Raw genomic sequence first — 222,810 nt, forward strand, 5'->3', positions numbered from 1 at the left:
GATGATCTCCGAGGTGGAGTATGCCGATCAAACCCTCGATTACGTGGAATCGATCCGCGATGTCTTTACCACGCTCTTTTTTGCTTCCATTGGTATGCTCATTGATCCAGTGTTTCTCTGGCAGCACTTGGATCGCATTATTGAACTGGTGAGCCTAGTGATTCTGGGTAAATTCCTGATCACCACCCCCATTGTCAAGCTCTTTGGCTATTCGTGGAAAACGTCGTTACTGGCGGGGATTGGGCTGGCTCAGATTGGGGAATTTTCCTTTGTACTGCTGACAGCAGGGCGGGGCTTGGGGTTGGTGTCCCAACAAGTTTATCTGCTCACCCTCGGCACGACAGCAGTGACGTTGCTGGTGACGCCCTTTTTGTTAAAGCTGGTGCCTGTGCTGTTGGAACTGCCCCTACTGCGCCGTATTCTCAAGGAAGATGAAATCCTCGACATGGATTTAACGGGGTTGCCGCAGCGGAATCATGTGATTGTCTGTGGCTATGGTCGCGTCGGCAAGAGTGTGGTGAAACTCCTCCAAAAACAAAATTATCCCGTGTTGGTCATTGAGCAAAGTGAAACGGTGATTAACGAAGTGCGCGATGCCCAACTGCCCTACATTTACGGCAATGCTGCTAGTACCACCATTCTGGCCAAAGCAGGCGTCGATCAAGCCCTTGGTATGGCGATCGCCCTCTCGGATAGTATGAGTACCCGCCTCTGTCTCAAGCGTGCCCTAGAGTTTGCCCCGGAACTGGATGTTATTGTGCGCGCCAATAGCGATCGCGACATTGAGTTGCTTTATCAACTGGGGGCACGGGAGGTGGTGCAGCCCGAGTTTGAAGCCAGTCTGGAGTTGGCCGCTCATCTATTCTTTACGCTAGGCATGGGTGAACGCCACATTCAGCAGCAGGTACAACAGGTGCGCGACAGCCACTACGCCAATTTGCGCGGCGATACTCCCCCTGAGGGAACCGCCCGTCTCCTGCGGCAAGCGGCTCAGGATATGAATAGTCGCTGGCTGACCGTCCCTGAGGATTCCCCCATTCGGGGCATGAGTCTTGCGGAAATTCAACTGCGCCAGTTGACGGGGGTGACTCTGTTGGCCATTGTCCGTGCCGATGGTACTGAGGTGGATTATCCCAGTGGTGAAACCTGTCTGCAGGGGGGCGATCGCCTCCTGATTGTTGGTCAGCTAGGGGAGTTTGCAGCTTGTGAAGCCCTGATCAATGGCCGTGTCAGTGTGCCCCAAGGGGAAACCTTGTTTCTTTGGATCATGTTGCCCAAAGAGATTGGCGAACAACATCGCACCATTGCCGATCTGCATCTGCCTGAGACCATCACCATCCGTGCCCTGCGGCGAGAGGGAACGCTGCTCTTGGAACCCAAGGAGGACTGTCCCTTAATGGCGGGCGATCGCCTCCTTCTCACTGGCTCTATGAATGCCCTACAGCGCATTGGTGATCAACTGCAAGCGCGATCCACTCCGCTGCCACCGTGAGCACGCAGTAGCGAGCACCGTGGGGATACTGATGTTCCTTGACTATAGCTAGAAAACTCACCCCAACGTGCCCCAAATGATCTTCTATTCAAGCCCAACAGCACCGCCAATCTCATTTAGCCAGACTTAAGAAACTCTATTATTATTACTAGCCAAATTAGCTTTGGCTTCTGTTAACAAGAGTCAACCCCTAGTATAATCTTATAAGAAAAATCATTCCTTCTCCAAAAAAGCAGATACAAGAAGTCATGTTACTAAATCAATTTTTTTTAAGAGGAATTAGGAAAACGATCAGGGCTATTAGACTGTTTCTGATTGCACCTGCAAGAAACCCAATTACAAAACTTGAGTCTTACCTATATTTGCCCTACATAGAAAAGAATGCAAACATACTTCAGTTTGATCGGGATATTAATAATATAGTAGATATCCCTATGAGAGCTTGCTATCACTTAGTTCCAGAAGAATTTTCACAAAATTCACTCTACGGTATATCCAAAACAATCAAGCAGTACGCTGGCATTCAGCCTAAAAAAAAGCTTCTGGCGCCTATCGAACATGGTTGTTATCTAGATGATTCCGGAGCACCTGACGATGATCCCTTTGCAAGGGCAATTATTACATTCAGTGAGTTTAGAAAAGAAGTTATTTCAAAGTATACAGAGAGGAAATTATTACCTATAGGGCCATATATACATTACGCAGAGTTAATCGATATTGAAACACTAAAGGATTACAAGAAAAAACTTGGAAAAACGCTACTATTTTTCCCTGCACACTCAACTCATCTAATTAAAACTTCATTCAATCATTTACAGGCTATCGAATGGCTTAGAAGAGTATCAAAGGATCATCAGTTTGAATCAGTACTTATTTGTTTTTACTGGAAAGATTGCCGTCCTGAAATTGTAGAACTCTACCTGAATGCAGGGTTTCACTGCACAACAGCAGGTCACATTTATGATTGGAATTTTCTGAATCGTCTTAAATCAATCATTTGGCTGTCAGATGTCACTGCTTCTAACGCTATTGGTACTCACATTGGGTACTGTATTTACATGAATAAACCCCATTGGCTATTTGAACAACAGATAATCTGTACAGCAGATGTTCTGATCAACATTCCCTTGAAAATCAGGGTAGAGAATGGTATAAAATCTTATCAAGAAAGAAAAACATATCAATCAATTTCATCACATTTAACGAATTTATTTCGCGATATCTCACTGAGTGTTACACATGATCAGTATGAAGCCTGTAACTATTTTTGGGGATTTAACTGTATCAAGACAGCAGAAGAAATGAAAAGAGAATTGACTCCATTAATTGAATAAAATTGAGTAACCCCGATAGTGACAAACGACTGTTTCTTTTCTTGAGGTAGCCATTCCAAAACAGCGTCATCGGCAAGATAGTAGTGGATTGTTTCTTCTACAGAGATTTTGGCACGACCATGGACTTTGGCGGCGGTAGCCGTTGTCAACCATCCACTCCACTGCCACCGTGAGCACGCAGTAGCCAACGCAACTGATAAACATATCGCGTGGTCGTTGCCACTTCTCGGGCAAATTGTTCGCTTTCCAGAACCCCCAAAGCAGTGCCAATCACGGGGATCAACTCGCCACTCAATTCTTCGCTCAACATCACTAATGCGCGACTCAACACCGCCTCCACCGTGTTGTCAGTAAAGACCTCAAAGGCACTGTCTTCCAAGAGGCCGGCGATCGCCCCCCGTTCACTGTCCTCAGAAGGATGCAGCAAACTCAACAATAGATGCTGACGTTCCTTGGCAGTGCCGGCAAAACTGATCCCCAATGTGCCCCAGATGATGTGCTGTTCAACTGTGGTCTCACTGCCAAAGCCATAGCACAAGCCCACCGCTTGAATCGTTTTGAGACCCAACAGCAGAGTTAACCCCACATCCACCAGTTCGCCCAGAAAGTCAAAGGGAGCAGTGATCAGGGCTTCCAAGGCAGCGTTGGTCAAGGCCGCACCGGCAACCCTAGCTTGCAGGCGATCGCACACCTCTAGGGGTTGATCCTTGAGATCCTGCCAATGATCGACTGGCATCCGAGTGTTCCCCAATCGCTGTTTCAGGTGTTGCCAAGCCTGATCACTATTGGCTAGTAGGCGATCGCCCGCCTTACGCAGAATCGCTAGATGTTCAGGGGACAACATCCGACTGACATGACGCTCGACTGTGGCATTGACCGATTGCACCGCCTGTTGCAGAGGGTTCGTTTCTTCCCGCAGCCACGCACTGATTTTTTTAATTTGTTGCCGCTCATAATCCGTAAGAGCAAGATTGCGGGTCATCGTGGCCACACCCGGGGATAACAAACCGTAAGATGAGAACCTTGCTCCTGCCGCAGCAATTGCCAAGCCACCACAAACCAGTGCTGTAATCCCGCCATGGAGTGACCGCGATAGCGACAAACCACTCCACGAATCAGGGCACTGACCTAGGGCGCGCCAAGCCTCGGCATTCATGCTGCGGAAGGGCAGTACGAACGGCAGAGGCACCCTATAATAGGGAATCCCTAATCCCAAATCAAGGTGAAATCCATTACAAAGTTAGGCAACAGGGGCTCTCCTGAAAGACAAGGGGGATGCTCCAAAACCTGCACAGCTTGCCCAGATCGATAACAGTAAACCTGTCGCATTTCGGGATCAACTAACCAACCCAGTTGGGCACCATTGTCCACATACTCCTGCATCTTGGCTTGGAGGGCAGCCAAATCATCCGTTGGTGACTTGAGTTCCAACACAAAATCAGGACAGATGGGGGCAAAGCGGCGCCGTTGCTCAGGCGTGAGGCGTTGCCAGCGACTTTTTTCAATCCAAGCAGCATCAGGGGAGCGAATGGCGCCATTGGGCAAACGGAAGCCAGCGGAGGAGTCAAAGGCTACACCCAGCTTTGTTTGTTGGTTCCAGTGCCATAACTGGGAACTGAGACTGAGGTTTTGACGGCTACTTTCACTGCCGGCAGGCGCCATGGCAATCAATTCTCCTTGGGCGCTACGCTCTAGCCGTAGCTCAGGGTTACTACGGCAAAGTTGCTCGAAGGCTTCATCAGTTAATTCAATCGTGGGACGCAGGTTCAGAGCAATCATGGGTTTGTTTTGCAAAAAAGGGAGCTTTTGGACAAGGGAGATGCTTGCTCGCTTCCCCAACTGGGTTGCCAGAAGTATACAGGGGAGCTTGATGTCTGACATAGGACAACTCTAGTTCAGACGGCCACACGGTTCTAGCCCTCCACCGCCGTTAGGGATTGCCGCTGCTGTTGCACTTGGAGATAGACCAAAAGGGCATTAATATCTGCCGGGTTGACCCCACCAATACGGCTGGCTTGACCAATGGTGAGGGGGCGGATGGTACTGAGTTTTTCCCGTGCTTCCATCGAAAGGGTGGGGATGGCAAAGTAATCCAAATCCGCAGGGAGCGGACGCTGGTCTTGACGGGCAATCTGCTCAATTTCCCGTTGCTGCCGTTCAATGTAGCCTGCGTACTTAATGGCAATTTCAACCGCCTCTTTCTCTTGGGGGGTCAGATCAGGATTGCCAAGGCCATGGCGATCTAATAGGTCGTAATGTACCCCCGATCGCCGCAGCAACTCATCAAGGGCAATGGCACTCTTAATCGCTTGACCTGTTGCAGCCACAATCGCTTCGCCCACGGGTTCATGGGCTTTAATGCGCGTCATTTGCAGGCGTTGGGTCTCCGCCGCAAGGCGCTGTTGCTTTGCTTGAAACACTTGCCACTGGGCTTCACTCACCAAGCCAATCTCATACCCCAAGGGGGTGAGCCGCTGGTCAGCATTGTCCGATCGCAACACCAAGCGATATTCCGAGCGGCTGGTGAGCATGCGGTAGGGTTCCCGCAGTTCCTTCGTGCACAGATCATCAATCAGGGTGCCGATGTAGCTCTCTTGGCGTGGGAAGGTGATCATCGGTTTCCTCTGAACAAAGCGAGCCGCATTGATCCCGGCCACAATCCCTTGGGCGGCGGCCTCCTCATAGCCGGTGGTACCGTTGATTTGCCCGGCACAAAACAGCCCCTGAATCTTTTTCGTCATCAGGGTGGGAAAGCACTGGGTTGCCGGCAAGTAGTCGTATTCCACTGCATAGGCCGGACGCAGCATGATGCAGTTTTCTAGCCCCGGCAGGGTGCGCAACAGTTGCAATTGCAGCGGTTCCGGTAGCCCCGTGGAAAAGCCTTGGATATAGAGTTCTGGTGTATCGCGGCCTTCGGGTTCAATGAAAATTTGATGGCTTTCTTTGTCAGCAAAGCGGACAATTTTATCCTCAATGCTGGGGCAGTAGCGGGGGCCTTTGGCATCCACCCAACCGCCATAGACGGGCGTCAGGTGCAAATTCTCGCGAATGAGTTGGTGGGTAGCAGCGGTGGTGCGAGTCAAGTAGCAGTTCATTTGGGGTCTTTCCACCCATGCGGTGGGGTCAAAGCTAAACCAGCGTACCTGCTCATCTGGGGGTTGCGGTTCCATCTTGCTGTAGTCCACCGATCGCCGATCTACCCGTGCGGGCGTTCCTGTTTTCAGGCGATCCACCTCAAAACCGAGCCGTGCTAAGGTTTGGGAGAGTCCCTCAGCAGCAAATTCGCCAGCCCGACCAGCGGCCATGGATTTATTTCCCACCCAAATGCGGCCACCGAGGAAGGTTCCCGTTGTCAGGATCACTGCTTGACAGCGAAAGGCGACGCCAAAGTAGGTTTCAACCCCAATCACCGTGTCATTGGCATCAAGGACTAAATCCGTGACCATGCCTTCGCGCACCAGCAAGTTGGGCTGATTTTCCACCACCTGCTTCATGACGGCGCTGTATTCGCGCTTATCGGTTTGCGCCCGCAATGCCCAGACCGCTGGCCCCCGTGAGGCATTCAGGAGCCGCTTTTGCAGATAAGTGCGATCGGTCACACGCCCAATTTCGCCTCCGAGGGCATCCACCTCGTGCACCAGTTGCGATTTGGCCGGCCCACCCACGGCAGGATTACAGGGCTGCCAAGCAATTTTATCGAGGTTGAGGGTCAGCAAGAGGGTACGACAACCCAACCGTGCCGTTGCCAAGGCCGCTTCACAGCCGGCGTGACCGGCACCAACAACAATGACATCAAATTCATCCTGAAACGCAGGCAGCGTTGACATAGCGATTGCACCCTAGGCTAGCGATGGTTTAGAAGAATGTGGCGCTACTGGAGAACCCCGATAAGAGTTGGACAATAAATTGCAAGAGGAAGAAGGCAATAATCGGCGAAAAGTCAAGGCCGCCGATGGGGGGAATCAGACCACGAAAGATATTCAGGTAGGGATCCGTTAACTGACTGAGAATCGAAAAGGGCGGATTGTACCAGTTGATATTGGGAAACCACGACAGCAGAACCCGAATCAGCAGCACAATTAAGTAGATCTGCAAAAAGTTCGCAATCCCCATCAATAGAATGGGCAATACAGGTGCCTCGGTCATTGGTCTTCCCCTTGCAAATTCAAGTGCATCCCTTATTGTACCAATGCTGGCAAGAAGCTAGCCCCAGCGGTCATTCTCCCTCGCTAGACTAGGAAATAGAAGTTTCTGCATGCATTCCCATAAAGTTATCGCTGTGCCCCTGCATAGGGGAGCGATCGCCAAAGGATAAAGAGATAGAGGCCTGTCCGACAGCGGCTTTGACTGTTTTGGGCGGGTTCCATCCTTGGGAAAAGGGCTGTATTCTGGATGGCGGCGTTTTCATTGACATTCAACTGAAGTTCAGGGGTTCAATATGTTACAGATGTCGGCCACGGGTCATACACTGGTGGGCACCTATGCCCTGATTGGATTTACCATCTCTGGCCTATCGTTTTTGCGGGCTTGGGTACAGCGGCAGTACAAGGGTTCTGTGCAACGTTTGAAGGAAGAGTGCGATCGCCTGCATAGGATTGTCAGCGAACAAGCCCAGCGCATCGAAGGGCTAAAGGAACTGGTCAGCCGTAGTGAACAGGAGCGCGATCGCCAGCGCCAAGAAATTGAGCAATTACGCTCAGAGGTGGAACGGCTGCAAAACCGCTGTCAAGAGCTAGAAGACCAACAACAGCAACTACGCACTCAAGTTAGTGACTATCGCCAACAGGTGGCGGAATTGACGCATGCCCTCAACACTAGCCAAGCGGAAAACGAAGCTCTACGGGACAATTGCGATCGCTATCGCCAAGAGCTAGAAACCGCCTACCAGCGCAGTAGCAGCCTCGAAGAAGAATACGCCAGTCAAACGGCCACATTGACTGCTTCTCTGACCACGATTGAAGCCACCTGTCGCGAAAAAGAGGCAGAACTGGCGGCCTGTCATGCCACAGTCAGCGAGCGCGATCGTGAAATTGACGAGCTACACCATGAAATTGCAGATCTCAACCAAGAAGTCGAGCAGCTTCAGCAAACCATTGACCACCTGCAAACGCAAAAACAAGGAGCAAATATCTACGCTCAGTGGCTGACATGGCTCAGCAGCACCGTGGCGATCGCAACTCTAGTACTCAACCTTGGGCCTTGGAGTCCCCTGTGGGCAGCCGTCTATTCTCACCTGCCCATGTTTTCCTAGAGATTCAAATTGTTCGCTATAGTTTGCTGATACTAGGGGGCATAAAACTGCCCCTTTTTTATTTGCGGGTTAAAACAAACTAAGCTGAACATAGGGATTTGACAGCTTTTCTATAGCAAATGGAATTAAGTTAGAAAGAGGATAAATAAACGCATCTTCTGTAAAATCTATTATTTCCTTAGCGATAAAAGACCGATCAAAGAATTTCAACATTCCGCGTTGCTGAGGGTTATTAATTTCGTTATAAAAGTTTGTTGTTGCAAAGCAAATAATCGGAACTACTGACGATCGATAGGAGATATTGTATTTTTCGCATAATTCAGGACTATGTAGAGCAACTTCCATTAGGAGTTTCCACTTATAAGTTTGAGCCGCCCTTTCCCTTAAGGATGTTTTAAGAGACAAAATGATATAGCTTTCAGGTGTATGTTTCTGCTTAATATTATTATTTGCATAAATCACAATATCCATATCTGGTTTTTGCACTTCATTTTGGATATTGATATTAATTGACTGCCTGAAATTTGGAACACTTGATAGCTGAGATGTTATGAACATCCATTCAGGTATGTTTTTGCAACACTTGTTAACAAGAAAGATGTAAATTAAGGCGTTTGAAAAAGCATTGCCAGCAATGCTCTTTATTGCTTGATTTTTATTCTCTATTTTCCCCTGTTGAACCTTTTGATCTAAAAGTATTTCCACATCAATCTGAGAAGCTCGTATGATGTCGTGTAACTGGTTAAGCACTAATAGCCATGCTTCCTTAATGTTTTTCTGACTAGCAACCCATTGATTAATTCTCTTAACAATAGGCTTCATGTAATACTTATTGTCTGAACATATCTTTCTTAAAACTTTCTTTTCCTGCTTGCTTAAAACCTTGAATGACATATCTGAACTAAAAGAGCGTAAGCTGCCTAGTTTGTTTTAATAATTTTCCCTGCTTTAGGGATTTTAATATCTCATCAGCAATAACTTTCACCAGCGGCACCACAACTGAATTGCCAAACTGCTGGTATGCCCTTGTATCACTCACCACAATTTTGAAAGAGTCGGGAAACCCCATTAAGCGGGCACATTCCCTTGGCGTCAGGCGGCGGGGATTCTTGTTTTCTTGGGGAATGAGGATTTCCGAGCCATCTTTGTAATACCTTGCGCTTAATGTTCGGGTTACTCCCTCTAAATCAACTAGCCCATAGCCAAATCCATTACCACGGGCACGATGCTTTTCAGCATAGTTTTGCAAATACTGCCACAGATGATTGCTCAACGTATATTTAGCATCTACTGACGGTTCCAGAATATCCCTAACTCTATGTTGCTGAATTGGTACCTGAGGAAATGTAAATTCAAGGGGTTCTCTAAAACCCGCAATAAAAATTCTTTCTCGATGCTGGGGCACAAAATGAACAGCATTGATGACTTGGTAATAGATGTAGTATCCCAAATCATTTAGAATTTCTTGAATCCTTTGAAAGGTTCTACCGCGATCGTGGCTTTGAAGATTTTTAACATTTTCTAGCAAAAAAGCCCTAGGACGTTTATCGTTGATGATCCTCGCAATTTCAAAAAATAGATTGCCTTGAGTCGGGTGCTGAAAACCATGATTCATTCCTAGGGCATTGTGCTTGCTGACACCCGCAATGCTAAAGGGCTGACAGGGAAAACCCGCTAATAATATGTCATGGTCAGGAATCCTCTCCGAGGGGATTTGAGTAATGTCTCCTGCTGGCACTTCGCCAAAGTTTGCTTCGTAGGTTATTTGGGCAAACTTATTCCACTCTGAGCTAAAAACACAGCAACCACCTGCTTGGCTAAAACCGAGCCGCATGCCACCGATGCCAGCAAATAGATCAATGAAGGTTGGCTGCCCCATAGCAGTCTAGAGTTAGGTGTCGTCTTTATTTATCCTAAGGCCTAGGTATTGGCACTTAACCATGTGATGGCTTCCCGTAGCCATGCCTCTGGATCGCTATTCTTGGCGAGGGTGCTCGTTTGGCCGATGGCAGTGAGGGCGGCTTCAATCTCGCGATCGCTATAACCCAAGGCTAAAAGAGTCAACTCCAGTTCTTCACGCATCGCTTCCGTGGGCAGGCCAGCGGGAGCCGTTGTTAACCCCGTTTCCTGTCGCCAAGCACTCAGGGCGGCTTTCAGTTCCAAGGCAATGCGCTCAGCGGTTTTATTGCCTACTCCGGGCGCACGGCTGAGACGACGGGTATTGCCACTCACAATTGCCTGTACGAGTTCTGGCAAAGGTAGGGTATCCAGCAACGATAGTGCCATCTGTGGCCCAACCCCATTGACACGGATCAAACGCAAAAAGAGATCCCGCTCCGCTGCCGAGGCAAAGCCATAGAGGAGCATCTGATCCTCACGGACACTGAGATGGGTAAAAATCTGCACCACCTCAGCACTCGGCGGGTATTGCCGCAACAGATGGGATGTGACCAGTAAGCGATAGCCGACCCCATTCACCTCTAGGATCAGGGCAGAGCGATGGCCACCCTCCGATTGATGGGCAACAACGGTTCCTCTGAGGTAGGCAAACACAGTCTGTTCCTGCTCGCAGACGATTGGAAATGGGTGAGCCAAGCCGATGATGAGATTCGAACTCACGACCGCTCGATTACGAATCGAGTGCTCTACCACTGAGCTACATCGGCATTCAAAGCATTTCTTATGATAGCACGATCGCCCCTAGGACGGGCAGGGCAATGGCAAAATTTTTGCGATCGCGCGCTTGTGTGCATTTGCCCCAAGGGTTACAATAGACGATTGTGTTAATTAACGAGTTAAGAAAATCACTTGGCAAACGTCGTCGTTGTTGGTGCCCAGTGGGGCGATGAAGGCAAGGGTAAAATCACCGATCTCCTGAGCAAGTCTGCCGATGTGGTAGTCCGCTATCAGGGCGGTGTCAATGCAGGTCACACGATTGTCGTCAAAGACCAGACCCTAAAATTGCACCTGATTCCGTCAGGGATTCTCTACCCTGATACCCAGTGCATCATTGGCGCGGGAACAGTGGTGGATCCGAAGGTGCTCCTTGAGGAACTCGAACAACTGGAACAGTTGGGGGTGAGCACTGAGAATCTGCTGATTGCAGAAACAGCCCATGTGACGATGCCCTACCATCGCCAGTTGGATATTGCTGCTGAGGAACGGCGTGGCTCGCGGCGCATTGGTACCACAGGACGCGGCATTGGCCCCACCTATGCCGATAAATCGGAGCGCACGGGGATTCGCATGCTGGATCTGCTGGATGCTGATCAGTTGGCCGCCAAGCTGGAGTGGGCGATCGCCCAAAAGAATTTGATCCTCGAAAAGCTCTACGGACTGGCTCCCCTCGAACCGCAGCCGATCATTGAAGAGTACTGTGCCTACGGTGAGCGCCTGCGATCGCACATTGTCGATGGTTCCCTCGTGCTGGATGATGCCATCCGCCGGCGGCGCAACATTCTCTTTGAAGGTGCCCAAGGTACTCTTTTAGACCTTGACCATGGCACCTATCCCTACGTCACCTCCTCAAACCCTGTGGCCGGGGGTGCTTGTGTTGGGGCGGGGATTGGTCCAACGATGATTGACCGCGTCATTGGTGTGGCCAAAGCCTATACCACGCGGGTCGGCGAAGGGCCTTTTCCGACGGAACTGCTGGATGAGGTGGGAGAACTCTTGGGCGATCGCGGTGCTGAATTTGGTACCACAACTGGACGGCGCCGCCGCTGTGGCTGGTTTGATGCCGTGATTGGCCGTTATGCGGTGCGCATCAATGGTCTCGACTGCTTGGCAATTACGAAGCTCGATGTTCTCGATGAGCTGCCAGAGATCAAAGTCTGTGTTGCCTACGATATTGACGGTGAGCGCTGCGAACACTTCCCCAGCAATGCCCTCAAATTTGCCCGCTGTCGTCCCATCTATGAAACCCTGCCGGGGTGGCAGCAATCCACCCGTCATTGCCGCTCCCTTGACGATCTGCCCAAGGCGGCATTGAACTATCTCAAGTTTTTGGCTGAAATTATGTCTGTGCCCATCGCCATTGTCTCGTTGGGGGCAGAGCGCAGCCAAACCATCATTGTTGAGGATCCGATCCATGGTCCGAAACGGGCACTCCTCAAGGATGATGGCACCCAAGTCCATCCCGTTTTATCTTAATTGGAGTTGCAGCAATGTCTCGTTCCTTAGCTATTGAGGGGCACCTACGCCCTGCCGATGCTAAACCCAATGCCCTACGCCGTGAGGGCAAAACCCCTGCCGTCCTCTACGGCCCGACGCTTGAGTCTTCGATTTCCTTGGTGGTGGATACCCATGCCGCCGAATTTTTAGTGCGGGATGCCCGTCCCCAGAAAACCCCGATCCAGCTTTCGATCCCCGATTTGCCGTGGCAGGGAACGGTGGTGCTCCAAGAGGTGCAAGCCCACCCCGCCAAGGATACCCTCTATCACCTCTCCTTTTTAGCCAAAGCTGAAAACTAGGCTGCGAGGGGGAATTTGCTATAGTGGGGATATGTTAAGTGATTGTTAACAATGCCAGCCACGCTCCTTCGTTCTGCGGATCTTGCCCACCTTAGCTATTCCCCCAAAGGCGATCGCTTTGACGGCTCTTGGGAATCTCCCCTCGCTACGCTCCTTGGCCTTGGGCGGGCGGCTGGCGCTGATTTTGTCGAGATTTTCCTTGAGCGCAACCATTACCTCAGTACCCTTGTCGAGGACGATCGCCTGACGAGTGTCTCCCCTCGCTTGAGTTTAGGGGCGGGTATTCGCGTTTTTCGCGGTACCAGTGATTGCTACGTGAGCACCAATGACCTCAGCTTCAAGGGGTTGCGGGCGGCTCTAGAGAAGGCTTTGGGCTTAATGGGGTTGCTCTTACCCAGTCCGCAAGCTTACGTGCCTGAAATCCACCTTGAATTGCTGCGGGACTATGCCCAAGGCCGCAAGGAAGGCTGGCTGGCTAGCTGTAGTTCTATTGCTGAAGTGGCCGATATTCTGCTGGCGGGGAGCGATCGCCTACGCCAGAAAACCCAGCATCTGCAATCCCGCCGCCTCAGTTATTTTCGCGATTGGCAAGAGGTAATGGTGGCCGCTAGTGATGGCACCTTTGGTCGCGATATTCGCCTCACCCAGTCAGCAGTGGCCTCTGTTCTCTGTGCGGATGGCGAGCACCGCGCCTCTATTGGTGAGCGCAATGGCGATACCAGTAATCCAGACTTTTTGCGTCAGTGGGACTACACCACCTTGGCCGATACCGTTGCCGAAGCGGCGGGCAAAATGCTCTATGCTGACTATGTGGAATCGGGTACTTACCCGGTGATCATGGCCAACCAATTTGGGGGGGTGATCTTCCATGAAGCCTGTGGTCACCTCTTGGAAACCACTCAAATTGAACGCGGTACGACCCCCTTTGCTGATAAAAAAGGCGAAAAAATTGCCCATGAAAACTTGACCGCTTGGGATGAGGGAATCACCAGCGGTGCCTTTGGCAGTATTGATATGGACGATGAGGGGATGCCGACGCAGCGCACGTTGCTGATTGAAAATGGCATCCTTAAGAATTTCCTGAGCGATCGCGCGGGTTCGATGCGCACAGGGCACCCTCGCACGGGCAGTGGCCGCCGCCAAAGTTATACCTATGCCGCCGCTTCGCGGATGCGCAATACCTACATTGCCCCCGGTGAATACCGTGTTGAGGACTTAATTACCTCCATTGATCGCGGCATTTACTGCAAACGCATGGGGGGCGGTAGTGTTGGTGCCACGGGGCAATTTAACTTTGCCGTTGAGGAAGCCTACTGGATTGAACATGGCCAAATCAAACAGCCCCTCAAGGGAGCCACACTGATTGGCGAAGCCGAGGAAATCATGCAGCGAATTTCAATGTCTGCCAACGATCTCGCCCTTGCCCCCGGTTTCTGTGGCTCGATTAGCGGTAGTATCTACGTCACTGTTGGTCAACCCCACATTAAAGTCGATGCCATTACCGTCGGTGGCCGCTAAACTGATTACCTGCGGTTATGGATTTGAGTAGAAATACCTAAAGATTTTATATGTGAACTTTTGTGACTCTGGCTACATTATCATGGAGGAAGAAGGGGAGCTCAGGCAGTGCAGCTTTTTGATCGCCCTCACCGCTTTGTGTGCACCTTGACTTCTCTTCTGAGACAAAAACATTGGACTGAATGACCAGTAATCCGCTGGTCTTTTTTTTTGGCGGTTTTGCGGCTCCGTTGGTTAAGCAGCGGTTGGGGTTTTTACTTGGCTCAGTAGTTCGTGGAGTTCTTCGCCCTCAATCACTTCTTTTTCTAAGAGTTTTTGGGCGATCGCTTCGAGAAGGTCACGGTTCTCCTTAAGAATACTGAGCGCCTGCTGGTGAGCTGACTCGACAATTTCTTTGACTTCGCGATCGATGGCTTGAGCGGTTTCCTCACTGACTGCCCGTAGCATCATGCCATTGTTCGTCAAAAAGCTCGCCTGCTGTTGCTCAAAGGCAAGAGGACCAAGGACTTTGCTCATGCCGTAGCTGCGCACCATCCGCTCTGCCAAATCTGTGGCCCGTTGTAGATCGTTCGCAGCTCCAGTTGTGATCGTGCCAAAGACAATCTCCTCTGCCGATCGCCCCCCTAGCAAGGTGGCAATTTGGGCGCGCAATTCTTGCTCATCAAGGAGGAAGCGATCCTCCGTCGGCAATTGCAATGTGTAACCAAGAGCCGCCATGCCACGGGGCACAATCGAGATTTTCTCTACCCGACCACTGCCCGGCAGCGCACAGCCGACAAGGGCATGACCGACTTCGTGGTAGGCGACAATTTTCTTCTCCTTGTCGTTGAGGACACGGCTTTTTTTCTCAAGGCCAGCCACGATGCGTTCAATTGCTTCGGCAAAGTCCTGCTGCGTCACCACTTCCCGTTGATTGCGCGCCGCCAGTAGGGCTGCTTCATTGACTAGGTTGGCCAAGTCTGCGCCAGCAAACCCCGGTGTACGGGCAGCGATCGCGTGCAGATCCACTTCAGGAGCCAGTTTCACCTTTTTGGCATGAATTTTCAAAATTGCCTCCCGACCACTCAAATCGGGGCGATCGACCAAGACTTGGCGGTCAAAGCGTCCAGGGCGCAGCAATGCCGGATCAAGGGTTTCTGGGCGGTTCGTTGCCGCAAGGACAATCACCGTTGCCCCCGTGGCATCAAAGCCATCCATTTCCGTGAGCAGTTGGTTGAGGGTTTGCTCCCGCTCATCGTTCCCGCCATAAAAACCGGCACTGGAACGGGACTTACCAATGGCATCTAACTCATCAATAAAGACAATACAGGGGGCTTGCTTTTTCGCCTGCTCAAAGAGATCCCGTACGCGGGCCGACCCGACGCCCACAAATAGCTCCACAAATTCAGAACCTGAAATGGAGAAGAAGGGGACATTAGCTTCGCCAGCAACGGCTTTGGCCAGCAGGGTTTTCCCTGTCCCCGGCGGCCCCACCAGCAGCACCCCCTTGGGAATGCGGGCTCCAATTTGAATGTAGCGCTGGGGATTTTTTAGGAAATCCACAATCTCCACCAGTTCCGCCTTGGCTTCTTCCACCCCGGCCACATCATCAAAGCGAATCCCCGTGTTCGCACCTTCGACATAGACCTTAGCGCGGCTTTTGCTGATGGAGAGAACCCCCTGAGGACCACCGCCCGCTTGGCGACTGGCAAAGAATTGGAAAACGAGCACAAAAACAATCGGCGGAATCACCCAGCCCAAGACATTCAATAGCCAACTGTTGCGGGGGGGTGGCGCGGCAGCAAATTCAACCCCCTGTTCCTCCAAGCGTTTAGGTAACTCTAAATCAAAGATGGGCGTGGTCGCCAACACTTGGGCAGGCTTATCCCCCTGGGGTTTGAGTTGATAAAGAATCTCATTTTGACCCACATAGGCGCGAGCCACTTCTCCCTCTTGCACCTGATGGATAAACATACTGTAGGGAACCTGAGGCGGGCGCGGTGCAAAGAGCTGCGGAAAGAAGAGGTTCAGCAGCAGAAATCCCAAACCCAGAAAGAGTAAGGCATTGCCAATCCAGCGATTGCGGGGTACTTCGGGCGAGTTTTTGATGGCCATGGGTTCCATTCCCCAGAGTTCACCTAGGGATCATGGTGACACTTGGGAGGGACTAAGGGCAAGGGTGAAAAACTTAACATTTCTTGCCTTGACCCCTCAGCTGCCTCAGAAATAGCCCACAGTAGCGTTGGGCGGCGGTCTGCCTTTGATAGAATATCAACAGAATTCATTTCCTTTGCATTGTAGAATGATCGATTTAAGTACGCTCAAACGCGATTTTTCCCTGTTGCGCGATCGCCTGGGTCATACCCAGGACTATCTTTGACCCAGCAGCATTAAGCGCTAAGATTCACGACCTTGAGCACACTGCCGCTCAGCCCGACTTCTGGAATGATCAAGCGATCGCCCAAGTCACGCTCCAACAGTTGACCGAAGCCAAAGACGCCCTCAACCAACTTCAGCAGTGGCAAAAAACAATTGAACACGTGGAAACGGCACTGGAACTGCTGGAGCTAGAGCCGGATGAAGGGTTGGTGACAGAGGCGACTACGCTGCTCAAGGATTTAGACGCCCAGTTGAGTCGCTGGGAACTGGAACAACTCCTCAGTGGCCCCTACGACAAAAACAACGCCATTCTCACGATCAATGCTGGTGCTGGCGGGACTGATGCTCAGGATTGGGCAGAAATGTTGCTGCGAATGTACACCCGCTGGGCGGAGCGCCACGGTTACCAAACCCATCTGGCCGAGCTATCGGAGGGGGAGGAGGCGGGCATTAAGTCAGCCACCCTAGAAATTCGGGGGCGCTATGCCTACGGTTATCTGCGCTCTGAAAAGGGCACCCATCGCCTTGTGCGCATTTCTCCCTTTAATGCCAATGGTAAACGGCAAACCAGCTTTGCCGGCGTGGATGTGATGCCCGAACTGGATCAATCCGTTACGGTTGAAATCCCGGAAAGCGATTTGGAGATTACCACTTCCCGCAGTGGTGGCAAGGGGGGGCAAAACGTGAACAAGGTGGAAACGGCAGTGCGTATTGTCCATAAACCAACGGGCTTGGCCGTCCGCTGTACGCAGGAGCGATCGCAACTGCAAAACAAGGAAAAAGCCCTTGCCATTCTCAAGGCCAAGCTATTAGTCATTGCCCAAGAACAAAAGGCCAAAGAAATTGCGGATATTCGCGGTGATGCCGTTGAAGCGGCTTGGGGCAACCAAATTCGCAACTATGTCTTCCATCCCTATCAACTCGTCAAAGACCTGCGCACGGCGGTGGAAACGACAGCCATTCAAGAGGTAATGGATGGTGACCTCGATCCCTTTATCCAAGCCTACCTGCGGCAGCAAACGGAGGAAGCCAGTTAAACACAAAACTCCCCCTAGGGGGAGCAATTGCAGTTCAGCAAATCAGGGAAAGAACCTAAATCTCGACCACACCCCCTGCGGCCTGCAAGCGAGCACGGGCACGACGAAAGGCTTGGGTGGCTTGAATTTTGGCCTGTTTAGATTCCCCCTGTTCGGCTTTAGCGAGGGCAGCCTGTGCTTCAGCAAATTCGGCCTTGGCTTTTTCGAGGTCAATTGTGTCCCCGCGCTCAGCACCGTTGACAAGAATGGTCACTTCGTTGTTTTCAACTTCGGCAAAGCCCCCCATGAGGGCGATCGCCACCCACTCGCGGTCTTGGCGCACCCGCATCACGCCCGTTTCCAAGGCGGTTAAGAGGGGGGCATGATTTGAGAGAATACCCAATTGCCCCGTTGTGCTGGGCAAAATCACTTCCTCAGCGGGGGCATCCCAAACGGTTTTATCGGGTGCAATTACCCGGACGGTCATCACCATAACGCTTCCCTTGCCACTCAATGATCAAAGGGCGGGTTGCCCCACCCTGTATCGACACCTGTGAAACCTAGGCTTTGAGTTTTTCAGCCTTAGCTTTGGCTTCTTCGATATTGCCCACCATGTAGAAGGCTTGTTCGGGCAGATCATCCAGCTCACCGCTGAGGATCATCTGGAAGCCTTTGATGGTTTCTTCGAGGGTGACGTATTTGCCGGGGGCACCGGTGAACACTTCCGCCACAAAGAAGGGCTGAGACAGGAAGCGCTCAATTTTGCGTGCCCGCGCCACGGTTAGGCGGTCTTCCTCAGAGAGTTCATCGAGACCCAAAATAGCGATAATGTCCTGCAACTCTTTGTAGCGCTGCAGGGTGGCTTGCACCGCCCGTGCCGTTTGATAGTGCTCCTGACCCACAATGTCCGGCTGCAACATGTTGGAGGTGGAGCCAAGGGGATCCACAGCGGGGTAAATCCCTTTTGCGGCTAGACCACGGGAGAGCACCGTTGTCCCATCCAAGTGGGCAAAGGTCGTGGCCGGAGCAGGGTCAGTCAGGTCGTCCGCAGGCACATAGACCGCTTGAATCGAAGTAATCGAACCTTCCGTGGTCGAGGTAATCCGCTCTTGCAGGGCACCCACATCGGTACCGAGGGTGGGCTGGTATCCCACCGCAGAGGGCATCCGACCGAGTAGCGCCGACACCTCAGAACCGGCTTGCACAAAGCGGAAGATGTTATCAATAAACAGCAGCACATCCTGCTTGTTGACATCGCGGAAGTATTCGGCCATCGTCAGCCCCGACAGACCCACACGCATCCGTGCGCCGGGGGGTTCGTTCATTTGACCGTACACAAGGGCGATTTTAGATTTGCTGGGATCGTTTTTGTCGATCACGCCCGATTCAATCATTTCGTTGTAGAGGTCATTGCCTTCGCGGGTACGTTCGCCCACGCCAGCAAACACCGACACCCCACCGTGTTGGGTCGCAATGTTGTTGATGAGTTCCATCATGATCACGGTCTTGCCGACGCCTGCACCGCCAAAGAGGCCAATTTTACCGCCACGGCGATAGGGGGTGAGCAGGTCAATCACCTTGATGCCGGTTTCAAAGACCGAGGGCTTGGTTTCCAGTTGCGTAAAGCTGGGAGCAGGACGGTGAATGGGCAGGGTTTCAGTGGCACTGACAGCGCCTTTTTCGTCCACGGGTTCACCCAGCACGTTGAAGATGCGACCAAGGGTGGCTGTCCCTACGGGCACGCTGATGGGGGCACCGGTATCTACGGCTTCCATCCCCCGCACTAAGCCATCGGTGCTACTCATGGCAACGGCACGGACGCGGTTATCGCCAAGGAGTTGTTGCACTTCACAGGTTACAGCCACGTCTAAGCCGGCCTCGTTTTTGCCTTGAATCCGCAGGGCGTTGTAAATGGCGGGCATTTTGCCGCTGGGAAATTCAATGTCAACGACAGGGCCAATGACCTGAGTAATAAAGCCTACATTGGTTCGTTCTGCTGATATGACCATGGACGTTTGCCTACTGTCTAGGTAAATTCATTTGCGTTTTTTCAGAGGGCGATCGCTCCCCAAGGGGCACAACGATCGAGACTGAAAGTGGAATGCAGCTTTTGGTGCAAGCGCACCACAATACAACGTACCACTAATGCAGCCTTTTTCTATCGGATTCAGTGGGATGCAAATCTGAGATCTTATTGACCCCGCTCAGTTGCTGTGAAAAAGGCGGCAGGGCAGGAATTAGCCGACGACTTCAATTTCGTCCTCAAAAAACCAAGTGCTGGAGCGATCGTCAAAGGTGACAATGACGCCAACCCCACTGCCATCGGTCATCTTAAAACCAGTAATTTGACCCACTTGGCCGAGTTTTTGAATGATGTCTTGGGCGACGCGATCGCGAATTCGACAGACGCGCACTTTTTGCCCCACGTCCATAGCAACTCCCAAACTTTGTATAATCCTTGAAAATCGTACCAAGAAACCGTCACATTCACACGGGTTTGTCCTATGGGTCGTCTGCGGGTCGGGCTATTGTTTGGAGGTCGCTCACGGGAGCATGAAGTTTCGGTGGTCTCGGCGGCAGCGATCGCCCAAGCCTTTACCGAGGGCGACAATCGCGATCGCTATCAAGTGATTCCGATCTACATCCAAAAAGATGGCCGCTGGCGCTCCACAGACCATGTTGGCATCCCCGAGGGCGCAGCACCAGAGGACTCCCTGTGGCAGTTTCCTGCGGTTGCCGAAACCATTGATGTTTGGTTCCCGATTCTCCACGGCCCCAATGGTGAAGATGGTACGATGCAAGGCCTGCTGCAATTGATGCAACGCCCCTACGTGGGTTCGGGGGTGGCTGCCTCGGCCATTGGTATGGACAAAATCTTGATGAAAACGGTCTTTGGGGCTGTGGGCTTACCCCAAGTGCGCTACGTAGCCCTTCAGCGCAGTGACCTGTGGTCGGATCCCTGTCGTTACAACCATTTGTGCGATCGCATTGAAACCGAATTGGGCTATCCCTGCTTTGTCAAACCTGCCAACCTTGGCTCCTCCGTGGGCATCTCCAAGGCCAAAAATCGCCAACAACTGACAACTGCCCTTGAGGCCGCTGCCGAACTGGATCGCCGCATCATTGTGGAAGCGGGTGTGGTTGCCCGTGAGCTAGAGTGCGCGGTGCTCGGCAATGATAAACCCCAAGCTTCGGTGGTGGGGGAGATTACCTACAGCAGTGAGTTCTACGACTACGAAACCAAATACACCGATGGCCGCGCTCAACTCCATATTCCTGCGGAGATTTCCCCAGCGGTGAGTGAGCAGATCCGCAGGATGTCCCTACAGGCCTTTCAAGCCCTTGATGCCGCTGGCCTTGCCCGCTTTGATTTTTTCTATGTACCCAGCACTGGCGAAATCCTGATTAATGAAGTGAATACCCTACCGGGGTTTACCGCCCTGAGTATGTACCCCCAACTGTGGGCGGCGAGTGGTGTGCCCTTTCCGGAATTAGTCCATCGCTTGGTGCAATTGGCTCTAGAGCGGCACGGCTAGCTATTGCCTTGACCACGTAAAGAGTCGTGAAGGCACTGGAGCCAGACCTTGACTTTTTCTACTAAATAACTTTATAGTCATATAAGATTATACGACTAGGCAGGTTATGAAGCGATCGTTGAGGGGCAAGCCCAGTCAGTGGGCAATGATTTGGCTATTTTTTCTAATTGCGATCGGTGGCCTCTGGTATCCTTGGCTGGGGTACCTGATGCTGGCCATGATGCTGGGTATTCCTGTGCTGGCCTATTTTCGCAGCCGCTACTGGTGTGGCAACCTCTGCCCGCGTGGCGCGTTCCTAGACATTGTGCTTTATCACTTTAGTCCCCACCGTCCCTATCCCAAACTCTTCAAAAAACAAAGTTTTCGCTGGGCGGTGTTTAGCTTCATCATGACGGTTTTTGCCCTTCGCATGACATTGGCATGGGGCAACTGGGTCGCGGTAGGTGGCCTCTTTGTCAATATGTGCGTCGTCACGTCCATTGTTGCGATTCTTTTAGGGGTGATCTTTAATCAGCGGGCATGGTGTGCGATTTGCCCGATGGGCACACTCCAAGAATCCTTGGGTAAACTGGGAAGTGGCCAGACGAAGGCGAAAAAAGCCAGTGCGAAAGCCACAAAATTGTTGCCCCCTGTGGAATGAGCGCGCGATCGCTAGAATTGAAGATATGCAGCAACAGCGGCAACCAAGGTGAATAAACTGCAAGAGTGGGGCTTCAGCAAAGACTGGTGGCGCAATCAACGGGGAGAATTTTGGGTCATTGGCCAAACGGTACTCAGTATCGGCTTTATTCTCTTGCCAGTGGTACGAGTGGTTAGCCTACCCTTGGTGGTGCGCCTAGGATTGACCCTTGGCTTGGGGCTGATTGGCCTTGGTCTAGGCATTGCTGGCTTGTTTCACCTAGGGAACAACTTGACACCCCTACCCCATCCCAAGGAGGACAGTCAGTTAGTAACCACGGGGGTTTATGCTTGGGTGCGCCATCCGATCTATAGCAGTGTGATCTTTTTGGCCTTGGCCTATGGTGTATGGCAAATGAGTCTTTCCCACGGGCTGGGGGCGATCGCCCTCTTCATTTTCTTTGACCGCAAGGCCGCTCAAGAAGAACAGTGGCTATCGGCCAAGTTTAAGGACTACCCAACCTATCGGCAAACGGTGAAGAAACTGATTCCTCTTCTCTACTAATTTTTGTCCTTTTGCTGGAACACAACTTGCCGCAGACTGGATACAGGGGAGTTGAAAACTCTCGCCACCGCCCCCTTGCGGAAGTTCTGATGAATGTTGTCCTTTGTCATCAAATTGCTGATTTTGACACCCTTGGGGCAGCCGTCGGTGTCACACGCCTTTATCCGGGAACCAAAATTGTCTTGACTGGGGGAACCCATCCCAAGGTGGGGGAATTTTTGGCCTACCATCGCGATGAATATCCCCTCATTGAAGCAAGAGCCGTTGACCCCCGTCAATTGCGCCAGATTTGGGTGGTGGATACACAGTGGCGCCGCCAATTGGGGCAAGCCGCAGGATGGCTGGATCAACCCCAAGTCCAAATTGGCCTGTACGATCACCATTTAGAGATGACGGGGGATATTGTCCCCCAGCAGCAATGGTTAGAACCCGTGGGGGCAACCAGCACCATTATTTGCGAACAGTTGCAGACCGCAGAGATTCGCCTGACACCCACAGAAGCAACGGTTCTCGCCCTAGGGATTCACGCCGATACGGGTTCCTTGACCTTTGAGCAAACCACGGTGCGGGATGTGCAGGCCTTGGTGTGGCTGTTGAGCCAAGGGGCCAATCAGCGGGCGATCGCCACCTATTCCGAGGCTGGCTTGAGTGCAGATCTGCAACCCTATTTGCAGCAGGCGTGGGCAAATCTCCAGCAAGTGGTTTATCAGGGCTATCGGCTGGGCTGGGTACTGCTGCACACAGCGGAGTATCTCCCCGGCCTCTCGCGGTTAATCACCCAATTGGCGGATCTCAGTGAATGCGATGCCATTCTCCTTGGCCACTGCTATCGCCAACATCATCTCGCCATTATTGCCCGCAGCCAAATTCCCAATGTCAATGTTGCCCATTTGCTGGCTCCCCTTGGCGGGGGTGGCCATGCCCAAGCCGCCGCAGTGACGATGACCACAGACCAGCCAGAGGCGGTGCTCAAAGAGATATTTACAGCGCTTCAAGCACAGATTCCCCATCCGCCAACAGCGGCAGAACTCATGTCCTCACCCGTACGAACAGTACGTCCAGAAACCCCCATTGCCGATGCCCACCGCGTCTTGCTGCGCTATGGCCACTCTGGTCTGTCGGTGGTGAGTGCCGCAGGGGAACTGCTGGGGATTATTTCACGGCGAGATTTGGATGTAGCGCTGCACCACGGCTTTGCCCATGCCCCGGTCAAAGGATACATGAAAGCACCGGTGCGCACGGTTTCCCCGACAACGCCACTGCCAGAGATTCAAGCCCTAATGGTGCAGTACGATATTGGGCGGCTACCGGTGGTGAATGAGCAAGGTGATCTTGTGGGAATTGTCACCCGTACCGATGTGCTGCGCCACCTCTATGCCCTCAGCCGCGAAACGGAAACGGTCTGCCCCTTGCCAACCCTAAATCTTTACGAGGCACTGCAACAACGGCTGCCGGAGCAACTGTGGGCGCTACTGCAACGGGCGGCAGCGATCGCCAAGGAACGCGGCTGGCAACTATACCTTGTGGGTGGCGCCGTGCGGGATCTGCTGTTGGCCATTGCCCAAGGGAATCACCATTTACCGACACGGGAGTTTGATTTGGTGGTGGATGGGGTGCAACAGGAGGAAGCTGCTGGCGTGCATTTGGCACAAGCGCTCCATGACCTTTACCCAGAGACGGATTTACAAATCTATGGCCAGTTTCAAACCGCGGCGCTCCACTGGCCGAAGGCCTTGCCCTTAGCCGGGTTTGCTGTGGATATTGCCACCGCCCGCAGTGAGTTTTATCCCTATCCGGCGGCGCATCCGGAAGTGGCCGCCAGTTCGATTCGCCAAGATCTCTACCGCCGCGACTTTACCATCAATGCCCTTGCTATGCGCCTGACGCCACCGCGCCACGGGGAGGTTCTGGACTTCTTTGGCGGACGGGAGGATTTGCAGCGGCGACTGATTCGGGTGCTCCACCCCAATAGCTTTATTGAAGACCCGACGCGGATTTTTCGAGCCGTGCGTTTTGCTGTGCGTCTGGGATTTGAACTGGAGCTGCAAACCCGCCAATATATTGAATATGCCCTCACCAGCGGTGTCTTTGCCACCCGCGATCGCCCCACCTCAAAACGGCCTTCCCTGCAAAGTCGGCTGCGCAATGAACTGCGCCACATCCTTGAACTCCCCCTTGCGCCAACGGAACACTTTGGCGGTGAGCGTGCCTTGACGTTACTCGCGGAATTGGGTGCCCTTGAGTGTTTAGATCGCCAAGTGAAGTTTGATCAGGCGGCCAAGGTGCGCCTCAGACTAGTGTGGGAGTGGTGGCCAGAGATTCCTGAGCGGCGAGAGTGGCAAACCTTTCCCCTGTGGGAGCTAGAACTCTTGGCCTTGATTGTGACTGTCCCCACGGCGGAGGCGATCGCCCGTCAACTGCAACTGGGGGAGCATATCTGTGAGTGGCTGGACACTTTTCCTCAATGCCAACAGGAGTGGCAGAGATTGCGGCAGAGCCAGCAACAGCGCAGTCGCTACTGTGAATTTTTAGAGCGTCAGCCCCTACCCATCATTGTGCTTTTGGCCGCAGTACAGCAGGCAAAAGGTAGCGAAGCTGATTTAGGGGATGTCGCCCTATTGCGGGAGTATCTCTGGCATTGGCGATTGCAAAAGCCGCCCCTAAATGGCCATGATCTGCAACAGTTGGGCTATCCTCGCGGACCGCAGTTACGGCAAATTCTCCTTGCCCTGCGATCGGCAATGCTTGATGGCCTTGTCAGCGATCGCCCCAGTGCCATTGCCTATGTTAAAGCCCATTTCCCCAAACCATGAATTGGTTTCGCTCCGTCATTGGTCAGCCAACCGCTGTTCAACTCTTGACCCATGCCCTCGATCGCCAGCGACTCGCCCCCGCCTATCTCTTTGTTGGACCTGAAGGGGTAGGCCGTGCCCTCACTGCCCGCTGTTTTCTGCAAGCGATTCTCAACGAGGCCAAGGATCTCAGCAACCACCCGGATGTCCTCTGGATTGAACCCACCTACAGTATCCAAGGGACGCTCTACACCCGTCGCCAACTCGTCGCCGCTGAGAAGGAGATTCCCCGCAGTGCCCCCCAGATTCGTCTAGAGCAAATTCGCCAACTCAGCCGTCACCTCAGCCAACCGCCGATGCGTGCGTCGCGATCGCTAGTGGTCTTGACCCAAGCTGAAACCATGAACGAAGCTGCCGCCAATGCCCTGCTAAAAACCCTCGAAGAACCGGGGCGTGCCACGTTGATCCTCATTGCTCCCAGTCCGTCAGCGCTCTTGAATACGATAGTTTCCCGTTGTCAGAAAATTCCCTTCTATCCCCTGAATCGTTCGGATCTGGAGCAGGTTCTGCGACAGGTCGCCCCCCCTGAATTTTGGCAGGAGGTTAGCCCCGCCCTCTTTGACCTAGGAGCTGGCTCCCCAGGAGCAGTTCTGCAAGCGTGGCAAACATGGCGAGAGATTCCTGAGCCGTTCCGCCACCTCGGCAAACAACTGACCACACCCCTCCCTTTACAAACTGCTTTGGAATTGGCACGAGATATTAGCCAATCCCTTGATGTGGAACGACAGCTCTGGCTCCTCGGTCTAATGCAGCAGCAAATTTGGCAAGGGGGATCGTTCCCGCAGAAGGTGTCTATGCTTCAGCAATTGGAGCGTGCCCGTCAGTATTTGCAGCAGTACGTTCAGCCTCGCCTTGTCTGGGAGGTGTTACTGATGCAGTTGGGGACGGTGTGATAGGCTATCGGCAGCAGTTGGGAAGATAAATAGACAGATGATGGCGAAACAACAATGGCTGGGGGCGATCGCGATCGCGGTGCTCTTGGGGGGGTGCCAGTCGGCAATAAATCGCTTAGAATCACCGGCAGTCGCGCGACCAGAAAGGGAAGGGGTCGCTGCTGATGTGGCGGTGGCACGCTTGGAACGGCTGGAAACAGGCTCAACCCTGACAGGTACCACTCGCCCCTACCGTGAAGTGATGGTGCGATCGCAGGTGGAAGGTCAAGTGATTCGCCTTGGCGTGGATGTGGGCGATCGCGTTCAAGCGGGGCAACTCCTTGCAGAGGTGGATCCCATTGTGCTGAAAAATGCCGTCTTTGAAGCAGAGGCAGAACTGGCTGCCCGTCGCAACGAGGTGATCCAAGCCCAAGCCGCCGTCAATCGCGCCCGTACAGCCGTCGAAGAAGCCCGTCTTACCCTCCAACAGGCGGAAAGTGACGCCCGCCGCCTTGAAACCCTGCTGCGGGATGGTGCCGTCTCAGCGCAAGCAGCGGAACAGGCACGCACAACGGCGCAAACAGCACGGCAGGTACTGCGGTCTCGTGAAGCAGAGGTGGTGACCGCCCAACAGGGGGTGGCCGTTGCCCAAGGACGAGTCCAAGCCCAAACCGCCTTTGTCCAACAGGCACGGGCACGGTTGAATCAAGCCCTCCTGCGATCGCCCCTCAATGGCGTGGTGCTAGAGCGACTGACAGAAGTGGGCAACCTACTGCAACCGGGGGGAGAAGTTCTTCGCCTTGGCGATATTCGTCAACTCAAAGTTGTTGTGGAAGTCTCGGAACGGGAATTAGCGAGATTAGCTCCCGGCCAAGGGGCAACAGTGACGTTTGATGCCGTGCCCAACCGCACCTATGAAGGACGGATTACGCGAATTTCACCTGCCGCCGCCGCTGCCCGTCTGATTCCTGTGGAAGTCGTGATTGACAATGCCGATGAACGCCTGGGCAGTGGTTTACTGGCACGGGTGGCCTTCCAAGGAGCGAATGCGCCGCGCTTGATGATTCCGCAATCCGCCCTCAGTGGTTTTGAGGCGGGGCAACTATCCTCACGGCAAGGCAGCGTTTTTGTGGTGGTTGGCGATCGCGTGCAGGAGCGGCAGGTCACCCTAGGCCAACGGCGGGAGGGCAAAGTAGAAATCCTCAGTGGTTTGAATGCCGGCGATCGCTATGTCGTCCGTTCGGGTCGACCCCTGCGGGACGGGGATAAAATTCGCCCCAGCATTCTCTCTGAGGGCTAATGACCGTCGCTTCTAGGGTTTATTGGTGGACAATCGCCGTGGGTTCATAGGGACGCCAAGAGTGCAGTGCCCGCAGTTGCGGTGTTTTCTTCTGCTGGTGGGCTTCCATGCGGGCAAGAACATCATCGAGGATATCTACTGCCAGTCCCACATAGGGGCCTTTGTTGAGCATGACACACTCCGCTCGCTCCGCCATCGCTGCATCCGTGATTTCTGCACGGGAGGGCACGCCTTTTTTCACCAAGTTTTCAAGGACTTGGGTCGCCCAAACCACGGGCACATGGGCGGCTTCACAGAGCCAGAGGATTTCCTCCTGCATTTCTGCCAAGCGTTGGTAGCCAATTTCAACTGCGAGATCACCCCGGGCAATCATGACGCCAAAGGGTTGCCGACCCGCCGCTTGGATGATCAGTTCTGGCAGTGCTCGAATTGCTTTCGGGGTCTCAATTTTGGCAATGATGCCCATCTGGTCGGCGCGATCGCCACAACAATGCTCCAGTTCCCGTTGCAGTAGGGCAATATCCTCGGCGGACTGGACGTAGGAGTAGCCAATGATGTCGGCATGGCGGCAAGCAAAGGCCAGATGCTCGCGATCGCTGTCGGTCAGAGGACACAGGCGCAAATCACTATCGGGGAAGTTTAAGCCTTTGGCCACTTTCAACCGCTGTCCTTCTTTGCAGTGGGTGATAGTCAGTTCCACCCCTTGCTCATCTTTGCTGACAATGCGACCGCCAATGTGACCATCGTCAATCCAAATCCGCTGCCCCACCTCCAATTGCGGCAAAATTTCTGGCAAGGAGCAGGTGAATTGCGGTATTTCTCCGCCATCAGGGCAAATTGCTGTAGTCAAGCGCAGGCGATCGCCGCCGTGGAGGCGCACCACCTCAGGAAAAATGTCGGCAATGCGGGGTTTTGGCCCCCCCAAGTCCATGAGAATTTTGCAGGGTTGACCCGTAATGTGGCTTGCCGCTTGCAGGTGCTCAATCATCGCTTCCCAAGTGGCGGGGTCATCGTGGGCACAGTTGATCCGAGCACAGTTCATCCCCTTGCGCAGGAGCGTAATACTCCATTGGGGGTCAGTCGCCGCCTCAGGGGGCAGGGTCACCATGATGCGCCCATGGCGTTTGCCCCGAATCGGACCAAAGAGTTCTTCCGTCTGGCGGCGCAGTTGGCGATCGCCCGCAAAAAAGGCATCTAAGGGTGGGCGGGGGGGCAGTGACTCATGGGTATGGCACAGGGCGCCCAAAGTATTGATCACCGCATCCAAATTGGGGAGCACCCGCGACTCAATCCGCCCTAAGGACGATAACCCCCAAGGCATCAAGGCCATTTGAATTGCCCGTAGATCCCGCCAGCGCAAGGCCAAATAGTAGGCAAGATTGCGGGCACTAGGTATAAATTCGGATCGCTTAATTTTTGATTGCCACTGTTGAAAACGGGCTTCCCCTTCTTTGGTAATTTCCTGCCGCAGTTCTAACAGGCTATGGAGCAAGGCAATGGGGGAAACTGGTACAGTCGGTGCCTCCAGCAACATGACCGCCTCCTGGATGGTTTTAAGGGATTTCATGATTGGTTTGGATTCATGGCAAAGCAAGACTTAATAAGGGTTTGAGGAAATTTTAATGATTGTTGAAAACCATTTATTGATGGCTTAACAATACCCCTCACTGCAAAACATAAATAAACACTTCTTTACATCACTCGGCTGCAACGAACAGTTGTGTAGGAACCGTTGTGCTTTCTGGCACAACTCTATCTATCTTTCAGTATATCTGCTGACCTCTTTCGGGAATCTTAATTTTCTCCTAAGCAAAAGGATTAAGAGTTACTACAAGGGTTCCAAACCGATTTTCCAGTTCTGTTATGTTCTCAATAGAGATGTTCATTGTCTTGCCCTGACCAGTGCCCCTATGGATCGTCATCCTTCGTTGCAATTACTCAAATACTCTTATCAGTCCGCAGTGGCCTGGTGCCAAGAACATGGCTGGACAGATCTCTTTATTGAGCAGTACCAGTATTGGGCATTTCCCCCTGGCGGCGTGATGCCCCTGCCCTTGCCCACTGAGGGACTGCAACTCGTTGAACTGCCGACGGCTCCATCGCCGCAGCAACGCCGCCTCCAGATGTTGGCACTGGCGATCGCCCTAGTCACCACGGGCTTGAGTGGCTGGCTGCAGTCCTTGTTCCCCCTTGTGGTCGGATTTAGCTGCTGTGCCCTTTTGATTGCCGCCCAAGAACCCTAGGGGGGATTCCTGATACACTGAGAAGCTGGCCTGCACGCTAGCGCATCCCCTTGATTGGCTTAGATTCAACCATAGAACAACCACCGGTCTTAGGGAGTGGGACTCAGTTCTACAGTCCCGGCTATTCCTTTAGCTATGAAGTGGTCGGTGCCTGTTGTCGCCTTTTTGACCGCGAGCAGTTACCGTGGCCCTGTTGCCGCATCGCTTGGCGCAGCAAAGAACCCAGTTGGCGGCGCATTGGGCGGCGGCTTGTCCTCGACAGTGCCACAAAACGGCATCCCAGCTATTGGGTGCGCCACCTCGAAACGGGGGCAATGATGGTGATTACGCTCTATTGGGTGGAGTTATCCCCTAGCGATCGCCAGTGGTGGTACAGCAAAGACTTAACTTATTGCAACTAAATTGCAAAAACGAAGCCATCGTCCTAGAATATTTTTCAGATTGGATTTAGGAGAAATTCTCAATTATGCAGAAAGTCGGTCGCCGTGTACTCCTAGGCATGGGCGCTGGGGCAACGGCCTATGTCGCCCACCACCTCTGGAACCAAAAAGCAGAATCGAGCTATGCCCAACAGCGGCAGGCAGGGGGTGTGATCAATGTCTATTCAGCACGGCACTACGACACTGACAAAGCCCTCTACAACGGTTTCACCGAGCAAACTGGCATTCGGGTCAATCTCATTGAAGCTGAGGCTGATGCCCTAATTGAACGGATTCGCAGTGAGGGCAGTCGGAGTCCTGCCGATGTGTTGATTACGGTGGATGCCGGTCGCTTGTGGCGAGCCCAGCAGGCCGGTCTTTTGCAGCCGATTCAGTCAAGGGTACTCAATAGCGTTGTGCCAGCCAACCTACGGGAGCCTCAAGGACACTGGTTTGGTCTCTCGCGGCGGGTGCGTGTCCTGATTTACGATAAATCCAAAGTGAATCCCAACCAACTCTCCACCTACGAAGACTTGGCCAATCCTAGGTGGCGGCGGCAGATCCTCACACGCAGCTCCAGCCATGTCTATAACCAATCCTTGGTAGGCTCACTGCTGGCGATTCATGGTCCTCAAAGAACAGAAGAGTGGGTGCGGGGATTGGTTGCCAACTTTGCCCGACCCCCAGAGGGAAATGACACCGCACAAATTCGCGCTTGTGCAGCGGGTGTTGGAAGTATTGCAATTACAAATCATTACTACCTCGCTCGATTAATGGCCTCAGATAAAGCAGAAGACCGCGCAGTTGCTGAGAAGGTTGGTTTGTTCTTCCCAAATCAGCGCGATCGCGGTGCCCATGTCAATATCTGCGGTGGCGGCGTGGTGGCGGGTGCCCCCAACCGGCAAGCGGCCATTCGTTTTCTCGAATACTTAGTGAGTCCTAGGGCGCAGGAAATGTTTGCCATGGCCAACTTTGAATATCCCGTGCGCGCCGGGGTACCCCTGCATCCGGTTGTGCGCCAGTTTGGCAACTTCCGTGGCCAAAATGTCAATGCTGCAGTGTTTGGCCGCAACAATGCCGAGGCTCTGCGGCTCATGGATCGGGCGGGGTGGCGCTAAGGTTCTAAAATGAGCGATCGCCCCCGTTGATCGTTCCTGTGTCTTGCCCCTTCATTGCCTACACGATTCTTCTGGCTGCTGCCCTCCTTGACTTTGGCCTTGGGGATCCTTGGGGCTGGCCGCATCCCGTGCGCTGGATGGGAGCGTATATTCAATCCCTTAGCAACGGGTTCAACTATGGCCAAGGCTGGCCAGTTTGGGGACAGCGGTTGGGGGGGGCGCTGCTGACACTGAGCTTAATCCTAGGTTCTGCCCTCATCAGTTGGGGGGTGGTGGCACTGGGGATGAGGATTTCGCCCCTCCTCGGTTGGGGGATTGCAGTCGTGGGCACGGCCAGTGGCTTTGCGGGTCGTAGTCTGCGGGATGCAGCGGCAGAGGTATTGGTACCTTTGGCGGCTAGCAATCTTGAGGGGGCACGCCAGTCCTTGGCCAAGTATGTGGGTCGCGAGACTGCCCATCTAGAGGCACCTGAGATTCTGCGGGCGGTTCTGGAAACCGTCAGTGAAAATACCACCGATGGCATGATGGCGCCACTCTTTTATGGGGCGATCGCCACCCTGTGGGTGCCTCAACTGACGCCCCTGCCCTTCGTGATGGCCTACAAAGCTGCCAGTACCTTGGACTCAATGATTGGCTATCGCGAGCCACCCTACACCCACTGGGGATGGTTTGCTGCCAAAACCGATGATGTGCTCACGTGGTTGCCCTGTCGGTGGTTCGTCTTTCTGGTTGCCCTTTGCTCCGGGCAGTGGCAGCGAGTGTGGCAGTGGTGTTGCCGGGATGCGCCCAAGGATCCCAGTCCCAATTCCGGTTGGAGTGAGTGTGCCTATGCAGCTGCTTTTGGCGTACGGCTGGGGGGTACGAATACCTATCGCGGCACGGTGAAAGTGAAACCCTTTTTAGGAGAACCGCTGCACCCCATTGATCAAGGCACGATTATTGCGGCTCTGCGGCTCAGCCGTTCCCTCTACCTGATCACCCTTACAGCCACAGGCGGCATCGTTTTGGTGTGGCATAAAGTGTTTTCCATTTAGCAATTCATCTTGGCCAGAGTCGTTTAGAGTAGATGGATTAAGAAATAAAATTTAGAAACAGTGGCCGTGGTTCAGCCCTCTCCTCTGCAAGGCCAGACACTGGCCGCTTCCTCCCTCTCCATGACCGATCGCCTGTTGGAGATTCTTTTTAGTTATAGTGCCCAAGGGCTACTACTGATTGGTGTTTCTGCCACCCGCCCACCCCAATATCAAGTCATTAGCGCCAACAGCATTGGCCAGCAGCTTTTGGGGAATCACCTCTCCGTAGCTTCACTGCTTCAGGATGGAGCACTGCTAACCTTTTTGGACCAGTGTTGGCACCAGCAAATGCCCCTGCAAGGTTGCCACCGCGAACTCTGCTTCACCATGGTTCCCCTCAGGGAGACGGCATCGGCATCCGGGTTCATTGTTGCCTTTCTGCAGCATGAGCCAAGCCATAGTCCCCTCGCCGAAAATCCGCAGCGCCTCACCCAATTGATGGATCAACTCTTGGGGTTTCTCTTTTCCTGTGAGAGTACACCACCGTGGCGAAGGAAACAGGCTGCAACACGTATCAGTTCTACACCAATAGTCTCAATGCCCTTGCCCCGGAACTCCTGCGCCTTGAAAACGATCTCCATGGGGCCCTTGAACGCGGCGAACTCTCAATTTACTATCAGCCCCAACTGGATCTCACAAGAGGCAAAATTCACGCCATTGAAGCATTACTGCGCTGGCACCATCCTCGGCAGGGCTTGCTCTATCCCAAACACTTTATTGATATTGCTGAAGAAAATGGTCTGATCCTTGCTATTGGCCGCTGGGTTCTCCAACAGGCCTGTCGCGACTGCCAAGCATGGCAACAACAGGGATTAGCTGGCGTAGGAATAGCGGTAAACCTGTCGGCACGGCAGTTTTTGCACATGAATCTTGTCGAAGAAGTCAGCCAGTGCCTGCGGAACGCCCACCTTCCTCCCGAATTACTCACCTTGGAAATTACAGAAACCACGGCCATCCATCACGTCCAACGAACGCAGTTAATCCTTCAAGAGTTGCGTGCCCTTGGGGTGGGGATCACGCTGGATGATTTTGGCACTGGTTACGCCTCACTGAACTATCTGAAACAATTCCCGATCACTGGGCTAAAAATTGATCGCTCGTTTATTACTGAGATTGCAGGCAATCGCCAAGACCAAGCAATTGTCAAAGCCATTATTGACTTAGCCAACGGTTTAGAGATTCCCACTGTCGCCGAAGGTGTAGAAACTTGGGGGCAAGGGCAACTCCTCCACCACCTTGGCTGTAAGGCCACTCAAGGCTACCTGCTCACAGAGCCACTTCCCTATTCCCAAGTGATCCACTGGTCAATTCCTCAAATGCGGTTGAGATGACGACACTTCCCATAGGTGTGAGAGCAGCATCCCTTGTGTAGTTTTCCACATAAGGTTAGGATGATGAATCGATTGGCCACTCCGCTTCCCTACATTGCCGCGCCTTAACCCCCATCTGCGATGCGAGGATTAGGGAGTGCAGGCTAAGCATGTTCAAGGTCTACTTATGCGTTTCTATTGGCTGAGTGCGGCAAGTCGTCTGAGTCTGATGTTTTTGGCAGTGGGCTGTCAAGCGGTAACGGTTCCCTCAGCACCAGTAGAAGCATCTGCAACAGTTACAACGTCCCCTGTGGCTGTATCTCCTCTGTACACCGCGCTGGATGAGTTTGGCCAGCCCCAGTTTCAAGTGGATGGGCGGAACCTGTTTCGCGATCGCCCCCTGCCCGCCCACCGCATTAGCACCGCCCCGATGAAGCTGCTGCAAGTGTTGCGTAGCACTCGCCAGTATTTTCAAGACTTTAGTGACACAGACCCCATTACCCAGCGGGAGGGCATTCTGGCGATTCAGGGGGTGACGTTGCCCCAAGTCCTCGACACCCTAGATTTCATGATTGCAACGCTCACGGAGGATATTAGCCGCAAGCGCCCAATTCGTTTGCAAGATCCCGCATTTATTAATCAGCACTTTCGCGTCATTCAATGGCTGCCCCACAATCCCCGCAATCCAAATCAAACTGAGGAATTGCGCCTCACCAACTACGCGGTATTTACCCATCGCGGATCACGCACCCGCACAGAGACGTACAATACGGCGCTTTATGCTCTGCCGCCCCATGTTCCCGATCAACGCGAGGACTTATTTTATAAGCAACTGACAAAGCAACAGGTACTGAAAGGGATTTTTGAACCGGGTGGCTCCCTCTATGGACGGGTGAAGCCTTTGGCCTACTTGACGAGGAGAGGGCTTGAGGATGCCCTGATGCAGGGGACGATTCTGGTGCAATTTACCGATGGCACTGAAGCCTTTTTCAATGTGGATCGCAATAATGATATTCCCTTCGTCAAGGGGCTTTCCCCCTACGAGCAGCAACGCTATTGGTACTTTCGCCAAGTGGCCGCCATCAAGGGCTACGGCAGCACCATTGAGAACAAAATTAACATTGAACCTGAAGTCACCTTTGCGGGGGATGTCTGGAATATCGGTCTTGGGCGAGTCATTGTGGTTGAAGATACCCAAGGCGGTCAGCCTAAACTGCGCCTCGGTGTGATTGCCGATACAGGAGGAGCCTTTATGCCCAATCTCTATCAGTTGGACTTTCTAGCGGGAATTTTTCCAGACCGTGCTACCTACCAAGCGGCTGCCCGTCGCATCCCCAATTATGTCCGTGCCTACATTTTGATCAAAAAGTGATTAAAAAATACCCCTAGCGCTGGCCGAGATATTTATGGGTTTGGGGGACGACGCGCACTTGGGTCAGCTGTGCCTTCAATTGCGCTTGCCACCTGAGGAGTTGTTCCGGGGTGGGTGGGGGGGTACAGCGACCGGTACCTACGGGCGTTACAGGTTGGAGAAAGACCGGGATATGGGGATTGACGCTGGCCACAAGGGCACTGAGACAATCGAGATCGGCAGGGTCGGTGGTTTGGGAAATAATTACTTTGCAAAAGACCTCGACAGGGGCGCGATCGCACAGGCGCAAAAAGGCTTCATGGGCTGACCAATGGCACTCACCACTGACGCTGGGGAGCTTAATGTCCATGCCGACACTATCGAGATAGGGAAGAATTTGCTCCAGTGCTTCTGGATGGTGTCCGCCAGTTTCAAGGTAGAGGGGCAGGGAGCTATGGGCTTTGAGGAGGGGCAAAAATGGTGCCAGTGTTGCAGCATGGAGCAGCGGTTCGCCGCCGGTGAGGCTAATACTGTCGTGGATGGGGGGAGTATTGAGCTGCTGTACGGCTTCGAGAATATGGGCGGCAGTGACGGGATTGGGTACGGTTTGAAAGTGGCGATCGCCCGCTTGTGCTTCAATTAGGGCATGGGCGGGAACAAACCATGTGTGGGCACTGTCACAATAGGTGCAGCGGAGATCACAACCCGCCAAGCGAATAAAAATTTGCCGACACCCCACATTAGCGCCTTCCCCTTGAATCGCTGAGAACATCTCCACCAAGGGAAGCGTGATCGGTGCAAGGGAGAACTGATCGTTAGTTTGCTGCTCTTTTACAGAAATCACAGGGGATGTGCAAGCCTGATCACAATCGGGCGTTCTTTCCGATAGTACCTTAAAGATAGTTAGCGTGTTCAGTAGGTAAGTGCTATGTCTGCCCACCGTTTTGGCCTTTCGTGGCTGCTTGTCGGTACCTTGGCAATGGGGATGGGTGCCCTGCCAGTTATTTTGCCATCGTTACCTGCTGTTGGCCAAACTTCCCCTAGGGAAGCCAGTGAGTTCGATCGCTACATGCAGCGGGGGTATCAACTCACCGCCAAACGCGACTATCAATCCGCCTTGGTGAATTTCCGCCGTGCCCTCAGTCTGCGCCCCGGTAACCGCTATGCCCTCACAGCGATGAGTAATGTCGAGGCCTATATTGCTCGCGATCGCTACGCTGCCCAATCGAGTAACCGTCTCACCTTTGTACCCCCAAATCGCGGCATGCCAGGGCAACGGATCGCAGGCGCCACCCGCTTTGGTGAATGTACCCAAGGCTCTCTGACAAAAATTGTCGCTCTTGTGCCCGATAACAACTTGGGGATGACCGCTGCGGCCAATCCCAGTCTCTTTTTCTTTGTTCCCCAAAGCACGGCCAAATCGGCGGAACTGATGCTGCTCTCAGAAGCTGGCGATCTGCTCCTCACCCAACAAGTGCCCCTGAATGGTAAGGCCGGCATTTTACCTGTGACAGTGGATGCCAGTAAGGCGAAGCTACAACCGGGGCAAAAATACCAGTGGATCTTCTCCCTCACCTGTAAGCCCAATGAACCCGATGCCAATCCCTTTGTGACGGGCTGGATTGAGCGGGCCGAGCTAGACAGCAACCTTGCCCAGGTGATTACCACCATGCCGCCAGCCGATCGCCTGCCCCTTTTGGCCACCAGTCAACTCTGGAACGATACCTTGGCAACCCTTGTGGAGTTGCAGCAAAGCAATCCCAATGATGCTGCCATCAAACAGCAGTGGCAAGATGTGCTCAAGAGTGCCGGTATTGATCCCCAAATTGTTAATATGCCGCTGTTGCGATAGCTGCCCCTGTGCCGATATTGAGGGCGGTTGGCTGACCCCAAACCCCACATCAAGTTGCAGTAGGATGGAGAGTAGGCTGCATTGACAGGAGCGTGCGCCATGCTAAAGATAACTCGATCGCCATTTCCCCTTTGGCTAACCAGTATTGTGCTTCTTGGAGCGATCGCCCCCCTCCCTGCCTTGGCACAAAGGGCTGCGGGCGACATTGTGATTATTGGCAACTCTCCCTATGACTGGGGGCGCCATCAACGCTATTGGAATCATTTGCTCAACCTTTCTGGCGCAACGGCAGCCGCTTCTACGCCAACACCATCAGAGACGCCCCAAGAAGTCGATCCCAAAGTGCTGGAACAACAGCTCCTACGCAATATCCGCGTGGGGCAGCCGCAGCTTCAACCTGTACTGAAGTTACCAGGCTCTTCAGTGGTGACCGGTACCGTGACGAACAATAACCGCCAACCGGTAACGATTCAATCCGTTAACTATGAAGTCGTGGGGCCTAATGGCCAAATTCTACAAACGGGTGCAGCGACGCCAGAACCGGCAACTGTTGGTCCCGGTCAGACAGTGACCTATCAACAAATGCTCCCCACTGTGCCAGCGGATATTGGGGCACGGGTGCGCTTAATGCAGCCAGCGGTGCAGCTCCAAGGGGGTGTCTAGACCGCTTCGCCTCGGTATCACGGGGGGAATTGCCTGCGGTAAATCGGTGGTGGCTGCCTATTTGCAGCAGCAGTATGGTGTGCCTATTGTCGATGCTGATGTCTTAGCGCGGCAGGCGGTTGCCGTGGGCACACCCATTTATCAAGCCATTGTTGATCGCTATGGCCATGGCATCTGTCGGAGCGATGGCACCCTCGATCGCCCGCGGTTGGGCGAGATTGTCTTTGCTCAGCCCCAGGAACGCCACTGGCTAGAAGCGCAAATTCACCCTTGGGTGATTGCCCAGATGCAGCAAGCCATTCAAGCATGTGATCAGCCCCTGATTACCCTCGTGATTCCCCTATTGTTCGAAGCCCACCTCGAAGGGTTAGTGGATCAGATTTGGGTCGTTGCCACCACACCTGCACAGCAGTTAGCTCGCCTTCAGCAGCGCGATCGCCTCTCTGGAAAGGCAGCCGCCCAACGCCTCGCTAGTCAATTGCCCCTAGAGGAAAAAATTCGGCGGGCAGATACAGTGCTCTGGAATACTGGTTCTCTTGAGGAACTTTACCGTCAGGTGGATCAGGCCTTTTCCCTACTGGGCAGAAATGGCAAGGGAGGTTAGCCCCATTGTCACCTGTTGCAGGAAACTTTCTGGATTGATCGGCAAAGGAATGTAGCGATCGACCCCTTGGTAATTACCCTTTGACCCCAAAATGAAAATCTTGAGTTGCTCAGGGGTGCAGCGTTGTCGCAACTGATCCACTAGCTCCTGCACATCCCCAGAGCTAAAGGGTTCCGCCAAAAGAACGGCAATGGGAGTCAGTGCCAGCAACCGTTCCACTTCACCATCCACCAGCCAAATCACTTGATAGCCTGCGGTCGTCAAAATAGAACAGATCAGTGTGGCAGTGGCCTCATCCTCACTCACAAGCACAATTCGCCCCTCAGGTTCGACCAGTACATCCGTTGTGGCCAGAGGCGGGACATCTAGCTTGAGTTTCGGGGGTTCTGGTAGGGAGTCTGAAGGGATTGCCGGCAGCCCCACCGTGAACGTACTGCCTTTGCCTTCAGTGGAGTCCACATCAATCCAGCCATGGTGCAGATCCACCCACTGCTTAGTGAGGGCTAACCCCAAACCTGCTCCAGTATAAGCACGACCAAAGGAGCTATCCAACTGCTGAAACTTTTGAAAGAGTAAGGGTTGCAGGTGCGCTGGGATACCGATACCCGTGTCCTGAACTTGGAAAATGAGTTCATCCTCTTTCCACCATGCCCGTAGGATCACTTCCCCCATGGCAGGGGTAAACTTAATTGCATTGCTGAGCAGGTTAATGAGAATTTGCTGGAGGCGGCGATAGTCTCCCCAAAAGCGATCGCGACTAGGGGGAATCATCAGTTGGTGGTGCAGGTTGACCTGATGGCGATGGGCTTGGGGTTTGACGACTTCAATGCAGTCGGTACACAGTTGCCGAATCGAAAAGGCACTACGATGCAGGTGCGATCGCCCCAATTCCGCCTGCGAAAGATCAAGAATGCTGTTAATTAACTCCAGCAGGTGCGTGCCACTCTCATGGATAATTTCCAAATACTCCCGCTGTTTGGCTGTCAGAGGGCCAAGGGGCCAGCGCAATAGCGTTGCCGAAACCCCAATCACACAGGTCAGAGGCGTGCGTAGTTCATGACTCATGGTGGCCAAAAAGTCATTCTTAATCCGATGGGCGGCTTCCATGGCACTCAGGGCTTCCCGCAGCGCTTGGGTGCGTTCATTCACCCGCTGTTCAAGGGTGGCCTTTTGCTGTTGCAGCTCGCTGTAGAGTTGCGCTTGGTAAATGGCAATACTCAGGTGTTGACTCAAATGGGTCAAAAACTCAACTTCCTGGGGTTGCCACTGGCGGGGGCGATCGCACTGGTGGGCAATGAGCACTCCCCAAAGTTTTTCTTGAACAATGATTGGCACAATTAGCCAAGCCTTGATCTGCCAGCGGGCGGCAAAGGCCTGTAGGCAGGGAACCTCTTGATAAAATTCCTCAATGTCACTGACTGCGATGGTTTGGCCACGACTGAGACGCTGATAGCTACTGCTGGGTAGGGCAGACCACTGCCAGCAGTCATCCCAGAGCCCAAGAACCGACGGAATTCCCCCATAGCGGCAAGATTCGTAGGCAATTTGCCCCTGCAATTGACCAGTAGAATTGTAAAACTGTCCCACCAGTAGCCGATCGGCACCTAAAAATTCGCGAATCCGATCCACGGCTGTTTTCAAGAGTTCAGGCAGCTCCAGACTTTGGCGAATTTGGGTGGTGACCTGATGTAGCAGGCGCTCTTTGGCCTGTCGTTCGCTCAAGGCAGCAGTGACAAGGGGGGCACAATTTTGACACTGCTGAGCCATGTCTTCGCTGAGCACATTCATCAGCGAAAGGGCCAAGTCGGCGGGCAACGTTTGGTCTTTGGAGGTCAAGGGAGTCAACTGCTGCAAAACTGAGCGGATCAGGGAACGCTGGCCTAGGGGTGTCTGGCTGCGAATTTTGCGCAGAAAGCGAGCGATCGCCACCGGCTCAGTGAGGATTTTCACCCGATAGGCACTCATCTGCGGTACGGGTTCTGTCTGCAACAGCAGCGCAAAGGTCTCTGCCACAACAACGAGAAAAGGGGCATCGGCAGACACTATAACATCTTCACGGGTAAGAACAGTTGCGCCGCGATGGCTAGCTTCTGCGAGCAGGACTGTGGCGATTCGCTCGTAGAAAAATGCTGGTAAAATTCGATTAAAGACGGGCTGGCGCATAGTTTTTGAAGTTTAATCCTTGATCGATCCATCGCAGGCAGTGGCATTGCCATGCGGGTTGCGATCGCTAAAGGCGTTTCCCATTAATTTCTGTTGTAGCGGCTCAAGGGGGACAGGGGGGAAAGCCCACTAGTTTCTTTAATGATTGTTGTCAACGTATGCATCGAATTCTTACATTAAATGATCTGACTGTTGCCACAGATAACAGCGATGTTGCATTTCTACAGCAAAGCAGTGCTCCCATTGTTATTCTAACGGCAGCGGATACGGATATTGCCCTGCTGGCTCAAGCGTACAACCAACTACCCAAGGACTTTCCCCCTCTGCGCCTCGCGAACTTACTTCATTTACAAGCGGCAGCGGCCATTGATGACTATGGCGATCGCGTCTTGGCCGAGGCCGACGTGGTCGTGATTCGCCTTTTGGGGGGACGGGGCTATTGGAGCTATGGCCTAGAGGTGGCGCAGCAAATGGTCAGCGATCGCGGTGGACAGTTGATCTTACTGCCGGGGGACGATCACCCCGACTTAGAACTCATGAGCCTCTCCAGTTGGCCGCTGGACCAAGTTGATCGCCTCTGGCAATACTTCCGCGAGGGCGGACAGGAAAATATTCAGCGTGCCCTAGAGTTCATTGGCCACTACGGTTGCGGTTGGGGTCAGCCCCCCCCACCCCCCCAAAGGATTCCCCGCTGGGGCAGCTATCCGATTGCGGGGCAGATAGCCAGCGACTGGCCGCAGGTGGGGATTCTCTTTTACCGTGCCCATTACTTAGCGGGCAATACGGCGGTGATTGATGCCCTCGCTCAGGCCTTGCTGCAGCGGCAATTGGCACCTGTCCCCCTGTTTGTCTCCTCGCTGCAAGATCCAGAAATTCAACGGGAACTGCTGGCGGCATGGCAGGGCAAGGTGGAACTGGTTCTCAATACGACGGGGTTCGCGATCGCCAAACCGAACGAGGTGAACCTTTGGCAGCAGTTGGATATCCCCGTGCTACAGGTGATTCTCAGCAGCAGCACCCACGAGACTTGGCAACACCATCCCCAAGGACTGACGCCCCGCGACCTTGCTATGCACGTCGTCCTGCCGGAGGTGGATGGCCGCATCATTACCCGTGCGGTGTCCTTTAAGGCGGTGTCGCAAATTCAAGCAGATGTGGAAACCACCGTGACCACCTATGCCCCGGCGGGCGATCGCCTGCACTGGGTCAGTGATCTGGCAGCCAACTGGCTCAAGCTCCGCCGCAAAGCCCCTGCTGAACGCCGCATTGCCCTGATTTTAGCCAACTACCCCTGCCGCGATGGTCGTCTTGCCAATGGCGTTGGTCTCGACACCCCCAATAGTACGGTGGAACTGCTCAAGGCACTTCAGGCGGCTGGCTATGATCTGGGGACTGACCCTTTGCCCAAGGATGGCGATGCCCTGATCCAACACCTCAGCCGCTACCGCACCAACGATCCCGAAGGCAATCACTGGCGGCAGCCCCGCTACACCCTTCCCCTTGAGGCCTACCAGCACTATTTTCAGAACCTACCAAGGGCAGTACAGGCGGCCATTAACGAACGCTGGCCGTCGCCCACCACAGACCTCCCCATTGCTGGTGACTGTTGGGGCAACATTTTTGTCGGTGTCCAACCCAGTCGGGGCTACGATCGCGACCCCAGTTTGAATTACCATGCCCCCGATTTAGAACCCACCCCAGCATATCTCGGCTTTTACTTTTGGCTGCGCCATGTTTTTGGGGCGGATGCGATTGTCCATGTGGGCAAACATGGCAATCTAGAATGGCTTCCTGGTAAAGGCATTGCCCTTAGTCACACCTGTTTTCCCGAAATTGCCCTTGGCCCTGTGCCCCACTTTTACCCCTTTATTGTCAATGATCCGGGCGAAGGTGCCCAAGCCAAACGCCGTGCCCAAGCGGTGATTTTGGATCACCTGACGCCGCCCCTGACCCGTGCCGAGTTGTACGGTGGTCTAGAGACCCTCAGCCACTACATTGAGGAATACTACGCCGCTGAGCAGTTCGATCGCCCCCGTTTGAGTGTGCTGCGGCAGCAGATTGAAGCCCTCGTCAAAGAACTCGATCTCGATCAAGAAATTGGTGCCCCCAATCCTGAGGAAACCTGGACGGCGTGGCTAGCGCGCACCGATGGCTACCTCTGTGATCTGCGGGATGCCCAGATTCGCGATGGCCTGCATATTCTTGGCCAATGCCCCCAGGGACAGCAGTTGCGAGATCTGATGGTGGCGATCGCCCGCAGTCCCAGTGGCCAGCACATGGGTCTCACTCGTGCCTTAGCAAAGGATCAAGGGGTTGATTTAGATCCCCTGACCGCTAACCCAACCGATCCAAGTCCTGTACTTGGATACCGTTCCGTTGGTGAGTGGCAGCATGCCCTCGAGGAAACCGCGGCAAAACTGGTGGAGGACTTACTGAAGGGCACCCCTGATCTCCCCTGTGGCCGTGCAACTCAGCAGGTACTGGATTGGATTCGTACGGTGCTCTACCCTGCCCTGCAACAGACCCGCCAAGAAATTGACCACTTTCTCCATGGCCTCAATGGCGGCTATGTTCCCAGTGGCGCTGCCGGTGCCCCCAGTCGTGGTCGTCCGGATGTCCTACCCACCGGACGGAATTTTTATGCGGTGGATCTGCGGGCAGTCCCAACAGAGGCCGCTTGGGCATTGGCGGAGCGATCGGCGGCGGCACTCATCGAACGCTATTGTCAAGAGCAGGGAGAATTTCCCCGTACCCTAGGTCTTTCGGTATGGGGAACCGCAACCATGCGCACTGGAGGCGATGATATTGCCCAAGCCCTTGCCCTCTTGGGGGTTCGTCCTGTCTGGGAGGGTGCCTCGCGACGGGTGGTGGATTTGGAGGTGATTCCCCTATCGCTGTTGGGACGACCGCGTGTGGATGTCATGCTGCGCATTTCTGGCTTTTTCCGCGATGCTTTTCCTAACCTAATTGCCCTCTTTGATGAGGCGGTGCAGCGGGTCAGCCAGTTGGATGAACCCCCGGATCAAAATCCCTTGGCAGCGCAAGTGGCCAAAGAAACGGCCTATTGGCAACAGCAGGGTCTCTCCCTGAATCAAGCTCAACAACGGGCACGCTTTCGCATCTTTGGTTCCAAACCCGGTGCCTATGGTGCAGGGCTGCAAGGACTGATCGAAGCCCAAAACTGGCAAGGGGATGAAGATCTCGCCCGCGCCTATATTCACTGGAGTAGCTACGCCTACACGGGGGAAGCCCACAGCCACAATGCAGCGGAAGCCCTAGAGCAGCGGCTGAGTCAATTGCAAGTGGTGCTGCAAAACCAAGACAACCGCGAGCATGATCTATTGGACTCCGATGATTATTACCAGTTTCAGGGGGGCTTGACCGTTGCCGTGCGATCGCGATCGGGGCAGCAGCCCACGGTTTACTTTGGCGATCACTCCCGGCCAGAGCAGCCGAAAATTCGCACCCTCCAGGAGGAACTGCTGCGAGTCTATCGCTCCCGCGTCATTAATCCCAAATGGCTCGCCGGCATCAAGCGTCATGGCTACAAAGGTGCCTTTGAAATGGCAGCCACGGTGGATTATCTCTTTGGCTATGCCGCTACGGCTCGCTGTGTGCCCGATTATGTGTTTACAGGCATTACTCAGACCTATGTGCTTGATAGCGAAATGCAAGCCTTTGTGGCGCAGCATAATCCTTGGGCACTGCGGGACATGGCGGAGCGACTCCTCGAAGCTGCCCAGCGCCAACTGTGGCAAGCACCGGATCCGCAGATCCTAGACCGCCTGCGAGCGATCGCCCTAGAGGCCGAAGGTTTAATTGAGGGCAAATTTTAATGGTTTAGCTTTAATACAGCAAAATCAAGCGCAACACCCGCGCTACCGCTGCCACCAAGCAGACAATCACCAACTGCCCTGGCAAGGCAAAAAGCGAATACTGCTCTAGTAGCTCCACCAAGGGTTGACTCAACTGCCCTGCAAGAGCCAGACCACTGAGGTAGAGCGCACCGCAGACATGAATGAGCACCAGTCCCGCTAGGCCACTCAAAGCAAGCCATTCTAAACTCACTCGCTTTTGGGGGCGAAAAGCCAGCCAACCACAGACCCAAGCCCCCGGCACAAAACCCAACAGGTAACCAAATGTCGGTTCACGCCAATAGTCCAGACCGCCCCCTTGGGAAAAAACCTGAAAGCCACTCAGCCCCAGAATCAAATAGGCCACCTGGGAGAGGGCGGCGGCTTGCCGTCCCCCCATACACCCGACCAAGAGAACCGCCGCTACTTGGTAGGATACGGGTAACCCATACACGGGAACGGCGGCCCATGAACTGGGCAAAACAAATTGCCCTTCCTCATTGAGGAGGTTGGGGAGGGCGATCGCCGCCTCCATGAAGGTTCCAGCCACTGTCAGCAGGAGGCCTAAAATGGCCCACAAAAATTCATCGAGGGGTGACAGGTTGGTTCTCAAGAGCACTGCAACACATTAGGCGGGACAGACGGGGTCGGACTTGTATAGCGAAACGTGAGATCCGTATCCCCCATCATAATAAGGTCTCCATGGTATAAGACTCGCTCCTCCGACAGGGGTGTACCGTTAATTAATGTGCCATTGCGACTATTGTTGTCACGGATCAGGTACACTAGAGCATTGCCCCGCGGGCGTAGTTCAATGGTTGCTTGGTGCCGTGAAATAAACGGGTCATGGATAATAATGTCACAGTCACTGGCACGGCCAATCTTCCAAAAGGCTTTGCCTGCGAGGTGATATTTACCGACCACCGTGCCTTGAGAACGGACAATGAGCCATGCTTGCTTGCTCGTGTCTGAGAACCGCGTCATTAGAAAGATATGGCCAATGATTTAGATAATTGATTCATCGGGTCAGGAAATTACAATCCTGTCCATCTCTATCTTAATGAAGTTAAAAAACTTTTCATGGTGATGAGCCAACGCAATCCAAAATTTCAGGGTATCTACGGATAACTTCCCCCACTGTTTATGGTTTGATTAGGCTATAGATAGTTTTCAATCAAACCTTGCCTGTATTGATCAGGATAAGCAACGAATCAAAACCCTGTCGTCAGGGTAGCAAATCCCTAGTGTTTTGTTTGAGTTCCCTGTTTTCAAAAATTGATTTACCACTGATGATCACTAATATTTGATACTGTTAGTTATTTGTGTTCTAGGACTGGCCGTGAAAAGCAATCTGCAGCATCCCCAAAATATCATAGTAATTCATGAGCACACCAGTAACCCAATACCCACTTTTACCCAGCAACTCAAGCTGCGGCGATCGCTCCTTGCCAATCTGTTAGTGTTTGCAGCCGGGTGTGGCATCCTTGCCTTTGCAGGCTTGTTTCTCTACCGCCATTTAACAACCGTGCGCAGTCGTGATGCGGTCATTAATGGCGTCATTGTGAATGTGCGGGCTCCGGAGGAAGGAACCCTCCAGCAACTGAGGGCAAAGGTGGGGCAATTTATCAAGCCAGCGGAGGAGACGCCCCTAGCCGTGCTAGAAAATGACTACCTTAGCCAAGGCGACCTCAAGGAAGTTGAAAAATGGCTCGAACGGCGGCAGGGTGAACTAGAAGCCGCTCAGGCAAAACTGGCTCAATTGCAGGGACTCCTCACCTCTGCCCAAGGGGATGAACGCCATCAACAGCTGCTTGAGGTGAAACAAACCAATCGCCAAGTGGCGGCTGCCCAAGCGGAACTAGGGGCTGCTAGAGCGAATCTGGCTGATGCCAAGGCACGCCATCGATTGGCAAAAATTAACTACGGCCGCTTTAGTCGATTGGCACAGCAGGGAGCGGTACCCCAAGCCCAAGCAGATGCGGCTCTAACGGAATTGCAGCAAAGCCAAGCGCAAGTGGCTGCTCGCCAACGGGAAGTGGAGGCTGCCGCTGATAGGGTAGAGGCGCTCAAGGCCGATGCCCGTGCCGCTGAATTGGGACTGACCCTGCGCAATACCCGCAGCAACTATGACCCCCGTCTGCGGCTTCAGGAGCTAAAAATTCAGATTGGCGAACAGCAGGCGATCGTCCAAGGGCTGAAACGGGAAATTGCGGCTCAACAGCGACAGGTTGCCCAAGCCCGGCGGGAGGTTGCTCAGCGCAAAATAGTGAAGGTAGCGGCTCCCATTGCCGCCTATGTCTGGCGGGTGGATGCCCGTCCGGGGATGTTTCTTGGCAAAGGGGATCGAATTTTGCAGTTATTGGATTGTCAACGGCGCTGGATTGATGTGTTTGTAGAGGAACAGTCCCTGCGGCTAATCCACCCCGGTACCAAGGCCAAAATTGAACTCTATGGCAGCAAAGGCAAGGTGCTTTGGGGCACAGTCACCAACATTCGCTCTGGCTTGGGTCGCCTCAACCCCGGCGACGATCAGGTCATTCCCATTCCCGAAAACTATCCGCGTCAAAGCCAAGTGCGCGTTGAATTAGACGCTGATCAAGACTGGGGCGAAGGCAATTTCTGTTATGTGGGCTACACCGCACGGGTGACCTTTCAAATTTCCCCCTAAGCTTTTATAGCTATCCTAAACAATGCTCAATCCTTCATAGTTGCCTTTTATCTGGGCGATAAGAGATATTGATGCAACTTTGCACTTAGCCCTAGGAGGTCTGGTGCCATTCATAGATAAGATTAAATCTAATTAGTTTTGTCCATAGGCACAAGCAGGGTTTATGTTGCAATCGTTTGCAGACACGGTGTGGCTCATTCCCTTTTACTCGCTGGCGGGAATGGTGCTGTCCTTGATTTGGTCACCGGGGATGACTCGGAAAACGGGACCTCGGCCAGCGGGCTATTTGAATCTCTTGCTCACGTTTTTCTCCTTTGTTCATGCACTGTTGGCCACGGTGGCGATCGCCAACCAGCCGCCGCAGTCTTTGCACTGGACGTGGCTTGATGTCGCAGGTCTGCACTTTGACGTTCCCGTTGAAATTTCGATTTTGACGACCACTGCCCTGATGCTGATCACGGGCTTGAACCTCATGGCTCAGGTCTTTGCGATCGGCTACATGGAGATGGATTGGGGCTGGGCGCGCTTTTTTGCCCTATTGGCTCTGTTTGAAGGGGGGATGGGGGCGCTGGTGCTGCTGGATTCTCTGTTTTTTAACTATGTCATGCTCGAAATTCTGACCCTAGCGACCTATTTGCTCATTGGCTTCTGGTTTAACCAACCGCTGGTGGTGACCGGTGCCCGCGATGCCTTCCTCACCAAGCGGGTGGGAGACTTGGTGCTGCTGATGGGGGTGTTGGCGATTTATCCCCTTGCTGGCTCTTGGAACTACGACGATTTAGCGGCTTGGGCAGCTACGGCTCAGGTGGATCCCACCCTCATTACCCTAATTTGTTTGGCGCTGATTGCTGGGCCAATGGGGAAATGTGCCCAATTCCCATTGCATCTGTGGTTGGATGAGGCCATGGAAGGCCCTGTGCCTGCCTCTATTCTGCGGAATGCCATTGTTGTGGGCACGGGGGCATGGGTGCTGGTGAAGCTGACGCCGGTGCTGAGCCTTTCCTCTGTCGCTCTAACAGGTTTGCTGGTCATTGGTAGCGTCACTGCCTTGGGAGGAACCCTGATTGCCATTGCCCAGGTGGATATTAAGCGTGCTCTGTCCTATTTGGTCAGCGCCTATATGGGCTGGGTGTTTATTGCCGTTGGTCTCAAGGAGCCGGGCTTAGCTTTTGTCTTTATCCTCACCTATGGGGTAGCAATGGCACTGCTGATGATGAGTATTGGCAGCATCATTTGGAATAGCATTACCCAAGATCTGCGCCTGTTGGGTGGGCTGTGGTCGCGGCGCCCCATTTCCGGTATTTCGTTTCTCGTTGGTTCTGCAGGGTTGCTGGCGCTTCCCCCCTTGGCCAGCTTTTTCCCACAGGCAGAATTGCTGGATACGGCCTTTGCCCAACTGCCTTGGGTGGGGGTGGTGCTTCTATTGATGAATGCGTTTGCTGCCTTTAGTCTTGGTCGCACGTTCTGCCTGATTTGGGGCGGTGAGGTCAAACCAATGACGGCGCGATCGCCCGAGGTCTTTTGGCCGATGATTTTGCCGATGACCGTTGATCTGGGTCTGGTGCTGCACTTGCCCATTCTCATGGGGCGCTTTGATTGGGTGATTTGGACAGATCCTTCCTTAACCACAGCAGCTGCCCTGACGGTAACCGCTATCTTGGGCTGGGGTGCAGCCGCATGGGTCTATCTCGGCAAAGCCATTCCCAAGCCGGTGCAGTTTCCCCTACCGTCGGTACAGGATCTGCTGGCCTACGATTTCTATACGCCCAAGCTCTACAAAGCCACCGTGGTGGGAGCAGTGGATATGATTTCCCGCATGACTGCTTGGTTTGATCGCACGTTGGTGGATGGCACTGGCAATGCCTTTGGCGGGGCAACCCTGTTGGGGGGCGATCGCCTGAAGTACAGTACAACCGGTCAATCCCAAGCCTATATCCTCACCATCTTGATGGGGGTGGCCCTTCTGGTGATTGCCATTTGTTGGCCACTACTGGCTTAATGCTCCACTATTGAGGTTCTTGGCCTATGCTGACGCTGTTAATTGTTTTGCCTGTCATCGGTGCGCTGCTGATGCCGCTGCTGCCAGAGCGATCCCTGCGTTCGGTTGCTTTGGTGAGCGCCGGTGTCACCTTTGCCCTGTCTCTCTGGATGCTGACGCAGTTTGATGTCCAGCAGACCGCACTACAATTTACGGAATTTGTGCCGTGGCTGTCGCCCTTGGGATTGAACTATTCCCTTGGCGTGGATGGTCTATCGCTGCCCCTGATTGTTTTGGGAACCTTCTTGACCCTTGTGGTCGTGTTCACGGGTGAAAAAAGTGCCCATCGGCTCTTCTATGCCCTTGTTCTTTTGGCCAATGCGGGAATTACCGGGGCGTTAGCAGCACAAAATCTGCTGCTGTTTATTCTCTTTTACGAAGTTGAGTTGGTGCCCTTTTACCTGTTGATTTTGATCTGGGGCGGGCAGCGTCGCGAGCAGGCAGCGATCAAGTTTCTTATCTATACGGCAGTCTCAGGAATTCTCGTGCTAGCTGCCTTTTTGGGGATGGGCTGGCTCACCCATGCTCCTAGCTTTGACTATCAAGATATTCGCGTTGCCGGCTTAGCACCCACGACCCAAGGGATTCTGCTGCTGCTGTTGATCCTAGGTTTTGGCATCAAAATGCCCTTGGTGCCCCTCCACAGTTGGTTGCCCGATGCCTATGTGGAAGCCTCAATGCCAACCGCCATTCTCCTTGGGGGAATCCTAGCTAAGCTGGGTGCCTATGGCCTAGTGCGGTTTGCCTTAGGCTGTTTTCCAGAGACTTGGGGGCAGTTTTCTGGCCTGCTGGCCCTTGTGGCGGCTCTTGGCATTAGCTATGGGGCACTGGCTGCGATCGCCCAAAAGGACATTAAACGCATGGTGGCCTATAGCTCCATTGGTCACATGAGCTACGTATTGTTGGCGGCAGCAGCCCATACCCACCTCAGCATCGTCGGCGCCATTGCCCAAATGATTAGCCATGGCCTGATTTTGGCATTGCTGTTCTATTTGGTCGGCGTCATTGAAACGAAAGTTGGCACCCGCGAACTCAATGTGCTCAATGGCTTGCTCAATCCTCTGCGGGGGTTACCGACCACCAGTGCTCTCCTCATTTTGGGGGGGATGGCCAGTGCCGGTATTCCAGGATTAGTGGGGTTTGTGGCGGAATTTCTCATCTTCCAAGGCAGCTATGGTACCTTCCCAATGCCAACTCTAATTGCGGTGGTGGGCACCGGCCTCACGGCTGTTTATTTTGTGATTTTGATTAACCGCACCTGCTTTGGCCGTCTTGACAACGCCACTGCCTACTACCCACAGGTGGTTTGGTCAGAGAAGTTCCCCGCTATGGTACTGACACTGCTGATTCTGGTTCTGGGCATCCAACCAACATGGCTGGTGCGTTGGAGTGAGACCACCAGTGCGCAGCTGGTTGCCGCTATCCCTACTGCCACCGAAACCATTGCCAGTTTACCCCAATAGCTCAGAGAGGAAACCATGGTTGAAACAATTGAGCGTCCCAGTTCTGCCAAACTTCCCCCCTTGGATCATCCCCTAGCCGACATTATTTACCGCCTCGAGGCGGGGGGTGCCCTCATTCCCGACACGCCAGTGAACCTGATGAAGATCATCGGTATGTACAAGGCCTACGCCATTCCGATGGACTTTTACTGGCGGAATTTGCTCTACCTCGGCGAGCGGGTGTTTATCCATCCCTTTCCCTTCTTCAAGTATTTTCCAACCAAGGACTACTTTGAGTTGGCCAATCACTATGCAGGGGAGACTGCTGATCTGCGGATTTGGCGTGGCCCTGCCCATGCCCACCCCGAACTGATGGAATTTATTGCAAAGGGGGAAACAGGGAAAATGCCGCGTCTGCTCCACCACCTTTGGCACGACCGCATCAACATGGAGTTTTCCGAAAGCTTGGCGCGCTCAATGATGTGGCATCGCATGGGGGGGCAGCTGGATATCTACCTTGACTCTGAAGAGTACAAAGCTGCCGCCGATAGGGCAATCCGCGCCTACTTCAAAGGCAACCCGCTGATGCTCGGGCTGTACAAGCTCTTTCCCGACCTCTTCTTGGAGCAGGCTCGCCAAGCCACCTACATGAACGTGCTGGGGCTATTTTGGGAAGTGATGGCACCCGTCTTCTTCGAGATGAGCGATCGCTATGACGAGGGCAGCATTACCAGCGTCAAGGATGCCATGAACTTCTTGGTCAATGGAATTTTTGCCATGGCCGGTCGCCCGATTTACCACCACGTCTATATTGATGGCGAGGTGCATGTCCTTGTGCCCAAGGAAAAGGGCTTTATGTGGCTCTATGAAGCGGCCTTCCCCTATGTGGAAGCGGTCTTTTACCGCACGGCGCCCTTCCGGGGAACCAAGTCCTACAATGCCCAAGCCAATCAGGTACCCACTGATCAGGTGGACTTCCACTATGGCATTCTCTTTGCCGATAAATTCCCTGTGGGGACGGCGGGGATTCCACCTACGTTGCTCCACCAAGACATGTATCACTTCCTCCCCCAATACCTGAAGGATTACTTCCACCAGCACTGTCGCGGTGAGGATGATATTTTGGTGCAGTTGGGAATTGCCTTCCAGCACGCCATGTACACGGTGACCTCCGCTGTTTTGCAAGCAACCCGTGCCGCCTTCTACTACCCCTTGGATGATCCCAAGCCGGAGCATCTCATGGCCAACCGGCGTTTCTTTGTGGCTCAGATGGATCGCTTTTTGCGACCGCAGTACGGCATTGCTGAAGCCTGCAAAATCCGCAATGTCCAAGATCCCAATTATTTGTAGGGAGTTGTAGGACAGGACATTAGGGAGAGGGGGTGTGTCTCTTCTCCCTTTTTGCTAGGCTGGAATCAAAGTGAATTTTTGTAACGAGGTAAAGCCGTGGCCAACGTCGAAATCTATACGTGGTCTCGTTGTCCTTTTTGTATTCGAGCAAAGCAATTGCTGACACGCAAAGGGGTGAAATTTACCGAGTACGTCATTGATGGCGATGAAGCGGCTCGTGCTGCAATGGCCCAACGTGCCCATGGTCGGCGATCGCTCCCGCAAATTTTCATTAACAACGAGCACATTGGCGGCTGCGATGATCTCTATGCCCTAGAGGCGCAAGGCATCTTGGATAGGCTCCTGCAAGCGGCAGCCTAGCGGAATGGCCGTGGATATTGCCTTTATTATTGACCCGATCGCCAGCCTTGACCCCGGCCACGATACCAGTGTGGCCTTGATGGAAGCGGCTCAAGCCGCAGGGGTTCAGGTGTGGATCACGGAAATTTCCCAACTGCTGATCCGCGAAGGTCAGGTATGGGCGGCGCTCACCCCGATCCAGTTATCGCCCGTGCAACTAGTGGCCAGCCAGTGGCAGATTCCCCAACCTTGGTTTCAGACGGGGGCAGTGGAATGGCGACCCCTCAACACCTTTCGAGCGGTGTGGATGCGCAAAGATCCCCCAGTCAATACCGCCTACCTCTATGCCACCTACTGTCTGGATTTAGTGGATCCTCAAACCACCCTTGTTCTCAACTCGCCCGCAGGGTTGCGCCATGCCAATGAAAAGATGTATGCCCTGCAATTTCCCAGTGTGATTCCCAAGACCATTGTGACTGGAGACAAGCAGCGTATTCGGGAATTTGTGCAGCAGCAGGGCATGGCCGTTCTCAAGCCCTTGGGGGGCAAAGCCGGAGAAGGCATTCTCTTTTTGCAGGCGGGCGATCGCAACCTCAATTCCATGATTGAAATCAGTACCCAACGCGGACAACTGCCCGTGATGGTGCAAGAGTATCTACCCGCGGCCAAGGAAGGCGATAAACGAATCATTCTCCTCAATGGGGAACCCATTGGTGCTGTGAATCGGATTCCCACAGGGGATGAATTTCGGGGCAATATGGCCACCGGCGGACGGGTGGCAGCAGTGGAAATTACCGAGCGCGATCGCCAGATTTGTCAAACCTTGGCTCCTGCCCTCCAGCGCGATGGCCTCTATTTTGTGGGGATTGATGTCATTGGTGGCTATTTGACAGAAGTGAATGTCACTAGCCCCACCGGTGTTCGCGAGATCGATCGCCTCAATGGGACTTGCCTTGGTCAACAGGTGATGGCTTGGCTATTAGGTTAACATTGAGTCATGCTTAGCCACTCAGGGGATGTGATTCAAACCAGTAATCAAGTTTTGATAAAGCGATATGGTTCACAGCAAAGAACGCGCCCCCAGAAATAGAACAATTACGTTGACCGAGCAAGAACAAGCGAAGTATCGGCAGCGACTCCTACGGTTGAGTCATCCTGTGAGCCTATCAGAAATCATTAACCGCACCATCCATCAAGATATCTTTGAGGTCATCAAGTTTCTCCCAAGTCAATTTGTTGATTTGCTGTTTATTGATCCACCTTACAACCTGAATAAAGTATTTAACTCAATTAGCTTCAAGAAAAAAAGTTTAGAGGATTACATCAACTGGCTAGAGTCTTGCTTGTCGAGTCTTGAAAAAATTCTAAAACCAACTGCATCTATTTACATTTGCTCTGATTGGGAATCCTCAACTGCTGTATTTGAAGTCATTAAAGACCGTTTTCAAATCCGCAACCGAATTACATGGGAGCGCGAGAAAGGACGAGGAGCAAGCAAGAATTGGAAAAATGCCTCTGAGGATATATGGTTCTGCACTGTTTCTAATGAGTACACCTTTAATGTTGAGGCTGTTAAGCTCAAGCGTAAAGTCATCGCTCCCTATAGAGTCAATGGACATCCCAAAGATTGGGAACCTACCGAAGAAGGTAATTACCGCCTAACGCATCCTTCTAACCTGTGGACAGACTTAACTGTGCCCTTTTGGTCAATGCCAGAAAATACAGATCATCCCACCCAAAAGCCCGAGAAACTACTGGCTAAGGTCATTTTAGCTAGCTCCAATCCAGATGACATTATTTTTGATCCGTTCCTCGGCTCGGGAACAACCTCTGTCGTTGCCAAGAAGCTCGGTAGACGTTTTTTGGGGGTTGAACTGGATGAGACTTATGCTTGCCTAGCGGAGAAACGCCTTGAAATGGCTGAAGTAGATGCTTCGATTCAGGGCTATGCTGATGGCGTGTTTTGGGAAAGAAACACATTAAGTGAGCAAGGACGTTTTACGCAAAAGCAGTATCAGTGCGAAAAACTATTTCACCAACCAGAGCTTTTTTCCCTAGGAGAAACATAAGAATCAATGGAAAAAAGACATATTTTCTATGGTGACCAGATTGGTCAGATCGAAGAAAACATCAAAGAACTCTTAAACTCACAGGAAGATTTCTTGTCTGCTGTGACAATCAATAGTCCAAGAGCTGTTGGCGATGCTGTTCAGCAAATTCTTGCCAATCATCTACAGGCGGTTCTTGGTGAAGAGATTTGTAAAAACTATTCAGCACATTTTGCCCGTAGAGCCATGGCTGATCTCGCTTTCAAGGATGATCAAGGATTTTACTATGTCATTGACGTGAAAACCCACAGATTGAGTACACAGTTTAATATGCCCAATTTAATTTCTGTAGAACGCCTCACTCGTTTCTATCAATCAGATGAAAATGTTTTTGCAATTTTGCTGATTGCCTATGAGGCTCAAGGAACTCGTATCGGTATTGAAAATGTTCAATTTTTGCCAATCGAGTTTTTGGGGTGGGACTGCTTAACAATTGGCGCTTTGGGTTGGGGGCAAATTCAGATTGCGAACTCTAATGTTTTAACGATTAACCGTGGCTACTCCCGTAAGCAGTGGATGCTTGAGTTGTGTGATGCATTAGCTGAATTCTATCCCCGTGAAATTAGCAAAATTGAAGAGCGGTTGAAATACTTTACAAAGGTTCGCGAGTTTTGGCTTAATCATAGCGATTAAAGCTTTTTTCATAAAGTTAAACATCATAAACCAAGCTGCAACATGGCTGTGATGCGACTGAAAACGGATATTTGCCTTGTATAATCACTGTACTGAATCTCTTCCTTTTGCCTATAATTGATAAACTGGATTTTTTCACGAGTCTATGAGTCGCGGCACACTCTTCGATAAGGTTTGGGAACAGCACACGGTGGCTACACTGCCCTCAGGGCAAACGCAGCTCTTTATTGGCCTGCACCTGATTCACGAAGTCACGAGTCCCCAAGCCTTCGCCATGCTGCGGGAGCGAGGATTGCCGGTGTTGTATCCGCAGCGAACTGTGGCGACGGTGGATCATATTGTGCCGACAGATACGCTGGCGCGTCCTCTCCAAGATGCCCTCGCTGAAGAGATGCTGCAAGCCCTTGAGGCGAATTGCCGTGCTCACCATATTCCTTTCTTTGGGATTGGCTCCGGTCGTCAGGGCATTGTCCATGTGATTGCCCCTGAGCAGGGGTTAACGCAACCGGGGATGACGATCGCCTGCGGGGATAGCCACACCTCTACCCACGGTGCCTTTGGGGCGATCGCCTTTGGGATTGGCACCAGTCAAGTGCGGGATGTGTTGGCGACGCAGACCCTCGCCCTCAATAAGCTGAAGGTTCGCAAAGTAGAAGTGAATGGCTCCCTTGGTTCTGGGGTCTATGCCAAGGATCTCATCCTCCACATTATTCGCCACCTTGGTGTTAAAGGCGGTGTTGGCTATGCCTATGAGTTTGCTGGCAGTACCTTTGCCCAGCTCTCAATGGAAGAGCGGATGACCGTCTGCAATATGGCCATTGAAGGGGGAGCCCGCTGCGGTTATGTCAACCCCGATGAAACCACCTTTGCCTATTTACGAGGCCGCCCCTTTGCTCCCCAGGGCAAGGCTTGGGATGAGGCGCTGGTGTGGTGGCGATCGCTCGTCAGTGATGCCGATGCTGAATACGATGATGTTGTCACATTTGCGGCTGCAGATATTGCACCGACGGTCACTTGGGGTATTACCCCCGGCCAAAGCGTTGCGGTGGATGAGACCTTGCCCACCCTAGAGAGTTTGCCCGAGGCAGAACGGGCGATCGCCGCTGAGGCCTATGCCTACATGGATCTGCAACCGGGGCAGCCCATTCAAGGCACCAAGATTGATGTCTGCTTTATTGGCAGTTGCACCAATGGTCGCATCAGTGATCTGCGGCAGGCTGCCAAAGTTGTCGAAGGGCGCAAAGTCAAACCCGGTGTCAAAGCCTTCGTTGTCCCCGGTTCAGAACGGGTGAAAGCGCAAGCCGAAGCGGAGGGTCTCGATGTCATTTTCCAAGCCGCAGGGTTTGAATGGCGCAATCCCGGCTGTTCGATGTGCCTCGCCATGAATCCCGACAAGCTGCAAGGGCGTCAGATCAGTGCCTCCTCTTCCAATCGCAACTTCAAAGGACGCCAAGGATCAGCAGCAGGACGGACACTCCTCATGAGTCCAGCGATGGTGGCCGCCGCAGCGATTACGGGTGAAGTTACAGATGTGCGGGCATTTCTTTGATGTCCTGCTTAATAGATATCAAGTTCTTTATCAGCCCTGTCACATTCCCTAAAGTATGAAATTATCCTCCTAGACAATGACAATAGAGACAAGGGGAGGAGCGGTTTATGTTTCCAATCTTTCCAAAAGGAGGCTGTCTATGAAAATGTTACAGGGCTTGCTAGGCGCAGTGGTTCTGGGTATGGCCTCTATTTTGCCTGCTGCTGCTGAGACGCTAGTTTCTGATAGCGGGCTGACTGAAATTTACGGCTACCAGCTTAGCCCCTTGCCGGGAGATATCTTGCCCTACACGACCAAAGTCAATGGACGAGTTTATGAGGGCACCATTAACGTCACGGCAAGCGGCAATGGCTTCGTGCGCGGCTTTTTTAGCGATCGCGATCTGGGGGGTAATTTTGGCTGTAGTGGCGAAGTAACGATTCAATGGGTACGGGATAATCGCTATATTTCCGTGTGGCGAGTTGGCGGTACTTATACGCCGCGTCTGCAATGTCCCCAAGCAGGCAGCACCGCTCGGCTGAATATGCGCCTCTATCCCTAGAGAAATCAACCATACTCCTGCTCTGTAATGCGCCAGCGCGCCGAAAGAACACTGGGTTCTAAACTCAAGCGGCTCACCAGCCCTTCTACAAAGTCATCATTGCGCTCTTGACTGAGTAATTCTGCTTCAATGTGTACCTTGTCCAAGGTCTCTTCGATATCCTCGCTGAGGAGCGATCGCAACTTCAGCCGACTGCCCGCCAGCGACTGTAACAAGAGTGCGCGCAAATGAGCCTCAGCATCGGCGCGGCAGACAATATCACAGCGATAGCATAATTCCACTTCGGTGCCCTTGAGGGGCTGCTGATTGATGCGATAGCCGAGGGGACGCAAGAGCAGATTGGCCATGAGCACTGCCACTGCTCCTAAGGTTGCCTGATAGAGTAATCCCGAACCACACAGTGCTCCTACTGCCGCTGCACACCACAGGGTGGCTGCCGTATTTAAGCCGCGCACCGACAGGCCTTCCCGCAGGATCACGCCCCCGCCGAGAAACCCAATACCAGAGACAATTTGGGCGGCAATCCGCGTTGGACTCGCTTCCCCCGGGGTGAGAGCCGAAAGCATGACAAACAGGGCTGCCCCCGTTGCTACGAGGGTATTTGTGCGCAGACCGGCCATGCGCTGCCGCCACTGCCGCTCCAAGCCGAGGGCTGCCCCAAGACAAAAGGCTGCTACCAAACGGACAATAAAATCACTCGTTGACATCGGTTAAAACGACAGCCCTAGGAAGACACTCACCAGATAGAAGTAGAGCAACAGCCCTGTAAAGTCCTTGATGGTTGTGATAAAGGGATCCGCCGCTGGCCCGTGGTCAAAGCCCAACTTCAGCAACACCCAAGGAAGCAATGCCCCTAAGATCGCCGCGAAGGTAATTACAACAAAAAGTGAAATCCCTACAGCCAGTCCCAGTTGGGGAATGTCGTTGGGTAACCCTTGCCAAACAAGAGCAATGAGACCGCCAGCAGTTCCCAAGATAAGACCCATGATCGCACCAATGCGAAACTCGCGAAAGAGATAACCGCCATAGCGACGAATATCAATGTGCTGCCAAGCAAGACCACGGGCAAAGACAGTGGTGGATTGGGTACCGACATTGCCTCCCATGTCCATGACCACAGGAATGAAAATGGCTACGGCAACGACGGCTTCCAGAACTTCCTCAAAGTACTGAATCACGCCGCCAACAATCATACCGCCAATGAGGGTAATGATCAGGCAGATAATCCGCAGTTGCACTGCATAGCGAATGGGACCGCGCACCAGTCGTTCACTCCAAGCTTGATCGCGGTTGAGCAAGTTGCCCACACCTGCTTGCGCCAAAATGGTGCTCGTTGCCTCCTCCTCAATCAGGTCAATCACATCATCAAAGGTGATATCGCCCACCAGTCGCCCCTCTTGATCCACCACAGGAATAGCAGGGACATCGTATTCCTTGAGGAGTTTGGCTGCTGCGAGTTCCGGCGCGGTCACAGCGATCGCCAGTTCCTGTCCTTGCACCAAATCTTGAAGCGGCTGGTGGGGATTTGCTTTCATCAACTGGATCGGCTGCACAAAGCCACGATAAAAGCGCTGTTCATCAATGACAAAAATAATGCTCAGGTCATTAATATCCAAGGAACTCTCACGGATAGCGGCGATCGCCTGCTCCACGGTCAAGTCTTGCCGCAGCGCCAAGTAGCGCAGATTCATGCGCCGACCAATTGTGCCCTCAGGATAGCCCAACAGCAGGTTCACGGCGTCGCGGGATTCTGAGCTTAACTGGCTGAGCAACCGTTTGGTGACCTTGGCAGGTAATTCCTCAAAGAGCCGCACCCGTTGATCGGCCTCAAGGGCTTCTAGAAAATGCAGAATCTCAGGATCCGTCATCCCTTCAATGAGGGTTGCCTGCTCATCGGGAGTCAGGGCTTCAAAGACTGCGATCGCCTTGTCTTTTTCGAGGAGGCGAAAGGCCAATACCCGCTTGTGGGGGTCAATTTGGCGCAGGGCACGCACTAGCTCAGGAATCGTCAGTTGGTTGGCTGTCCGCTTGGCAGCACCAAGACCCTGCGGATAGGTCAGCAGATCATCGAGGGGATTGATTACCATCGCATTGCTCCTTCTATGGTTGACAATTTAGGGTGGGTGAGACAGGGGCATAGGCTTCGCTCAATTGATGCCAGAGATCAGCCAACTGGTTGTAGGCTTCGGATGTAGAAAGTTGCCCACTCGTATGGAGAGCAGCGATAAACCCTGCCCGTTGAGCAAATTTCTGTAGGTAGGCATCAAAGGTCAGCGCGTCTAGGGTGACGTGCCCACGGTAAAGGGTATAGGGGCACAGAAATGCCTGCTTTAATGCCTGCTTTGCATCGTGGGTCATCATGGTTCTAAGCTCCATTGAGAAACGACAATAGGATGTTTTAGGGTTTAACGAGACAACTCAAAGGGTGAGAACTCTCCCAAGTGGGCGATCGCTTGGCTCATGACCGTAATCATCAGGTGGCCAAGGGCAACACCCAGCACTTCCGAAAGGGTAATTCCCAGCATTTCGGCCAGCATGCTGAACAAACAAACTTCAAACATAGAAACTCTCCGTTGCTAATGGTTTTGCCACGCAACAACTTGAGCGATGAAAAGTAGTCGTTCAATAAAAACGCTTGACTACGGGCGATCGCTCTCAACAACAAACAGGTTTGAACCAGCCAACTTTAGGCAGACTCAGGTAGATACCAGACTGAGACCTATTGAACAATTTGCTTCGTGATCCATCTCCATTTGCAGATCAACTGCCTTGGAACGCGCGGAGATGAACCAGAAGTTCAAGCCATTAGGCAGCAGACAAGTCTGAATTCACCTCGGCGATCCTTAGGGGAGAGAGGCTCCACCTATGGCAGGGATCTTCATTAGCGGAGATGGGGTCAGCAGAAGCAACATTACAGTGACTCCTACTAGACTCCATTAAGAAAATCTCCAAAAATAGACAAATGCCAGCAGCCTAGGAAATCTTTCAACTGCCACTTGGCATTTTAGGGGGTGAGCAAGTCTTTGTCAAGGATCATATGAACAGCTAGGGCGTTGCAGTGGGGCATTCCTAGTCGTATCGCCCTTTTCACAGCGATCGAACACCCTCAACCCGCTAAAAGCCCCGATGGCAGAGCACCGCACTCCCGTTATGTCGCTGATATTTCAGGAAAGGGCTGTCATTCGCTAAAATTGTTAATCATTACTTAAAGTTTCATAGTGTAAAACGTCCAGAAGTATCTTAATGCGTGATAAAAATTGTGGATTCTAGCGAATGATTATAGATGAATTTGAGCATTTTACTGAATTATTGGTCAACTACACCGATGATCTCATTTGCCTGCACGAACCGGATGGCAACTATCTATATGTGACTCCCTCCAGCAAAACCCTTTTAGGCTATTCTCCTGAAGAACTGATTGGTAAGAGTCCCTACACATTATTTCATCCTGAAGATGCAGAGCGCATTCGCAGTGGTGCCCATGCCCTCGCCCTGCAAGGCAGTGTGAATGTGATAGAAACCTATCGCATCCGCAAAAAGCATGGCGGATATGTTTGGTTGGAAACCCTCACGCACCCCATTTGTGATGCAGGGGGAAATGTTTTATTTTTAGTCTCCACATCGCGGGATATTACCCGTCGCCGTCAACTCGAGCTAGAGCTACAAGCCAAGCAAGAACTACTGGAAGCCTTTTTTCAACAATCCCTTGAGGCCTGCTTCTTCATGATGTTGGATCAGCCCATCCGCTGGGATGACACAGTCAACAAAGAGGAAATCTTGGAGTATGTCCTTGATCATCAGCGGATTACGCGTGTCAACAGTGCCTTTGCCCAGCAGTATCAATTACCGCCGCAGGAGCTGATTGGCCTGACACCGCGCATTTGCTTTAAGGATGATCTGGAACTCGCCAAACGGCTGTGGCGAGCACTCTTTGATCTGGGCTATTTTCACATTGAAATTGAACTCCACCGCCGCGATGGTAGCTCCTTTTGGGTGGAGGGGAATTATGTGTGCCTCTACAACCAAAATAAGGAAATCATTGGCCACTTTGGCGTGCAGCGGGACATTAGCGATCGCATGCGTCTGCAAGCAGAAATTGCCCAAAAAACCGCTGAATTAGAGTATTTCTTTGGCTCTTCCCTAGAGCTATTTATGATTGCCGATAGTGAGGGACGGCTGCGGCGGGTGAATCAACACTGGCATACCTGCCTGGGCTATGACCTGAATCGGTTGGCAGGGGCAAAGTTTGAGGAATTTCTCCACCCCGGCGATCGCCCCCGCCATCGGGAGATGCAGCAACGTCTCCTTGCTGGGGAGCAAATCAGTAACCACACAATTCGCCTGCGCACCCAAGGGGGAGACTATCGCTGGTACGAATGGCAAGGCCTGCTCAGTCAAGGGCGCATCTATGGTGTTGCACGGGATGTCACGGAACAGCGCCAATTTAGCGATCGCCTGCAAGCGGCCTACAACCAAGTGACTGATATTTTGGAGAGCATGTCGGATCACTTTTTTGAAGTGGATCGCGACTTCACAGTTATCTATGTCAACGGGAATTTTTGCCGTCTAGTGGGGAAATCTGCCTCAGAGATGCTGGGGAAAAACCTCTGGGATCTCTTTCCCGATGCCCGCAACTCAATTTTTGAAAGCCAAAGTCGGCAGGCAATGGCGGAGGAAACCCCTGTCCAATTTGAAACCTTCTATGAGGGGCTGAACCAATGGTTTGCGGTACGGGCTTTTCCCACTGGCCGAGGCCTTGCGGTTTTCTTCCAGAATATTACGCTTCAGGTGGACTCCACTACTTCGTTACAGCGACGGCAAACCCAAGCGGAACTCCTGCATCGGCTAACCTTGAAAATTCGCCGTTCCCTTGATCTGGAAACGGTTCTTAAAACCGCCCTTGAGGAAGTGCGTCAACTGCTGGGGGTCGATCGCACGCTGATTTTCCAGTTCTATGCCGATGGCCGGGGTGAGGTGGTGGCTGAATCGGTAGCGGCACCGCAGTTTTCTCTCATGCACCGCACCTTCTATGACCCCTGTTTCCACCGTGAGTCTGCCGAAGCCTATCTCCAGGGGCGGGTACTGGCGGTTGCTGATATTAACACCGCTGAAATGACCCAGTGTCATCGCGACTTTCTCAACCAATTGCAGGTGCGGGCCCTCTTAGTGGTACCGATTATTGAGGAGGAACGTCTCTGGGGATTACTCCTGTGCCACCACTGCTCTTCTCCTCGACCTTGGGCAAGTGACGAAGTCGAATTGATCCGCCAACTGGGGGAACAACTGGGCTTTGGCATCAACCGCGCCGAATTGGTCAGTGCCCTCCATCAGGAAAAGGAACGCTATCGGCGGGTTCTTGAGGCACAGACAGAATTGCTCTATCGCTGTACCCCTGAGGGACATCTCACCTTTGGCAATCCCGCCTTCTTTCGCTATCTGGCTGAAGCAGGGATGAGTTGCGATTTTGGCGATGTGATCCAGCATCCCTTTGATCCGCTGACGCAGCAACGCTTCCAACAACACCTGCAAGCCCTCACCCCCACGCAGTCCATCAGCACGATTGAATGTGGCGTGACTTTTGGTGAAGGACGTTTTGCTTGGTTTGAATGGACAACCCGCGCTTTTTTTGATCACCAAGGTCGCTGTGTGGAGTATCAATGTGTGGGACGCGACATTACCCGCCGCAAGGAAATGGAGGATCGCTTAATTCACGATGCCCTCCACGATGCCCTGACAGGACTCCCCAACCGTACGCTGCTCCAAGATCGCTTAAAACACTGCTGGCGCCAGTATCAACGCCATCGCGATCGCCCCTTTGCCGTTGTTTTTATTGATATTGATCGCTTTAAGCGGGTTAACGATAGCTTGGGACACCAAGCAGGAGATCAGGTGCTGATTACCCTTGCCCAGCGGATGCAAAGTGTGGTGCCAGAGGGGGATACCTTGGCTCACCTGAGTGGCGATGAGTTTGTGGTGCTGTGTGAAGATCTGGATCCGGAGCAAATGGTGGCTCAGGTAGAAGCACGGGTTGCCGATCTAGAGCGGGTGATTCAGGAGCCCTTGGTCATTGATGGCCATCTGTTAAGTCTCAGTGCCAGCATTGGCGTCACCTTTAGCGATCGCGACGCTGCCTCTGCCGCTACCCTCCTGCGGGATGCTGACATTGCCATGTACCAAGCAAAAAAACAGGGATTAGGGCAGTATCGGATTTTTGACCCCCAAATGCACACCCAAGCCCAGAGTTGCTTTACGCTGGAGAGTCAACTGCATCAGGCGATCGCCAACAGTGAGCTACAGGTCTATTTTCAGCCCATTATTGAGCTGGAGAGCGGGGCGCTCGTGGGTCTTGAGGCCCTGAGCCGTTGGTTTGATCCTGAAAAGGGTGAAATTCCTGCCGCTGAATTTATTGCCCTTGCGGAGCAAGCAGGTCTCATTGTCAGCCTTGGCCGACAGGTCTTTGAACGGGCGATCCAGGAATTCAGCCAGTGGCGGCAACAGGACAGCCGTCGCCAGACCATGACCTTGGGCATTAATATCTCGCCTCAACAACTGGTGGATGCCAACTTTGTTAGTGATATTTTGGCGGCGCTGCGCAGTGCCCAATTGCCCCCTCATCTGTTGCATCTGGAGATCACGGAAACGACCATGATCCGCAACCTTGAAGCCACATTGCAGGTGGCCGAGGAACTGCAACAACTGGGGGTTGCCCTCAACATTGATGACTTTGGCACGGGCTATTCCTCCCTGAGTCGGTTGCATCAGTTGCCGATCCACGCCCTGAAAATCGATCGCTCCTTTGTCCAGAGCTTAGAGCAGAGCCAAGCGGCTCAGGAAATTATTGGTGCCGTGATTGCCCTCGGTAAAAGCCTGCGCTTAGATGTGGTGGCAGAGGGGGTGGAAACAGCGACCCAAGCCGCCCAATTGATTGATCTCGGTTGTCGCTATGGCCAAGGCTACCTCTTTTATCCGCCATTGCCGATTGATTGCTTGCCCTAGGATTTGCTGCTGGTATCCTCATGGGGAAGAAAGGGCAGGCTTTCCCACCAACTTTGATAGTTTTTCGTCATTTCCTGCCACCAGTCGGCGGGCTGTTGCAGTGCCTGTTGCAGGCGATCGCGCTCCTGTTCGAGACGTTGAAGGTTCATCTCCAGTTGGTGATAGGTGGTTTCTAGGGTGGTGAGTTGAGCATTGAGGGCTTGGTGTTGCTGTTGCCAGTAATCGCTGTCTGCTCGTAATTGTTGATTTTCGGCGGCTATTGCCTGCAGTTGGTGCTGGAGTTGATTGCAGTGATCTTGCAGTCGCACGACTTCGGCTTCGAGGGCGGCTTTTTGCGAGGGGTGTTGTAGCGATCGCAGAATTGTCCACAGCAGAATCAGGGTGGCAACCACGCCATAGCTGGCCAGTGCCCAAGTCCCCTGTGCAGATAATGCCGCCCACACCATGGATACACCCTAGGAAAGAGATACTGCTAAGGGGGGAGCGATCGCCTCGGCAAGATATTGCCGCAGCACCATGGCCAACCAATCGACATCGGCAGCGGTGGTCTCTCGCCCCAAGGTAATGCGTATCCCTGCTTTGGCGGTTTCAGGATCGTAGCCCATGGCCAAGAGGGTGGGACTGGGTTGGGTTTGACCACTTTGACAGGCGGATCCCGCACTAATGCCAATGCCCGCAAGGTTGAGTTGCCGTACAAAGGTTTTGCCATTCAAGGGTTGGCCGTGGCGATCGCGCACAATCAAACTCAAATGATGGGGCAATCGCTGCCATGGATGCCCTGTTCGTTCCACTTGGGGATGATCCTGCAACTGCTGCCACAGGCGATCGCGCAGTTGAGCAAGGCGCATCGGTTCTGTCGCTAGTTCAGTGGCGACCCATTCCGCTGCCACCCCAAAGCCCACCAAGGTCGGCACCGCTTGGGTTCCCGCCCTGAGGCCCAGTTCTTGTCCCCCGCCACGCAAGAGCGGCTCTAGGGGTACCCCCGATCGCACATAGAGCGCCCCCGCTCCCTGAGGGCCATAAATTTTATGACTGGACAGCGAGAGTAAATCCACCCCTAGCCGTTGCACATCCAAGGGAACTCGTCCCGCCACCTGAACCGCATCCGTATGGAAGAGCACCCCCGCCTCTTGACAAATGGCTGCGAGTTCAGCAATGGGTTGCAGCGTGCCCACCTCACTTTGGCCGTAGATGATCGAGACCAAGACCGTGTTCGGCTGCAAAGCCTGCCGTAGTTGGGCGGGTTCCACCTGTCCCCAGTGATTCACCGCTAAGCGGGTCACTTGCCAGCCTTGAGCTTCAAGGGCCGCCGCGGGTTGAGCCACCGCCGAATGCTCGACCGCCGAAATAATCAGATGCTGAGGTTGGCGATAGCGTTGGCAAATTCCCAACAGGGCAAGATTATCCGCTTCTGTGCCCCCAGAGGTAAAAATGATTTCATCCGCTTGGGCATGAATCAGCCCTGCCACCTGCAGCCGTGCCTGTTCAAGGGCGATCGCTGCACGTTGCCCCCACTCGTGAATACTCGATGGATTGCCCCACTGCTGTTCATAGGCCGCCACCATCGCTGCAATAGCCTCTGCTCGACAGGGGGTCGTTGCACCATAGTCGAAATACAGTTGCATGGGCAGGAGCAGCTCCCAAAAACCAATGGCGGAACTGTCATAAAACCCAGTCCCTTAAGCCAATTGTAACCGATTATTCCCTAGCTCCTTTTTGCTGCCAAACCGCTGAATCTGAGAAATGACTTGAATTTCCCCCGCAATAATCCCTGTAACCAGCTCCTGCATTGCTTGATATTCTGTGGCGCTCAGGGAACGCTGCCACAACAATTCATTGATCTGCCGCTCTTGAGCAGGGGTTACGATCCGAGTCGCCTGAATACGGCGGATTAGCTCCAGCAGCGTCATACATCAATCCCCTTGCAATTTGCGTGTATGGTCTCAACTATGCCAGTGCTTCACAAAGCTTAACTGTGATCAACAGCACACAAAGACGTTGATCTCAATCACAAGTTCCTATTTGAGACTGAAAATAGTTGCTCTTTAGAACTCCACGTTGAGGGTGTCCCATGCCACCTGCGGATACAGGCATTCGAGTTCCTCTAGGCAGGTAAACTTTTGCTGCCGCCGCCGCTCCAAAATCGCATTGGCTGTAGCAGCGTCAATTCCCAGTTTCTGCTGCATTTGTTGGCGGGTGGCACGGTTGATGGCGATCGCTGGCGCAATTTTCTGAGCAACAGCAACCGTTTTCTCCTCATCCCGATTGATCAGGATATCCCCTTTCTCTGGCGCAGTAGCCACGGCTGGATTGTCTTGGGGCGCGTCCCGGGGAATTTCGTAATGGAGAAAATCCCGCGCCAAGCGAGTATTGGGGAAAATGGCTTGTGCTTCCGCAAGCAGATCCTCCACCTGCACGGGATTGCCGGGGGCGTAGCGGGCACTAAAGTGGGTGAGGAAGAGCAATTTCACTTGGGCAAAGGCCGCCACCTGAGCCGCCATCGTGGATGTAGAATGCAGCCGTGCAAAAGCCAGATCCGCCTCCTGATGGGAAAATGTCGCCTCGTGGATGAGGACATCCGCCTGTTGGGCTAATTCAACCGCGCTTTCACAAAAGACTGTATCGGTGCAATAAACCATACTGCGCCCCCGCTGCGGTGGATCACAGAAGTCGCGGCCATCAAAGGTGCGGCCATCTGCGAGGGCGATTGTTTTTCCCTGCTTGAGTTGACCATACAGTGGTCCAAAGGGAATTCCCAAGGCTTGGGCTTTTTCCACATGAAAGCGACCGGGGCGATCGCTCTCGGTGACGCGGTAGCCAAAGGCGGGAACACGATGATGCAGCAGCCGACAGGTCACGGTAAACTCGCCATCACTAAAGACTTCCCCCGGCTCCACCGTATGCACCTGCAACTTGTAGGGGAGCCGCATCACCGACCAGCGCAAACAACTGGCAATGTAGCGATCCAATGTCGGCGGGCCATAGACATCAATTTGACTCACGGTTCCCGCAAGGCCGCAACTGGCAAGCAAACCCATCAGGCCAAAGATGTGATCGCCGTGCATGTGGGTAATGAAAATGCGGCGGATCTGACTGGTTCGCAGGTCACTGCGCAGCAATTGGTGCTGGGTGGCTTCACCGCAGTCAAAGAGCCAAATTTCCTTGCGCTGGGGCAGCCGCAGAGCCACACTGGAAACATTGCGTGTGCGGGTGGGCACCCCAGAACTGGTGCCTAGAAATGTAATTTCCACGCTTAGTCGTCTAGGAGTTGCAGGTCATCAAAACGAATTTCAAAGGTGCTGGTCTGACCATTTTCATGGGTGCGCACCACCTGCCGGCTCATCAGGTAGTAATTGCCGACGGGCACATAGGTATCCTCAAACTCCATTTGCCGCAGCACTTCGTTGGTTTGCGGATTGCGGAAGATAGCCACATAGTTGGTGGAAATGTAGCCTGCACCGGTATCAAGGGCTTCACGGTGGGTAATGGCAAAGGCAACTCGCCCCATGACACGGCTGACATAGACAATTTGATTGTCCCGCACCTTGTAGTTCGACCCCATGGCGTCACCGCTAACGAGGATTTCCACTGCCCCACTGGCGTCGGTTTCCCCAGCTTGGAAGGTGTTTTTGCCGTGGGCGGCTTCAAAACGGTTGCGCTTGCGATGGACAATCACATCCCGCAATTGGTTGTAGAGGGATTCGCGGACTTGTTCGTCTTCTATGCCACTCACTTCAACGGCGTAGTCGCGGCTAACTTTTACCTGCCCTTGGTAGGTGCGATCGCCCTCAATGAGCGTGACCTTGGCCGTAAAGCCGGGAAAATTCTCATCCCATGTGTAACGATTTTCGTAGGCAGCGCGAAAGAGCGCCTCAGCATCAAGAGCCTGTGTCGCTGGCATGGGGGCATCCTCAGTAACAGTCACATTGTTTTAAGATAACTCAATTTTCTGACCCCTTGACGACCACGTATATCTAGTGTTCACTAGGGTTAAACCATTGCGCACTACACTAGATGTATAACCCCTAGGGGGTCGTTCTCCTTTTTAACTGGACAGGAACACGATGGTGGCACAACTCGCGGTTTCCGTTTCTGAGGCAGGCTTGCCCCTAACCTATGGTATTGAGGGAGTGGTGCAGGTGTTTACCTGTCCGCAGCGACACTTTTTCACCACGGTCATGGCGCAGGCGTTGCGGGTTGCTGCCCAGGGCAGTGGTGTCCTGATTGTGCAATTCCTCAAGGGGGGGATTCAAACGGGAATCGCGCATCCGATTCAGTTGGGTCAGCATCTCACGTGGTGGCGACCGGCGCTGCAACGCTGTTTAGGCCAAGGAGATTCGATCACTGCCGAAGAAAAAGCCGCAGTGCGTGAGCTATGGCAGCATCTGCAAACCACGGTGCAAGGGGGACAGCATCGCTTGGTGGTCTTAGATGAGGTGAGTGTGGCCATTCAACTGGGGGTGCTAACTGAAGCAGAGGTACTGGATTTTCTCCAGAATCGCCCACGTACTCTCGATGTCATGCTGACAGGACCTGAAATGCCAGAATCGCTGCTGGCGATCGCTGACCAAATTACGCAGTTGCGGCGTTTAATTTAGGTTTTAGGTCTAATTTAGGGCAGCAGAAACGGTTTCTAACCACTCCAGTAGATACTCATTCACTAAGTCGGGTTGCTCCTGCTGCACAAAGTGACCACAGTAGTCCAAGTATTGAATTTTCAGTTCCTTAACGTAGGCTTCGGTGCCGTAGGTGAGTTCCATACCCAAGGTGGGGTCTTGGCGCCCCCAGAGCATCAAGGTTGGTACGTCTAGCATGCCCCACTCCCGACTCCACAGACTTTGCAACCCCGCACGGTAGTAGTTAAGCATTCCCGAGAGGGCACCGCGGTGGGCGGCGGCATCTTGATAAAGTGCCAAGTCTGCGGGTCGAATGGCCTGCTGGTTCACTGCGGCCCAGCGAAAAATTTGGGCGATCGCTCCATAGCCCCCCCACTCCAAGAGGATCTCTGGTAGCCACGGCAGTTGAAACAGCAGCATATAGCTACTGCGCAACCATTGCTCGAAACTCAACTGTTGAAACTTAGCAGGATGGGGACAGGCTAGCACACTCAGGGTTTGAATCCGCTGCGGCACCGCATAGGCCACGCCCCAAGCCACCATCCCTCCCCAATCATGTCCCACCAAATGACAGCGAGGATAGCCAAGGCCGTCAATGACACCGACAATGTCGAGAATTAACTCGTCAAGAACATAGCTAGCGGTATCTTGGGGTTTATCGCTGAGATTATAGCCGCGCAAATCTAGGGCAACGACTTTGTGCTTTTCCGCCAAGACAGGAATTTGGTGTCGCCAAGAGTACCAAAACTCGGGAAAGCCGTGGAGCAGCAGCACCAACTCCCCTTCTCCTTGGGTGACATAGTGGAGACGGATACCATTGGAGACAATAAACTTATGGATCCACGGGCCTTCAATCATATGCACCTTGGGGGCTGGCACTTTCCACTATAACCAAGGGAACTCTGCAGGATGGTGTTGCTCCTGCCTCGCAAATAAAACCCCCCAGATGGAATGCGCCGTGGGGGTAATATGTGACCTAAGGAGTCAGAATGCTCCTAGTATAGGGGCAAAGCTTACAATTCTTACCAATTTTTAATAGGCAAGGGTTTCGAGAGCCTGACGCAGGTAAGCGGTAACGCAAGCATCCAGATCCGTAGGCTGCTCGACGACAACACTGGCCTGCTTTTCGCTCAGCCAACGCTGAAAACCTGAACTGTGGGCGATCGCCCGCTTCAGGGAGTTCCAAACCTCGGCGGAGGCTTGCGGATTGGGAACCGTAACGCTTTCCATAGATACTCTCCTAGTCGGTTTGGAGTGAGGGCAAGGATTCACCTATGGTTCTACGATAGCGTAGGAAACTCCCCCCGTCTGTATGCCATGTTACGATTTATTTCACAATTGGCTCACAAATCAGAAAAAGACACGGTGTTGCAAGCAGGGCATTTGTTGACGCACTTGCTCAAGGCGGCTAGGTTCAATGGCTGCAATGGCGAGGCCGGGGCGATCGCCGGCATCCGCCAAAATGGTTCCCCAAGGGTCCACAATCATGGCATGGCCATGGGTTTGCCGCCGCGCATAGTGAATTCCCGTCTGAGCCGGTGCAATCACGTAGCAGGTATTTTCAATGGCCCGTGCTTGCAGGAGAACTTGCCAGTGATCCTTACCCGTGAAGGCGGTAAAGGCCGCCGGCACAAAAAGCACCGTTGCCCCTGCTTGGGAGAGCGCGCGGTAGAGTTCTGGAAAGCGAACATCGTAGCACACCGACAAGCCGATATTCCCCAAATCCTTACTGGGATAGACAGAGGGTAACTGCCGTCCCGCTAGCACTGTGCCCGATTCGTGGTAGATATTGCCATCGGGCAAATCGACATCAAATAAATGCACCTTTTGGTAGCGGCTCAATTCTTCTCCGCTAGGACCAATGAGGACTGCTGTGTTATAGACTTTGCCTGCAGTTGCTGGTACTGGGTAGCCACCCCCCACTAAGGTAATCTGAAATCGCTGCGCCATGCGTTTCAAAAAAGCCTCAGTCCGCTCAGCGATTGTTGCCGCTTGGGCGACCTTCTCCCGGTCATCGCCAAGAAAGGAAAAATTTTCTGGCAACCCTACAAGTTCTGCACCCCGTCTCACTGCCAGTTCAATCAATTCCTCTGCCTGTGCCAGATTTGCCTCAAGATTCGGTTGGCTCGTCATTTGTACTGCGGCAGCGAGATAGGATTTCATGCCCATTGAAAAAAAGACAGCAATCCCTCATTCTATCGTCGCAATCTGCCTAGGGCAAGTCTAGCGAGAACGCAGGTTCCGGAAGATCGGATTGCGTTGGGTCGGGAGCTGATGCTCATGGGCAGTGCGGTATGCCCAAAAGACATAGCCGGCAATAAAGAGGTTCAACAGCACGACTAGCAGTAGCTTGGTACCACTAATGGGATGCAAGCGCGGCGTTTTTTGCCGTGTTTTTTGGGGTAGGAATTGAACGGCCATGGCTGCTCTCAGAACGCAACAGTTCCAGAGTCCACCATCATTAGTCGTTGTTCACTCTCAATTTGTCTTCTCTGGCCAATAATGGCGACGTTCCGGTTGCCCCTACTATAGATCGCTGCCCCATTCGCCACCCAGCATCTGAAATGTTTTTTAATGCCTGGTCACAAAACTACACTATCGCTCAGACGCCCCCAACATACCCCTAAAAAGCCATCCGCCCCCAAGGAAGGCCTTAGGAGCGGTCTGGTGGTTATCGTGGGTATCAACTGCTAGGAGAAGTGGCCTCCTAGGTGTGATTTCAAATCAACAGATGGAGAACAACTCTTCCCTAGAGCTGAGCTACTCCAAAACGACGACCCAAGCGCTTACTACTATCTGCCATGGGCATCACCTCCATCTCCCTGAACGGTAATTTGCAAAACAGCTGGCTTTAAGATAGCACACTCAAACGGTATTGTGGCAAGCGCTGGGCAAAATGAGCATGGCATCGCCAAAGGAATAGAAGCGGTACTGGCGATCGATGGCCTGTTGGTACAACTGAAGCAACCGTTCGCGACCAATAAAAGCACTGACGAGCATCATCAAGCTAGAGCGGGGCAGATGAAAGTTGGTAATGAAGCCCTCGACTATCTTGGGCTGATACCCCGGATAGATATAGAGATCACTCTTGCCACAAAAGGGCTGAAGGGTGCCGGATTGGGCTGCCGTTTCTAGGGAGCGAATAACGGTGGTGCCGACGGCAATAATCCGTCCTCCGGCAGCTTTGGCGGCCTGAATCCGCTCGACGGTAGCAGCCGGTACCTCAATCCATTCTTCGTGGAGATGGTGATGGCGAATATCGCTGGCCTCCACAGGACGAAAGGTGCCAATGCCCACGTGGAGCGTCAAAAAACAATGATCAATGCCGTGATAGGCCAACTTACTCAAGAGTTCGGGGGTAAAGTGCAAGCCAGCGGTTGGCGCAGCCACAGCACCGGGACGGCGAGCATAGACGGTTTGGTATTGTTCAGTATCTTCAATGGGGTTGTCAATGTAGGGAGGTAAGGGCACTTCCCCTAGGTGATCAAGATAGGACCACAGGCGATCGCCCGGCGGCAGGTCGAATTCAATCACCCGGCCTCGGGTCTCCTCATCAATGGCCTGTACCGTTGCTCGCAGGGAACCGATTTGAATCACCGCCCCAGGGCGCAATTTTCGACCGGGCTTGACCAAGGCCAACCACTGGCGATCGCTCAATTCTTCGAGAAGAAACACCTCCACGGTGCGGCCAGAGCCGCCGATTTTTTGACCGATCAGCCGTGCCGGAATCACCCGTGTATCATTGAGTACTAGCAAATCCCCCGGTTGCAACAGTTGCGGTAGCTCATAGAAGTGGTGATCGGTAGCAGTCTCCTGTGCCACCACCATCAGGCGGGAATGATCGCGGGGAGAAACGGGCTGTTGGGCAATCCGTTCCGGAGGCAGGTGATAGTCGTAGGCGTCGAGGGAAAAATCGTCAGAACTCGGCATTATTGGGGTGGGGTCAACGGTGAGGGGGATGGCTCTACCACAGAGCGATTCATAGAAGTCATCACAGCCAGAAAGCCAAGGGCAGCGGTGGCAACGCCCACAGCCACCAGCAGTAGCAGCCACGCTTGGAAACGAGACCTTTGGGCTGGCGGCGGTTTAGGTTGGGGTTGAGGGGGTTCCACAATCTGGGAAACCGTCAGGTCGAGATCCGCTGGATCGGGTGGGGGGACGTAGCCCATTGTAATGTCTGTCACCTCTGGCAACTCCCCTTGACAAACAATATCGCTGTAGTCCAAGTCAATGACACCCGCTGCATTCTTCACCCGACAATGAATGAGCACCACCGTCACATTGTCATGGCCATTGAGGCGATTGGCAAGATCAATGAGTTGTTCAGCCGCAGCAGTGAGGGCAAGCTGACCTTGGAGCACAGGCAGGAGGTACTGTGGCCAGTAGGTTTCGACACGATTAAAATCACTGAGGCCGTCGGAACACAGCAAAAGAATTCCCTCTTCATCCAGCAAAAAGCGTTCTACTGTGGGGTGCAGATGCTGGGAGGGTGCCATCCCCAACGCTTGCACCAAGGAACCACCGTAGGGCAGCTCAAGGGCTTGATGGTAGGTACTCATCCCCAAGCGCACATCACGGCTGGCCACATCGTCATCGAGGGTGAGCTGGTAGCAGCCCCAGCGGTTGATCCAGTAGGCGCGGCTATCGCCAATGTGGGCAAGGTAAAGATGGGCGTGTTCCATCAGGGCACCGACAACTGTGGTTCCCATGCGCTGGCGTTCGTGGCGCTGCTCTGTATCGTTGCGTTGATTGATTGCATCATTGGTGCGGCGAATAGCGGTTTGAATCGCTTGTTCAACTGTAGCAGGGGACATCTCCAGCAGCTTGAGGGGGGTTAGCGTCTCCTCCAGAATGTCAATGGCCAAACCCGAAGCGACATCGCCCCCTTCATGCCCCCCGACGCCATCACACACGAGGGCGAGCACCTGTGATTGGCTCGTGAGATCGCGCTCTGGAAAGCATTTGTCCTCATTGCGAGTCCGACTAGGTCCTTGGTCGGAGCGGCTGGCAATATCGTAGTGGTACTCATAACCAAGGTGATCGAGGGCCTGTTGAAAGAGGGTCTCTAGGGTGTCACGAATAGATTCAGGGGTAGTTTCTTGGGTATCCTGCATGTGTTGACACAGGATCGTGAAGGCCTGCTGAAAATTTTCCCCTTGATCAGCAAAGCTGAAATGGGTTTGCCAGAATTTGCCAAGGTCAGCCAAGGTGGGATTATGACCTGCTTGCAGTTGCAGCAGCCGCACAAGGGATCCCTCGGCCCGCAAAAGCTGGGGATTCAGCAGTGTGAGAGCCACATTTTCTGCCACTAAGGCTGGCCAAAGGGAGATGATTTGCCATAACCAGTTGAGGCGGCGCACTAAATTGGCTTTCTCCCAGATGGTGGTGAGGGGAGCGGCATGGGTGAGACCGGGGGCAACTTTGGCATCGGCAATGTCAATGCAACTGACGGGGGCATGCTCAAGGAGCAACAGTTCACCTTCAGGGAGGGAAAGGGCGCCAAATAATTCCGGGACATGGGGACGCTTGGGAAAGAGGCGCAGATAGGGACGGTAGAGCTGGGAGGTGTTGTCCACACTGGGCGCTGGCTCCCCCGGCAATAGGTCTAAGAGCAAGTGTTTGCCTTGCACTAGATAGCGATCGCCCACTAGCTCACCCACCCTGTAGGGATCCAAACCAGAACCGATCGCCCACAGATAGCGCTTCAGGAGTGGCATCTGACAGCGGCAACACTCAACTTGGTGAATAGAATTTGCAGTGCCACACTCCGGGCAAATGAGATTAGGCGCAGGTGGATTCATCGCTTCAATCCTGAGGGGGCTGCCGCAGTCACAATCACCCGCAGCAGGTACGCATAACGTCTCTGATCCAGTAATTCGCTAGTCCATAGTAGGGGCGAATAGAATACATTCAATTCCCTATCCTAGCTTTTCTCCTGCAACAGCGGAATATCCCAGTGACAGCTCTTTGCCGATGGATCGAACACACTCACAACGGTGAAAGCCCCTACAGCAGAGACTCACATCCCCTATCCCATATTTTAGACAAGGGCTTATTCAACCCTGTCAACATCCCTGATGTTGCCACGAACTATCAAGATAGAATTAGAATAACTAATTCGGGGTAAAAAGGATCACAATTAGTGATACAAACTTTTGTAAGTCTTATTTTTATTTGCCAGAACGATTAAAAACGATAGACGCAACTTTAGACATCATTTTAACAGTATATCTTGGCGAAAGAGGGGCACTATGGAGCAATTGAATTCAGGCTTAAATTTGCAAGCCTTGGTACAGGCTCAGTTAGTGACGATCGCTCCAAGGGGTTCCTTCAATGAGATTCTCCAAGGATTACAAAGCAACCAAGGATTGGGTTTAGTCGTCGAAGAGCAGGGACAGTTTCGGGGCTTGATCACCCAACGGGAAGTGATCCGTGCCCTTGGTAAGGGTTACTCGCCACAGGCGATCACGGCTGCCCAGATCATGCTGCCATCGGATTATTGCCTGCGCCTCAGTGATCTCGATGATCCCCTAGCTGTGTTAGGGCGTTTTCGCTACTTGGGCGTGGATGCCCTTGCCGTGGTCAATGAATCGGGACGGGTGGAAGGACTGCTGACTCGCCAAGCCTTTCGGGAGAGCCTGCGCCCTGTGGATCTCCTGCGAATTAAACGGGTGGCGGAGGTGATGGTACCCGATGTGGCTACCATTGCGGCGGAAGCTTCGCTACAGGAGGCCGCTGTCCTGATGACCGAACGGGGGGTCACCAGTTTAGTGGTTCCTGAGGCATCCGCCTCGGGTGTGCTGCCGCGCGGCATTATTACGGAAAAGGATATTTTTGAGGCACTGCAGGGCCAAGGGGGAGTGCTCACAGGAACCGTTGGCAGTATTATGTCCCAACCCGTGCTGACCGTGAAGCCCGATCAAAGTTTGTGGCAGGTGAATCATTTCCTCAAGGAGCACCAAGTGCGGCGGGTGGTGGTCGTGGATGAGACAGGTCAACTGGTGGGGATTGTGACCCAAAGTAATCTTTTGGCGGCCATTGACATTACGGAAGCTCAAGGGGTGATTCAGGTGCTAACCCAAGAGCTCAATAAGGCCACGGCGGAACTGCGCTGGCAACTGTCACGGCAACAGGCGATTACGGTGGCGATTACGGAGAGCGAACAGCGCTATAACACTCTGATTAGTCATTTGCCCGTTGCGATCTATCGGCGCGATCGCGATCGCCTGTGGCGGTTTAGCTATGTTAGCGATCAGATTTATCACCTCACGGGTTACTTTCCCCAAGATTTACCGGATCTGCGCCAGATTATCCCAGCGCCGGATTTGGCCTTGGCAGAACGGGATATTGAACAGGCGATTCGGCAGCAGCGTGCCTACAGTACCACCTATCGCATTCAACACCGCGATGGTTGTTTCCGCTGGTTGAGCGATCGCGGCCAGCTTGACCCCCACAGTCACATGCTCCATGGCGTTCTTTTGGATGTCTCGGAGCAACAGCGCACAGAAGAGCGGCTGAAAACTGCCCTAGAGCGGGAAATGATTGTCAGCACGATCATTCAGGATATTCGCCAGTCGATTCGCTTAGAGGAGATTTTGCAGCGGGCGGTAACCAGTATTCAACAACTGCTTTTGAGCGATCGCGTGCTGATTTACCGCTTTTTAGCCGATGGCAGTGGCGTTGTGGAAGTGGAAGCCACCACGTTGCCGCAGTATTCAATCCTAGGTCAAGTGATTCACGATCCCTGTTTTAGTAAAGAGACAGCGCAGCGGTTTCTGGAAGGACGCACTGTGACCATTAGCGATGTCAATCAAGCGCAATTACAGGATTGCTATCGTGAGCTCCTAAGTAGCTTGCAAGTTCAGGCCAATCTAGTAGTGCCCCTGCTGCAAGGGCATGACCTGTGGGGACTGCTGATTGCTCACCAGTGTCGTGGCCCTCGCCTCTGGCAGCGGGAGGAGTTGTTCCTACTGCAACGGATTGCTGAACCCCTAACAGTGGCACTGCAGCAGGCGGAGATGTATGCCGCGTTGGAAACTGCCAATGCCAATCTGCAGCAGATGGTGTATATCGACAGTCTGACGGATATTGGCAATCGCCGCTGTTTTGATGAACTCTTTGCGAAGGAGTGGCGGCGCTGTCAACGGGAGCAACAACCGTTAAGTTTAGTGATGCTGGATATTGATTGCTTCAAAGCCTACAACGATCACTACGGCCATTTGCGGGGAGATCAAATTCTCAAGCGGGTAGCGGAAATTTTAGAAAGCCATCTGCAGCGGGCAGGGGATTTGGCCACGCGCTTTGGTGGGGAAGAGTTTGCCTTGCTGCTGCCCAGTACCGACCAAGGGGGAGCTATCCATATTGTTGAGAAGATTCAGGCAGCGCTGGCGGAGGCTAATATCACCCATGCTAAAAGTACCGTTGGGCCAAAGCTAACGGCAAGTTTTGGCATTGCGACAACTATACCCACCCCTGACCATCCTCCAACAATGTTGTTGAGTCTCGCGGATCAGTGCCTGTATGAAGCAAAAGCCCTAGGGCGCGATCGCTGGGTGGCCAAGGAGCTATAGCGCAGTTAAGGGCAGGTAAATTCGCAGCCACGCTCCCCCATAGTCAGGATGATTGGCAGCCTGCATGTAGCCGCCATGGCATTCAACAATTTGGCGGGCAATGGCCAATCCCAAACCGCTACCGCTACCGACGGGGGGCATCCGCCCTTCAGAATCGGTGGGAATGACAAAGCGATGCCGCCGGGCTTGGGCCCGATAAAACCGCTCAAACACATAGGGCAAGTCCTTGGGGGGAAAGCCACTGCCGCTATCAATGACTTCGAGACACAGATAGCCCCCCTCGCGATCGCTCAGCAGCCGCGTCAGCACTTGACCACCCACAGGGCCGTATTTAATGGCGTTGTCGTAAAGATTGACCAGGAGCCGAAACAGTTGCGATTCATTGCCGCAGTAGGAAAATTGCTCTGGGCCTGTGTACTCGTGGTGAATGTTTTTAGCCGCAGCGAGGGGGGCGAGGGATTGCCACGCAGTATCAATGAGTTGGACAAGGTCAAGGGGATGCCGCTCAAGGCTATCGGCGGGAGTGTGACTCAGGCGGTTTAACTCTAGGAGTTCTTGAACAAGGAGGCTGAGGCGAATAATTTCCTCAAGGAGGCGATCGACCCAATCCCGTAAGGACTCCGGTACCCGTTGTTGTAGGGTTTCAGTCACCAAGCGCAGGGAGGTCAAGGGGGTTTTCAGTTCATGGGCGACATCCGCTGCCCAGCGATCGCGCTCATCCCGCAGCCGCACCACCTCTTCGCAGTCCTCAATAAATACACCCACATGCCCCTCGCCAAGGCAGAGTCCCCGTGCCCGCAGGGGTTTGCGCTTGGTTTGCCCCGTCGGTGTGAGGTAGGCATAGAGCCATTCTTGCTCCCGCATCGTTTCCTCTTGGCGCACCTCTTCGATGAGACAGTCCAATTCATAGGAGCGCACCAATTCCAAAAAAAGGCGGCCTTCGGCATGCCCTAAACCAAGGAGCAATCGCGCTGCCTCGTTACAGCAGACCACGCAATTGGTCTCATCCACCTCCAAATAGGCAATGGGGGCATATTCAAGGAGCGTTTGACAGCGCAACATTTTCTGACGGCAGCGTTCCTGTTCCTGAAGCTGGTGGCTGAGTAGGGTTCGCAAGCGTTGCCACGGTGAGGATTTGAAGGGGCGAGCCGCGTACTGCTCAAGGAGCGTCTCCAAAGCGTGTCGCACTTGCTGCCACTGCCAGAACCAGACCATTAGCCCCAACAGCAGGCCAACCCCAAAAAAGATCAACTCCATGCCTAAGTGCCAGAATCGCCTCTATTCTAGGATTATTCCGAGTTGGTTTGCCCTGTGATGTCATCACCCCTTTTGCGTGTGGAAGCACTTACCGTTGACTTTCGCCAAGCCGATCAAACCCTACGGGCAGTGGATGGCATTTCCTTTCGCTTGGAGCGGGGTCAGACCCTTGGCATTGTTGGCGAGTCGGGATCGGGAAAGTCAGTCACCTGCTTGGCTCTGTTGCAGTTGCTGTTGCCGCCGGGACAGATCAGCCACGGCGAAGCGTGGTTTCAGCCAGAGCCAGAGGGGGAGGCCATTGACTTGCTGCGCTGCACCCCCCGCCAAATGCAACAGATTCGGGGTCGCCAAATCAGTATGGTCTTCCAAGAGCCGATGAGTTCTCTCAATCCGGTCTATTCCATTGGCTTTCAACTGGCAGAGGCTATTGATCCACAGCAACGACTGCCCCAAGGGCAATGTCAACAGCGGGCGATCGCTCTCCTTGAACAGGTGCATCTTCTCAAACCGGCAGACCCCCTTGAGGAGAAAAAGCGGTTTCTCCGTCGCTATCCGCACCAACTTTCCGGGGGACAAATTCAGCGGGTCATGATTGCCATAGCCATGGCCGCTTCGCCAGCGCTTTTAATTGCCGATGAACCCACCACTGCCCTCGATGTCACTGTCCAAGCAGCGATCCTACGGCTTTTGCGGGAGTTGCAGCAGCAGTACCCTCTCTCATTGATTTTTGTCACCCATGATCTGAATCTGATTGGGGAATTGGCGGATCAGGTCGTTGTCATGTACCAAGGGCAAATTGTTGAATCGGGGACAGTTCAGCAGGTCTTTCGTCACCCCCAACATCCCTATACCAAGGGGCTACTGGCCTGTCGTCCTCGCTTGGATCAGACCTTGGCCATTTTGCCAACAGTGGCGGATTTTCTAGCGACCACTCCCCCGCGATTAGAAGTGATTTCCGCAGCGCAGCAGCAGGAACGCTTGGCGCATTTGGCGAGCCAACCCCCCTTGGTGCGGGTTGAACATCTCTGGGTCAAGTATCCCGTGGCGGGCAAGCAGCGCTTTGTCACTGCCGTCAGGGATGTCTCGTTTACGATTCGCGCCGGGGAGACCCTTGGCTTAGTGGGGGAATCGGGCTGTGGCAAAACAACACTGGGACGGACCCTCTTGCGCCTCCTAGAACCCGCACAGGGAAAAATTATCTTTGGCGATCGCGACATCAGCCATTTATCGCCTCGCCAATTGCGTCCCCTGCGGCAACGGATGCAACTCATTTTCCAAGACCCCTATAGTTCCCTAGATCCCCGCATGACCATTGGCGAGTTGGTGGCAGAACCCCTGCGGATTCACCGCCGTCATCAGTCGCAACGGCAACACCAAGAGCGGGTGGCCTATCTCCTTGAACGGGTGGGCATTGACCCCCAAGCCCAGAATCGCTATCCCCATGAATTTTCCGGGGGGCAGCGGCAGCGAATTTGTATTGCCCGTGCCTTGGCCTTGAATCCTGAGTTTGTCGTTTGTGATGAGGCAGTGTCGGCCTTGGATGTGTCGGTGCAGGCGCAAGTCCTGAATTTGCTTAAAGAACTCCAGCGGGAGTTTCAACTGACCTACCTCTTTATTTCCCACGATCTCAGTGTGGTGAAATTCATGAGCGATCGCCTCATGGTTATGTACAATGGCGAAATTGTGGAAATGGGTGACGCGGAAACCGTTTACCAACAGCCACAGCACGACTATACTCGCACGCTAATTGCCGCGGTTCCCCGTGGTCTTTCCCTTGAGGCAGCCTAGATGTCCCCCGCCCTTGATCTTGAGAATACCCTTGCCACCCTGCGCCCGATTCTTTGGCAAGCCCTTGAGCAACTGCGCCAGTTTTACCGTCAGGTGACGGATCTAACGGTGCAGGACAAAGGCGGTGATCCCGTCACCCTTGCCGATGAAACGATTGATCGCTTTTTGTGCCACGCCCTCCAAGCTCATTTTCCGCCGACGCAGTTTGGTTATTTAACCGAAGAGACCTACACCCTAGGGCAGCCCTTGCCCCAGCCCTACCAGTGGATCATTGACCCCCTCGATGGCACCTACGACTTTTTGCAGCAAACGGGGGAGTATGCGATTCACGTTGCCCTTGTCCATGAACATCGCCCTTGTTTAGCCGCTGTCGTCTGGCCAGAGCAGGAGGTGATCTACACTGCCATTGCCGGCGCCGGTACCTATCGAGAGACGCGCCAAGGTGCGACGCGACTGCGGGTACAACCCCCTAGGGCGGGGCAGTCGTTGCGGGTGGTGATGAGTCGGAGCCACGGCGGAGAGCGCCTACAGGCCTTTTTAAGAACCCTAGGATGCGTACAGCTAATTCCCATGGGGAGTATGGGCTGTAAAACGGCGAGTATTTGCCAAGGGGATGCAGATCTGTACGTCAATCTCACAGGGCGCAGTGCCCCGAAGGACTGGGATTTAGCGGCACCGGATTTGATCATGCAGGAGGCGGGGGGAGCCTTTACCTATGCCAATGGTGAGTTGCCCCGCTACAATCGCGCCGATGTGCAGCATTGGCCGCCCTTAGTGGTGTGTCATCCAGCTTTGAGTCGCACGGTGGGCGATCGCCTGCAAGCCTTTTTACAGGAAAATCAAGGCTATTCTGGAAAATAGGCAAGTTCAGTCGCACAGAGGATAGGCCATGGTTTTTAATTGGTTTCGACGCAAGTTTGGTGGCAGTGGTGAGGAGCCATCGCCCCCTGCAGAAACCCCAACGGCAGCGCCATCCGCAGAATCCCCGCAATCTACAACTGAATCCACTGCTTCCCCCGGCATCCTCAACTGGGCAAAAACGGCACTCCAGTCGATTCAAGCGCGACAGCAATCGGAGAGTGCCGCGACGATTGAAACCATTGAAACCGCTGAAGAAACTCAAGAAACACCGCCTGCCGATGATGCCCCCGTTCCCGTTTCTATCGAGTCTGAAAAGCCCCCTGTTGCTGAACCTGCCCCTGTCCAGCCCGTTGTGGAAGCTGAGCCCGTAGACTCCTCCCTTGTCCTTGATGAAGGCTTTTTGTGGTCGGCGGAGGTGCTTGCCGCCCAAGGCCGGCGCCCAGAGGAGGTGGATATTGAGGAAATTACTTGGTTGCAACGTCTGCGCCAAGGTCTGGGCAAAACCCGTCGTGGCCTAGTGCATCAACTGCGGGCGATCGTCGGCCAAGGCCCCTTAAGTCGGGATGCCGTCGAAGAAATTGAGATGCTGCTGTTGCAGTCGGATGTGGGGGTCAAGGCCACGGATCAGATTATTGCGGCGCTGCAAACAAAAATTCGCCAAGAAACACTCCCTGCCGATCAGGCGATCGCCTACCTGAAGGAAATTCTGCGGGACATTCTCGATCGCCCCTTTGAAGCCGGCTACCGCCGCGACTTTGCTCCGAAAAAAAGCACGCTGAATATCTGGTTGATTGCCGGTGTCAACGGCGTTGGCAAAACCACCACCATTGGTAAACTGGCCCACATTGCCACCCAGTCAGGCTATCGCTGTCTGATTGCAGCGGCAGATACCTTTCGGGCAGCCGCCACGGAGCAGGTGAAAATTTGGGGACAGCGCTCCGATGTCGAGGTGATTGCCAACCCCGGCAAAAATACCGATCCTGCTGCTGTGGTCTTTGATGCCATTGGCGCTGCCCAAGCCCGAGGCACAGAATTGCTGCTAGTGGATACCGCTGGCCGCTTGCAAAACAAGGCCAACCTGATGGAGGAACTCAAGAAAATCCGTCGCATCATTGATAAAAAAGCGGGTGATGCTCAAATTGAATCGCTACTGGTTCTCGATGCCACCCTCGGCCAAAATGGCTTGCGCCAAGCACAGGTGTTTGCAGAAGCGGCGCAACTCACTGGGGTGATTTTAACCAAGCTGGACGGGACAGCCAAAGGGGGAGTGGCCTTGGCGGTAGTGCAGGAATTGGGACTACCGATTCGCTTCATTGGTGCGGGCGAGGGCATTAAGGATCTGCGCCCCTTTTCCAGTTTTGAATTTGTCGAGGCCTTGCTCTCCAGTGAGGTGGAGGTGGCAGCATGAAGCTGGCCGATCGCCTGCGGTATTTCCAAGGCAATGTCTTTGACGCCATGGATCGGGCGAAGGCAGCGGTGGCAGCCACTGGGCAGCCGATTGTGGATCTCTCCCTCGGCTCTGCGGATTTGCCCGTCGCCGATCACATTCTTGCGGCTATTGAAGCGTCGGTGCGCGATGCAAGTACCTATGGCTATCAACTCTTTGCCAGTACGGCGGCCTTTCGACAGGCAGTGGCCACTTGGTTTGAACGCCGCTTTGGCCTCAGGGTGGATCCCGAGCGGGAAGTGCTGACGCTGATTGGTTCACAGGAGGGGACGGCGCACTTGCCCCTTGCGGTGATGAATCCCCAAGAGTATGCGCTAGTGCTTGATCCAGGGTATCCCTCCCATGCGGGGGGGGTGTATCTTGCAGGGGGACAACTGTATCCCTTGCGCTTGCGGGCAGCAAATCACTTTTTGCCGGATTTAGCGGCCATTCCGCTGCCGGTGCGAGAGCAGGCAAAACTACTGATTCTCAGCTATCCCCACAATCCCACCACGGCGGTTGCGCCCTTGGACTTTTTCAAGACAGCAGTTGAGTTTTGCGATCGCCACGGGATTTTACTGGTGCATGATTTTCCCTACATTGATCTCGTCTTTGATGCGGAGCGGGCACCCTCGATCTTTGAAGTGGATCGCGATCGCCAAGTGGGCATTGAATTCTATAGCCTGTCTAAGTCCTACAACATGGGTGGGTTTCGCATTGGCTTTGCCATTGGCCGTGCCGACATCATTGCTGCCCTGCGCCAAATTAAATCGGTGATTGATTTCAACCAATACGCTGGCATCCTGCGGGGTGCCATTGCCGCCCTCACGGGAGATCAAACCTGTGTCCAGCAAACGCGGCAGATCTTTCGCCAGCGCCGTGATACCTTTGTCCAAGCCCTCGGCGATCATGGCTGGCCGGTGCCCCTCCCGCCAGCGACGATGTATGTGTGGGCGCAACTGCCGGAACCTTGGCACGGGGATTCCCTTGGCTTTTGTCAAGCTCTTGTCAAGGCAACTGGGATTGCCGCAGCTCCCGGATCGGGTTTTGGGGAAGGGGGAGAGGGTTATGTGCGCTTTGCCCTCGTGCGCGATCGCCCCTGTTTAGAAGTGGCGGCTGCCCAAATTGCCGAATTTAGCCAAACGGTCGTTCAGGTGTCGGGCGCTAATCGCCCATGATCCATGCCAAGAGTAGGATCAGGCCGCCCCAAAGGACAATTGCAGGAATATGAATGGAGCGCAACACCTCTAGGGGAGTTAAAACTAGCACCTCCGTAAAGAGATGGGTGACCGTACAAAGAAGAATGAGCAAAATGATAAAGAACATGGCAACTCGCTCTAGACATTGCCATAGATAGGAATCACGGCACCACTGATGGCAGCCGCTCCCTCAGAAATGAGATAGGCAATTAGATCACCGATCGCCCGAGGACTCACCCAATTGACCGCTTGCGCTTCGCCCATCGCTGCCCGATTGGCAGGGGTATCGATAATGCTGGGAAGGATGACATTGGCGGTAATGTTTTTGCCTTTGGTTTCGGCGGCGATCGCCCGCGTCAAGGCCACGACTGCGGCTTTAGCAGCACAATAGGCAGCCAGTTCAGCCGCTGGTTCAACTGCACCCCGTGAGCCAATGGTGACAATGCGCCCATATTGCTGGGCCTGCATACGTTTGAGGGCGTGCTTACAAACCAAGAAGGTGGTCTCGACATTGAGGCGAAAACTCTGCTGCCAATCGCTGAGGGCAAATTGTGCCGTTGCCCCCCTACTAAAGCCCCCCACGAGGTGAACCACGGCATCCAATTGCGGCATGCGACTGACCAGCGCAGCCACCTCACTTTCATTGTTCAAGTCGGCGGGTACAAACCGCACATTGGCCAATTCAGCCGCAGCCAGTTGTTTCTCTAGGGCTTCACGAGCCGCTGCATCAATATAGGGAATTGTCAGCGTATAGCCTTGACTGAGAAGAACTGGCACTACCCCTTGACCGAGTCCGCCTGTGCCCCCTGTCACTAAAACCGCGCGATGGGCAAATCCCCTCATGGTTCGTTCCTCGGTGTCAGTTGTCGTGCTCTATAGAAGGTTTGCAAACTGTGGCGATCGCCAACGAATCGCCAGTGCCAAGGCTCATAGCTCACCCCCTGCGGGTTATGACGGGGAAAGGACAGTTCAAAACTAAAACGCGCTGCATTTTTTTCCAGCCAGCGAAAGGCGGGGGTGTCCTCAAAAGCCTCACTGAGATGGGTGTCTGGCCGGGCGCCATCGCCAATGTCAATGGCATAGCCCGTATGGTGTTCGCTATAGCCGGGGGGCGCACTCACCAATGCCCGCTCACTTGCCCGTTGTGCCCGCTGCTCCTTGACCTCAAAAAAGAGATAATCCTGATCCTGCTTGGAGCGAAAACCCGATAGGGGCACCAATACCACTCCTTCCTGCTGCGCTGCTGCCACCATGGCACGAAACCGTTCTGCTGCGGCTCGCCGTAACTTAATTTGGCCATCGGCACTCACTGGTTCAAGCTCTGATAGGGGAGCCTCTTCATAGGGCAGATGTCCCAGCAGATTTTCCGTTGGCGTTAGCGTTGGCTCCGTTTCCGTAGCCGTTGGTGATTCCGTGGCACGATTGAGGAACCACACAGCTCCCACGCCCATTAGCCCCACAAGGACAAGGGCGATCGCCCACCCCCCTCGCCGAGGTTCTACTTTGCCCTGAGTGATTGGTTGTAGCCGCTCCGCAACAGGAATATCTTGATCCATGACGCAGTCCCGTGCCTTTTTATGAGAATAGACGATTTTTCCTAGGGCTGGGCATAGAGTTGCCAGTAGTTCCAGTAGTTCTCCAAGACACTCTTGACATAGCCATAGGTCTCAGGAAAGGGAATCGATTCCACAAAGCGATCGCTATCGGTCATATCAAAACGCTGCAACCACTGATTGACATTTCCCGGCCCGGCATTGTAACTGGCCAAGGCTAAGAGCGTGTTTTGATTGTACTGATTGTGGGTGTAGTCAACGTACCACGTGCCCAAGCGGATATTGTCCTCTGGATCCACAAGGGAATAGCTCTCTAGGTTCAACTTTTCGGCAATCCAAGCAGCCGTCTCTGGCATCAACTGCATCAACCCCGTTGCCCCCACCACTGAGCGGATCTCCTTTTCAAAGCGAGATTCTTGGCGAATCAAGGCCATCACCAATAGAGGATTTAAGTTGCGTGCCAAAGACCACTTTTCCACTAATTCCCAGTAGGGCAGGGGGTAAAGGGCATACCAGAAGCGGACATCGCGGCGAATAGGCGCAAAGAACGTTGCCACCTCGGGTTCACTGGCGGCCCGCGTAAACAAGTTTTGCAGCATAAAGATGCCATCGAGGTATTCTCCGACGCCAAGGCGAATCAGGCCATCAGTGAGTTGTTCTGCCGCTGTCGGCGTCACCCGATTTTGGAACTCCCACTGCCAGCGCTGCCAAGCCTCCTGAGATTGCCGCAGCAGGTACAGTTCACGTAGGGTGGCACTCCCTGTGGCCAAGGGGAGGAGGGGCTTGCGATCGCTCGCTACCGAGGGTCGCTGTTGTCGCAGCGTTGTAAAGGTGCCCACGGGTTTCTTGAGCAGACTGGCGGCTCGCCAAGCATAGTAGGTGTGGGGATAGCGCTCGATGACCAGTTGCCAAGTTTGGCGTTGCCCTTGGGGTTGTCCTGCTTCCCCTTGCCATTTTCCTTGCCAAAAGGCGGCTCGCGGTGCCAGCTCACTCTCAGGGTTCAATTTGAGAATTTCGCTAACCCACTGTTGTGCCTGAGACCACTGCCGTTTTTGGGCAGCCCCTTGGGCCAGTTGCCAGCGCAGTTCCGCTGCGGCGCTGCTTTGGGGATAGGTCTTGAAGAGCTGTTGTTGGCTCTGTTGTGCCCCCTTGGTATTGCCTAGTTCCTGATAAGCTTGGTACTGTGCCAGAAGGGCATCGGCAGCGATCGCGGGTGCTTGATTTTGCCTCGCTAACTGAAGACACTTGGCCAGCAAAGGGAGACGCTCCGCCGGCATTTTGGCTAAACGGGCAAGGCGCAGTTGGGCAAGGGCTGCTTCTGAACTTTGGGGAAAGCGGTTGATCAGGGCTTGATAGGCGGCGATCGCCCCAGAGGTGTCCTCACTCAATTGACGTCCCCGGCCCACCCGATAGAGATTCAAGGGGGTTGGTGGTGCCTTGGCATAGGCCGCTGCTGCCGGAGCATACTGCATTTTCTCCCAATAGCCAAAGGCGATCGCTTCCCAATCGGCGGGCGTCAGTTGATCGGCGTAGCGCTGCCGCAAAATTTCAAGGTAGGTGCCGTATTCCTTAAGAAAGAGGCCGTGGCGTGCCACCAGCTTCAGGTAGGGCACTTGATCGGGATTTTTCTCTAACTGTTGCGCCACATAGTTGACGACGGCAGGATGCTGTGGAAAGCGGGCGATCGCTGGTTGCGGTTGATTGAGGCTCAGGAGTGCCACTGCCGCTTCAGGTTCGTTGCCATAGTCCCGCAGCAACTGTTCCCACGTTTCCTTGGCCCTGCGGTTGTCCCCCTGTTGGCGATAGGCCTCCGCCCGCAGTAGGAGAATGGGTGCGGCCATGGGACGGTAAGTCTGCTCAAGATCTTGGAGCCACTGAAGTGCAGCTTGGGGTTGCTGTTGACTCAGGCTTTCTACGGCCAAAAGATAGCGGGCGCGATCGCGCTTGAGGGGATCTGCAGACTCTGCCCATTGCTTTAACTCTTGCGGACTTTGGGGCGGCGCTTCAACAGTCAGCGTGTAAAGGGGCGAAGGCGATCGCCAATGGTACCAACTGAACAGCCCACCGCCAACCATCAGTGCCGCCAACAACAGCGACACCAGCCAAGGCCGTATGCCTCGCCGCTGCTTTCGTTTTGGGAGTGATTTAACCATAATTTGCAATTCCAGCCAGCAACCCCGCTCTCCAATCTCCACAGTAAACTAGGGAGTACAACCCCATTCTTATTAAGTATGTGGTGGTCTTGGATGCAGCAGTGGCAACTGGGTGCTACCGAGGGGCGATCGCGCTTCAGGAAATCGCATTAACGACCTCACCCCCACATCGCCCTCCGCTGTGGCAATCTATGAAAAGATGAACCAATAATTGTGAACACCAATGCCCCCTATGCCACGAATGGTCTGGATTGTGATTAGCTGCAATTGCCTGATTGCGCTGATTGCATTATGGTCGGCGTGGCAGTTGGTCAAGCTGCGCCAGATTCTGCGGGGGGTGTCCCGTGCGCTCCTAGATGCGGAGCGGAGTACCCACGGGGTTTTAGGCGGTGCCCCTGAGGTGATTATCATTGGCCAGCGGGGGGTGGCCGGCTTGCGATCGCAATTGCCTAAATGGCGGCGGCAACAGCGCAATCTCCGTCTGTTTTTAACCTTGATAAGCTGGATAGGGCGATATGGTGTCCGCCTGCAAAGGAGAAAGCGATGAGTCAGCAACAGGGTGGCGGTGGTGCTTTTTGGGGGGGGCTGCTCCTAGGGAGCGCGATCGGGACAGTCGTGGGGCTGCTGATGGCTCCCCGCTCTGGCAAGGAAACCCGACAACTCCTGCGCAAATCCGCTGATGCCCTGCCCGAACTGCTCGAAGACATTACTGCGAGTTTTGAGCAACATCGCGATCGCCTCTCAGAAACCACCCAAGAACGCTGGCAAGCCACCTTAGAACGGCTCAAGGAAGCGATCGCCGTCGGTATCGAAGTCACCCAGCAGCAGCGGCAAACCTTTCGGCGCGAAGCCAATGGCATGGCCTTGAGTGACCCTGATGAAGAGGATGCTGTCAATCAATAGCCTGCGGTGGGTCATGAGCCAAGAAATTATGAGCCAAGATAATGAGGAGTTATCCCTTTATCAAACAATCTCGACCGAGGGAGAACCCACCGAGATTTTCCAAACAAAACGTAATACAATCTTGCCATCACGTTTTTTGGTAACAGCACTGTTACAACCAACAGGATTCAAAGAAGGGGTACACCATCGTGGGAGTATTTAGTCGCCTATCACGAGACATCGGCATTGACTTGGGCACAGCCAACACCCTAGTTTACGTGTCTGGGCGGGGTGTGGTTTTAGAGGAACCCTCCGTTGTTGCTATTGACCAAAATACCAAACAACCCCTTGCCGTTGGTGTTGAAGCAAAGCGAATGCTGGGGCGGACACCGGGCAATGTGGTGGCCGTGCGTCCCCTGCGGGATGGTGTGATTGCTGATTTTGAACGTGCGGAACTGATGCTCAAGCACTTTATGCGCCAAGTGCACGGCGGTAAGAATTTGTTTGCCCCCCGTGTGGTGATTGGGATTCCTAGTGGCGTGACCGGTGTCGAACGCCGTGCCATTGAGGATGCTGCGCGGGGTGCTGGGGCACGGGAAGTGTATTTGATTGATGAACCCGTCGCCGCCGCCTTTGGTGCGGGTTTACCCGTGGAAGAACCGACGGGCAACATGATTGTGGACATTGGCGGTGGCACGACCGAAGTGGCGGTTCTCAGTTTGCAGGGCACCGTTTTGAGTGAATCCGTCCGCGTTGCTGGCGATGAAATTTCTGAGGCGATCGTCCAGTATTTGAAAAAAGTACACAACCTGATCATTGGTGAACGCACGGCTGAGGAGATCAAGATTCGCATTGGCTCTGCCTACCCCAATGACAGCTATGACTCCGAATCCATGGAAGTGCGGGGGCTGCACCAACTCTCTGGCCTACCACGCACAGTCGTGGTCAAAGCAGAAGAGATTCGCGAAAGCATGGCTGAACCCCTCTCGGCGATTATTGAAGCCATTAAACGCACCCTTGAGCGGACGCCTCCGGAACTGGCCGCAGACATTGTCGATCGCGGGATTATGCTGGCTGGCGGCGGTGCCCTGCTACGGGGTCTCGATACCCTGATTAGCCATGAAACGGGCATTGTTGTTCACGTGGCAGCGGATCCCCTGCGGTGTGTGGTCATGGGTACCGGTCGGGTACTGGAAAACTTCAAAGACCTCGCCCGTGTCTTTTCCACACAACCAGCAGTGATTGGTTAAGGATGAGCAGCTATGGCTTTTCTGCTGCGCTGGTGGGGACGATATGCCGGCGGCCTAGTCCTTGTTGCTTTGGTACTCACAAGTGCTTGGATTTTGCGCGAGACCAATGGGGCAGCGATTCGCGAGCTGTACCGCCTTCTTAGTTTGCCCTTTCAAGGCGCAGTGGAGGATCAGCAAGCTCTGATTCAAGCCCGCACATGGCAACTGGAGCAGCAACTGGCCGCCGTCCAAGCGGAAAACCGGCGGTTGCGGCAAATGCTGAATGCACCGATGCTGCCTAATTTGAATGGCCGCATTGTTCCGGTGATTGGTCGCAGTTCCGATCAGTGGTGGCGATCGCTCCTCTTGGGGGAAGGCAGTCGTCAGGGTCTCACCATTGGTTCAGTCGTGGTGGGCAACGGGGGCCTTGTGGGGCGCATTACAAGCATTACTCCCAATACCAGTCGGGTAATGTTGCTCACGGATCCCGCCAGTCGAGTGGGGGTTGTGGTGGGTCGGACGCGGCAGATGGGGATTCTGCGGGGACAACTCAACCAGCAGGTGATTGTCGAGTTTTTAGAGAAAGACCCGAAGGTGCAGCCCAGGGATGTCCTCTATACCTCAGCCCTGAGTAGTCTCTATCCGGCAGGCATTCCCATTGGTGAGGTGCAATCGGTGGAACTGAGCGATCCCACCCGCCCCCATGCCACTGTTATTCTGGGCGCACCGATTGATCGCCTTGAGTGGGTCACCGTCATTCCCTATGCTGAACCGACAGACACATTTACACCGAACTAGCCTCAACGGGCTGATTACCATTGGCTCTGTGGGACTTTGTGCCCTGCTGAGCTTTATTCACTTACCCAACCTGCATCTATTGGTGCCAGACTGGTTTTTAATCTGGGTGGTGGTGTGGAGTGTCAAGCGATCGTGGGGGCAAGGGATACTGGCGGGTATTGCCCTCGGTTGGATTCAAGATGGCTTGGTCAGTGCTCATCCTAGCCACGCAGTCAGCTTAGCTTTGGTGGGGGGGTTGACCGCCCTGATGCAAAAGCAGCGCTTTGTTTCTGAGGATTTTATTTCGGTTGCCCTGATTACTTTTGCAATGGCCATCCTGCAACAAACGGTCATCGCAATCCAAATGAGCCTTGGCAGTGGCTTTCCCCTCGAGGAGATTTGGCAGCACCATCGGCAAGTCGCGCTTAGTTCAGCCATTATGAGTAGTCTTTGGGCACCCTTGCTCTATGCCCCCTTGAATCGCTGGTGGACGTGGTTGCGACAGCAGGAGTAGATTGCCAAAAAATGCAGGAGCCTCTGTGCCCCTGCACTGGAATCGTTAATTTTAACTCTTCGTCAATCGTCTAGCACTATGGGCGCAGTTTCCCGAGCATGCTCATAATGCCATCTTGTTTCTTGAGCATTTGGTTGAGCTTGCGCAAATCAAGGTTGATGGTTTCAGCAGGATAGTTTTTCAAAAACGACATCATGCTCAACCCTTCCGGAGAAGCAGCGGCAGTGAGCATGGCACCACGGAGAGCCACTTCACCGGCTTTATCGCGGCGAATCGTGACCTGAGAAAATTGTTTGAGTAAATCTTTGCCAATGGCGCTACCCAAAATTTTATCGGTTTGCACAACATTGAAGGGCAGCCGCATACCCAAGAATTCAAGGAGCTTGGCTTGGTCTTCTTTGGGAACGAACCGCATCAATGCTCGCAATTCTCCCGTGGCTTCTTGGGTGGACACAAATTCCTCTAGCTCCGACATTGGGAAGGAGCGCTGAAAAGGACCATAGGTGAGGGAGACAAAGTTAGCTGCTTTGGCAGGGGTGGTGAAAAGGGCACCCACGGGTAGTGCCAGAGCCAGTAACCAAGGCGAAAGACGCTTCAGCATAGGGGATCGACTCCAAAATCACTTCAGTACAAACGTCGGATTGCACCGCTAGCAGTATAGCAGCGAAAATAGAGCTTGCTGGCTCTCCTTAACTTATCCCTAACGTTTAGTAGGCTTAGACGTAAATTGATGAGCGTTTGGCAGCAGGGTGCCACCATTCAGCTAACAATTGACTCCTTGAGCCACACGGGGGAGGGGGTAGGACGCTGGCAGGATCGGGTGGTCTTTGTGGCGGATACAGTTCCGGGCGATCGCCTGCGGGTGCGACTGACCCATGTCAAGCGGCAATATGCCCACGGCAAGGTCTTGGAGGTGGTGCAGCCCTCAGAACAGCGGGTGCGGCCAAGCTGTATTGTCGCTGATAAGTGTGGCGGCTGTCAGTGGCAGTGTGTGGCCTATGGGGCGCAATTGGCGGCCAAAGAACAACTGGTGAAGGACGCGATCGCCCGCATTGCTCATCTAGAGCCGCAAACCTTTCTGCCCATTGTGGCTGCCCCTAACCCCTTTGGCTATCGCAATAAAGTGACGTACCCCCTCGGTCGCCGCCATGGTACCGTGGTTGCGGGCTATTACCAAAAAGGCTCCCATCACCTAGTGAACTTGAATCAATGTCCCGTGCAAGATCCGCGCCTCAATCCGCTCTTGGCTGCCCTGAAGCAAGCGTTACAACCTTGGCCGATATACAACGAGCAGACCCATGAACCGGGGTTGCGCCACTTGGGCTTGCGCATTGGTCAGCGTACCGGGGAGCAGCTCATTACCCTCGTGCTCGCGGGGGCATTACCCGCTGGCTTGCAGGCAGAGACAGAAGGTTGGTTACAGCAGTTTCAAGGGGTGGTGGGGGTCTGTGTCAACTTCAATCATCAAGTGGGCAATCGCATCTTTGGTGACGAGACCCAGGTATTGGCGGGGCGATCGTACCTTTGGGAAGAGATGGCAGGGGTGAGGTTTCAGATTGCCTCGACCACCTTTTTTCAAGTCAACACGGCGCAAGCGGAGCAACTGGTTAGCACCCTGCGAGAGTGGATTGCCCCAACGGGTCACGAACGACTGCTGGATCTCTACTGTGGAGTCGGGACACTGAGCCTACCCCTTGCCGGCGCTGTCGCTGAAGTGATTGGTGTGGAAGTGCATCCTGCCTCGGTACAACAGGCGATCGCCAACGCCCAGCACAATGGTATTCACAATGCTCACTTTCTCTGCGCCAGAGCAGAAGAGTGGCTACCCCAGTCCGATCAGGCCGTGGATGTGCTAATTCTTGATCCACCGCGCAAAGGGTGCGATCGCCCCCTTCTTGAGGCGATTCTCCGCCACCGTCCGCCGCGCATTCTCTATGTCAGTTGTCACCCTGCCACCTTGGCACGGGATTTGGCTCACCTCTGCGCTACCGGTGCCTATCAACTAACCAAAATTCAGCCCCTCGATATGTTTCCGCAAACAGCCCATGTAGAAACGGTTGCTTTACTGACTACTTCCTAGGGCAGGATTTTCCCCAGTGGGTTGGATGGGCTCTACGCGAAATATTTTGGCAAACATCTTGCTAACGTAGGCTTGGCCATAGACTACGCTGGTCTTAGGTGTTGGCGAAGTGCTTGTCTCTGGTGGCGCGGCGGCTGGACTTTCCTGATGGCTAGAGGGAGAGGCTGTAGACTCCTGCTGCTCTGGCGGGGCATTCTCTGCAGTATCGGCAGTTGTTGATGGCTCTTGCCAAGGATCCTCAGAGGAAACGGCACTCTCTTGGGGGGGACTCGTTTCTGCGGGGGGCTGCCAACGGCGACTACTATCACCAAGAAGCGAACCAGCAGCCACCACAGCACCAGCTGGAATCGTTGTTTGCATCACGGTGGTACTGGCGCCAATACAGGCATGGGGTTCAACGGTCACTGCCCCAATCAGCAGCACGCCCGCGCCAATGTTGACCCCTTCGCCAATTTCAATGGTGCCGCCGTGGGCATGAATGACGCTGCCCATACCAATACAGACACCTGCGGCAATGCGAATTGAAGCCCCTGCTTCTGCCCAAAGCAACACCCCGGGTGCCAAAACGGCTTGGGGATCCACCACCACATCACCAACAATGCGAACCGCAGGTGAAGGGGGCAGGGCTAAAGGCGGCAGGGGCATTGGGGCACCTCACAGGGAGGGCTACTTAGCAGCCTGTTGGAGCAGGATTTCGGCCACCCGCTGCTTACCGGCAGGATTAATGCCAATCAGCCGCACGTACTCGCCACTGTATTCTTGGAGGCAAGCCTGAATCGCAGCAAGGGCTTCATTGAGATTTTTGGCCTCAATGCGGGGGCCACTTTGCCAAGAGTTGGTGCGGTAGCGACGGGCATCCACGTGTTCTAGGCCGAGGGTATAGCCCTGTTGTAGCAGTTGCCGTACTTGTTCGACGACCTCTTGACTGAGGTTGTGGCTGCTAGTGCTCCCTTGACTAGAGGCGGTTGGGCGCGGTGCGAACCCTTGACCACGGGTGCTACTGCCATTGCTGGCGGCTTTACTATTGGGGCGGTGAATAATCGTTTCCAGTACCCGCTGTTTGGCTTGGGGATTGACACCTACGAGGCGGACATAGTCCCGCTGGTGCTCGGCAAGGAAGGCACTGAGGTCATTGAGCTGCTGCGCTGAGGTAATTTTGATGCCGCTTTGCCAAGAACTGGTACGGAAGCGACGCTGGTCGGCATACTCGGTGGTGACTTGGCAGCCTTGGCGCAACAGGTCTTGAATTTGGTTCAGGAGATCGGCACTGAGAACGGTTTCATTGCTGGCCGAACTGACGGAGACAGGGCTAGTAGCCGCTGGGGTTGCTGCTTTTGTGGCGATCGCCACCGCGCTATCGGGCCGCTGAATAATTTGCTCAAGGACGCGCCGCTTTTGCTTTTGATCAATACCAATCAAGCGCACATATTCCCCTGCATGTTCTTGGAGGCAGGCTTCAAGGGCGGCGAGCACTTCCCGTTCCTGCTTTGCTTGAATCGGAGCACAACTGGTCCAAGAGCTGGTGCGATAGCGGCGGGCATCGGCGTGCTCTGTGCCAATTTGATAGCCCTGCTGGAGCAACTGCCGCACCTGAGCCACAACGGAAGCATCGAGGGAACCCACTGGGGCTGCACTCACGGTTGCACTGGGACGATAGGGACTGGTACTGGTCACAGGAGCTTGACCGGGGCGTTGAATGATCTCTTCAAAAACGCGGCGCTTGGCTTTGGGATCGACGCCGATCAGGCGCACATACTCGCCCTCGTGTTCCTTGAGGAGTTGGGCGATCGCCGCCATCACTTGAGACTCCTGCCGTCCCGTCAACGTCGGGCAACTCTGCCAAGAGCTAGTGCGATACCGCCGCGCATCGGCATATTCCAAGCTGATTTGGTATCCCTGCTGCAACAATTGGCGGACATGAGTCCCATAATCTGCGGTCATGGTGTTCTTTTCCCCGGTGAGCGTTTCAACGTGTAGGATGAGTGGGTCTTCTTGACGCTGGAGTTCATTCCGAATCGGGGCAATACAGGCAATATTCTCAGCACACTGGTACCCCGATAGCAGTGCTTCATTGATGCCAACCACGTGCTGGGCAAAGTGAATATCCGACTCTTCCACATTCGGCAGGCGATCGGCTTGCTGCTGCGTCGTGATCACCATTCCTGAAGGCACATATTTTCCCGGTGGAATCTCCACATCCTGAATGAGGACATGCATCATCACCACACAGCCTGCGCCAATCCGAGCATTAAAGACCGTCGAACGAAAGCCAATGAAACAGCCATCGCCAATGTAGGCAGGGCCGTGGATCAAGGCCATGTGGGTAATTGAGGCATTATCACCAATCCAGACAGAATACTCTTGGCCATCATCGCCAATCACCCGTCCCTGCTGGAGGCCGTGGATGACAACGCCATCTTGAATGTTGGTGCGGGAGCCAATGTGGAAGGGCGTTCCTTCATCGGCACGAATGGACGTGCCGGGTGCGATGTGAACATAATCTTTGATGCGGACATCGCCGATGAGGTTACTAAAGGAGTGGACGTAAGCCGTGGGGGCAATCTCTGGCTCCGCTAAATCCCTAGACCACGGCGTCGGAGGTGCCGCATAGCTTTGAACCGCCATAGGGAGAAGTCTCCAATGCTAATACTGGGTACGTTTGCTGTAGAGCAAATAATTATCCCGACTTACGGTGTCAATAATGGCGACAACGGCTGCGTCAATGGGTTTGTCGGTGCCATTGATAATACAGCGGGCGGCACTGCCTCGGCTTACCAATACCCACTCATCCTGTCCTGCACCAACCGTATCCGCAGCCACTTCGTAGTCGGGTAAAAATTCGCCGTCCTCACCCAAATATTGCAAGACGAGAAACTTGACTCCCGTTAAGGTGTCTTCTTTTTGAGTACTGGTAACGGTGCCGCACACTCGCGCGATTTTCACTATGGGCGACCCATCGGGCGGATACCGCTAACGCTTTCGCGGAATTGTTCCACCGCTTCGGTGTAGCGAATGGGTAGGACGTATTCGAGGTTTTCGTGGGGACGTGCAATGATGTGGGTGGAAAGCACTTGACCCCCATTCACACGCTTCACGTTTTCGACCCCCGCCGCCACCGAAGCCTGCACTTCAGACACATCACCACGGACAATCACAGTCACCCGACCACTGCCGATTTTCTCGTAGCCCACGAGGGTAACGCGAGCGGCTTTCACCATTGCGTCTGCGGCTTCCACCACTGCGGGGAAACCAAGGGTTTCAATCATACCGACGGCAATTGCCATTGTAATAACTCCTAAACGTCAAACAAGTAAAGAACTAAAAGAACCAGAGGATCGATAAGCGATGCAACTGAAAACTCCACCAAACTGCCCAACCCTTTAGTTTCGGAATTGCTCCACTGCCTCGGTATAGCGAATGGGCAATACGTACTCAAGGTTTTCGTGGGGACGAGCAATGATGTGCGTAGACAGAACCTCGCCGCCATTGACACGTTTGGCAGAATCAACCCCAGCAGCCACTGAGGCTTGTACTTCGGAGACATCACCCCGCACAATCACAGTGACCCGACCACTCCCAATTTTTTCGTAGCCCACAAGGGTGACCCGAGCGGCTTTTACCATTGCGTCTGCTGCTTCGACGACGGCGGGGAATCCGCGCGTTTCAATCATTCCCACAGCAATTGGCATGAGTAAGCTCTCCTAATTAGAATAAGGGTAAGCAGTACAAAAGCTAGAGTTGCAATCAGAGCGATCGCTACAGAAAATAATGACGGGATAGCCGATTGTTATCGTGACGTTAATCACCGTCTTTTTATCTCTAAAACAAGCATAGGGTGAGGGGTTTCTTTTGACAATATAATGATTGATAATCTTTTCTAGTTTCTCATATTATCAAATCTAATTCTAAGCCCTTGACACCCCTTTCAACCCAAGACACGTCAATACGAATTGGTTAATCCATAGAATTTTATCTAAAACCAGTTATCTTCTCATAGACCGATTACTCGATTAAGAGGGAGCCGCCTGCGTTTGGGCAGACTGCATAGAGTATTTCAATGCTGCTCCGTATTTTGCTAGACTAAAATCTATTGTTTCATCAAACAGCAATTAACTTTTCTCGATCAATACTCTGTAAAACGCTGATCGAACCGATGCGCTGAAACTCTTTGCTACTTTTATCGGCGAGGTGCAGTACCCAAGGCAGTCGAGAAGAGCAAAATCCGCTAGCAGGATGCAATTGAGTCAAATGATAGGTCTGTAAAGCCAGTAGCTCTAAAGGGGTCTTGCCATGGGTGTGCACAACGCGCAACGGTCTAGCACTGCCTCCATATTTTTTCTTGCTTGCCTCCTCGCTACTTTGTAAAATAAACGATTTCGTTTCCTCGAAAAAGACAACAGTACCCACTGCAGCATCCTGATAGGTTACTTTGCTATCAGTTGAACGAATCTCACGTCCCATTCTGCCTGAGCCGCTTTTACGGACACTGAGAATATCGACAGCAATATCTTTTTTATTTAGTTCTTCGATTGTTTGCTCAAATTCCCCTTTTTGAATAAGGCCGTCGCGCATAATTAATATCTTTTTAGGGTAGCGGTTAAATTTAACTTGAAACTTAAAAACTAAACTAGACACAACTTGCCAAATTACTTGGCCAGAGATAGTTTCTCCCCGTTGCACATCTGGTAACTCCCAACCCAAGCTTTGACCATTGGCCAAGACTGCAAAAGCAGAAGTACCATAGTACAGTCTTCCATTTGTACCTGTGTCAAAACCGATAACCAAGTCAGCAGCTTCAGAATGATCTAATGGTTTTAGGTAGACAGGCTGCCACTTGGCTTTACACAGCAGCCCTAGGCAAACATTGAGAGATTTATAATTATTTACATTAACTGGCACCATAAACTGAGTTGCTATACCTGCTTTTAATGCTTGATTTCGCAATTTTTGTTTTTCTTCATTGGGCGACCAAGGCATCACTACTAAGACAGTTTTAATTCCTTTATTAGCCCATTGCTGCCAGAATGTTTGTTGATCCAGATCATCTTTCGGATATTCGCTTTTTGTAAAATAGGAGTCTATTTGTATCTGCGTGTCACTACTTTTTGCTATTTGCAGTAAGCATTCGCGTACTTTTTCTGGGTATTGAGGTTTATCATCAAAAAGATTAAGGCAACCAAATTTCGTTTCGCCAATTTTTGCACAGCCAAAGAAGCTAATTTTAGCTGTTTTGTCAATTTCTTTATTATCGCAAGCTAATAGTTTTGCGCGAGGCATGACAAACCCGTTAACTTTGATCAGCTCTGGTTGACGACTAAGATTATAGATGTGTTTGAAAATGAGTTCGGCTGTTTTTTGGGATTCCGACAAACGCAGGTTAATGTTTTTCCTAATGCAGTCAAACACACCTTGAATTTCACTTTTTTCTCTGCCTTGTTCAGCAATTTGTGCCAACATTTCCATTGTGAGAACTGGTGATAGTCTTTGAGATAGATGATATACTGTCTTAGGTTTATAGTCACTAGTTTTTTCAACAGTTACAACGCGTGACTCATTGATATCTTGCTCAGATGCACCGTTTTGACGGTGGTAAGCCGCTAAACTGATTCCGAGTTCTTTTATTTCTACATCATTTGGATTTTCATTCGAAAAATTTTTAAGAATCCAAACTTGTTGATTTCCGTTTTTATCTTTGTAGGTATTCCTGACGTACTTGATCTGAATATCGGGATATTCATTGAGCCACCATTCAAGTGTAAATGGAGTATAAAAGCGATGATGAATATCAATTTCCAAGTATAATTTTCCATCTGGCTCAATTCTAACGTTGATTGCTCCACCTCTATGTACTTCCCAGCCATGGCCGCTTTTTTCCAGCCCTTTTTGGTCAAAAATCCACCAAATCAATCCGACTTCGTAATCTTTTTCAAATCTGGTTTTCTTAAATTTTTCTTTTAATTTGCACTCTAGGATTTTGCGTTCAAAGGATTCCAGTGCTTGCCTTTCGTGATCTTTTTGACAACTCAGCTCTCTACATCCTATTTCTTGTAACTGCCAATCCTGAGTTTGCCTCCTACTAGTATCAATACGCTCCCTTGTAATAATGAGGCTCCCTAGTCGAACAGCAGTTACGCCTAGTTTGTAGCAAACGCTGGAAAGGGCTTTTTGCTCGCTCCCTTGTTCTGGCACTTGAGTAAATTGGCATTGGTATTCATAAAATCTGAGATCCTGTTGAGTCAGATTTTTCACAAAAAAACGATTGAGTATAACTTCAACTTCTGGAAATTGGGCGGACATCATTGATAGAGAATGTATTGGCATCAGGCCATATTGCCATATTTAGGATAGGATTATTCGTTTATCGTAGCAAGTCTCGCTTGGCATTAGGAAGAATCAGCCAAGATAGAATCGTCGTGGATATTTATGGGTGTGGAGTTCTTGTATGCTGCGGCTACCAATTCAACCGATTTGGCAAAGGGTTTCCCAGTGGCCGGTGTGGGAGCCAACACGGCTGGCGATCGCCAGTTCAATTCTGCTGCACGCTGTGATTCTTTCCCTTGTGCGTGTGCCCGAACCCATACCGCCAGAGTTGGCCAGTGATCAACTGGTGCCCTTGGTCAGCCTTTCTCCCGAACTAGAAGCGGATTTACCCTCTATTGAACCGCTCTTGCCCACGGAACTGCCGCCCCTTGCCACGACCACACCACCGCCTCTACCGTTTACAGGCATTGAGCCACCCCCCCTTTCCTTTGCCCCCTTGGCACCCCTGCCCCCCTTGCCGCCGCTGACGGAACTGCCGCCCCTACCCAATCCAGTACCGCTGCAACCTTTGCCGCCGCTATGGCAATTGCCCCCGCCCGCCCGCCCCTTACCTGTTATCCCGACAACCCCGAATGAGGATGTGGCCATTGCGCCGGAACTCGTCTCACCGACACCTACGCCTGAACCCACCCCTGAAGAAACCTTAGCAACCACAGAGGGGGAAGCAGCGGCAGCGTTATCGCGGTGGTTTAATCAAACGCGGTTGACCCTCAATACGACGAATCTACAAGTGAATTTAGCCCAGCGGATCACGGACTTTTATCCCCAAGAGGCCTGTGGCGATCGCCTGCAGGGGGAAACAACCGTTGCGGTGGTGGTCACTCCCCAAGGGCAATTGCTGCCTGCCAATGCCGCCCCAGAAACTGGCTTGCTCACTCGCAATCCCCAAATTATTCGCAGCAGTGGCTCGGCACTCTTGGATCAAGCGGCTCTAGAACGGGTACGTCAGCAATCCTTTGAGGCCACAGGGCAGTACCAAGCCCTAGCGCTCACCTTTGCTTTTGAGTATCGGCCCGAAGTATGCCGAGGTCAGCAACCTGCTGCCACCCCAAGACCACAGCCTGCCACGCCAGCACCGGCAACACCACTACCAACACCAAAACCAGAGGCTAGACCATCCCCTGCGAGTGAAGCCTCACCAGCACCCACACCCACTGAAGAAGCGCCACTGCCCGTATCCCCAGAACCTAGCGAGACAAACTCGTCGTCTGAAGCGCCGGCTGCGAGTCCGCCAGCAACATCTCCCGAATAAAGCGGGCGATCGCCCGTTGCAGGAGGCCATTGACAATACGCTGACCCATTTGCTGCACCTCTGGCCGCACAATGATCCGCAAGATTGCCGGAATCACCTTGCCCCAGTCAAAGCCGGGGGTATCCTGCAAAATGCTGAAAATGCGGCGCAAATGCTCTAGGGCATTGGCTTCACTGACGATGCTGGAACTTGGCGTTGCCGGTACGGGACGGGTGACGAGGGGTAAAAGTTGCACAAGGTTCCATTGCCCCATTGTTGTCCGTGCCCAAGTATCAAGGCTCTTGACAATTTCATCCGCTAGGCGATCGCGATACTCCGCTCCCCGCTCCGAAAAGAGAAAATCTAAAGCCTGCTCCAGCACCACATTAAAGTCATAGTCACGGCTCTCGCGGGCATTGCGCAGCAGATTTTCTAGGCGCGTCCAGCGAAATTGACCATCCTTGAGGAGCAGGTTCGTGAGACTCGTGCGCAGCTCTGGGGCAGGATCCGTGAGCAGTCGTTTGGCAATGTAAGGATAGGCGGCACTGAGTACCTTAAAGTTGGGGTCAACGCCCATGGCAATCCCTTCCATGGTCAGGAGCGATCGCACAATCAAGGCATAATAGGCGGGCACCTGAAAAGGATACTCATACATCACCTCTGACAGGCGATCAAAAATGCGTTGGATATTTAGTTCCGAGACACTTGCCCCCAAGGCATCCTCAAAGACCAAGGCCAGCGCCGGAATAATTGGTTCCAGATCTGTATCGGGGGTTAGGAACCCTAAATGAACATAGTCGTAGGCAAGGCTTTCGTACTCACGGTTAACAATGTGGACAATGGCATTCAGCAAGCCATAGCGTTGCTCTGGGGCAATCTCACTCATCATGCCAAAGTCGAGATAGGCCAATTTGCCGCTGGGCATGGCCAGCAGATTTCCCGGATGGGGATCAGCATGGAAAAACCCATGTTCGAGCAACTGCCGCAGGGAGCACTGCACCCCCACATACACCATGTAGCGCGGATCAATCCCCAAGGCCTGAATTTGCTGCGGTTGGTTGAGTTTCACCCCCGTCACCCACTCCATGGTGAGCACCCGCCGCCGCGTATAATTCCAGTAAATCTTGGGAATATAGACATCGGTTAAGTGGCCATAGAGACGGGCAAAGCGTTCGGCATTCCGTCCCTCTTGGGTATAATCCATTTCCTCAAAGAGGCGACCAGCAAATTCATCGAGAATGGCCACTAAATCACTGCGAATCTCCTTGATCAGGCGTTTTGCCCAATAGGCCACCCCCCGCAGAATATAGATGTCTAGGGTAATACTTTCCGCCAAGCCGGGGCGCTGCACTTTAATGGCCACCTCTTCGCCACTGTGGAGTTTGCCGCGATACACCTGTCCCAAGGAGGCAGCCGCAATGGGATGATCACTCAGTTCAGCAAAAAGCTCACTGGGGGGGGCGCCCAATTCCTCCTCAATAAACTGAAAGGCCACTTCATTGGGAAAGGGGGGCAACTGATCTTGGAGTTTGGTCAATTCCTCCAGATAGACGGCGGGCAGCAGATCCGGGCGGGTGGAGAGGGCTTGTCCCACTTTGATATAGGCAGGGCCAAGGCGGGTGAGGGTTTCCCGCAGGGCGATCGCTCGCTGGTGTTGATTTTGTTTACTTTGGCCTGTGAGCCTGTCCCACCAACGGTTAAAGAGCAACCAAAACACTGGCCAGAGAATCCGCAACCAGCGACTCAAGACGAGTAAAGGCCGCTGCCGATAGTAGGCATCAATGGCCACGGGATCGTAGGGTTGAAAGGTCTCCGGATCATTGGGAAGGGTTTCAGCCGCGATCGCAATCTCTTGGGGCGCGGAATCACTGGGGACAATTGCCGTATTCATGGGCAGTCGCGCAAACTCTTAAAGTATTTTAACAATCAGTTCATCCTCAAGGAGGGCGGAAAATGCGCCTAGTCATTTTGGGGGCAACGGGGCAGGTGGGCTGGCAATTGGTGCAGCAGGCACCCCCCGGCGTTGAAGTCATTCCCATTGCTCGCCAAGGCACTGCCGTAACGCTGGACTTGGAAGATTTAGAGGCCATTCCCAACCTGGTAAAAACCCTTTGCCCCGATGTGGTCATCAATGCGGCGGCCTACACTGCTGTAGATCAGGCGGAACAGGAACCGGAACGGGCACAGCGGATGAATGGCACTGCCGTGGGTCTTTTGGCAGAAACGATGGCCGCCTTGGGTGGGCTGTTGATTCACTACTCGACGGATTATGTGTTTGCTGGTACTCAATCGCGACCCTATCGCGAAACCGATGCCCCTGCCCCCCTCAATGCCTATGGCTATAGTAAGTGGCTAGGAGAGCAGGCGATCGCCACCCATCACCCCGCCCATCTAATCTTGCGCACCAGTTGGGTGTATGACCTGCGGGGCAAGAACTTTTTGCGCACCATGGTTCGCCTTGCCCAAACCCGTCCTCTCGTTCGGGTCGTTGCCGATCAAATCGGCACGCCCACGGCTGCCCCCTTCATTGCCCAAGTCACCTATCAACTGTTGGAACGCTGGCAGGCGGATCCCTCCCTGAGCGGTCTCTATCACCTGACGCCCCGCGGCAGTACCAGTTGGTATGGCTTTGCGGTAAAAATTTTTGATCACCTGCGTGCCAAAGGCTATGGAACTGCCACCCTAGAGGCGATTCCCAGCAGTGAGTATCCGACACCGGCCAAGCGACCCGCCTTTTCTACCCTGAACTGCGAGAAGTTGGAGGCGGTTTTGGGGACTTCCCTCCCCTCATGGGAAGCGGTTCTTCAGCCCCTTTTAGACCAACTAGATCCGCAATCCGTGCTTTAGGGGGGTGTCGCAACGGTTGTTTTCATTTGGCTGAACCAGTCAATGAGTTGCTCCAGTTGTTTCTCCACCGGTTGCGTCCCTAGACCCCGCACGGTAATTTTGCCCTGACTGTAGACAAACCGACTTTGGAGATGCGTGGGCAGTTGCTCTAGGAGCAGTTTCCATGCGGGTTCAGCCATCGGAGTTTCCAAGATCACATGTTGCTTGCCTTCCGGACGAATGCGGCTAATGCCACACTGGCGCGCCAGTTGTTTGAGTTCCACAACCCGCAGCAGTTGCTGAACTGATTTGGGCAATGCCCCATAGCGATCGCTCCACTCTGCTGCCAATTGCCTCAAGTCTTCTTTTGTCGTTGCAGCGGACACCGCGCGGTAGGCGGCCATCTTTTGCTCCAAATCGGGCATATAGTCAGCGGGAATAAAGGCAGTGACATTGAGATCCACTTGGGTATCGTCAACGGCGGGAATCTCTTGGCCACGAATTTCAGCGATCGCCTCCTCGAGCAGTTCCACGTACAAATCAAAGCCAACACTGTCCAGTTGACCGTGCTGCTCCGCCCCTAGGAGATTGCCGACACCGCGAATTTCCATGTCTCGCATTGCCAGTTGGTAGCCCGATCCCAGTTGGGTAAACTCCTGAATAGCCCGCAGCCGTTGGCGTGCCGCCTCAGTCAGCACCTCTTGACGGGGATAAAACAACCACGCATGGGCTTGAATGCCCGCTCGGCCAACCCGACCCCGCAGTTGATAAAGCTGTGCCAAGCCAAACCGCTGCGCATCCTCCACCAAAATCGTATTCACACGGGGAATATCTAAGCCGGACTCAATGATGGTCGTACACACCAGAATATTGGCTTCACCATTGCTAAAGGCAAGCATCGTGGATTCCAGTTCTCCTTCTGCCATCTGGCCGTGAGCAATGAGAATACGGGCACTGGGCACCATCCCTTGCAGCTTTGCCGCCACCTCCTCAATTCCCGCAACCCGCGGCACAACATAGAAAACTTGACCCCCCCGATCCAATTCTTGGCGAATCGCACTGCGCACCGTTTCTGGGTCATAGGGAGCAAGGTGGGTTTGAATCGGGCGCCGCGAGGGGGGTGGTGTGGTGATTAGACTCATTTCTCGAACCCCCGACAGAGCCATATAGAGGGTGCGGGGAATTGGCGTTGCACTGAGGGTGAGCACATCCACTTGGATTTTGAGGGCTTTGATTTTCTCCTTTTGGTTGACGCCAAAGCGTTGTTCCTCATCCACCACCAGTAGCCCTAAGTCCCGAAATTTAACGCTCTTGCTCAGGAGTTGGTGCGTCCCAACGACAACATCCATTTCGCCCGTTTTCAGCTTTTGCAGGATCTCTTGCCGCTCACTCTCGGTGCGGAAACGGTTGAGCAGCCCCACTTGAATCGGATAGGGGGCAAAGCGTTCCTTGAGGGTGTGGTAATGCTGCTGCGTCAGAATCGTTGTGGGTGCGAGAACCACCACCTGTTTGCCTGCCATCACGGCTTTGAAAATAGCGCGAATGGCCACTTCGGTTTTGCCAAAGCCCACATCACCGCAGACCAGCCGATCCATGGGGCGATCGCTCTCCATATCGGCCTTGACCTCTTGGATGGCCTTGAGTTGATCCGGGGTGGGCCGATAGGGAAACGAGTCCTCCATTTCCTGCTGCCACGGTGTATCTGGAGGGAAGGCAAAGCCCCGTTGTTGGGCGCGTTGGGCATAGAGTTGCAGCAGATCCACCGCCACTTTCTTAATGGCCTTGCGCACCCGTGCTTTGGTACGTTCCCAAGTGTTGCCCGTTAACTTATTCAGTTGGGGAACGCCATCGCTTTGCTTACGGTAGCGGGAGAGGCTGTTGAGTTGATCGGCGGCAACGCGGAGAATGCCATCGGCATATTGCAGGGCGAGATACTCGCGGGTTTCGTTGTTAATCGTTAGCGTTTCTAGGCGCAGGAACTGACCAATGCCGTGTTGGCGATGGACGACGTAGTCCCCCGGCTGGAGCTTGTTGAGATCCACCTGTTTGGCAGCAGCGCGGCGGCGTTTGCGCACATAGCCAAGGTTGACCAAGTTGTGCTGACCAAAGAACTCGCGATCGCTCACCAGCACCGTGCGGAACGTAGGCAAAATAAAGCCACTAATTTCCGCTAGACCACTGGCCTTCAAGGCAATGGGCAGTCGCTGCTGTTGCAGCTTATCAATGGCCGGAAAGTCCTTGGGATTGGGCACAAACTGGGCGGGGCAATCATGCTCCTGCAACAGGGCTACAGAGCGACTCGGCTGCGCAGAGACTAACCACACGGTGTACCCCTTGTCCCGTTCCTCCCGCAGGGTTGCCGCCAAGCGACCAAATTGGTGGGGAATGGCTGGAATCGCCCGTGCTGATAAATTGAGACCGAGTCCCTCACTGGCCAGTTCGTAGAGGTGCACCCGTTGAAACCGCTCGAGGGCTTGGACACTGGCTGACCACGGACGATGGATGGGGGGGGGTGGCGTTTCAAGGCTTTGCCAGTAGGCTTGACTGTGCTCATACCAGCGATCGCCATGGGCAGCACAGAGGGGCGGCTCATCCACGGCAATGAGGGTTTGGGCAGGCAAATAATCCAAGAGCGAAGCCGGTTGCGGAAAAGCCACCCCCAGATAGCGCCGCAATCCCTCTTGATCCTCTGAAATGAGATGGGCGTGATCCGCTGCCCGCAGGGCTTGGGCAATCAGGGGAGTAAAACTAATGGGCGTCAGGGTTACCTGCGCAAGGGCATCAAGGCGATCGCCCTCGGTGTGTAGGGAGCGTTGACTGGCCGGATCAAACTCGCGAATGGACTCAATCTCATCGCCAAACCACTGCAAGCGCACCGGTAGCTCCGCCGAGACGGGGAAAATATCCACAATGTCGCCGCGCCGACTCCACTGGCCTTCCGTTTCCACGAGAGAAACCCGCTCATAACCAAGGGCTGCCAAGGCGGTGGCCACTTCCCCTAGGGAGTGCTCTTGACCCACCTCTAAAGTTAGACAGGCGGCACGAAACTGCTCTGGTGGGGGTAAATGGGGTTGCAGTGCCCGTTCCGTGGTGACAATTGCAATATTGGGGCGATCGCTCTCGACTAGAACTTGCAGCTGCCCCCAGACCATCTCCGCTTCCAAGTCAAAGGGGTCATAGGGAGAGGCCTCCGATGTCGGGTAAAAGAGCACTGCCTCCCAACCCATGAGTTCCAATTGCGCCGCCCAGCGTCCCCCCTCCTCTAGAGTGGAAGTAATCACACACAGCGATTGCTGACTCTGCTGCGCCAATGTGGTGGCCACAAAGCCCTTGACAAGGCGGGGCATCCCCGTGAGGACCAGTTCCCGTTGGTGTTGTAATTTGCTGAGCAGTTCAGCCGTCAGCGGCAGCTTACCCCAACTGCGGGGAATGGCCATTAAGGACATAGACGAGTGTCAGTGCAGGTGATCAAGACTTGAGAATTGAATTGCGACCCCTTGGGGCAGCGCTAACGCATTATAATTCTTACGCTCTCCTATCATTGTAAAAAGCAGGACAAGGATTCAGAAAACTCTAGCTAAAGCGCTTTTCGACAATTAGGGGGTAAAGAAGGGGGGATGCTCCTGTTTGGTAGCCACTTTGGCTGTTTTCAGTGTGTGCCATCCCTGTAAAAAGAGCTACATCACTGCTGAAGAGAGGGTGGAACCCCGTGGGCACTTCCTTCATAATTGTGAAAGAGTAGGAATTGCAGAGATTGAATGACGCGATCGCCCGATATTGATAGTCCGGCTCCAGAATCCTCAGCGATTGTTGACAGCACTCTTGAGGCAAGCGACCCCATTGACCCTGAGGATGAACTGCCCAATGAAGTGGAAATGTCCCTCTGGGATCACCTTGAGGAGTTGCGACAGCGGCTCTTTGTTGTCCTCGGCACTGTTGCTGTCACCATTGTTCTCTGCTTTACCCAAGTCCGCTGGATCATTCAGTTCCTTGAAAAACCAGCCCATGGTGCGAAATTCCTGCAACTCAGTCCGGGGGAGTACTTTTTTGTCTCCTGTAAAGCGGCGGCCTACAGTGGCATCCTCCTAGCGACGCCGATGATTCTCTACCAAGCCATCCGTTTTATCCTGCCGGGATTGACACGACGTGAGCAACGCTTGCTGGCACCGGTGGTTTTTGGTTCATCCATTCTCTTTATTGCCGGTTTGGCCTTTGCCTATACCCTCTTGGCACCCGCAGCCCTTGGCTTTTTCATTAACTATGGGGCAGATGTGGTTGAGCAACTGTGGTCGATCGATCGCTATGTAGATTTTATTTTGCTATTGCTCCTTGCCACCGGCCTCGCCTTCCAAGTCCCGATTCTCCAGTTGGTCCTCATTGCCCTCGGGATTGTTTCCATCCCGCAAATGCTCAGCCAATGGCGCTACGTGGTGATTATTGCCGTAGCCGTGGCAGCGGTTTTGACCCCCTCCATTGATCCAATTACTCAAGGACTGTTGGCGGGTGCTCTGCTTGCCCTCTACTTTACGGGGATTGGCTTGGCCAAGCTGATGGGGGTGGGGCGTTCTGAGGCTTAAACTTGCAATACCCCCAAAAAAGACTCAATCAGAAAAGATGATTTTGGCGATAAAAATCAATTATGGCGATCGCCCCTCGAACTTATCAAGGCTCTCAATAGAGATGATATGCTGATGTTGCCAAATTAGTGCATCCCTTCGCGATCGCAAAAATGGCATTACTTTAACAAATTTTTGTGTTTAGGAGCGGTCTTCATGCCCATTGCCCTTGGGATGGTAGAAGTACTGGGTCATCCCCCTGCCTTAGCCGTTGCCGATGTGATGGTGAAAGCGGCGCGTGTTACCCTTGTGGGCTATGAAGTGGTCAGTGGTGCTCGCCTGACGATTATTGTGCGCGGCGACGTTTCTGAAGTGCAAATTGCGGTTGCAGCGGGTGTGGAAGCCGCCAAGAAAATTCCAGCTCAAAGTCCTAAGGAAAAAACGCTCTATCTGTCGTCAACGGTGATCCCGCGCCCCCACGAGAATTTAGAGGCCGTTTTCCCGAAAATGCGGTTCCAATATGGCGATGGCTGGGAGCGTTTTCTCGTTTAGCAGCCCTAGGAAAAGTTCTCTAAAGCTTCTCTAATGCGCAAAGCTCCACCGCCCAGATAATTGGCTCAGAAGGGAGCACCCCCCAATCAACTATCTCAACAGTGAAGCCGCAAAATCGCTAGGAAACAGTTTTAGAGGGATACCTAGGCTAGACCGGTGTTGACCCCCGGCTTACCCGTAAACAGTTCCACTTTCACAATTTTGCCACCCATTTTTTGGATGCGTTGTTGCTCGCGGAACCAGTTTTCGTAGGGCACCAGTTTTGTGAAATAGGTGTTTTGCAGTTCGCGCTGGGTGCGAATACGGGTTTGACTCGGCACACAGGCAGTAATTTTGAACATGCGCATGGGATGGGACTCCAAATCTATGTGGGGTGATTACACGTCTGGGAGCTAAAGGCCAGACTCAGACTGTTTAAGCACAATTGCCATGACAGGCTGACACTCTAACCCCTAACTCCCAGACAGATGTGCGACTGGAGAGCTGTACTTAGCTTAAGCCAGAGCAGATGTAGTCAAAGTAGATGCCCATTTCTTTGCCGGCATCGGCACCCACCAAGCTGGCGGTGACTTCTTTCATGGCTTGGATGGCTTGCACAGTGGCAGCGATGGGCACACCCAAGGAGTTGTAGGTTTCTTTCAACCCATTGAGCACCCGCTCATCGAGGATGGAAGGATCCCCAGCCAGCATGGCATAGGTGGCATAGCGCAGGTAGTAGTCGAGGTCACGGATACAGGCCGCATAGCGACGGGTGGTGTACATGTTGCCACCGGGACGGGTGATGTCAGAGTAGAGCAGAGATTTGGCCACTGCTTCCTTGACGATATTGGCGGCATTGGCGCTGATCACGGTCGCAGCACGCACCCGTAGTTCGCCCGTTGCGAAGTAAGCTTTCAGCTTCTCCATGGCGGCGGTGTCGAGGTATTTGCCTTGCACGTCAGAGGCGTTGATGACAGCGGTAATCGCGTCTTGCATAGTTCTTTTTCCTCAAAAACTGATTTGGATGATGGATCAATGAAGGATGCTGAGGCGACCTACTGCATGGCGCCAATCACGAAGTCAAAGTAAGAACCGGCTTCAGCGGCATCTTCTGCAGACAGCAGCGAGGAAGCAACGTTCTTCATGGCGCGGATCCCTTCGGCCACGGCAGGAATGGGGGTGCCGAGGGAGTTGTACATTTCACGCACACCCACCAAACCAATTTCTTCGATGGGGGTGACATCACCCGCAACAATACCGTAGGTCACAAGCCGCAGGTAGTAGTCGAGGTCACGCAGGCAGGTGGCGGTCATTTCTTCACCGTAGGCATTGCCACCGGGGGAGACCACATCAGGCCGTTTTTGGAAGAGTTGATCGCCCGCTTGCTTGACAATCCGCTCGCGGTTTTCGGTCAGGGTTTGGGCAATGCGCAGACGACGCTCGCCGGTGCTGACAAAGCTTTTAATGCGATCCAGTTCACCGGGGCTGAGGTAACGGGCCTCGGCATCTGCATTCACGATCGATTTCGTGACGACGCTCATTGAGTTCCTCCAAAGTTGGAATTGTAAAACAAGGGTCTTGATAATGTGGCATCTGCCATTGGAATGTTACGACTCACCGCACTCCTGTAGGAGAGATAGGTACGGCGATGGACCCGACGGGCTGACGTAACCTTCCGCAAACATTCTCAGGCATAGGGGGGACATCTCCCACATCATCGCAATCCTTTTTAACATTCTTAACATTTTTTCAAAAATCTGCTAAGGGCAGCTATTCCAGCCATTCGATAATGCGGGTGCCAAGGTTGAGGGGAATATTCACGGCTTTGCCGAGGCGGGGTTTCTCACGGGTGGTCTCAATAAAGGTGCAAACTTGCTGGGCACAGCCCCAGTCATTGAGGTGCTGGGCGATCGCCCCAAGGTGGGCGGCATAATCTTCAGGCGTATCGGGGTAAGAGGCCTGCTCGAGGTAGCGCCACATCACCTGCAAAAAGATGCGATCGCCCACGCGGCGAAACTGAAGGTCAAAGGAGCGCCCCCATTTGCGCAGGAGCAAGGCATGGAGTTCATCACCAGTGAGGGGCGTCAGCATTGGCAAGAATTTCAGCCCTTGCGGCTAGGACGGCTCGGACAGTGTGATAATAGTTAACAAACGTAATTATTTTACGGCTGTTCGTTTCGATTCCTTAGTAAATAAGCGTAAACCATGGCTCAAGTTTCTGGAATGTCTGATGTGCCCGATATGGGGCGGCGACAGTTTATGAACCTGCTGACGTTTGGTACCATTACCGGTACAGCGTTGGGCGCTCTGTACCCTGTCGTCAAGTATTTCATTCCGCCCTCCAGTGGCGGCACGGGTGGTGGTGTAGTTGCCAAGGATGCATTAGGCAACGATATTAAGGTTTCCGACTACCTGACGAAGCACCTGCCGGGCGATCGCTCCCTTGCCCAAGGGATTAAAGGGGATCCCACCTACGTGATTGTTACTGAGGATCACCAAATTGCCAATTACGGCTTGAATGCCGTCTGCACTCACCTTGGCTGCGTGGTGCCTTGGAATGTCAGTGAAAACAAGTTCATTTGCCCCTGCCACGGCTCTCAATACGACAGCACGGGTAAAGTGGTGCGTGGCCCTGCTCCCCTCTCCTTGGCACTGGTGAATGCCACGGTTACCGAAGATGACAAACTGGTGTTTACCCCTTGGACGGAAACCGATTTCCGCACGGGCAAAGAACCTTGGTGGACGTAAAAAGAAATTAGGGAGTGGTATGAAACGCTTTTTCAAATCGTTGACGCTGGCGATCGCCCTTGCCGCCAGTGTGCTTCTTTGGTCACCGCAAGCACAGGCCTATCCATTTTATGCCCAGCAGGGCTATGACAGTCCTCGCGAAGCGACTGGGCGAATTGTCTGTGCCAACTGTCACCTCGCCGCCAAACCCACCCAAGTGGAAGTGCCCCAAGCCGTCACCCCCGATTCCGTCTTTGAAGCCGTGGTGAAAATTCCCTACGACACCCGTGTGCAACAGGTGCTGGGGGATGGCTCTAAGGGCGGTCTGAATGTCGGTGCAGTTCTCATGCTGCCCGAGGGTTTCAAAATTGCTCCTCCCGATCGCATTCCCGAGGAGTTACAAGCCAAAACCAGCGGCATTTACTACCAGCCCTACAGTGAGGACAAGCAAAACATTATTCTGGTGGGGCCCTTACCGGGTGAGCAGTATCAGGAAATTGTTTTCCCAGTCCTCGCCCCCAACCCTGCCACGGATAAATCGATCCACTTCGGTAAATACTCCGTTCACGCCGGGGGCAACCGCGGTCGCGGCCAAGTCTATCCCAATGGTGAAAAGAGCAACAATAACGTCTTTACTGCACCGATCGCGGGCACGATTACCAGTATTACCGCTAACCCCGATGGCAGTACTGCGGTGGTGATCACCCCCGAGAGTGGTGAAGCAGTAACAGAGACCATTCCCGCTGGCCCTGACCTCATTGTCAGTGAAGGCCAAACGGTGGCAGCGGGTGAAGCCCTCACCAACAATCCCAATGTGGGTGGTTTTGGGCAAAAGGATACGGAAATTGTCCTGCAGGATCCCAACCGCATTAAGTGGCTGTTGGTCTTCTTTGCCGCCATTACCCTCTCGCAAATTCTGCTGGTTCTGAAGAAGAAACAAGTGGAGAAAGTGCAAGCCGCCGAGATGAGTCTCTAAAGGAGTCCTATCACCCACGGTAGTGCAATCCCTCCATGACACGATTGTGGCGATCGCCACGGCTATTGTGCCCCAGCAAGGGAGTATTGGCATTGTCCGTCTCTCAGGCGCCAAAGCAGTCGCGATCGCCCAGTCTTTATTTGAAGCCCCCGGCAAGCAGCCTTGGGAATCCCATCGCATTCTCTATGGCTATGTCCGCGACCCCCAAACCAGAGAACGGGTCGATGAAGCCCTCCTGCTGTTAATGCTGGCGCCCCGCTCCTACACCCGCGAAGATGTGGTGGAATTCCACTGTCATGGTGGCCTCATCCCTGTCCAGCGCGTGCTGCAACTGTGTGTCGCCGCAGGGGCACGCCTCGCCGAGCCGGGGGAATTTACGCTGCGCGCCTTCCTCAACGGTCGCCTTGATCTCACCCAAGCCGAGAGTGTGGCCGAACTGGTGGCTGCCCAATCCACAACCGCCGCTCAAATTGCTTTGGCGGGTCTGACAGGAAAATTCGCCCGCCCCCTCAAGCAGATTCGTCAGACCTGTTTATCCCTCTTGGCGGAAATTGAAGCGCGACTCGATTTTACGGACGAGCTACCCCCCCTTGACCCCGCAGCCATTGCTGAGGACATTCGTCAGTTGCAACACCAAGTAGCAGCGTTTTTGGCCACGGCAGAACGGGGAGCACTGATCCGCACTGGGCTAAAAGTGGCCATTGTGGGTCGCCCCAATGTCGGTAAGTCGAGTCTGCTCAATGCTTGGAGCCGTAGCGATCGCGCCATTGTTACAGATTTACCCGGCACCACCCGCGATATTGTCGAGTCCCAATTGGTTGTCGGTGGCATTCCAATCCAAGTCCTTGATACGGCCGGCATTCGCGAGACCGATAACTTGGTGGAACAAATTGGCGTCCAGCGATCGCGCCAAGCCGCAGCCAGTGCTGATCTCATCCTCCTTGTCATTGATGCCAGTCAAGGGTGGACAGCCGCCGATCAGGAGATTTACGACCAACTCGAGCTGCAGCAGCGGCGGCAGCAAGCGCCTCAGTCCGTCTTGGTGGTTTTGAATAAAGCTGATCTCCTCAGCGAAACCGTAGAGGTTCAAGGTATTCCATTGCCCATTGCCCCCATTCCCACTGTGCTGCTCTCGGCCCTCAGTCAAAGGGGAATTGAGTCTCTCGAGGACGCCATTTTAGACCTTGTCCAAGGCCAAGGGGTTACCGCCGCCAACCTAGACTTTGCCATCAACCAACGTCAAGCCGCGCTCTTGGAGCAGGTTCACCAATCCCTGAATCATGTGCTTGCGGCCATTGATGCCCAACTCCCCCTTGATTTTTGGACAATTGACCTGCATGCTGCCGCTCGTGCCCTTGGTACCCTAACCGGGGAAGAGGTGACTGAGTCTGTGCTAGAACAAATCTTTAGCCGTTTTTGCATTGGAAAATAGCCCATGCTTTGGAATACCAGCTACCGGCCGTTACTTGCTTATATCCTTCCCTATCGGCGACGGTTGCTGGTCGCTTTTTTGTGTACCCTCGGCTACGTCTCGACCATGCCGGCGATCGCCTACCTGATTGGCCAAGCGGCGAAGCTCATCGGGGCAGGGGATTTGATAGGCCTGATTCAATGGTGTGCAGCCTCCTCGCTGCTGTTTGTCGGTCGTAGTTTTTGCCAATTTGGCCAAGATGTCCTAATGTCCGATATTTCCCTACGGATTGTCTATGACATTCGGGTGCGGCTGTACCGTCATCTGCATCGTTTGGGGGTGGACTATTTTGAAAAGGCAGCGACCGGCGATCTCACCTACCGCCTCACTGAGGATGTGGATCGCATTGGCGTCATGGTCAATAGCAGTTTTCATCGCCTCATCCCCTCAACTTTAACCACAGTTGCGGTCATTGGTTATATGTTCTACCTCAACTGGCAACTGACATTGGGGACGATGATCATTGCGCCGCTGATGACGTTTCTCATCGCTTGGTTTGGCAATCGGTTGTTGCGACAGTCGCGCCTGAGTCAAGCCCGCATTGCCGATTTAGCCTCCCACCTCACGGAGATTTTTTCGGGGATTCGTCTGATTAAGGCGTTTGCGGCTGAGGACTATGCCGTAGAGCAGTTTGAACAGCAGGCTGATATGAACCGTCGTGCTCGCTACCGTGCCGAACGCATTAAGTCAATGCAATACCCGGTGGTGGGGTTTCTTGAGGCCCTGAGCATTATGCTGCTCTTTATCTTGGGGGCGTGGCAAATCAATGCCGGTCATCTCACAGGGCCGCAGTTCCTCAGCTTTGTTGCCGCAGTAGCGCTACTGATGGAACCCATTAATATGATTTCTGCTGATTACAATGAACTCAAAATGGCACAGGCGTCGGTGGAGCGTAGCTTTGGCCTGTTGGCTCTCGAACCCACGATCAAGGAAATGAGCCATGCGCAGCCCCTACCCCCCATTTCTGGCAAAGTGCAATACCTAGATGTGTGCTTTGGCTATGATCCAGAGCGTCCCGTGCTCAAGGACTTTAATCTCTTGGCGGAGCCGGGCGAGGTGATTGCTCTTGTAGGACATTCAGGAGCAGGTAAATCCACCATTGTTAACCTCTTGCCCCGGTTTTATGACCCCCAAGCGGGAAAAGTGTTGATTGACGGCATTGATATTAAAACGGTGACGCTGAAAAGCCTGCGGCGGCAAATCGGTATTGTTCCCCAAGAAACAATTCTTTTTTCAGGGACGATCGCCCACAACATTGCTTTTGGTTATGCTGAACCCGATTGGGAGCGACTGATTGAGGCAGCCAAAATCGCTAATGCCCATGACTTTATTACTCAGTGTCCCGATAGCTATCAGACATGGGTCGGGGAAAGGGGGATTAATCTCTCTGGGGGTCAACGCCAACGACTGGCGATCGCTCGTGCAGTTTATGCCGATCCACGGATCTTAATTTTGGATGAGGCCACCTCTGCTTTGGACTCTGAATCGGAAGCCTTGGTGCAAAGTGCTTTGGAGAAAGCAATGAAGGGGCGCACCGTCTTTATTATTGCCCACCGTTTAGCCACGGTTCGTCGCGCCGATCGCATTCTTGTCTTGGAGCAAGGTCAGATCATTGAAAGTGGCAGCCACGAAGAACTGCTTGCCCGGCCTTCCCGCTATGCCCAGTTCTATGCTCAGCAGTACTTCCAAGAGACAGAGTAACCCCTTCTCTAGTGGGCGAGTTCTTTGGCTCTAGCTGTAACTTGAATGGCTATGGGCTGTTTCCTCAACAGCAGGATGTGAAAATAGACGTTGAATTCTTAAATTAGCGAGGACAGCCATGGGTAGCATTATTTCTGTGCATTCTTTTCGTGGTGGCACAGGCAAGTCAAATACAACGGCAAACCTGGGCTGTACCTTGGCAACCTTGGGCTATCGGGTGGCGATCGTGGACACGGATATTCAATCCCCCGGTATCCATGTGCTCTTTGACCTTGAGTCGGAAGATACGGAACATGCCCTGAATGACTACCTGTGGGGACGCTGTGAAATTACTGATGTGGCGCGGGATGTCAGCCATCTGATTACGGCTCACGGCCAGCAAGCCAAAGGAGCAATCTATCTCATTCCCTCTAGCCTCAAAACCAGTGAAATTACCCGTGTGCTGCGGGAAGGCTACGATGTTGGCTTGCTCAATGACGGTTTTCAGCAGTTGCTCCAAGGGCTGAATCTCGACTTTTTGCTCATTGATACCCACCCAGGGCTGAACGAGGAAACGCTGCTCTCGATTACAGTCTCCGATGCCTTGGTGCTGATTCTGCGCCCCGATCGCCAAGACTTTCAAGGAACAGCGGTCACGGTTGATGTGGCGCGGCAGCTGGATGTGCCCAAAATGGTGATGGTGGTGAACAAAGTCCCCAGCGCCTTTAATAAGGACTCCCTCAAGCAGCAGGTGGAAACGACCTATGGTGTGCCAGTTGCAGGTATCCTACCTGTTTGTGAAGAAATGTTTCAACTGGGGAGCAGCGATATTTTCTGTTTACGCTACCCTGAGCATCCCTACAGTCTCGTTGTCAGGAGTGTTGTGCAGCATCTGTTGGATTAGGGTAGCCTAGGAGTAAGGAGACTGACTGATTTTGATCCTTCTCGAGTGCCACTGCCAGTCACTGCCATTGAGGAACATTGCCAATGATAGACAGTCAAAACGCTAGCAGTGGTTGCGGTGGGGGTCTCAATCCAGCAGATTTACTGGTTTTGCCCGATCGCCAGCGATCGCTATTGACACTGATGATGCGCCAGCCAACGCCCTTCACCGTGCCAGAATTGGCTGAGCAGTTGCAGTGGTCTGCGGAAGAGGTCAGTGCCACCCTCGCAGAGGTTCGCCAACTCGGCTATGTGACAGTTGAAAACGACACCTACCAAGTCAAACTCGGACGGCGAACCCCGCGCGTGCAACCCAAGCGTCAATCTCCCCGAATTGCGGCGGTTTGGGACAAGCTGGGTTAAGTCTGATCTACTTCCTCAGTTAAACCTCTAATTATATGAGGCAACTCGTGTGGTACGCTTAATTACGCTAAGTTTCGCAGAGGAAAGTCAGGACGAGTGCGCCCAAAAGTTCTTGCTGGCAACTGGAAAATGCACAAAACCCAACAGGAGGCGGTGGCCTTCCTACAGGAGTTCTTAGGGAAATTGGTGGACACCCCCAGCGATCGCGAGGTGGTGCTCTGTGTTCCCTACACCTGTTTAAGTGTATTGTCCAAGAGTCTGCACGGAACGCGGGTGAAGCTGGGTGCCCAAAATGTCCACTGGGCGGATCAAGGGGCGTTTACAGGGGAAATTTCGCCACCGATGCTGGTGGAGTTGGGCGTGCGCTACGTGATTGTTGGCCACAGTGAGCGGCGGCAGTATTTTGGGGAAACGGATACTACGGTCAACCAACGGCTCAAGGCTGCCCAACACTATGGCCTGACCCCCATTCTCTGTGTCGGTGAAACGAAAGCCCAACGGGATGCTGGCGAAACGGAAAACCACATCTTTCAGCAGTTGGCGCTGGACTTGGTGGATGTCGATCAGAGCAATTTGGTGATTGCCTACGAACCCATTTGGGCGATCGGTACGGGCGATACCTGTGAAGAAGCGGAAGCCAACCGTGTCATTGGCCTGATTCGTAGCAAGTTACAGAATCCCGATGTCCCCATTCAGTACGGTGGCTCGGTCAATGCCAACAACATTGATGCGATCATGGCGCAGCCAGAAGTTGATGGGGTGCTGGTGGGTGGCGCTAGTTTGCAACCGGAGAGTTTTGGGCGTATTGTTAATTACAAGCCCCTTTGAACATGACTTTGAGTTCGGCGTCAGTGCCCTAGATCACATCTGATCCAAGAGATCGCGCACTGCCCTCGGCGCAGAAAAACTTAAAGATATCAACATACAGCCCTTTCCCAAGCATGGCATGCACTACCGCTCCAGAGCGCAATGCTGTGTATGCAGCTAAGAAAAGGATCGGAGCGAGTGATTTATTACAACTGTTATCGTTTGCTGGGCGATTTCTTCATTTTCTTTTAGGATCGAAGTAAGGCTGAGCGATGCCGAAAGGAGGCCGACGATGCGCCAACAACTCTTCAGTGCTTTGACAGTTTTAGCTGCTTTTGTTGGTCTCAGCAGTGCTGCTGTGGCACAGCCGATGGCGATCGCTACCCTCACCCCCCCTGAACTTCAGGAACTGCAACGCCTTGTGCCCCGCAGTGCCGAGGACTACTACAACGTGGGATTAATGCACCAAGGTACGGGTGATCTGGCCGCTGCCATTCATGCCTTTAGCCAAGCAATCAGACTCAACCCCAGTGCTGACTACTACTTTGCTCGCGGCCTAGCCTACTATGACCAAGGGGATATGCAGCGGGCGATCGCGGACTTTAGCACTGCGCTGCGCAACGATCCACAGTTTATTGCCGCCTACTACAACCGGGGCATGGCCTATCTTGCCCTGCAAAACTACACAGCGGCGATTGCAGACTTTGATGCTGCCCTAGCGCGGGATCCTCAATTTGTTGCTGCCTACTATAGTCGGGGCATGGCTCACTTCGATAGTGGCAATGTGGAATTGGCGCAACGGGACTATGAGCGTGCTCGCGCTCTCAACCCAGCGATGACAGCCCAGTACTACGATCGCGCCCCCCGTCCCCTCACTGGCGGTCCCTAGTACCTGAAGCCACCGATTGCGGCGATAATAGGGGGATAATGTGCATGATAAGGATGAGCGATCGCGCCTATGCCCAGAACCCCTTCTGAATTTGCGGTGCATTTATTTCTGGATGGCGGTCACCGTGAGGAGGTGCGCTTCCCCACCATTCAAGACTTCCAGAAGTGGTACAGCAACGAGTTAGTGGCCAAAGCAGATTCCAACGACTTTATTTCCGTTCCCATTAAAAACATTCAAGGGGAATACATGGTGGTGCGCCCCTCGAAAGTCTTTGCAATTCGGGTAGAACCCGTGTTTGCCTCTAGTGTGGATCGCTTTGCCTAACGTCTATGGCGGGTTTATTCGCAGGATGGGTTCAGGGGGTCGTGATCCTCGCAACGAGCGCGATCGCCACAGCACCAACGGTTGCTCCCTTAGCGCGCCAAAGCCAACTGCCCCCAACGGTTGCCCTAGATACGGCCCTCTGGCAATCCCCTAGGGAACGAGCACGACTGCTGCAAGCGATTGATCATAGTTTGCGTTACCTGCGCACCGATAAAGCGCGCCGCGACTACGCTGCCTACACTGCTCCCGGTCAACCCGGCGCCGCCCTTGGCCCCAATCTCCATCAGCGAGTGATCCGCTCCCTCGAACGCTTTCGCCATCTGGTACAAACCCGTCGCTCTGCGGCAGAACTGCAAGCATCTGTCAAGCGAGAATTTGTCTTTTATCAATCCATTGGCACCGATGGCCAAGGGCGAGTGGATTTCACGGGCTATTATGCACCGACGTATCGTGCCAGCTTAGTGCCCACCGCAGAATACCGCTATCCCCTATTTCGTCGCCCCCCCAATTTTGAGCAGTGGCGAGAGCCGCACCCAACCCGCTTGGAACTGGAAGGGGCGGATGGTCAGCAGTGGCGCAATGGGCCTTTGCGGGGTCTGGAACTGGTCTATTTGCGCGATCGCCTAGAGGCCTTTCTGGTTCACGTCCAAGGGTCGGCTGAGCTGCAACTGCCCGATGGTCGCCGCTTTACGGTGGGCTATGCCGGTAAGACCAATCACCCCTACACGAGTATTGGCCAAGAACTCATTCGCGATGGCAAAATTCTCCGTGAGGAACTGACGCTACCGCGCCTGATGGCTTACTTTGAGGCCAACCCCGCTGAGTTAGATCGCTACTTGCCCCGCAATGCCAGCTTTGTCTTTTTTGAACACACCCAAGGGCGTCCCCCCACGGGCAGTCTTTCAACCCCGGTGATTCCAGAGCGTTCGATCGCCACCGATAAGTCCCTGATGCCTCCGGGTGCCTTGGCGCTGATCAACACGAAAATTCCCCTCAAAGCCCAAGGCCAATGGCAGCAAACCCCCGTCAGCCGTTTTGTTTTGGATCAGGATACGGGGAGTGCCATTCGCGGGCCGGGTCGTGTCGATATTTTCATGGGCACGGGGGAGGTGGCCAAAGCGCGGGCGGGTCTGATCAATACACCGGGGCAGTTGTACTATTTGCTCCTGCGGGAATAGCTAGGGGTGCAGCGCTACTTTAATCACTTGGCGCGCCTTCATTGCTTGGAGGACGTTTTCAATCTCCGTGAGGGGGGCTTGGCCACTAATCAGTTTCTCGAAGGGCAGTGTACCACTGGCAATCCATTTCAGGGCTTGGCGGACAAAGGTGGGTGTGTTGTGAAAGACCCCCTTGAGGGTGAGTTCTTCGTAGTGCAGGCGTTCGGTATCAACGCGGATCGAAGTTTCGCGGGGGCAGCCACCAAAGAGGTTAATGGTGGCACCGGGGCGACCACAGGCGATCGCTGTTTCCCAGACTTCAGGAACCCCAGTGGCTTCAATGACAATATCGGCACCGCGTCCTTGGGTCCAGTCTTTAACCACAGCAGGAATATCGCTGCACTGGTGATGATTGATGGTCTGCTCTGCCCCGAATGTGCGGGCGATCGCCAGCCGCTGATCGGAACCGCCAAAGGCGAAGACCCGTGCCCCCTCTTGTGCCAGCACACCGACAAACATCAGGCCAATGGCACCATCCCCCAGCACCACAATTTGCGGTGGACTCGGCCAAGTCGCAACCATTGCGGGGTCAAAGCCAGAGCGAGCCACACCGTGGAGGACACAGGCGAGGGGTTCGGTCAGCGCTGCCAAGGCAAAGGAGAGGGACTCCGGAATAGGCAGCAGATTCTGGCGGACAATGCTGGCGGGAATTTTTAGGTACTCGGCAAACGTGCCATTGTTAAACTCCAGATGGGGGCACAGGGAAAAGGCTTGGCGTTGGCAGTAAAAACACTGGCCACAGGGGGCAGAATTATTCGCTACCACGCGATCGCCCACCCGCCATCCCGTCACACCCGCCCCAAGGGCAACAATTTCCCCGGCCGCTTCATGGCCAAAGAGAATCGGTGGGGTTAGCATCCGTGCATGACCGCCGCGCCGCCATACCTTCAAATCGGTACCACAGGTAGTGGCGGCCTGAACACGAATCACCACTTCCCCCGGCCCCGGTATCGGATCGGCGACGCTTTCAATGCGGACATCTTCTTTGCCGTAGAGCACTGCTGCTTTCATTGCACTTCCCCCATCAAGCCAACCATTGCAGGAGGCCACAGAGCAGTCCCAAAAGGGCAACCAACCCATAAAACGTACTCACCACCCGCAGTTCTGACCAGCCACCCAACTCAAAGTGATGGTGTAGAGGGGCCATGCGCAGCAGCCGCTTGCCCACGCCATCGGGACCTTTGGTTGCCTTGTAGTAGAGCACTTGGGCAATGACTGAGAGAGACTCCACAAAGAAAAGACCACTGACAATCAACAGTTCCCAGAGGTGATGACTGGCCAAGCCAATGCCCGCTAGGAGTGCCCCAAGGGCTAGGGAACCCGTATCCCCCATAAACACCCGTGCCGGATGGTGATTGTGCCAAAGGAAGCCGAGACAGGCACCACTCATGACCACTGCCAGAATTTGCAAATCGGGATGGGCGGTCAGAATCATGCCTAAAGCGAGAAGGGCGATCGCCGCCGTGCCTGCGGCAAGACCATCGAGACCATCGGTGAGATTGAGGGCATTCCCTTCCGCCATCGGCACAAAAATCGCCAAGGGGATAAAGGCGATCCCTAAAGGCCAAATCCACCCCCAAGGCGCGGTCACTACCGTTGCCGTTGGATCGCTTCCGACCAGCCAAGCACAAAAAAGAGCTGCCCCAATCCCCTCAAGAAGGAGTCGCAGCCGCGCCGATAACCCTTTGTTGGATTTACGCCGCAGAACTTGCCAGTCATCCCACCAGCCAATGGCGGCATAGCAGAGGACAAGGAGGGCGATCGCCCCCACCGTTGCGGATACTTTCCCCTGCGCAACTCCAGTCCACAGGAGGGCTAGACCTAACCCTGTCGGCACAAAAAAGATTCCCCCCATTGTCGGTGTGCCCGATTTTTGCAGGTGAGATTGCGGGCCATCTTCGCGAATAATCTGCCCCGTTTTCAACCGCCGCAACAGGGGCACCACGGCCCTCCCTAGAACTGCAACGATGGCAAAGCTCAGCAACCAAGGCAGTGTCAAGGTTTGCAACGGCTGTTGCCAGTGGTTTGCCCCTGTATCGTAGGCAATGCTAGCCATGAGCAGGCCAATAGCGAGAAGGCCAAAAAGTCGCTGTCCTGTCAGCCAACGGGGTTCAATGGCAGCCGTGGTTTTGGTGGAGGGCATGGGGATAGCTCTAGCACATCACTCCGATAATAGGGGGATCTGTGCCCTACTCCTCAAGCCCTAGGTCATCTTCTTCGTCGTAATCGCCCAAGGAGTCACCAACAAATTCCTCAATTTCACCCATATCATCGAGGGTGCTATCCACGATCGGGTCTGTCTCATTGGCATCACGGGCAATTAATCGACCCGTTTGCTGTAACCATTCCAAAATGGAGCGATCGGAACGACCCGCAGCGGTTAAGTTCTTTTGGGAAATGGGTTCTTCGTACAAAGAGGGGTTGTATAGGGTCATAGGGCTAAGGTGAACGGTGTTGTAGTAGTCCAATCCTCTACTTTAACGTTTGCCCCTAGGAATGTAAATCTGCGTTTTGTGGCGATCGCCCAAAGTGGCACATTCTCTGGAACCTGCCTAGACTGGAGAAGTCCCTAAAGAATGGGCATGAAACTTTGATACACGAGGGATAGAAACAATGTCTTTACTCAAAAAATCATCCATCTCTTTGACGGTTTTAAGTGCGGTGTCCCTCGGCGGGGGGGCGATCGCTGCTCCCTACCCCCCAGAAGTGGTTTCCCGATTTACCAGTGAATGTACCACTGCCCTGCAACAACAGGTGCCACAGATGGCGCAATACGGCAATGCCTACTGTACCTGTGTGATCAATGAACTGCAATCCTCGCTCACCTTGGCAGAATTTCAGGCGATCGGTGAAGATGTACAGACCAATGTCACTCCCGAAGTGCGCCAGATGCTCACCAACACGGCACAAACCTGCCTGCAACGAGTCACCCAATAAGCAAAGGGGGAGAGAAATCCCCCCCAATATGATCCTAGACTGCGCTTAGAAATTGAGCGGCAGCGGCTTGCAGATCGGCGACTTTATCGAGTTTTTCCCAAGGTAGGTCGAGGTCATGACGCCCAAAGTGACCATAGGCAGCCACATCTTGGTAGAAGCGACCACCGCGATCTTGGGGCAAGTGGCGCAGGCCAAAGGTTTGGATAATGGCAGCGGGGCGCAGATCAAAGTGGGTTGTAATTAACTCCAGCAGTTGCTCTGGGGCAAGTTGACCCGTGCCAAAGGTATCCACAAAGAGGCTCATGGGGCGAGCAACGCCAATGGCATAGCTAATCTGTAACTCGCATTTGTCGGCTAGGCCTGCGGCCACAATGTTTTTGGCAATGTAACGAGCCATGTAGGCAGCACTGCGATCGACCTTGGTGGGGTCTTTCCCGGAAAAGGCACCGCCCCCGTGACGGGCATAGCCACCGTAGGTATCAACGACGAGTTTACGTCCTGTGAGTCCCGAATCCCCCTGAGGACCACCAATGACAAATTTGCCCGTGGGGTTGACGAGAAAGTGGGTCTTGTCATCGGGTTTAATTGCCAGATCCGCAAAGACAGGGTTGACGACGGCTTCCCATAGATCGGCTTTAATCTTTTCTTGAACGGCCGCTTCGTCGCTGATGTCACCAATGGTGGCCGTGTGTTGGGTGGAAATCAGGATGGTATCAATGCCCACCGGCTGGCCATCTTCATAGATGACGGTGACTTGGGTTTTGCCATCGGGACGCAGATAAGGAAGTTGACCCGTTTTGCGGACAGCGGCCAAGCGACGCGCCATGCGGTGAGCCAAGCTAATGGGCAGGGGCATATACTCAGGGGTTTCATTGCAGGCATAGCCAAACATAATGCCCTGATCACCGGCGCCAACGCGATCTAATTCGGCATCACTGAGGCGTTCCCGTGCTTCTTGAGCCGTGTCCACCCCTCGGGCAATATCGGGGGATTGCTCATCAAGGGCAACGATAACGGCACAGCTATTGGCGGCAAAGCCATTTTCAGCATCGGTGTAGCCAATTTCATGGATTTTCTGCCGCGCTAGGTTGACGTAGTTGACCTGTGCCTTGGTGGTAATTTCCCCCGTAATCAGGACTAAACCGGTATTAACCACCACCTCAGCAGCAACGCGACTCTGGGGGTCTTGGGTGAGGAGGGCATCGAGAATGGCATCGGCAATTTGGTCGCAAATCTTATCGGGGTGGCCTTCGGTGACGGACTCCGAACTAAATAAGTAACGCAAGATAGCACTCCTATGGCATGGGTTGTTGAAAGAACTGCAAGAAATTGGTTTATGGTAACACGGACTTTTGACTAAAAAACAAGGATTGGTTTCTAAATCCTAGGATTATACCTGAGCAGTAGGACACACGAGTGATTGTGATGATTGGCTAGACTAGGAGCAGATTTTAGGCGTTTCAAGTTGTATGTCTGCTTTACGCTATGCCTACTATCCTGGTTGTGTGGCTCAAGGCGCCTGTCGGGAATTAGACCTCTCAACGCGGGCGATCGCCCCCCTGTTGAATATCGACCTGGTGGAACTGCAGGAAGCCAGTTGTTGTGGCTCAGGCACGTTTAAGGAAAATTCGTGGCTGCTAGAAGATACCGTCAATGCCCGCAACATTGCCCTTGCCGAACAGTTGGCTTTGCCCCTGTTGACCCATTGCAGCACCTGTCAGGGGGTGATTGGCCATGTGGATGAACGCTTGAAAACTTTTCAGCGCGATCGCCCGGCGTACGTGGCAGAAATTAACCAAGTGTTGACGCAACAGGGCTGCGCTCCTTACCAAGGCACCACAGAAGTGAAGCATTTACTCTGGGCGATTGTCGGCGATGTGGGCATTGACGAGTTGCGCGATCGCGTCCGTCGTCCCCTCAAGGGACTGCGCTGTGCGGCCTTTTATGGCTGCTATCTCCTGCGCGCCCAAGAGAGGCTGCCCTTTGATCACCCGATTCGTCCCACCTCAATGGAACAGGTCTTTGAGGCAGTTGGGGCTACCCCCATCGAGTATGAGGGACGCACTCAGTGCTGTGGTTGGCCCATTTCCAGCTATGCGACGGCGGCCAGTTTTGCCATGGCAGCACAACGACTCCAGAGCGCGATCGCCCATGGCGCGGATTGCATTGTCACCCCCTGTCCCCTCTGTCATTTGAATCTGGATGCTCGCCAACCAGAAATTGCCCAGCAGGTGGGAGTTGCCTTCAATTTGCCGATTCTCCATTTGCCGCAACTGGTGGGTCTAGCCCTTGGCCTGCGTCCTGAGGAACTGGGTTTGAGAAAACATGTGGTTTCAACGCAACCGGTGTTGGCAAAACTAGGGCTTTAGCTGATTTCCAAGAGGCCTGATTCAGTGCAGATAGCTTGCAGTGGCTGATCCCACGGATCACGGGGCAATTCTGCTAGAAGGGCTGACTCAAAGACAATTCCCCAGCGACACACGTGCTGCCAATCGGGGTGGGCAAAGAGGCGATCAAAAAAACCGGCGCCATAGCCGAGACGGTACCCTTGGCGATCGCAGGCAACAGCAGGCACTAGGCAGAGATCAACACACGCTGGATCAATCGGGGGCGCTTCGGGGGGCGGTTGCCAAATGCCATAGCGTCCTTGCTGGAGAGTGTCTTGGTTGCCATTAAAACAATGCCACCGCAAATCCTGACCCACGACACGGGGCAAGCCCCACTGTTTCGGGAGTGACCAGAGGAAGCGCAAGTCGGGTTCGCGGCGATGGGGCACATAGGTCAACACTGTGGTTGCCTGTTGAAACTGGGGATGATCAAGCAAGTGCTGACAAATGCGCTGACTGCGATCTTGCCACTCGCGATCGCTCAAGTGCTGCCGCCATTCAAGATAGTGTTGTCGCAGTTTGACTTTATCGCTCATTGATTTTCTGGGCACCAAAGCCACAAGTTAAGAGATAGAGGCCAAAGTGAGTGTTTAGCCTGAGGAACGATGCAACTGTCCCCCCAAGAAAAAGACAAGCGCCTGATTTTTACCGCCGCTCTTGTGGCCGAACGTCGTAAAGCACGGGGTCTCAAGCTCAATTATCCCGAAGCAGTGGCCTATATTTCTGCTGCCATTTTGGAAGGGGCGCGGGAGGGGCGCACAGTTGCTGATTTGATGAACTATGGCACAACACTGCTCAGCCGTGACGATGTCATGGAGGGGGTGCCAGAAATGCTCACAGAAGTACAAGTCGAAGCAACATTTCCCGATAGCACGAAGCTGGTGACAGGGCATACCCCCATTCGCTGACGTCTGAAAACGCTTCAAGTTAGCGCCAACCAATGACTAGCAACGCATTCCCAAGGGGTGCGGAAAGAATTTTGCAGTCATTCAAATCCCGATAAAAATAGTCGGATATGTTTGACAGGGCGATCGCCCCCTGCTAGGATGGTCAACAACTTGTCTGAGGCAGTCTGACACCCATGACCGCAACCCTTAGCTCCACCACCGCCACCGCCTACTTTACCCACCTCAAATGCAAAGAGTGTGGCGCCGAGTACGAACCTCAAGCCATTCATGTCTGCGAATACTGTTTTGGCCCCCTAGAGGTGAAGTACGATCTGAGCCAATTGGCGGCAGCCGTAACGCGCAGCACGATTGAGGCGGGGCCAAAGTCCATTTGGCGTTACCGTCCCTTTTTGCCTGTGACATCGGCCAACCCCATTGATGTGGGCACAGGGATGACTCCCCTCGTCAAAGCCCAGCGGCTGGCTCGGCGGCTCGGACTCAAGCATCTGTACATCAAAAACGATGCTGTGAATATGCCCACCCTGAGCTTCAAGGATCGGGTAGTATCGGTGGCGTTGACGCGGGCGCGGGAATTGGGTTTTACGACAGTCTCCTGTGCCAGTACCGGCAATTTGGCGAATTCAACGGCAGCGATCGCAGCTCATGCGGGGCTAGATTGCTGTGTGTTTATTCCAGCGGATTTGGAAGCGGGTAAGGTCTTGGGGACGCTCATCTATGGGCCAACGGTGATGGCCGTTGAGGGCAACTACGACCAAGTGAATCGCCTGTGTTCGGAAGTGGCGAATACCCACGGGTGGGGGTTTGTCAATATCAATTTGCGCCCCTACTATTCGGAAGGGTCAAAGACGCTCGGTTATGAGGTGATTGAACAGTTGGGCTGGCAGCTTCCTGACCACATTGTGGCTCCCTTGGCTTCTGGCTCTTTGTTCACGAAAATTTACAAGGGCTTCCGCGAATTTGTGGAAGTGGGTCTGGTGGCGGATAAACCCGTGCGCTGTAGTGGTGCCCAAGCGATGGGCTGCTCCCCCATTGCTCAAGCCTATGCCGAGGGGCGGGATTTTGTGGCACCCGTGAAGCCCAACACCATTGCTAAGTCCATTGCCATTGGTAACCCCGCCGATGGGGTCTATGCCCTAGAGATTGCCCGCAAAACCAATGGGGCGATCGCTGCGGCCACCGATGAAGAAATTGTGGCAGGCATTAAGCTGCTGGCGGAAACGGAAGGTATTTTCACGGAAACCGCTGGCGGTACCACAATTGCCGTTCTCAAAAAATTGGTGGAATCGGGCAAAATTGACCCTGAGGAGGTGACGGTGGTCTATATCACGGGCAATGGCCTGAAAACCCAAGAGGCGGTGCAAAACGAGATTGGCCAACCCCTGACGATCGAACCCAAGTTGGCCAGCTTTGAGCGCGCCTTGGAGCGATCGCGCACCCTCGAACGGTTGGATTGGCAACCGGTATTGGTCTAGTCGGTTTTCCCGACGCTGTGTTGAAATTTATGGATGGTTTGTAGAGGTCTATGGCTGTTACTGTTTTGATTCCCACTCCCTTGCAAAAGCTCACCCGCGATCAAGCAACGGTGGAGTGCCAAGCCCAATCGATCGCCGAGCTTCTGGAAAAGCTAGAGCAGGACTGCCCCGGCATTAAAGGGCGCCTCTGTGATGAAAGTGGCCAACTGCGGCGATTCGTCAATTTCTACGTCAACAATGAGGATATTCGCTTCCTCAATGGCATTGAAACGCCCCTCAAGGATGGCGACGAAGTCAGCATCATTCCCGCGATCGCTGGCGGCTAAGCAAGAGGAATTTGCTCCTGTTGAGATGATTGAACGCTGATTTTAGCTCTGGGGGAAGGAAGCGATCTGAGTTCCTCTTCGGTGTAAATTTGCGCCGTCAGGGGCTGATTTTTAAGCCATGCTGCAAGCCGCTGATAGAGGACGCGATCGCCGCCAAGGTATCCACCGCTTCTTGGGAAGAGATTTGTTAGGATCAGGGCACTGTTTGCCGCTGCTGTCCGATGTTTCAGTCTTGGTTACAGCCCATTGCCAATTCTCCAATGTTGGCTCCCGCCAAAGATGTTGAGGATTCCCTCCTGCTGCGCCTAGGGGTCTTGGGCATGGTGATTGTTGGCTTGGTGGCAACCGATGTGGCGGCGGATACTGCCAATAGTCTCTGGGCGGTTCCCCTCTCCATTGCCGGCTTTAGTTGGAGTTGGTGGGCACGGCGACAAAAAAATGTGGTGGCAAAGCTGGCGATCGCCATTGGGATGTTGACGGCATTGGCGATTTTTTTGGGGCGATTGGCCACCCTCAACCAAGATTCACGGATTCTGCTGACGGAACTCTTGATTCAACTGCAAGTGCTCCATAGCTTTGACTTGCCCCGCCGCAAAGATTTGGGCTACTCGATGGTGATTGCCCTGATTTTAATTAGTGTGGCGGCCACCCTCAGTCAAACCATGACCTTTGGGCTGTTTCTTGTGATCTTTCTGGCGATCGCCCTACCTGTACTCGTCCTTGACTACCGCTCGCGCCTTGGCTTACTCTCCACCACCCTGAAAGCCTTGGCCTTGCCTTGGCGGCAATGGGTCGGCCTCTTTGCCCTGATTCTTGGCTTGGGGATGGTGGTCTTTGTGCTGCTGCCGCGCTTCCCTGGCTATCAAATTCGCACCTTGCCTGTCAGTGCTGAAATTCAAGTGGCAGGGGAGTTTGACCAAACCCGGGTGATCAATCCGGGCTATGTCAGTGGCCGTGGTGGTGGCGGTGTCGGCGAGGAACTGGCCAATCAAACCTTTGACCCGAACTTTTACTATGGCTTTGGCTCCGAGATTGATCAGACCTTTGGCGGGAGCATGACGCCTAGGGAGTTAATGCGGGTGCGATCGCAAGCCCCCGGCTTTTGGCGCGTCCTTGCCTTTGACAAATATACGGGGCGGGGTTGGCGCATTAGTCGCAACGATGAGGCAGAAGTGCTGCGGCGTTCCCCTTGGAGTTTTCGCTATCTGCTGCCACAACAACTCTCCCAAATGCCGACGCGGGAAGTGATTCAGACCTATACCATTGTCTCTGAGTTTAGTAACCTGATTCCCCATCTCTACGAACCCCGCGAACTCTATTTTCCCACCCGTGAAATTGCCCGTGACCCCGATGGTGGCCTGCGTGCGCCAGTGCCCTTGCCCGAAGGGCTGACCTATTCTGTGATTTCCCAAGTGCCCGTGCGCGATCGCTCTCTGTTGCGCAGAGCGCCAAAATTAAATCACACCGTAGGCTATCAGTCCTACCTTGAAGTGCCCCCTGACCTGAAACCACGCCTGCAAGCACTGGCCAAAGACCTCCTTGCCAAGGCCGATCGCTCGATTCCCGAACCCTACGAGCAAGCTCTCTACCTCACCCAAGCCCTGAAGCAATCCTATGCCCTGAAAACCGACATTCCCGAACTAGGCAAAGATCAAGACTTGGTCGCAGCCTTTCTGTTTGAGTGGCGCGGCGGCTATCCCGATCACTTTTCCACGGCGTTGACACTGCTACTGCGCAGTATTGGCATTCCCACGCGCTTGGTCACCGGTTTAGGAACGGGGGAATTTAACCCCTTCACGGGCTTGTATGTGGTTCGCAATACCGATGCCTATGCCCTGACGGAAGCCTACTTTCCCAATTTGGGCTGGTTTCTCTTTGATCCAATTCCGGGGCACGATCTCTATCCAGCCACCCTAGAGGTAGATCAGACCTTTAGCGTTCTCCAGCAGTTTTGGCAGTGGGTCACGGGATGGTTGCCGACCCCAGTGACGGGATTTTTTGGCATTGTCTTTGCTACCCTCGAAACTGCTTTGCAAAAATTCTTTGATCTGTTTAGCCAAGGGCTGGGGGGGATTGTCCAAGGGATTTTGATGCTCTTTGGTGGCGTCATTGTGGTCTGGGGCTTGTGGTACGCTCTCCAGACGTGGCGATATCGTCAACGCCTGCAAAAACTGCCGCCGATCGCCCGCCTCTATGTACAAATGCTCGATGGTCTCACCCAGCAGGGATTACCGAAGCGACCCAATCAAACGCCGTGGGAATACGCGCGATCGCTGCAAACCGCTGGCCGTCTTGATGCCGTCAGTCAGCGAGCCATTGAAACCCTGACGCAGGCCTATGGGGCTTGGCGCTATGGTGGTGATCAGCCCCCCTTGCCACCCCTGAAACGCGCCCTGAATCAACTGCGACAACAACGCTGGCGATCGCTGCAACGCACGGTAGCGGATCTGCGCCGTCGTTAATCCTTGTCCTTGGGGTTGCTGTCATCAGCGAGGGCATCATCGCTCACTAGTTCGGTCACCACCACCTTATCCACGCGGTTGCCATCCATATCCACGACTTCAAAGCGCAGGCCATCGGTTTCAATGTAATCTCCCGACTGGGGAATACGCCCAAATAGCGTAATGATTAGCCCGCCAAGGGTGTGGTAGTTGGCCGTGTCCTCCTCAGGTAAACTTTCCCGCCGCAGCAATTCCTTGAGTTCATAGGTGGAGAGCAGTCCATCCAATAGCCAAGAGCCATCCTCCCGCTGAATAATTTGCGGTTCTTCCCCCTCGTCGTGGCGCAGTGTGCCAATAATCGCCTCCGTGAGATCATTGAGCGTCACCAGCCCTTCGATGCCCCCGTATTCATCAGTAATCAGGGCAATGTGTTGACTCGATTGGCGAAAGAGTTCAAGGACATCAAGTGCCGGTAGGCCTTCGGGAACAAAGAGCGCTGGTTGCAAAAGCTGGCGCAGGTCAATCTCTTGCTGGGTGAGACGAGCGGCCAAAAAGTCCTTGGCTGAAATAATTCCCAAGCAGTGATCAATGGTTTCTTCAGCCACGGGAAACCGCGAATGGGAACTGGCTAGGATTTCCGCCTCCATTTCTTCAAGGGAAGATTCAATATCCAGCCACACAATATCGGTGCGGGGGGTCATGATCGACTGAATCGGGCGATCGCCCAAGTTGAAAATCCGCGCCACCATGTCCTGCTCCGCCACCTCAAAGAGACCCGCCTGTGCCCCCTGCTCAATCAGGACTTTGATTTCATCCTCTGTAACCGTTTGGTCGGCAATGGTGGCAATGCCCAATACTTGCAGAATGGTATCTGTGGAGACGCTGAGTAAATGCACAATCGGAGCCGCTAATTTCGTCAGCCATGTCATGGGTTTGGCAATGTTGCAGGCGATCGCCTCGGGGTACGTCATGGCAATGCGCTTGGGCACCAGTTCGCCAATCACCAAGGAAAGGTATGTAATCCCCGTCACCACAAGGGCAATACTCAAAGGCTGGCTGTATTGACCCAACCATGGCACGGGACTGAGGACAGCCTGTAACCGCTGGGCAAGGGTGACACCGCCCACGGCACCACTGAGAATCCCAATCAGGGTAATCCCAATTTGTACAGCCGAGAGAAAATTATTCGGGGAGTTGGCGAGTTTTAGGGCTGCCTTCGCCTTGCGTTGACCCCGTTTTGCCAGTTGCTCAAGGCGGACTTTGCGTGCAGAGACCACTGCGATTTCAGCACCAGCAAAAATGCCATTGGCGATAATGAGCAGCAGCACAAGTAAAATTTCTAAGGCAGCGGCAGACATTGCAGCTATTCTTCTAGGGGGAACCCCAGATATACAGTCTGAGTCGGCATTGTGGGTCGTCAGGCTTATTCAAGAGACTGCTCCTTTACTGCCGATGTTGTTTCTATCATGCTGAATAAATCGCCCCTCTGCCAGTGATATCGACCTGTTGAGGGGATGTGATTGGGTCATTAAGCAGTTTTGGCTGTTTCGAGGGGGTTCCATCCTTAGGGAAAAGGGTTGTATAGCAGTCAGGATACTGGAATCTGGGAGACTCTACAAGGGGGCGGAATCTTAGAATAGACGTGATGTTTCCCTCGCCAACCAATGCACGAGCGACTTCAACGCTTCCTTACCCTAGGGGCGATCGCGATTCTGGTGCTGTTAATTGTGGCTTTCCTCTGGAGTGAAGAGGCACTCCAGTCGCCGAGCCGCACTTGGGAGACCCTCAGTAATGCAGTGATTACCTTGGTGGGGGAGTATCCCGATCGCCCGCGCACCCTGCTGGGGCAAGTCCTGCAGCTGCTGCTACTGCTCTTTGGCACCTTTGCCTTTGGTGCCCTGATTGGCAAGTTTTCCGCCTACTTTGTCACCCAAGCTCTTAGCCAAACCCTACCCATGAAACCCTTTAGCAACCACATTATTATCTGCAACTGGAATGCCAAGGCGCCCCTTGTGCTCCGCCAATTGATTGCCGCCAACGTCTACCATCCCCGCGACATTGTGCTTTTATGTGCTGAACCGATTGCACTGGATCCTGAATTCCAAGGGCGCCCGGATGTCTTTGTAGTACAAGGGGATCCTACCCACCATGGCACCCTAGAGCGCCTCAATGCCCCCCAAGCCAAAGCCATTATTCTGCTTGCGGATGCCGACATGGAAGCTCCCGATGAAAAAAATGCCCTCATTGCCCTTGCGGTAAAGCACCTAGAGAAAACCCCTGGCCAAGAGCAGGATATTCATGTGGTGGCCGAATTGGTGAATAGCGATCGCCAGCGCCACCTCAAGGAAGCAGGGGTGGATGAAGTGATTTTGAGTCAGGACTATAGTTCTGGGATTCTGGCCCAAAGTGCCCTCTTTCGTCAAATGTCCGAGGTCTATCGCCAACTCCTGACCTATTCTGATCACACCAATGAGTTCTACTTTATTGAGCCGGGGTACTATCCCACGACCCTCTGTGGCCTCTCCTTTGCTGCCCTCAGTGCTTGGATGAGTGAGTACAGTAGCCGCCATCCAGAGAACCCGCTGCTCCTGATCGGGATTCGCCGCCAAAATCAACAGGTGTTGCTCAACCCTCGTCCCTCAGACTTTCAGAGTCTTGACCCCACTGACACGCTGATTGTCATGGCCTATCGCCCCATCTATGACTTGCGGGGATAAACCCGTCCTTTCCAAGCACCACCCCGACCTTGCCAGTGGCGCCGCGCCGAATCCAGTGTCATCAGCGTATAGAGGAAGGCAATCAGCGGCAGTGTCAGCGCCCAAGCGCCATTGAGGCCATAGAAACGCACCGTTGGCCCGTAGGCGATCGCCATGCTCCCCCAAGTGAGTCCCGCCATGACGGCTAAGGGCAGCGACTGACTGATCAGACCGATAGCAAGGGCAAGGGGCGCCCACAAATACACCAGTGTCATGCCAATCACGGTTCCCACCAGCAAGAGCGGTGAATAGGACAACTGCGTATAGGCGGTGCGAGCCACCATCTGCCAAATACTGCCGAGCGTATTGTAGGCACGCAGACTCACGGTGGTCGGTGTCAGCCCCAACCAAATGCGGTAGCCGGCTTGCTTGACAGCGGCAGCTAAGGAACAATCATCAATCAGGGCATGGCGAATACAGGCAATGCCACCAATCTTGTCCAGCGCCACAGGATCAATCAGAATACAGCCCCCCGCTGCAGCCGCCGTTGATCGCTGTGGATCGTTGACCCAAGGGAAGGGATAGAGCTTAGCAAAGAAAAAGACAAAGGCGGGAATCAGCAATTTTTCCCAAATACTTTGGCAGCGCAGTTTCACCATCAGCGAGACAAGGGCACAGTTTTGCTGACGGGCGTGGGCGACCAATTGGCGCAAATTTTGGCGATCGTGGGCAATATCGGCATCTGTAAGCAGCAAGTAATCGGGATCAAACGCTCGAGCGGCCTCAATGCCTTGGGACAGCGCCCAGAGCTTACCTGACCAGCCGGGGGGGAGCGGTGTGCCTTCAATCACCGTTAGGCGATCGCCCTTGCCCAGTGCCAAAGCCGCTTGGCGAGCAATGTCCCCTGTGCCATCGTTACTTTGATCGTCCACCAAGATCAGATGTAGGGTTCCCTCGTAGTCCTGTTCGAGGAGCGATCGCACACTGGTGCCAATCACCGCCGCCTCATTGCGAGCTGGAATGACAACCACCACCCTTGGCCAAGCCCTGAGGTCTCCCCCCTGTAGCCGCTGATCCGTGCGCCAAAACTGTCCCCAAAACAGCAGCAAAACCAGCCAGATCACAAGGGAAAGGGCCGTTACACTCAACAGGATGAGGGTTAACACAGGGGATATGGTCATCACAGTTCACTATCGAGGACTTCTTCAGCCATAGGATTGAGGTGCTGATGTTGCTGCCGTCGCGATCGACGGCGATATTTTTTCGGATCCAAGAGGGGTTCAAGGCGCTGCTGCCCTTGGCGGTCACTCTTGGCCTTCACTGGGGGTACCTTCCCTAAGGATGGCTCTGAACTGGCCATTGTTTCTAGCTCATGCAAATACTCAATGTAGAGGGGGTAGCGCTCCCAATCACCGCGTACACAGCAGCCCGGTTCCTGATCGTGGCGACAGTTATCAAAGAGACACCGATCCTTGCTCAGCCGTTGGCGAATCTCCGGAAAAGCCGCCGCCAATTGCTGGGGGTCTTGGGGCAGTTCGGGTTGATTAAAGCCCGGTGTATCGGCAATCCAGCCCCCCGCTGGCAGGGGAAAGAGTTCCACATGGCGAGTGGTGTGCCGCCCCCGGTGCCAGTGATCCGAGACCGCACCGACGCGAATATCTTCCCGAGGTGTCAGATGGCGGATCAAGCTACTTTTGCCTACCCCCGACGGGCCACAGACAACTGTAATCTTATCGGCGAGGTGGGGATGCAGATGTTGCCAGTCGCTTCCTTGGGTGAGACTGAGGACATGGCAGTGATAGCCCCATTGATGCAGGCGATCGCGCCACTGCTGTTGCTCTTGCGCAGAAACTAAATCCGCTTTGGTGAAAAGCACCTGAATCTCGACATTCAATCCCTCGGCGGTCAAGAGAAAGCGGCTAATTTGATGGACATCAGCAGGAGGGTCAGCCAAGGCAAAAAGGAGCAACACTTGATCGACATTGGCGATCGCTGGGCGTGACAATTGATTGCGGCGGGGCAAAATCTCAGCGATCGCTCCGCGGTGTCCTTGCCAGTCGGGATGGCTCACCACCACCCAATCCCCCACACACACCTGTTGCCCCATCTTCTTGAGGCGGGCGCGGCGTACACACAGTAACTCCTCAATGCCATTGGCGGCTTCCTGCAGGCGGACACGGTAGTAATTGGCCTGAACAGCCCGCACCAAGCCCACCAGATCACTCATGCCGGACGCTGCACCTGAAGGGCAAAATAGTCCTGCCGTGGCTCAATCCCAAGGACATCGTAGCCCGCCATGCGCAAACTATCGGGCACCTGCTCAATGGGTTCTCCTGCATCCAACCAGACCTCAAGGGGCTGCTGGGGGGGCAACTGTTGCAGTCGCAGTTTTGTGCGCACAAAGTTCAAAGGACAGGGCGTTCCCCGTAGATCCAATGTTTCCATGGCAGGGCAAGTAACCAACTGCAACTATCTTCCCAAAAAGGCGACCACCTTGGCGAATACCTGCTCTCGCTCGACATCAAGGGGGAGCAAGTGATCCGACTCCTTGAACCAGTGCAATTCCTTTTTGGGGCTGCCTAGGTGTTCATAAATCCTCTGCCCCCCTTGGCGGTCAACGACCGTGTCAGCAAGGCTTTGCAGAATCAGTGTTGGCGTTGTGATCAGCGGCAGTTCCCGCTCCACTTGGGCAATCAGGTCGAGGGCACTGCGCACCGCTTGCAGGTTGAAACTTTTGAAAAAGCAGGCGGCTTCTGCTGCTTGGCGTAGGGGGCGATCGCGGATTGGTAGGCTGCGCCGAGGCACAAAGGGAATCCACTGGCCAAGGGACTGCACAAGCCTCTCTGGAGCGACGGGGCAAAACCAAGGCCGATAGATGCGCAAAAAGGGGGCAAGGAGTACAAGAGAATCAACGGCATACTCATAGGCAAGATGAAGGGCTAGCGTTCCCCCAGTGGAAAAGCCCACCACGGCAACCGTGCGATGGCTGTCTCGTAAGGTCTTAAAGGCTGTCACTACTGCCTCATACCACTGCGGCCATGTCGAGGCGGGCATTTGGGGAGTGGGGCGATCGTGCCCCGGATAGAGGATGCCCTGAACCGTCCAGCCTGCTTTGTAGAGAACCTCTCCCAAAAGTTGCAGTTCATAAACCCCACCCCCCAAGCCATGGAGTAACAAGCAGGCGCGATCGCCCGCAGCATGGCTATAGAAAAAGGGAAGATTAACGAGATTCACCAATGTACGCAAACACCACACGCTAGCACCATAAAAAATCTACCCCGATCGCCAGAGCAACCGAGGTAGAGGACGCGACGTTCATCTAGGCGGCAGTTCGCCTAAAGAGCCTAAAGATGAGCCTAAAAGCGTTCATGGAAGGTGCGGTTAATCACATCCAACTGTTGTTCGCGGGTGAGTTTGATAAAGTTCACCGCATAGCCCGACACCCGGATGGTGAGTTGGGGGTACAGTTCAGGGTGATCCATGGCATCCAACAACATTTCGCGGTTAAGCACGTTGACGTTGATGTGGAAGCCTTGGTCGTGGATGTAGCCATCCAGCAGATTCACCAAGTTGCTGATTTGATCCTCCCGTGTCTTGCCAAGGGCACTGGGCACGATGGAGAACGTGTTGGAGATGCCATCTTGGGCATGGACATAGGGCAACTTGGCCACGGATGCCAGTGAGGCAATCGCCCCTTTCGTATCGCGACCGTGCATGGGGTTAGCGCCCGGTGCAAAGGGTTCACCGGCTTTGCGGCCATCGGGAGTATTGCCGGTTTTCTTGCCATAGACGACGTTGGAGGTAATCGTCAGGATTGACTGCGTAGGCACGGCATTGCGGTAGGTTTTGTGTTTGCGGATTTCATTCATGAAGGTTTCCACGACCCACACCGCGAGACTATCCACGCGATCGTCGTTGTTGCCGTACTTCGGAAAATCACCCTTAATCTCGTAGTCCACCGCTAAGCCCTCGGCATTGCGGATCACTTTCACCTCGGCGTACTTAATGGCCGAGAGGGCATCCGCCACCACCGATAGACCCGCCACACCACAGGCCATGGTGCGAAAGACATCGCGATCGTGGAGCGCCATCTCCAGCCGCTCGTAGCAGTACTTATCGTGCATGTAGTGGATGACGTTGAGGGTATTGACATACACCTTCGCCAACCAAGCCATCATCTGCTCAAAACGGGGTAGGACTTCTTCCCACTTCAGGGTGTCGCCCGTAATCGGCGCAAACATCGGTGCCACTTGCTGGCCAGAGACTTCATCCCGACCGCCATTGATTGCGTAGAGCAGGGCTTTGGCTAAATTCACCCGTGCCCCAAAGAATTGCATTTGTTTGCCGACCCGCATCGCCGAGACACAGCAGGCGATCGCGTAGTCATCGCCCCAGTAGGGACGCATCAAGTCATCGTTTTCGTATTGGATCGAACTGGTGTCAATGGAAACTTGAGCGCAGAAGCGTTTGAAGGCCTCTGGCAAGTTTTCCGACCACAGCACCGTCAAGTTGGGTTCGGGGGCAGGCCCAAGGGTATAGAGCGTATTCAGAATACGGAAGCTGGTTTTCGTCACCAATGGGCGACCATCAAGACCCATGCCACCAATGGATTCCGTGACCCATGTGGGATCGCCAGAGAAGAGTTCATTGTATTCCGGCGTCCGCAGGAAGCGCACCATCCGCAGTTTCATCACAAAGTGGTCAATCCATTCTTGGATCTCAGCTTCTGTGGCTGTGCCGTGGCGCAAATCCCGTTCAAAGTAAATGTCGAGGAAGGTGGAGACCCGCCCAAGGGACATGGCGGCGCCGTTTTGTTCTTTGACAGCCGCAAGGTAGCCAAAATAGAGCCACTGAATCGCCTCTTTGCCATTGGCCGCTGGCCGCGAAATATCAAAGCCATAGCTGGCGGCCATTTCCTTGAGTTCATTGAGGGCTTTGATTTGCTCTGAGAGTTCTTCCCGTAGGCGGATGGTTTCTTCGTCCATGACATCCAGTTCTAGGGAAGCCTGCTGTGCCTGTTTGTCGGCAATCAAGCGATCTACCCCATAGAGAGCCACGCGGCGATAGTCACCAATAATCCGACCGCGGCCATAGGCATCCGGCAGTCCCGTAATGATCCCCGATTTACGACAGCGGCGCATTTCGGGGGTGTAGGCATCAAAGACGCCATCGTTATGGGTTTTGCGATATTTGGTGAAGATTTCCTTCGTGCGCGGATCCAATTCGTAGCCGTAGGCCTTGAGGGAGGTTTCAACAACGCGAATGCCACCAAAGGGCATAATCGCCCGTTTCAGGGGCTGATCGGTTTGCAGGCCAACGATTTGCTCCAACTCGCGATCAATGTAGCCCGGTGCGTGGGCTGTAATCGAAGAGGGGACACTGGTATCGGCATCAAGGACGCCTTTTTCGCGCTCTAGTGCCATCAGGTCGCGCACTTTTGCCCATAGTTGTTGGGTGCGATCGCTAGCGCCTGTGAGGAAGGAGGCATCCCCAGCGTAGGGGGTATAGTTGCGTTGAATAAAGTCGCGCACATCAATGCGATCGACCCAATCACCACCCGTAAATTCTCGCCATGCCGCTTCGGGCAATTCTGTGTAGCGTGTACAGTTCATAATCAATGTTCCTCATCAAGTGTGCAGCAATTTCTCGCGATCGCCCTTCACCAATAGCGATCGCCCCTTCAAACCAGCAAGAACCTGCTAACTGCAAATGCTAGAAAATACGCAAGAGATTAAGCGATTGCGATCAAACGAGAAATGCAAATGAACTTTTTGTAGGCCAAGCCTCATCACTCTTTTTCGGCCTGCTCACGCCTACACTTTCATTATACTCCCTATAATCTAGGGGCTGATTTTTGCAAAAAGTAAAGCATTCTGTTCATTGCTTTAGGCCGCGATCGCCCTCATTTCTTGGGCATTTTGCAACCGCTCAATTGCTGCATCCAGCAGGGCTAAACCAGCCTCTAGGGTTTCAATGCGACACAATTCACTGCGCAGTTCTGCGGCATCAGCAAAGCCCTTGGCGTACCACGTCAAATGTTTACGCGCTTGGCGAATCCCCCGTTCCCCCTTGTATTCCCAGAGGGCAATGAGATGATCCCGCGCACAGTGCAGACGTTCAACCACCGTTGGCGCAGGCCGCAATTCCCCGGTTTTCAAAAAGTGATCAATTTCCCCCACCAAGAAGGGATAACCCATCGTTCCCCGCGAGCACATCACACCATCTGCGCCGGTTTGCTCCAAGCAGCGCACTGCCGCTTCTACCGAGAAAATATCGCCATTGGCAATCACGGGAATACTGACGCGCTCCTTCACCCGCGCAATCCACTCCCAGCGGGCTGGGCCATTAAAGCCTTGGGCACGGGTCCGCCCATGAACCGTAATCATTGCCGCGCCAGCATCTTCCATCGCCTTGGCAAAGTCAAGGATATTAATCTCCTGATCGCTCCAACCAATGCGGGTTTTGACCGTAACCGGCACAGGCACCGCCTTGGAGACCGTCCGCACAATTGTTGTTGCCGTTTGCACATCCCGCAGCAGCGAAGAACCACCGCCATTCTTCGTAATTTTATTCACGGGGCAGCCCATATTGATATCTACCGTATCCGCCCCTTCAGCCACTGCCTTTATCGCTGCTTCTGCTAGAAAATCAGGGCGACAGTCAAAAAGCTGAATACTAATGGGGTGCTCATTGGCATCCACTTCCATGATCCGGGGCAATGTTTTCAGATAGTGCAACCCCGAAGCACTGACCATCTCCGTGTACATCATTGAGTCGGGGGCATAACGGCGCACCAATCGCCGAAACACCAAATCAGTTACCCCGGCCAACGGGGACTGCAAGACCCGACTATTGACCGTAACAGAGCCAATCTGCAATGGCGTTGCCAAACGGGCTTTTAGCTCTGGAGACAGGGTTGACATAACTCCCACGAAAGCTCAATGCTGCTGCTGCAGTGTTTGCTCTTGATAGGCTGAATAGACTGCCCGCACATTATACCAGTTCAAAAAGATGCGAGCCACTTCCAAGGCATCTTGAGGGCGACCGATGTTAATCAGCCATTGCAACAGGGGCGCCAGTGTTTTTTCATTGAGAATGCCGCCGAGGGATAGGATGGCCCAAAGGAAATAGTGAAAGGGCGTCATTTGAATCATGAGCTTCACTTCCCAAATGGGATGCTTTTTATAGAACAAGACCCCCATTCGTCCCCTTTCAATCTCTTTCTGAATCAGGGTGGGCACTTGACTGAGGGAAAAGGGGGGATGCCAGTGGTAGCCAACGGCTTCGGGGCACTTCAGTAATCGCAAACCCAATTTCTTGAGGCGCACCCCTAGTTCTAAATCTTCCCAGCCGTAGAGCTGAAACTGGGTATCAAAGAGGCCTGCTTTTTCCAACCAATGGCGGGCGATCGCCACATTCCCCGTTGCAAAATAGGCGGCTGAAAAATCAATGATTTTGTAGGGTTCTGAGGTGGGGTCTTCAAAGTTACAGGTATTAATCACACGGCCATAGGAAAAAGCAGGAACCTGAGTAATATCCTCAATGCCAAGACGTTCTTTTTCTTGGGTTAAGCACTTCCCATGGGCTTCTAAAAACGTTTCCGTCACTACCAAATCACTATCGATAAAAATAATCCAGTCCCCCTGAGCCACCTGAAGCCCCAAGTTACGGGCAGCCGCAGGGCCAAGATGTTCCTGTTGAAGCCAGCGGACACAGGGAAACGCTTCACGATGTGCCTCAAGCCACTCAATGGTGTTGTCTGTTGAGCCATCGTCAACAATAATGACCTCATAGCCCTCAATGCCTAAGTCTGGATTCCACGTTTGATGGGCGATCGCGCGAATACACTTTTCTAGAATGGGCAAGCGATTATAGGTAGGAATTACGACACTAAAAAACATGATCACTCCAGAAATGTGGTCTTGAGCTACTCAACTAGCTTGTTCTATCTAAAACCCAACTATGAAAACGGTGGGAACAAAGGCGCGGGAATGCATGGTGGAGAATTTTTTCTGCTTCTGTTCCTTTATAACATTGCTTTAACTGCCGCAGGAGTTGAAATGTTTTCCACAAGTCTTTCTCTGCTTCTTGAGCCTCAGTTGGTGAAATTCCTAGCTTGGCACTTAGGAGTTGCTGCCAGTGGCGCGAACGAATCCATTGACTATTTTGAGCTTGCTGCCGACGATAAAGGCTGGAGGTTTGTTTGCGATGTACTCGATATTGGAGAAGTACCTCTGGGACATTTCCCATCTTGAACCCTGCCGCCCATGCCCGCTGCCAGAGATCATAATCTTCCACCAGTGACCACTCAGAGGAGTACCTCAGTTCTTTGAAAACACTGGAGTGACCCATTACAGATGGATGGGCAAAAGGTACACCAAATAACAATTCAATTTCGCAACCTTCATGGGAAGGAGGATAGTGCCAAGAACCAATCGCTGCCCCAATGAGCTGAACAGATGAGCCACAAAGATGTAATTTATTTTTTTCTAGAAATTCAAGTTGACTTTCTAACCTGTTAGGTAAAGTCAAATCATCTGCATCCATTCTAGCGATATATTGACCCTTAGCAAGTTCAATTGCTTGATTCAGTGTATAAATCAAACCTTGATTATCCCGACGAATTAAATGAATACGAGCATCAAGTTTTGCATAATTTGATAAAATTTCAAAGGAATTATCTGAAGAACCATCATCAATAACAATGAGTTCAAAATCATTAAAGGATTGATTAAGAATAGAATTTATAGCTAATTCAATATATTGGTCAGAATTAAAAACTGGTAAAATAACTGAAATAGTCGGACTGTTGTGTATATTCATCATTAACAATAACTAAATCATCTCAAATTCTAATCCAAGTCTTTGGAATTAAATCCGAATCATCTTTATCAGATGTGGCGAACCATTTTTGAGGAGCAATTACAATTTTTTCAGGGCTATTATTTAGCCAAGCTCCCCACCAACTAAACGTACTGTTGGCAATAATATGATGACGACATAGACTCATGAGGCGCATATCATTATAGCTCTCTTGAGCAGTATTGTTTTCTACATAAAAAATTGGATAAGAAGTTTTCAAGTTTGATTTTGCCCATTCAGCTTCGTCTGAAAAAACAAAGAATACAGGATCATCTATAAGTGACGTGATATATTCAATGGCTCGATAGTAATAGTCAAGCTGACAGACGCCATGAACTTTATGGGTCATAGGATTTGAAACATAGTCTCCACGACGAATATGGAGACTAATTGAATGACACTGGGTAATTTTATCTGCCCATTGAGCATTTATTTCTGACAAGGGTTGCCTAAACTTGAAATCTTCCCGTAGAAGGTCAGCAATTTCGCTAAAGTATTTTTCTGATTGCCAGTAACCCTGAAGGTAGGCAGTGCTGGGGATAGAGTGAATTTGTTCCCAATAGTGATAGTGAGGTTCAAGAATCAGTCGCCCCTTACATAGCGCTGAAAGTTGCAGGTTGGCGATCGCTCTCCTGATTTTTGGTACCCCCCACCAACCCAAAACAGACTTCAAATCTTCAAGAGAAGCAATTGGGGCCTCACAGCAAAATACACGATGTAGCTCAAACCCTTGATGAAGCTGGTAACTTGCAAAATCGGAAATATCTAAACGCAAGGGCACTCCCCTAGTCATAGACAAAGCCCTTCCTACAGCATACTGGAACATCTGATTGCCAAGGCCACCGATAAGATTGACAAAGATCATTATTCCGAGTGTTTATGACTAGCGTTGACTTGATCCAAAATGCCGTGAACGATGGTCTGCACAAAGTGAGCAATAGAAAACCGCTGTGCTTGAGGAGAGTGCAGAAAATTCCAAATCGCTTGCTGGTAGCCTTTATAGATCTCTTCTGGCATCGTCTTGAGAAAATCGTACAAAGAGTCGTAGGAAGAAAACTCTCTACGGTCAATAAAACAAGCCTTAGGAATGTAGTCGGTAATGTCTGGTGCCCCCCAGTAGATCGGCACGTTCCCGGCGCAAAAGGCATCAAAAATTTTCTCTGTGATGTAACCACGAAAAATCGCGTTCTCATAGACAATTGAGAAGCGGGACTGTCGTAACACTTCACTCTTTGTGGGCGCAATGCCCCGCCAAGACGGAAACGGGGGCAATGGTCTGTGAATCCACCTTTTTTCTAAGGCGTGAATGATCTCTCCCACCACGGGCTGTCGGGCTGAATGATTCCAACCGTGACCATAAAGGGCAAAGTCCTGTGGTGCATGACGTTCAAACCAGCGAATAGCTCTGACCCGCTCGCGGTAGAGATCTTGATACGGAGCCCACCAAGCCAAAGCCTTATTACTGTTGATTAAAACAACCAACTGAGGACGTTGCCCATAGCCATCTACACCACCTGTTACCTTGAAGGGGTGAGGCAGTTGAATTTGCTGGGCCTGCTTGATAGCTAGGTCAGGGTTCCAAGTAAACACACTTTGATAGCGACGCAATAAGAACCGCTGCCCATTGGCTGGATAGATCAAGGGATGTTCAGTGAGAATTACAAATTTTGGAGACTTAGAGCGGGGAGCTTGAACATTAAGATGGAGTTCAAAATCGGGGGCATTACAGCATTGATCGAGGCCGACAAGTTCAACGCCTTGAGCACGAAACCCCTCCCGCAGGGCGACCCAAGGCTGTGTTAGCCCGTCTGGAGATCCATTCGGATCAAAAAATACGGTTGTGGGAATATCAGGATAGACAAAAAGACCAGTTAATCCTTGCTTTGTCATTGCATGATTTTCTAGGTTAAAACTCAAATGCTCTTTAGGCGCCAGCTTTCCCAAACAAATTCATAATTCCACATTTCAATATGAGTTCTTGTTAACTTAAAGCGCAAATTCTGACGCTTTTGTTCTGAGTTCTCAACAAAATTATGAAACTGAATCTGAAGATATTTTATCTTTTCTATTAAATCAGAATCGATGAGCTTTTTCACTAAATTATACTCTCCTCCTTCAATGTTAATTTTCATCAAATCTACTTTTTCGATACCAAGCTCCTTGAAAACAGTAGCACAGTTTCGTAGTTGAGCTATTTCCTCTGATGTTTTTGAATTTCTTTTATAAAAACTTGACGAGTCCTCAGCTATGTGAATTTGAGAAATTTCATCGACGTTGGACAGTCCATAATTCAGGACAATAATCTTTGCATTACCAGCAAACCGTTTCTTACAAATATGATAGAAGACTGAAACCGGTTCAAAAACAAATACTCGACAATTGAATTTCTCATGAATGAGAGCAGTAAAGTCTCCTTTATATCCCCCCACATCTAGGACAATGCTCTCTGCATCAAGTGGATAATCAAGCCGCAAGGTACTATCGCCTTTATCTCGAAACCAGCGACGAACCTCTCTTTGAAATGAGTTTTGAATTAGCAATGAGTCAAGCCAGTCTAAAACTTTGTTCATACCTGAAAAATTTGATAAATGTCAATAAATCAAATGAGGTAAATCCCTAGGTCACTAACAGCCCGCTTACAACGCTTACGAAGCGATAAAAACGGCTACCATTGCCACGAAAGCTCCCACCGTTGTGTTGATGCCGTTAACGATTTCATTACTCAGCCAAGTGTAGCGTTCCTGAAGGGTAGCTCCCACCAGACTCTCCACAAGGTTGGCTAGGAAAGCAGCAAGAATACAAATGGGGATGGCGATCGCCCCCATCAAGTCCACACTCCAGCCTAGCACAGCAATCACGGTGGCACCAATTAGACCGGCCAGTGTTCCCTCTAAACTCACCGCTCCCTCTGTCCCGCGGGGCACCGGTTGTAATGTGGTGATGAGAAAGGTGCGCTGGCCATAGGCTTTGCCCACTTCACTGGCACAGGTATCTGAGAGCTTGGTGCTAAAACTGGCCACAAACCCCACCAAAAATAACTCCCGCCATTGGGGCAGCAGGAGAGCAAGGAGTGCACAGAGGGTGCCTGTAAAGGCTGATCCCCAGACATTCTCTGGCCCGCGCGCCCCGGAGCGTTTTTCAGCAATGCCTGCGGCCTCTTTTTCGGCCATGCCGATGCGGGTGACGGCTGAACCGACAAGGAAATAAACCATGACAATCAGATAGCCCTGCCAGCCTAAGGTGCCCCAAATCAGTACGCCGAGGAGCCACGCATGGAAAAGTCCCGCCGCGGTCAGTAACTTCTGCCGCGCAAGGAGGGCGATCGCTCCAAGGAAGGTGTTGAGCAAAATACCTATCCACCAAGGGTTCAGTAAAAGACTGCCATCCACAAGAACTGCACTCCGACTGTACTGGCAGCACCTTATCATAATCATACTTTTCAAGATAGAGGACAGAGGATGAGCACTTGGCTACTAGAGCCGCTGCAACACACATTTATGGTCAAGGCACTAGGGGTGAGCACCCTTGTGGGCTGCGTTTGTGCGGTATTGTCCTGTTTTTTAACCCTAAAGGGCTGGGCCTTGATGGGGGATGCGGTGTCCCATGCAGTGCTACCCGGTGTGATCTTGGCCTATTGGCTGGGGCTGCCCTTTGCCTTAGGTGCCTTTGTTTTTGGTTTGATGGCCGTGACCCTCATTGGCTTTATTCAACGGCAGACACGGGTGAAGGAGGATACGGTCATTGGCTTGGTGTTTACGGGCTTTTTTGCCTTGGGGTTGGTGCTGCTCTCGAAGACTGCCAGCAGTGTTGACCTGATGCATATCCTCTTTGGAAATGTCTTGGGGATTAGCGATCGCGACCTCTGGCAAACAGTGATTGTGAGCCTCATGACACTGATCACGATCGCCCTATTGCATCGGGATTTGATCCTCTTTTGCTTTGACCCGACCCATGCCCGCACCATTGGCCTAAATACAACGCTGCTGTACTATCTCCTGCTGGCGTTGCTATCCCTCACCACTGTCGCTGCCCTGCAAACCGTGGGCATTATTCTCGTCGTGGCGATGCTAATTACACCGGGGGCAACGGCCTATTTGCTGAGCGATCGCTTTGGCATCATGGTACTCATTGCCTTGGCGGTGGGTGGCCTTGGCAGTTTATTGGGAACCTACATCAGTTACTATCTCGATGCGTCAACAGGTGGCTGTATTGTTGTCCTGCAAACAGTGATTTTTTTGCTGGCGATGATTTTTGCCCCCAAGCACGGTCTGTTGGCCAAAGCCCGCTCTCCCCTGAGTTAGGTTTAAGGATTATTTTGTGGGGTGTTGCCGATGCCTTTGCTAGAGTTCATGATATAGTTGCCCCATATTTATCATGGGTGAAGACAGTTGCGTTATGGAGTCAGATCAACAGTGGCCTACGGAACCTGTTCCCTCTGAAGTCCCCGCCTCCTTTGTTTCGGGAGAGGTAGGCATTGCATCTGGCGACAATGGCCATGGCGCACCAACCGATGTGTTAAGGAGTTATGACAGCTTGGTGGAAACTTCAGCAGCGCGCATCAAAGTGATTGGTGTCGGTGGGGGCGGTGGCAACGCAGTCAACCGCATGATTGCCAGTAATGTGGCGGGTGTTGAATTTTGGTGCGTCAATACTGATGCGCAGGCGATCGCCCAATCCCAGGCTCACCGCTGCCTGCAAATTGGCCAGAAACTCACCCGTGGTCTCGGCGCCGGTGGCAACCCCGCCATTGGTCAAAAAGCGGCTGAAGAATCCCGCGAAGACCTTGCTGCGGCACTCAAGGATGCCGATTTGATTTTCATTACCTGCGGCATGGGTGGCGGTACCGGCACTGGCGCTGCCCCAATTGTGGCTGAAGTGGCCAAGGAACAGGGCGCCCTAACTGTTGCAGTGGTAACCCGCCCCTTTACCTTTGAGGGTCGCCGTCGCGCTAGCCAAGCGGATGAAGGAATCGAAGCCCTACAAAGTCGTGTTGACACTCTCATCGTGATCCCCAATGACAAGATTCTCTCAGTGATTTCGGAGCAAACATCGGTTCAGGATGCGTTTCGAGTGGCCGATGATGTCCTGCGCCAAGGGGTTCAGGGGATTTCCGACATTATTAACCTGCCGGGGCTGATTAACGTTGATTTCGCCGATATTCGTTCGGTGATGGCTGATGCCGGTTCTGCCATGATGGGTATTGGTATTGCCTCTGGCAAGTCACGAGCTACGGAAGCTGCCGTCAGTGCAATTTCTTCGCCCCTACTGGAGGGGTCGATTGAGGGTGCCAAGGGCGTTGTCTTCAATATTACGGGGGGCACAGATCTCACCCTCCATGAGGTCAATGCCGCTGCCGAGGTGATCTACAATGTGGCCGATGCTAACGCCAATATCATTTTCGGTGCGGTGATTGATCCCCAAATGCAAGGGGAAGTTCAAGTCACCGTTATTGCCACTGGCTTTAGTGGTGAACCCATTAGCCGCACTCGTGCCACAACCAAAACGACACCCCTAACGAACCGCCCCCTAACGATGGCATCGCCTCCCCCGGAAGCCCCCGCACCACAACCAGAGGTTGAAGCCAAGCCGAAGTTAGACATTCCTGAGTTTCTCCAGCGACGGCGACCGAATCCTTAGGTATTAAAGGTGCCTATTTCTAACAGGGGATGGCAGGCCGTCTCAAAGACCTAATTCGCGGGCGATCGCTAGTAACCCCTCGCGGTAGGAAGGATAGCGGAGCTGAACGCCTAAAACCCGCTTGATTTTGTCATTGCGGACTCGGCGGGATTCGCGCCAAAAGGACTGGGCCATTGGACTCAGATTGGCTGCCTCTAAAGGGATGGCTGGTGGGGCTGGGCGACCCAAAAGACGATAGGCCTCGAGTAGAACAGGGAGCGACTCTGAGGGTTGATCATCACTGAGGTTATAGATTTCCTGCGGCGTGGGTTGTGCCAGCGATCGCTCAAGGGTTTGGACAATATCCACCACATGAATACGGCAGAAGTAGTGTCCCGGTTTATCAATGAGTTGCACATCCCCCTTGAGAATACGAGCAATGGGATTGCGTCCTTCTCCGGGGCCATAGATGCCGGGGAGTCGAAAGATATGGGTGGGCAGATTGGAGTTGAGAAAGGTTTGCTCAATGCTGACGCGGTGTTGTGAACGCAAATTTTGGGGATTGACGGGTGTGGTTTCATCTACCCAGCCCCCTTGGCGATCGCCATAGACCCCCGTTGTCGAAAGGTAGCCAAACCAGTGCAGATTCAGTTTCTCTAACTGCGGCAACAGTGCCAGCGCAACCGCATCCTCCCCTTGGCGATCAGGAGGAATACTATTGAGGATGTGGGTTACCCCCTCAAGGGCGGCTGGTGCTAAGGGGACTGGCTCCCCCTGCTGCTCCCATGTAAAGGGAAAACAGGGAACAGTGCTGAGTTCTGGCGGCGGCTCTCCCCGACGGTTGGTAATGACCACATCAATGCCTTGGGCTTGGAGCGATCGCGCCAACCACGTTCCCGTATAACCGCAACCGAGAATGAGAACCCGCATTGCGCTCTAGTCTTGGGAAGAGGCTGCTGGTGCTTCTACCAAACGCACCTTCGTAGCCAAACCCAGCAATTGCAAGAAGCGAATGGTGAGCCACGTCAGATCCAGTTCCCACCACTGCAACCCATGGCGTGCCGAGTATTGATAAGCATGGTGATTGTTATGCCAACCCTCGCCAAAGGTTAACAGGGCGACCCACCAGCAATTCGTTGAGTGATCTGTGGTTTCAAACGTGCGATAGCCAAAGGCATGGGTGGCACTATTCACCAGCCAAGTGGTGTGATAGACCGTTACAAGGCGCACAAAAATTCCCCAAACCACAAACGGCCAACCGCCCCAGAGGTAAAGAACAATGGCCAAGACCACCTGAATTGGTAGAAAGGACTTGTCAAGAAACTGATACACCGGATCATCCGCAATATCTTTGGTGAAACGGGGAATCTCTGCCTCCGCTGGCACCTCACGAAACATCCATTCAATATGGCTCCACCAAAAGCCCTTACGGGAATCGTGGTGATCATTGGGTTGATCGGAGTACAGATGGTGATGGCGGTGCAGCCCAACCCACCAAATCGGCCCCCCTTGCATTGAGAGTGTGCCGCAAAAGACCAAGAAATACTCTAACCACTTGGGCACTTGGAAGCTGCGATGGGTAACGAGGCGGTGCCAACCAAGGGTAATACCAATGCCAGCAGTCAACCAGTGAAGTGCAAGCGCCAGCAGGACTGCCTTCCAACTAAACATGCCGGGTAAAAACGCAAGAAGAGCACCGAGGTGCACAAAAATAATAAAGGTCGCCGTAGGCCAGGCAATGGGGGGTTTGGCAACGGTGGCTTGGGTCATGAACACATCCGTAAAACAACTGATTCGGCTGCTGTTCTCTCTAGGCTGAGCTTGAACAACACCCATCAGACTTTAGTATAACGAGCTACGGTTGAGTATCTTTACTTAGGGTGTTTTTCCCAAGACCAATGATTCGGCAATCCCCCCTATAAATTCCCTCTGGTGGGGGAAGTCTCTGGGGAGAGTGTCCCCGAAAATAGCAGGCATCATACCAAATAGCAGGCTGATTATTTCACTTTCTGTGGTTTTGTAACGAAATGTTGCATTTTCTCAGATTAATCCCTAGGATAGAGGGTAAGGTGTGGTAGTTATAGGAATCATGAAAACGCCACGTTGGACACGACTCATTGACTTCCTACAGCGGGAGATGGCACTGCCCACCGCTGCCATTGACTTCGGCCTCAAGCACTGCGATGAGCAGGTGAATCTGTTGCCCGTTGTTCTCTGGCAGTATGGCTTGGTGAGCCTTGAGCAGCTTGACCGCATCTTTGACTGGCTAGAAACCAGTCACTCCTAGTGGCGCTCTCAGAATTCCTTTATTTAGGCTTAATGAATCACGGTTTCCTTAGCAACAAAGTCATAGCTCTGGGAAATCCCTAATTGCTGAGGCAGAGAGATGGGACTTTGCCAGCCCACGGGTTGAATTGACAACAGGGGTGAGGGACTCTTGAACGTTCCCCAGAGATGAACCTTCTGACCGAGTAGCTCGGGCGGAACGGTAATTTTGTAACTGCAACCATGACTACCAGCAGGGGACAAAGTAGCGGTGGCACCCCCCACTGGAAAGCCGCCGGGAGGATGCAGTGTGGCATTAATCACAATCTCATTGCAGGAGATAGAAGGAGATTTATTGATCTTGCCGATAATCGTAGGGCGCACCCGTACATTACTTGGGGGTTGCAATTGCACGGTCTGGGTAGCAGCTAGAGGTACAGCACGGCTCACAGCGGGGCTGAGGGCAACGGCGAGGCAGGCGAGGAGTAAACCTTTTTGATTCAGCATTTGGGTGTCCTTTGTGTGAATGGAGAGAACAGTTTTGTCTAGCCCCTATGGGGTGAATACTCTTACTCTTATCCTAGGTGGGCTGACTAAGAACATCCGTGGCGTTTCTCACCCGCAACCGATGATGCTCATCACCAAGGGCGGTGACCGTCGAACATGTTTAGCCTGCACTCCCCCATCCTCGCGTCACAGGTGGGGGTTAGGGCGCGGTAATGTAGCGAAGCGGAGTTGCCAATAGACTAATGAAGAAGAAAAAACGTTGAAGTTTCGGGCGGGTAGCCTCCTTCAGCGGCGATGATAGGCGTAACACGATTGTTTGAGAACAGCGATGTACACCGAGCAAATTAACCACATCAAATCCTACACGGCAAAGCTAACGGCAGCGATGCCCGATGCCATGAAGGCCTTTTATAGCTTGAGTCGGGCCTCGTCAACCCCCGGTGCTCTTGATACCAAAACCAAAGAGTTGATTGCCCTAGCCATTGGGGTTGCCAAACACTGTGACGGCTGCATTGCCTTCCACACCCGTGCTGCTTTGCATGCAGGCGCAACCCCTGAAGAAATCATGGAAACCCTCATGGTGACTGTAGCCATGGATGGCGGCCCTGCCTTGATGTATGCCACCCATGTGATGGAGGCGCTAGAGGAGTTTACCCAAGCGCAGACCCATTAGGAAATTCCCCTCAGACTGCTGTCGTTTCAAGGGGCAATGGCTCCTCGGGTTCACTGACTTCAAGGAAAATTTCTTTGGCCGGTTCGTCGTAGCTAAAGAGTTCGGCGTAGCGTCCCCAGTCAATGGCGGTATTGAGCTGGCGATCGGCCTCCTGCGGCGTAAAGTGCCGCTCTAAAATATCCAGCACCAAACTTTCGGGAATGCGGTGGTTTTGCTTGGCCATTAGGAAAGTGTGGATTTGCTGCACAAGGCGAATATGCTTGAGGAGTTGTTGGCGAATAATCAGCTTGCGCTGGTCAATGTCCCCCTGAATAAAGGCATTGCCAATCGGGGTCACGCTGATGTCTCCCTCCTTGAGTTCCACCAGTTCCATCATCTGGGCGGCTTCGACAATGGGCAGAATATCATCTAGCTCCAGTTGCAGCTCTTGAGCAATGCGGTAGAGGTCTTCTTTGCGGTGTTCTAAGAGTTCCAATAGACCGGCGATCGAGCCAATGCGCACATGGGGTAGCAGCGGATAACGCGGTTCTTGACTCGTGGGCAGGGTAGCTGGCTTGGGTTCCAGTTGCTCCAATTCATCCACATGGGGATTGGTGAGAATTTTATAGATGCGATCCACGGTAGCTTGAAACTCGGGGTTCTTGCGATCGCGATAGTGGGGCAATGTCACTGGAAAGTCAGCGCGGACGCGACCGGGGTTGCTCCCCAAAACAATAATGCGATCGGCGAGAATGACCGCTTCTTCAATGTGGTGGGTGACAATCAAAATACTCTGGGTAGGAATTTTATGCTCTAGCCACAGATCGAGAAGTTCAAAACGCAGGTTCTCTGCTGTCAGTACGTCCAAGGCGGAAAATGGCTCATCCATACACAGGAGTTCGGGTTCTACCGCCAAGGCACGGGCAAATCCCACCCGCTGCCGCATCCCCCCCGACAGTTCCTTGGGGTAGGCGTTTTCAAAGCCATCCAAGCCAATAATGTCAATCATCCGCAGTGCCTTGCGGCGGCGCGATCGCGGGCCTTCTCCTAGAGCCTTTAGCCCCAATTCCACATTTTCTAAAACCGTTAGCCACGGATAGAGCGCCGAACTTTGAAAGACAATCGCCGCCCCCGGATTCAGGCCCTGCATTGGCTGCTCGCGGTACAAGACCTGCCCAGACGTAGGCGCAACCAAACCCGTAATAATGCGCATCAGGGTTGACTTACCGGATCCCGATGGCCCTAGGAGCGCAACAATTTCCCCCGTGCGCAATTCAAGGTTAATATTTTCCATAATGCTAATGACCTGACCGTTGGGCTGACGGTAGGCCTTACCCACATCCAGTAAGCGGACGAGCGATTCCCCTTTGGTTTTGGCGTGCATGGTCCTGCATCCTGTGGCATTTCCACCGTTAACCTACCATGAGGATTCAGGTCTTGGAAAACCTAGGGGACAAAAATTGCTACTAGGGTTAGCGATCGCCACTCATTTGCGGAATTTTGGATAGCCCCCCTTAGGGTTTTATTGTAAACTGATCAGCGGTTTCTTCACAAAAGGTAACAATTCCGCTATGGGACTCTTTGATGGCCTTTTCCGTCGGGGCAAGCAAGCTGACGCCCAACCCAGCAAAGACTTTTTTCTCGATCCCGATGCAGCCAAGACCTACGGCAACATTGAGTACATGCGTACCGCCAAGGTCGTGAAAAAAACGTTCCCTGCGACTGGCGGTGCCAAAGAAGAGGTAGAAGTGGTGGAGTTGGTCTCCTCCATCGAAAAGGTAAATCCAGAGGCAGAAAATAAAGGTAAACCCGAACCCAGCGTCAGTGATGTGGTGGCGCCCCCAGTAGAAGAACAGGAACGGCGTCGCCGTGATCCCAGCTTAGATCGCTTTCGCTCCATGGCCAAAGATCTACGCCGTGGCTAAAGCCTAAAAACCTGTGGGGGTTGGCACTTGCGCATCCCAAGGCTGACCCCTAGGATCAATACAGCCCTTTTTGCAAAGTCTCCCTCTCGCCAAGGAACGCTATCGGATGAACACCCTTTGGAGCAGTGCCGCGATCGCCTATCTGCACTACCTCAGCTTTATGGTGGCTTTTGCTGCCCTTGTGGTGGAGCACCTCACCCTGCGCAAGGATATAGACCTTAAACAGGCTTGGCGATTAGTGATTACGGATGCCCTCTATGGCATTGCTGCGGTGACTGTTCTTGTCACGGGCATTTTGCGGGTTCTCTATTTTGGCAAAGGCACTGAATATTATTTGGCCAACCCCATCTTTCACCTCAAGGTAGGCTTATTTATTTTGGTGGGGCTATTGTCGCTGTATCCAACAATCTCTTTTCTACTGTGGATTAAACCGCTGCGGGAAGAGAAGGCTCCCACCCTCGAGTTACCGACTGTGCAGCGTTTGACTTGGGTGATTCGGGCTGAATTGGCCTTTCTCAGTGCCATTCCCTTTTTGGCAGCGATGATGGCGCGGGGGATTGGCTTGGATTGGATTCAACGGTAATACTCTTCAGCAGGGGAGCGATCGCCCCTATGATAGATCTTGCTGCCACGGATAAAACGGATGAGTCATCCCACAATTGAATCCATTCTTCAGGAAAACCGCCTTTTTTATCCCCCCGCTGATTTTGTGGCCAAGGCGCGGATCAATTCCCTTGAGGCCTACAATACCCTCTACGAAAAGGCCAAAGCCGATCCCGCTGCCTTTTGGGGCGAATTGGCACAACAGGAATTAGAGTGGTTTCAACCTTGGGATCAGGTGCTGGATTGGCAGCCCCCCAATGCCAAGTGGTTTGTCAATGGCAAAATCAACATCACCTACAACTGCTTGGATCGCCACCTCAAGACTTGGCGCAAGAATAAAGCAGCCTTGATCTGGGAAGGAGAACCCGGCGATAGCCGCACCCTCACCTATGCCCAACTGCACCGCGAAGTCTGCCAATTTGCCAATGTCCTCAAGCAACTGGGGGTGAAAAAGGGCGATCGCGTCGGTATCTATATGCCGATGATTCCAGAGGCAGCCATTGCCATGTTGGCCTGTGCACGGATTGGCGCCCCCCACTCAGTGGTCTTTGGGGGGTTTAGTGCCGAAGCCTTGCGCGATCGCCTCATTGATGCCCAAGCCAAGCTGGTGGTTACGGCGGATGGTGGCTGGCGCAAAGATGCCATTGTGCCCCTCAAGGATCAAGTGGACAAAGCCCTAGCCAATCAGGCGGTTCCCAGCGTTGAACATGTCTTGGTGGTGCAGCGCACGCAGCAGCCAGTGACCATGGTGCCCGGTCGCGATCACTGGTGGCATGATCTGCAAAAGGGGGTCAGCGCTGACTGTCCTGCCGAACCCATGGACAGCGAAGATTTACTCTTTATTCTCTACACCTCTGGCTCCACCGGCAAACCCAAAGGCGTTGTCCACACCACAGCGGGTTACAACCTCTACACCCACATCACCACTCAATGGGTCTTTGACCTCCAAGAGAGCGATGTCTATTGGTGTACCGCTGATGTTGGCTGGATTACGGGTCACAGCTACATTGTCTATGGGCCGCTGTCCAATGGGGCAACCACCCTCATGTATGAAGGGGCACCCCGCGCCTCCAATCCCGGTTGCTTCTGGGATGTGATTGAGAAGTATGGGGTGACTATTTTCTACACAGCTCCCACGGCTATTCGTGCCTTCATTAAAATGGGCGAACACTTGCCCCGCGCACGGAACCTCTCTTCTTTGCGCCTCTTGGGAACCGTGGGTGAACCTATTAACCCCGAAGCATGGATGTGGTACTACCGGGTCATTGGCGGTGAGCGCTGTCCCATTGTGGATACGTGGTGGCAAACAGAAACAGGGGGGCACATGATCACCTCACTGCCGGGGGCGATTCCGATGAAACCCGGCTCTGCCACCAAGCCTTTTCCGGGGATCCTGGCTGATGTCGTGGATCTCGAGGGTAACCCTGTCGGCGTCAACGAGGGCGGCTATCTGGTGATTCGTCACCCTTGGCCGGGGATGATGCGCACAGTGTATGGCGATCCCGATCGCTTCCGCCGCACCTATTGGGAACACATTCCGCCTCGCGATGGCCAGTACGTTTACTTTACCGGTGATGGTGCCCGCAAGGATGAAGATGGCTACTTTTGGGTGATGGGACGGGTTGACGATGTGATCAATGTCTCCGGTCACCGCTTGGGCACCATGGAAATTGAATCGGCATTGGTGTCCCATCCTGCTGTTGCTGAAGCAGCCGTTGTCGGTAAACCCGACGAGGTCAAAGGGGAAGAAATCGTTGCCTTTGTGATTCTTGAAGGGTCGGCTACCCCCAGCGATGCTCTCCAACAGGAATTAAAGCAGCACGTTGTCAATGAAATTGGTGCCTTGGCACGGCCGGCGGAGATTCGCTTTACGGATGCCCTGCCCAAAACGCGATCGGGCAAAATCATGCGGCGGCTCCTGCGTTCTCTTGCGGCTGGCCAAGAGGTGGCTGGGGATACTTCAACATTGGAAGATCGCTCAGTGCTGGATAAGTTGCGCCAAGGGGTTTGAGGGTCTTCCCTATCAATGAGTCTATAATTGATAGGTTATGGCAACTGGCATCCGCACACAAACGCTAGTTCTTTTAGCAACGGCAGCCATTTTGGGTGGTGGCCTCTATCTTTTTGAACAACAACTGCCTACTCCCAATAGCACTGATACAGCGGCAAAAAAACCTCTGTTTGGCTTTCAAGAAGGGGATGTGGTGGCACTGAAAATTATTACCCCTGATTACCGCCTCAACCTGAAAAAGTTGGCTGCAGGTCACTGGGTGATTGATCGGGAAAAGCAAACCCCCGCAGAGGAAGGGACGGTTGTGTTCCTATTAAACCTGTTAACCACTGGTCAGCGCGATCGCTCTCTCGATGTACCTACTGAACGTGCCGGGGATTATGGCCTTGCTCCCCCTATGGCCACTGTGGATATCACCCTTAAAGATGGCCAGCAGCACCGTTTACACTTGGGGGACACCACCTTTGACGGCCTCAAGCTCTACGCGGAAATTGACCCGCCAGCGGAACCGCGCGAAAAAATGACGGTGACCCTCGTGCCCCTTGATCTTAAAAATGCCCTCCAGCGCCCCCTACAGGAATGGGAGCGTCAGCAAGCAGCAAACTAGAACGCTGTGACTTCTGGCACGACTCCCCAAAAGCTCGTCAGAATATAAAAGCGTAGTGAACTATCGAGTGGACATCAGCCATGGGATTCTTCGGATTCAAAAAGTTGACAATGCCTAGCCCCAGTGCCGCTCTACCCGGCCGAGCAGAACCCATGCCCGTGCCAGAGGCTCATCTTGTGAATGGTCATCCCCTCACCCCTCCCTATCCCGAAGGCATGGAGTTAGCCATGTTTGGTATGGGCTGTTTTTGGGGAGCTGAGCGCAAGTTTTGGCAGGTGCCGGGGGTCTATGTCACCGCTGTGGGCTATGCTGGCGGCTATACCCCCAATCCCACCTATGAGGAGGTGTGCACGGGCATGACAGGTCACAACGAGGTGGTGCGCGTGGTCTTTGACCCCCAGAAGGTGACCTATGAAGAATTGCTGAAGGTCTTTTGGGAAAACCATGACCCCACCCAAGGCATGCGCCAAGGCAATGATGTGGGGACGCAGTATCGCTCCGGTATTTACTACTATTCCCCTGAGCAAAAAGCCCTTGCCGAGGCCAGTCGCGATCGCTACCAAGCAGCCCTAAAAGCCGCCGGTTATGGCACGATCACCACTGAAATTCTACCAGCGCCTGAATTTTACTTTGCCGAACCCTACCACCAGCAATATCTCCATCGCAATGTCAATGGCTACTGCGGCCTTGGAGGCACAAAGGTGCCCTACGAACTGATGAGCGCCACCCCTAGCGCCTAGTGGAGATTGAGGCGATAGGGCATACGGGGACGGTAAGCATCGCTAAAGTTGGTCTGACTGACAGTGGCATTGTTTAACCGTGCCCACTGCATATTGGCTTGCTCAAAAGTGGCACCGTTGAGATTGGCGCGGCGAAAATCCCCATAGCGGACATCGGCTCCCGTTAAGTTGCTGTTGTTGAAATTGGCACGGCGGGCACGACTATGGCGCAAAATCGCACGGCTCAGGTTAGCACCACTGAGATTGGCCTGTTCTAGGTTAGTTCGTTCTAAATAAGCGGCGGTGAGGTTGGCATTACTCAGATTTGCCCCGACCAAATTGGCCACCATGAGGTTAGTATCTTGGAGGTTGGCGCCCTGAAGATTGGCGCCGCGCAAATTTGCCCCTGCTAAGTTATAGCCCCGTAAATCGACATTCCGCAGATCACAGCCGGGACAAGCATTGGTTTGCACCAGTTGCTGCATGGGGGAGGGCATGGCAAAAGCAGCACCGCTGGTAAGCGCCGCACTAATCATTGCTGTTGCGATGAATGCTTGCTGGTTCACATTCACATCCTCCTGCCACGCTAGAGAGACTTTAGCACAAGTCCTAGGAATTTAGCCGTTGGCGGCGGGAGCGCTGATGTCGTTGTTGCCAATCCTTAGCACTGCGAACGGCCAACCACAACAGGAGTAAGGCAATTAACCCGCCCTGCTTGGGTGCCCTGAGGGCAAATAAAATTAACAGCATACACAGGATATCCTGCCCGACAATCACCCAGCGGGGTAACTTCCCCAGCCGATAAAACCAACCTACCTGCACCAATTGCAACACAAAGGCAAAAAGACCACTCAGGGTACCAATGAGCCACTGCGGTGTCTCTGTTGCTGTTGCCACGGTCATGCCAAGGAGGGCACCCACAAGGGGGCTAAAGCACAGTTGCACAAGGATAATCAGGCGGTAGCCCCAGACATTGCCCGTCAAGAAAATCTCCAGAAACGACCAAGCGGCTAACACACCAACCACGCCATAGGGGGAGAAATGGCGCAGTAAAGGCACCTGTGACCACAGTTGTTCTCCTTGTAATAGACCAATTAACAGGAGGGGCAGTGCCAGTCGTAGCCCGCCGGCCGCTGCTGCTGAAAGAATCGCTAGAACTTCTAGCATGATGGCTCTATTGGTTTCAAGATATTGGGGAGGGTTTCCCACAGGCGATCGCACACCGTTTGCGGGGTATCCTCAGCCGTAATCGCCAGTTCTAAATCCGCCTGCGCATAGAGGTATTGACGCGCTTGCAGCAGTTCACTCAAGCGTTCCTCAAGGGGCTGATCCTGCAACAGGGGACGTTCCTGATCTTGGCGCAGGCGCTGACAGAGCACCGCAAGGGGGACATGAAGCCAGACGACAATGCCATGGCGCAAATAACTCCAGTTCATCGGGTTGAGGACAATGCCGCCACCGGTGGCCACGACCAAATGATGGTAACTAGAGACTTGTGCTAAGACCTGTTGTTCCAACTCCCGAAAAGCAGCCTCCCCCTCTTGGGCAAAGATCTCGCGAATCGGTCGTTGGCGAAACTCCGTAATCACTGCATCTGTATCCACAAACCCGTAGCCCAAACGTTGGGCCAGTATCCGACCCGTAGTGGTTTTACCGGCACCCATCATGCCCACAAGATAGATATTGACTCCTCCAAGGCGTTCTTGCAGTTCCATAGATAACCATTTCTCGACACCGCCAAATCAGCACTTTAACCTAAATATGGAGGTCTTCTCACCATTTCGATGTCCCAGCCCAATCCCTACGTGACACTACAGGTGGCAGTAACGGCGACCCAAGCCGAGATTAAGGCCGCTTATCGCCGCTTAGTCAAGCAGTATCACCCCGACTACCATCCTAGCGATCGCTCCAGCCATGAGCGGATGGCCGCCATTAACGCCGCCTATGAAATCTTGGGGGATGAGCAGTGTCGGCAGGCCTATGATGCCCAGCACCGTGTCCAGCAAACAACCGCTAAGCCTGATGTGCAGCGTTCCCAAGCGGCCGATCGCGAGCTAGAGCAATGGCTGACCCTCACCTACAACCCCGTGAGTCGGATTATTGAAGCGGTCTTGCGATCGCTCCCCCGCCAGATTGATGCCCTTGCGGCTGATCCCTTTGATGATGACCTCATGGATCACTTCCTTACCTACTTGCAGGACTGTCGTCGCGCCCTCACCCGCGCCCGCTATACGTTCCAAGCCCAACCCAACCCCGCTGCTGTGGCCAAGGTGGCAGCCCACCTCTATTACTGTTTGAATCAACTGGTGGATGGTCTTGATGAGCTAGAGCAATTTAGCCACAGTTACGACGATCGCTATTTGCACACTGGGCAGGAACTCTTTCGCATTGCCCAGCGCCTCTTCGCAGAGTGTCGGCTTGTCCGCTAAACTAGAGAGAATCAGCATCCCAGCATGGCAGCAAGATTCAATCCCAGTTATGAAACATACCCTATCGGTTTTAGTGGAAGATGAGGCGGGTGTGCTCACTCGCATTGCCGGTTTATTTGCGCGGCGTGGCTTTAACATTGAGAGCTTAGCGGTAGGCCCTGCGGAGCAAATTGGCATCTCCCGCATTACGATGGTCGTGCCCGGCGACGATGCCATCATTGAGCAATTGACCAAGCAACTCTACAAGCTGATCAATGTCCTCAAGGTGCAGGATATTACCACGATTCCCTGTGTGGAACGGGAACTGATGCTCTTGAAGGTGAATGCCACCGCCAGCACCCGCTCTGAAATTCTTGAGCTGGTACAAATTTTCCGTGCCAAGGTGGTAGATGTATCGGATGATTCCCTGACTATTGAGGTGTCGGGTGACCCCGGCAAGATGGTGGCCATTGTCCAAATGCTCAATAAATTTGGGATTCGCGAAATTGCCCGCACCGGGAAGATTGCCCTTGTGCGCGAGTCCGGGGTGAATACGGAATACCTGAAGTCCTTGGAGGCACGGGTCTAATTGGCGGGGAAGTATCGCTGGTTATTACTTGCACTAGGGGCGATCGCCCTCAGTAGCTGTACCGCAACGGAGTCTCCCTCAGTAAGCAACAATTCATTACCCCTTGGGGTTGCCCTCGCTCAAACCGGTAATGCTGCTCTCTACGGCCAAGAGGCTCTACAGGGGGTGCAAGTCGCCGGGGAGTTTTTCAACCAAGCCGGCCAGATCAAGGGGCAGACCCTACGGCTGGTGATTCAGGATACCGGCAGTGATGAAGCGGGGGCAGTGAATGTTTTTCAAACCTTAATCAATCGCGATCGCGTGATTGGCATTGTTGGCCCCACCCTCTCGCAGCAGGCTTTTAGTGCCGATCCTATTGCCGAGCAGGCTGGTGTCCCCGTGGTGGCTCCTTCCAACACCGCCCGTGGCATTCCCGAAATCGGTGCCTTCATTAGTCGCGTCTCCGCAGGGGTGGATGTGGTGGCGCCCACGGCAATTCAAGCAGCCCTTGAGATTAATCCCAACATTCGCCGAGTGGCGGTCTTTTTTGCCCAAGACGATGCCTTTAGTCGCTCAGAAACTGAGATTTTTCAAAAGGCCATTCGCGAGAACCCCAAGCTTGAATTGGTGACTGTCCAGCAGACCCAAACCACGGATACCAACTTCCAAGCCCAAATCAATGCCACCCTCAATCTCAAACCTGATTTAATTGTTATCTCCGGCTTAGCAGCAGACGGCGGTAATCTCATTCGCCAACTACGGGAATTGGGCTACCAAGGCCTAATTTTGGGCGGGAATGGCGTCAACACAGTCAACCTCTTCCCCGTTTGTCGTCGCCTCTGCAATGGCGTTCTGGTGGCGCAGGCCTATAATCCCGAAAACCCCGATCCCATGAATGTCAAGTTTCGCGACGCCTTTACAGCCAAATATCGTCAAGCCCCCTCTCAATTCAGTGCTCAAGCCTTTACGGCAGTTCAAGTCTTTGCGGACTCCTTGGCACGACTGTCTCAAGAAAAGAACCTGTCGGAATTGCCCCTTGCTGATTTGCGTCAGGCCTTGAATCAAGAGATTCTCAAGGGAGTCTATGAAACCCCCCTTGGGGAAATTCGCTTTACCCCTGAAGGCGAAGTGCTGCAACGCTTCTTTTACGTTGGCCAGATTGAGATGAGTGAGGATGGCCAGAGTGGGAAGTTTAGTTTGGTGAAAAAAGTTGAACGCCAACCCTAACGGGCAACTAACTCAGCAGCTTCACGAGGTTTCTTACTGCGCCAAAGGAGACGAATGGGGGTGCCTCGAAATCCCAGTTGTTGGCGAATTTGCCCTTCAATGTAGCGGCGATAGTTGTCCTTAAAGAGCTTGGCATCGTTGACAAAAATCGCAAATGTTGGCGGCTGGGTGGCCACTTGGGTGGCGTAGTAGATTTTCCCCTGGCGGCCTTGGCGAGTCGCGGGGGGCGTATGCCAGCGTAGGGCTTCTTGAATCACTTCATTGACCACGGCTGTACTGACCCGGCGCCGATGTTGTTCAACTGCCGCATCCACAGCGGCAAAAATTTTCTCGAGGCGTTGACCTGTCTTTGCGCTCACAAAGAGAGCCTCTGCCCACTCCAGAAAATGCAGCCGCTGATACAGGCGATCGCGATAGGTGTGAATTGTATAGGTATCCTTTTCGGGAACAGCATCCCACTTGTTCATAATCAGCACACAGGCTCGTCCCTGATCGGCAATGTGACCGGCAAGGCGTTGATCCTGCTCGGTAATTTCTTCCAAGGCATCTAAAACCAGAAGCACCACATCAGAGCGATGAATGGCCTTAAAAGCTCGGTGGACGCTAAACATCTCAGGCCCGTAGGCCACATGACTCCGCTTACGAATGCCGGCGGTATCAATGAAGCGGTACTGGGTGCCATTGTGTTCAATCACGGTATCAATGGCGTCACGGGTGGTACCTGAAATCGGACTGACAATAGCGCGATCGCTCCCAATCAAGGCATTGAGCAAACTGGATTTGCCCACATTGGGACGCCCAGCAATGGCCACCTGAATTTCCGGCGCCTCGGGGAGCGTTGCCGCTGCGGGTAAGTGGGTCATCAACTGATCCAGCAATTCCCCCGTACCGCTGCCATGAATACTGGAAATGGGGTAGGGTTCCCCTAGACCCAGCGCCCAAAATTCTGCCGCCTGCGCCTGACCCATTTGAGGAGATTCGCATTTGTTGACCGCCAGTAAAACAGGAACAGGATGCTGTCGCAACCAAGCCGCAATCTCATAGTCCAGGGCAGTGGGTCCTGCTTGGCCATCTACCACTAAAATTGCAGCTGTTGCCTCCTGCAGAGCCAGTTCCGCCTGTTGGCGAATCAGGGGGAGAAACTCACTGTCATCGTCAAAGACGAGTCCGCCGGTATCCACCACCAAGAACTCCCGATCGCGCCAAAAGGCTGGGCGGTAGGTGCGATCGCGGGTTACACCGGGCTGATCGTGGACAATGGCATCCCGTTCCCCGGCCAAGCGATTGACAAAGGTGGACTTGCCCACATTGGGGCGTCCTACAACGGCAACAACGGGCAAAGCCATAGGCGTGTTGTTTGCAGAATCAGGCTTTAGTTTACCCCTCAACCTAGGTCTCAAATTGACTGCCGCGCTTGTACTGCTGGTAGGCAGCAAAGAACAAGCCCGCTAATGTGACTGGAATTAGCCCCAGCACAATGCCACACAGTAAAGGTTCAATCATGGCCTTACACCCCTTTTAACCATGAACTCCATTCCCCACGATACACTAATGAATGGGCGCTGTACCGGCATCTCCCTGTTGATCAGGAAAAATCATCCTCACCGCCAGCGAGAACGTCCATGTTTCGCTTTCCTCTTTTCTCTTTCATTAAGTTATTTTTGCCCACAACAGCAGTCATTGCCGCTCTGTTAACACCCCTCTATTTTAGCCAACGCCACGCTCTTCTTAAGGACTTACAACTGCAAGAGGAGTATAAACTAGAGCGCAGCCGGCTGCTCCTAAGAATGATCTTGGATGACGCGGTTGAAGAGTTGAGAGCTTTGATGGCACTGCAGGTGTTGTCTAATTTAATGGAGGCTTCTGCTGGGGAAGAGGCTCACGAAAAGGCAAAGGCAGGACTGGCAGCATGGCAACGCCTCAAAAAACACTATGATCAATTTTATTTTTTTGATCCAGAGGGCAGGGTGCGTTTTCAGTGGCATGCAACACCCAAAGCGACGGATGCCGCTGCGACCAAGACAATTGACCGCTACTGGCCTATCCTACAGCGATTGACCCCCAACCAGATTTTTATTTCCCCCTTGGATATAATAGAGGGCACTGGTATCAGCTTGGCTCAACCTGTTTTGTATATTGGGGTACCCCTGTACCAAAAAGCAGCACCAAGGGGGGTTTTGCTGGTTCGTTACCGCGCCAGCCACCTTCTCAATCAGTTGATCAACAATTGCAATCTAGGGAACAGCAGCTGTCTCCTAGCAGATGACCAAGGCTATTGGTTCATTGCAGAAAATAATCACCAAGAATGGGGATTCCATTATCCTGAGCGACAGCAGTTTACGATCCGCAATCAATATCCGCTGCTGTGGCAACAAATGCAACGACGGCCTCGAGGCAGCCTATTGAGCCCCCAGGGGCTATTTGTCTATCAAGCCTTTTTTCCCCTAAAGGCCAACTACCTCTCTGCTGATCGAGCAACCAATTCGGCTAGGGACTCGAGCAGCACCCGTTGGTGGCTGGTTTCGCGGCTTTCTGACACCCTGTTGGCGCAATACAGCCGCCGCCTCCACCAGGAGTTCCTTGTCCTCTTTGCTGCCCTATCCGTTTTGGCGGCTGGTGCTCTCTTGATCATTGCCCGCGATCGCCAGCGCAAAGAGCAATTGCGAGAACTCCTAAGGTCAAGTGAAGCGCGCTTTCGTAGTGTCAGCAAAATGGCGCCGGTGGGCATTTTTACTCTAGATGCCGAGGGACGACCCACCTTTTTGAATCAGGCACTTCTAGACCTGTTGGGCGTCAACAGTCTGGAGGAAGCCGAACAACAGTGGATAGAACGCCTGCACCCTGAGGATCGCGATCGCGTCTTGAAGGCATGGGCCGGCTGCCAGCGAAAGAGGGTACCCCTCAACGAGCGCTTCCGGGTGGTTCAAGAAGACGGCAGTAGTCGCTGGATTAGGGCGCGGATTATTCCTCTGCAGCAAAGCCGTGGCAAAGATCGCTTTGTTGGCACCTGGGAAGACATCTCCCAAATGATCCAGCAGCAGGAATTCCTAGAGCAAGCGCGTAGGGCTGCCGAGGAAGCCAGCCGGGCCAAGAGTGAATTTTTGGCCACCATGAGCCATGAAATTCGCACCCCAATGAATGCCATCATTGGCCTCACTGGATTACTGCTGGATACCCCCCTCAATCCCCAACAGCGGGAATTTGTCAACACCATTCGCCTCAGTGGTGATGCCCTACTTGCCATCATCAATGATATTCTCGATTTCTCTAAGATTGAGTCGGGCAAGCTGCAGTTAGAGAGCTATCCCTTTAACCTGTGTAACTGCGTCGAAGAAGTCCTCGACCTTTTGGCCAGTCGAGCCAGCGATCGCCAGGTGGAACTAGCTGCCCATATTGAGCCAGGGATTCCCTATGAGGTCATTGGTGATATGGGGCGGCTGCGGCAGGTCTTGGTGAATCTCATGGGCAATGCCATCAAATTTACCCAAGGTGGCAATGTGACCCTCTACCTTAAGGGCATGCCTGCACCAATGAGCCAGTATGAGTTTATGCCCTGCTATTACTCCTACTGGTTTGCCATTCAGGATACGGGCATCGGCATTTCGCCAACGGGCATGGCTCGCCTCTTTCAGCCCTTTATGCAAGTGGATGCCTCAACCACTCGGCACTACGGCGGCACAGGTTTGGGCCTTGTCATTTGTCAACGCCTTGTGGAGCATATGGGGGGGCAAATTTGGGTAGAAAGTAAAACGGCTACAGATCCTTTGGCCGTTGGCGGCACACCCCCAGCCAACTATGAATCGATCCCAATTGAAGAAAGTGGCTCTGTTTTTTACTTTACTGTCAAATTTCTCGTCAATCCGCGGGCCATTGCCAAAGAGAGCAGGGGGGTCGGCCATCTTGAAAATCGGCGCGTGCTCATTGTGGATGACAATGCCACCAACCGTCAAATTTTGGCCCTACAAACCAAAAACTGGAAAATGCACCCCCTTGTGGCTGAGAGTGGCCCCAAGGCCCTTGTGCTTCTTCAACAACAAGCCCTGCCGGATGTGGCCATTTTAGATCTGCAAATGCCGGAGATGGATGGCATTTCCCTTGCTCGTAAAATTCGCGCCACCTACACGCAATTGCCCCTGATTCTGCTAACCTCCCTGGGCAATACACTGCCAGAGTCGGAAACTGCTTTATTCTCTGCCCTGATCAGCAAGCCGGTCAAACAGTCCACACTGTACAATGTCTTTAACCATTTATTTGGCCAAGAGCCGACAACGGTATCGCCTAAGCCAGCGGCTGCCCTATCCTTTGAAGACTTAAAAGCTGGTCTGCCGCCGCTGCGGATTCTCATTGCCGAGGACAACAAAGTCAATCAAATGGTGGCACTGCGCATCTTAGAAAAATTGGGCTATCGCGGTGATATTGCTGCCAATGGTTTGGAGGTGCTGGATGCGGTGCAACGGCAGCCCTATGATGTGATTTTGATGGATATGCAGATGCCGGAGATGGATGGGATAACGGCTACCCGTGAGGTGATTAATCTGTTTCAACAGCTGAACCAACCCCGTCCGCGAATTATTGCCATGACCGCCAATGCCATGGAGAGCGATCGCCAGCTTTGCTTGGATGCAGGTATGGACGACTATGTGAGCAAGCCCATTAACCTTGAAGACTTAGTGCGTGCCCTCCGTCAGTGCCATCCCCTCCAGACCTCAACAACTTAACATTTAGCGATAGACTAAAGGAGATAGATTAACTGGTTCTTGATTCCAGCTAGGAATAAATAATTATCTATGGTTACCCCTGAACAACTGACCACCTTAATTCAATCCAGCTTGCCCGATGCCTTTGTGCAAGTGCAAGATTTGACCGGGGGTGGCGATCATTACGAAGCTGTAGTGGTCTCTGCCGCCTTTGAGGGTAAGCGACTGGTGCAGCAGCACCAATTGGTCTATAGCAGCCTTAAGGATCTCATGGCCAGCAATGAACTCCACGCCCTTGCCCTCAAGACCTATACCCCCCAGCAATGGGCACAACGCCAGTGATTTAGAATGCAATCTATTGCTGTTCTTTTGTAACTTGTGAACTCAAGAGGGAAAGCCAACGATGACACCCGAACTCCACGCCAAAATTGATCACCTCGTCAAAAGCAACAAAATCATTGTCTTTATGAAGGGCAGCAAGCTCATGCCCCAATGCGGGTTTTCCAACAATGCGGTGCAAATCCTGAATGCCCTCGGTGTTCCCTATGAAACGGTGGATGTCCTTGAGGATTTTGAGATTCGCCAAGGGATTAAGGAGTATTCCAACTGGCCAACGATTCCCCAAGTGTTTATCAATGGTGAGTTTATTGGTGGCTCGGACATTCTCATTGAGCTATACCAAAGTGGTGAGTTGCAACAACTGGTTGAGGTGGCCTTCGCTTCATAGTTTTTGCTCACCTTACACTGACGCCCAAAATAAATCCCCCATTGCTGGGGGAGCTTCATCATCTGTTCAACAACCTTGACCGTTTGGCCGAGAAAGTGGCGGATTAGCCAAGGTTCACTTTGACGACGCGGTTTTTCTCTTCTTCCGCTTTCGGCAGGGTCAGGTGCAAGATGCCATCTTTGTATTCGGCCTTGACATCGGTGTTTTGAATCCGCACTGGCAGAGGAATGACCCGTTGGAATTTACCGTAGCGGAATTCGGTGCGTTTGATACCATTGCTTTCGCTTTGGCTTTCAGATTTGCGTTCGCCACTGACAGAGACCGCATCCGCCGTCACTTGAATGTCGAGGTCTTTGGCCTCCATGCCGGGCAGTTCAATTTTTAGAAGCAAAGCATCAGGGGTTTCTTCGAGTTCGGCTGCCGGCAAGAAGCTGAGATCGTTGCGGCGTTCGGTCAAGGGAATCAATTCATCAAATAGACGGTTCATTTGGCGTTGTAGCGCATCGATTTCGCGGAACGGTTCCCAACGAACGAGTGCCATACGCTGATCCTCCTGTATTCCTTAAGGTTTTAGATTGCCCACGGGATGATTTACAGAGAGAACAGCACCAACAATTAACTTTGTTTTTGTTTCCCTTGGTATTGCTTGGGCTTATTCCCTCTGCCTACCTTCACTATAGAGGATGCAAGTCTTGATCCAAGTGGGGTTTAACGATCTCTCCAAGTTCCTTTTCCCGAACCTGTATTATCCTGATGGGGAAATTAAGGAAACATTAAACCTTGTTAGCCAAAAGGTTATCAACAGGGATTTCTTGCAGAATGGCTTGGGCATTGGCGATCGCCAGTGTCCCCCGCAGAAAACCAATATTTGCCCCCGGACAGAGATAACTCAGGGACTTCTGCCGACAAAAGGCTTTTAATGTCTCAACACTGCGCAGTTGTCGAGGCCAGTGGAAGGTGGTCGCCGTTTTCATCGGTGCCAGTTCTCCCGTCGGCGTAGGGAGTAGGTGACGACCGCTAAAGAGAACACCCCCTTGGCCAGACCAATAGACACAGGCGCTGCCGGGGGAGTGACCGGGTGTCCAGAGGATTTCGAGGGTTTCACTGACTTGCAGATGGTTCCCAAAGGTGGTCACGGCCACTTGGGGCAGCAGGTAGGCCTCTTGGGCATGGATGATCACTTCACAGTTAAAGGTGCGCTGCAGCTCACGAACGCGGGCGATCGCCCCCCGATGGGTAAGGATGAGGCGCTGAACGCCACCCTGCTCCCTGAGCCAATTTTGGCTGCTCTCTGTCCAAGGGGGGGAATCAATAAGGGTATTGCCATCATTTTCTACAATGAGATAAGCAGTGCCTCCCAGCGTCTCGCGGTTTGGTGGAAACCCGTAAACCATGGGCAATACAAGGCGGGGCGGTTTCTGTTGTTGAGCCACAGGTATCGAAATCATGACATGGATTTCCCTTATTGTATTGGGTTTGATCTTGGTGTTTATTGTCCGCCAGAGTGCTGCCCGTGTCAGTCAAACCCCTTGGTGGCTCCTATGGCTGGTGCTGATGTTGCCAGCATTTTTTATTGGGGGTTGGATGCTGCTTTTAGGGAATACCCCTGTGCCGTCGGGATGGTTGATCCTTGTTTTTGTCACCAGTTCGGTGCTCTATCTTGTGCTTTTGCGCCGAGGCCAGCCCTCCTTACCAGCGGCACCACCCACACCCCCACCGCCCACACCGACGGAAAATGGCAAGCTCCTCAATCAGGATGAAGAAACGCAATTGCAGAGCTGTTTCCCTTGGGGCATGTACTATCTGCAACAAATTGAGTATCGTCCGCAGGCGGTGATCTGCCGGGGGCAAATGCGCGGGGATGCCAACCAAGTCTATGAAACCGTGGAGCGCAATATTGCCCAACGCTTTGGCGATCGCTTTCTGGTCATGTTTCAAATGGGTTTGAGTAATAAGCCCTTTTTTGCCTTGATTCCTCGCGATCGCCTGCCCCAGCCCCAACAGCTTTTTCGTCCCGGTCTTAGCCTTGGCCTACTTGCCTTAACCTTTCTCACCACCACCGTTGCTGGCTTGGCACTCGTGGCGCCTGATCTGACGGCGGCGGAGCTGCGACTCAATCCCAGTTTGCTCTGGCAGGGGTTGCCCTACAGTGTCAGTCTGCTGTTGATTTTGGGCATCCATGAACTGGGACACTTTGCCACCGCGTGGTATTACCGCGTCAAAGCAACGCTGCCCTACTTTATTCCTCTCCCCTTTGCCATGGGCACACTGGGGGCCTTTATCCAGATGCGATCGCCCGTTCCCCATCGCCGTGCCCTCTTTGACATCAGTATGGCAGGTCCCCTTGCGGGATTGCTCGTGACGCTACCGATTCTAGTTTGGGGACTACAGCAGTCCGAGGTGGTACAACTGCCCGCCAATGCTTCCGAGCAGCTCCTCAATCCCCAAGTGTTTAGTCCCCGCATTTCGCTTCTCTTTGCCCTGATTGCCAAAGCCATTTTTGGCGCTGCCCTCAAGAGTGATAGTGCGCTACACCTCCATCCGATGGCAGTGGCGGGGGTGCTGGGCTTGGTGGTGACGGCTTTGAACTTGATGCCGGTGGGTCAATTGGATGGGGGGCACATTGTCCATGCGATGTATGGTCATCGGGCGGGGGCAGTCATTGGCCAAGTCAGCCGTTTACTGGTGCTGATTCTCTCCTTTATTCAACCGTGGCTCTTTGTCTGGGCCTTGATCCTCTTCTTTATGCCTGCCTTTGATGAACCTGCCCTCAATGATGTCAGTGAATTGGATAACTGGCGCGATGCCCTTGGCTTGATGGCACTGGTGTTGCTATTGCTCATTATTTTGCCGGTGCCGGCACCTCTGGGGGATTTGCTACTGCCGACACACCCAATGCCATAGGGGATGGCGTTGCCCCTGTTGACGAATGCGCAGGACTTGTTTTTCTAGGCGTTGCTGCCACTTGGGGGATCTGCCCCAGAAAATGTTGCGGGTCTGCCAGTAGAGAACGCTCAGGGTCATGCCAATGCACAGCGCCAAACCGATCGCCGGCAGCCGATTGAAGAGAATGCCATAACGCAACGCTGCCCACGTAAAATGCTCCCGCATCAGGCTAATTTCATAACGGAAGCCCCAGAGACTCAATGTGCCAACCGTCAGCCAAAGAAAGAGCACCACACTCCAGCGCATGAGAACGGTAAAGCGATGCAGGCGATCCACCTGCTGCCGAAATTCTGACTCAAGGCCTTGGGGCATTCGCGATCGCTCGTTAGCAGACATTTCTCTTCTCTATCGTATCTTTTTGCAGCTTTTTCATCATCTAATGTTGGTTTGAGAGGATCATTGGGCAGGGATTGCAAAGCCTCAATTTTATCTTTGTGGCACACTGTTGAGAAACAATGCCAGTGACAAGGAGCCTCCGATGCCAAGCGTGAGTTTACTGCGGGCAACATCCTATGACCTTGACCGTCTCAGTGCATCCCTTGAGGAACTCCTAGCGCCCTTGGGGGGAATGGCGGCGATCGTCAAACCGGGCGATCGCGTGCTGCTCAAGCCGAATTTACTCACCGGCGCACGACCAAAACACGAATGCGTCACTCGCCCAGAACTGGTCTATTGCGTTGCCAAAATGGTGCAGGCGGTGGGGGGACAACCCTTCCTAGGGGATGGACCTGCCTTTGGCTCGGCATTGGGGGTCGCCCGCAACAATGGCTATTTGCCCTTTATTCAGGAATTGAATTTACCGGTCATTGAATTCCATGGCGATCGCTATGCCACCGCCAATCCTGAATTTGCTCACCTGCGCCTGAGCAAAGAAGCGATGGCCGCCGATGTCGTCATTAACCTACCCAAGGTCAAATCCCATGTGCAACTCACCCTCACCCTTGGGGTCAAGAATCTCTTTGGCTGTGTCCCCGGCAAAATGAAGGCATGGTGGCATATGGAAGCCGGCAAGGATGCCGATCGCTTTGGCCGCATGCTCGTGGAAACTGCACGGGCGATCGCCCCCGACCTCACGATTGTGGATGGCATTATCGGCCATGAAGGCAATGGCCCCAGTGGGGGAACGCCGCGCCCCCTGAATATTTTGGGTGCCAGTCGCGATGTCTTTGCCCTCGATCGCGCTCTTGTGGCGGTTCTGAATGTTGATCCGGATCGCGTTCCCACCCAGCGTGCCGCCACCGCCCTTGGCTACAACTATGACCTCAGTGAGATTGACTTTCCCTTGGCACAGCCCCATGAATTGGCGATTCGGGATTGGCAACTGCCGCAGCAGATGATGCCCATTGACTTTGGCGCGCCGCGTGTCCTCAAATCCACCTTCAAACATCTCTATATTCGTTGGATCAAAGAACCCCTAACCGCCTATAGCCAAAAGGTCTAAGTTCTCAGGGGGGACGGCCTTTGATAAGCTAGGAAAATGCTGTTGGGGAGAACCGTCCTTGAGCTTTGACTACGATCTCGTCATTATCGGTGCGGGTGTGGGGGGACATGGGGCTGCCCTGCATGCCGTGAGTGTCGGTCTGAAAACGGCCATTGTTGAAGCCGCAGAAATGGGGGGCACCTGCGTCAATCGCGGCTGTATTCCCTCAAAGGCTCTCCTTGCGGCAGCCGGACGGGTACGGGAACTGCGTCAAGCCAGTCATTGGCAAGCCTTAGGGATTCAACTGGGGCGGGTGAATGTGGATCGCGCGGGTGTGGCTGCCCATGCCGCCAATTTGGTACAAAAAATCCGCAGTGATCTGACAAACAGCCTCAAGCGTCTCGGTGTGGATACGCTCATTGGTCGCGGGAAAGTGGCGGGTTCCCAAAAAGTGAGCATCAGCACCCCCACAGGGGAAAAAATTGTTACCGCCAAGGACATTATCATTGCCACGGGGTCAGTGCCTTGGGTGCCCCCCGGTATTGAAGTGGATGGCAAAACCGTCTATACCAGTGACGATGCCATTAAGCTGGATTGGTTGCCACAGTGGGTGGCGATTATTGGCAGTGGCTACATTGGCCTAGAATTTGCCGATATTTACACCGCCCTCGGCAGCGAAGTGACCATGATTGAGGCTCTGGATCAACTGATGCCCACCTTTGATCCAGATATTGCTAAACAGGCACAGCGGGTCTTGATTGCCCCTCGCGACATTGAAACCTACAGCGGTACCTTAGCCAAGCGGGTGATTCCCGGTAGTCCGGTGGTCATTGAATTGGCGGATGCCAAAGCCAACGAAGTGGTGGAGGTTCTAGAGGTGGATGCCTGCCTTGTGGCCACCGGTCGCATTCCCGCCACTCAAGATATTGGCCTAGAGAGTGTGGGCGTCAACACCGATAAGCGTGGCTTTATCCCCGTCAATGAGTATTTGGCAGTAACGAAAAAAGGGAAACCCGTTCCCCACCTGTGGGCGATCGGTGACGCCACGGGGAAAATGATGCTTGCCCATGCCGCTTCGGCGCAGGGAATTGCTGTCGTGGAAACCATTGTTGGCCGACCACGCCAAGTGGATTATCGCAGTATTCCTGCAGCGGCGTTTACCCATCCAGAAATCAGTTTTGTTGGCCTGACGGAACCCCAAGCCCGCGAATTGGCGGAAAAAGAAGGTTTTGAAGTCCAAGTGGCACGCACCTATTTCAAGGGCAACTCAAAAGCGCTGGCGGAAACCGAAACCGATGGCCTTGCCAAGGTGATCTTCCGTGCGGATACCGGCGAGCTACTGGGGGCGCATATCTTTGGTCTCCATGCTTCGGATTTAATTCAAGAGGCCGCCAATGCCATTCGCGATCGCCAAACCGTGAGCCACTTAGCCTTTAATGTTCACACCCATCCCACCCTCTCGGAGGTGCTGGACGAAGCCTTTAAGCGTGCCCACGAGATGGTGAGCCACCGCTGAACTTGCTACGATAAAGTTTGGAGTCTTTCAGGAGTGGGTGATGACACAGGCCACACAACCCGCCAAGGGAATCATGATGACCGAAGCTGCCCTCAAGCACGTGCTTGAACTCCGCGATCAGCACGGCAAAGACCTATGTTTGCGGGTCGGCGTCAAAGGGGGTGGCTGCTCCGGCATGTCCTACACCATGGACTTTGAAGACCCCGCCAATATCCGTCCCGATGATGAAGTCTTTGACTACGATGGCTTCAAGGTGGTCTCCGATCCCAAGAGTATGCTCTACATCTATGGCTTGGTGCTCGACTACAGCAACGCCCTCATTGGTGGCGGCTTTAAGTTTACGAATCCCAATGCCACCCAAACCTGTGGCTGTGGTACCTCATTTTCTGCCTAAGGAGTCCTGCCCTTGACCACATCTCAACCGGTGAGTGACGTTGAACGTCAATTTGAGGCGGCGATCGCCCGCTACAAAGAAGGGGCACCGCCGGCGGAACTGATTCCCACCTTCAAAGAGATTTGCCAGCGTGCTCAAAAAAGTAGCGCCGCTTGGACGTGCTTAGCGTGGCTCTATCTCCTCGATGACAAGCCCCAATCTGCCCTGAAGGCTGCCCAAAAAGCGGTCAAGCTAAATCCTGAAGACCCCCAAGCCCGCATTAACCTTGCGGTAGCGATGCTAGAAACAGGCCAAAAGGGGGTTCGTCCCCACATCGAATTGGCGCAAACCGTTGTTGCTGCTGTCGCTGAGCTGCGCCAAGAGGTCATCGATAACTTTGCCGACGGCCTGCAGCGCAAACCCAATTGGGAGAGCCTTGCCCGCGTCAAACAGTGGGTATTGGGGGGATAGCTATGGCACGGCTGCGGGACGTGATCAATTGGCTCTTGGTGGCGGATACCTTCTTTGTCTTGGCTAGCTTTGGCTGGTTTGTGGTCGCCCTTGTGGGGCGCTCCTTGGCGCTACCCCTTGGCTTTGATCTCTGGTTCAGCCTCTGGGAACCCCTCTTTATGCCTGCGATTGGCATCTTAATGGCCGCCGCACTCATTAACGGTGCCCTGAGTTATGTGCAAAACCGCTGGCTGCTGCGCTCTGTTGGCAGTGACTTGCGATCGCGGGATTAATCCCTAAACTTGCTCTGCTTCCACATCTACGGCCGTGGTGAGGTTGGGCGATCGCCGGCTTTTAATCCGCTCCACCAGCAATTGCGTTAGCTCACTGGCAAGGATCACCATGACCGTGACATCATCCAATTGACCAACGATTGGCACTAGGTCTGGTGAAATATCCAGAGGACTGAGCAAATAGATCAAGCTGGCGGCAATGATAAACCAGCGATATTTAGGATGCCGCAACACATTCCGATACCAGTTGTAGAAGCCGCTCATGGCGTATCAACCTTGAACCCTGCTCCTATTCTGGCATAGGGACTCAATGGCCCTAGGTGGGGAAAACCGTCCGCGGCTAATCAAAGTAAAAGAGCGTCACCACCTTATGCTGCTCTTCCGCCAGTTCACAGGTTTGCAGCAGTGTGTGGCTATCGTGAAAAGCAAAACAAATCAGTTGCTGGCAGCGGGAAATAATTTCCTGATTGCAGAGGGAACTGGCTTCTGCGAGGGGCAGGTGATCGTTTTCGGGCTTCTCCACCAAGTGCATCACCTTATCCAGTTGTTGGCGGGACTCGCGAGGCTGGCGCTCAAGACTTTGGGGCAAGATCACCGTTAGCAAATTGGGGTCTGCCCGCATGGCTCCCCGAATCGCAGCCGCATTGGTTCCAACGGCACCTGAGGTCATCAAGCGGTTACCCGCCAGCACGAGGGCATAGCTCATCATTTCAATGAGGTGCTGATGCGTAATCGGGACGTGACGCGAGCCAAGGAGCGCAATCCGCTTCGGACCAGAGTCTTGGATTGTCGCTAATTCCTGCAAAAACTCATCAATTTGGGGGGAATCAATGCCCGGAAGATTCGTCGCCTGCGTCAAGAGCGTGTCTCATGTGCTACGGAACGACGCTATTTTAGCATTTTGGCCTTCAATTCTAGTAGGGGTGAATCCAGTTACCAACTGCCCGAAGCCCCCCCACCTGAGGAATGCCCACCCTCATCATCACTGCGGCTCGAGTAACTGTCGTCATAGCTGGAGTAACTGTGGTAGCGATCGTCATCATCGTCGTAGGAGGGGCGAGAGCGATCCTGAGGCTGCGGCCAGTTGCCAAAAAAGAAATTGAAAATAAACTTGACGATCGCAGAAATGATGCTGGAAGGAATAAGAATGATCAGACCAACAATGATAAAGATGCCCGTAATAATGTTCCCCCCGGCAGTGCTGGTGTAAGTTGAGGGGACAGAGCTACTGGAGGTGGTCAACTGATTGGTCCCCAGTTCATTGAGCAGAGCACGCACCCCATTCATGATGCCCTGCGCCATCTGGCCCCGGCGAAAGTCCGGCAGCATATAGCGATCAATCACGGTTTGCATGCGTGGGTTCCAACCACTGCCATAGGCACTGCCCAATTCAATCCGCACCTTGCGATCGCCAGGGGCAACCAACATCATCACGCCATCATTGCGCCAACGGCTACCCACGCCCCGATGGTTAAATAAATCCGTGGCAAAGGCTTCAAAACTCGGGTGTTGGTTGCTGTAGTCGCGATAGGAAGGAATCGTTACCAGCAGGACTTGCTGATTCGTGCGTTGATGAAATGCTTGAAGTTCGGAGCGAACCTGTTCCCGCTGGGGATCCTCTAACACCTTCACTAGATCGTTGATGTAGGTATCGGGTAAATCAGGGAAGCGCACATAGGCTTGAATCGGCGACGGCGCCAGCGTCAACATCAAACCGGCCACCACAGAAAGGATCAGCAACAAAGGGCGGTTTCGCCAGCGCAAAGTCATCATTTTTCTGAAAGGAGTGCATCTTGGCTCACAGTATAGCTTTTCTGCTCAAAAACATTCACAAAATGTGTGTATTGATGACTAATTTATGACTAAGTTTCGTTTAAGAATAGATTAATTGTTTCTGATAGATAATTGACGCAGGCACTGGTCTGAGAGCATTAGAGAAATTGACAGGGTTGACGAATTGCCTGTGCCAATAACTGCCGATACTCGCGATCGCTGACAACATATGCCCCAAAGCGCTCAAGATGGGGATTTTGCAGTTGGGCATCAAACAGCAGAAAGCCGCGACGCCGCAGATACTCCACCAGTTTCACCATCGCCACTTTCGAGCCGTCGGGGATGCGATAGAACATGGACTCACCAATAAATGCGCCGCCAATCACAATACCGAGAATGCCCCCTGCCAGTTCATCCCCCTGCCACGTTTCAAAACTTACTGCCCAACCCGTGGCGTAAAGCAGATGGTACACCTCCTTGAGACGGGGTGTTATCCATGTACTCGGGCGATCGGCACACCCCTCAACCACAGCAGCAAAGTCCCGGTTAATCGCTACTTGAAAGCGATTTTGATTGAGCACCCGCTGCAAAGACTTCGGATAGCGAAACCGCTCATCGAGGGGAATCAATGCCCGCTGGCGGCTGGTGTACCACTCTAGGTGATCGCCTTCCCCCATGAGAAAGTAGCCTTCGGCATAGCCATCATCAATAAAGGTATCGCGTACCCACTCGGCCTCAGAAATCTCCATGCTGATAATCTGAACAATAGACACTTCACATTAACTCTAGTGTTGCCTATGCTACTCTCATCCTCAGCTGTCACGACAACCATTAGCCGTTACTGGCGCTGGTGTGTAGCATTGCTATTGGCCATCCTGTGGATTCTGCTCACCCCTACGGGGGCGATCGCCGAAGATTACACGAAAGAAGCCCTGATCAATATGGATTTTTCCGGGCGGGATCTGCGGGGGTCGGAATTCACAAAAGCCAACCTCTTCCACAGTAACCTCAGCCACACCAATCTTCAGGGGGTAAGCTTCTTTGGTGCCAACATGGAAACGGCTAACCTTGAAGGTGCCGATTTACGCTACGCCACATTGGACACCGCACGGCTGACCAAGGCCAATCTCACCAATGCCATCCTTGAAGGTGCCTTTGCTTTTAATACCAACTTTGACGATGCCATTATCACCGGGGCTGACTTTACCGATGTGGAACTGCGGGAAGACGCCCAACGCAAGCTCTGCAAGGTTGCCAGTGGCACTAATCCCGTGACGGGGCGCAAAACATGGGAAACGCTCCACTGTGAAGACTTTGCCACTTAATCCGTCTGCGTTTGCTCAGGATGATCCCCACGATTGTCCGTAGGACACGCTGCGCGATCGCCCGTGTCGGGAATTCTGATAAAGTATTACAAAAGTTAAGATTTATGACTAGAGTTTTTCATGAACGTTTTTATTGTTGGCGGTACGGGTACCCTAGGGCGGCAAATTGTGCGCCGCGCTTTAGATGAAGGACATCAGGTCTATTGTTTTGTCCGCAGTCCAGCCAAAGCCACCTTTCTGCGGGAATGGGGCGCCACCATTCTTCAGGGAAACCTCTGTGCTGCTGACAGTATTCTTGAGGCATTGCAGTACGCCAAAGCCTCAGTGGTCATTGATGCCTCTGCCACTCGCCCCACCGATACCCTAACCATCGAAGCAGTGGATTGGCAAGGCAAAGTCAACTTGATTCAGGCTGCCCAAGCTGCTGATATTGAGCACCTGATCTTTTTCTCGATTATGGGAGCGCAGGACTATCCCCACGTGCCCCTGATGCAAATCAAACACTGTACCGAAGACTTCTTGCGCGAATCAGGGCTAAACTACACGATCCTGCGTCCCTGTGGCTTCTTTCAGGGCTTGATTGGCCAATACGCGATCCCGATTCTGGAAAATCAATCCATTTGGGTTTTGGGAGAGTCCACCGCCATTGCCTACATGGATACTCAGGACGTGGCCAAATTTGCCGTGCGTGCCATTGATCGGCCAGCGACCTATGGCAAAACCTTTGATCTAGCGGGCACCCGCGCTTGGACAGCCGATGAAATTATTAAGCTATGTGAAAATCTCTCAGGGCAGGAGGCAAAAATTACCCGCTTGCCCATTGGGGTTTTGCGAGCCGCACGGCAGGCCACCCAGTGGTTTCAGTGGACATGGAACATTAGCGATCGCCTTGCCTTTACGGAAGTGATTGCCAGTGGTCAAGTCTTCAATGCCCCGATGGAGGAAGTCTATCGCACCTTTGACCTCGATCCCAGCGAAACCCTGACCCTTGAGGCCTATTTACAGGACTATTTCACCCGAATTCTGCGTAAACTCAAAGAATTGGATTACGAAAAAGCCAAACAGAAAAAATCTGGACGCAAAAAACGCAGTCCCTTTAAGTCCACCCCCTAGGAGTTGCTGTGAAGGCGGGGATCATCTACAACGAAGGCAAACCCCTTGCGGTCGAATTGGCTACCCATGTCCGTCAAATCTTAGAGCTTCAGGGCTGGGAAGTGCACATGGCCACGGGGATTGGTGGCATTCTTGGCTATTCCCGTCCCGATAGTCCCGTCTGCCATACCCCCATTGATCAACTGGTGCCCCCCGGCTTTGATGCTTCCATGGCCTTTGCGGTGGTTCTTGGCGGCGATGGCACTGTGCTTTCTGCCTTTCGCCAGTTGGCTCCCTGTGAGATTCCGCTGCTCACCATCAACACCGGCCACTTGGGCTTTCTCACCGAGGGCTATGTCGCCGATTTAGAACCTGCCCTTGATCAAGTGCTGCGCGGCGACTACACGATTGAAGATCGCACGATGCTCACGGTTCAAGTCCTGCGCGATCAAACCGTTATTTGGGAAGCCCTCTCCCTCAATGAAATGGTGATCCACAAAGAACCCCTGACGGGAATGTGCCACTTTGAAGTGGATGTGGGTGCCCATGCCCGCGTGGATATTGCTGCTGATGGCTTGATTCTCTCCACCCCCACCGGTTCTACGGCCTATGCCCTCTCGGCGGGTGGCCCTGTGATTACCCCCGGTGTGGCGGCTTTACAATTGGTGCCCATTTGTCCCCACTCTTTAGCCTCCCGTGCCCTTGTCTTTGCCAACAGCGAACCGGTGTGGATTTATCCAGCGAACCCCTTCAAGCATCTCATTCTGGTGGTGGATGGCAATGCGGGCTGCTACATTCAGCCAGAGGATCAAGTTTTTGTGCAACGTGCCCCCTACCGTGCCCGCTTCATTCGCCTGCGTGCGCCAGAATTCTTCCATGTGCTGCGGCAAAAACTGGGCTGGGGACTGCCCCATGTAGCCAAACCACGCCCCAAGAATAGTCCAAATCCCTAGGGCAAATGGTCTCGAAGGAACCCCCGATGACAACAGCAGCCGAACGGATTCAACAACTGCGGCACCTGCTTCAGCGTGCGAGCTACGCCTACTATGCCCTCGATCAGCCGATCATGGAAGATGAAGTCTATGACCAGCTCTATCGCGAACTGCAGGAACTCGAAGCGGCTCATCCTGAGTACATCACCCCCGACAGCCCTACCCAGCGGGTCGGCGAAGCTCCCGTCAGTCAATTTGAGAGTGTCAGCCATCGCATTCCCCTCTATAGCCTCGAAAATGCCTTTACCTTTGCCGATATGGTGGCGTGGCAGGAACGCTGGCAGCGCTATTGGCGTAGCCTACGGCGAGAGGAGCCAATTCCCCCGACGGAATATGTCTGCGAACTCAAAATGGATGGCGTGGCCCTTGCTTTGACCTATGAAAACGGGTTATTGGTGCGGGGGGCAACTCGGGGCGATGGCCAACGCGGTGAGGATATTACCAGCAATGTGCGCACGATTCGCACCATTCCCCTGCGGCTAGCCGTCGAGAACCCACCACCAATCGTTGAAGTTCGTGGGGAAGCTTTTTTGCCTTTGGCGCGATTCCATCAACTCAACCAAGAACGCCAAGCCCAAGGAGAAGCTCCCTTTGCTAATCCCCGTAATGCCGCCGCCGGTACTCTCCGTCAACTGGATCCGCGCATTGTTGCCCAACGCCAACTGGACTTCTTTGCCTATGCGCTGCATTTACCTGAAGGGGGTAGCGTTCCCTTGGGTGAGCACCAAGCAGGGGAACCCCAATCGCAGCGGCAAGTGCTCAATGCGCTGCAACGCCTTGGCTTTCGGGTCAATCCCCACAATGCCGACTGCCCTGACCTAGAGGCGGTGAAAGCCTACTACGACCACTGGCAAACTGCACGCCACCAACTGCCCTATCTGACCGATGGCATTGTGGTCAAGCTCAATGATTTAACGCTGCAACAGGCTCTTGGCTTTACGCAAAAGTTTCCCCGAGGTTGTATTGCTTGGAAGTATGAACCGGAACAGGCGATTACCGATGTGGTGACAATTACGGTTCAGGTGGGACGCACGGGTGCGCTCACCCCAGTCGCTGAACTGGTGCCAGTGCAATTAGCGGGTACCACGGTATCACGGGCAACGCTGCACAATGCAGACTACATTGCCGAATTGGATTTGCACATTGGCGATAAGGTGGTGATCCACAAAGCCGGCGAAATCATTCCAGAGATTGTGCGGGTCTTTCCCGAATTGCGATCGCCAACGGCTCAACCCTTTACGATGCCCACCGTGTGTCCTGAATGTCATCAGCCGGTGGTGCGCCCTGCCAACGAAGCTGTGAGTCGCTGTGTCAATCCGCGGTGTCCGGCGATCGTGCGCGGCCAAATCCTCCACTGGGCAAGTCGGGATGCCTTGGATATTCAAGGGTTAGGGGAAAAGCTAGTACAGCAATTGGTGGCCAAGGAGTTGGTGCACACCCCGGCAGATCTCTATCGCCTGACGGCAGCACAACTGTTGCGCCTTGAGCGCATGGGTCAAAAGTCCGCTGCTAAATTGTTGCAGGCGATCGCCGACTCGAAAGAACAACCGTGGCCACGGGTGCTCTATGGCCTAGGCATCCGCCATGTGGGGAGTGTCAATGCCCAAGTGCTTGCCGATCAATTCAAGTCTGTTGAGGAGCTGGCCGCTGCTACCGTCGCCGATCTGTGTGGGGTCTATGGCATTGGTGAGGAAATTGCCCAAGCGGTTCACGAGTGGTTCCAAGACCCAGCGCACCAAACCCTCATTGCTGATCTCAAAGCCTTGGGGCTACAACTGGCGGCGGCGATCGCCACTGCACCAACGACTGGGCAACCCCTTGCGGGCAAACGTTTTGTGATTACAGGCACCCTACCCAGCCTCACCCGTGAAGCAGCCAAAACGCTGATCCAGCAACATGGCGGTCAAGTGAGTGAGAGTGTCAGTCGGCAAACGGATTATCTAGTGGTGGGCGAAAAAGCGGGGAGTAAACTGCGACGCGCTCAAGAATTGGGCATCCCCTGCATCAGTGAAACAGAACTTATAGAAATGTGTCGTTAGACAAAAAATTAGTGGGAGTACGGCGTCACGACCCTGAAAAATCTTTTAGCCTAAAAAGTGTGGCTGCTTAGTACCTAACGTTCAAGCACAATAGGGGGCAATTCGCTGATCTATGGTTTCTGTCACGCCGTCTCGACCTGCTGGGAGTGCCAATGCTATGACCCGTGCTCAGGGCTATCAGCATCAGTTACACCAAACTCATCCGACGCGCACCAATCACTATAGCCTGCGGGACTATCTGCAATTTGATCGCCAACGGGGCAGCATTACCGACTGGTATGATCAGCGGATCGCTCTAGCGACAGAAGACTTTGTCATTGGCCTAGTGGAAGGTCTCGAAGAGGAAGTTGGCCCTGCTTCTGCCCTCGTCATGTACAAAATTGGCGAAGAGTGGGGCAAACGCGATGCGGTTGTCTTTAAGCAACACTTTGAGCAAGAGTACCAGCGCGAACTACGCAAGGCCGCCTTGACATTTATCCTTGAGGCTTGGTGGTGGCCCTTTACAACCCTAGGCTGGGGCAACTGGGAAGTGGATCTCACGGAGCAAAAGAATGGTTTTATGTTCATCAATATCTTTGACTCCGTGGTGGCGCGCACCCTTGGGGATGTGGGTAAGCCCGTCTGCTACATCTATGCCGGTCTGTTTGCGGGCTTCTTTACGGGATTGATTCAAAAGCCCCTGAGTTGTATCGAGTTGCAGTGCTATGCCATGGGGGAAACCTACTGTAAGTTTCTCGTCGGTAAACAGGATCGCATTGATGCTGCTGCCTTCTGGCAAAACGAAGGAGCCACGGCACGGGATATTGAAAAACGCCTGCGCCAAGGGGAGTTGGTGAAACGATAAGCTCCAGGTGAGTGTGTTCATTTATTTTCTAGCGAGGGTTGCCCTATGTTCCGTCAGTTGAATCACTTAACCGTTGTTGCCGATGGTCGCTATGCCCGTCCTGAGGAATTGAACTTTCTGCGGGATTATCTGGCCTCGGTGGAGAGTCGCATCAGTGCCTACGAAAAAATCCGCACTGAGGCGGAAATGATGGCGGATAAAATTCAATCCATGCAAAAGGCAGAAAATCCCCGCTGCTTCCAGTTCATCAATGGCGATCGCTCAGAAATTTGCCGTCGTGATTTAGTGGATACCATTCGTCTGTGTGCCTCGGCCATGCTTTTTGCGGAGTTGGACTTGCTGCGGGATAATTTCTTACTTTGGTACCGCACCATTGTCAAATCCTTTAACTACGAAGCAACTGCCTCCTCCACCTATGGCAAGTACCTGCCGAATATGATGAAGCAACTGCTCACGCCCGAAGAACAACGGGTGATGCAGCCTGTCCTTGCCCTCGGCAGTTCAATTTTGTCAGAATAGAGTTGTTGTGGGGTGGGACTGATGCTGCGTCAACTAGAAAAACTCAGCCTTGAGGCCGATGGCCGCTATGCCAGTGCCAAGGAACTGGAATTTCTCAGAAATTATCTAGCAGCAGCGGAGCAGCGCATTCGTGCCTACGAAAAAATCCGCGATGCTGAAGAGAAAATCCTAGATCAGGTGGAGCAGCAACTGCGCGCCAAAAGTCCCCATATTTTCCGTAAGGGCAATCACGACTATTCCGCCGTGTGTCGGCGCGATCGCAAGCATGTGCTGCGCCTAGCGGCAGCGGCGATGTTATTTGCCGATTTGGATGCCCTGCGGGATGGCTTCTTGCTGTGGTACCGCACGATCATTAAGGCCTTCAAGGATGAAAAGGTGGCACAAGTGACGTACCAAGTCCTGCCCCAAGCGGTCAATCAAGTGCTCTCGGGAGAGGAAACACCGTTAATGCAGCCTGTGATGGCACTGACCCAGTCCATCCTAGGGGAATCGGCTTGAGCACCTGAGCAGTGTGGCAAAAATGCGCTAGCCTAGAAGCACCGATTGCACGGGGCAATTTATCACTCCTGCGATCGCCTTTGGCGTACCATTGGTATTCGCCGCTATAGTATTACTAAGATTCATTGGGATACACAAAGGCATGACCATATCGGCGCAATTGCTGCAACGGGCAGATTTGATCGGTACACAGGTAATTACCCGTGATACTGGTCGGAAGTTAGGCGTCATTAATCAAGTTTGGGTCGATATTGACCAGCGGCAAGTGGTGGCCTTGGGGGTACGCAATACCCTCTTTACAGGGGAGCAACGCTACATTCTTCTCGACAGTATTCGCCAAATTGGCGATGTCATTCTCGTTGAGCACGATGATGATGTCACCGAAGCTCTCAATACCTACAACTACAGCACACTGATTGATAGTGAGATTGTCACCGAAACCGGCGAAGTGCTGGGTAAGGTACGGGGCTTTAAGTTTGATCCTGAAACGGGCGACATTACGGATTTGATTTTGGCTTCCATTGGCTTGCCTTGGATTCCGGCGCAACTGATTAGCACCTACGAGTTGCCCATTGAGGAAATTGTCAGCACCGGCCCTGATCGCATTATTGTCTTTGAAGGGGCAGAAACCCGCCTGCGGCAATTAACAGTGGGTCTCTTAGAACGGGTCGGCTTGGGGGCACCCCCTTGGGAAAGCGACGAGGACGAGTACTATCAACCCGTTACGCCGAGCAGTAATCAATTGCCCTCCGGAGCGCGATCGCCTGTCTATCCCCCCCAACGCAGCCGCAGTGATTACGAAGCCGATTGGGAAACCGCTCCCCGGCGGCGCCGTCGCCAGCCCGAGTATGTGGAGTATGAGGAGGAGTATGAGTACGAAGAGCGTCCCCGCTCGCGTCAAGTTAAACCTCCAGCTCCAGCCATGCCCGTAGAACTGCCGGAATCGGAACCCACTGCCGATCCTTGGGAAGAACAACAACCGATTCGCCTTGAGCAGCGGCAGAAGCAAGAGGAATACGATCACGAATAGTCGGGAATAGTCCACAATGGCCTATGTCCCACTGGCCACGGTACTTCAGCAATGGCAGCAGGCTCCTGAATGGCAACAGCCGCAACACTTCTTGCGTCTTTTGGAGCAGTGGCCGCAGCTCGTGGGGGCGGTCGTCGCTGAGCACGCTGTTCCTGTGGAACTCACCAGTCAAGGGGTTTTGCATGTGGCCGTTGCCAGTAGTACTTGGGCACATCATCTGATGTTCTCGCGATCGCCCGTCATGGTCAAAATTCAGCAGACCCTTGGTATTCCCCTCAGTGATATTCGCTTTTCCAATCGGGACTGGCAACCCCAACGCTCGGCGATCGCTAGCCATGAGGCCTTACCGAAAGTCGGGAATCTTCCCAGTGTGGCGCCTGCGGCCACTCCCCAAGAGGCTTTTCAACGATGGCAAGCCCAAGTGCGCCAGCGATCGCGAGACTATCCCCTATGCCCCCGCTGTCAGTGCCCCACTCCCCTTGAGGAATTACAGCGCTGGGGGCGTTGTGGCCTGTGTTACACGCGATCGCTCTAAATACCAGAGCCGTTGAGAAACTCTTCAATGGGGCGATCGCTCAGGCGGCAGGCTTGACCTTGGGAGGCTTGCAACTGTCCTTGCGCCAGAGCAGGCACCTTTTCCTGCTGTTGCAGTGTTTGCACCTGTTTCTCTAGGAGTTCAATGCGATCCAAGAGATAGCGAATTGCTTCGGCCTCAGAGTCTGGCAGTTGACCGTGTTCCAAGGGGGCAATTTTGGCACCTGCACGATAGACAATTCGCCCGGGAATCCCCACCACGGTACAATCCGAGGGCACATCCCGCAGCACCACAGACCCCGCGCCAATGCGCACATTGTCCCCAATCGTGAGGTTGCCCAACACCTTTGCCCCAGCACCGACAACCACATTTTCACCGAGGGTAGGGTGCCGCTTTCCCGTTTCTTTACCGGTACCGCCGAGGGTCACTCCCTGATAAATCAAACAGTAATTGCCCACAATCGCAGTCTCGCCAATGACGACCCCCATGCCGTGATCAATGAAAACGCCCTTGCCAATCGTGGCGCCGGGGTGAATTTCAATCCCCGTCAGCAGGCGAGCAATGTGAGAAATAAAGCGGGGGATAAAGGGAATACCCCGCCGCCAAAGCCAGTGGCTCAACCGATGGAGAACAATGGCCTGAAGTCCGGGATAGCAAAAAACAACCTCTAACCAATTGCGGGCAGCGGGATCCCGCTCAAAGATAATTTGGAAATCTGCTTTGAGGGTGCTGAGCACACGCGGCTCCTTGGCAGTGATGCAACCTAAACAGCAGTTTTGATCTTAGCGGATTTTGCCAAGGTCTAAGAGGCTTCAGGAGGCCACCAAAGGGGAAGGTTGCGATCGCCGAGTGCGCTGTAGGCCATATTCGAGGGCTTCGGCAACTGCTTGGTAGGAAGCTTCAATGATATTGGCAGAGACACCGACTGTTGCCCAGCGATCGCGCCCATTACTGGATTCCACCAGCACCCGTGTTTTGGCTGCCGTGCCGGCATGGCCATCTAAAATCCGCACCTTGTAGTCCGTCAGGTGAAACTCGGCAATCTCTGGATAGAAGGACATCAAGGCCTTGCGCAGCGCCTGATCTAATGCTGAGACAGGACCATTGCCCTCTGCCGCCGTGAGCATCTCCTCCCCATTGACTTCAACTTTGACCGTGGCCAGAGACTGGCTGCGAATCGTGGCCTCTAGTTGGCGTGAATCGGTGCGGCAAAAAACATCAAAGCCCTTGAGGGTAAAGGGTCGCTGGCGCTGCCCTAGAACCTCCTGAATCAGCAGTTCAAAGCTCGCTTCCGCCGCTTCAAATTGATAGCCTTCGCTTTCTAGGTGTTTAATCCGCTCCAAAATCGTCCGACTCAGGGGATGCTGCCGATCCAACTCAAAGCCGAGTTCACTGGTTTTCGCCAAAATATTGCTGATACCCGCCTGCTCAGAAATAATAATGCGCCGTTGATTGCCCACCCAATGCGGCTCAATGTGTTCGTAGGTACGGGGGTTACGCTGCACGGCACTGACATGGATTCCCCCCTTGTGGGCAAAGGCCGACAGACCCACATAGGGCGCGTGATCATCGGGGGCAAGGTTGACAATTTCACTCACATGGCGGCTGACTTCCGTCAGTGTCGCCAACTGCTCCGGAGTGACACAGTCATAGCCCAGTTTCAATTGCAGATTGGGAATCAGGGTGCACAGATTGGCATTGCCGCAGCGTTCGCCATAGCCGTTGATCGTTCCCTGCACCATCCGCACACCACTTTGCACCGCCGCAAGGGCATTGGCTACTGCCGTCCCGGCATCATTGTGGGTGTGAATCCCCAGACAATCAAGGCCACCAAAGTGCGCCATTACGTCTGCCACTACGGCTTGAATTTGATGGGGGAGGCAACCGCCATTGGTATCACACAGAACGAGCCATTCTGCCCCAGCAGCCAAAGCCGTTTCAAGGGTTTGTAGGGCATAGTCTGGATTGGCAAGATAGCCATCAAACCAATGCTCAGCATCGTAGATCACCCGCCGTCCTTGGGAGCGGAGGAACTGGATTGAGTCGGCAATCATGGCGCAGTTCTCCGCCAATGTGGTCTTGAGACCGTCGGTGACATGCAGATCCCAAGATTTGCCAAAGAGTGTCACCCAGCGGGTACCGGCCGCTAGAATCGGCTCAAACATTGGCTCTTCTGCGGCCTTGCGGCCGGGGCGACGAGTAGCACAAAAAGCAACGATTTCTGCCTGTTGGAGGGGCGTTTCCTGCAACTGCCAAAAAAACTGTACGTCCTTGGGATTGGCACCCGGCCACCCCCCCTCAATAAAGGAAATGCCAAGGCGATCCAGTTGACGGGCAATCCGCAGTTTATCCTCGAGGGAGAGGGAGAGACCTTCCCGCTGGGCGCCATCGCGGAGAGTGGTATCGTACAGCCAAATTTTCACTGTGCCGACTCTCCCTTGGGATGCTCATAGTCATTGGCGTAAGCCTGCAGCAAAGAACTGACTTGGGAAAAGACCTCTTTACCAGAGGTTTTGCCAATGGCCGATCGCTCCGGATGAAATTGTGGCCGTGCCATGCTGCGGTTAATCGCCTCTTGGACTTGGGCGCGAATCAGATCCATGAGTTCCTCTTCAGCCCGCTGGCGTTGATACTGTGCGCCCTCTTCGGTTGTGGCGTAGAGCGGGGGAAGGCGGTTGAGGGCGTAGGCGGCAATATCTCCCAAATCAAGGGCGCATTCTTGCTCCGCTTCAATGGCAGCAATGCGGGTAATTGCCTCGGTGAGCACCAATTCTTCCATGACGTTGATAAATTGCTTGCGGGGAACCGCCACCACTTGCCCCGTCAATAGGGCACCCATAAGGCGATCCAACGCCATATAGTCTTCCACGGAGAGTTCGGTGGCTTTGTCGCAAATGCGTCCTACTTCTGCCTCCTGCGTTGGTGTGAGATAACCATTGCGCAGTGCTTGTTCAACAATCTCTTGAATCCCCATACGTGTTTCCGCCGTAATTGCTGTAGGGGCACTCCCCCACTCAAATTTAGTATATGCCGAGGAACTGCCAAGGGCAGGGGAAATTTTGCACTGTAGGTAGTCCATATTTTAGAAAAAGGCGGTAACGCTAAGATAACGATAAGAACTGTTGCAAAGAACTGCCAAATCCTACGAAATCTTTATATTTATACCTGTATAGCCAAGTGGTAAAATTGTCGTAGGAAATAATTAAAGGCTAGCAGTCGCCCACATCATTCTCATTTCTTCTTCTGTTGCAGCCTATGGTTGTTTGGTTGTCATCTTTTTTACATACCGTAGAGCCATTACTAGTCCCAATTTGTTTTTGTTTTGCTTGGCTGCTGCTGGCAATCATGGCGTGGAATGTGTGGCACTTCACACAGGAGGGGCTGGCGATCGCCCGCCGCTTACATCAAATTCCCTGTTCTCGCTGTCGTTTCTTTTCAGGAGACTACCGCCTCAAGTGTTCCCTACATCCCGATTGGGCAGCTACTGAAGCCGCCATTCAATGTCCCGACTATCATTTTGAATAAAGGACTGAGAGACCGAATTTATTCCTACAGCGAGTTGGAAGAGGGATCACCTTGTTACCAGAGTATCCACAATTGGTCATCTCCACCGAGGCCAGCACCTATATCGTCCCTCTTACCCAAGGCAATTCATGGGTGATTGGTCGAGGTAAAGACTGCACAATTGTTTTGGCGGATCGCTGGTCTTCCCGTCGCCATGCCATGATTCAGCGTCTGGATAATGATGATTATTATCTCATTGATTTGGGGAGTCGTAATGGCTGTGTGCTGAATGGTCAAATGATTCAGGTGCCGACGCTCCTCAAAACGGGCGATCGCTTTATTATCGGCAAAACAACCCTTGAATTTCGTACCGATGAGGCTGTCTCCACCACCCCGCCGGCTGCCCCTCTTGCCCTTCAACCCACCATTCTCATCATTCAACCCCCCGGCATTCAAGTACAAATTTGGCAAGAATTGCTGCGCAGTCAGGGGTTAGAAGTTATCGTTGAATCGGGGCAAATCAATAGCCGCCGCATTATTAGTGATTTTGTGACCGTGATGCAGCGCAACCCTGACCTGTTGCTCCTTGATTCGCAACTGGAAACCCCGGATATTGGTAACCTTTTGAATTGGATCAAGGCAACCTATCCCAAGCTGCGCAGTTTCATTATTGACCGCTACGACAACCATATTTCCCCCATGCAGCGACAATGGGCAGTAGAACATGGGGCAATTGATTGGCTGCCCGCACTGCCCGATGAAAATCTCACCATGTTTGGGGCAGAAATTGCAGCTCAATTACGCCGCATTCTCAAGGCCTTGGGACGCAACAAACTAGAGCAAGACAGGCTCGCAGTGGCTCTTTTGAATCTGCAATTGGCGACCAATGATGATTTGCCCTCCCAGTTGCTCAGTGAGTATGTCAATCGCCCGCCCTTTCCCCCTGAATAGTTGGCAGTTGATCCACCTGAAAATACTGGTGAAAGCGCTCAGTGACTTGGAGGATGTAGGAGCGACTTTGGCTATCCCGCCGCCGCTGAATAAACCCAAGGGTGAGGAGTTCTTGAATGTGTTGGTAGGCACTGGATCCCCGCAGTTCAATCACCTCTGGTTGGCGAATGGGGCCACGAAAAGCAATCAGGGCTAATGTGCGCTGTGCCGCAACCCCCAATTCAACGGGGATAAGGGACTGAACCAATTCTTGAAAGGCGGGCTTGAGTTGCAGGCTGTATCTATCGTCAATTTGGACAATTTCAAGGGCCGTTTGGCGATGGGCATAGTCGTTGAGTAGCTCAATCAGTGCCATTTCAACGGCCTCAGGAGCAGTGGCGGCAAGGGTTGCTAGTTCAGCAAGGGTCAGGGGCTGCGCCTTCAGGTAGAGAATGGCCTCCACCCGCATCGTTAATGTACGCAGGTCAGTGTCCCCTTGCATAGGCTATTGCCAGCGGAACAGGGCCGCTCCCCAAGTTAACCCCGCACCAAAGCCAGCGGTGGCAATTAAGTCTCCGGGTTGAATATGCCCCTGTTGAATCGGAGCCGTCAGGGCAAGGGGAATCGAGGCGGCGGAGGTATTACCATACTGACCCACATTGCTAATCACCTTTTCCTGAGGAATGCCCAAACGCTGGGCAACCGCGTCCAGAATGCGTTGATTGGCCTGATGCAACACCAGCCAGTCAATTTCCTCAACCGTACACCCCGCGCGGTGCAGGGCTTTCTCAATGACTTCAGGGACTTGGGTGACGGCAAAGCGATAAACTTCACGGCCATTCATGGCAATGGGAGCAAATCCCCCTTGGGCGATCGCGAGATTGTCCCCTAAGGTCTGGGGAGTACCAGCAAAGGCAAGGGTAAGGTGCTCATTGAGGCGACCATCACTGCGCAATTCAAAGCTCAAGAGTTGATCAGCATCGCTGGCTTGCAAGACCATCGCGCCGGCGCCATCGCCAAAGAGAATGCAGGTGCGGCGATCGCCCCAATCCACCCAGCGCGACAGAATATCACCACCAATGACCAAGGCACTGCGGTAGGCACCGGTGCGCAAATACTGAGCCGCCGTAACCAAGGCAAAGAGAAAGCCAGAACAGGCAGCCGTTAAGTCAAAGGCCACGGCATTTATCGCACCAATGCGAGTTTGCACCAAGCAGGCGGTGCCAAAGAGATCATCGGGCGTAGAGGTCGCCAAGATGATTAAATCGACTGCTGTGGGTTCTAGGCCGGCCATCTGTAGGGCTGCGCCCGCCGCTTCGCTGGCCAAATCCACAAGACGCTGGTCAGGAGCTGCCACGTGCCGTTCTTGAATGCCCGTACGGGATTGAATCCACTCATCAGACGTATCCACAAGGGCACTGAGGTGGGCATTGGTCAAGCATTGACGGGGGATTGCCGCGCCCACACCGCTAAATTTAACGCCCTGCACAGTCACTAAGCCTGATCCTCAACGGCAACGGCATGCTGATAACAGGCCTGAATCCGCTCTGAAACGCGATGATCCACCGCTTCCTTGGCTAGGCGAATGGCATTGAAAATCGAGGGCGCTTGGGAACTGCCGTGGCTAATGATACAGATGCCATCCACCCCCAACAGCAAACCACCGCCATGTTCGGCATGATCAATGCGCTGCTTAATTTTGCGGAGATTGGGACGCAGCAGCGCCGTACCCAGTTGCCCGCGCCAGCCCCGAGGTAGCTCTTCACGGAGAATTTGGACAAGGACACTACCCAAGGATTCAGCAAATTTAAGCAGAACATTGCCAACAAAGCCATCACAGACCACGACATCAAATTGTCCCGACAGAACATCGCGGCCTTCGGCATTGCCCAAGAAGGAGATTTGGCGATTTTGCCGCAGGAGTTGATGTGCCTTTAGGGCCAGATCATTGCCTTTGCAGTCCTCTTCGCCAATGTTAAGCAAGCCCACTTTGGGATCTTCGACATCCAAGACGTACTGGCTGTAGATCGAACCCATGACCGCAAATTGCTCAAGGTATTTCGGGCGGCAGTCCACATTGGCACCGACATCGAGGACAAGAACGGATTTGCCGGGGATGAGGGTGGGTAAGACGGCACCAATGGCGGGGCGATCAATGCCAGGGAGTCGACCCAAGCGCAATAGTGCCGCAGCCATCGCTGCCCCTGAGTGACCAGCGGAAACAACCGCATCAGCCGCACCCGCTTTGACCAGATCCATCGCCACGTTAATTGAGGCCTTGGGTTTCTTTTTCAGGGCGGTCAGGGGTTCTTCCCCCATTTCCACAACATCACTCGCTTCGACAATTTGGGGCTTGGCTGTGGGGGCATGTTCATTGAGGTAGCGCTGAATGGGCACCGGATCACCCACAAGGAGGATATCGGCATCTAATTCTTCACTGGCTCTGAGGGCACCGGCAACAATCTCATCGGGAGCATAGTCACCCCCCATGGCATCCACAGCAATCCGTGCACGAGTCATTGGCTGAACTCTTACGAGAAAATCCTTCAGAATTTTAGCAGATGACAGCCCTTTTCCTAAGAATGGCGGACACTGAACACGCTGAGGGGCAGTTTAGGACAAACTTCTACGGATAGAACCCTAGATCGGTGCCTGTGCCACTGTGGACATGGGCCAGTTGTTCATACTTACGGGCATGCTGACGTAGATCGGCGGCCTCAGTGTCACTCACTTCCCGCACCACTTTAGCGGGAATGCCCACAACCAAAGAGCGTGGGGGGACATCTTTGCTCACCACTGCCCCTGCACCGACAATACTGCCCGCTCCAACTCGAACGCCATTGAGAATCACGGCGCCAATGCCAATTAAGCAGCCATCTTCAACGGTTGCCCCATGAATAACCGCGCGATGCCCGACCGTCACCTCTTCCCCAAGGATCGTGGGTTGTCCCGGATCACCATGGAGGATGGCGCCATCTTGAACATTGGTGTGGGCACCAATCTCGATGTACGCCACGTCACCGCGTAAAACAGCGCCATACCAAATGCTACAGCCTTCACCCAAGCGGACATCGCCAACAAGGGTGGCATTGGGGGCAATAAAAGCAGCGCGATCGCTGGCAACGGGGGGCCAAAAAGCACTAGGGGCAGTGATTACCATTTTATCCCAAGCATCAAAAAGCTAAACGACAGTTTCCAAACTGAGGGTAAGCCTGAAATGGGCTTACGGATTCGGGGTTTCTGGTGTTGTGGGTGCCGGTGAGGGCGTGACGGCTTCGGGGGTGAGGGGCACAGCTTCCTCGCGGGGGGGACGGCGTTCGGGCACTGGTAGATGGAAAAAGATCGCAGCCATGACGGCTAAGCTAGCAGCGCCAATACCCAAAGGCATCAGTTGTTTGCGCAAAGGCACAGCAGGGGCGATCGCCCGCCGGGGGAGGGAATGGAATGTCGGTATCAGGGTAGGCAGTGTTTGGCTATCACTACAGAGTTGATCCAGTGCCTCCACTAAATCAGCCAATTGCAACCATGTCAGATGAACTTCTAGGGTTTCCCCTGCTTCATCGTTGGCGGGTGGCTCTGCATTTTCTTCTGGGGATACTTGCAGTAGCTTGCGCGGAATATGGAGGGATACTTGATTAGAGGCCTGAATCTCGACCTGAATCGGGTACTGGGGCGATCGCCGTAACTTAACACCACTCAGCCATGTTTGCGCTGCTGCGGGCACACTATTGAGCAATGCCACAAGGAATTCTTTCCCGCCCTTGACCCGCTGATTCTGGCCAATAATCTCCCACTCGCAGAGGGTGACAATATCCAACTGCTCTGCGCCGGCTTGACCACTCAGCCCTTCAATTCGCAGTGTGCAATTGGGCAATGAATACTGGCGTTGCAGCAGCATTAACTTACTTCCCCGTCAAATAAACTAAACCAAAGGCGTTCCATGCCCTTTGTACCTGCACAGAGCAGAAGTTGTGCCAACAGCTTTAGACCCAACTCATTGAGGGCTTGGTTATTTTTGTAGAGAAAGAGACCCGATCGCTGGAGGTTCATGCGTTTGCGAAAATGGCGGCGAAAGCGGTCTAAATACTCCGCCAAGGGGGCATAGGTTTCCGGGGGCAAATTTTGCGCCTGCAATTGATCCAACACCAAAAGTAAATGCCGCAGGATTGCCGTCTGCCGCCGCGCCACTTGCACAACCACTGCGGTGAGTGCCTTTGTTTCCGCTAAGGGCAAGGGGGTACGCTGGGTAATTTGGCGAAAGGGATTGGTGCAGCGAATTTGCCAAAATACGACCCGATTGGGGATCATCCCTTGCAGTTGCAGATCTCGCAGCACTTGCAACATCAACTCAGAGGCATGCAAATCAACGCACTCTAGGGCAAGCAACAATAAGTCTAATTGCCAACGTGCCCGCCGAGGACACACACTCACCCCTTGAGGGTCGGGCAGTGCTGCCAACATCGGAGGTAATAGCTCAACTTCAGGGGATTCGATTGTTGCTGGCATTGAGTTTGCCGTTTCCATACTCTCTAGAGTGCTCACTATACAGCAATAATGACAGGACTCATGGTGAAATAGGCCTAAACGATCTTAGCCGTTTCTTCGCTGACGACTGCCGCCTATCTTTATGTTGCCCCCTAGGCTAATTTTTCGAAAAGCAGGCTAGACTTGAGGGGAACCACAGGATTGTGAGGTTGCAATGAGTCAAGAGATTCCCCCCCCAGAAGCCTATGTGGTGCTTGGACTGGCTCATTGTTTTGTGCAGGTGGAGGGAAAACTCCAGCCCGTAGAGGTGATTGAGCCGATTCCCTCAGCGGCGTTGGAAGCCTTGCTCCATGGCTTGCCCACTTCCTATAGTGAAGCCCATGCCCTCACCTATGGTACAGCCCAAGATCCGCAGCAGGTGCAGCAGCAGTTTCCCCCCAGTGCCCATCTGTGTGATGACTATGGCGATCGCCTTGCAGCAGCGGCACGCACCTACATTGCCCGTCCCCAAAGTACCCGCCATATTCCCCTTGGCCAAACCTACCGCAACTTTAATACCTCCACAGAACGCAAACGGGTGCTCAACTCCGAGCGTATCGTTACCGCTGCCGACAATGTCAAACAACACGCCTACACCCACCAAGTCCTCTAACAAGTTGTCCTGATTCACGAAAGGAATGACCATGGTCAGTGAAGTGCAGCCCGTCCCCGCAACATCCCTTGACACGCCCCCAGAAAATGCGGTTGAGATTATTGAAACGGTGATTTCTAGTCTCCATCAAGGGGACGCCCCCCTCGTTGGCCAAACGGACAGTGGCAAAATTTGGATGTTTCGCTATGGCAGTGCCGAGGTCTTTGTACAGTTGAGTGGCCATACAGCGGAAGACTTTCTCACCATTTGGTCACCGGTACTGCCTCTGCCCGTAGCGGATGAATTGGCACTCTATCGTAAGCTCCTGACGTTGAACTGGCTCACCACCCTCGAGGCACACTTTGCCATTGCTGAAGACCAAGTCCAAGTCGTGGCTACCCGCACCCTAGGGGGGATTACTGCGGGTGAAATTTCCCGCCTAATTACGATTGTGGCGACACTCGCTGATGACTATGATGACGCCCTCAGGGCTGAGTTTAAGAGCTAATGAGGGCTTTCATATCCCGTACGGCTTGCACCATGCCCACAAGAACAGCGCGGCTAATAATCGTGTGGCCAATATTGAGTTCTTCAATGCCTTCAAGGCGGGCGATCGCCCCCACATTGGTGTAGGTCAGGCCATGGCCTGCATTCACCCGCAAGCCTAAGGATTTTGCTTGTTGGACACCATGAGCTAAAATCGCTAACTCCTGTTGTTGCGCCGCTTCCCCCTTGGCTTCAGCATAGCGACCGGTGTGCAGTTCAATAAATTGAGCCGTGGTTTTGGCGGCGGCTTCCAGTTGGGCCGGATCCGCGTCAATGAATAAACTCACAGGAATTCCTGCGCCTTGCAACGTTTGCACCACTTGGGTCAAGGGTTCCTGCTGACCCACCACATCTAGCCCGCCTTCGGTGGTGACTTCTTCGCGCCGCTCAGGTACCAACGTCACGTAATCTGGCCGAATGTCAAGGGCGATCGCCACCATTTCGGAAGTGGCAGCCATCTCTAGGTTCAAATGGGTGCGTACCGTTTGCCGCAGGAGGCGCACATCTCGCTCTTGAATATGGCGACGATCTTCCCGCAGATGTACGGTAATGCCATCAGCTCCCCCCAGTTCTGCCAAAACGGCTGCGGCTACGGGATCGGGTTCAACTGTGCGCCGCGCTTGGCGAATCGTTGCCACATGATCAATGTTGACCCCTAGGGTTGCCACTGCGATCGCTCCTTGTCGGAATAGAAGCTCAACCCTTCGGATAATACACCAAGGCAAGGTGCCATGTCGGTTGTCCGCGCTGGCCGTTTGCAACCTTTTGAGCCAGCCGATAGACTAACCCCCTAGGAGAGACAGGACAGTGGCTGATGACTTGGCGAGTACCCCGACGGCGGACTTTTGGCTGGTTTTATCCATGGCGAGGCGTGGATTGGCTGCTGTTGGGGGCTGTTTGGGCAACCACGGTCATTGGGGCGGTCTTCATCCACAGTAGTCAACTACACCTAGAGGAAAACGATAGTCTCCAGCATTTATTGGTGGGGGGGATGGGTACGATGCTTGCCCTGATCCTGGCCCGCGTTCCGGAATCGGTCTTTATGGGCAGTCATTGGGTCATCTACGGCCTGAGCTGTGCCCTGCTGCTAGCGGTTGATCTCGTGGGGGTAGAGGCCAAGGGAGCAGAGCGCTGGTTGGCGATTGGCGGCTTTAACCTGCAACCCTCGGAGTTTGCCAAAATCTCCCTCATTCTTACCCAAGCGGCACTGTTGCACCGCATTTCAGGCCACTCTCTGAAGGGCATTCTCAGTGTCTTTGCAGCCACCGCCCCCCCTTTTTTCCTGGTTTTGACGCAGCCGGATTTGGGCACGTCCCTTGTTTTCATTGCCATTACATTGACGATGCTCTACTGGGCGAATACCCCCGGCAGTTGGATTATCTTGATGCTTTCCCCTTTGGTGGCGGCAATTCTCGTTGCCCTGCCCCTACCCTACCAACTGAATATCGGCCTCTGGTTGGTGTGGACACTGGCGATGGCAATCGTTGCATGGCGGAGCTTGCCCTTGGGCTGGGTCGGTGGCTTGGGAGGACTGGTACTCAATCTCGGGGGGGCTGGCTTGGGGCAACTGCTTTGGAGCGTGCTCAAGGACTATCAAAAAACCCGTATTCTCATGTTTCTTGACCCCGACAAGGATCCCCTTGGGGCTGGCTACCACTTGATTCAATCGCGGATTGCCATTGGTGCTGGTGGGCTATGGGGGCGGGGCATTTTTCAAGGCACCCAGACCCAGTTGGGATTTATTCCCGAACAGCATACAGACTTTATTTTTTCAGCGATCGCTGAGGAGACGGGGTTCATTGGCAGTTTAGTTCTCCTATGCCTTTTTTGGTTAATCGGTTTGCGCTTATTGCAAATTGCCAATAGTGCAGGTCATGACTTTGGCTCGTTGCTGGCGATCGGTCTATTTGCCATGATCCTGTTTCAAGTGGTGGTGAATATTGGCATGACCATTGGTCTGCTCCCCGTGACAGGAATGCCGTTACCACTGGTGAGTTATGGCCGCTCAGCCCTGCTGGCGACCTATCTTGGCTTAGGTATGGTGCTCTCCGTGGCGAATCATCGCCCGCGATCGCGCTACTAACCGAGGCGCTAGCGTCCTAGTTTATTCGGAATGCCCTCACAGCCACCGGGAATCGTTTCACGGGAGCGGCTACCACTCCAAGCACAGCAATAGTAGCGTTGTTCTTCGGAGAGGTTCTTGACATTGGTAAAGTTGACATCCTCGACCACTGCACCCGTCTGCGCCCCAGTGCGAAAGTTGGGAGGATTCAGGCGATCGCGGGGGCTGGCCTGATCAGCGGTGCCATAAAAGAAGCGAACCCGACTGAGATCGGCATTGGTGAAATCCGCCCCCTGCAAAATCGCCCCTGCCAAATTGGCTCGTGTCAAATTACAGTTGCGAAAGAGGGTGCCTGTGAGATTGGCATCACTCAATTCGGTCCAGCGCAAATCGGTACCACTGAGATCAGCGCCCGCTAGCATACTGCCAAGGTTAATCACCCGCACACCATACTCAATGTCTTCCTCATAGCCACCCAGCCCATCAAAAATCGCCCGTCCCAGTCGGCGATCGCGCTTCAGCGGCGAGAGTAACTTTGCGCCTGACAAAAAGCGAATGATTTTGGCCTTGCCTTCGGCATCGAGTCCCCCTAAGATGGCGGCAGTGCGTCCCTCGGCGATCGCTCGCTCCGGCGGCCAATCCTCCAATAGCCCCTCATCGTCAAGAATGAGATCGGCAATCCCTTGGAAATAACTGTCAATCGTTTGCTGTTGGGTAATGCGGTTTTGTTGCGTCGTCAAATCCCGCGAGATCACGTATTGTCGCCAAGCCACATAGGCGGCCAAGAGCGCCACCAAAATTTGTCCCAAGGCACCGAAGCCCTCCGCCAGTGCCCCCACCGCATCCCAATTCGTACCTTGAAAGCGTCCTCGAATCCAGTCCATGGCGCCAGTCATGGCAATGAGTGCCACCACCGTCAAACTCAGACCCAGTGAGGCCAAAATGAACTGCCGTTGCTGTTCCGTGAGATCTTCAGTAAACCAGTGATAGGTCGAAGTCCAGACCAAGGGGAAACTCAGTCCCCCCAGCACCAAAGCAGCCACCACACCCACCGCATCCCAATCGAGTCCCCAAGCCACCAAGACAGTGACCATGGCGATCGGCATCAACACCGAACGCAGAGACTGCCAACCCGTGCGCCAACGACTACGAGCGGCTAACACTTTACTGAGACGCAAAGCAGCCGCCGTTTGGTTGTCACGGAGGGTCATTTTGTCTTCGCCCATCAGGATTTGGCCTACAGTTCAGGAATTAACCCAATCATAATCAGATTTTTCTTCGTTACATCCATAGAAAGTTCCCCTTCTCTCCTTAGAGAAGGCTGTACAATAATTCATAAAGTTTTCAGAAAACGTTTTGGGAGGTTATGGGTATGGATTGGCGTGTCCTGATTGTCCTGTTACCTGTCCTACTGGCTGCGGGTTGGGCAGTTCGTAACATTCTGCCCTATGCTGTCAAGCAGTTTCAAAAGCTCCTGCAAAAAGCCAAAGCAGCCTAGGACATTGATACGGCTGTATCCTCTGTAGAATTGTTGGGCAAGCGCTCCCCAAGGAACCAGACCGAGTGTGATCTTGGTTTTACTTCGGGGAGACTTTTTTTATAATAGGAAGTATATTGTTAACTTTTGTAAATTAGCTTTCAGGTTACTGCCATGCCTTCCCTCGAACAGCTTGCCCATCAACTGGAAAGTCCCAATTCCCGCGATCGCCTGCTGGCGCTAGCCGCGCTACGGGATGTCCCCTCTGCGGATGCCGTACCCCTGATTAAAAAAGTTCTTTGGGACGAAAATCTACAGATTCGCTCAATGGCTGTGTTTGCCCTTGGTGTCAAATCCACACCGGAGTGCTTTGACATTCTGGTGCAGTTGCTCGAGAGTGAACCGGATTATGGTATTCGTGCCGATGCTGCGGGTGCCTTGGGCTATCTCGAAGATGGGCGTGCCTTTGAACCGCTAGTGCGCGCCTTTTATGAAGACACCGATTGGTTAGTGCGCTTTAGTGCCGCTGTGGCGCTGGGCAATCTTAAGGATTCCCGCGCGGTGGATGTATTGCGCTCGGCGCTGAAAAGTCAGGAAGTCGTGATGCTCCAAGGGGCGATCGCCGCTCTGGGGGAAATTGGCGATCCCAGTGTTGTCGAAGATATTTTGCCCTTTGTGACCGCAGAGGATTGGTTGGTACGGCAACGGCTCGCTGAAGCTCTGGGCAATCTCCCTAGCCCGAAAACCCAAGCCGCTTTGGAATACCTCGCTAAAGATGAGCATCCCCATGTGGCGACGGCAGCCCAGATTTCTTTGCAACGCTTGCAAGAGCGACTTTCCTCCGAAGTTCAGGGCACTGGCAATTGAGATCAAACTTTTTTGCCCACTGCGGTTTCTGCCACAACTCTCTAAACTGGAAAGAAAGGCGCGGCATCCGCAGTAACCTATCTCTATGTCTATCCGAATTAAATTTCTTCCTTACCTCGTGGCAGTGCTGGTCGGGGTGATGGGTGCGATTATTCTTTCACAACTACATTTTGCGCTCTGGTGGGAGCCAGACCTGCTGACCCAACCGCCCCCCATTGTCGAGGCAGAACCAGAAACCACTACTGTTCAGCCCTTACCCCCTCCCCAAACGCCAGCCAACCCGCAACCGAATGGGCTACGCATCAGTAATCAAACGGCCTTTCCGGTGCGCGTGGTGTTGCTCGCTGCCCGCGATCGCGCCCATCCTGATCAGGGCGCCGTTCACTGGGATTTTGCTCCTATGGAAGGCAATATTAAGGGATTACTATTAACGCTGCCCGAAGGTAAGCTCACCCTCCAATCGGGGGATATTGTCTTGGCCTTTACCCTCGATGGTTCCAAACGCTACTGGGGGCCCTATGTCATTGGTGAAAATAGCGAACTTCAGCGCGATCGCCAAACGCAGGAATGGCAGTTGATCCTGCGTCCCTAGGAGGCCTCTGAAGAAAGACCCGAACGGATGGTTTCCACCAGTTCCTCGCTGTGCCAAGGCTTGTACAAACAGCGATGCAAATTAGCCTCTTCAATGGCTCGCTGAATCGCTGCTAGTGGCTGGTTTTCGCCATGGGTTTAGCAGCAGCGTGATGATTCTCTTGGGAGGTGGGGCGGGGTTGAATGACGCCATAGCCCCCATGATTCCGTTCATAGACCACGTTGATTTCTCCCGTATCGCGATTGCGGAAGACATAGAAGTCGTGATCCACCATTTCTAGGTGCTCAAGGGCTTCTTGGATCGTCATCGGCGGCATGGCAAAGTATTTCATGCGCACCACTTGTTCGGGCAGTTGCGGTGTGCGATCGCCCACTAAGTCGGTCACCACTGCGGGCTCCACCACACTATTGGTATCTTTGGCACGGGATTTGTCTTGCCGTTTTTCTTTGAGTTTGCGCAGTTTGCGGGCAATTTTGTCGGCAACGAGATCAATACTGGCGTAGAGATTTTCACTGCTTTCTTCGGCGCGAATGACGCAGCCATTAACAAAGAGGGTTACTTCAGCGGTTTGCTTGGGAGCAGTGCTACGGTTACGAGCCACGGACAGATGCACATCAACTTCGTTAATCACATTTTGGAAATGACTGGTGGCTCGCTCAATTTTTTGGTTCACATAGCTGCGAATGCCATCCGTAATATCAATGTTTTTACCGTGAATCACTAGCCTCATAGGGTTGCCTCCCCTGAGCAAAACAGATACATCTAAGGCTGATCTACTTCCACCCTAACATCTTCGTATCGGGGATTACAGGGTGTGCTGCCGCTCTTCACCTTTATTCGTGTTCTGTGATAATTCTTATCCTCTAGCTCTTGACAATCTGGCACCCCCTATGAAAACTGCCCTTGGTTGGCATTGTGCCTTGGGGATCATTCCCTACCGCGATGCTTGGCGCTGGCAACAGCAACTGGTGGCTGAGCGCTGCCACAATCCCACTGCCCGAGATGTCCTACTCACTTTGGAGCATCCCCCCATCTACACCCTTGGTCAAGGGGCAACCACCGCCCACCTTCACTTTGATCCTGTGGCTACGGGCATTGAGGTATTGCGCATTGAGCGCGGAGGCGATGTCACCTACCACTGCCCCGGCCAATTGGTCGCCTACCCGATTTTGAATTTACGCCGCCACCGCTGCGATTTGCATTGGTATCTCCACCAGTTGGAGGAAGTCGTGATTCAAACCCTAGGGCACTATGGCATTAAAGGGGAACGCGTTGCTGGCCTTACGGGTGTTTGGGTAGAGGGGTACAAGGTGGCCGCAATTGGGATCAAGGTGACCCGCTGGATTAGCTTCCACGGCATTGCCCTCAATGTGGTGAACGATTTGAAGGGCTTTGGGCGTATTGTCCCCTGTGGCATTGGCGATCGCCCCGTCGGGAACCTACGGCAGTTTTGTGCCGACATTACCTTAGAGGAGGTGCGCCAGCAGTTTGTTGCTGCCTTTGGCCGTGTTTTTGCCCTCGAATTTGCCCCCAAAGCCCTTGCCGATCTCCTGATCCCCGTCTCTAGTTGACAAACTTTAATCTTTATTTCAGGAATCGGCTGTTATGAATTGGCAACTTTCGGGGCACAATTTAAGTCTAAGTAGATTAGGATACAGGCCAACTCCCTCTCACCTGCTAGGCTAACGCTATACAAACCTCAGCTTCATCAGTGCGAGTCGTCATCTTCATCGCGATAAATCTTTTATCTACATTCTTCCTTGCCAAATACTGTTTAGAATCTGAGCCGCTATGATGAACTCCGCTTCCAAAACCCCATCCCCTACACCCACTGTTAGCACCGATATGGTGCGCACCTACCTACAGGAAATTGGGCGCGTGCCGCTGCTGACCCATGAGCAGGAAATTATTCTGGGTAAACAGGTACAGCAAATGATGGCACTGCGGGAAAAACGCGAGGCTCTCACCAAAGAACTGGGACGTGAACCAACCTTTGAAGAATGGGCGGCGGCCTCTCATCTCACGCCGACGGAATTGCGCAATCTCCTTAAGCGCGGCGAACGCGCCAAGCAAAAAATGATTGAAGCCAACCTACGGCTGGTGGTTTCGGTGGCCAAGAAGTATCAAAAACGCAACCTTGAATTGCTGGACTTGGTGCAAGAGGGCACCCTTGGCCTTGAACGCGGTGTGGAAAAGTTTGATCCCACGCGGGGCTATAAGTTCTCTACCTATGCCTACTGGTGGATTCGTCAGGCCATTACGCGGGCGATCGCCCAACAGGCGCGAACCATTCGGCTGCCCATCCACATTACCGAGAAGCTGAACAAGATCAAACGCACCCAACGCGAATTGGCGCAAAAATTGGGACGGAGTGCCACCCCTGCTGAGGTGGCAGCAGCCCTAGAACTCGAACCGGAGCAAATCCGTGAATACCTGACCCTTGCGCGCCAACCCGTTTCCCTTGATCTGCGCGTTGGGGACAATCAGGACACTGAACTCGGTGAACTGCTCGAGGATGATAGTCTTTCGCCAGAGCAATTTACCACGGTGGAGTCCCTCCGCGATGATGTCAACCTGTGGCTGGCGGAACTCACCCCGCAACAACGGCAAGTCCTCACCCTGCGCTACGGCTTGGGGGATGGCCAAGAACTGTCCCTTGCCAAGGTGGGTGAGCAACTCAACCTCAGCCGTGAACGGGTGCGGCAACTGGAGCGGCAAGCCCTCGATCACCTGCGGCGGCGGCGCCAACAAATGTATGAATACTTGGCCAGCTAAGGCGTGGATTGAGGCACTGGCTCTGCAACCCCATCCAGAGGGGGGCTATTTCCGTGAGGTCTATCGCTCAGCAGGGAGGCTTCCCGCCGCGGTTTTGCCTTCAGGCTTTCAGGGGGGCGATCGCGCCTACTGTACGAGTATTTACTTTTTGCTCCCCTCCACGGCCTGTTCGCGACTGCACCGCATTGCCAGTGATGAACTGTGGCACTTTTACACGGGCAGTAGCCTAACGATTCATGTGATTCTACCAACGGGCGAGTATCAGCCCCTGCGCTTGGGGATGAATATCGATCAGGGGGAGCAATGGCAACAGGTGGTACCAGCGGGGGCATGGTTTGGAGCAACGGTGGATGCGCTAGACAGTTTTAGTCTTGTGGGGTGTACGGTGGCGCCGGGATTTGACTTTCGCGATTTTGAATTGGGCGATCGCCAGCAATTGCAGCAGCAGTTTCCTCAGCACCAGAGATTAATTGAACGCTTGACGCCCTAGACATTAAAGAGCGTTTGCAAACGGCGACGAATCCACTGCAAGGGGGGCAGGCTTTTGATTTCTTGGGAGTTCACGAGGCCGAGTTCTTGAAGAACCTGTTGTCGTGCCGCTAGCTCGTGGGCAATATCTTCCGCCAATTGGGGTTGGGCTTGCAGCAGTCGCTGTACGGCTGAACGATGCACCACAAATAGAACTGTTTCTTCCAAGGCTCGCACCGTGGCCGATCGCGGCATCCCCGTCAGCACGGCAATTTCACCAAAAAACTCCCCCTCATAGAGGGTGGCTAAAATCTGATTCAGGTGCTCGGAGCGGACTTCCACGGATCCCTCAAGGACAATGTAAAAGGCATCCCCCGGATCGCCCTCAGAGCAGATAATTTCCCCGACACCATAAAATTGACGATTGCCCAACTCAATCAGCATTTGCAATTCCGCATTGGAGCAGCGAGAGAAACAACTGATATTGCGCAGTAAATCAGCAAGGGAGGGTTCGGTTTTGACCATTTCAGGAACTACTGGCTCACTCACCGCTGCGGTTTCGGGCACACTGGCCACAGAACGGTGGTAGTAATGAGCCAAGGAGCGCAGTTCCCCCAAGTCGCGCAACCGCAAATCCAACTGGGGAAAAGGCACTTCAATCTGCCGCTGCCGTAATTCCTGCTCAATGAGAAAATTGAGGGCGCTTTTAATGGGTTCAGAATCTTGGGGGCGGTTAATCCACACCAGCAATTCAAAGAGGTAGGCATTCTCGCCAAAACCGCGAAACCAAACGCTGGGGGGTGGGGTGAGCAGGACGCGCGGATCCTGACGGGCGGCACTGAGGAGTGCTTCGGTCACCAGAACTGTATCACTGCCATAGGCGACACTCACAGGGATATGGATACGGCTATCGGGACTACCGTAACTCCAGTTAACGACGTTCTTTTCAATAAAGCGGTTGTTGGGGACAATCACGTACTGGCTATCGTTGGTGCGGATAATCGTAGCGCGAATTGAAATTTTCTCCACCGTGCCCAGCAGGCCATCCACTTCAATAAAATCTCCGACTTTAATCGGATGTTCGAACAAAATCGCTAAACCGCTAATAAAGTTACTGGCGAGGGTTTGCAAACCAAAACCAAAACCGATCCCCAAGACCCCCGCCAACACTGTGAGGGAACTGAGGTCAATGCCCGCGGTTTGCAGAACAACAATAAAGCCAATAAAGCTGAGGCTATAGCTAACCACACGGGTGATGGTTTCTTGGCTACCGCGATCCACCCGCAACTGCATGAGAACCCGACTCTTGAGCCACTCGCTCACCCAGCGGGAGATAAAAATCACCGCGAGGGACAAAAAGAGAATTAGGAAGAGAAAGTTCAGCGTGACCTTGGTGCGCCCCAACTCCATAAAGGGGGTGTTAAACACCACGGCCACCCGTTCGAGGAGAAACTGAATTGTGCTATCGATGCGCTCATGCCAAGGGGAAAGACTTTGAACCGATTGCAGAATCCAAGATAAAACGAGTGCCCAGAGTAAAATCCGCAGCGTCAGGCGCAATAGACTAGCGCCAAGGGAGAGCCAAGGCTGGGATTGTTGGCTGGCTTTTTGGTCAAGCCGCTGTTGCAGTTGATGAATCCCCAAGTTCAGCAGGAGCCAGTCCGTGAGAATCGCAATGCCGACAATCCCCACAATTTGAGCCGCTTCAATGAACGCGACCCGCAGCCGTTGAGTTCGCGCCAGTTGAGCAATGAGAATACTTGAAGGGGCTGCTGCTAAAAATAAACTGAGGTACTTAATCATGGTCCTAAAGATTGTGCGCGAGCGGCTTTAATGACTGCCACCACGTCGGCATGTTTCCCATCCAGCGCCCACACCAAAGCTGTCCAAGAATTCTGATCCTTGGCGTTGAGATCTGCACCTGCTGCAATCAGTTGTTTGACCGTAGCTGTTTGTCCCTTAGCGGCTGCGGCCATTAATGGGGTCAGACCAAAGGCTGTTTGAGCATTGACATTGGCACCGGCGGCTAGCAGTTTCTCCACAATGGCGGTATGTCCACCGCCGGCAGCAGCCATCAATGGTGTCCACCCCTCGCTGTCCCCTTGGTTGACATCGACGCCTGCGGCAATCAAGGCATCGACAATTTCAGTGTGCCCCAGTTCTGCTGCCAGTGCCAGCGCTTCCGTTTTCATCTCGATACCGTTGGCGATCGCCTCCTGGACAGCGGTCAGGTCTCCTTGCTCAATGGCGGTTTCAATTGCTGTCATCCCCTGCGTCATTGCCTGTAGCCTGCCTCTAATAAAGAAAAGATAATCTATCTGAGTTAAAATGAGGTCTGCATTGAGTTTAGGATCGCATGCAATGGATATTATCACGCTCGGTTGGGTGGGTGTTCTCAGTGTCTTTACGCTCTCGATCGCCTTTGTGGTGTGGGGTCGCCACGGCATGTAGCCACCTAGGACTGGGGCAATGACGGTTTCATTGGCGGATCTTCTGGTTCTGGTGGCCTTGCTGCTGCTGATTGTCGTCACTGGTGGCATTGGCTATCTGACTTTTGCGGAGTGGCGCGATCGCCGGCGGCTGCAAGCGGAGCAAAAACAACAACGGCGGGGGCGCAAGCGTTAATGGTTGCTCCTCTACGGCTTTTGGGCGATCGCCTCTTCAGTGCTCTGCAAACCGCACTTCCTTTAGATACCTATCCCCAGCCGCTCCTGCTGCCGGCCAGTCAAGCCAAGTTTGGCGACTATCAATCCAATGTTTGCCTGAGCCTCGCCAAGCAGGCGGGCAAAGCACCCCGTGAGCTAGCCCAAGAGGTGGTGGCACATCTCAATGTTGAGGATCTCTGTCAACCCGTCGAAATTGCTGGTCCGGGCTTTCTCAATTTTCGTCTCAAGCCGGACTTTCTGGCGTGCAGCCTGCAAGCCGCTATTGGGAGCGATCGCTTGGGGATTCCGCCAGCACAAGAGCCACGCCGGGTGGTGGTTGATTTTTCTAGCCCTAACATTGCCAAGGAAATGCACGTGGGTCACCTGCGCTCCACGATTATTGGTGACTGCATTGCCCGCATTCTTGAATTTCAAGGCCACGATGTCCTGCGGCTCAACCATGTGGGGGACTGGGGGACACAGTTTGGCATGCTCATTACCTACCTTGAGGAGGTTTATCCCGACGCCCTCACGACTGCCAATGTCCTTGACTTGGGCGACTTGGTGACATTCTACAAAAAGGCCAAGCAACGCTTTGACAGCGATCCAAACTTTCAACAAAAGGCACGGCAGCAGGTGGTGGCGCTGCAGCAGGGGGAAGAACACAGTCGCCGCGCTTGGCAACTTCTGTGTGAGCAATCCCGCCGCGAGTTTCAAAAGATCTACGATCTGCTAGATATTCAGCTTACGGAGCGGGGAGAGTCCTTCTACAATCCCTTTCTGCCCGCGGTGATTGAGGACTTAGCCGCATGCGGCCTCCTCGTGGAAGATCAGGGGGCAAAGGTCGTTTTCCTAGAGGGTTTTACAAACAAAGAGGGGCAACCCCAGCCCTTGATTATTCAAAAGTCCGATGGTGGCTACAATTACGCAACCACGGATTTAGCTGCCCTGCGCTATCGCATTGAAAAGGATCAGGCGGACTGGATTATTTACGTCACCGATGTTGGGCAGTCCACCCACTTTGCCCAAGTCTTTCAAGTGGCGCAGCGCGCGGGTTGGGTGCCGCCCCATGTCACCCTCACCCATGTCCCCTTTGGCTTAGTGTTGGGGGAAGATGGCAAACGCTTGAAAACCCGTTCTGGGGAAACGATTCGCCTGATGGATTTGTTGACGGAGGCGATCGCCCGCAGTCGAGCGGATTTAGAACAGCGCCTTGCCAGTGAAGGCCGTAGTGAATCTCCAGAATTCATTGACACCGTGGCACGGGCGATCGGTATCGGTGCTGTCAAATACGCAGATCTTAGCCAAAACCGCAACAGTAACTACGTCTTTAGCTACGACAAGATGCTCTCCCTACAGGGGAATACTGCTCCCTATTTGCTCTATGCCTATGTGCGTGTCCAAGGACTGACACGGCGCGGCGACATTGATTGGCGCACCCTCTCACCAGATACCCCCCTCTTCCTAGAGGATGAGACCGAGCAAAACTTGGCCAAGCACCTTGTGCAACTGGAGGAAACCCTTGACCTTGTGAGCGCTGAGCTATTGCCCAACCGCCTCTGCCAATACCTCTTTGAACTGAGCCAGCTTTTTAACCAGTTCTACGATCGCTGTCCCATCCTTTCGGCAACTGAGCCAACGAAGCAATCCCGCTTGACCCTCGCCTATCTCACTGCTCAGACCCTGAAGCTAGGGCTATCCCTACTGGGGATTCGGGTTTTGGATCGGATTTAGCGCCTTCTCGCTATACTGGGGCGCAGCACCACTGTTGTTTCTGGAATTTTCTAGAGTGTGGGAGGCCTATTCTCTAGTCTCTTACTGGCGGTTATCTTCCTGCTGACGTGGCCGCATCTCTACCTCATGCAGTTTTATTTTTGGCTATTTCGCCGCGAGTTGCCTAGCAAGCTAGAACTGGGGGGCTTGTTCATCATGCTTGTCATGGCAGGGGGAACAGGTCTTGGCTTCCTCATTGGTCTCGCCGCTGGATTTGTTCTGTTGCCGTGGCTTTGGCCTGAGTTGGGTCAACTATGGCAAGGGTTAACGGTGGTCGCGATCTATTTTGTCAATTCGCTGATCTGGTTTGAACTCGGCTATCGCTGGGGTCAGTGGGAAGCAAAGCGTTAAGTCTCTTCACAGTGTTGAGCGTGTTCTATTCATGGGAAAAGGGCTGTAAGATACATTGGTTGTTTGTGCGATCGCGACAGCACAATGATTAAAAATGACATTTGGATTCGGGCCATGGCGGCTCAGGGCATGATTCAGCCTTTTGAACCGACACTGGTGCGGCGGGTGGCTGAGCAGCCCGTGATTAGTTTTGGCCTTTCTTCCTACGGTTACGATATTCGCCTCAGCCCGAAGGAGTTTCGTATCTTTCGCCATGTGCCGGGGACGGTGGTGGATCCGAAGAACTTTAATCCTGCCAATTTAGAATTTGCCCCCCTCCATGAAGATGCCAATGGTGCCTTCTTTATTTTGCCCGCCCATTCCTACGGTCTTGGGGTGGCGCTAGAACGCCTACAGGTTCCCGAAAATGTCACGGTTCTGTGTATTGGTAAAAGCTCCTATGCCCGTGCGGGGATTATTGCTAACCTGACACCGGCAGAGGCGGGCTGGCGAGGCCATCTGACCTTAGAATTCTCAAATTCTTCCAGTGCAGACTGTCGCATCTACGCCAATGAGGGAGTGGTGCAATTGCTCTTTTTTGAGGGTGAACCCTGCGATGTGAGTTATGAAACGCGGCGGGGCAAATACCAAGATCAGCCGGAGGCCGTCACATTGGCACGGGTTTGAGTGAGTTGCTGCAACAGCCGTTGGGGTCCATGGTGTCCCCATTGATAGCCCTGCTGAAGATAGGGGTCTAGGCGGCGGCGAATCTGTTGGTAGCCCCAGAAGATCACTCCCCCCTGGAGGACAACAGTCGTATTGACTCCCCAGAGTTCACTGCCGAAGGTCAAGCCTTGCCAACTAGAAAGATAAATCGCCGCATACCACAGTAAGACAAACTGACTCAGACTCCCAAAGGCCGGTAGGGGAAAGGGCACGGCATAGGCTTGGCACGCTTTGCGGATATAGGCAAGGGTACTGATTATCGCCAGCACGACATCGAAAAATCCCCCCGGCAGCAGCAGGCTACCCACCATCTGTGCGGTTAACCAAGACCATGCCGACGTGTCTTGCCTGCCAAGAGCTGCCCCGAGGTTCTGTTCAACTTGGCTGGCTTGGTGGAGAATTCGCAGGGCACGGGCTTGGGGAGCCTCCTGTTGTAACCACTGCTGAAGAAGCTGTCGCAGTTCTGGAATGCCCTGACCTGTTGTGCTGCTCACGGCAATACCTTCGGCCATTGGCGGGTAGAGATCCGCCTTGGTGAGAATCAGCTTGTGGGGAATCCTAAGGGTGTTTAGGCGATCGCGGGCTTGGTATTCGACGGGGGTAAGGCTGTCTTGGGTCACAAAAAGGACAAGATCGGCAGTCTCAACGGCACTCCATGTCATGCTTTCGCGGTTACTACCCGCTACTTCATCCAGCCCAGGGGTATCAGTGAGATCGACGATTTGATCTTGACAGTGCCAGCGAACCGTTCGCGGCCATTGAGTCGTGCCATGAAGGGCGCCCACGGGAAAAATCGCTTCGCCATAGAGGGCATTCAAAAGGGCGGACTTGCCGCGGCTCACTTGACCCAAGACAACAATGTGCCATGCGCTCTGGTGGAGGCGATCGCGCAACTCATAGAGGGGCTGCCATTGGGCACTCAATTGCGGATGGTGCACCTGATGCCACGCGAGGAGTTCCTCTAGACATTTAGCCGTTATGTCTAGGATAGGGAGGCTACTCACGGCGAAGGAGCGACCAATTGGAGGCCACCACTAAACCAACCGCAGCAATTAAGACGACAGGAAAGGGAATTACCCACTGCCGTAGGTGCAATACGGCTTCGCTGAGCAGGAACAAAATAATAAAGCTGGCGATCGCAATCCCCATAGGCTAGCGGCCAGTTGGTTCTTCGAGAAAGAGCGCCTTTTGACCATTGAGCAAGGTGGCATCGCGGAATGTCCGTACCCGTGCTAGGCGATCGCGCCCCCCGAGAATCGCATCCACTAACTTCGCCCCCACGAGAATGGCTCGATCCAAACGAGTGATGAGTAGGCTTGCCCCGCTGAGGTTGGCATTGGTGAGATTGGCCTTCGTTAAATCAGCATTATTGAGGACAGCCCCGCTGAGGTTGGCGCTGCTCAGGTTGGCACCGCGTAAATTGGCAGCATTGAGGTTTGCCCGCCGCAGATCCGCTCCCTGAAGATTCCGACCCCGCAAGCGGGCATAGCTGAGATCACAGTTGGGGCAGTTGCCCGTGCGCCGCAGTTGTTCTAAATGGGCTGGATTGGCAGCCCAAGCAGGGGTACTGACTAGGAGCAGGCAAAGGGCAGGCGCAACCTTGACAATCATCGCACTCTCTCAACGGTGTCTATACTGGACATCCTAACCTACGCCGGTTGTATCAGATTTTCAAGGCCCTCCACCACCTTAGCCGAGAGAATTTTATCTCCTTGGCGCAATTGCCGCAGGGTTTCTTCTCCCTCTACGACATAGCCAAAGACGGCATAGCGACCATCCAAGAGATTTAGGCCGGCGGGCGTCAGTTCGGGTTCAAAGAGCAAAAAGAAAAATTGTGACGAGCCACCATTGGGATCATCGTTGGGACGCGCCAAGGCGACAGTGCCATAGGCGGAAAAGGGGAGCACGGGATGTTCTAAGTAACGCCCTGCATCCTCAAGGGTGATGCCATAGAGGGGATACTTGTCGCCCTCCACCAGAATTTCAAGGGGAATGGCACGGTACTGCTGGGTTTTGGGGTCAATGAAGCCCACCTCTGGCCCTGGGGGATCCCCTGCTTGCAGCACATAGGATTCCTCAGCACGGGTAAAGGGGAGGCCATCGTAGAAGTGGCGTTGTACTAAGTCCACAAAGTTGCCGGCGGTCAGGGGGGCACTGTAACCATCGACAACAATCGTCAGGTTCCCCTTAGTGGTTTCCATTTCCACGGTGGCACGGCCCAGCAATCGCGGCAGGTTCTCGTAGCCCTTGGGAGGCGTATAGCTCACGTTTTGTACCATCATGGCCTCCAAGTCCCCCACTTTGTCGAGGGCAGCGGCTTTAGCGGGTAAGAGTTGGCTGCGATCTTTGGCTTTGGCGGCTTCCTGAAGTGTATCGAGGGAGGTCTCTAACTCCGCCAAGAGGGTTTTGGCCGCCGCCTGTTTCTCGGCAGGGATACTTTTGAGCAGTTCATCGGCGCGATCGCGAACAATGGCTTTCGCCTTGCTGATGTTACTGGCAATTTTTGACCACTGTTTGCCCCGCACCCAAAAAGAGATTTGTTCCAGATCCTTTTGCAGTTCTCGTACCGTTGGATTGTCAATCGGTAAGGCCCAACGGAGCAGCGCTTTGGGATCAGTAATGGCATTCCCTTGGGGCAGGGCAGCAATTAACGGATGTTCAACAGGCAGCGCGATCGCCAGCGGCGGCAGCAGGAAGGTTCCCAACCAGAGGAGCAGTATCACCAAAAGAGCGAGCCAGCGTTTGCGTCGTTTCACCGTTTTTTCCCATGACTTCGTCTCCCCTCAGTGTATCGGACGGGGCGATCGCCCTCCAAGGGGGAGCTTTTCATTTTTATTTCATTTTCTTGAAGCTTCTGTGTTAGCCTGAGAATTATGAAAGGATTATGAAAATGCAATGCGGAAACTGAGTTGGTTATTGGTGGGAGTACTCGTAGTGGGGGGATGTGCCGCTCTTGCGCCTGAGCAGCGGGAAACAACTGGTCAAATGCAAACCGACCGGGATGAACGCCCCTTGGTGCTGACCACGTTTACAGTCCTTGCGGATATGGCGCAGCAGGTGGCGGGCGATCGCCTGCGGGTGGAATCCCTCCTTAAACCGGGAGCGGAAGTCCACAGCTATGAATTTACTCCCAGTGACTTGGTGCGGGGACAGGAAGCCGCCCTCATTTTAGAAAATGGCCTTGGCCTCGAACGCTGGGGCGATCGCTTCTACAGCAGCCTACCGAATGTGCCCCGCGTCACGCTCACAGAGGGGATTACCCCCATTCCCATTCAAGAGGATGCCTACCGCGGACAACCCAACCCCCATGCTTGGATGTCACCCCAAAATGCCCTGATTTATGTTGACAACATTCGCAAAGCGCTCACAGAGCTCGATCCTGCTGGCGCGGAGATCTATGCCGCCAACGCCGCAGCCTATAAAGCCCAAATTCGCGCCCTTGATCAAGAGCTACGTCAAGCCCTAGCAGCCCTCCCCGCCAACAAACGCTACATCGTCACCTGTGAAGGCGCTTTCTCCTATTTAGCACGGGACTACAACCTCACAGAAGTTTATCTCTGGCCTGTGAATGCCGATGAGGAAGGGACGCCGCGACAAATGACACGGGTGATTGACATTGTGCGACGGCAACAGATTCCCGCTGTCTTTTGCGAAAGTACGGTTAATGCAGGTCCGCAACAACAGGTGGCACGGGAGTCTGGCGCTACCTTTGCCGGCATTTTCTATGTGGATTCCCTATCGCCCCCTGAGGGCAATGCACCCACCTATCTTGAACTCCTGCGCTACAACATCCACACCCTGATTCGCGGTCTTACCGGGAGGACAGCCTCATGATTTCTAGCCCTGCCATTGATTTACAAGATGTGACGGTGGCCTATCATCGCCATCTTGCCCTCCATGGGGCAACGCTGCAACTGCCCGCCGGCACGATCTGTGGGGTCGTGGGGATGAATGGGGCTGGTAAATCCACCCTTTTCAAGGCCATCATGGGGTTTGTCAAGCCGATCCGAGGTCAGGTACGCATTCATGGCTTACCCCGACAGCAGGTACAACGGCAGTCCCTTGTGGCCTATGTACCCCAAAGTGAAGATGTCGATTGGCAGTTCCCGCTGCGGGTCTGGGATGTCGTGATGATGGGGCGCTATGGCAAAATGAACTGGCTGCGCCAACCAACCGCGCGCGATCGCCAGCGGGTAGGGGAAAGTCTAGAACAGGTGGAATTGTGGCCTCTGCGGCACCGCCAAATTGGCGAACTCTCCGGCGGACAAAAGAAACGCATGTTCCTTGCCCGCGCCTTTGCCCAAGAAGCACAGGTGTTGCTCTTGGATGAACCCTTTGCGGGTGTGGATGTAAAAACGGAGAAACTGATTATTGATCTCCTCATGGCGGAGCGGGAGAAGGGGCACACAATTCTCATCTCCACTCATGATCTCTCCTCGATTACCACCTTTTGTGATCAGGTGGTGCTGGTGAACCGCAGCATCCTAGCCTATGGCCGCACCAGTGAGGTCTTTACCCCTGAAAATCTCGCGCGAGCCTTCGAGGGATCCCTGCGGATCCCCCGCCGCTGTGACTAGCCCCGACGAATCGGTGTACCACAGGGATAGGTGGCTACAGGTGCTGCAGGGGGCAGGTCTTTCACCTTGTGCTGAAGTTGCGCTTGCAAGTAGAGCTGTTGGAGGCGTTCGACCATTTCGCCGCGGCGATCGTAGAGGCGTTTGAGGGGACGGGGTTGACAGCGATTGAGGCAGTAGGCGGTAAGGATGGGAAGAGCGATCGTGCTATCGGTGTAGCAGACCACGGTATCCCGCAACCCTTGGGGATCCACCTTGCCCCAACTGACGGCTTCACTGGGCACAGCGCCCGAGAGGCCACCCGTATCCGGCCGCGCATCGGTAATCTGAATAAAGTAATCGTGCCCCCGTTCCTCTAATCCCAAAACCTCGTGGATCTGTGGCTGGGTTTGCAGCAGGAAGTTTTTCGGACTCCCGCCACCAATAATGAGAGCGGCACTCTTACCATTTCCTTCAGCGGCTTCGCGGGCAAAGTAGGCAATCGCAGCGGTTTCATTGACATCAATGGCGGGGTCAATGATCAGTTTCGACCCTTCGAGGGCGATCGCCGCCACATTCATACCAATGGAGCTATCACCGGGGGAGGAGGTGTAAATGGGCACCCCACACTCATAGGCCGTGGCCAAGAGACAGGAATGGGTTTGTCCCCGCTGCACTTCCAGTTCGCGGACATAGCGCCCTAGGTGATAGTGAAACTCGGCGGTGCCCATGCGGCGTTGGAAGGTTTCACTGCGCAGCACTTGCCGCAAAAAGGCGTCAGTTTCAAGGAGCACATCGTAGTCAAAGATAATGTCATAGATGCGGATTTTGCTTTCCTTGCGCAGTTGCACATCATCGACAAAAGGATGCGCCGCATAGAGATCCATGCCGAGGGCATAGTGAATATCGTGGTAGAGGTTTGCCCCAGTGCTAATAATGTAATCAACAAATCCCGCCCGCACTAAAGGCGCTAAGGCAGAGATGCCCAATCCCGTGGGGGTCATCGCCCCTGAGAGGCTGAGGCCAACCGTCACTTCTGGCTGGAAGACCCGTTGGCTCAGAAGTTGGCAGATTTCCCGCAAGCGTGCCGAGTTGTAGGCGGTAAAGTATTTATCAATAAGTTCTGTTAAGGTGATATTGTCGGGAATGGGCGCAGGGGTAATGGGGGTAGCAAATGCAGACATTGGTCGTTCCTCGCAAGCTAATTCCACAGCAGGGGCAGCCGCCCAGTCAGGAACATTCCTAACCGCAACATGACTAGACCCGCTGAGGGGTGTCTAATGGGTTGAAGTTGTTAAAAACTTGAAGTGCAGTAACAGTGATGAACACGCTCAACACTTCTGATCGACCCAGTTCACACAGGGGTGAACACTTGCAGGCCGATCAGCTCATACTCGGTCCTTCGCAATTATCCACAACCGAGAGTGCAGGGATGGCTGCTCGCCGTTGGCGCAACCCCATTTCGAGATACCAAGTGGTGATGTTGGGATAGCCCATCAACGTCAATTGTTTCACTGTTGACAAGTCCCATGCCCTTACATTACGAGATCACTATAACACTTCATTACCTAATTTGCCGTGCGCCGTGCCTATTATGCTTTTGGTACTTGTTTCACCGTCTTCCTCATTCTCTACCTCTTGCGAGGAACCGGTTGGCTGACGATGCTGCCGGGGGGAATTCTCTTAATCCTTGCGATTGCCAGTTGGTTTACAGGACTTTGGTCGCTGCTCACCTTCTTGAAGCAGCGCTATTGACGCTTTGATAGCCTCGCTCTATAAGGCCACCGCTAGTTGCGGGGATTCTAGGGGCAGCGGTTGCAGGGGGACGGTCGTTGGTGTAGTTGGCAATAGGGCGGTACGAAACTGGGGTGAGTTTCCCTGCCAAAACTCGGCCATAAAGGCAGTGGCGTTGTTGGTGACGACATTGACCACAGGATGCAAGCCCAAAAACATGCCGCCAAAGGTAACGGCTAAATTGGGGAGAGAAATCAAGGCGACATTTTGATAGGTGCGCTCTAGGGCATCGCGGGCAATGGCCATGCCACGGCCAAGGGCAGACCAGTCGCCATCCAAGAGAACGACCACTTTGGCATTGGGGGCAAAGGTAGGGGGCTGCCAGCGAATCGGTAGCCATGTGGATTCAGGACAGGAGCAGGTTTCACCAAAGCTAATCCAACCCACCCGCCGCCGCTTACCCACGAGGTAGGCCTGCAGATCGGTGAGGCGATCGCTCGTCAGATCGGTGGTGCCCTCAAGGGGCGAGCCTTGATCTTGCAGCAGATAGATATGAAGGCCAAGGTGTCGCAATTGCTGAATCAGGATTTGTGCCCGTTCGGGCTGGGGAAGACCTGCGCGAGCATCAATCACCAAGCTCTCTAGTTGTGCCAGTTGCTCTAAGGTACCAGCGGTGGGTAAATAGATCCCCTGTTGCACAGCAAATACCTGCGCCGAGAGCATTACCGTCCGCAGCGACAGTTGCACACCACTGCCAAAGTCAAATTGTAGGGGGGCGATCGCTGGCCCATAGGCTCCCGTAGCCAACCAGAGGGCACCACTGAGGGCAAGGGTTGGCAGCACCGCATGGCGGGCAAATTCCCCCTGTTGGTGGGCAAGGGCACTGTCATAGACCGGTTCAGTGTGTAGCAGATCCGTAATGAGACCAAGGCGCGTTTGCCAACCGGTGCGCATCACCCGCAGTTGAACCTGTCCCGTGAGAATTTGACAGCCGGCATAGAGAGCATCGCCGGGGCGACAAACCCGCACCTGTCGAGAGAATTCAAAATGGGCAGGCTCCACTTCCGCCAATCCAGCAACAACACTGCCATCTACGGGCACAACATCCCCCGGCCGCAGCCACAGGAGATCTCCCACTTGTAACTCCTGACTTTCAATCGTCAGGGAATGTCCTTGGCGTTCCACCGTCAGGTGTTCGTAGTGAGCCATCAAGACACTGGGATATCGATGCAACTGTTGTCGTCGCTGGCGATCGCGCACGTCTGCCCGTACCCCCACTAGGGCAGTCTTCAAGGCAGGCGCTAAGAACTGGCCATTGACGGTATGCAGTGCCATCCAGAGGCTATCGAGCAAATCCACATTGGGGGGATGTCCCTGATACATCTGATGCCCCACCCGCTGAAACCAAGGCCAAGCACTGGCCAAGACCGTAGCCCCAACCACCGCGAAGGGCAATTCCAAGGGCACACTGAGGAGCGAGACCCCCAAGGCCACCAAGGGCAGTCCCAAGCGTTCCCAATCGCTTTCAAGGCGAGCATCGGCCTCTACTTGTGCTTCGTAATCTTCAAGGGCGATCGCATCCGCAGGAGCCGCACTATCCGGCAAGGGCTGCGGCATGGCCACCATGGCTTGCTGAAAACAGTGATTCAAACTTTCATAGACCGCCGCTTCATGGAGCAAATGGGGTTGATACTCCACCACCACCGTTGCCGCTTGGGGATTGAGCCGTACCCGCTCGACAATGGCCAAAGACTCCAGCAACTGCACCAATAACTCTCCGTAGGCCGAATCTCGCTGCACACGCGGCACGCGAAAGCGCACCCGTCCTGTTGTGGCATGGACAATTTGCTGCTCCATCAACGCTCCCGTGAAGTTCAATCAAGACCGGTGACGCACCGTTTCTCGTGTGGCGTAATCCATAAAGCCATAGGCTAATGTTTCCAAAATCATTTCCCACCCTTCAGGTCTCGACAAATCAATACCTCTAACATCTACGATATAGATTGGATTTCCCTCTCGATCAAAAGCAATTGTATTTTCTTTTTCTGCTAAAATTATTTTCGGTGTTAGGCATCCTGTTACTTTTAATTTGTAGCCCGCTTTTTCACATATTTCCTCAAGTGTATAAATCATTTCATAGGAGTAACACCTTTTCTCATATTTTGGCGGTGGTATAAAAACGCGATATAGTTTTCTCATACTTCTAAATCGAGCAAAATTTGACTATTTTTCTGTGTTGACTTACGTAATGCACTTGCTTGTTGAGAATTGTTTTTGCACATTTCTAGATACTTTGAATTATCACTAATTGCCAATTTAATAAGTTTTATTTTTTCTTGATCTAAGTAGTTTTTCAAAATATCAATTCTTGGACTTTTCATCATGTTTAAGATGCGAATAATATCTCGCTTATCTTTATCGCCTTTTGATGAATGAAACCTGTCAGAATAAGCATCTAACTTAAGAATTAATAGATGCTCTAAGCACGCACAGGGCAAATTATCAATAACTATTTTTTCTGCATTGACCTCACAAAAGGGTATAGCGAGATGATTATTTCTTTCAACATAGACATCAAATTCCCATCCATTCTTAATGAGCTGATACTTATTTAAGCGCCGGTTTGGTGTGATCTCTTCCAAATCTCGTAAATCTGCAAAATCAATAAGGGAGATGTAGAAGTCTCCATCATGACTGCTTTCAGCAAGATGCAATAGACCTTGGGATTTGCTATGCAGATAAACTGCGATTCCGCCAATAAAAATCGCACCGTCAGGGAACAGTTCAGCTAATTCTTGGCTGGTTTTAAGCAGTTCTTCCATCAGAAGCTCGCCAAAGGTTGTGGTCGTAATCGTACGCTGAGTAAGTCTACCTGTACGATAGCAAACTTGAGTCAAACCACAAAGTTTTCCAAATAGCCTGTCAATCAGGAGACCCTATCAGAAGGCTGTAGATCACTTCCTAGGTTAGAGGGGAGCACCTGAGATCAAAAACTAGCCATTGTCGCTTGACAAATTAAAGTCATAACGACTACGCTTTAGAAAGCAACGTTATGTAGAGGACTCCCCCATGCTACCCAACCGTGAAGGGCAACGGGTTCCCGACGTCACCTTTGGCACCCGTGAAGGCAATCAATGATGGCGAAGTTTTGTTTGAGGTGCGTGAAGGCATTGGCTCCTTTACCCCCGAGGAACGGGCGGCAGCGATTCAACGCCGTATCCTGCAAGTGGCAGAGGATGAAGATATTCCCGTTGAGAGCATTACGATCAAAAGAGTGGGCGATCGCGACAATGTCAGCGTGGTTCAAGACAACCGCCCGCTCGTCACCATTACAAAAGCCGATGTGGGCGATCGCCTAGAAACGCAAGAAGAAATAGCGATTGAACTCGCCCAGCCCATTCGTGAGGCCATTACCCGTTATCGCCAAGATCGCGTTCCCCAAAACCTGCTCAAAAATATTGCAAACTGCCCTCAATGACTACCACATCGCCTATGAGCTGAATGTTTACACCCGTAACTGGAAGGGGCTGCGCTATACCATTTCTGAATTGCATCAAAACCTCCAAGACGCCTACAACGAAGCGGGTATCGAAATCATGTCACCAAGCTACTTGGCACTGCGGGATGGCAACACCAGCACGATTCCCAGCAACTACTTAGGGGATGACTATCTCCCCCCCGGCTTCCGCATTACGCTACCGAAGTAGCCCAAGTCATTGAATCCGTTAACAAACTCTAAAACTGGACGGCAACCCCAAAAATCCTGTGCTATAATCAAGCAAAATTGCTATTTTACTTCACTGCTACCATGGAAATCTCTAGACTTTTGGAGGCTGCTCTCGAACACCTCAAGGCTGTAGATACTGCTGTTAACCAGATTACTAAACGCGATCCACAAATTCTTAACCAGCCTCACTTACAGGAAATACTCCAACAGTTTTACGATACCTACACCGAAGCCAAAGAACGGCTAGAACATCCTACCTTTCGCATTGCTACTATTGGCACTACATCTTCAGGTAAATCTACCCTTGTTAATGCCCTTATTGGTCGTAGAATTGCGCCAATTGAAGCACAGCAAATGAGTGCAGGAATTTTACGCATTCATCACAGCCTTCAAAATAGATTAGTCATTCATCCCACGATTGGTTGGCAAAACCTCACTGATGAGGATATCTACAGTAAGATTAGGGAGTGCATGACTCGTTACCATGAAAGAAAAAAAGTAGAGTCCGACCTTCCCTTACCTGAAATTGAGGTCTATTGCCCAATTTTGCCAGTCATAGATCGCTCAAAAATTGGACTACCAGAGAGCGTGAACATCGAAATTCTTGACCTACCTGGCTTGAAATCAATTAACGATCAAAAACACTTAAAGCTTATTCACGATACCATCAAAGGCTGCTTTAGTATCGTTACAATTAATTATCAAGAAACAGATAGTGATAAACAGGAAACGCTTCTTAAAGAATTAAAAGACATTGTAGAGTGGTTTGGGGGAGACCCCAAAATGATGATTTTCATTCTAAATAAGATAGATAGCCGTACGAGTGAAGACGACTCAATAGAAAACCGCATTCAGAACTTGAAGGCACAAATACAAACAACCCTAGGGCTAGGCACACCACCTGAAATCATTCCAATGACAGCACTATTCCTCTACTATGCACAGCTAATTCATGCTTACTCAGAATCAGCCTATCAATTGGATATTCTAGAAAACCTGCTGCATGATTGTGCAAATATTTTTACAAGAGAAGAAAAAGAAAATGAAGAAATAGCTAATTTCTATGATGATCTAAGACGGAAATCTCGTCGTAAAACAGCACTTACATCAGAAGAATCTAAAAAACTTTTAGACTATGCCTTGAATATAAGTGGTGGCAGGATATTTTGGCAAACTCTAGGTAAATGCTGTCAGTTGCAATTTCGGCAAAGTGTTCTTGCACCCATTTTATTAGATTTCATTAACAAATCTAAAAAACTTAAAGCAGAGATAGGTACTGCTCTTGAAATTAAACGTAAAATCTTAATTGAGCAAATTGAAGAAGAAAAGCAAGAAATCAAAATCAAACAGGAAGAAATTCAAAAAAAGATAGAAGAAACTTTTGAAGAATTTAGTAACAAACTAAATCAGTTAAGTAATGTAATGATATCTGAAAGTACTGAAACTGAAAAAAGAAGCAAGATAAAAGAGTTAGGACTTCCTGAGCAGTGTGAAGGAAGTATTACTAAAATAATTGACTTTCCAAGTGAAGTCAAAAGAGCTCTATCAATTGAAATTTTAAGTCCTGTAAATGAATACTTGGGAGGTTTTAGAAATTACGATAATTTAGGGCAAATTCTTCAACTCCATCTGTTCGATCGTGTTCTTCAAAATTGCCAAAACCTTAGTGAAGTTATTGACAAAAGCATCGACATTCTAATTAATGTTTTAGATGCGGATGACAACATAAAAAGTCAAACAATTAACCAAGTAAGGAAGGCAATTGAGGGAGCCATTATTGTACTTAGTTCTGATATAGAAGAAGCTTGTCAAGAACGAACTAGGTTTCTCATTCAAGCCCATCGCTCCACTCTCGAAAACTTTGCTAACTCCTACAGCCAAATTACTCTTGATAACTTGATCCATAAAATAGATGAAATTTTACCTCAATTGAGTATTGCAGAACGTATTAAGACTAGCATTGAAGCTGCTCGATCTTATCCTAATGTAGATGATCTCTTGAGAAACTTGTCAATAGCCAAAAGAATATCTATCTCTATTCCCAATCTTAAAGACACGGGGGAAGCTGCTGCAGGCGGTGCATTCTTGGGAGGAATAGCTGGGGCTTTACTAGGTCTAGCCTTTGGCCTTGCAACTGCAGGGGTTGGTGCAGCTGCAGCTATTGGGTTTGGCTTAGGTGCAGCACTTGGCTCTAGTACTGATCATGACACTAGAATAAAAAGAATAAAAGAAATCAAAGATTTAAAACTAACAATTATTGACGCGCTTTATGTAAGTTGGGAATCATCATTAGGGGCGTCTCAATTTAACAACAAAGTTGTTGAAGCGATCACAAGATGGGTTACAGCAATAATAGATGACTCAAGAGAAAGGATTCAAGAAACAGTAAAACAAGTTTCCGAAACATCAATAGAATACTTAGATAGCCAACGTTATGAAATAGAGCAAAAAAGACAAGGAAATGAAGATGATTTAGATTACTTAAATCAGCAGAATAATTTGATAATTGATAATCTGACTGAATTAAAGAAAATAGCTGGGGTTGAATCTGTATAATAGGAAACTCCAGCGGAGAGGGTGCAGCGACTCCTGCGCCTTTCCCCCCAAGATAATGCACTTACACCCCAACAGCGCTACAACCGTGAACGAGATGTGAGAGTTGAGTTTGCGATGACCTATTTTGGACAACTGCCACCGTCATGGTTCCAGACTCAGATTGCCTATGCAGAATTCCTCGACTGGCTACTTGCTAGGCTAGGCTTAGGTAATGTTTGGAGCAGCGGATCATGAGTCTTCTGGGCAATATCATTTGGCTAATCTTTGGCGGCTTCCTGACGGGCATTGGCTATATGCTGGGCGGTGTGACGCTGTGCCTGACGATCATTGGCATTCCCTTTGGGATTAAAGCCATTCAACTGGGCTGGAGTGCTCTATTGCCCTTTGGGAAGCAAGTTGTTGAAGCGCCCGATGCCAACAGCACCCTAACGATGATCTTTAATATCCTGTGGCTTTTGGTCGTGGGCTGGGGTATTGCCCTCAATCACCTCTTTTGGGGGTTGCTCTTGGCGGTGACGATTATTGGCCTGCCCTTTGCACAGCAGCATTTCAAGCTGATGATTTTAGGATTACTGCCCTTTGGCCGTGAGTTGAAGTGATTACCAGTAATGGGGGGCTAGGGTGCCCCCTCCATCCCTTCCTCTGAAGTCCTACTTGAGGATGCCAAAGTAGTAGGCGGCAACCAAGAAGTTAATGGCCAACAGCAGCACAGCCCAAAAGGTACGGAAAGCGTAGGTGGGTTTTGCAGATTTTGTTGCCATAGTTGACATCCTCTGGATAGGAAACGGCAACCCTATTATACGCCGATAGTCTCCTGTATGCCGAGGGCGACGTGATATACTGCAAATCAAACCTAGCCGCGAGCTAGACTGCTTAGGGTATCAAAAAATAATCTAAAGCCCAAGATTGGTCTAAAGGTTGCTAGAGTATATTTTTAAGGCTGCTGATTCGTTATAAGGGTTCTGTTTATGTCTAGTGCATTGTCCGTCACGGATGCCACCTTTGAAGAAGAAGTATTAAATAGTGATATTCCTGTACTGGTGGATTTTTGGGCGCCTTGGTGTGGACCGTGTCGCATGGTGGCTCCCGTTGTTGACGAAATTGCCAATGAGTATCAGGGCAGGGTCAAGGTTGTCAAGGTGAATACCGATGAAAACTCTAAAGTGGCCACCGACTACGGTATTCGCAGCATCCCAACACTGATGATTTTCAAGGGCGGTCAAAAGGTGGATATTTTGGTGGGTGCAGTACCCAAAACCAAAATTGAAGCAACCCTTGCCCAGTTCCTCTAGGTTGGATATGCCCTTGTCACTATGGTTCCTGTTGAGCCAGCGATCGTCATCCATGTCAATGGCACTCCTCACACCTTGAGGCGATCGCTCTCAATTCCAGAACTCTGTGACCTGCTCAACATTCACCCCCGCCTTGTTGCCATTGAATACAATGGTGAGATTTTGCATCGGCAGTTTTGGGACACCACCTATGTGCAGGCGGGCGATCGCTTGGAAATTGTCACGATTGTCGGTGGCGGCTGATGCGCGGGTGGCGATGGCCTCTAATTGCGCTACTGGTTTGTCTATGCACCCTCAGCCTCGGAAGCTGTGCTGGCCTAATTACGCCGCGTGGCAACCAATTGGTGACCGCCGTCACCTCAGACCCAAAAACCTTTAACTATGCCCTGAGCCAAGAATCTCCCAATGTCTTTGGCTACCTTTACACAGGGTTAATTCAAGAAAATGGCCTTACAGGTGAGCTAGAGCCAGCCCTTGCTGAGTCTTGGCAAATTAAGCCTGAAACCCTCGAGATTGTCTTTCAACTCAAGCCGAATCTGAAATGGTCGGATGGGATGCCCCTCACCAGTGAGGACGTGGTCTTTACCTACAACGAGATCTATTTCAATCCGGAAATTCCCACCAGTAGCCGCGATATTCTGCGCATTGGCCAGAAGGGGTTGCTCCCTGAAGTGACGGCCCAAGGCGATCGCCAAGTAACCTTTAAGCTCCCCGAACCCTTTGCCCCTTTTTTACGAAACACGGGTCTGCCGATTTTGCCCGCCCATCTGCTGCGGGAGGCCGTACGAGAACGGGATAGTCAAGGGCGGTTGAAGTTTTTGTCAATGTGGGGAACTGATACGGATCCACGGCAGATTGTGGGGAATGGTCCCTTTGTCATGGATCGCTATGTGAATAGCCAGCGGCTGATTTTTCGGCGCAATCCCTTTTACTGGCGATCGCCCCTACCCCATCTTGAACGGTTTATTTGGCAAATTGTGGAATCCACCGACACCGCCATGCTGCAATTTCGCTCAGGCGGTCTGGATTTATTTGCCGTTACCCCTGAGATGTTTTCCCTCCTCAAGCGGGAAGAAAAGCGCGGCCAGTTTCGCATCTACAACAGTGGACCGAGTCCCAACACCCTCTTCTTGTGTTTTAATCTGAATCGTGGGCGGCGCAATGGCAAGCCCCTCGTAGATCCGGTGAAATCGGCGTGGTTTAACGATGTCCGCTTCCGGCAGGCAGTGGCCTATGCCCTCGATCGCCAGCGGATGATTAACAATATCTACCAAGGCCTAGGGGCGCCCCAACACTCAACGATTCCCGTACAAAGCCCCTTTTACTTCTCCCCAGAGCAGGGACTGCCCACCTACCGTTACGATGTGGCCAAAGCCAAGGCATTACTGCAAGAGGCAGGCTTCCGCTACGACAATCAAGGTCGCCTCTTTGATGCTCAAGGGAACCGCGTCCGCTTTTCACTGATTACCAATGCGGGCAACAAAATCCGTGAGGCGATAGCGACACAAATTCAGCAGGACTTGGGGGCGATCGGGATGCAGGTGGATCTGCAATTTTTGGCTTTTAGTACCCTAGTAGATCGCCTGTCCAATTCCCTAGAGTGGGAAGCCCACATCCTTGGTTTTACAGGGGGTGGCAATGAACCCAATAGCGGTGCCAATATCTGG

At 53.2% G+C, this 222,810-nt stretch carries 231 protein-coding genes, 1 tRNA gene and 1 pseudogene (2 of these 233 only partly in view); 123 read left to right on the forward strand and 110 right to left on the reverse strand.

Annotated features, from left to right (window positions below):
* Both QYC28_RS00835 and QYC28_RS00840 read left to right on the forward strand, forming a co-directional pair.
* Nucleotides 1–1,492 carry the 3' portion of a cation:proton antiporter gene (locus QYC28_RS00835; RefSeq protein ID WP_149817290.1) on the forward strand. It extends 758 nt beyond the left edge of the window, so 1,492 of the gene's 2,250 nt are visible here — the last part of the coding sequence; its start codon lies off the left edge, out of view; the stop codon is at nucleotides 1,490–1,492.
* Between the two features lie 248 nt (nucleotides 1,493–1,740).
* Nucleotides 1,741–2,826, forward strand: a complete 1,086-nt coding sequence (locus QYC28_RS00840) for a hypothetical protein (RefSeq protein WP_149817292.1) — start codon at nucleotides 1,741–1,743, stop codon at nucleotides 2,824–2,826.
* Nucleotides 2,827–2,971: 145 nt separating this feature from the next.
* Here the strand turns inward: QYC28_RS00840 and QYC28_RS00845 are convergent, their stop codons facing one another.
* The 5 genes from QYC28_RS00845 to QYC28_RS00865 all read right to left on the reverse strand — a co-directional run bounded on the left by QYC28_RS00845 (nucleotide 2,972) and on the right by QYC28_RS00865 (nucleotide 7,244).
* On the reverse strand, nucleotides 2,972–3,808 hold the full coding sequence (locus QYC28_RS00845) for an EcsC family protein (RefSeq protein WP_190278140.1): 837 nt from the start codon (nucleotides 3,806–3,808) through the stop codon (nucleotides 2,972–2,974).
* A 224-nt stretch (nucleotides 3,809–4,032) separates the two neighbouring features.
* Nucleotides 4,033–4,605 (reverse strand): Uma2 family endonuclease, encoded by a 573-nt coding sequence (locus tag QYC28_RS00850; RefSeq protein ID WP_149817296.1) that lies wholly within the window; start codon nucleotides 4,603–4,605, stop codon nucleotides 4,033–4,035.
* Between the two features lie 134 nt (nucleotides 4,606–4,739).
* Entirely contained in the window at nucleotides 4,740–6,653 is a 1,914-nt protein-coding gene (gene mnmG, locus QYC28_RS00855; protein WP_149817298.1) for a tRNA uridine-5-carboxymethylaminomethyl(34) synthesis enzyme MnmG, read from the reverse strand.
* Nucleotides 6,654–6,681: 28 nt separating this feature from the next.
* Nucleotides 6,682–6,972 carry a YggT family protein gene (locus tag QYC28_RS00860; protein WP_149817300.1) on the reverse strand — a complete coding sequence of 97 codons (291 nt, stop codon included), beginning with the start codon at nucleotides 6,970–6,972 and terminating at the stop codon, nucleotides 6,682–6,684.
* A 125-nt stretch (nucleotides 6,973–7,097) separates the two neighbouring features.
* A complete protein-coding gene (locus tag QYC28_RS00865) occupies nucleotides 7,098–7,244 on the reverse strand; it encodes a hypothetical protein (RefSeq protein ID WP_302679696.1) in 147 nt (48 codons plus the stop codon).
* Between the two features lie 20 nt (nucleotides 7,245–7,264).
* On the opposite strand from QYC28_RS00865, the gene QYC28_RS00870 reads away from it, so the two are divergent.
* Nucleotides 7,265–8,077 carry a hypothetical protein gene (locus QYC28_RS00870; RefSeq protein WP_302679697.1) on the forward strand — a complete coding sequence of 271 codons (813 nt, stop codon included), beginning with the start codon at nucleotides 7,265–7,267 and terminating at the stop codon, nucleotides 8,075–8,077.
* 69 nt (nucleotides 8,078–8,146) lie between these two features.
* Here the strand turns inward: QYC28_RS00870 and QYC28_RS00875 are convergent, their stop codons facing one another.
* From QYC28_RS00875 to QYC28_RS00890, 4 genes are all read right to left on the reverse strand, one after another.
* Nucleotides 8,147–8,899, reverse strand: a complete 753-nt coding sequence (locus QYC28_RS00875; RefSeq protein ID WP_286626196.1) for a BsaWI family type II restriction enzyme — start codon at nucleotides 8,897–8,899, stop codon at nucleotides 8,147–8,149.
* A 79-nt stretch (nucleotides 8,900–8,978) separates the two neighbouring features.
* Nucleotides 8,979–9,956, reverse strand: a complete 978-nt coding sequence (dcm, locus tag QYC28_RS00880; protein ID WP_149817307.1) for a DNA (cytosine-5-)-methyltransferase — start codon at nucleotides 9,954–9,956, stop codon at nucleotides 8,979–8,981.
* A gap of 41 nt (nucleotides 9,957–9,997) precedes the next feature.
* Nucleotides 9,998–10,630 (reverse strand): Holliday junction branch migration protein RuvA, encoded by a 633-nt coding sequence (ruvA, locus tag QYC28_RS00885; protein ID WP_149821573.1) that lies wholly within the window; start codon nucleotides 10,628–10,630, stop codon nucleotides 9,998–10,000.
* 41 nt (nucleotides 10,631–10,671) lie between these two features.
* Nucleotides 10,672–10,743: transfer RNA gene (locus QYC28_RS00890), tRNA-Thr, on the reverse strand.
* Between the two features lie 142 nt (nucleotides 10,744–10,885).
* Between QYC28_RS00890 and QYC28_RS00895 the strand changes: the two genes are divergently transcribed.
* Genes QYC28_RS00895 through QYC28_RS00905 form a run of 3 tightly spaced genes read left to right on the forward strand, consistent with a single transcriptional unit; the run spans nucleotide 10,886 to nucleotide 14,067 of the window.
* Nucleotides 10,886–12,229 (forward strand): adenylosuccinate synthase, encoded by a 1,344-nt coding sequence (locus QYC28_RS00895; protein WP_149817309.1) that lies wholly within the window; start codon nucleotides 10,886–10,888, stop codon nucleotides 12,227–12,229.
* Between the two features lie 14 nt (nucleotides 12,230–12,243).
* Complete coding sequence (rplY, locus tag QYC28_RS00900) at nucleotides 12,244–12,549, forward strand: 50S ribosomal protein L25 (RefSeq protein WP_149817311.1); 306 nt, start codon at nucleotides 12,244–12,246, stop codon at nucleotides 12,547–12,549.
* 51 nt (nucleotides 12,550–12,600) lie between these two features.
* Entirely contained in the window at nucleotides 12,601–14,067 is a 1,467-nt protein-coding gene (locus QYC28_RS00905; protein WP_302679698.1) for a TldD/PmbA family protein, read from the forward strand.
* Between the two features lie 234 nt (nucleotides 14,068–14,301).
* Here QYC28_RS00905 and ftsH4 read toward each other — a convergent pair whose 3' ends face one another.
* Nucleotides 14,302–16,161: an ATP-dependent zinc metalloprotease FtsH4 gene (ftsH4, locus tag QYC28_RS00910; protein WP_149817316.1), complete on the reverse strand. Its 1,860-nt coding sequence runs from the start codon at nucleotides 16,159–16,161 to the stop codon at nucleotides 14,302–14,304.
* A gap of 187 nt (nucleotides 16,162–16,348) precedes the next feature.
* Between ftsH4 and prfB the strand changes: the two genes are divergently transcribed.
* Nucleotides 16,349–17,462, forward strand: a protein-coding gene (gene prfB / locus QYC28_RS00915; RefSeq protein ID WP_149817319.1) for a peptide chain release factor 2 whose coding sequence is annotated in 2 segments (ribosomal slippage) — nucleotides 16,349–16,423 and nucleotides 16,425–17,462 — 1,113 coding nt in all. Because the reading frame shifts where the segments join, the coding sequence is not laid out codon by codon here.
* A 55-nt stretch (nucleotides 17,463–17,517) separates the two neighbouring features.
* On the opposite strand, the gene atpC is transcribed toward prfB, so the two are convergent.
* The 3 genes from atpC to QYC28_RS00930 form a co-directional block, all read right to left on the reverse strand.
* Entirely contained in the window at nucleotides 17,518–17,934 is a 417-nt protein-coding gene (atpC, locus tag QYC28_RS00920) for an ATP synthase F1 subunit epsilon (RefSeq protein WP_149817321.1), read from the reverse strand.
* Nucleotides 17,935–18,001: 67 nt separating this feature from the next.
* Nucleotides 18,002–19,450 carry a F0F1 ATP synthase subunit beta gene (atpD, locus tag QYC28_RS00925; protein WP_149817323.1) on the reverse strand — a complete coding sequence of 483 codons (1,449 nt, stop codon included), beginning with the start codon at nucleotides 19,448–19,450 and terminating at the stop codon, nucleotides 18,002–18,004.
* Nucleotides 19,451–19,678: 228 nt separating this feature from the next.
* Nucleotides 19,679–19,873: a DUF2862 domain-containing protein gene (locus tag QYC28_RS00930; protein WP_149817325.1), complete on the reverse strand. Its 195-nt coding sequence runs from the start codon at nucleotides 19,871–19,873 to the stop codon at nucleotides 19,679–19,681.
* A 72-nt stretch (nucleotides 19,874–19,945) separates the two neighbouring features.
* Between QYC28_RS00930 and QYC28_RS00935 the strand changes: the two genes are divergently transcribed.
* The 6 genes from QYC28_RS00935 to QYC28_RS00960 all read left to right on the forward strand — a co-directional run bounded on the left by QYC28_RS00935 (nucleotide 19,946) and on the right by QYC28_RS00960 (nucleotide 27,184).
* Entirely contained in the window at nucleotides 19,946–20,977 is a 1,032-nt protein-coding gene (locus tag QYC28_RS00935; RefSeq protein WP_286649768.1) for a D-alanine--D-alanine ligase family protein, read from the forward strand.
* 106 nt (nucleotides 20,978–21,083) lie between these two features.
* On the forward strand, nucleotides 21,084–21,617 hold the full coding sequence (locus tag QYC28_RS00940; RefSeq protein WP_206201259.1) for a 4Fe-4S binding protein: 534 nt from the start codon (nucleotides 21,084–21,086) through the stop codon (nucleotides 21,615–21,617).
* A 48-nt stretch (nucleotides 21,618–21,665) separates the two neighbouring features.
* Complete coding sequence (locus QYC28_RS00945; RefSeq protein ID WP_149817331.1) at nucleotides 21,666–22,160, forward strand: isoprenylcysteine carboxylmethyltransferase family protein; 495 nt, start codon at nucleotides 21,666–21,668, stop codon at nucleotides 22,158–22,160.
* An 89-nt stretch (nucleotides 22,161–22,249) separates the two neighbouring features.
* Nucleotides 22,250–24,973, forward strand: coding sequence for a CBS domain-containing protein (locus tag QYC28_RS00950; RefSeq protein ID WP_149817333.1), 2,724 nt, complete (start codon nucleotides 22,250–22,252; stop codon nucleotides 24,971–24,973).
* A complete protein-coding gene (locus QYC28_RS00955; RefSeq protein WP_149817335.1) occupies nucleotides 24,970–25,905 on the forward strand; it encodes a DNA polymerase III subunit delta' in 936 nt (311 codons plus the stop codon). The genes QYC28_RS00950 and QYC28_RS00955 overlap by 4 nt, the downstream gene beginning before the upstream one ends.
* Before the next feature lie 37 nt (nucleotides 25,906–25,942).
* The gene (locus QYC28_RS00960; RefSeq protein WP_286626211.1) at nucleotides 25,943–27,184 is read left to right on the forward strand and encodes an efflux RND transporter periplasmic adaptor subunit; all 1,242 of its coding nucleotides are present in this window, start codon (nucleotides 25,943–25,945) and stop codon (nucleotides 27,182–27,184) included.
* Between the two features lie 19 nt (nucleotides 27,185–27,203).
* Here the strand turns inward: QYC28_RS00960 and QYC28_RS00965 are convergent, their stop codons facing one another.
* Nucleotides 27,204–28,718: a pyruvate kinase gene (locus QYC28_RS00965; protein ID WP_302679699.1), complete on the reverse strand. Its 1,515-nt coding sequence runs from the start codon at nucleotides 28,716–28,718 to the stop codon at nucleotides 27,204–27,206.
* A gap of 376 nt (nucleotides 28,719–29,094) precedes the next feature.
* Here QYC28_RS00965 and QYC28_RS00970 point away from each other — a divergent pair, with 376 nt between their 5' ends.
* The 6 genes from QYC28_RS00970 (at nucleotide 29,095) to QYC28_RS00995 (ending at nucleotide 34,719) form a co-directional block, all read left to right on the forward strand.
* The gene (locus QYC28_RS00970; protein ID WP_149817341.1) at nucleotides 29,095–29,427 is read left to right on the forward strand and encodes a hypothetical protein; all 333 of its coding nucleotides are present in this window, start codon (nucleotides 29,095–29,097) and stop codon (nucleotides 29,425–29,427) included.
* A gap of 53 nt (nucleotides 29,428–29,480) precedes the next feature.
* Entirely contained in the window at nucleotides 29,481–29,828 is a 348-nt protein-coding gene (locus QYC28_RS00975; protein WP_149821575.1) for a hypothetical protein, read from the forward strand.
* A gap of 65 nt (nucleotides 29,829–29,893) precedes the next feature.
* On the forward strand, nucleotides 29,894–30,964 hold the full coding sequence (locus QYC28_RS00980) for a Fe(3+) ABC transporter substrate-binding protein (protein ID WP_302679700.1): 1,071 nt from the start codon (nucleotides 29,894–29,896) through the stop codon (nucleotides 30,962–30,964).
* A 38-nt stretch (nucleotides 30,965–31,002) separates the two neighbouring features.
* Complete coding sequence (gene cbiB, locus QYC28_RS00985; RefSeq protein WP_149817345.1) at nucleotides 31,003–31,998, forward strand: adenosylcobinamide-phosphate synthase CbiB; 996 nt, start codon at nucleotides 31,003–31,005, stop codon at nucleotides 31,996–31,998.
* 524 nt (nucleotides 31,999–32,522) lie between these two features.
* Nucleotides 32,523–33,368, forward strand: coding sequence for a bifunctional diguanylate cyclase/phosphodiesterase (locus QYC28_RS00990; protein ID WP_302679701.1), 846 nt, complete (start codon nucleotides 32,523–32,525; stop codon nucleotides 33,366–33,368).
* Between the two features lie 166 nt (nucleotides 33,369–33,534).
* Complete coding sequence (locus QYC28_RS00995) at nucleotides 33,535–34,719, forward strand: hypothetical protein (protein WP_149817350.1); 1,185 nt, start codon at nucleotides 33,535–33,537, stop codon at nucleotides 34,717–34,719.
* 13 nt (nucleotides 34,720–34,732) lie between these two features.
* On the opposite strand, the gene QYC28_RS01000 is transcribed toward QYC28_RS00995, so the two are convergent.
* On the reverse strand, nucleotides 34,733–35,470 hold the full coding sequence (locus QYC28_RS01000) for a 7-carboxy-7-deazaguanine synthase QueE (RefSeq protein ID WP_190278288.1): 738 nt from the start codon (nucleotides 35,468–35,470) through the stop codon (nucleotides 34,733–34,735).
* A 156-nt stretch (nucleotides 35,471–35,626) separates the two neighbouring features.
* Between QYC28_RS01000 and QYC28_RS01005 the strand changes: the two genes are divergently transcribed.
* From QYC28_RS01005 to coaE, 3 genes are all read left to right on the forward strand, one after another.
* Complete coding sequence (locus QYC28_RS01005; protein ID WP_149817355.1) at nucleotides 35,627–36,550, forward strand: DUF928 domain-containing protein; 924 nt, start codon at nucleotides 35,627–35,629, stop codon at nucleotides 36,548–36,550.
* A 99-nt stretch (nucleotides 36,551–36,649) separates the two neighbouring features.
* Nucleotides 36,650–37,213 carry an FxLYD domain-containing protein gene (locus tag QYC28_RS01010; RefSeq protein ID WP_286626217.1) on the forward strand — a complete coding sequence of 188 codons (564 nt, stop codon included), beginning with the start codon at nucleotides 36,650–36,652 and terminating at the stop codon, nucleotides 37,211–37,213.
* On the forward strand, nucleotides 37,206–37,817 hold the full coding sequence (gene coaE / locus QYC28_RS01015) for a dephospho-CoA kinase (protein ID WP_149817360.1): 612 nt from the start codon (nucleotides 37,206–37,208) through the stop codon (nucleotides 37,815–37,817). Before QYC28_RS01010 ends, coaE begins: the two co-directional genes overlap by 8 nt.
* Here the strand turns inward: coaE and QYC28_RS01020 are convergent.
* Nucleotides 37,788–39,980 (reverse strand): ATP-binding protein, encoded by a 2,193-nt coding sequence (locus QYC28_RS01020; RefSeq protein WP_149817363.1) that lies wholly within the window; start codon nucleotides 39,978–39,980, stop codon nucleotides 37,788–37,790. The genes coaE and QYC28_RS01020 overlap by 30 nt on opposite strands.
* A gap of 158 nt (nucleotides 39,981–40,138) precedes the next feature.
* Between QYC28_RS01020 and cobN the strand changes: the two genes are divergently transcribed.
* Nucleotides 40,139–43,816, forward strand: a complete 3,678-nt coding sequence (gene cobN / locus QYC28_RS01025) for a cobaltochelatase subunit CobN (RefSeq protein ID WP_302679702.1) — start codon at nucleotides 40,139–40,141, stop codon at nucleotides 43,814–43,816.
* A 10-nt stretch (nucleotides 43,817–43,826) separates the two neighbouring features.
* On the opposite strand, the gene QYC28_RS01030 is transcribed toward cobN, so the two are convergent.
* Both QYC28_RS01030 and QYC28_RS01035 read right to left on the reverse strand, forming a co-directional pair.
* Nucleotides 43,827–44,369: a biotin transporter BioY gene (locus QYC28_RS01030; protein ID WP_149821576.1), complete on the reverse strand. Its 543-nt coding sequence runs from the start codon at nucleotides 44,367–44,369 to the stop codon at nucleotides 43,827–43,829.
* A gap of 74 nt (nucleotides 44,370–44,443) precedes the next feature.
* Nucleotides 44,444–44,818 (reverse strand): FHA domain-containing protein, encoded by a 375-nt coding sequence (locus tag QYC28_RS01035; protein ID WP_149817367.1) that lies wholly within the window; start codon nucleotides 44,816–44,818, stop codon nucleotides 44,444–44,446.
* 355 nt (nucleotides 44,819–45,173) lie between these two features.
* Between QYC28_RS01035 and QYC28_RS01040 the strand changes: the two genes are divergently transcribed.
* From QYC28_RS01040 to QYC28_RS01085, 10 genes are all read left to right on the forward strand, one after another.
* Nucleotides 45,174–46,502 carry an HlyD family secretion protein gene (locus QYC28_RS01040; RefSeq protein WP_190278141.1) on the forward strand — a complete coding sequence of 443 codons (1,329 nt, stop codon included), beginning with the start codon at nucleotides 45,174–45,176 and terminating at the stop codon, nucleotides 46,500–46,502.
* Nucleotides 46,503–46,665: 163 nt separating this feature from the next.
* A complete protein-coding gene (locus tag QYC28_RS01045) occupies nucleotides 46,666–48,501 on the forward strand; it encodes an NAD(P)H-quinone oxidoreductase subunit F (RefSeq protein WP_302679703.1) in 1,836 nt (611 codons plus the stop codon).
* A gap of 26 nt (nucleotides 48,502–48,527) precedes the next feature.
* The gene (locus tag QYC28_RS01050) at nucleotides 48,528–50,003 is read left to right on the forward strand and encodes an NADH-quinone oxidoreductase subunit M (protein WP_149817371.1); all 1,476 of its coding nucleotides are present in this window, start codon (nucleotides 48,528–48,530) and stop codon (nucleotides 50,001–50,003) included.
* 15 nt (nucleotides 50,004–50,018) lie between these two features.
* Nucleotides 50,019–51,332 carry a CO2 hydration protein gene (locus QYC28_RS01055; protein WP_286626225.1) on the forward strand — a complete coding sequence of 438 codons (1,314 nt, stop codon included), beginning with the start codon at nucleotides 50,019–50,021 and terminating at the stop codon, nucleotides 51,330–51,332.
* Between the two features lie 96 nt (nucleotides 51,333–51,428).
* Entirely contained in the window at nucleotides 51,429–51,692 is a 264-nt protein-coding gene (grxC, locus tag QYC28_RS01060) for a glutaredoxin 3 (protein WP_149817375.1), read from the forward strand.
* 10 nt (nucleotides 51,693–51,702) lie between these two features.
* Nucleotides 51,703–52,659 carry a glutathione synthase gene (gshB, locus tag QYC28_RS01065; RefSeq protein ID WP_149817377.1) on the forward strand — a complete coding sequence of 319 codons (957 nt, stop codon included), beginning with the start codon at nucleotides 51,703–51,705 and terminating at the stop codon, nucleotides 52,657–52,659.
* 67 nt (nucleotides 52,660–52,726) lie between these two features.
* Nucleotides 52,727–53,740 (forward strand): DNA methyltransferase, encoded by a 1,014-nt coding sequence (locus QYC28_RS01070; protein WP_149817379.1) that lies wholly within the window; start codon nucleotides 52,727–52,729, stop codon nucleotides 53,738–53,740.
* 6 nt (nucleotides 53,741–53,746) lie between these two features.
* Nucleotides 53,747–54,412, forward strand: coding sequence for a hypothetical protein (locus tag QYC28_RS01075; protein WP_149817382.1), 666 nt, complete (start codon nucleotides 53,747–53,749; stop codon nucleotides 54,410–54,412).
* Between the two features lie 145 nt (nucleotides 54,413–54,557).
* The gene (leuC, locus tag QYC28_RS01080) at nucleotides 54,558–55,961 is read left to right on the forward strand and encodes a 3-isopropylmalate dehydratase large subunit (RefSeq protein ID WP_302679704.1); all 1,404 of its coding nucleotides are present in this window, start codon (nucleotides 54,558–54,560) and stop codon (nucleotides 55,959–55,961) included.
* Between the two features lie 139 nt (nucleotides 55,962–56,100).
* On the forward strand, nucleotides 56,101–56,502 hold the full coding sequence (locus QYC28_RS01085; RefSeq protein WP_149817386.1) for a hypothetical protein: 402 nt from the start codon (nucleotides 56,101–56,103) through the stop codon (nucleotides 56,500–56,502).
* A 5-nt stretch (nucleotides 56,503–56,507) separates the two neighbouring features.
* Here QYC28_RS01085 and QYC28_RS01090 read toward each other — a convergent pair whose 3' ends face one another.
* Genes QYC28_RS01090 through QYC28_RS01105 form a run of 4 tightly spaced genes read right to left on the reverse strand, consistent with a single transcriptional unit; the run spans nucleotide 56,508 to nucleotide 59,063 of the window.
* Nucleotides 56,508–57,209 (reverse strand): MgtC/SapB family protein, encoded by a 702-nt coding sequence (locus QYC28_RS01090; RefSeq protein WP_302679705.1) that lies wholly within the window; start codon nucleotides 57,207–57,209, stop codon nucleotides 56,508–56,510.
* A gap of 3 nt (nucleotides 57,210–57,212) precedes the next feature.
* Entirely contained in the window at nucleotides 57,213–58,589 is a 1,377-nt protein-coding gene (mgtE, locus tag QYC28_RS01095) for a magnesium transporter (protein ID WP_302679706.1), read from the reverse strand.
* A 13-nt stretch (nucleotides 58,590–58,602) separates the two neighbouring features.
* Nucleotides 58,603–58,863: a hypothetical protein gene (locus tag QYC28_RS01100; RefSeq protein ID WP_149817392.1), complete on the reverse strand. Its 261-nt coding sequence runs from the start codon at nucleotides 58,861–58,863 to the stop codon at nucleotides 58,603–58,605.
* A gap of 44 nt (nucleotides 58,864–58,907) precedes the next feature.
* Nucleotides 58,908–59,063 carry a hypothetical protein gene (locus tag QYC28_RS01105; RefSeq protein ID WP_190278142.1) on the reverse strand — a complete coding sequence of 52 codons (156 nt, stop codon included), beginning with the start codon at nucleotides 59,061–59,063 and terminating at the stop codon, nucleotides 58,908–58,910.
* 712 nt (nucleotides 59,064–59,775) lie between these two features.
* On the opposite strand from QYC28_RS01105, the gene QYC28_RS01110 reads away from it, so the two are divergent.
* A complete protein-coding gene (locus QYC28_RS01110; protein WP_302679707.1) occupies nucleotides 59,776–63,498 on the forward strand; it encodes an EAL domain-containing protein in 3,723 nt (1,240 codons plus the stop codon).
* On the opposite strand, the gene QYC28_RS01115 is transcribed toward QYC28_RS01110, so the two are convergent.
* From QYC28_RS01115 to QYC28_RS01135, 5 genes are all read right to left on the reverse strand, one after another.
* On the reverse strand, nucleotides 63,495–63,944 hold the full coding sequence (locus QYC28_RS01115; RefSeq protein WP_149817396.1) for a hypothetical protein: 450 nt from the start codon (nucleotides 63,942–63,944) through the stop codon (nucleotides 63,495–63,497). The genes QYC28_RS01110 and QYC28_RS01115 overlap by 4 nt on opposite strands.
* A gap of 9 nt (nucleotides 63,945–63,953) precedes the next feature.
* Complete coding sequence (locus tag QYC28_RS01120; protein WP_302679708.1) at nucleotides 63,954–65,123, reverse strand: cysteine desulfurase family protein; 1,170 nt, start codon at nucleotides 65,121–65,123, stop codon at nucleotides 63,954–63,956.
* A 54-nt stretch (nucleotides 65,124–65,177) separates the two neighbouring features.
* Nucleotides 65,178–65,408 carry a hypothetical protein gene (locus QYC28_RS01125; RefSeq protein WP_149817400.1) on the reverse strand — a complete coding sequence of 77 codons (231 nt, stop codon included), beginning with the start codon at nucleotides 65,406–65,408 and terminating at the stop codon, nucleotides 65,178–65,180.
* Between the two features lie 135 nt (nucleotides 65,409–65,543).
* A complete protein-coding gene (locus QYC28_RS01130; RefSeq protein WP_310828713.1) occupies nucleotides 65,544–66,749 on the reverse strand; it encodes a ribonuclease Z in 1,206 nt (401 codons plus the stop codon).
* Between the two features lie 2 nt (nucleotides 66,750–66,751).
* Nucleotides 66,752–67,399, reverse strand: coding sequence for a DUF3386 domain-containing protein (locus QYC28_RS01135; protein ID WP_149817404.1), 648 nt, complete (start codon nucleotides 67,397–67,399; stop codon nucleotides 66,752–66,754).
* 163 nt (nucleotides 67,400–67,562) lie between these two features.
* On the opposite strand from QYC28_RS01135, the gene QYC28_RS01140 reads away from it, so the two are divergent.
* On the forward strand, nucleotides 67,563–68,096 hold the full coding sequence (locus tag QYC28_RS01140) for a P-loop NTPase family protein (RefSeq protein WP_149817406.1): 534 nt from the start codon (nucleotides 67,563–67,565) through the stop codon (nucleotides 68,094–68,096).
* A gap of 9 nt (nucleotides 68,097–68,105) precedes the next feature.
* Here the strand turns inward: QYC28_RS01140 and QYC28_RS01145 are convergent, their stop codons facing one another.
* The 6 genes from QYC28_RS01145 to QYC28_RS01170 all read right to left on the reverse strand — a co-directional run bounded on the left by QYC28_RS01145 (nucleotide 68,106) and on the right by QYC28_RS01170 (nucleotide 73,831).
* Nucleotides 68,106–68,972: an alpha/beta fold hydrolase gene (locus QYC28_RS01145; protein ID WP_190278143.1), complete on the reverse strand. Its 867-nt coding sequence runs from the start codon at nucleotides 68,970–68,972 to the stop codon at nucleotides 68,106–68,108.
* 174 nt (nucleotides 68,973–69,146) lie between these two features.
* The gene (locus tag QYC28_RS01150; protein ID WP_149817410.1) at nucleotides 69,147–69,344 is read right to left on the reverse strand and encodes a hypothetical protein; all 198 of its coding nucleotides are present in this window, start codon (nucleotides 69,342–69,344) and stop codon (nucleotides 69,147–69,149) included.
* A 120-nt stretch (nucleotides 69,345–69,464) separates the two neighbouring features.
* Nucleotides 69,465–70,277 (reverse strand): carbon-nitrogen hydrolase family protein, encoded by an 813-nt coding sequence (locus QYC28_RS01155; protein ID WP_149817412.1) that lies wholly within the window; start codon nucleotides 70,275–70,277, stop codon nucleotides 69,465–69,467.
* 60 nt (nucleotides 70,278–70,337) lie between these two features.
* Nucleotides 70,338–70,535: a hypothetical protein gene (locus QYC28_RS01160; protein WP_149817414.1), complete on the reverse strand. Its 198-nt coding sequence runs from the start codon at nucleotides 70,533–70,535 to the stop codon at nucleotides 70,338–70,340.
* A gap of 444 nt (nucleotides 70,536–70,979) precedes the next feature.
* Nucleotides 70,980–72,044 carry a tRNA preQ1(34) S-adenosylmethionine ribosyltransferase-isomerase QueA gene (gene queA, locus QYC28_RS01165; protein WP_302679709.1) on the reverse strand — a complete coding sequence of 355 codons (1,065 nt, stop codon included), beginning with the start codon at nucleotides 72,042–72,044 and terminating at the stop codon, nucleotides 70,980–70,982.
* Complete coding sequence (locus QYC28_RS01170; protein ID WP_302679710.1) at nucleotides 72,044–73,831, reverse strand: PP2C family serine/threonine-protein phosphatase; 1,788 nt, start codon at nucleotides 73,829–73,831, stop codon at nucleotides 72,044–72,046. The genes queA and QYC28_RS01170 overlap by 1 nt, the downstream gene beginning before the upstream one ends.
* A 534-nt stretch (nucleotides 73,832–74,365) precedes the next feature.
* On the opposite strand from QYC28_RS01170, the gene QYC28_RS01175 reads away from it, so the two are divergent.
* Nucleotides 74,366–76,684 (forward strand): diguanylate cyclase domain-containing protein, encoded by a 2,319-nt coding sequence (locus QYC28_RS01175; protein WP_302679711.1) that lies wholly within the window; start codon nucleotides 74,366–74,368, stop codon nucleotides 76,682–76,684.
* Here the strand turns inward: QYC28_RS01175 and QYC28_RS01180 are convergent.
* A complete protein-coding gene (locus tag QYC28_RS01180) occupies nucleotides 76,679–77,941 on the reverse strand; it encodes a cell wall metabolism sensor histidine kinase WalK (protein ID WP_149817420.1) in 1,263 nt (420 codons plus the stop codon). The two genes, QYC28_RS01175 and QYC28_RS01180, sit on opposite strands and share 6 nt — an antisense overlap.
* Before the next feature lie 57 nt (nucleotides 77,942–77,998).
* Between QYC28_RS01180 and QYC28_RS01185 the strand changes: the two genes are divergently transcribed.
* The 4 genes from QYC28_RS01185 to QYC28_RS01200 are packed head-to-tail and all read left to right on the forward strand — an operon-like array spanning nucleotide 77,999 to nucleotide 83,194.
* Complete coding sequence (locus QYC28_RS01185) at nucleotides 77,999–79,729, forward strand: ABC transporter ATP-binding protein (protein WP_302679712.1); 1,731 nt, start codon at nucleotides 77,999–78,001, stop codon at nucleotides 79,727–79,729.
* Complete coding sequence (locus QYC28_RS01190) at nucleotides 79,730–80,590, forward strand: 3'(2'),5'-bisphosphate nucleotidase CysQ (protein WP_149817424.1); 861 nt, start codon at nucleotides 79,730–79,732, stop codon at nucleotides 80,588–80,590.
* A gap of 28 nt (nucleotides 80,591–80,618) precedes the next feature.
* Nucleotides 80,619–81,998, forward strand: a complete 1,380-nt coding sequence (gene ftsY / locus QYC28_RS01195) for a signal recognition particle-docking protein FtsY (RefSeq protein WP_149817427.1) — start codon at nucleotides 80,619–80,621, stop codon at nucleotides 81,996–81,998.
* A complete protein-coding gene (locus tag QYC28_RS01200; RefSeq protein ID WP_149817429.1) occupies nucleotides 81,995–83,194 on the forward strand; it encodes an LL-diaminopimelate aminotransferase in 1,200 nt (399 codons plus the stop codon). Before ftsY ends, QYC28_RS01200 begins: the two co-directional genes overlap by 4 nt.
* Here QYC28_RS01200 and QYC28_RS01205 read toward each other — a convergent pair.
* From QYC28_RS01205 to QYC28_RS01220, 4 genes are read right to left on the reverse strand one after another with little or no spacing between them, the layout of a single operon-like run.
* The gene (locus QYC28_RS01205) at nucleotides 83,181–83,342 is read right to left on the reverse strand and encodes a hypothetical protein (protein ID WP_190278145.1); all 162 of its coding nucleotides are present in this window, start codon (nucleotides 83,340–83,342) and stop codon (nucleotides 83,181–83,183) included. The genes QYC28_RS01200 and QYC28_RS01205 overlap by 14 nt on opposite strands.
* 11 nt (nucleotides 83,343–83,353) lie before the next feature.
* Nucleotides 83,354–84,058 carry a 3-oxoacyl-ACP reductase FabG gene (fabG, locus tag QYC28_RS01210; protein ID WP_149817432.1) on the reverse strand — a complete coding sequence of 235 codons (705 nt, stop codon included), beginning with the start codon at nucleotides 84,056–84,058 and terminating at the stop codon, nucleotides 83,354–83,356.
* A complete protein-coding gene (locus QYC28_RS01215; protein ID WP_302679713.1) occupies nucleotides 84,055–84,771 on the reverse strand; it encodes a D-alanyl-D-alanine carboxypeptidase family protein in 717 nt (238 codons plus the stop codon). The genes fabG and QYC28_RS01215 overlap by 4 nt, the downstream gene beginning before the upstream one ends.
* A 41-nt stretch (nucleotides 84,772–84,812) precedes the next feature.
* On the reverse strand, nucleotides 84,813–86,921 hold the full coding sequence (locus QYC28_RS01220; RefSeq protein ID WP_302679714.1) for a transglycosylase SLT domain-containing protein: 2,109 nt from the start codon (nucleotides 86,919–86,921) through the stop codon (nucleotides 84,813–84,815).
* A gap of 232 nt (nucleotides 86,922–87,153) precedes the next feature.
* Between QYC28_RS01220 and QYC28_RS01225 the strand changes: the two genes are divergently transcribed.
* The 5 genes from QYC28_RS01225 to mreD all read left to right on the forward strand — a co-directional run bounded on the left by QYC28_RS01225 (nucleotide 87,154) and on the right by mreD (nucleotide 90,323).
* Nucleotides 87,154–87,468 carry a hypothetical protein gene (locus QYC28_RS01225; protein ID WP_286626259.1) on the forward strand — a complete coding sequence of 105 codons (315 nt, stop codon included), beginning with the start codon at nucleotides 87,154–87,156 and terminating at the stop codon, nucleotides 87,466–87,468.
* Nucleotides 87,465–87,824 carry a YtxH domain-containing protein gene (locus QYC28_RS01230; RefSeq protein ID WP_190278147.1) on the forward strand — a complete coding sequence of 120 codons (360 nt, stop codon included), beginning with the start codon at nucleotides 87,465–87,467 and terminating at the stop codon, nucleotides 87,822–87,824. The genes QYC28_RS01225 and QYC28_RS01230 overlap by 4 nt, the downstream gene beginning before the upstream one ends.
* A 188-nt stretch (nucleotides 87,825–88,012) precedes the next feature.
* Nucleotides 88,013–89,053: a rod shape-determining protein gene (locus QYC28_RS01235; protein WP_149817440.1), complete on the forward strand. Its 1,041-nt coding sequence runs from the start codon at nucleotides 88,013–88,015 to the stop codon at nucleotides 89,051–89,053.
* A gap of 12 nt (nucleotides 89,054–89,065) precedes the next feature.
* Nucleotides 89,066–89,830, forward strand: coding sequence for a rod shape-determining protein MreC (mreC, locus tag QYC28_RS01240; protein ID WP_149817442.1), 765 nt, complete (start codon nucleotides 89,066–89,068; stop codon nucleotides 89,828–89,830).
* Entirely contained in the window at nucleotides 89,796–90,323 is a 528-nt protein-coding gene (gene mreD, locus QYC28_RS01245; protein ID WP_149817445.1) for a rod shape-determining protein MreD, read from the forward strand. Before mreC ends, mreD begins: the two co-directional genes overlap by 35 nt.
* A gap of 76 nt (nucleotides 90,324–90,399) precedes the next feature.
* Here the strand turns inward: mreD and QYC28_RS01250 are convergent, their stop codons facing one another.
* On the reverse strand, nucleotides 90,400–90,924 hold the full coding sequence (locus QYC28_RS01250; RefSeq protein ID WP_149817447.1) for an alpha/beta hydrolase: 525 nt from the start codon (nucleotides 90,922–90,924) through the stop codon (nucleotides 90,400–90,402).
* A gap of 129 nt (nucleotides 90,925–91,053) precedes the next feature.
* Here QYC28_RS01250 and rlmD point away from each other — a divergent pair, with 129 nt between their 5' ends.
* Complete coding sequence (gene rlmD, locus QYC28_RS01255) at nucleotides 91,054–92,403, forward strand: 23S rRNA (uracil(1939)-C(5))-methyltransferase RlmD (RefSeq protein ID WP_302679715.1); 1,350 nt, start codon at nucleotides 91,054–91,056, stop codon at nucleotides 92,401–92,403.
* On the opposite strand, the gene QYC28_RS01260 is transcribed toward rlmD, so the two are convergent.
* The 6 genes from QYC28_RS01260 to QYC28_RS01285 form a co-directional block, all read right to left on the reverse strand.
* Nucleotides 92,386–93,048: a transferase gene (locus QYC28_RS01260; protein WP_149817451.1), complete on the reverse strand. Its 663-nt coding sequence runs from the start codon at nucleotides 93,046–93,048 to the stop codon at nucleotides 92,386–92,388. The two genes, rlmD and QYC28_RS01260, sit on opposite strands and share 18 nt — an antisense overlap.
* A gap of 21 nt (nucleotides 93,049–93,069) precedes the next feature.
* Nucleotides 93,070–95,028, reverse strand: a complete 1,959-nt coding sequence (locus QYC28_RS01265; protein ID WP_149817453.1) for a ribulose bisphosphate carboxylase small subunit — start codon at nucleotides 95,026–95,028, stop codon at nucleotides 93,070–93,072.
* 18 nt (nucleotides 95,029–95,046) lie between these two features.
* On the reverse strand, nucleotides 95,047–95,346 hold the full coding sequence (locus tag QYC28_RS01270; RefSeq protein ID WP_149817455.1) for a EutN/CcmL family microcompartment protein: 300 nt from the start codon (nucleotides 95,344–95,346) through the stop codon (nucleotides 95,047–95,049).
* A complete protein-coding gene (locus QYC28_RS01275) occupies nucleotides 95,346–95,687 on the reverse strand; it encodes a carbon dioxide-concentrating mechanism protein CcmK (RefSeq protein ID WP_011056790.1) in 342 nt (113 codons plus the stop codon). The genes QYC28_RS01270 and QYC28_RS01275 overlap by 1 nt, the downstream gene beginning before the upstream one ends.
* A gap of 96 nt (nucleotides 95,688–95,783) precedes the next feature.
* Nucleotides 95,784–96,092: a carbon dioxide-concentrating mechanism protein CcmK gene (locus QYC28_RS01280; protein ID WP_011056791.1), complete on the reverse strand. Its 309-nt coding sequence runs from the start codon at nucleotides 96,090–96,092 to the stop codon at nucleotides 95,784–95,786.
* A 409-nt stretch (nucleotides 96,093–96,501) separates the two neighbouring features.
* A complete protein-coding gene (locus QYC28_RS01285; RefSeq protein ID WP_302679716.1) occupies nucleotides 96,502–98,703 on the reverse strand; it encodes an argonaute PAZ domain-containing protein in 2,202 nt (733 codons plus the stop codon).
* 142 nt (nucleotides 98,704–98,845) lie between these two features.
* Here QYC28_RS01285 and QYC28_RS01290 point away from each other — a divergent pair, with 142 nt between their 5' ends.
* Nucleotides 98,846–99,976: a hypothetical protein gene (locus tag QYC28_RS01290; RefSeq protein ID WP_302679717.1), complete on the forward strand. Its 1,131-nt coding sequence runs from the start codon at nucleotides 98,846–98,848 to the stop codon at nucleotides 99,974–99,976.
* On the opposite strand, the gene QYC28_RS01295 is transcribed toward QYC28_RS01290, so the two are convergent.
* Complete coding sequence (locus tag QYC28_RS01295; RefSeq protein WP_302679718.1) at nucleotides 99,912–101,846, reverse strand: AarF/ABC1/UbiB kinase family protein; 1,935 nt, start codon at nucleotides 101,844–101,846, stop codon at nucleotides 99,912–99,914. The two genes, QYC28_RS01290 and QYC28_RS01295, sit on opposite strands and share 65 nt — an antisense overlap.
* A 62-nt stretch (nucleotides 101,847–101,908) precedes the next feature.
* Between QYC28_RS01295 and rfbD the strand changes: the two genes are divergently transcribed.
* Complete coding sequence (gene rfbD, locus QYC28_RS01300; RefSeq protein ID WP_302679719.1) at nucleotides 101,909–102,802, forward strand: dTDP-4-dehydrorhamnose reductase; 894 nt, start codon at nucleotides 101,909–101,911, stop codon at nucleotides 102,800–102,802.
* Here the strand turns inward: rfbD and mfd are convergent.
* On the reverse strand, nucleotides 102,799–106,227 hold the full coding sequence (mfd, locus tag QYC28_RS01305; protein ID WP_286649787.1) for a transcription-repair coupling factor: 3,429 nt from the start codon (nucleotides 106,225–106,227) through the stop codon (nucleotides 102,799–102,801). The two genes, rfbD and mfd, sit on opposite strands and share 4 nt — an antisense overlap.
* Before the next feature lie 312 nt (nucleotides 106,228–106,539).
* On the opposite strand from mfd, the gene tatC reads away from it, so the two are divergent.
* Complete coding sequence (gene tatC / locus QYC28_RS01310) at nucleotides 106,540–107,358, forward strand: twin-arginine translocase subunit TatC (RefSeq protein WP_149817467.1); 819 nt, start codon at nucleotides 106,540–106,542, stop codon at nucleotides 107,356–107,358.
* Between the two features lie 195 nt (nucleotides 107,359–107,553).
* A complete protein-coding gene (locus QYC28_RS01315; RefSeq protein ID WP_024125880.1) occupies nucleotides 107,554–107,889 on the forward strand; it encodes a carbon dioxide-concentrating mechanism protein CcmK in 336 nt (111 codons plus the stop codon).
* Nucleotides 107,890–108,032: 143 nt separating this feature from the next.
* On the opposite strand, the gene QYC28_RS01320 is transcribed toward QYC28_RS01315, so the two are convergent.
* From QYC28_RS01320 to QYC28_RS01335, 4 genes are all read right to left on the reverse strand, one after another.
* Nucleotides 108,033–108,236, reverse strand: a complete 204-nt coding sequence (locus QYC28_RS01320; protein WP_011056799.1) for a phycobilisome linker polypeptide — start codon at nucleotides 108,234–108,236, stop codon at nucleotides 108,033–108,035.
* Nucleotides 108,237–108,378: 142 nt separating this feature from the next.
* Complete coding sequence (gene apcB / locus QYC28_RS01325) at nucleotides 108,379–108,864, reverse strand: allophycocyanin subunit beta (RefSeq protein ID WP_149817471.1); 486 nt, start codon at nucleotides 108,862–108,864, stop codon at nucleotides 108,379–108,381.
* 59 nt (nucleotides 108,865–108,923) lie between these two features.
* Nucleotides 108,924–109,409, reverse strand: coding sequence for an allophycocyanin subunit alpha (gene apcA / locus QYC28_RS01330; RefSeq protein WP_149817474.1), 486 nt, complete (start codon nucleotides 109,407–109,409; stop codon nucleotides 108,924–108,926).
* A gap of 229 nt (nucleotides 109,410–109,638) precedes the next feature.
* The gene (locus QYC28_RS01335; RefSeq protein ID WP_149817476.1) at nucleotides 109,639–109,959 is read right to left on the reverse strand and encodes a DUF3067 family protein; all 321 of its coding nucleotides are present in this window, start codon (nucleotides 109,957–109,959) and stop codon (nucleotides 109,639–109,641) included.
* A 114-nt stretch (nucleotides 109,960–110,073) separates the two neighbouring features.
* On the opposite strand from QYC28_RS01335, the gene petC reads away from it, so the two are divergent.
* The 10 genes from petC (at nucleotide 110,074) to QYC28_RS01385 (ending at nucleotide 119,225) form a co-directional block, all read left to right on the forward strand.
* Nucleotides 110,074–110,616 carry a cytochrome b6-f complex iron-sulfur subunit gene (gene petC, locus QYC28_RS01340; RefSeq protein WP_149817478.1) on the forward strand — a complete coding sequence of 181 codons (543 nt, stop codon included), beginning with the start codon at nucleotides 110,074–110,076 and terminating at the stop codon, nucleotides 110,614–110,616.
* A 19-nt stretch (nucleotides 110,617–110,635) separates the two neighbouring features.
* Nucleotides 110,636–111,571: a cytochrome f gene (gene petA / locus QYC28_RS01345; RefSeq protein WP_149817480.1), complete on the forward strand. Its 936-nt coding sequence runs from the start codon at nucleotides 110,636–110,638 to the stop codon at nucleotides 111,569–111,571.
* 22 nt (nucleotides 111,572–111,593) lie between these two features.
* Complete coding sequence (mnmE, locus tag QYC28_RS01350) at nucleotides 111,594–113,003, forward strand: tRNA uridine-5-carboxymethylaminomethyl(34) synthesis GTPase MnmE (protein ID WP_302679720.1); 1,410 nt, start codon at nucleotides 111,594–111,596, stop codon at nucleotides 113,001–113,003.
* Between the two features lie 3 nt (nucleotides 113,004–113,006).
* Nucleotides 113,007–114,743, forward strand: coding sequence for an ABC transporter ATP-binding protein (locus QYC28_RS01355; RefSeq protein WP_286626276.1), 1,737 nt, complete (start codon nucleotides 113,007–113,009; stop codon nucleotides 114,741–114,743).
* A gap of 118 nt (nucleotides 114,744–114,861) precedes the next feature.
* The gene (locus QYC28_RS01360; RefSeq protein ID WP_302679721.1) at nucleotides 114,862–115,626 is read left to right on the forward strand and encodes a MinD/ParA family protein; all 765 of its coding nucleotides are present in this window, start codon (nucleotides 114,862–114,864) and stop codon (nucleotides 115,624–115,626) included.
* An 83-nt stretch (nucleotides 115,627–115,709) separates the two neighbouring features.
* On the forward strand, nucleotides 115,710–116,027 hold the full coding sequence (locus QYC28_RS01365) for a hypothetical protein (protein ID WP_302679722.1): 318 nt from the start codon (nucleotides 115,710–115,712) through the stop codon (nucleotides 116,025–116,027).
* 129 nt (nucleotides 116,028–116,156) lie between these two features.
* Nucleotides 116,157–116,855, forward strand: a complete 699-nt coding sequence (gene tpiA / locus QYC28_RS01370; protein ID WP_399375232.1) for a triose-phosphate isomerase — start codon at nucleotides 116,157–116,159, stop codon at nucleotides 116,853–116,855.
* A gap of 271 nt (nucleotides 116,856–117,126) precedes the next feature.
* Nucleotides 117,127–117,723, forward strand: coding sequence for a tetratricopeptide repeat protein (locus QYC28_RS01375; protein ID WP_302676478.1), 597 nt, complete (start codon nucleotides 117,127–117,129; stop codon nucleotides 117,721–117,723).
* Between the two features lie 69 nt (nucleotides 117,724–117,792).
* Nucleotides 117,793–118,047, forward strand: a complete 255-nt coding sequence (locus tag QYC28_RS01380) for a hypothetical protein (RefSeq protein WP_149817491.1) — start codon at nucleotides 117,793–117,795, stop codon at nucleotides 118,045–118,047.
* A 5-nt stretch (nucleotides 118,048–118,052) separates the two neighbouring features.
* A complete protein-coding gene (locus QYC28_RS01385) occupies nucleotides 118,053–119,225 on the forward strand; it encodes a murein transglycosylase A (RefSeq protein ID WP_149817493.1) in 1,173 nt (390 codons plus the stop codon).
* On the opposite strand, the gene QYC28_RS01390 is transcribed toward QYC28_RS01385, so the two are convergent.
* Genes QYC28_RS01390 through QYC28_RS01400 form a run of 3 tightly spaced genes read right to left on the reverse strand, consistent with a single transcriptional unit; the run spans nucleotide 119,226 to nucleotide 121,699 of the window.
* On the reverse strand, nucleotides 119,226–120,275 hold the full coding sequence (locus tag QYC28_RS01390) for a zinc-binding dehydrogenase (protein ID WP_190278151.1): 1,050 nt from the start codon (nucleotides 120,273–120,275) through the stop codon (nucleotides 119,226–119,228). It lies immediately after the preceding gene.
* A 13-nt stretch (nucleotides 120,276–120,288) separates the two neighbouring features.
* Nucleotides 120,289–121,407, reverse strand: a complete 1,119-nt coding sequence (gene mraY, locus QYC28_RS01395) for a phospho-N-acetylmuramoyl-pentapeptide-transferase (protein WP_302679724.1) — start codon at nucleotides 121,405–121,407, stop codon at nucleotides 120,289–120,291.
* A 46-nt stretch (nucleotides 121,408–121,453) separates the two neighbouring features.
* Nucleotides 121,454–121,699, reverse strand: a complete 246-nt coding sequence (locus tag QYC28_RS01400) for a DUF3134 domain-containing protein (RefSeq protein WP_149817500.1) — start codon at nucleotides 121,697–121,699, stop codon at nucleotides 121,454–121,456.
* A gap of 178 nt (nucleotides 121,700–121,877) precedes the next feature.
* Here QYC28_RS01400 and QYC28_RS01405 point away from each other — a divergent pair, with 178 nt between their 5' ends.
* Complete coding sequence (locus QYC28_RS01405; protein WP_149817502.1) at nucleotides 121,878–122,201, forward strand: hypothetical protein; 324 nt, start codon at nucleotides 121,878–121,880, stop codon at nucleotides 122,199–122,201.
* Between the two features lie 34 nt (nucleotides 122,202–122,235).
* Here QYC28_RS01405 and metK read toward each other — a convergent pair whose 3' ends face one another.
* On the reverse strand, nucleotides 122,236–123,486 hold the full coding sequence (gene metK / locus QYC28_RS01410) for a methionine adenosyltransferase (RefSeq protein ID WP_302679725.1): 1,251 nt from the start codon (nucleotides 123,484–123,486) through the stop codon (nucleotides 122,236–122,238).
* 184 nt (nucleotides 123,487–123,670) lie between these two features.
* Here metK and QYC28_RS01415 point away from each other — a divergent pair, with 184 nt between their 5' ends.
* The gene (locus QYC28_RS01415) at nucleotides 123,671–124,570 is read left to right on the forward strand and encodes a CoB--CoM heterodisulfide reductase iron-sulfur subunit B family protein (RefSeq protein ID WP_149817506.1); all 900 of its coding nucleotides are present in this window, start codon (nucleotides 123,671–123,673) and stop codon (nucleotides 124,568–124,570) included.
* On the opposite strand, the gene QYC28_RS01420 is transcribed toward QYC28_RS01415, so the two are convergent.
* Nucleotides 124,567–125,124 (reverse strand): 5-formyltetrahydrofolate cyclo-ligase, encoded by a 558-nt coding sequence (locus QYC28_RS01420; RefSeq protein WP_286649791.1) that lies wholly within the window; start codon nucleotides 125,122–125,124, stop codon nucleotides 124,567–124,569. The genes QYC28_RS01415 and QYC28_RS01420 overlap by 4 nt on opposite strands.
* 69 nt (nucleotides 125,125–125,193) lie before the next feature.
* On the opposite strand from QYC28_RS01420, the gene ureA reads away from it, so the two are divergent.
* From ureA to QYC28_RS01440, 4 genes are all read left to right on the forward strand, one after another.
* Nucleotides 125,194–125,496 (forward strand): urease subunit gamma, encoded by a 303-nt coding sequence (gene ureA / locus QYC28_RS01425; RefSeq protein WP_149817510.1) that lies wholly within the window; start codon nucleotides 125,194–125,196, stop codon nucleotides 125,494–125,496.
* A gap of 173 nt (nucleotides 125,497–125,669) precedes the next feature.
* On the forward strand, nucleotides 125,670–126,968 hold the full coding sequence (thrC, locus tag QYC28_RS01430; protein WP_149817512.1) for a threonine synthase: 1,299 nt from the start codon (nucleotides 125,670–125,672) through the stop codon (nucleotides 126,966–126,968).
* Between the two features lie 50 nt (nucleotides 126,969–127,018).
* A complete protein-coding gene (locus QYC28_RS01435) occupies nucleotides 127,019–127,294 on the forward strand; it encodes a MoaD/ThiS family protein (RefSeq protein WP_149817514.1) in 276 nt (91 codons plus the stop codon).
* A gap of 221 nt (nucleotides 127,295–127,515) precedes the next feature.
* Nucleotides 127,516–129,756, forward strand: a complete 2,241-nt coding sequence (locus QYC28_RS01440; protein ID WP_302679726.1) for a DUF3488 and DUF4129 domain-containing transglutaminase family protein — start codon at nucleotides 127,516–127,518, stop codon at nucleotides 129,754–129,756.
* On the opposite strand, the gene QYC28_RS01445 is transcribed toward QYC28_RS01440, so the two are convergent.
* Complete coding sequence (locus tag QYC28_RS01445) at nucleotides 129,753–131,093, reverse strand: hemolysin family protein (RefSeq protein ID WP_149817518.1); 1,341 nt, start codon at nucleotides 131,091–131,093, stop codon at nucleotides 129,753–129,755. The two genes, QYC28_RS01440 and QYC28_RS01445, sit on opposite strands and share 4 nt — an antisense overlap.
* 306 nt (nucleotides 131,094–131,399) lie before the next feature.
* Here QYC28_RS01445 and QYC28_RS01450 point away from each other — a divergent pair, with 306 nt between their 5' ends.
* Complete coding sequence (locus QYC28_RS01450; RefSeq protein ID WP_302679727.1) at nucleotides 131,400–132,452, forward strand: TrkA family potassium uptake protein; 1,053 nt, start codon at nucleotides 131,400–131,402, stop codon at nucleotides 132,450–132,452.
* Here QYC28_RS01450 and QYC28_RS01455 read toward each other — a convergent pair.
* The 12 genes from QYC28_RS01455 to QYC28_RS01510 form a co-directional block, all read right to left on the reverse strand.
* Entirely contained in the window at nucleotides 132,434–133,612 is a 1,179-nt protein-coding gene (locus QYC28_RS01455) for a glycosyltransferase (RefSeq protein WP_302679728.1), read from the reverse strand. The genes QYC28_RS01450 and QYC28_RS01455 overlap by 19 nt on opposite strands.
* A complete protein-coding gene (rsgA, locus tag QYC28_RS01460; protein WP_149817525.1) occupies nucleotides 133,612–134,658 on the reverse strand; it encodes a small ribosomal subunit biogenesis GTPase RsgA in 1,047 nt (348 codons plus the stop codon). The genes QYC28_RS01455 and rsgA overlap by 1 nt, the downstream gene beginning before the upstream one ends.
* Nucleotides 134,655–134,876 (reverse strand): sulfurtransferase TusA family protein, encoded by a 222-nt coding sequence (locus QYC28_RS01465; RefSeq protein WP_149817527.1) that lies wholly within the window; start codon nucleotides 134,874–134,876, stop codon nucleotides 134,655–134,657. The genes rsgA and QYC28_RS01465 overlap by 4 nt, the downstream gene beginning before the upstream one ends.
* A 24-nt stretch (nucleotides 134,877–134,900) precedes the next feature.
* Entirely contained in the window at nucleotides 134,901–135,686 is a 786-nt protein-coding gene (locus QYC28_RS01470; RefSeq protein ID WP_302679729.1) for a carboxylesterase, read from the reverse strand.
* Between the two features lie 101 nt (nucleotides 135,687–135,787).
* Nucleotides 135,788–138,043, reverse strand: coding sequence for a formate C-acetyltransferase (gene pflB / locus QYC28_RS01475; protein WP_302679730.1), 2,256 nt, complete (start codon nucleotides 138,041–138,043; stop codon nucleotides 135,788–135,790).
* Nucleotides 138,044–138,316: 273 nt separating this feature from the next.
* The gene (gene dusB, locus QYC28_RS01480) at nucleotides 138,317–139,354 is read right to left on the reverse strand and encodes a tRNA dihydrouridine synthase DusB (protein ID WP_302679731.1); all 1,038 of its coding nucleotides are present in this window, start codon (nucleotides 139,352–139,354) and stop codon (nucleotides 138,317–138,319) included.
* Between the two features lie 15 nt (nucleotides 139,355–139,369).
* Nucleotides 139,370–140,332 (reverse strand): glycosyltransferase family 2 protein, encoded by a 963-nt coding sequence (locus QYC28_RS01485; RefSeq protein WP_149817535.1) that lies wholly within the window; start codon nucleotides 140,330–140,332, stop codon nucleotides 139,370–139,372.
* 34 nt (nucleotides 140,333–140,366) lie between these two features.
* Nucleotides 140,367–141,257: a glycosyltransferase gene (locus QYC28_RS01490; RefSeq protein ID WP_302680050.1), complete on the reverse strand. Its 891-nt coding sequence runs from the start codon at nucleotides 141,255–141,257 to the stop codon at nucleotides 140,367–140,369.
* Between the two features lie 19 nt (nucleotides 141,258–141,276).
* On the reverse strand, nucleotides 141,277–142,158 hold the full coding sequence (locus QYC28_RS01495) for an alpha-1,2-fucosyltransferase (protein ID WP_302679732.1): 882 nt from the start codon (nucleotides 142,156–142,158) through the stop codon (nucleotides 141,277–141,279).
* Nucleotides 142,158–143,237, reverse strand: coding sequence for a glycosyltransferase family 10 domain-containing protein (locus QYC28_RS01500; RefSeq protein ID WP_286626301.1), 1,080 nt, complete (start codon nucleotides 143,235–143,237; stop codon nucleotides 142,158–142,160). The genes QYC28_RS01495 and QYC28_RS01500 overlap by 1 nt, the downstream gene beginning before the upstream one ends.
* Nucleotides 143,207–143,863 (reverse strand): FkbM family methyltransferase, encoded by a 657-nt coding sequence (locus QYC28_RS01505; RefSeq protein ID WP_286626302.1) that lies wholly within the window; start codon nucleotides 143,861–143,863, stop codon nucleotides 143,207–143,209. The genes QYC28_RS01500 and QYC28_RS01505 overlap by 31 nt, the downstream gene beginning before the upstream one ends.
* 75 nt (nucleotides 143,864–143,938) lie before the next feature.
* Nucleotides 143,939–144,682: a TIGR00297 family protein gene (locus tag QYC28_RS01510; protein WP_226971982.1), complete on the reverse strand. Its 744-nt coding sequence runs from the start codon at nucleotides 144,680–144,682 to the stop codon at nucleotides 143,939–143,941.
* Nucleotides 144,683–144,751: 69 nt separating this feature from the next.
* Here QYC28_RS01510 and QYC28_RS01515 point away from each other — a divergent pair, with 69 nt between their 5' ends.
* Nucleotides 144,752–145,594: a metal ABC transporter permease gene (locus QYC28_RS01515; RefSeq protein ID WP_286626304.1), complete on the forward strand. Its 843-nt coding sequence runs from the start codon at nucleotides 144,752–144,754 to the stop codon at nucleotides 145,592–145,594.
* Between the two features lie 94 nt (nucleotides 145,595–145,688).
* Nucleotides 145,689–146,930, forward strand: coding sequence for a cell division protein FtsZ (ftsZ, locus tag QYC28_RS01520; protein ID WP_286668879.1), 1,242 nt, complete (start codon nucleotides 145,689–145,691; stop codon nucleotides 146,928–146,930).
* Between the two features lie 42 nt (nucleotides 146,931–146,972).
* Here the strand turns inward: ftsZ and QYC28_RS01525 are convergent, their stop codons facing one another.
* A complete protein-coding gene (locus QYC28_RS01525; RefSeq protein ID WP_149817549.1) occupies nucleotides 146,973–147,839 on the reverse strand; it encodes an SDR family oxidoreductase in 867 nt (288 codons plus the stop codon).
* A 6-nt stretch (nucleotides 147,840–147,845) separates the two neighbouring features.
* Entirely contained in the window at nucleotides 147,846–148,679 is an 834-nt protein-coding gene (locus QYC28_RS01530; RefSeq protein WP_190278153.1) for a fatty acid desaturase, read from the reverse strand.
* 319 nt (nucleotides 148,680–148,998) lie between these two features.
* Between QYC28_RS01530 and QYC28_RS01535 the strand changes: the two genes are divergently transcribed.
* Nucleotides 148,999–149,196: a DUF2949 domain-containing protein gene (locus QYC28_RS01535; RefSeq protein ID WP_190278154.1), complete on the forward strand. Its 198-nt coding sequence runs from the start codon at nucleotides 148,999–149,001 to the stop codon at nucleotides 149,194–149,196.
* A gap of 29 nt (nucleotides 149,197–149,225) precedes the next feature.
* Here the strand turns inward: QYC28_RS01535 and QYC28_RS01540 are convergent, their stop codons facing one another.
* The gene (locus QYC28_RS01540) at nucleotides 149,226–149,681 is read right to left on the reverse strand and encodes a hypothetical protein (protein WP_149817555.1); all 456 of its coding nucleotides are present in this window, start codon (nucleotides 149,679–149,681) and stop codon (nucleotides 149,226–149,228) included.
* Nucleotides 149,682–150,009: 328 nt separating this feature from the next.
* On the opposite strand from QYC28_RS01540, the gene QYC28_RS01545 reads away from it, so the two are divergent.
* Nucleotides 150,010–150,354, forward strand: a complete 345-nt coding sequence (locus tag QYC28_RS01545; protein ID WP_149817557.1) for a carboxymuconolactone decarboxylase family protein — start codon at nucleotides 150,010–150,012, stop codon at nucleotides 150,352–150,354.
* 10 nt (nucleotides 150,355–150,364) lie between these two features.
* Here QYC28_RS01545 and QYC28_RS01550 read toward each other — a convergent pair whose 3' ends face one another.
* Nucleotides 150,365–151,717 carry an AAA-associated domain-containing protein gene (locus tag QYC28_RS01550; protein ID WP_149817559.1) on the reverse strand — a complete coding sequence of 451 codons (1,353 nt, stop codon included), beginning with the start codon at nucleotides 151,715–151,717 and terminating at the stop codon, nucleotides 150,365–150,367.
* 187 nt (nucleotides 151,718–151,904) lie between these two features.
* Between QYC28_RS01550 and QYC28_RS01555 the strand changes: the two genes are divergently transcribed.
* The 5 genes from QYC28_RS01555 to msrA all read left to right on the forward strand — a co-directional run bounded on the left by QYC28_RS01555 (nucleotide 151,905) and on the right by msrA (nucleotide 156,219).
* A complete protein-coding gene (locus QYC28_RS01555; protein ID WP_302679733.1) occupies nucleotides 151,905–152,258 on the forward strand; it encodes a hypothetical protein in 354 nt (117 codons plus the stop codon).
* A gap of 106 nt (nucleotides 152,259–152,364) precedes the next feature.
* Entirely contained in the window at nucleotides 152,365–152,841 is a 477-nt protein-coding gene (locus QYC28_RS01560; protein WP_190278294.1) for a DUF2214 family protein, read from the forward strand.
* Nucleotides 152,842–152,901: 60 nt separating this feature from the next.
* The gene (acs, locus tag QYC28_RS01565; RefSeq protein WP_286649798.1) at nucleotides 152,902–154,872 is read left to right on the forward strand and encodes an acetate--CoA ligase; all 1,971 of its coding nucleotides are present in this window, start codon (nucleotides 152,902–152,904) and stop codon (nucleotides 154,870–154,872) included.
* 37 nt (nucleotides 154,873–154,909) lie between these two features.
* A complete protein-coding gene (locus tag QYC28_RS01570) occupies nucleotides 154,910–155,479 on the forward strand; it encodes a DUF4340 domain-containing protein (protein ID WP_302679734.1) in 570 nt (189 codons plus the stop codon).
* Between the two features lie 80 nt (nucleotides 155,480–155,559).
* The gene (msrA, locus tag QYC28_RS01575) at nucleotides 155,560–156,219 is read left to right on the forward strand and encodes a peptide-methionine (S)-S-oxide reductase MsrA (RefSeq protein ID WP_149817567.1); all 660 of its coding nucleotides are present in this window, start codon (nucleotides 155,560–155,562) and stop codon (nucleotides 156,217–156,219) included.
* Here msrA and QYC28_RS01580 read toward each other — a convergent pair.
* From QYC28_RS01580 to QYC28_RS01590, 3 genes are read right to left on the reverse strand one after another with little or no spacing between them, the layout of a single operon-like run.
* Nucleotides 156,216–156,764 (reverse strand): pentapeptide repeat-containing protein, encoded by a 549-nt coding sequence (locus tag QYC28_RS01580; protein ID WP_302679735.1) that lies wholly within the window; start codon nucleotides 156,762–156,764, stop codon nucleotides 156,216–156,218. The two genes, msrA and QYC28_RS01580, sit on opposite strands and share 4 nt — an antisense overlap.
* A gap of 43 nt (nucleotides 156,765–156,807) precedes the next feature.
* Nucleotides 156,808–157,365: a DUF4126 domain-containing protein gene (locus tag QYC28_RS01585; RefSeq protein ID WP_302679736.1), complete on the reverse strand. Its 558-nt coding sequence runs from the start codon at nucleotides 157,363–157,365 to the stop codon at nucleotides 156,808–156,810.
* The gene (locus QYC28_RS01590) at nucleotides 157,359–157,913 is read right to left on the reverse strand and encodes a shikimate kinase (RefSeq protein ID WP_149817573.1); all 555 of its coding nucleotides are present in this window, start codon (nucleotides 157,911–157,913) and stop codon (nucleotides 157,359–157,361) included. Before QYC28_RS01590 ends, QYC28_RS01585 begins: the two co-directional genes overlap by 7 nt.
* A gap of 69 nt (nucleotides 157,914–157,982) precedes the next feature.
* Between QYC28_RS01590 and QYC28_RS01595 the strand changes: the two genes are divergently transcribed.
* From QYC28_RS01595 to QYC28_RS01605, 3 genes are read left to right on the forward strand one after another with little or no spacing between them, the layout of a single operon-like run.
* A complete protein-coding gene (locus tag QYC28_RS01595) occupies nucleotides 157,983–158,627 on the forward strand; it encodes a J domain-containing protein (protein ID WP_302679737.1) in 645 nt (214 codons plus the stop codon).
* Nucleotides 158,628–158,676: 49 nt separating this feature from the next.
* Nucleotides 158,677–159,195, forward strand: coding sequence for an acetolactate synthase small subunit (gene ilvN / locus QYC28_RS01600; RefSeq protein ID WP_149817577.1), 519 nt, complete (start codon nucleotides 158,677–158,679; stop codon nucleotides 159,193–159,195).
* Complete coding sequence (locus QYC28_RS01605; RefSeq protein WP_286649800.1) at nucleotides 159,196–160,401, forward strand: ABC transporter substrate-binding protein; 1,206 nt, start codon at nucleotides 159,196–159,198, stop codon at nucleotides 160,399–160,401.
* Here the strand turns inward: QYC28_RS01605 and der are convergent.
* Together der and petG are read right to left on the reverse strand one after the other, a co-directional pair.
* Complete coding sequence (der, locus tag QYC28_RS01610; protein WP_286626315.1) at nucleotides 160,398–161,747, reverse strand: ribosome biogenesis GTPase Der; 1,350 nt, start codon at nucleotides 161,745–161,747, stop codon at nucleotides 160,398–160,400. The genes QYC28_RS01605 and der overlap by 4 nt on opposite strands.
* 43 nt (nucleotides 161,748–161,790) lie before the next feature.
* A complete protein-coding gene (petG, locus tag QYC28_RS01615) occupies nucleotides 161,791–161,904 on the reverse strand; it encodes a cytochrome b6-f complex subunit V (RefSeq protein WP_149817584.1) in 114 nt (37 codons plus the stop codon).
* Between the two features lie 119 nt (nucleotides 161,905–162,023).
* Between petG and QYC28_RS01620 the strand changes: the two genes are divergently transcribed.
* The 3 genes from QYC28_RS01620 to grxD all read left to right on the forward strand — a co-directional run bounded on the left by QYC28_RS01620 (nucleotide 162,024) and on the right by grxD (nucleotide 165,825).
* Nucleotides 162,024–165,119, forward strand: coding sequence for a response regulator (locus QYC28_RS01620; protein WP_302679738.1), 3,096 nt, complete (start codon nucleotides 162,024–162,026; stop codon nucleotides 165,117–165,119).
* A gap of 69 nt (nucleotides 165,120–165,188) precedes the next feature.
* Nucleotides 165,189–165,440 (forward strand): BolA family protein, encoded by a 252-nt coding sequence (locus tag QYC28_RS01625; RefSeq protein WP_149817589.1) that lies wholly within the window; start codon nucleotides 165,189–165,191, stop codon nucleotides 165,438–165,440.
* 61 nt (nucleotides 165,441–165,501) lie between these two features.
* Nucleotides 165,502–165,825, forward strand: a complete 324-nt coding sequence (gene grxD, locus QYC28_RS01630; RefSeq protein ID WP_149817591.1) for a Grx4 family monothiol glutaredoxin — start codon at nucleotides 165,502–165,504, stop codon at nucleotides 165,823–165,825.
* A 103-nt stretch (nucleotides 165,826–165,928) separates the two neighbouring features.
* Here grxD and QYC28_RS01635 read toward each other — a convergent pair whose 3' ends face one another.
* Nucleotides 165,929–166,366, reverse strand: coding sequence for an Hsp20/alpha crystallin family protein (locus QYC28_RS01635; RefSeq protein ID WP_149817592.1), 438 nt, complete (start codon nucleotides 166,364–166,366; stop codon nucleotides 165,929–165,931).
* 232 nt (nucleotides 166,367–166,598) lie between these two features.
* Complete coding sequence (locus QYC28_RS01640) at nucleotides 166,599–167,273, reverse strand: MBL fold metallo-hydrolase (protein WP_149817593.1); 675 nt, start codon at nucleotides 167,271–167,273, stop codon at nucleotides 166,599–166,601.
* Between QYC28_RS01640 and QYC28_RS01645 the strand changes: the two genes are divergently transcribed.
* On the forward strand, nucleotides 167,272–168,729 hold the full coding sequence (locus tag QYC28_RS01645) for a site-2 protease family protein (RefSeq protein ID WP_149817594.1): 1,458 nt from the start codon (nucleotides 167,272–167,274) through the stop codon (nucleotides 168,727–168,729). The genes QYC28_RS01640 and QYC28_RS01645 overlap by 2 nt on opposite strands.
* Here QYC28_RS01645 and QYC28_RS01650 read toward each other — a convergent pair.
* Nucleotides 168,703–169,107 carry a hypothetical protein gene (locus tag QYC28_RS01650; protein ID WP_149817595.1) on the reverse strand — a complete coding sequence of 135 codons (405 nt, stop codon included), beginning with the start codon at nucleotides 169,105–169,107 and terminating at the stop codon, nucleotides 168,703–168,705. The genes QYC28_RS01645 and QYC28_RS01650 overlap by 27 nt on opposite strands.
* Nucleotides 169,108–169,249: 142 nt before the next feature.
* Here QYC28_RS01650 and QYC28_RS01655 point away from each other — a divergent pair, with 142 nt between their 5' ends.
* Genes QYC28_RS01655 through QYC28_RS01675 form a run of 5 tightly spaced genes read left to right on the forward strand, consistent with a single transcriptional unit; the run spans nucleotide 169,250 to nucleotide 172,823 of the window.
* Nucleotides 169,250–170,212 (forward strand): DUF362 domain-containing protein, encoded by a 963-nt coding sequence (locus QYC28_RS01655; protein WP_286626318.1) that lies wholly within the window; start codon nucleotides 169,250–169,252, stop codon nucleotides 170,210–170,212.
* A gap of 58 nt (nucleotides 170,213–170,270) precedes the next feature.
* A complete protein-coding gene (gene lpdA, locus QYC28_RS01660) occupies nucleotides 170,271–171,707 on the forward strand; it encodes a dihydrolipoyl dehydrogenase (RefSeq protein WP_302679739.1) in 1,437 nt (478 codons plus the stop codon).
* Nucleotides 171,708–171,747: 40 nt separating this feature from the next.
* Nucleotides 171,748–172,101, forward strand: coding sequence for an iron-sulfur cluster assembly accessory protein (locus tag QYC28_RS01665; RefSeq protein ID WP_190278155.1), 354 nt, complete (start codon nucleotides 171,748–171,750; stop codon nucleotides 172,099–172,101).
* A gap of 12 nt (nucleotides 172,102–172,113) precedes the next feature.
* Entirely contained in the window at nucleotides 172,114–172,551 is a 438-nt protein-coding gene (locus tag QYC28_RS01670) for a M48 family metallopeptidase (RefSeq protein ID WP_226971983.1), read from the forward strand.
* A 2-nt stretch (nucleotides 172,552–172,553) separates the two neighbouring features.
* Nucleotides 172,554–172,823, forward strand: a complete 270-nt coding sequence (locus QYC28_RS01675) for a hypothetical protein (RefSeq protein WP_190278156.1) — start codon at nucleotides 172,554–172,556, stop codon at nucleotides 172,821–172,823.
* A gap of 3 nt (nucleotides 172,824–172,826) precedes the next feature.
* Here QYC28_RS01675 and QYC28_RS01680 read toward each other — a convergent pair whose 3' ends face one another.
* The 4 genes from QYC28_RS01680 to aat all read right to left on the reverse strand — a co-directional run bounded on the left by QYC28_RS01680 (nucleotide 172,827) and on the right by aat (nucleotide 175,345).
* Complete coding sequence (locus QYC28_RS01680; RefSeq protein WP_302679740.1) at nucleotides 172,827–173,087, reverse strand: YkvA family protein; 261 nt, start codon at nucleotides 173,085–173,087, stop codon at nucleotides 172,827–172,829.
* 76 nt (nucleotides 173,088–173,163) lie between these two features.
* The gene (locus QYC28_RS01685) at nucleotides 173,164–173,682 is read right to left on the reverse strand and encodes a hypothetical protein (protein WP_024125793.1); all 519 of its coding nucleotides are present in this window, start codon (nucleotides 173,680–173,682) and stop codon (nucleotides 173,164–173,166) included.
* Between the two features lie 74 nt (nucleotides 173,683–173,756).
* On the reverse strand, nucleotides 173,757–174,596 hold the full coding sequence (locus tag QYC28_RS01690; RefSeq protein ID WP_286668880.1) for a YgcG family protein: 840 nt from the start codon (nucleotides 174,594–174,596) through the stop codon (nucleotides 173,757–173,759).
* Nucleotides 174,597–174,754: 158 nt separating this feature from the next.
* Nucleotides 174,755–175,345: a leucyl/phenylalanyl-tRNA--protein transferase gene (aat, locus tag QYC28_RS01695; RefSeq protein ID WP_190278157.1), complete on the reverse strand. Its 591-nt coding sequence runs from the start codon at nucleotides 175,343–175,345 to the stop codon at nucleotides 174,755–174,757.
* 48 nt (nucleotides 175,346–175,393) lie between these two features.
* Between aat and QYC28_RS01700 the strand changes: the two genes are divergently transcribed.
* The 9 genes from QYC28_RS01700 to QYC28_RS01740 all read left to right on the forward strand — a co-directional run bounded on the left by QYC28_RS01700 (nucleotide 175,394) and on the right by QYC28_RS01740 (nucleotide 183,470).
* The gene (locus QYC28_RS01700; RefSeq protein ID WP_190278158.1) at nucleotides 175,394–175,921 is read left to right on the forward strand and encodes a pentapeptide repeat-containing protein; all 528 of its coding nucleotides are present in this window, start codon (nucleotides 175,394–175,396) and stop codon (nucleotides 175,919–175,921) included.
* Nucleotides 175,922–176,041: 120 nt separating this feature from the next.
* Nucleotides 176,042–177,034 carry an NAD(P)H-binding protein gene (locus QYC28_RS01705; protein ID WP_149817603.1) on the forward strand — a complete coding sequence of 331 codons (993 nt, stop codon included), beginning with the start codon at nucleotides 176,042–176,044 and terminating at the stop codon, nucleotides 177,032–177,034.
* Nucleotides 177,035–177,042: 8 nt separating this feature from the next.
* The gene (locus QYC28_RS01710) at nucleotides 177,043–177,966 is read left to right on the forward strand and encodes an NAD(+) kinase (protein ID WP_149817604.1); all 924 of its coding nucleotides are present in this window, start codon (nucleotides 177,043–177,045) and stop codon (nucleotides 177,964–177,966) included.
* Nucleotides 177,967–177,992: 26 nt separating this feature from the next.
* Nucleotides 177,993–180,044, forward strand: coding sequence for an NAD-dependent DNA ligase LigA (gene ligA / locus QYC28_RS01715; RefSeq protein WP_302679741.1), 2,052 nt, complete (start codon nucleotides 177,993–177,995; stop codon nucleotides 180,042–180,044).
* A 112-nt stretch (nucleotides 180,045–180,156) separates the two neighbouring features.
* Nucleotides 180,157–180,888: a V4R domain-containing protein gene (locus tag QYC28_RS01720; RefSeq protein ID WP_149817608.1), complete on the forward strand. Its 732-nt coding sequence runs from the start codon at nucleotides 180,157–180,159 to the stop codon at nucleotides 180,886–180,888.
* A 45-nt stretch (nucleotides 180,889–180,933) separates the two neighbouring features.
* Nucleotides 180,934–181,407 (forward strand): allophycocyanin, encoded by a 474-nt coding sequence (locus QYC28_RS01725; protein WP_149817610.1) that lies wholly within the window; start codon nucleotides 180,934–180,936, stop codon nucleotides 181,405–181,407.
* A gap of 21 nt (nucleotides 181,408–181,428) precedes the next feature.
* Nucleotides 181,429–181,905, forward strand: coding sequence for an allophycocyanin (locus QYC28_RS01730; RefSeq protein ID WP_149817612.1), 477 nt, complete (start codon nucleotides 181,429–181,431; stop codon nucleotides 181,903–181,905).
* Nucleotides 181,906–182,047: 142 nt separating this feature from the next.
* Nucleotides 182,048–182,935: a PRC-barrel domain-containing protein gene (locus QYC28_RS01735; protein ID WP_190278159.1), complete on the forward strand. Its 888-nt coding sequence runs from the start codon at nucleotides 182,048–182,050 to the stop codon at nucleotides 182,933–182,935.
* Nucleotides 182,936–182,951: 16 nt separating this feature from the next.
* Nucleotides 182,952–183,470, forward strand: coding sequence for a DUF721 domain-containing protein (locus tag QYC28_RS01740; RefSeq protein WP_286626339.1), 519 nt, complete (start codon nucleotides 182,952–182,954; stop codon nucleotides 183,468–183,470).
* Here QYC28_RS01740 and cysE read toward each other — a convergent pair.
* The 3 genes from cysE to QYC28_RS01755 form a co-directional block, all read right to left on the reverse strand.
* A complete protein-coding gene (cysE, locus tag QYC28_RS01745; RefSeq protein ID WP_302679742.1) occupies nucleotides 183,467–184,207 on the reverse strand; it encodes a serine O-acetyltransferase in 741 nt (246 codons plus the stop codon). The two genes, QYC28_RS01740 and cysE, sit on opposite strands and share 4 nt — an antisense overlap.
* A 75-nt stretch (nucleotides 184,208–184,282) precedes the next feature.
* Nucleotides 184,283–185,893 carry a citramalate synthase gene (cimA, locus tag QYC28_RS01750; RefSeq protein ID WP_302679743.1) on the reverse strand — a complete coding sequence of 537 codons (1,611 nt, stop codon included), beginning with the start codon at nucleotides 185,891–185,893 and terminating at the stop codon, nucleotides 184,283–184,285.
* A complete protein-coding gene (locus QYC28_RS01755; protein ID WP_149821588.1) occupies nucleotides 185,890–186,444 on the reverse strand; it encodes a late competence development ComFB family protein in 555 nt (184 codons plus the stop codon). Before QYC28_RS01755 ends, cimA begins: the two co-directional genes overlap by 4 nt.
* 371 nt (nucleotides 186,445–186,815) lie before the next feature.
* Between QYC28_RS01755 and QYC28_RS01760 the strand changes: the two genes are divergently transcribed.
* Nucleotides 186,816–186,995: a hypothetical protein gene (locus QYC28_RS01760; protein ID WP_302679744.1), complete on the forward strand. Its 180-nt coding sequence runs from the start codon at nucleotides 186,816–186,818 to the stop codon at nucleotides 186,993–186,995.
* A gap of 51 nt (nucleotides 186,996–187,046) precedes the next feature.
* Nucleotides 187,047–187,925, forward strand: a complete 879-nt coding sequence (locus QYC28_RS01765; protein WP_286626344.1) for an FHA domain-containing protein — start codon at nucleotides 187,047–187,049, stop codon at nucleotides 187,923–187,925.
* Here QYC28_RS01765 and scpB read toward each other — a convergent pair.
* The 6 genes from scpB to QYC28_RS01795 form a co-directional block, all read right to left on the reverse strand.
* Nucleotides 187,897–188,406: an SMC-Scp complex subunit ScpB gene (gene scpB / locus QYC28_RS01770; protein WP_149817624.1), complete on the reverse strand. Its 510-nt coding sequence runs from the start codon at nucleotides 188,404–188,406 to the stop codon at nucleotides 187,897–187,899. The two genes, QYC28_RS01765 and scpB, sit on opposite strands and share 29 nt — an antisense overlap.
* 3 nt (nucleotides 188,407–188,409) lie before the next feature.
* On the reverse strand, nucleotides 188,410–189,399 hold the full coding sequence (locus QYC28_RS01775) for a beta-ketoacyl-ACP synthase III (protein WP_149817626.1): 990 nt from the start codon (nucleotides 189,397–189,399) through the stop codon (nucleotides 188,410–188,412).
* The gene (gene plsX / locus QYC28_RS01780) at nucleotides 189,399–190,424 is read right to left on the reverse strand and encodes a phosphate acyltransferase PlsX (protein WP_149817628.1); all 1,026 of its coding nucleotides are present in this window, start codon (nucleotides 190,422–190,424) and stop codon (nucleotides 189,399–189,401) included. Before plsX ends, QYC28_RS01775 begins: the two co-directional genes overlap by 1 nt.
* A gap of 106 nt (nucleotides 190,425–190,530) precedes the next feature.
* Nucleotides 190,531–191,064: a gamma carbonic anhydrase family protein gene (locus tag QYC28_RS01785; protein ID WP_149817630.1), complete on the reverse strand. Its 534-nt coding sequence runs from the start codon at nucleotides 191,062–191,064 to the stop codon at nucleotides 190,531–190,533.
* A gap of 63 nt (nucleotides 191,065–191,127) precedes the next feature.
* Nucleotides 191,128–191,802, reverse strand: coding sequence for a DUF4335 domain-containing protein (locus tag QYC28_RS01790; RefSeq protein ID WP_302679745.1), 675 nt, complete (start codon nucleotides 191,800–191,802; stop codon nucleotides 191,128–191,130).
* Complete coding sequence (locus QYC28_RS01795; RefSeq protein ID WP_286649810.1) at nucleotides 191,802–192,410, reverse strand: DUF3038 domain-containing protein; 609 nt, start codon at nucleotides 192,408–192,410, stop codon at nucleotides 191,802–191,804. The genes QYC28_RS01790 and QYC28_RS01795 overlap by 1 nt, the downstream gene beginning before the upstream one ends.
* A gap of 193 nt (nucleotides 192,411–192,603) precedes the next feature.
* Between QYC28_RS01795 and QYC28_RS01800 the strand changes: the two genes are divergently transcribed.
* Both QYC28_RS01800 and QYC28_RS01805 read left to right on the forward strand, forming a co-directional pair.
* Nucleotides 192,604–193,041 (forward strand): hypothetical protein, encoded by a 438-nt coding sequence (locus tag QYC28_RS01800; protein ID WP_149817636.1) that lies wholly within the window; start codon nucleotides 192,604–192,606, stop codon nucleotides 193,039–193,041.
* 25 nt (nucleotides 193,042–193,066) lie between these two features.
* Entirely contained in the window at nucleotides 193,067–193,528 is a 462-nt protein-coding gene (locus tag QYC28_RS01805) for a YbjN domain-containing protein (RefSeq protein ID WP_149817638.1), read from the forward strand.
* Here QYC28_RS01805 and QYC28_RS01810 read toward each other — a convergent pair.
* On the reverse strand, nucleotides 193,518–194,234 hold the full coding sequence (locus QYC28_RS01810; RefSeq protein ID WP_149817640.1) for a pyridoxine 5'-phosphate synthase: 717 nt from the start codon (nucleotides 194,232–194,234) through the stop codon (nucleotides 193,518–193,520). The two genes, QYC28_RS01805 and QYC28_RS01810, sit on opposite strands and share 11 nt — an antisense overlap.
* A gap of 146 nt (nucleotides 194,235–194,380) precedes the next feature.
* Here QYC28_RS01810 and rodA point away from each other — a divergent pair, with 146 nt between their 5' ends.
* Nucleotides 194,381–195,649, forward strand: a complete 1,269-nt coding sequence (gene rodA / locus QYC28_RS01815) for a rod shape-determining protein RodA (protein ID WP_149817642.1) — start codon at nucleotides 194,381–194,383, stop codon at nucleotides 195,647–195,649.
* 8 nt (nucleotides 195,650–195,657) lie between these two features.
* On the opposite strand, the gene QYC28_RS01820 is transcribed toward rodA, so the two are convergent.
* Nucleotides 195,658–196,854: a pentapeptide repeat-containing protein gene (locus tag QYC28_RS01820; protein ID WP_255451697.1), complete on the reverse strand. Its 1,197-nt coding sequence runs from the start codon at nucleotides 196,852–196,854 to the stop codon at nucleotides 195,658–195,660.
* A gap of 140 nt (nucleotides 196,855–196,994) precedes the next feature.
* On the opposite strand from QYC28_RS01820, the gene QYC28_RS01825 reads away from it, so the two are divergent.
* The 3 genes from QYC28_RS01825 (at nucleotide 196,995) to QYC28_RS01835 (ending at nucleotide 198,564) form a co-directional block, all read left to right on the forward strand.
* Complete coding sequence (locus QYC28_RS01825) at nucleotides 196,995–197,126, forward strand: photosystem II protein Y (protein ID WP_149817644.1); 132 nt, start codon at nucleotides 196,995–196,997, stop codon at nucleotides 197,124–197,126.
* A gap of 153 nt (nucleotides 197,127–197,279) precedes the next feature.
* The gene (locus QYC28_RS01830) at nucleotides 197,280–197,972 is read left to right on the forward strand and encodes a HEAT repeat domain-containing protein (protein ID WP_149817646.1); all 693 of its coding nucleotides are present in this window, start codon (nucleotides 197,280–197,282) and stop codon (nucleotides 197,970–197,972) included.
* A gap of 85 nt (nucleotides 197,973–198,057) precedes the next feature.
* Nucleotides 198,058–198,564: a hypothetical protein gene (locus tag QYC28_RS01835; RefSeq protein ID WP_286626353.1), complete on the forward strand. Its 507-nt coding sequence runs from the start codon at nucleotides 198,058–198,060 to the stop codon at nucleotides 198,562–198,564.
* On the opposite strand, the pseudogene QYC28_RS13145 reads toward QYC28_RS01835, so the two are convergent.
* A pseudogene (locus QYC28_RS13145) lies at nucleotides 198,561–198,674 on the reverse strand (response regulator); the annotation flags it as partial. The gene QYC28_RS01835 and the pseudogene QYC28_RS13145 overlap by 4 nt on opposite strands.
* A 2-nt stretch (nucleotides 198,675–198,676) precedes the next feature.
* Nucleotides 198,677–199,294, reverse strand: coding sequence for a ribosome hibernation-promoting factor, HPF/YfiA family (gene hpf, locus QYC28_RS01840; RefSeq protein WP_286626355.1), 618 nt, complete (start codon nucleotides 199,292–199,294; stop codon nucleotides 198,677–198,679).
* A 160-nt stretch (nucleotides 199,295–199,454) separates the two neighbouring features.
* On the opposite strand from hpf, the gene lipB reads away from it, so the two are divergent.
* From lipB to QYC28_RS01855, 3 genes are all read left to right on the forward strand, one after another.
* Nucleotides 199,455–200,135 (forward strand): lipoyl(octanoyl) transferase LipB, encoded by a 681-nt coding sequence (gene lipB, locus QYC28_RS01845; RefSeq protein WP_149817653.1) that lies wholly within the window; start codon nucleotides 199,455–199,457, stop codon nucleotides 200,133–200,135.
* Between the two features lie 220 nt (nucleotides 200,136–200,355).
* Entirely contained in the window at nucleotides 200,356–201,339 is a 984-nt protein-coding gene (locus tag QYC28_RS01850) for an RNA polymerase sigma factor, RpoD/SigA family (protein ID WP_149817655.1), read from the forward strand.
* Entirely contained in the window at nucleotides 201,320–201,829 is a 510-nt protein-coding gene (locus QYC28_RS01855; protein WP_149817657.1) for a cupin domain-containing protein, read from the forward strand. Before QYC28_RS01850 ends, QYC28_RS01855 begins: the two co-directional genes overlap by 20 nt.
* Here QYC28_RS01855 and QYC28_RS01860 read toward each other — a convergent pair.
* Both QYC28_RS01860 and QYC28_RS01865 read right to left on the reverse strand, forming a co-directional pair.
* Complete coding sequence (locus QYC28_RS01860; protein ID WP_302679746.1) at nucleotides 201,826–203,610, reverse strand: mechanosensitive ion channel domain-containing protein; 1,785 nt, start codon at nucleotides 203,608–203,610, stop codon at nucleotides 201,826–201,828. The genes QYC28_RS01855 and QYC28_RS01860 overlap by 4 nt on opposite strands.
* On the reverse strand, nucleotides 203,607–204,074 hold the full coding sequence (locus QYC28_RS01865; protein WP_302679747.1) for an ankyrin repeat domain-containing protein: 468 nt from the start codon (nucleotides 204,072–204,074) through the stop codon (nucleotides 203,607–203,609). The genes QYC28_RS01860 and QYC28_RS01865 overlap by 4 nt, the downstream gene beginning before the upstream one ends.
* Before the next feature lie 94 nt (nucleotides 204,075–204,168).
* On the opposite strand from QYC28_RS01865, the gene petN reads away from it, so the two are divergent.
* From petN to dcd, 5 genes are all read left to right on the forward strand, one after another.
* Nucleotides 204,169–204,258 carry a cytochrome b6-f complex subunit PetN gene (gene petN / locus QYC28_RS01870; protein WP_011056671.1) on the forward strand — a complete coding sequence of 30 codons (90 nt, stop codon included), beginning with the start codon at nucleotides 204,169–204,171 and terminating at the stop codon, nucleotides 204,256–204,258.
* Nucleotides 204,259–204,276: 18 nt separating this feature from the next.
* On the forward strand, nucleotides 204,277–204,432 hold the full coding sequence (locus QYC28_RS01875; RefSeq protein ID WP_300872845.1) for a hypothetical protein: 156 nt from the start codon (nucleotides 204,277–204,279) through the stop codon (nucleotides 204,430–204,432).
* Nucleotides 204,432–206,186, forward strand: coding sequence for an arginine--tRNA ligase (gene argS / locus QYC28_RS01880; protein ID WP_302679748.1), 1,755 nt, complete (start codon nucleotides 204,432–204,434; stop codon nucleotides 206,184–206,186). The genes QYC28_RS01875 and argS overlap by 1 nt, the downstream gene beginning before the upstream one ends.
* 57 nt (nucleotides 206,187–206,243) lie before the next feature.
* Nucleotides 206,244–206,576, forward strand: a complete 333-nt coding sequence (locus QYC28_RS01885; protein ID WP_190278161.1) for a hypothetical protein — start codon at nucleotides 206,244–206,246, stop codon at nucleotides 206,574–206,576.
* An 84-nt stretch (nucleotides 206,577–206,660) separates the two neighbouring features.
* A complete protein-coding gene (dcd, locus tag QYC28_RS01890; protein ID WP_149817667.1) occupies nucleotides 206,661–207,242 on the forward strand; it encodes a dCTP deaminase in 582 nt (193 codons plus the stop codon).
* Here dcd and QYC28_RS01895 read toward each other — a convergent pair.
* The 4 genes from QYC28_RS01895 to QYC28_RS01910 are packed head-to-tail and all read right to left on the reverse strand — an operon-like array spanning nucleotide 207,209 to nucleotide 209,986.
* Nucleotides 207,209–208,285 carry an Era-like GTP-binding protein gene (locus QYC28_RS01895; RefSeq protein WP_149817669.1) on the reverse strand — a complete coding sequence of 359 codons (1,077 nt, stop codon included), beginning with the start codon at nucleotides 208,283–208,285 and terminating at the stop codon, nucleotides 207,209–207,211. The two genes, dcd and QYC28_RS01895, sit on opposite strands and share 34 nt — an antisense overlap.
* The gene (locus tag QYC28_RS01900; protein WP_190278162.1) at nucleotides 208,278–208,430 is read right to left on the reverse strand and encodes a hypothetical protein; all 153 of its coding nucleotides are present in this window, start codon (nucleotides 208,428–208,430) and stop codon (nucleotides 208,278–208,280) included. The genes QYC28_RS01895 and QYC28_RS01900 overlap by 8 nt, the downstream gene beginning before the upstream one ends.
* Before the next feature lie 3 nt (nucleotides 208,431–208,433).
* The gene (locus tag QYC28_RS01905) at nucleotides 208,434–208,892 is read right to left on the reverse strand and encodes a pentapeptide repeat-containing protein (protein WP_149817671.1); all 459 of its coding nucleotides are present in this window, start codon (nucleotides 208,890–208,892) and stop codon (nucleotides 208,434–208,436) included.
* Nucleotides 208,893–208,930: 38 nt separating this feature from the next.
* Nucleotides 208,931–209,986: a peptidylprolyl isomerase gene (locus QYC28_RS01910; RefSeq protein WP_399363169.1), complete on the reverse strand. Its 1,056-nt coding sequence runs from the start codon at nucleotides 209,984–209,986 to the stop codon at nucleotides 208,931–208,933.
* A 190-nt stretch (nucleotides 209,987–210,176) separates the two neighbouring features.
* Between QYC28_RS01910 and QYC28_RS01915 the strand changes: the two genes are divergently transcribed.
* Both QYC28_RS01915 and QYC28_RS01920 read left to right on the forward strand, forming a co-directional pair.
* Entirely contained in the window at nucleotides 210,177–211,115 is a 939-nt protein-coding gene (locus QYC28_RS01915; protein ID WP_149817675.1) for a metal ABC transporter substrate-binding protein, read from the forward strand.
* Nucleotides 211,112–211,858 (forward strand): metal ABC transporter ATP-binding protein, encoded by a 747-nt coding sequence (locus QYC28_RS01920; protein WP_149817677.1) that lies wholly within the window; start codon nucleotides 211,112–211,114, stop codon nucleotides 211,856–211,858. Before QYC28_RS01915 ends, QYC28_RS01920 begins: the two co-directional genes overlap by 4 nt.
* Here QYC28_RS01920 and speY read toward each other — a convergent pair.
* Together speY and QYC28_RS01930 are read right to left on the reverse strand one after the other, a co-directional pair.
* Entirely contained in the window at nucleotides 211,855–213,018 is a 1,164-nt protein-coding gene (speY, locus tag QYC28_RS01925; RefSeq protein ID WP_149817679.1) for a homospermidine biosynthesis protein, read from the reverse strand. The two genes, QYC28_RS01920 and speY, sit on opposite strands and share 4 nt — an antisense overlap.
* A 199-nt stretch (nucleotides 213,019–213,217) precedes the next feature.
* Entirely contained in the window at nucleotides 213,218–213,349 is a 132-nt protein-coding gene (locus tag QYC28_RS01930) for a hypothetical protein (protein WP_255451698.1), read from the reverse strand.
* A gap of 63 nt (nucleotides 213,350–213,412) precedes the next feature.
* Between QYC28_RS01930 and QYC28_RS01935 the strand changes: the two genes are divergently transcribed.
* Nucleotides 213,413–213,589, forward strand: a complete 177-nt coding sequence (locus QYC28_RS01935) for a hypothetical protein (RefSeq protein ID WP_149817681.1) — start codon at nucleotides 213,413–213,415, stop codon at nucleotides 213,587–213,589.
* 18 nt (nucleotides 213,590–213,607) lie between these two features.
* Here QYC28_RS01935 and QYC28_RS01940 read toward each other — a convergent pair whose 3' ends face one another.
* From QYC28_RS01940 to QYC28_RS01950, 3 genes are all read right to left on the reverse strand, one after another.
* Nucleotides 213,608–215,425, reverse strand: coding sequence for an HMA2 domain-containing protein (locus QYC28_RS01940; protein WP_302679749.1), 1,818 nt, complete (start codon nucleotides 215,423–215,425; stop codon nucleotides 213,608–213,610).
* Nucleotides 215,426–215,446: 21 nt separating this feature from the next.
* On the reverse strand, nucleotides 215,447–215,701 hold the full coding sequence (locus QYC28_RS01945; protein ID WP_149817685.1) for a hypothetical protein: 255 nt from the start codon (nucleotides 215,699–215,701) through the stop codon (nucleotides 215,447–215,449).
* A gap of 62 nt (nucleotides 215,702–215,763) precedes the next feature.
* Nucleotides 215,764–216,390 (reverse strand): hypothetical protein, encoded by a 627-nt coding sequence (locus QYC28_RS01950; RefSeq protein ID WP_149817687.1) that lies wholly within the window; start codon nucleotides 216,388–216,390, stop codon nucleotides 215,764–215,766.
* Nucleotides 216,391–216,689: 299 nt separating this feature from the next.
* Between QYC28_RS01950 and QYC28_RS01955 the strand changes: the two genes are divergently transcribed.
* From QYC28_RS01955 to QYC28_RS01970, 4 genes are all read left to right on the forward strand, one after another.
* The gene (locus QYC28_RS01955; RefSeq protein ID WP_149817689.1) at nucleotides 216,690–217,046 is read left to right on the forward strand and encodes a hypothetical protein; all 357 of its coding nucleotides are present in this window, start codon (nucleotides 216,690–216,692) and stop codon (nucleotides 217,044–217,046) included.
* Nucleotides 217,027–217,275, forward strand: coding sequence for a hypothetical protein (locus QYC28_RS01960; protein WP_302679750.1), 249 nt, complete (start codon nucleotides 217,027–217,029; stop codon nucleotides 217,273–217,275). The genes QYC28_RS01955 and QYC28_RS01960 overlap by 20 nt, the downstream gene beginning before the upstream one ends.
* A gap of 119 nt (nucleotides 217,276–217,394) precedes the next feature.
* Nucleotides 217,395–219,851: a dynamin family protein gene (locus QYC28_RS01965; RefSeq protein ID WP_302679751.1), complete on the forward strand. Its 2,457-nt coding sequence runs from the start codon at nucleotides 217,395–217,397 to the stop codon at nucleotides 219,849–219,851.
* A gap of 230 nt (nucleotides 219,852–220,081) precedes the next feature.
* Complete coding sequence (locus QYC28_RS01970) at nucleotides 220,082–220,450, forward strand: YccF domain-containing protein (RefSeq protein WP_149817695.1); 369 nt, start codon at nucleotides 220,082–220,084, stop codon at nucleotides 220,448–220,450.
* Between the two features lie 51 nt (nucleotides 220,451–220,501).
* On the opposite strand, the gene psaX is transcribed toward QYC28_RS01970, so the two are convergent.
* Nucleotides 220,502–220,612, reverse strand: a complete 111-nt coding sequence (psaX, locus tag QYC28_RS01975; RefSeq protein ID WP_081711791.1) for a photosystem I protein PsaX — start codon at nucleotides 220,610–220,612, stop codon at nucleotides 220,502–220,504.
* 207 nt (nucleotides 220,613–220,819) lie between these two features.
* Between psaX and trxA the strand changes: the two genes are divergently transcribed.
* The 3 genes in view from trxA to QYC28_RS01990 are tightly spaced (at most 21 nt apart) and all read left to right on the forward strand, a layout consistent with a single transcriptional unit that may run on beyond the window.
* Nucleotides 220,820–221,143, forward strand: a complete 324-nt coding sequence (gene trxA, locus QYC28_RS01980) for a thioredoxin (RefSeq protein ID WP_149817697.1) — start codon at nucleotides 220,820–220,822, stop codon at nucleotides 221,141–221,143.
* A gap of 21 nt (nucleotides 221,144–221,164) precedes the next feature.
* A complete protein-coding gene (gene thiS / locus QYC28_RS01985) occupies nucleotides 221,165–221,386 on the forward strand; it encodes a sulfur carrier protein ThiS (RefSeq protein WP_149817699.1) in 222 nt (73 codons plus the stop codon).
* Nucleotides 221,386–222,810: the 5' portion of an ABC transporter substrate-binding protein gene (locus tag QYC28_RS01990; RefSeq protein ID WP_149817701.1), read on the forward strand. 324 nt of this gene lie beyond the right edge of the window; only the first 1,425 of its 1,749 coding nucleotides appear in the window; its start codon is at nucleotides 221,386–221,388; its stop codon lies off the right edge, out of view. Before thiS ends, QYC28_RS01990 begins: the two co-directional genes overlap by 1 nt.

It is taken from the genome of Thermosynechococcus sp. HY596, from assembly GCF_030518715.1.
GTDB lineage: Bacteria > Cyanobacteriota > Cyanobacteriia > Thermosynechococcales > Thermosynechococcaceae > Thermosynechococcus.

What these genes read in the sequence shown, in the direction of transcription:
- QYC28_RS00840 (WP_149817292.1), top strand. Translation starts at nt 1,741, where the DNA reads ATGTTACTAAATCAATTTTTTTTAAGAGGAATTAGGAAAACGATCAGG.
- QYC28_RS00845 (WP_190278140.1), bottom strand. Translation starts at nt 3,808, where the DNA reads ATGACCCGCAATCTTGCTCTTACGGATTATGAGCGGCAACAAATTAAA.
- QYC28_RS00850 (WP_149817296.1), bottom strand. Translation starts at nt 4,605, where the DNA reads ATGATTGCTCTGAACCTGCGTCCCACGATTGAATTAACTGATGAAGCC.
- mnmG (WP_149817298.1), bottom strand. Translation starts at nt 6,653, where the DNA reads ATGTCAACGCTGCCTGCGTTTCAGGATGAATTTGATGTCATTGTTGTT.
- QYC28_RS00860 (WP_149817300.1), bottom strand. Translation starts at nt 6,972, where the DNA reads ATGACCGAGGCACCTGTATTGCCCATTCTATTGATGGGGATTGCGAAC.
- QYC28_RS00870 (WP_302679697.1), top strand. Translation starts at nt 7,265, where the DNA reads ATGTTACAGATGTCGGCCACGGGTCATACACTGGTGGGCACCTATGCC.
- QYC28_RS00875 (WP_286626196.1), bottom strand. Translation starts at nt 8,899, where the DNA reads ATGAAGCCTATTGTTAAGAGAATTAATCAATGGGTTGCTAGTCAGAAA.
- dcm (WP_149817307.1), bottom strand. Translation starts at nt 9,956, where the DNA reads ATGGGGCAGCCAACCTTCATTGATCTATTTGCTGGCATCGGTGGCATG.
- rplY (WP_149817311.1), top strand. Translation starts at nt 12,244, where the DNA reads ATGTCTCGTTCCTTAGCTATTGAGGGGCACCTACGCCCTGCCGATGCT.
- QYC28_RS00905 (WP_302679698.1), top strand. Translation starts at nt 12,601, where the DNA reads ATGCCAGCCACGCTCCTTCGTTCTGCGGATCTTGCCCACCTTAGCTAT.
- ftsH4 (WP_149817316.1), bottom strand. Translation starts at nt 16,161, where the DNA reads ATGGCCATCAAAAACTCGCCCGAAGTACCCCGCAATCGCTGGATTGGC.
- atpC (WP_149817321.1), bottom strand. Translation starts at nt 17,934, where the DNA reads ATGGTGATGACCGTCCGGGTAATTGCACCCGATAAAACCGTTTGGGAT.
- atpD (WP_149817323.1), bottom strand. Translation starts at nt 19,450, where the DNA reads ATGGTCATATCAGCAGAACGAACCAATGTAGGCTTTATTACTCAGGTC.
- QYC28_RS00930 (WP_149817325.1), bottom strand. Translation starts at nt 19,873, where the DNA reads ATGGACGTGGGGCAAAAAGTGCGCGTCTGTCGAATTCGCGATCGCGTC.
- QYC28_RS00935 (WP_286649768.1), top strand. Translation starts at nt 19,946, where the DNA reads ATGGGTCGTCTGCGGGTCGGGCTATTGTTTGGAGGTCGCTCACGGGAG.
- QYC28_RS00940 (WP_206201259.1), top strand. Translation starts at nt 21,084, where the DNA reads ATGAAGCGATCGTTGAGGGGCAAGCCCAGTCAGTGGGCAATGATTTGG.
- QYC28_RS00950 (WP_149817333.1), top strand. Translation starts at nt 22,250, where the DNA reads ATGAATGTTGTCCTTTGTCATCAAATTGCTGATTTTGACACCCTTGGG.
- QYC28_RS00955 (WP_149817335.1), top strand. Translation starts at nt 24,970, where the DNA reads ATGAATTGGTTTCGCTCCGTCATTGGTCAGCCAACCGCTGTTCAACTC.
- QYC28_RS00960 (WP_286626211.1), top strand. Translation starts at nt 25,943, where the DNA reads ATGATGGCGAAACAACAATGGCTGGGGGCGATCGCGATCGCGGTGCTC.
- QYC28_RS00965 (WP_302679699.1), bottom strand. Translation starts at nt 28,718, where the DNA reads ATGTTGCTGGAGGCACCGACTGTACCAGTTTCCCCCATTGCCTTGCTC.
- QYC28_RS00970 (WP_149817341.1), top strand. Translation starts at nt 29,095, where the DNA reads ATGGATCGTCATCCTTCGTTGCAATTACTCAAATACTCTTATCAGTCC.
- QYC28_RS00980 (WP_302679700.1), top strand. Translation starts at nt 29,894, where the DNA reads ATGCAGAAAGTCGGTCGCCGTGTACTCCTAGGCATGGGCGCTGGGGCA.
- QYC28_RS00995 (WP_149817350.1), top strand. Translation starts at nt 33,535, where the DNA reads ATGCGTTTCTATTGGCTGAGTGCGGCAAGTCGTCTGAGTCTGATGTTT.
- QYC28_RS01000 (WP_190278288.1), bottom strand. Translation starts at nt 35,470, where the DNA reads ATGTTCTCAGCGATTCAAGGGGAAGGCGCTAATGTGGGGTGTCGGCAA.
- QYC28_RS01005 (WP_149817355.1), top strand. Translation starts at nt 35,627, where the DNA reads ATGTCTGCCCACCGTTTTGGCCTTTCGTGGCTGCTTGTCGGTACCTTG.
- QYC28_RS01010 (WP_286626217.1), top strand. Translation starts at nt 36,650, where the DNA reads ATGCTAAAGATAACTCGATCGCCATTTCCCCTTTGGCTAACCAGTATT.
- QYC28_RS01020 (WP_149817363.1), bottom strand. Translation starts at nt 39,980, where the DNA reads ATGCGCCAGCCCGTCTTTAATCGAATTTTACCAGCATTTTTCTACGAG.
- cobN (WP_302679702.1), top strand. Translation starts at nt 40,139, where the DNA reads ATGCATCGAATTCTTACATTAAATGATCTGACTGTTGCCACAGATAAC.
- QYC28_RS01030 (WP_149821576.1), bottom strand. Translation starts at nt 44,369, where the DNA reads ATGGAGGCGGCGATCGCCCTCCCCAACCTCCTCAATGAGGAAGGGCAA.
- QYC28_RS01035 (WP_149817367.1), bottom strand. Translation starts at nt 44,818, where the DNA reads ATGACGCGGTTCTCAGACACGAGCAAGCAAGCATGGCTCATTGTCCGT.
- QYC28_RS01045 (WP_302679703.1), top strand. Translation starts at nt 46,666, where the DNA reads ATGTTGCAATCGTTTGCAGACACGGTGTGGCTCATTCCCTTTTACTCG.
- QYC28_RS01050 (WP_149817371.1), top strand. Translation starts at nt 48,528, where the DNA reads ATGCTGACGCTGTTAATTGTTTTGCCTGTCATCGGTGCGCTGCTGATG.
- QYC28_RS01055 (WP_286626225.1), top strand. Translation starts at nt 50,019, where the DNA reads ATGGTTGAAACAATTGAGCGTCCCAGTTCTGCCAAACTTCCCCCCTTG.
- QYC28_RS01070 (WP_149817379.1), top strand. Translation starts at nt 52,727, where the DNA reads ATGGTTCACAGCAAAGAACGCGCCCCCAGAAATAGAACAATTACGTTG.
- QYC28_RS01075 (WP_149817382.1), top strand. Translation starts at nt 53,747, where the DNA reads ATGGAAAAAAGACATATTTTCTATGGTGACCAGATTGGTCAGATCGAA.
- leuC (WP_302679704.1), top strand. Translation starts at nt 54,558, where the DNA reads ATGAGTCGCGGCACACTCTTCGATAAGGTTTGGGAACAGCACACGGTG.
- QYC28_RS01085 (WP_149817386.1), top strand. Translation starts at nt 56,101, where the DNA reads ATGAAAATGTTACAGGGCTTGCTAGGCGCAGTGGTTCTGGGTATGGCC.
- QYC28_RS01090 (WP_302679705.1), bottom strand. Translation starts at nt 57,209, where the DNA reads ATGTCAACGAGTGATTTTATTGTCCGTTTGGTAGCAGCCTTTTGTCTT.
- mgtE (WP_302679706.1), bottom strand. Translation starts at nt 58,589, where the DNA reads ATGGTAATCAATCCCCTCGATGATCTGCTGACCTATCCGCAGGGTCTT.
- QYC28_RS01100 (WP_149817392.1), bottom strand. Translation starts at nt 58,863, where the DNA reads ATGATGACCCACGATGCAAAGCAGGCATTAAAGCAGGCATTTCTGTGC.
- QYC28_RS01105 (WP_190278142.1), bottom strand. Translation starts at nt 59,063, where the DNA reads ATGTTTGAAGTTTGTTTGTTCAGCATGCTGGCCGAAATGCTGGGAATT.
- QYC28_RS01110 (WP_302679707.1), top strand. Translation starts at nt 59,776, where the DNA reads ATGATTATAGATGAATTTGAGCATTTTACTGAATTATTGGTCAACTAC.
- QYC28_RS01115 (WP_149817396.1), bottom strand. Translation starts at nt 63,944, where the DNA reads ATGGTGTGGGCGGCATTATCTGCACAGGGGACTTGGGCACTGGCCAGC.
- QYC28_RS01120 (WP_302679708.1), bottom strand. Translation starts at nt 65,123, where the DNA reads ATGCAACTGTATTTCGACTATGGTGCAACGACCCCCTGTCGAGCAGAG.
- QYC28_RS01125 (WP_149817400.1), bottom strand. Translation starts at nt 65,408, where the DNA reads ATGACGCTGCTGGAGCTAATCCGCCGTATTCAGGCGACTCGGATCGTA.
- QYC28_RS01135 (WP_149817404.1), bottom strand. Translation starts at nt 67,399, where the DNA reads ATGCCAGCGACACAGGCTCTTGATGCTGAGGCGCTCTTTCGCGCTGCC.
- QYC28_RS01140 (WP_149817406.1), top strand. Translation starts at nt 67,563, where the DNA reads ATGGTGGCACAACTCGCGGTTTCCGTTTCTGAGGCAGGCTTGCCCCTA.
- QYC28_RS01145 (WP_190278143.1), bottom strand. Translation starts at nt 68,972, where the DNA reads ATGATTGAAGGCCCGTGGATCCATAAGTTTATTGTCTCCAATGGTATC.
- QYC28_RS01150 (WP_149817410.1), bottom strand. Translation starts at nt 69,344, where the DNA reads ATGGAAAGCGTTACGGTTCCCAATCCGCAAGCCTCCGCCGAGGTTTGG.
- QYC28_RS01155 (WP_149817412.1), bottom strand. Translation starts at nt 70,277, where the DNA reads ATGAAATCCTATCTCGCTGCCGCAGTACAAATGACGAGCCAACCGAAT.
- QYC28_RS01160 (WP_149817414.1), bottom strand. Translation starts at nt 70,535, where the DNA reads ATGGCCGTTCAATTCCTACCCCAAAAAACACGGCAAAAAACGCCGCGC.
- queA (WP_302679709.1), bottom strand. Translation starts at nt 72,044, where the DNA reads ATGCCGAGTTCTGACGATTTTTCCCTCGACGCCTACGACTATCACCTG.
- QYC28_RS01170 (WP_302679710.1), bottom strand. Translation starts at nt 73,831, where the DNA reads ATGCCACTCCTGAAGCGCTATCTGTGGGCGATCGGTTCTGGTTTGGAT.
- QYC28_RS01175 (WP_302679711.1), top strand. Translation starts at nt 74,366, where the DNA reads ATGGAGCAATTGAATTCAGGCTTAAATTTGCAAGCCTTGGTACAGGCT.
- QYC28_RS01180 (WP_149817420.1), bottom strand. Translation starts at nt 77,941, where the DNA reads ATGGAGTTGATCTTTTTTGGGGTTGGCCTGCTGTTGGGGCTAATGGTC.
- QYC28_RS01185 (WP_302679712.1), top strand. Translation starts at nt 77,999, where the DNA reads ATGTCATCACCCCTTTTGCGTGTGGAAGCACTTACCGTTGACTTTCGC.
- QYC28_RS01190 (WP_149817424.1), top strand. Translation starts at nt 79,730, where the DNA reads ATGTCCCCCGCCCTTGATCTTGAGAATACCCTTGCCACCCTGCGCCCG.
- ftsY (WP_149817427.1), top strand. Translation starts at nt 80,619, where the DNA reads ATGGTTTTTAATTGGTTTCGACGCAAGTTTGGTGGCAGTGGTGAGGAG.
- QYC28_RS01200 (WP_149817429.1), top strand. Translation starts at nt 81,995, where the DNA reads ATGAAGCTGGCCGATCGCCTGCGGTATTTCCAAGGCAATGTCTTTGAC.
- QYC28_RS01205 (WP_190278145.1), bottom strand. Translation starts at nt 83,342, where the DNA reads ATGTTCTTTATCATTTTGCTCATTCTTCTTTGTACGGTCACCCATCTC.
- fabG (WP_149817432.1), bottom strand. Translation starts at nt 84,058, where the DNA reads ATGAGGGGATTTGCCCATCGCGCGGTTTTAGTGACAGGGGGCACAGGC.
- QYC28_RS01215 (WP_302679713.1), bottom strand. Translation starts at nt 84,771, where the DNA reads ATGGATCAAGATATTCCTGTTGCGGAGCGGCTACAACCAATCACTCAG.
- QYC28_RS01220 (WP_302679714.1), bottom strand. Translation starts at nt 86,921, where the DNA reads ATGGTTAAATCACTCCCAAAACGAAAGCAGCGGCGAGGCATACGGCCT.
- QYC28_RS01225 (WP_286626259.1), top strand. Translation starts at nt 87,154, where the DNA reads ATGCCACGAATGGTCTGGATTGTGATTAGCTGCAATTGCCTGATTGCG.
- QYC28_RS01230 (WP_190278147.1), top strand. Translation starts at nt 87,465, where the DNA reads ATGAGTCAGCAACAGGGTGGCGGTGGTGCTTTTTGGGGGGGGCTGCTC.
- mreC (WP_149817442.1), top strand. Translation starts at nt 89,066, where the DNA reads ATGGCTTTTCTGCTGCGCTGGTGGGGACGATATGCCGGCGGCCTAGTC.
- mreD (WP_149817445.1), top strand. Translation starts at nt 89,796, where the DNA reads ATGCTGAACCGACAGACACATTTACACCGAACTAGCCTCAACGGGCTG.
- QYC28_RS01250 (WP_149817447.1), bottom strand. Translation starts at nt 90,924, where the DNA reads ATGCTGAAGCGTCTTTCGCCTTGGTTACTGGCTCTGGCACTACCCGTG.
- rlmD (WP_302679715.1), top strand. Translation starts at nt 91,054, where the DNA reads ATGAGCGTTTGGCAGCAGGGTGCCACCATTCAGCTAACAATTGACTCC.
- QYC28_RS01260 (WP_149817451.1), bottom strand. Translation starts at nt 93,048, where the DNA reads ATGCCCCTGCCGCCTTTAGCCCTGCCCCCTTCACCTGCGGTTCGCATT.
- QYC28_RS01265 (WP_149817453.1), bottom strand. Translation starts at nt 95,028, where the DNA reads ATGGCGGTTCAAAGCTATGCGGCACCTCCGACGCCGTGGTCTAGGGAT.
- QYC28_RS01275 (WP_011056790.1), bottom strand. Translation starts at nt 95,687, where the DNA reads ATGGCAATTGCCGTCGGTATGATTGAAACCCTTGGTTTCCCCGCAGTG.
- QYC28_RS01280 (WP_011056791.1), bottom strand. Translation starts at nt 96,092, where the DNA reads ATGCCAATTGCTGTGGGAATGATTGAAACGCGCGGATTCCCCGCCGTC.
- QYC28_RS01285 (WP_302679716.1), bottom strand. Translation starts at nt 98,703, where the DNA reads ATGATGTCCGCCCAATTTCCAGAAGTTGAAGTTATACTCAATCGTTTT.
- QYC28_RS01290 (WP_302679717.1), top strand. Translation starts at nt 98,846, where the DNA reads ATGCTGCGGCTACCAATTCAACCGATTTGGCAAAGGGTTTCCCAGTGG.
- QYC28_RS01295 (WP_302679718.1), bottom strand. Translation starts at nt 101,846, where the DNA reads ATGAATACGGCAATTGTCCCCAGTGATTCCGCGCCCCAAGAGATTGCG.
- rfbD (WP_302679719.1), top strand. Translation starts at nt 101,909, where the DNA reads ATGCGCCTAGTCATTTTGGGGGCAACGGGGCAGGTGGGCTGGCAATTG.
- mfd (WP_286649787.1), bottom strand. Translation starts at nt 106,227, where the DNA reads ATGTCCTTAATGGCCATTCCCCGCAGTTGGGGTAAGCTGCCGCTGACG.
- tatC (WP_149817467.1), top strand. Translation starts at nt 106,540, where the DNA reads ATGACGCGATCGCCCGATATTGATAGTCCGGCTCCAGAATCCTCAGCG.
- QYC28_RS01315 (WP_024125880.1), top strand. Translation starts at nt 107,554, where the DNA reads ATGCCCATTGCCCTTGGGATGGTAGAAGTACTGGGTCATCCCCCTGCC.
- QYC28_RS01320 (WP_011056799.1), bottom strand. Translation starts at nt 108,236, where the DNA reads ATGCGCATGTTCAAAATTACTGCCTGTGTGCCGAGTCAAACCCGTATT.
- apcB (WP_149817471.1), bottom strand. Translation starts at nt 108,864, where the DNA reads ATGCAAGACGCGATTACCGCTGTCATCAACGCCTCTGACGTGCAAGGC.
- apcA (WP_149817474.1), bottom strand. Translation starts at nt 109,409, where the DNA reads ATGAGCGTCGTCACGAAATCGATCGTGAATGCAGATGCCGAGGCCCGT.
- QYC28_RS01335 (WP_149817476.1), bottom strand. Translation starts at nt 109,959, where the DNA reads ATGCTGACGCCCCTCACTGGTGATGAACTCCATGCCTTGCTCCTGCGC.
- petC (WP_149817478.1), top strand. Translation starts at nt 110,074, where the DNA reads ATGGCTCAAGTTTCTGGAATGTCTGATGTGCCCGATATGGGGCGGCGA.
- petA (WP_149817480.1), top strand. Translation starts at nt 110,636, where the DNA reads ATGAAACGCTTTTTCAAATCGTTGACGCTGGCGATCGCCCTTGCCGCC.
- QYC28_RS01355 (WP_286626276.1), top strand. Translation starts at nt 113,007, where the DNA reads ATGCTTTGGAATACCAGCTACCGGCCGTTACTTGCTTATATCCTTCCC.
- QYC28_RS01360 (WP_302679721.1), top strand. Translation starts at nt 114,862, where the DNA reads ATGGGTAGCATTATTTCTGTGCATTCTTTTCGTGGTGGCACAGGCAAG.
- QYC28_RS01365 (WP_302679722.1), top strand. Translation starts at nt 115,710, where the DNA reads ATGATAGACAGTCAAAACGCTAGCAGTGGTTGCGGTGGGGGTCTCAAT.
- tpiA (WP_399375232.1), top strand. Translation starts at nt 116,157, where the DNA reads ATGCACAAAACCCAACAGGAGGCGGTGGCCTTCCTACAGGAGTTCTTA.
- QYC28_RS01375 (WP_302676478.1), top strand. Translation starts at nt 117,127, where the DNA reads ATGCGCCAACAACTCTTCAGTGCTTTGACAGTTTTAGCTGCTTTTGTT.
- QYC28_RS01380 (WP_149817491.1), top strand. Translation starts at nt 117,793, where the DNA reads ATGCCCAGAACCCCTTCTGAATTTGCGGTGCATTTATTTCTGGATGGC.
- QYC28_RS01385 (WP_149817493.1), top strand. Translation starts at nt 118,053, where the DNA reads ATGGCGGGTTTATTCGCAGGATGGGTTCAGGGGGTCGTGATCCTCGCA.
- QYC28_RS01390 (WP_190278151.1), bottom strand. Translation starts at nt 120,275, where the DNA reads ATGAAAGCAGCAGTGCTCTACGGCAAAGAAGATGTCCGCATTGAAAGC.
- mraY (WP_302679724.1), bottom strand. Translation starts at nt 121,407, where the DNA reads ATGCCCTCCACCAAAACCACGGCTGCCATTGAACCCCGTTGGCTGACA.
- QYC28_RS01400 (WP_149817500.1), bottom strand. Translation starts at nt 121,699, where the DNA reads ATGACCCTATACAACCCCTCTTTGTACGAAGAACCCATTTCCCAAAAG.
- QYC28_RS01405 (WP_149817502.1), top strand. Translation starts at nt 121,878, where the DNA reads ATGTCTTTACTCAAAAAATCATCCATCTCTTTGACGGTTTTAAGTGCG.
- QYC28_RS01415 (WP_149817506.1), top strand. Translation starts at nt 123,671, where the DNA reads ATGTCTGCTTTACGCTATGCCTACTATCCTGGTTGTGTGGCTCAAGGC.
- QYC28_RS01420 (WP_286649791.1), bottom strand. Translation starts at nt 125,124, where the DNA reads ATGAGCGATAAAGTCAAACTGCGACAACACTATCTTGAATGGCGGCAG.
- ureA (WP_149817510.1), top strand. Translation starts at nt 125,194, where the DNA reads ATGCAACTGTCCCCCCAAGAAAAAGACAAGCGCCTGATTTTTACCGCC.
- thrC (WP_149817512.1), top strand. Translation starts at nt 125,670, where the DNA reads ATGACCGCAACCCTTAGCTCCACCACCGCCACCGCCTACTTTACCCAC.
- QYC28_RS01435 (WP_149817514.1), top strand. Translation starts at nt 127,019, where the DNA reads ATGGCTGTTACTGTTTTGATTCCCACTCCCTTGCAAAAGCTCACCCGC.
- QYC28_RS01440 (WP_302679726.1), top strand. Translation starts at nt 127,516, where the DNA reads ATGTTTCAGTCTTGGTTACAGCCCATTGCCAATTCTCCAATGTTGGCT.
- QYC28_RS01445 (WP_149817518.1), bottom strand. Translation starts at nt 131,093, where the DNA reads ATGTCTGCCGCTGCCTTAGAAATTTTACTTGTGCTGCTGCTCATTATC.
- QYC28_RS01450 (WP_302679727.1), top strand. Translation starts at nt 131,400, where the DNA reads ATGCACGAGCGACTTCAACGCTTCCTTACCCTAGGGGCGATCGCGATT.
- QYC28_RS01455 (WP_302679728.1), bottom strand. Translation starts at nt 133,612, where the DNA reads ATGACCATATCCCCTGTGTTAACCCTCATCCTGTTGAGTGTAACGGCC.
- rsgA (WP_149817525.1), bottom strand. Translation starts at nt 134,658, where the DNA reads ATGAGTGATCTGGTGGGCTTGGTGCGGGCTGTTCAGGCCAATTACTAC.
- QYC28_RS01465 (WP_149817527.1), bottom strand. Translation starts at nt 134,876, where the DNA reads ATGGAAACATTGGATCTACGGGGAACGCCCTGTCCTTTGAACTTTGTG.
- pflB (WP_302679730.1), bottom strand. Translation starts at nt 138,043, where the DNA reads ATGAACTGTACACGCTACACAGAATTGCCCGAAGCGGCATGGCGAGAA.
- dusB (WP_302679731.1), bottom strand. Translation starts at nt 139,354, where the DNA reads ATGTCAACCCTGTCTCCAGAGCTAAAAGCCCGTTTGGCAACGCCATTG.
- QYC28_RS01485 (WP_149817535.1), bottom strand. Translation starts at nt 140,332, where the DNA reads ATGTTTTTTAGTGTCGTAATTCCTACCTATAATCGCTTGCCCATTCTA.
- QYC28_RS01490 (WP_302680050.1), bottom strand. Translation starts at nt 141,257, where the DNA reads ATGATGAATATACACAACAGTCCGACTATTTCAGTTATTTTACCAGTT.
- QYC28_RS01495 (WP_302679732.1), bottom strand. Translation starts at nt 142,158, where the DNA reads ATGATCTTTGTCAATCTTATCGGTGGCCTTGGCAATCAGATGTTCCAG.
- QYC28_RS01505 (WP_286626302.1), bottom strand. Translation starts at nt 143,863, where the DNA reads ATGAACAAAGTTTTAGACTGGCTTGACTCATTGCTAATTCAAAACTCA.
- QYC28_RS01515 (WP_286626304.1), top strand. Translation starts at nt 144,752, where the DNA reads ATGAGCACTTGGCTACTAGAGCCGCTGCAACACACATTTATGGTCAAG.
- ftsZ (WP_286668879.1), top strand. Translation starts at nt 145,689, where the DNA reads ATGGAGTCAGATCAACAGTGGCCTACGGAACCTGTTCCCTCTGAAGTC.
- QYC28_RS01525 (WP_149817549.1), bottom strand. Translation starts at nt 147,839, where the DNA reads ATGCGGGTTCTCATTCTCGGTTGCGGTTATACGGGAACGTGGTTGGCG.
- QYC28_RS01530 (WP_190278153.1), bottom strand. Translation starts at nt 148,679, where the DNA reads ATGACCCAAGCCACCGTTGCCAAACCCCCCATTGCCTGGCCTACGGCG.
- QYC28_RS01535 (WP_190278154.1), top strand. Translation starts at nt 148,999, where the DNA reads ATGAAAACGCCACGTTGGACACGACTCATTGACTTCCTACAGCGGGAG.
- QYC28_RS01540 (WP_149817555.1), bottom strand. Translation starts at nt 149,681, where the DNA reads ATGCTGAATCAAAAAGGTTTACTCCTCGCCTGCCTCGCCGTTGCCCTC.
- QYC28_RS01545 (WP_149817557.1), top strand. Translation starts at nt 150,010, where the DNA reads ATGTACACCGAGCAAATTAACCACATCAAATCCTACACGGCAAAGCTA.
- QYC28_RS01550 (WP_149817559.1), bottom strand. Translation starts at nt 151,717, where the DNA reads ATGCACGCCAAAACCAAAGGGGAATCGCTCGTCCGCTTACTGGATGTG.
- QYC28_RS01555 (WP_302679733.1), top strand. Translation starts at nt 151,905, where the DNA reads ATGGGACTCTTTGATGGCCTTTTCCGTCGGGGCAAGCAAGCTGACGCC.
- QYC28_RS01560 (WP_190278294.1), top strand. Translation starts at nt 152,365, where the DNA reads ATGAACACCCTTTGGAGCAGTGCCGCGATCGCCTATCTGCACTACCTC.
- acs (WP_286649798.1), top strand. Translation starts at nt 152,902, where the DNA reads ATGAGTCATCCCACAATTGAATCCATTCTTCAGGAAAACCGCCTTTTT.
- QYC28_RS01570 (WP_302679734.1), top strand. Translation starts at nt 154,910, where the DNA reads ATGGCAACTGGCATCCGCACACAAACGCTAGTTCTTTTAGCAACGGCA.
- msrA (WP_149817567.1), top strand. Translation starts at nt 155,560, where the DNA reads ATGGGATTCTTCGGATTCAAAAAGTTGACAATGCCTAGCCCCAGTGCC.
- QYC28_RS01585 (WP_302679736.1), bottom strand. Translation starts at nt 157,365, where the DNA reads ATGCTAGAAGTTCTAGCGATTCTTTCAGCAGCAGCGGCCGGCGGGCTA.
- QYC28_RS01590 (WP_149817573.1), bottom strand. Translation starts at nt 157,913, where the DNA reads ATGGAACTGCAAGAACGCCTTGGAGGAGTCAATATCTATCTTGTGGGC.
- QYC28_RS01595 (WP_302679737.1), top strand. Translation starts at nt 157,983, where the DNA reads ATGTCCCAGCCCAATCCCTACGTGACACTACAGGTGGCAGTAACGGCG.
- ilvN (WP_149817577.1), top strand. Translation starts at nt 158,677, where the DNA reads ATGAAACATACCCTATCGGTTTTAGTGGAAGATGAGGCGGGTGTGCTC.
- der (WP_286626315.1), bottom strand. Translation starts at nt 161,747, where the DNA reads ATGGCTTTGCCCGTTGTTGCCGTTGTAGGACGCCCCAATGTGGGCAAG.
- petG (WP_149817584.1), bottom strand. Translation starts at nt 161,904, where the DNA reads ATGATTGAACCTTTACTGTGTGGCATTGTGCTGGGGCTAATTCCAGTC.
- QYC28_RS01620 (WP_302679738.1), top strand. Translation starts at nt 162,024, where the DNA reads ATGTTTCGCTTTCCTCTTTTCTCTTTCATTAAGTTATTTTTGCCCACA.
- QYC28_RS01625 (WP_149817589.1), top strand. Translation starts at nt 165,189, where the DNA reads ATGGTTACCCCTGAACAACTGACCACCTTAATTCAATCCAGCTTGCCC.
- grxD (WP_149817591.1), top strand. Translation starts at nt 165,502, where the DNA reads ATGACACCCGAACTCCACGCCAAAATTGATCACCTCGTCAAAAGCAAC.
- QYC28_RS01635 (WP_149817592.1), bottom strand. Translation starts at nt 166,366, where the DNA reads ATGGCACTCGTTCGTTGGGAACCGTTCCGCGAAATCGATGCGCTACAA.
- QYC28_RS01645 (WP_149817594.1), top strand. Translation starts at nt 167,272, where the DNA reads ATGACATGGATTTCCCTTATTGTATTGGGTTTGATCTTGGTGTTTATT.
- QYC28_RS01640 (WP_149817593.1), bottom strand. Translation starts at nt 167,273, where the DNA reads ATGATTTCGATACCTGTGGCTCAACAACAGAAACCGCCCCGCCTTGTA.
- QYC28_RS01650 (WP_149817595.1), bottom strand. Translation starts at nt 169,107, where the DNA reads ATGTCTGCTAACGAGCGATCGCGAATGCCCCAAGGCCTTGAGTCAGAA.
- QYC28_RS01655 (WP_286626318.1), top strand. Translation starts at nt 169,250, where the DNA reads ATGCCAAGCGTGAGTTTACTGCGGGCAACATCCTATGACCTTGACCGT.
- QYC28_RS01665 (WP_190278155.1), top strand. Translation starts at nt 171,748, where the DNA reads ATGACACAGGCCACACAACCCGCCAAGGGAATCATGATGACCGAAGCT.
- QYC28_RS01675 (WP_190278156.1), top strand. Translation starts at nt 172,554, where the DNA reads ATGGCACGGCTGCGGGACGTGATCAATTGGCTCTTGGTGGCGGATACC.
- QYC28_RS01680 (WP_302679740.1), bottom strand. Translation starts at nt 173,087, where the DNA reads ATGAGCGGCTTCTACAACTGGTATCGGAATGTGTTGCGGCATCCTAAA.
- QYC28_RS01690 (WP_286668880.1), bottom strand. Translation starts at nt 174,596, where the DNA reads ATGATGACTTTGCGCTGGCGAAACCGCCCTTTGTTGCTGATCCTTTCT.
- aat (WP_190278157.1), bottom strand. Translation starts at nt 175,345, where the DNA reads ATGGAGATTTCTGAGGCCGAGTGGGTACGCGATACCTTTATTGATGAT.
- QYC28_RS01700 (WP_190278158.1), top strand. Translation starts at nt 175,394, where the DNA reads ATGCTACTCTCATCCTCAGCTGTCACGACAACCATTAGCCGTTACTGG.
- QYC28_RS01705 (WP_149817603.1), top strand. Translation starts at nt 176,042, where the DNA reads ATGAACGTTTTTATTGTTGGCGGTACGGGTACCCTAGGGCGGCAAATT.
- ligA (WP_302679741.1), top strand. Translation starts at nt 177,993, where the DNA reads ATGACAACAGCAGCCGAACGGATTCAACAACTGCGGCACCTGCTTCAG.
- QYC28_RS01720 (WP_149817608.1), top strand. Translation starts at nt 180,157, where the DNA reads ATGGTTTCTGTCACGCCGTCTCGACCTGCTGGGAGTGCCAATGCTATG.
- QYC28_RS01725 (WP_149817610.1), top strand. Translation starts at nt 180,934, where the DNA reads ATGTTCCGTCAGTTGAATCACTTAACCGTTGTTGCCGATGGTCGCTAT.
- QYC28_RS01730 (WP_149817612.1), top strand. Translation starts at nt 181,429, where the DNA reads ATGCTGCGTCAACTAGAAAAACTCAGCCTTGAGGCCGATGGCCGCTAT.
- QYC28_RS01735 (WP_190278159.1), top strand. Translation starts at nt 182,048, where the DNA reads ATGACCATATCGGCGCAATTGCTGCAACGGGCAGATTTGATCGGTACA.
- QYC28_RS01740 (WP_286626339.1), top strand. Translation starts at nt 182,952, where the DNA reads ATGGCCTATGTCCCACTGGCCACGGTACTTCAGCAATGGCAGCAGGCT.
- QYC28_RS01755 (WP_149821588.1), bottom strand. Translation starts at nt 186,444, where the DNA reads ATGGGGATTCAAGAGATTGTTGAACAAGCACTGCGCAATGGTTATCTC.
- QYC28_RS01760 (WP_302679744.1), top strand. Translation starts at nt 186,816, where the DNA reads ATGGCGTGGAATGTGTGGCACTTCACACAGGAGGGGCTGGCGATCGCC.
- scpB (WP_149817624.1), bottom strand. Translation starts at nt 188,406, where the DNA reads ATGCAAGGGGACACTGACCTGCGTACATTAACGATGCGGGTGGAGGCC.
- plsX (WP_149817628.1), bottom strand. Translation starts at nt 190,424, where the DNA reads ATGACTCGTGCACGGATTGCTGTGGATGCCATGGGGGGTGACTATGCT.
- QYC28_RS01785 (WP_149817630.1), bottom strand. Translation starts at nt 191,064, where the DNA reads ATGGTAATCACTGCCCCTAGTGCTTTTTGGCCCCCCGTTGCCAGCGAT.
- QYC28_RS01790 (WP_302679745.1), bottom strand. Translation starts at nt 191,802, where the DNA reads ATGCTGCTGCAACGCCAGTATTCATTGCCCAATTGCACACTGCGAATT.
- QYC28_RS01795 (WP_286649810.1), bottom strand. Translation starts at nt 192,410, where the DNA reads ATGCCAGCAACAATCGAATCCCCTGAAGTTGAGCTATTACCTCCGATG.
- QYC28_RS01800 (WP_149817636.1), top strand. Translation starts at nt 192,604, where the DNA reads ATGAGTCAAGAGATTCCCCCCCCAGAAGCCTATGTGGTGCTTGGACTG.
- QYC28_RS01805 (WP_149817638.1), top strand. Translation starts at nt 193,067, where the DNA reads ATGACCATGGTCAGTGAAGTGCAGCCCGTCCCCGCAACATCCCTTGAC.
- rodA (WP_149817642.1), top strand. Translation starts at nt 194,381, where the DNA reads ATGACTTGGCGAGTACCCCGACGGCGGACTTTTGGCTGGTTTTATCCA.
- QYC28_RS01820 (WP_255451697.1), bottom strand. Translation starts at nt 196,854, where the DNA reads ATGGGCGAAGACAAAATGACCCTCCGTGACAACCAAACGGCGGCTGCT.
- QYC28_RS01825 (WP_149817644.1), top strand. Translation starts at nt 196,995, where the DNA reads ATGGGTATGGATTGGCGTGTCCTGATTGTCCTGTTACCTGTCCTACTG.
- QYC28_RS01830 (WP_149817646.1), top strand. Translation starts at nt 197,280, where the DNA reads ATGCCTTCCCTCGAACAGCTTGCCCATCAACTGGAAAGTCCCAATTCC.
- QYC28_RS01835 (WP_286626353.1), top strand. Translation starts at nt 198,058, where the DNA reads ATGTCTATCCGAATTAAATTTCTTCCTTACCTCGTGGCAGTGCTGGTC.
- hpf (WP_286626355.1), bottom strand. Translation starts at nt 199,294, where the DNA reads ATGAGGCTAGTGATTCACGGTAAAAACATTGATATTACGGATGGCATT.
- lipB (WP_149817653.1), top strand. Translation starts at nt 199,455, where the DNA reads ATGAAAACTGCCCTTGGTTGGCATTGTGCCTTGGGGATCATTCCCTAC.
- QYC28_RS01850 (WP_149817655.1), top strand. Translation starts at nt 200,356, where the DNA reads ATGATGAACTCCGCTTCCAAAACCCCATCCCCTACACCCACTGTTAGC.
- QYC28_RS01855 (WP_149817657.1), top strand. Translation starts at nt 201,320, where the DNA reads ATGAATACTTGGCCAGCTAAGGCGTGGATTGAGGCACTGGCTCTGCAA.
- QYC28_RS01860 (WP_302679746.1), bottom strand. Translation starts at nt 203,610, where the DNA reads ATGATTAAGTACCTCAGTTTATTTTTAGCAGCAGCCCCTTCAAGTATT.
- QYC28_RS01865 (WP_302679747.1), bottom strand. Translation starts at nt 204,074, where the DNA reads ATGACAGCAATTGAAACCGCCATTGAGCAAGGAGACCTGACCGCTGTC.
- petN (WP_011056671.1), top strand. Translation starts at nt 204,169, where the DNA reads ATGGATATTATCACGCTCGGTTGGGTGGGTGTTCTCAGTGTCTTTACG.
- QYC28_RS01875 (WP_300872845.1), top strand. Translation starts at nt 204,277, where the DNA reads ATGACGGTTTCATTGGCGGATCTTCTGGTTCTGGTGGCCTTGCTGCTG.
- argS (WP_302679748.1), top strand. Translation starts at nt 204,432, where the DNA reads ATGGTTGCTCCTCTACGGCTTTTGGGCGATCGCCTCTTCAGTGCTCTG.
- dcd (WP_149817667.1), top strand. Translation starts at nt 206,661, where the DNA reads ATGATTAAAAATGACATTTGGATTCGGGCCATGGCGGCTCAGGGCATG.
- QYC28_RS01900 (WP_190278162.1), bottom strand. Translation starts at nt 208,430, where the DNA reads ATGGGGATTGCGATCGCCAGCTTTATTATTTTGTTCCTGCTCAGCGAA.
- QYC28_RS01905 (WP_149817671.1), bottom strand. Translation starts at nt 208,892, where the DNA reads ATGATTGTCAAGGTTGCGCCTGCCCTTTGCCTGCTCCTAGTCAGTACC.
- QYC28_RS01915 (WP_149817675.1), top strand. Translation starts at nt 210,177, where the DNA reads ATGCGGAAACTGAGTTGGTTATTGGTGGGAGTACTCGTAGTGGGGGGA.
- QYC28_RS01920 (WP_149817677.1), top strand. Translation starts at nt 211,112, where the DNA reads ATGATTTCTAGCCCTGCCATTGATTTACAAGATGTGACGGTGGCCTAT.
- speY (WP_149817679.1), bottom strand. Translation starts at nt 213,018, where the DNA reads ATGTCTGCATTTGCTACCCCCATTACCCCTGCGCCCATTCCCGACAAT.
- QYC28_RS01940 (WP_302679749.1), bottom strand. Translation starts at nt 215,425, where the DNA reads ATGGAGCAGCAAATTGTCCATGCCACAACAGGACGGGTGCGCTTTCGC.
- QYC28_RS01945 (WP_149817685.1), bottom strand. Translation starts at nt 215,701, where the DNA reads ATGATTTATACACTTGAGGAAATATGTGAAAAAGCGGGCTACAAATTA.
- QYC28_RS01950 (WP_149817687.1), bottom strand. Translation starts at nt 216,390, where the DNA reads ATGGAAGAACTGCTTAAAACCAGCCAAGAATTAGCTGAACTGTTCCCT.
- QYC28_RS01970 (WP_149817695.1), top strand. Translation starts at nt 220,082, where the DNA reads ATGAGTCTTCTGGGCAATATCATTTGGCTAATCTTTGGCGGCTTCCTG.
- psaX (WP_081711791.1), bottom strand. Translation starts at nt 220,612, where the DNA reads ATGGCAACAAAATCTGCAAAACCCACCTACGCTTTCCGTACCTTTTGG.
- trxA (WP_149817697.1), top strand. Translation starts at nt 220,820, where the DNA reads ATGTCTAGTGCATTGTCCGTCACGGATGCCACCTTTGAAGAAGAAGTA.
- thiS (WP_149817699.1), top strand. Translation starts at nt 221,165, where the DNA reads ATGGTTCCTGTTGAGCCAGCGATCGTCATCCATGTCAATGGCACTCCT.